The sequence below is a fragment of the Enterobacter sp. MGH120 genome (assembly GCF_001037725.1).
Classification (GTDB): domain Bacteria; phylum Pseudomonadota; class Gammaproteobacteria; order Enterobacterales; family Enterobacteriaceae; genus Enterobacter; species Enterobacter hormaechei_C.
Genome location: NZ_KQ089940.1, coordinates 3,685,147 through 3,915,832, shown reverse-complemented (window position 1 = coordinate 3,915,832; position 230,686 = coordinate 3,685,147). Strand labels below are relative to the sequence as shown.

The following is a 230,686-nucleotide window of genomic DNA, read 5'->3' as shown; positions in this document are numbered from 1 at the left end:
AGGATCCCGATTACGCCGTGAATGCTCATATAAACTCCGACTACCGCGATCAGTGCCGCTGAGATCCACGGCGCCTTGCGCGAAAAGGCGCTAAAGCCGGGCCAGCGCTTCGCCGCATGTTTCATGCTTAATGCGGCAATTGCGCCAGAGGCGACGAGAGTGAGCGCCAGCCCGATACTGAAACTGAACACCAGCGTGGCGCCGAGCGCGAAATGTTTCAGTTGCAGGCAGATCAGCAGCACCGTAATGGAGGCCGGACAGGGGATAAGCCCACCGGTCAGGCCGAATAGCGCGATTTGCCCGGTGGTGACCTCTTTACCGTTGAAGCGTCGGTTAATGTCCTGAGCGTGTGCGCGCTGGTGGGCATCCTGCCACTCCTCTTCAACCAGAGGAGACGTGTGGTCGTGATGATGCGCGTGGTCGTGATGATCATGATGGTGATGATGATCATCATGGTGGTGATGCGGCTGGCTCTCATGCCAGGTTCGCCACGCCATCCACAGGGCGATCAACACGATCAGAACCCCGGAAATCAACTGAAACCAGGGCTCAGATGTATCTGCGTCCCATCCCCGACCAAACCATAATCCTGCCATCGCAATGATCCAGACGACCGCCGTATGAGACAGCGTTGCGGACAACCCAAGCAACACTGCCTGTTTCAGCGTACCGCGGATCGCCACAATGAAAGCCGCCATCATTGTTTTTGAATGGCCTGGCTCAAGGCCATGGAGCGCGCCAAGCAGGATGGCGCTGGGGACAAACAGCCAGGCGTTACCCTGCTGTAGAAGAGAAAAAAAATCGTTCATTGAACATTCCGGGGTGGAAAACATGCCGAGAATACTACTCCCCCCCAGTAGTATAATACTACCCCCCAGTAGAAAAATACCCAGGGGGAGTAGAGCGTGATATGCTTTTTACGCCACCAAAGAGGAGCTAAGCGATGTCACACACGGTTCGTGATAAAAAGAAGTTATTGACCCGCCTGAAAAAAATTCAGGGGCAAAGCGCTGCGCTGGAAAAAATGCTTAACAGCGATCATGAATGCGCCGAGGTGTTACAGCAGCTGGCGGCGATCAGGGGTGCGGTAAACGGCATGATGATGCAAGTGATTGAGGGACATTTAACCGATCACGTGGTGAAAGAGCCAGAGGAAGCGCAGCGCGAGGCCGATCTCGGGGTCGTGATGCAGGTGATCAAATCGTACCTTAAGTAATGTGCTTCTCCAGATTGTGCCCGGCCCAGAGAATGAAATCCTCTTTAGGCAGCGCCTTGCTGAAATACCAGCCCTGGCCGTACTGCACGCCGTGGCGATGCAACCATTCGATCTGCCCTTCAGTTTCAATGCCTTCTGCGACCATCGCCAGTTTAAGCGATTTGGCCATTTCGATGATGTGGGGAGTCACGTTCTTGTACTCCAGCGCATCCACAAAGGATTTATCAATCTTCAGGGTATCGACATCCAGATCCTGCAAATAGCTCAGGCTGGAGTAACCCGTGCCAAAATCATCAATGTAGATAGCGTGTCCGGCGCGGCGAAACGCAGCGATGGCAGGCACGCTGACGGCGGGATCGGCAAAGCCGCGCTCGGTTAATTCAAGGGCGATCTGGCGCGGGTGGACGCCCCATTTGTTGAGCAACTGACTCAGCTGGCGAGGCAGCTCGGGGGACGTTAAATCCGATGGCGCAAGGTTGACAGAAATGTGCAGTTCCGGGTGATGATGCAGCCAGGCGCCTAAATCCTCAAACACCTTATTTACCACCAGCTGCGTCAGCGTTGAAATAAGCCCCGTCTGCTCAGCCAGCGGCACAAAGAGATTGGGCGACAGGTGACTGCCATCTGGCTGCGGCCAGCGCATCAGCGCTTCAGCACCCACCAGTTTTCCACTGCACAGCGCCACGATGGGCTGATAGTAAACCTCGATCTCCCGGTTGTTGATTGCGTCGATCAGGCGGTTACGCGGGGATAACAAACGGCGGAGGATGCGCAGGACAATAAGGGCAGCAGCCAGGCTTAGCAAGATGCCAGCCGGTAGCCAGATGATCAGCTGCTGGTGCCAGGATTCCGCCAGCGGTTTTAACGACGCCCACGCGATCACCGTAAACCCCAGTTCGGGTACAGGTTTCAACACGTACATCGAGCCGTTGTATTGTACGCGCGTAACGTCCTGCTGCTCCTTAACGACAGAAAGAATATACGGGTCGACAATATTGCTTCTGGCAAATATCCGATGGGTTTCACTGCCCACCAGGGCGGCATCCATCGAAATTTCACCAAACGGGACAACATCCACAAGCGAGGCAGGATCAACCATCACCAGATAATGTCCTTTCCCCAGAACGGCCATATAACGGTGAATGCCGAGGTCGTTTTGCGAGGTGAGCCACGCGCTATACCCGTCTGCGGTGATCCGCATCGGGGGCGGCAAGATCGCCGTATTACTGGATTGTTCCAGGGATGAGCAGAGCGGCTTCAGGTTATCGGTATACATCACTTCCTGAATATAGCGCCAGGAGAATGCAACCCGACGCATCTCGCGTAAATGCGGGGGAGTGCAGGGCGGGGCGCGGAATGTCTGTAGGTGCGTGAGCGCCTGTTTTGCCTGCGCAACGACTCTGTCGGTACGGATCAGAACGCGCGAGGCATAGCTGTCCAGAGCGTCCACAAATTTATCCTCTGCCTGACGATGCGCCAGCCAGATACTGAGGCACACAGGGACCAGCACAGAGAAGATCAGTATGCCTGTTACCAGGCTGACCAGATGTCGGGTTCGCATGCTGCTTTATCCTTTCCATATGCCCACCTTGGGCCTGGAGTTTGCGCGCCAGAAGAAAAAGTTTTTTATCGCTAAATGATATAGTTATAGCATGTGACAGTCTCAGGCAGGTATCTGAATCAACCTTTCAAAAACAGGCTGTGCGTCACAGGGGTTGTTTTTGCAGTAAAGCTCAGATAGTATTTTGTTATGTTATAACAATACATGAAGGCCAGAGATGAAACCGAATATCCATCCAACCTATCGCACCGTTGTGTTTCACGACACCACGGCGAATGAATACTTTAAAGTCGGCTCAACAATTAAGACAGACCGTGAAATTGAGCTGGAGGGGAAAACGTATCCCTACGTTACCCTTGATGTCTCCTCTAAATCACATCCGTTTTATACCGGGAAGCAGAAGACCTTCTCGACGGATGGCAGCGCGGCACGCTTCCGCAAGCGTTTTGGTGGCTTTCTTGATGCGAAGCGAGGCTAATCATGCAGGTGCTGAACTCATTACGCAGTGCAAAACAGCGTCACCCGGATTGCCAGATAGTCAAACGCAAGGGACGCTTATACGTGATCTGCAAATCCAACCCGCGCTTTAAGGCGGTGCAGGGACGTAAAAAAAGACGCTAAACGCGCGTCTCTCGCCAGCTTTCCAGGGAGCTTTTCTGTTTGCCATCGGCGGTAAAATTGTCGGTGGCAAGCCAGCTTTCAAACGCGCTCGCCAGCGCTGGCCACTCTTTGTCGAGAATTGAAAACCAGTCGGTGTCCCGGTTTCGGCCTTTAATGACCAGCGCCTGGCGAAAACGCCCTTCAAACTGAAAGCCCAGACGCAGAGCCGCTTTGCGGGAGGGTTCGTTCAGGCTGTTGCACTTCCATTCATAACGCCGGTAGCCCAGGGTATCGAACACGTACCGCATCAGCAGATACTGCGCTTCTGTCGACATGGGCGTGCGACTTAACAGTGACGAGAAGTGAACATGTCCCACTTCCACAACGCCGTTTTTAGGATCGATCCGCATCAGGGACAGCGTCCCGACAGGAGACTGGGTCTGGTTATCGATAACGGTAAAGTGGATGGGATCGGCTAATTCGCTCACGCTCGCCACCCATTTGGCAAACTCCTCTGCGGTGGTATCGGGTTCACGCAGCAGCCACGTCCAGCTTCGGGTATCTCCGGCCAGGGAATACGCAGAGAACAACGCCGGGGCATGCTCCACGCGCAGCGGCTCAAGCCGACAATAGCGACCCTGAAGTATCACCCGGGACGGGTGCGGGCGAGGCTGCCAGTCGATGAGGCTTTCGCCTACAGGTTGTCCAAACTCATTGAATGTATTCATCTTTATTCCCGTCACATTGAAAAGATCTCCAGATTAATGAATTGCTGGTTCCTTAAAAAGAACCACCAGGCTATGTTTTTCTGGTACCACGAGGAGGAAAGATGAATATACCGGGTGATGAGCTTTACACCTTGCTCCATGCTGCGCTGAAAAAACGTGGGGAAGAGACGCTCCAGCGTGCGCTCTATCTTGCTTTGCGGGAGGCCATACTGTGCGGAAGGCTTCGATCCGGCAGCCATTTGCCCGGCTCACGAACGCTGGCGCAGCAGATCTCTGTGTCCCGAAATACCGTCAACGCGGCGCTGGACCAGCTCACGCTCGAAGGTTATTTGCTGCGTAGCCGCCAGGGCACGCGGGTGGGGCAATTCGCTCCTCGGACGATTGCCCGGACATTACCGGACCCGGACGTCAGGCTGACAAAACGTGTCGCCCTGCTGCCCGCGCCTGTGCCGCGCGACACTCCGGTGATGGCGTTTACGCCGGGAACGCCTGCCATCAACTATTTCCCCTTGCCGCTGTGGCGGCGGTTGTACGATCGCGTCCTGCGCGAGAAGGGAAGCGCCCTGTTAGGGTATGGCGACCCGGCCGGCGAGCCGACGCTGCGGGCCGCCATTGCCCGCCATCTTGCGCTCTCCCGCGGCATTGACTGCGATGCCAGCCAGATAGTGATAACCGAAGGGGCGCTGGAGGGCGTCAATCTCTGCACGATGCTGTTAAGCGAGCCGGGGGATGTCGCCTGGGTGGAAAATCCCGGCTATAGCGGCGCCAAAAGCGCTTTTGTCAAAACCGGCCTGGCGATGACAGGCATACCGGTGGATGACGAGGGGATGTGCTGGGAAGGGCTGTCTGCGCCTTCACCCACGCTGATTTTTACCTCGCCATCGCATCAGTTCCCTTGCGGAAGCGTGCTCAGCGCGCGGCGGCGTCTGGCGCTGCTGGAACTGGCCCGGCAGCACAGCGCGTGGATCATTGAGGATGATTACGACAGCGAATTTCGTTATACCGGTGAGCCCGTCCCGGCGATGCTGGGAATGGTCAACAATGCTCCCGTTGTGTATCTGGGGACGTTCAGCAAAACGCTGTTTCCATCGCTCCGGATGGGGTTCATGGTGTTACCGCCAGCGCTGGCGAAGGCGGCGCGTCCGGCCATCGGCTCGCTGCTGCGCGGCGGGCATCGCGCTGAACAGCGCACCCTGGCGCTGTTTATTGAGGAAGGCCACTATGCACGACATCTTGCCGCCATGCGCCGCCTTTATCGTAAGCGTTACCGCCAGCTGCGGGAGGTGCTGAGCGCAGAGCTTCATACGCCGCACCGTGTTCTTGCCGGGGAAGGGGGAATGCATCTGACGCTGGCAATTGACGGTATCGACGACCAGCGGCTGGTAGAGCAGGCGAGAGCGTTTCAGCTGGCACCCGCTGCGCTGAGCGGGTATTACCTTGAGACGAAGCAGGGGCAAACCGGTCTGGTTTTAGGTTACGGTAATACCTCTGCTTCGCAGTTTGCGCCGGGTATCCGACGTCTTCAGGCGCTCATTACACAGCAGTGGGGCGGGAAAGGGTAAAGACATCATAAAAAGAGAGCTGGCCCTTAGTGATGACCATTTTCTGCAACTTCTCTTTTTGCCCGGCTTCGACGGCCGGCGAGTGCAGGATATTGTCGATCAGCTCCTTCGGCACGTAGCGCGTGTTGTACCACTCCCCGTTGTAGCACACGCGGAAATCGAGTACGTCGATATCTTCATACCGGTAACGCGGATTGACGTCGAAAAAGAAAAATGCGTTAAACACCACGAACAGCACAACCAGTAGCCAGACGGAATCGACCAGTGTTTCAGACTTCAGCATGACGATAAGCGTTGCCAGCCAGGCGGCGTACATGGCGACGAACAATCCGGGGTGTTTGCGAATAAAGCTGATGCTAAAGCGCGGGCGATTGTCGCGCTTTTCGCGGGTATTGAGATCGTCGATGGTGGCGGTAAGCAGGCGCTGTATCTCTGTCATTTTTTGCCTTTATGATTGTTAAAAATACAGGTGATCTGCCTATTTTATGAGAGGGGTTTATGCGATGAAAGTAACAGTTATGCCAGGAAAAAGCATAACAGTTACTCAGGATGCACTTAGATCATTTTAATGATTTTCGCCGGATTCCCGCCCACTACCGCATTGGCCGGCACGTCTTTGGTCACTACCGCGCCGGAAGCGATAACCGCATTATCGCCAATGGTGACGCCCGGGTTAATGACCGCACGTCCGCCGATCCAGACATTATCACCAATGGTGACCGGTTTACCGTACTCCAGCCCGCTGTTACGTTCGGTCGCATCCAGAGGATGCGTGGCCGTATAAATGTGCACTCCCGGCGCAAGCATACAGTTATCGCCAATGCGGACAGGGCAGACGTCCAGCATGACGCAATCGAAGTTAGCGTAAAAATTGTTGCCCAGATAGATGTTGTACCCGTAGTCGCAGCGGAAGCTTGGCTCTATATAGGCACCTTCGCTTTGACCCAGCAGGTCAGCTAATAAGGCGCGACGTTCGGCCTTCTCATCGGGTGCGGTATGGTTATAGCGGTGAACAAGATGACGCGCGCGTAAACGGTCAGCCCTCAGCGTGTCATCGCCAGGGCGGTAATATTCACCTGCAATCATCTTCTGTTTTTCTTCACTCATGGGAACCTCTCTGGAATCGTTTTACGCAGCGTAAAGAGGATTAACCAGAAAGGGAACGTTCCCTAAAAGTGGCTGTGACGGGAGTCACAACATTCTTGCGCATAAATACGTTTTATACGGGAACCTGGCGTTTGCATTTGAAGCGTAATTCGAAAGGTAAATTCAGCTTAACAACGGGCGTAATGCCTTTACAGTCTCTCTTCAACGATTAACGAACAAATTTCCACACCGAAGAGGGGATCTTGTCATACAGTTTATTCATGGTCAGCTCAGCAAGACGATGGTCGGCAGCTGAATAAAATACCGCCAGTTCATTATCAGACAGCTCGTATTTATTTTTCTCAATAACTCGTTCAAGGGTGTCAATTGACTGGCAGCGTCGCAGGCGCATCAAATAATCGACTTTTGTTAATGGTTTATCAGACATAAATTCACCTTAGTAATTGTAATAATTTTAACAGGAAAGACTAACCGGATTAGCTCTGCTGACATTAGTGAAGCAGCGAAATAGACGGTTTCCTGATTTACGCCATTTCTGCAAATCCTGTGCGTTAATGCCGTAGCTGCTGAACAACATAAAGGTGTCGTCCAGGTATTCATCAATTTGCTCTATCAACTTATTATCTTCATTGTACTTAATTTTATAATTAAGTGCGAAGGTGGCGATATGCTCGATCAGCTCGTTGAGCTGTAAATTGATAGCAGACGTTGGATCGTTCACCCAGCCATGGTTACTTTCTTCAAGATTGGCAAGGCAGTCATGGTACAAGGATTCGCAGAGAAATTTCAACTGCGCGATATCATGCCTTTTTGGCGAGTACTCGTCCATAGCGCATCCCCTTCTGAGTGATTTTTTACTCACCGAACATCATGTCGGGATGGATACAACTTGCTTAGCCACACGGGAGCTGTGTTCCTGATAACTCTAACTATAAGCCACTCTGATCAAGATTTCACCGCGCTATTACGAAAAATTACAATTAAATCGTTACTGTTCGAGCCTTTACGCAAATCTACCTTTTGCAGCGAACGCGTTAATCAATAAAAAAGACGATTTTTATCGGTTCCTTAGAATTCATTGAGTTAGCGCAAAGTTTCATGTGAAGTCCGAAACCAGATATCTTCAGATATTTTCCATTGCTTAGGAATAGTCCGAATAATTTACGTCACGAAATGATAATAAAAGAATGCTGAGTTCCTGGTGTAAGTTATCGGCCTATTATGATAGGCCTTATTAAAAAGGAGGAAAATAAATAGAAAGGCAATAGGTCTATTTTATGATTTTTTCTGAAAAAGAAAAAGGCCGCAAATGCGGCCTTTTTATCATGTGAAACCGGTATCAGTGATGTTCTACCGAATGATTGTGCTCAACGTCTTCATTCTTACGGCTGAAGCGGCGGCGAACCACCACGAAGAACACCGGTACGAAGAAGATCGCAAGAACGGTCGCGGTTACCATCCCACCCATTACGCCGGTACCTACTGCGTTCTGTGCGCCGGAGCCCGCGCCGGAGCTGATAACCAGCGGCATAACGCCGAGGATAAACGCCAGGGACGTCATCAGGATTGGACGCAAACGCATACGAACGGCTTCCAGCGTTGCTTCAATCAGGCCTTTTCCTTCTTTCTCCATCAGATCTTTGGCGAATTCGACGATTAGTATCGCGTTCTTCGCCGACAAGCCAATGGTTGTCAGCAGGCCCACCTGGAAGTAAACGTCGTTGGTCAGCCCACGGAACGTTGCGGCAAGCAGCGCACCGATAACCCCCAGCGGAACCACCAGCATAACGGAGAATGGAATCGACCAGCTCTCATACAATGCCGCCAGACACAGGAACACCACAATCAGTGAAATGGCGTACAGGGCAGGGGCCTGATTACCGGACAGACGTTCCTGATAGGACATACCGGTCCAGTCGTAGCCGACACCCGCAGGCAGTTTGCTGGCCAGTTCTTCCATCAGGTTCATGGCTTCACCGGTGCTTCGGCCCGGGGCTGCCTGACCGAGGATTTCCATCGATGGCAAGCCGTTATAACGCTCCAGACGCGGTGAACCGTATTCCCAGCGCGAGGTTGAGAAGGCGGAGAACGGCACCATCTGGCCATCGCTGCCGCGAACATACCAGTTGTTGATATCGTTCGGCAGCATACGGTATTGCGCTTCGGACATCACGTAGACTTTCTTCACGCGACCACGGTCGATGAAGTCGTTGACGTAGCTGCCACCCCAGGCTGCACCCAGCGTGGTATTAATGTCGCTGATGGAAACACCCAGCGCCTGCGCTTTTTCCTGGTCGATATCGATCTTGTACTGCGGCGTATCTTCCAGACCGTTAGGGCGAACGCCCACCAGCAGGTCAGGGTGTTTTGCCACCTCGCCAAACAGCTGGTTACGCGCCTGAGTCAGTTTTTCGTGGCCCAGACCGCCCTGGTCAATCAGCTGGAAGTCGAAGCCGGTCGCCGTACCCAGTTCAACAATCGCTGGCAGGTTAAAGGCGAAGACCATCGCATCTTTAATCTGTGAGAAGGTGCCCATCGCGCGGCCGGTAATGGCTTCTACCTTGTTCTCTGCGCCCGGACGTTCAGACCAGTCTTTTAGAGAAACGAAGGCGATACCGGTGTTCTGACCACGACCCGCGAAGCCAAAGCCGTTAACCGCAAACACGGATTCGACGTTGTCTTTCTCTTTGGTCAGGAAGTAGTCGGTCATCTCATCCAGCACCTTTTGCGTACGCTCTTGCGTCGCACCGGCCGGAAGCTGCGCCATACTCAGGAACACGCCCTGGTCTTCATCTGGCAGGAACGAGCTTGGCAGACGAACGAACAGGAAAGCCATCCCCACCACGATGATGATATAGAGCAGCAGGTAACGACCGGTGCTGCGCAGGATGTTACCCACGCTGTCGGTGTAGTGGTGCGTACTCTTATCAAACATGCGGTTGAACCAGCCGAAGAAGCCCTTATGCTCGCCGTGACCGCCTTTCTGAATCGGCTTCAGCATCGTCGCGCACAGGGCTGGCGTCAGGATCAGTGCAACCAGTACCGACAGCGCCATCGCCGAAACAATGGTGATGGAGAACTGACGGTAAATCGCACCGGTAGAGCCGCCAAAGAAGGCCATCGGGATAAATACCGCAGACAGTACCATCGCGATACCGACCAGCGCGCCCTGGATCTGGCCCATTGATTTACGGGTTGCTTCCTTCGGCGGCAGGCCTTCTTCCGCCATGACACGCTCGACGTTTTCGACCACCACGATGGCGTCATCCACCAGCAGGCCGATGGCGAGCACCATCCCGAACATCGTCAGGGTGTTTATCGAGTAGCCAAATATCGCCAGCACCGCGAAGGTCCCGAGCAGTACAACCGGCACGGCGATGGTTGGGATCAGCGTTGCGCGGAAGTTTTGCAGGAACAAGTACATCACCAGGAAGACGAGAATGATCGCCTCAACCAGGGTTTTCACCACTTCGTGAATCGAAATTTTAACGAATGGCGTGGTGTCATACGGATAAACGATTTTCAGACCTGACGGGAAGAACGGTTCCATCTTCTTCAGTTCTGCACGGATAGCCGTCGCGGTGTCCAGGGCGTTCGCGCCCGTCGCCAGTTTGATACCCAGACCGGAAGCCGGTTTACCGTTGAACTTCGCAATGATGTCGTAGTTCTCACCGCCCAGCTCAACCTTCGCCACGTCACGCAGGCGAACCTGCGAACCGTCCTGATTCACCTTCAGCAGAATTTTGCTGAACTCATCGGCGGAGGTCAGACGCGTTTGCGCGATGATCGACGCGTTAAGCTGCTGGCCTTTCACCGGCGGTGTACCACCCAACTGACCGGCGGCAACCTGGGCGTTCTGCGCTTTAATTGCGCTGATCACGTCAACCGGCGTCAGCTGGAAGTTGTTCAGTTTATTCGGATCCATCCAGATACGCATCGCGTACTGGGAACCGAACAGCTGAACGTCACCCACACCAGACGTACGGCTGATGGCGTCCTTCATGTTGGCGCCCACGTAGTCGGAAATATCCTCCTGCGTCATGGTGCCGTTGGTGTTGATCACGCCGACAACCATCAGGAAGCTACTGGACGATTTCTCGACGCTCACGCCCTGCTGTTGTACTTCCTGCGGCAGCAGAGGCATCGCCAGCTGCAATTTGTTCTGCACCTGAACCTGTGCAATGTCCGCATCCGTACCGGATTCAAAGGTAAGGGTGATCTGAACCGTACCGGTTGAGTCACTGTTTGAGGACATGTACATCAGGTTATCGATACCGTTCATGTTCTGTTCGATAACCTGCGTAACGGTATCCTGCACTGTTTTGGCATCAGCGCCCGGATAGGTTGCGGAGATCGTCACTGCCGGCGGCGCAATCGTTGGATATTGCGCGACAGGCAGCTTCAGGATCGCAAGTCCCCCGGCCAGCATGATGATTATGGCGATCACCCACGCAAATATGGGGCGATCGATAAAGAAATTAGGCATGTCTTAACGGCTCCTGTTTAAGTTAAGACTTGGTTTGTTCTGACTGGCCAGCGGCCGACGCTTGTTGTTTGTCGTCAGATTTCACTTCCTGAGCTTTGACCTGCGCACCAGGACGAACTTTTTGCAAACCAGTAATAATTACGCGATCGCCATCTTTCAGACCTTCCGTTACCAGCCACTTATCGCCAATCGCCTGCGTTGCAGTGATATTGCGTGTTTCGACTTTGTTATCGGCACCCACAACCAGTGCGCTCGCATCACCGCGTGGCGTACGGGTCACACCTTGCTGAGGAACCAGAATGGCGCTTGGGTTAGTCCCTTCCTCAAGACGGGCGCGTACGAACATACCGGGCAGCAGGGTTTTATCCGGATTGGGGAAAATGGCCCGGATGGTGATAGAGCCGGTGGTCTGATCGACGGTCACATCAGAAAATTCCAGTGTGCCAGTCTGTGAGAACTTGATACCGTCGTTGGTAACCAGTTCCACTTTGGCTTTACCGTTTTCCTGTTTCAGGGTGCCGTTAGCCAGCTCCTGTTTGAGACGCAGGAAATCATTGCTGGACTGGGTGACGTCAACGTAGATCGGGTCGAGCTGCTGCACGGTGGCCAGCGCGTTGGTTTGACCGTTCTGCACCAGCGCACCTTCGGTGACGGCTGATTTACCAATGCGACCGCTGATAGGGGAGGTCACTTTGGTGTAGGCCAGGTTAATACGCGCGGTTTCTACCGCCGCTTTCGCCGCCACAACGGCTGCGTTGGCTTGCTGTGCATCGGCCAGGGCAGAATCGTAATCCTGTTGGCTGATGTACTGCGTGCCGAGCAGTTTCTTGTAACGATTCAACGTCAGCTGCGAGATTTTGGCTGCCGCTTCGGCTTTGGCCAGATCGCCCTTAGCGCTCTCATAAGACGCCTGATAGGTTGCTGGATCAATCTGATACAGAGACTCGCCTGCCTTGACATCACCGCCTTCGGTGAAGTTACGTTTCAGGATGATACCGCTCACCTGCGGACGCACTTCCGCAATGCGGTAGGCGCTGGTGCGGCCCGGTAGTTCTGTTGTCATCTGGAGAGGTTCGGATTTGAGCGTCACGACGCCAACTTCTGGCACCTGCTGAGCTCCTTGTTGAGCCTGTTTGTCGTCACATCCTGTAAGCGCTAAGCTGCCTGAGAGCATCAGAACGACCGCCAGAGGCGTTAACCCTCTGTTTTTGTTCATATGTAAACCTCGAGTGTCCGATTTCAAATTGATCAAGGGTCCTGAGTCTAAAAACCCATTGCTGCGTTTATATTATCGTCATGCTATGGTACATACATTCATAAATGTATGTAAATCTGACTCCTGTAAATTCATCAACGTATGGCACGAAAAACCAAACAACAAGCGCTGGAAACCCGACAACACATTCTGGATGTGGCAATGCGTTTGTTCTCACAGCAGGGTGTTTCGGCAACCTCGCTGGCACAGATTGCTCAGGCCGCGGGCGTCACGCGGGGAGCGATTTACTGGCATTTCAAAGACAAGTCCGATCTGTTTGGTGAAATCTGGGAGCTTTCAGAGTCCAGCATTAGCGATCTTGAGAGTGAGTATCGGGCAAAATTCCCTCACGATCCACTCTCAGTGTTAAGAGAAATTCTAGTATATATCCTTGAAGCGACGGTTGTTGAAGAGCGTCGTCGTCTGATGATGGAAATCATCTTCCATAAATGTGAGTTCGTTGGTGAAATGGCGGTGGTTCAACAGGCGCAGCGCGACCTGTGTCTGGAAAGCTACGATCGCATCGAACAGGTCCTCACGGAGTGCATGCAGGCCAAAATGCTTCCTGCCACATTACTCACCCGCCGGGCGGCGATCCTGATGCGCAGCTATATTTCCGGCCTGATGGAAAACTGGCTTTTTGCTCCGGAGTCGTTCGATCTCAGATCAGAGGCGCGCAGCTACGTCGAAATTTTTCTTGAGATGTGCCAGCTCTGTCCGACCCTTCAAAGTAAACTTAGCCCGCGCTCTGCCTGATCGGGCATGGGAAAAATCGTAGACCCTTTCCGTCGTACTATTCTGCTTCAGCCGGGCGTGATATCCTTCATGCCCGACTATTTCCGGTCATTTCTCACATCACATTCACAACTATGCTGCACATCAATCGCTCGCAACATCCTGTTCTGGCCCTGTTTTTGATCCTGCTGTTTTACTTTGCAGCCGCGCCGCTTTCATGGGCCCGTGCAGACAACGGCAGTGACATTCCCACGCGTGCTGATGTTCAGTCGCAACTCGACACCCTGAATAAGCAAAAAGATCTCTCCGCCCAGGAAAAACTCGTTCAGCAGGATCTGACGGAAACCCTGGAAACGCTGGACAAGATCGATCGCATCAAAGCCGAAACGGCCCAGCTACGGCAGAAGGTCGCTCAGGCGCCGGAGAACATGCGTAAGGCAACGGAGGCGCTGAGTGCGCTCAGCGACGTCGATAACGACGATGAAACCCGAAAAACGCTTGCCACGCTGTCGTTGCGCCAGCTTGAGTCGCGCGTGGCGCAGCTGCTGGACGATCTGCAAACGGCGCAGTCCGATCTCTCAACCTACAACAGCCAGCTGGTTTCGCTGCAAACCCAGCCTGAGCGCGTGCAGAACGCCATGTACTCGGCGTCGCAACAGCTACAGCAGATACGTAACCGTCTGAATGGCATCACCGTGGGGGAAGGGGCGCTTCGTCCCACCCAGCAAACGCTGCTGAACATCCAGCAGACGCTGCTAAACGCGGAGATTGAACAGCAGCGTAAGAGCCTGGAAGGCAACACGGTGCTACAGGATGCGCTGCAAAAACAGCGTGACTACGTGACCGCGAATATCAACCGGCTTGAGCATCAGCTTCAGCTGTTGCAGGAAGCGGTGAACAGCAAGCGCCTGACGCTGACTGAAAAAACGGCGCAAGAAGCGGTTTCGCCAGACGAGACGGCCCGTATTCAGGCCAACCCGCTGGTGAAGCAGGAGCTGGAGATTAACCACCAACTGAGCGAGCGTCTGATTCAGGCGACTGAAAGCGGCAGCGCGCTGGTGCAGCAGAATATTAAGGTCAAAAACTGGCTGGATCGCGCTTTGCAGGCCGAGCGCAACGTCAAGGAGCAGATTGCCGTCCTGAAGGGCAGCCTGCTGCTGTCGCGCATTCTCTACCAGCAACAGCAGACGCTGCCGTCCGCCGACGAGCTGGAAGACATGACCAACCGCATTGCGGATTTGCGTCTTGAACAGTTTGACGTTAACCAGCAGCGCGATGCGCTATTCCAGAGCGATACCTTCGTTGCCAAAGTGGAAGAGGGCCATTCAGGTGAAGTGAACGCTGAAGTTCACGACGCGCTGTTGCAGGTGGTGGACATGCGCCGCGAATTGCTCGATCAGCTTAACAAGCAGCTGGGCAACCAGCTGATGATGGCGATTAACCTGCAAATCAACCAGCAGCAGCTGGTGAGCGTTTCTAAAAGCCTCCAGGAGATCCTGACCCAGCAGATTTTCTGGGTGAACAGCAATAAACCCATGGACTGGGACTGGTTTAAATCTTTCCCGGAAACGCTGAAATCCCAGATCAAAAGCATGAAAATTACCGTGAACTGGGAGAAAGCCTGGCCTGCGGTGATGATCGCCTTCCTGACGGGGCTGCCTTTGCTGCTCATCGCTGGCGTCATACGCTGGCGTTTGAAATGGCTGAAACAATACCAGGCGAAGCTGGCCTCTGAAGTGGGGCAACTGCGTAACGACAGCCAACTGCACACCCCGAAAGCGATCCTGATCGATCTGATCCGTGCTCTGCCGGTCTGCCTGTTGATACTCGCCGTGGGCCTGATCCTGCTGACCATGCAGCTGAATATCAGCGATCTGCTGTGGGCGTTCAGCAAGAAGCTGGCGCTGTTCTGGCTGGTGTTTGGTCTGTGCTGGAAAGTGCTGGAAAAAGATGGCGTCGCCGTCCGCCACTTCAACATGCCGGAAAAACTCACCAGCCACTGGCGTCGCCAGATTGTGCGCATCAGCCTCGCGCTGCTGCCGCTGCACTTCTGGTCAGTTGTGGCGGAGCTTTCCCCGCTGCACCTGATGGATGACGTGCTGGGGCAACTGGTGATTATGCTGAACCTGCTGCTGATTGCCGTTCTGATGTGGCCAATGTGCCGCGACAGCTGGCGGGATAAAGAGTCCCACAATCTTCGTCTGGCTACCGTAACGGTACTGGCGATCATTCCTCTGGCGCTGATGGTGCTGACGGCGACGGGTTACTTCTATACCACGCTGCGTCTGTCCGGCCGCTGGATCGAAACGGTTTATCTGGTGATTGTATGGAACCTGCTGTTCCAGACCGTGCTGCGTGGTTTGAGCGTGGCGGCGCGCCGCATTGCGTATCGTCGTGCTGTTGCCCGTCGGCAGCATCAGGTGAAAGAGGGGGCTGAAGGGGCAGAGCCGCAGGAAGAGCCGACCATTGCTCTGGAGCAGGTTAACCAGCAAACGATGCGTATTACCATGCTGGTGATGATCGCCCTGTTTGCGGTGATGTTCTGGGCCATCTGGTCTGATTTAATTACCGTCTTCGCCTACCTCGACAGTATCACGCTCTGGCAATACAACGGTACCGAAGCGGGCGCTGCGGTAATGAAAAGCGTCACCATGGGCAGCCTGCTCTTTGCGCTGGTGTCGTCAGTGGTTGCCTGGGCGTTGATCCGCAACCTGCCGGGTCTGCTGGAAGTGCTGGTGCTCTCAAGGCTGAACCTGCGTCAGGGGGCGTCGTACGCCATTACCACCATCCTGAACTACGTCATTATTATTGTCGGGGCGATGACGGTATTCGGCTCACTGGGCGTCTCGTGGGATAAACTCCAGTGGCTGGCGGCGGCGTTGTCGGTGGGTCTGGGCTTCGGCTTGCAGGAGATCTTCGGTAACTTTGTCTCTGGCCTGATTATCCTGTTCGAACGTCCGGTGCGTATCGGCGATACCGTCACCATCGGCACTTTCTCCGGGACCGTCAGCAAGATCCGCATTCGTGCGACCACCATTACCGACTTCGATCGTAAAGAGGTGATCATCCCGAACAAAGCGTTTGTGACCGAGCGTCTGATCAACTGGTCGCTCTCGGATACCACCACTCGCGTGGTGATCCGACTCGGGGTGGCCTATGGCTCGGATCTGGACAAGGTGAAAGAGGTACTGCTGAAGGCGGCAGCCGACCATCCAAAAGTGATGCACGATCCTGCGCCAGCGGTATTCTTCACCACCTTCGGGCCGAGCACTTTGGATCATGAGCTGCGCCTGTACGTACGCGAACTGCGCGATCGCAGCTACACCGTCGATGAGCTGAACCGCACCATTGACCGTCTGTGTCGTGAAAACGATATTAATATCGCCTTTAACCAGCTTGAGGTTCATCTGCGCAACGAGAAAGGCGATGAGCATACGGAAGTGAAGCGCGAGATTAAGGGGGACGACCCTACTCCCGCCTAATCTATTTCCCTCTCCCCTCTGGGGAGAGGGTAGGGTGAGGGGGAAGTTTCCCCTCAAAATCTCGTCGCACAATCTCCAGCGCTTTCAGCACCGTCTCCGCCGGGATCTCGTGATTCTCCAGCAGCATAATTAAATCGACGGCCAGCTTGACCTCGTCGGGGGCATTTTCCAGTGACATCAGTGGCTCCTGTTAACGGGTCAGGCGTTCAATGACGCGTTCAATCTCATCCAGCGCCTGACGGCAGCGGACGATGCGGCCTTCCAGCGCGCTGATTTCACGCATTAATAACTGCTGCTCTTCCAGCGTTTCGCTGGTGTTCAGGCGGGCTTCGCGCTCGCGCTTCATCTCAAACAGACGGCGCTCAAACTCCTGGTTCTCCAGCCGCTTGCGCTGCCATTTACCGAGCCCCGGCGAGGCGCTGTCCCACGCCCGTAACGGCCAGGCGGCGATTTCCCGGTGCAGGGCGGTGATCTGCTCGGTAAGATGCTCCGCAAGCCACGCGACCTGTTCCTGCTGTTCACTCTCAACCGCGTGACGAAGCTCGTCGAGGTTGGTCTGCGCTTCAGCAAGATAATCCTCAATGACGGTGCTGCGGGTGCGGAAGAGCTGTCGGTCAAAGCGCGGTTTCAGCGTGGCGTGGCCCATCAACGGCGTGGCCTGCGCCCGCAGCGCGATCAGCTGATTTTGCAGCCTCTCAAGAAGCAGTGCTGTTTTCAAGGCGCTCTCCAGTGGTAAAGTAGCCGTTCAGTTTGATAACGATTCGCATTATGCAGCGTACTATTTTAATCATCATTGGCTGGCTCGCGGTAGTGCTGGGCACGCTGGGTGTGGTTTTACCCTTGCTGCCGACCACCCCGTTTATCCTGTTGGCCGCCTGGTGCTTCGCCCGCTCGTCGCCGCGTTTTCACCACTGGCTTCTGTACCGCTCGTGGTTTGGCGGCTACCTGCGGCACTGGCAAAAACACCGGGCCATGCCGCCCGGGGCTAAGCCGCGCGCCATTGCCTTCATCCTGATCACCTTCGCCGTCTCGTTATGGCTGGTGAAAATGATGTGGGTGCGCATTCTGCTGCTGGCGATCCTGGTTTGCCTGCTGATCTTTATGTGGCGGATCCCCGTGGTTGATGAAAAGCAACAAAAGCACTGAAGCCTCATCATGGCGGTTGCAATTATGGCGCACAGCCAGTAAATTCGACCGTTTTCGAGCACAGGTGCGCCTGGTCAAAGGTTAAACAACTGTTACTTTGACCGACTCGTCGCGCGCCGTGAGTAACACTGTTTCATTTAGGCACAAACCGATGACCGCAACTGCACAGCAGCTTGAATATCTGAAAAATAGCATCAAAAGTATCCAGGACTATCCAAAACCTGGCATTCTTTTCCGCGATGTCACCAGCTTGCTGGAAGACCCGAAAGCGTACGCCCTCAGCATTGAACTGCTGGTTGAGCGTTATAAAAACGCCGGGATCACCAAAGTAGTAGGTACTGAAGCCCGTGGCTTCCTGTTTGGCGCACCGGTTGCGCTGGCGATGGGCGTGGGTTTTGTGCCGGTGCGTAAGCCGCGCAAACTGCCGCGTGAAACCATTGCTGAGAGCTATGAGCTGGAATACGGCACCGATCAGCTGGAAATTCACGTTGATGCCATCAAGCCAGGCGACAAAGTGCTGGTGGTGGACGATCTGCTGGCAACCGGCGGCACCATCGAAGCGACCGTGAAGCTGATCCGTCGTCTGGGCGGGGAAGTGACCGACGCGGCATTCATCATCAACCTGTTCGATCTCGGCGGCGAGCAGCGCCTGGAAAAACAGGGTATTACCAGCTACAGCCTGGTGCCATTCCCGGGACATTAATCCCGTATCTCACAACCTCGCTCAATGGGTGAGGTTGTGATAGCATTCCCCTCCATTAATTCACCTTCCAGCGTTGCAGAGCCTGCCCATGAGTTATCAGGTGTTAGCCCGTAAATGGCGACCACAAACCTTTGCTGACGTTGTCGGTCAGGAACATGTGCTGACGGCCCTGGCGAACGGCTTGTCGCTAGGTCGCATCCATCACGCCTATCTTTTTTCCGGCACCCGCGGCGTCGGTAAAACCTCTATTGCCCGTCTGCTGGCAAAAGGTCTGAACTGCGAAACCGGGATCACCGCCACCCCGTGCGGCGTGTGCGACAACTGTCGTGAGATCGAGCAGGGGCGTTTTGTCGATCTGATTGAGATCGACGCCGCCTCGCGCACCAAAGTGGAAGATACCCGCGATCTGCTCGACAACGTGCAGTACGCCCCGGCGCGCGGCCGCTTCAAGGTCTATCTGATCGATGAAGTGCACATGCTGTCGCGCCACAGCTTCAACGCCCTGCTGAAAACGCTGGAAGAGCCGCCTGCGCATGTCAAATTCCTGCTGGCGACCACCGATCCGCAAAAGCTGCCGGTCACGATCCTCTCGCGCTGCCTGCAATTCCATCTGAAGGCGCTCGACGTTGAGCAGATCCGCGCTCAGCTTGAGCATATCCTCGATGAAGAGAACATTGTCCACGAGCCGCGTGCGCTGCAACTGCTGGCCCGTGCCGCGGACGGCAGCCTGCGCGATTCGTTGAGCCTGACCGATCAGGCGATTGCCAGCGGTGACGGTAAACTCTCCACCGACGCGGTCAGTACCATGCTCGGCACGCTGGATGACGATCAGGCGCTGTCGCTTATTGAAGCGATGATTGCCGCCAACGGTGAGCGAGTGATGGCGCTCGTCAACGACGCCGCTGCCCGTGGCATTGAGTGGGAAGCGCTGCTTGTCGAGATGCTCAGCCTGCTGCACCGCGTGGCGATGCTGCAACTGTCTCCGTCGGCCATTGGCGCGGACATGGCGACCATTGAACAGCGGATGCGTGAACTTGCGCGCACCGTGCCGCCGGCTGACGTTCAGCTTTATTATCAGACGCTGCTGATTGGCCGCAAAGAGCTGCCTTTTGCACCGGATCGCCGGATGGGCGTTGAAATGACGCTGCTGCGCGCGCTGGCCTTCCATCCGCGCAAGCCATTGCCGGAGCCGGAAACGCCCCGGCAGTCCTTTGCGCCGGTAGCGCCGACCGCGGTAATGTCACCGCAGCAGGTGCCACCGCAACCGGCATCGCCGCCGCCGCAAAACGTGCCGCTGTCGGATGCCACCAGTTCGGTGCTTGCCGCACGAAGCCAGTTGCAACGTGCGCAGGGAGCAACCAAACCAAAAAAGAGTGAACCGGCAGCGCCTGCAAGAGCGCGGCCGGTGAACAACGCCGCGCTTGAACGACTGGCCTCGGTAACGGAGCGCGTGCAGTCGCGTCCGGCACCGTCCGCGCTCGAGCAAAAAGCCCCGGCGAAAGAAGAGGCATACCGCTGGAAGGCGACCACCGTTGTTGAAACGGTCAAGGAAGTGGTCGCCACGCCAAAAGCGTTGAAAAAGGCGCTGGAGCATGAAAAAACGCCGGAGCTGTCCGCGAAGCTCGCGGAAGAATCCATTGAGCGCGATGCCTGGGCCGCCGAGGTCAGCAAACTGCAACTGCCGAAGCTGGTGGAGCAGGTCGCGCTGAACGCCTGGAAAGAGCAGGACGGTAATCAGGTGCGTCTGCACCTGCGCCCTGGCCAGCGGCACCTCAACTCCCCTGGCGCGCAAAAGGCGCTGGCCGAGGCGCTTACCGCATTACAGGGTGTACCGGTTGAATTGACTATCATTGAAGATGATAATCCGGCGGTGAAAACGCCGCTCGAGTGGCGTCAGGCCATTTATGAAGAGAAGCTCGCGCAGGCGCGCGAGGCGATAATTGCGGATAACAACATCCAGACCCTGCGTCGGTTCTTCGACGCCGATCTGGATGAAGAGAGTATTCGCCCCATTTGATCGTGAGTCTGACTTACGGTTGTAATCCTTAACGTGAAAGAAGAGAGAAGCCTATGTTTGGTGGAAAAGGCGGTCTGGGTGGTCTGATGAAGCAGGCTCAGCAGATGCAGGAAAAAATGCAGAAGATGCAGGAAGAGATCGCTCAGCTGGAAGTCACGGGTGAATCCGGTGCCGGTCTGGTCAAGGTGACCATCAACGGTGCGCATAACTGCCGTCGCGTTGAAATCGACCCGAGCCTGCTCGAAGACGACAAAGAGATGCTGGAAGATCTGGTTGCAGCCGCGTTTAACGATGCCGCTCGCCGTATCGACGAAACCCAGAAAGAGAAAATGGCCTCTGTTTCCAGCGGTATGCAACTGCCGCCGGGCTTTAAGATGCCATTCTGATGCAAACCAGTCCGCTGCTCACGCAGTTAATGGAAGCACTGCGCTGCCTGCCGGGCGTTGGCCCGAAGTCGGCGCAGCGTATGGCGTTTACGTTATTGCAGCGAGACCGCAGCGGCGGGATGCGCCTGGCGCAGGCTCTGACCCGCGCCATGTCAGAAATTGGCCACTGTGCGGATTGCCGGACCTTTACCGAGCAGGACGTATGTAACATTTGCACGAACCCGCGTCGTCAGGAAAACGGTCAGATTTGCGTGGTGGAGAGTCCGGCGGACATCTACGCCATCGAACAAACCGGGCAGTTTTCCGGCCGCTATTTCGTGCTGATGGGGCATCTCTCCCCGCTGGATGGCATCGGCCCGGACGATATCGGTCTCGATCGCCTGGAGCAGCGCCTGGAGTCGGAAACCATCAAAGAGGTGATCCTCGCCACCAACCCGACGGTGGAAGGGGAGGCAACCGCCAACTACATCGCCGAACTGTGCGCGCAGTACGGCGTTGACGCCAGCCGCATCGCCCACGGCGTGCCGGTCGGCGGTGAGCTGGAGATGGTCGACGGCACCACGCTGTCACACTCGCTGGCCGGACGTCACAAGATTATTTTCTGACCAAACGGAGGCTGCGCGCGCGGCCTCCGCTTGAAAATTCCTCCCCTTATCCCCATCTCTCACTCAACGTTTTACAACCCCATTAAATGGCATTGTTGAGGTCGACTTAGATGAAAGGACAAGAAACCCGTGGTTTCCAGTCAGAAGTAAAACAGCTTCTGCACCTGATGATCCATTCCCTGTATTCCAACAAAGAAATCTTCCTGCGTGAGCTGATTTCCAACGCCTCGGATGCGGCGGACAAGCTACGCTTCCGCGCGCTGTCTAACCCGGAACTGTATGAAGGCGACGGCGAGCTGCGCGTGCGCGTCTCGTTTAATAAAGAGAACCGCACCCTGACCATCGCCGATAACGGCATCGGGATGAACCGCGACGAGGTGATTGACCACCTCGGAACCATCGCCAAATCCGGCACCAAAGCGTTCCTTGAGTCCATGGGCTCTGACCAGGCGAAAGACAGCCAGCTGATCGGTCAGTTCGGCGTAGGCTTCTACTCGGCGTTCATCGTGGCGGACAAAGTCACCGTGCGCACCCGCGCCGCGGGCGACAGCGCCGAGAACGGCGTGCTGTGGGAGTCTAAAGGTGAAGGCGAGTACACCGTTGATGACATCACCAAAGCGGATCGCGGCACCGAAATCACCCTGCACCTGCGTGAAGGCGAAGACGATTTCCTGAACGACTGGCGCGTACGCTCCATTATTAGCAAATATTCCGACCATATTGCGCTGCCGGTTGAGATTGAAAAACAGGAAGAGAAAGACGGCGAAACCGTGGTTTCCTGGGAAAAAATCAACAAGGCGCAGGCGCTGTGGACGCGTAATAAAGCTGAAATTAAAGACGACGAGTACAACGAGTTTTACAAGCACATCGCCCACGACTTCACCGATCCGCTGACCTGGAGCCACAACCGTGTGGAAGGGAAACAGGAGTACACCAGCCTGCTGTACATTCCGGCGCAGGCGCCGTGGGACATGTGGAACCGCGATCACAAGCACGGCCTGAAGCTGTACGTGCAGCGCGTCTTCATCATGGACGACGCCGAGCAGTTCATGCCGAACTACCTGCGCTTTGTGCGTGGCCTGATAGACTCCAACGATCTGCCGCTGAACGTCTCCCGTGAAATTCTTCAGGACAGCACCGTCACCCGTAACCTGCGCAACGCCCTGACCAAACGTGCGTTGCAGATGCTGGAAAAACTGGCGAAGGACGATGCGGAAAAATACCAGACCTTCTGGAAACAGTTTGGCCTGGTGCTGAAAGAAGGTCCGGCGGAAGATACTGGGAACGTGGAAGCTATCGCTAAACTGCTGCGCTTCGCCTCTACGCACAACGACTCCTCCGCCCAGACCGTGTCGCTGGAAGAGTACGTCTCCCGCATGAAAGAAGGGCAGGAGAAGATCTACTACATCACCGCCGACAGCTATGCGGCAGCGAAGAGCAGCCCGCATCTGGAACTGCTGCGTAAGAAAGGCATCGAAGTGCTGCTGCTGTCTGACCGCATCGACGAGTGGATGATGAACTACCTGACCGAGTTCGACGGTAAATCCTTCCAGTCCGTTGCCAAAGCCGACGAGTCTATCGATAAGCTGGCGGATGAAGTGGACGACAGCGCGAAAGAAGCCGAGAAGGCGCTGGAGCCGTTCGTTGAGCGCGTTAAAACGCTGCTGGGCGACCGCGTGAAAGAGGTGCGCTTCACGCACCGTCTGACCGATACGCCAGCCATTGTCACCACCGATGCGGACGAAATGAGCACCCAGATGGCGAAACTGTTCGCTGCGGCGGGCCAGGCCGTGCCGGATGTGAAATATATCTTTGAGCTTAATCCGGATCACCCGCTGGTGAAACGCGCGGCGGATACCCAGGACGACGCCCGCTTTGCGGAGTGGGTTGAACTGCTGCTGGATCAGTCCCTGCTGGCCGAGCGCGGTACGCTGGAAGATCCTAACCTGTTCATTAAACGTGTGAATGCGCTGCTGCTGGCGTAATCTTCCCTCACCCCGGCCCTCTCCCACAGGGAGAGGGTGAAAGAGTTCCCTCTCCCTGTGGGAGAGGGTTAGGGTGAGGGCACCAGACCGCCCGAAGCCAAATTATCTCCCCTCGTTAACCGTTTCAGCCTTCCCGCCTTCCTTGAGCCATACCCGTTCTGGTGGTATTGTTTAGCGCTTTTTGAAAAATTGAATCGACTTTTGAGGGGATTTTCGCAATGCGTATTATTCTGCTTGGCGCTCCGGGCGCGGGTAAAGGAACTCAGGCTCAGTTCATCATGGAGAAATACGGTATTCCGCAAATCTCCACCGGTGACATGCTGCGCGCCGCTGTTAAATCTGGCTCCGAGCTGGGTAAACAAGCGAAAGACATCATGGACGCAGGCAAACTGGTGACCGACGAACTGGTTATCGCGCTGGTTAAAGAGCGCATTGCTCAGGAAGACTGCCGTAACGGTTTCCTGCTGGACGGCTTCCCGCGCACCATTCCTCAGGCTGACGCCATGAAAGAAGCGGGCATCAACGTGGATTACGTGCTGGAGTTCGACGTACCAGACGAGCTGATCGTTGACCGTATCGTTGGCCGTCGCGTACACGCTGCTTCTGGCCGCGTTTACCACATCAAATTCAACCCACCTAAGGTTGAAGGCAAAGACGACGTGACCGGCGAAGAGCTGACCACCCGTAAAGACGATCAGGAAGAAACCGTGCGTAAACGCCTGGTGGAATATCATCAGATGACCGCACCGCTGATCGGCTACTACACCAAAGAAGCGCAGGCGGGTAACACCAAATACGCGAAAGTGGACGGCACCAAAGCCGTGGCTGACGTACGTGCAGAGCTGGAAAAAATCCTCGGCTAAGCGCACCTCTCTCACCCGGAGCCCCGGGTGAGAAAAATTCTCATCTTACCTATTACAGCAATGGGTTTCGTTTAAACGCATTTCCGCTACAATTGACAGCCTATCAAATGGTTAAGAGGCGTGAATGAGTCAGGCGAAAACCGGCATCCTGCTTGCCAATCTGGGCACCCCAGAAGCACCTACTCCAGCGGCGGTCAAACGCTACCTGCGACAATTTTTAAGCGACACGCGCGTCGTGGATACCCCAAGACTGCTGTGGTGGCCACTGCTGCGTGGCGTCATTCTGCCGATTCGTTCCCCGCGTGTGGCAAAGCTCTATCAGTCCGTGTGGATGGAAGAGGGCTCGCCGCTGATGGTGTACAGCCGTCGTCAGGAGAAGGCGCTGGCCGCCCGCCTGCCGGACATGCCCGTTGCGCTCGGCATGAGCTACGGTAAGCCGTCCCTGGAAAGCGCCGTCGACTCTCTGCTGGCGCAGGGCGTTGAACACATTGTGGTGCTGGCCCTTTATCCGCAGTATTCGTGCTCCACGGTAGCTGCCGTCTGGGACGAACTGGCGCGCATTCTGGCGACCCGCCGCCGTATACCGGGTATCACCTTTATCCGCGACTACGCCGATAACGAGCTGTACATTCAGGCGCTTGCCAGCAGCGCGCGCGCGTCGTTTGAAAAACACGGCGAGCCGGATCTGCTGCTGCTCTCCTATCACGGTATTCCGCAGCGTTTCGCGAACGAAGGGGATGATTACCCCCAGCGTTGCCGCGATACCACCCGCGAGCTGGTCTCCGCCCTCGGCCTGCCGCCTGAGAAGGTGATGATGACCTTCCAGTCGCGCTTCGGCCGTGAACCGTGGCTCACCCCGTATACTGATGAAACGCTTAAGATGCTGGGCGAGAAGGGCGTGAAGCACATTCAGGTGATGTCGCCGGGCTTCTCGGCGGACTGTCTGGAAACGCTGGAAGAGATTGCTGTCCAGAACAAAGAGTTCTTTATGGAGGCGGGCGGAACGAAATACGAATACATTCCTGCGCTTAACGACTCCCCTGAACACATCGACATGATGGTGTCACTGGTCACCACCCGCCGCTGATCGCGTTACGGGCCGGGTTTGTGCTACCATTCCCGGCCCGTATTCTTTGCACAGTTCAGACCATGAAATTTCCCGGTAAACGTAAGTCCAAACACTATTTCCCCGTCGATGCCCGCGATCCGCTGTTACAGCAAATTCAGCAGGAAAGCGAAACCAGCGCTGCCTGGGTGGTCGGTATCGATCAGACGCTGGTGGACATTGAAGCCAAAGTGGATGATGCGTTTGTCGCACGTTACGGTCTGAGCGCCGGGCACTCGCTGGTGATTGAGGATGACGTTGCTGAAGCGCTGTATCAGGAGCTGGTGCGCGAAAATCTTATCACCCACCAGTTTGCCGGCGGCACCATCGGCAACACCATGCACAACTACTCCGTACTGGCAGACGACCGCTCGGTGCTGCTTGGCGTGATGTGCAGCAATATCGAAATCGGTGGCTATGCCTACCGCTACCTGTGCAATACCTCCAGCCGCACCGATCTGAACTATTTGCAGGGCGTTGACGGGCCGATTGGCCGCTGCTTTACGCTGATAAGCGATTCCGGCGAGCGTACCTTTGCCATCAGCCCCGGCCATATGAACAAGCTGCGCGCTGAAAGTATCCCGGAAGAGGTGATCGCGGGCGCGTCTGCGCTGGTACTGACCTCCTATCTGGTGCGCTGCAAGCCGGGCGAACCAATGCCGGACGCAACCATGAAGGCAATTGAGTACGCGAAGAAATACAACGTGCCTGTGGTTCTGACGCTGGGCACCAAATTCGTCATTGCCGACAACCCGGAGTGGTGGCAGGCCTTCCTGAAAGAACACGTCTCGATTCTGGCGATGAATGAAGAAGAAGCCGAAGCGCTGACCGGCGAAAGCGATCCGCTGCTGGCGTCTGATAAGGCGCTGGACTGGGTAGATCTGGTGCTCTGCACCGCCGGGCCGGTCGGGCTGTATATGGCGGGCTTCACGGAAGAAGAGAGCAAGCGGAAAACCCAGCACCCGCTGCTGCCGGGCGCAATCGCCGAATTTAACCAGTACGAGTTCAGCCGCGCCATGCGTTATAAAGACTGCATCAACCCGCTGCGTATCTTCTCCCACATCGCACCGTATATGGGTGGCCCCGAGAAGATCATGAACACCAACGGCGCGGGCGACGGCGCGCTGGCCGCGCTGCTGCACGACATCACCGCCAACGCCTACCACAAAACCAATGTGCCGAATTCCAGCAAGCACACCTTCAACTGGCTGACCTACTCCTCGCTGGCGCAGGTGTGCAAGTACGCGAACCGCGTGAGTTATCAGGTGCTGAACCAGCATTCACCGCGCTTAACGCGGGGGCTGCCGGAACGGGAAGACAGCCTCGAAGAGGCGTATTGGGACAGGTAAAAGCAAAACGGCAACCTGTGGTTGCCGTTTTTAGTGTTTGTTCCCTCTCCCTGTGGGAGAGGGCCAGGGTGAGGGCATCAGGCCGCACAAAACTTAACCCGTCACCGCCTCTTCAACTGGCGGTTTTGTCAGCATTGTCAGCATTGTATTCGCAATCTCACGCTCACCCATCACCACCTGATTCGCGCCGCGCTCGGTGATGTACTCCACTTCGTCATCATAATGGGCGCGGGCAATGATTTCGATATGTGGGCATTTTTCACGGGCTGTGGCGACAATCTCGCCAGCCTCGTAACCGTTCGGGATAGTGAGCAGCAGCCAGCGAGCGCAGTCCAGATGCGCCAGATTCATAATCTCTTCGTTAGCCGCGTTGCCCAGCACCGCGCGGATGCCGCGCTCGCGAAGCTCGTCGACGCGAGTGCGGGAGGTTTCAATCACTACCAGGGGGATCCCCTGGGCCATCAGCTTCTCACCGAGCAGGCTGCCGACGCGGCCAAAACCGACCAGCAGCGCGTGGTTGCAGATATCTACGGGGATCTGTTTCTCCTCCTCAATCGCTTCTTCCAGGGTTTGCTCTTCGAGGGTTTCGGTCTTCTCGAGATATTTCTCCAGCAGGGCAAACAATACCGGGTTTAGCATGATGGAGAGGATCGCCCCCGCCAGCACCAGATTTTGCCCCGCCTGTGGCAGCAGGTTCAGGGCCATCCCCAGACCGGCAAGAATAAAGGCGAACTCGCCAATCTGCGCCAGGCTGGCGGCGATGGTCAGCGCCGTGCGCGGCGAATGGCCGAACATCCGTACCAGGAAGAAGGCGGCAACGGACTTACCAAAGATGATGATTGCCAGCGTACCCAGCACGGCCAGCGGCTGCTGAATGAGGATCAGCGGGTCGAACAGCATCCCGACGGAGACAAAGAACAGCACCGCGAATGCATCACGTAGCGGCAGGGTATCGTGCGCGGCACGGTGGCTCAGCTCGGACTCGTTCAGCACCATCCCGGCGAAGAACGCGCCCAGCGCAAAGGAGACGTCAAACAGCTCGACGGCGCCAAAGGCAATGCCCAGCGCCAGCGCAAGGACCGAAAGCGTGAACAGTTCACGCGAGCCCGTGGCGGCGCTGCGGGACATGATCCACGGCACCAGACGGCGGCCCACCAGCATCATGATGGCGATAAACGCCACGACTTTACCGATGGTAATGCTCATATCCAGCGCCAGCGAGGCGAAGCCGATATTCTCTTTTTCCATCATCCCGGCAACGGCAGGCAGCAGAACCAGCGTCAACACCATTACCAGATCTTCAACAATCAGCCAGCCTATCGCGATTTGTCCGCGCTGGCTGTCTATCAGCTGTCTCTCTTCAAGCGCGCGCAGCAGCACCACGGTACTGGCGGTTGAAAGACACAGCCCAAATACGATACCGGTCATGATTGACCAGCCCAGCACCGCCGAAAGCGCCATGCCCAGCAGCGTCGCCACCCCTATCTGGGCGATCGCTCCCGGTATGGCGATCGACTTTACCGCCATCAGATCCTTCAGGGAAAAATGCAGTCCGACGCCAAACATCAGCAGGATCACGCCCAATTCCGCCAGCTCAGGCGCCAGTTTGGTATCAGCGACAAAACCCGGCGTAAAGGGCCCTGCCAGCACGCCCGCCAGTAAATAGCCTACCAGGGGCGAAATACGCAATTTATTGGCAATCATGCCGAGAATAAAAGCGAGCACAAGTCCACCAACAATGGTGGTGATAAGCGGTGTGGCGTGGTGCATTCCGTCTCCTTTCGCGATGGGTGATCCATTTTTGGTGCAAATACCAAAAAGCCGATTAATAGTTTATGACAATTTTTACGCTTATGTTTATGAATAATTGTTGAAATCACAATAAAAAGGCAATAAGCATGAAAAAAGGCAGATTTTGATAAATTTGCTGAGGGGAGGGAGAGGAAAGCCTTATGGCATCAGGTTATCCGGCTGCCAAAGTTTAACTTTGGCAGCCGTGAAGTCACGCTTTATGACGATTGTCAGGCAGGAATATGGTCAACATCCCCAGAAGTGGCAGGAAAGCGCAGATTTTATAGACCAGGAAGATGCTGGTGTGGTCTGCAACCATCCCCAACACGGCTGCGCCAAGGCCGCCCATGCCAAAGGCAAAACCGAAAAAGAGGCCGGAAACCATACCGATACGTCCCGGCAGCAGCTCCTGCGCGTAGACCAGGATGGCTGAAAATGCCGATGCGAGAATAAAACCAATAATCACCGTCAATATTCCGGTCCATTCCAGCGTTGCGTACGGTAAAACAAGCGTAAACGGCGCGACGCCGAGGATAGAGCCCCAAATCACATATTTACGTCCAATTTTATCCCCTACAGGGCCGCCTATCACCGTGCCTGCCGCCACCGCAAACAGGAAGGCAAAGAGGTGGAACTGGGCGTTTTGTACTGATAATCCGAATTTTTGCATCAGATAGAAGGTGTAATAGCTGCTAATGCTCGCCATATAGAAATATTTCGAGAAAATCAGTACCAGCAGCACGCTGACGGCAAGGATCACCTTATTGCGCGGAAGGGGATTGGTTATCTTCGCGGCAGGTTTTCCCTTATTTACGCGATGCTGCGCGGCATACCAGCGGCTGATTTGCGCCAGGACGACAATCGCCAGCAGCGCGGCCAGCACAAACCACGCCACGTTGCCTTTGCCGTAAGGCGCGATAATTACCGCCGCCAGCAGAGGACCGAGGGAGCTACCAAAGTTACCCCCCACCTGGAACAGAGACTGCGCCAGCCCGTGACGTCCGCCGGAGGCCATACGTGCCACGCGGGACGATTCCGGATGGAACACCGATGAACCGGTTCCCACCAGCGCCGCGGCAACCAGTACCGCCTCAAAGCTGCCCGCCATGGCCAGCAGCACCAGCCCGCTCAGGGTGAAGCACATGCCAATGGGCAGCGACCATGGCATCGGGTATTTGTCCGTCCAGTAGCCCACCACCGGCTGTAGCAGCGAAGAGGCCAGCTGGAAGGTCAGGGTGATCATCCCGATCTGCACGAAGGTTAATGAGAACTCAGACTGCAACAGCGGGTAGATCGCCAGAATCAGCGACTGGATCATGTCGTTGAGCAGATGAGAGAGACTGATTGCGCCTAATACTTTAAAGGAAGTGCGCGATTTCGGCGGCGACGCCGGAGCGCCCTGGACGGGCTGGGTTGATTCACTGATTGCCATAAATACCACGTCGATTTGTTATTAGAGATGCAGGGAGTAATTATTATCCGACTAACATACCCGTCCGTGACATTTGAAGAAAGTCGCAATTCTGAAAACTTATTTGTCTATTCTTGTGAGTCACTGTAATTTTTGCGTTTGTCTATGGGTCAGGGAGAGAGAAGATGAAGTTAATGAAGCGTGGCGTCGCGCTGGCGCTCATCGCCGCATGGGGGCTGACAAGCCTGCCCGCGCAGGCGTATGAAAAAGATAAAACCTATAAAATTACCATTCTGCATACTAACGATCATCACGGCCATTTCTGGCGCAGCGAATACGGTGAATATGGCCTGGCGGCGCAAAAAACGCTGGTGGACGGCATTCGTAAAGAGGTCGCGGCCCAGGGCGGCAGCGTCCTGCTGCTATCGGGCGGGGATATTAATACCGGGGTGCCGGAATCTGATTTACAGGATGCCGAGCCTGATTTCCGCGGCATGAATTTAATTGGTTACGACGCGATGGCGGTCGGAAACCACGAGTTTGATAATCCGCTGAGCGTGTTGCGCCAGCAGGAGAAGTGGTCCAAATTCCCGTTCCTTTCCGCCAATATTTATCAGAAAAGCACCGGCGAGCGCCTGTTTAAACCGTGGGCGCTGTTTAAGCGTCAGGATCTGAAGATCGCGGTCATCGGCTTAACCACCGACGATACGGCCAAAATTGGTAATCCTGAATTTTTCACCGACATTGAATTCCGTAAACCGGCGGACGAAGCGAAGCTGGTGATCCAGGAGTTGCAGCAGAATGAAAAACCGGATGTGATTATCGCGACCACCCACATGGGGCATTACGATAACGGTCAGCACGGCTCTAACGCGCCGGGCGACGTGGAGATGGCGCGCAGCCTTCCTGCGGGCTCGCTGGCGATGATTGTGGGCGGTCACTCACAGGATCCGGTCTGCATGGCTTCTGAGAATAAAAAGCAGGCAGATTATGTGCCCGGCACGCCGTGCGCGCCTGATCGTCAGAACGGGATCTGGATTGTACAGGCCCACGAGTGGGGTAAATACGTTGGCCGCGCGGATTTCGAATTCCGTAACGGCGAAATGAAGCTGGTGCACTATCAGCTCATCCCGGTCAACCTGAAGAAGAAAGTGACCTACCCGGATGGCAAAAGCGAGCGGGTACTCTACACGCCAGAGATCGCTGAAAACCAGCAGATGCTCTCTTTGCTGACGCCGTTCCAGAGCAAAGGGAAAGCGCAGCTGGACGTGAAGATTGGCACGCTTAACGGACGACTGGAAGGGGACCGCAGCAAAGTCCGCTTTGTACAGACCAACATGGGGCGTCTGGTGCTGGCCGCGCAGATGGCGCGCACGAATGCTGATTTCGGCGTGATGAGCGGCGGCGGTATTCGTGATTCCATTGAAGGCGGAGACATCACCTATAAAGACGTGCTCAAAGTGCAGCCGTTTGGCAACGTGGTGGTCTATGCGGACATGAGCGGGAAGGAGGTGATTGACTACCTGACCGCCGTGGCGCAGATGAAGCCGGATTCCGGGGCGTATCCGCAGTTTGCTAACGTCAGCTTCGTCGCGAAGGACGGCAAGCTTAACGATCTCAAAATCAAAGGCGAACCGGTTGATCCGGCGAAAACCTACCGCCTGGCAACGTTAAGCTTTAACGCCACCGGCGGCGACGGCTATCCGCATATCGATAACAAACCGGGCTATGTAAATACCGGGTTTATTGATGCGGAAGTGTTGAAGCAGTTTATCCAGCAAAATTCACCGATTGACGTGAACATGTATGAGCCGAAAGGCGAGGTGAGCTGGCAGTAGTGCGTTTTTTTTTTGCCGGGTGGCGGCTTCGCCTTACCCGGCCTACATTCGAATCGTAGGCCCGGTAAGCGCAGCGCCACCGGGCAATTTTCTCAATCCCGGCGCGCAATATCCGCAAATTTCGCGTCCAGCATTTTCGCCAGATCGCCTGCGGCCAGTTCGATATCCAGCCCGCGTTTGCCGCCAGAAATATAGATCGTCTCAAATTCCTGCGAAGGCGCATCGATCAGCGTCGGCAGACGCTTTTTCTGGCCGAGCGGGCTGATCCCGCCGACCAGATAACCCGTTGTGCGTTGCGCAACCATCGGGTCTGCCATATCGACCTTTTTCGCTCCCAGCGCTTTGGCCACTTTCTTCAGATCAAGCTGTCCGGCGACGGGCGTCACTGCCACGGCGAGGTGCTTCATATCGCCGTTCACCGCGACCAGCAGCGTTTTGTAGACCTGGTCCGCGTTCAGCCCCAGCTTGCGCACCACTTCATCACCAAAGTTGGTTTCGTTCGGATCGTGATCGTAGGTGTGGATCCGGAAAGAAATTTTGTTTTTTTCGAGTAATTTAACGGCGGGAGTCATGGCTATCCTTCTTACGACAGACGATTCATACCAGCAGCATACGCCTGACGTTTGTCTAAAAAATAGCACCATCTTGCGCAATAGTATTGGCAGTGATGGTTACTTTGAGCGACAATCGGCGTAGCCGAAGGTCACTTCGGTATAATAAAAACGATGAAATTCCTCTTTGACGGGCCAATAGAGATATTGGCCATTTTTTTATTTCAGCAGCGACGGCAAATTCCCTTCTCCGTACAAATGCAACGCGCCAACCGCGACAACATAACGACCGGCAGGCAGGGCATATAGTGTCTCCCGCCACGCCTGGTTGCGCGCGTTCATCAGCACATCATACAACGATTCACTGAATGTCGACGGTAACGCCAGCTTACCGTCTGCGGGCGGCGCATCCAGCCACCAGCCAATCATCGTTTGCAGCAGACGCGCGTTGGTGTGCCAGTGGGTCAGGGTATCATCCAGCAGCATCAGGCCGTCATCGGGAAGCTGGCGAAGAAGCGCAATCTGGCTGTCCGTGCCTTCCAGTTCAATGACGGACAGGTTGCGCGCCCTTGCCGCATTCAGCAGTTGATAATCGATACCGTAATCGCCGCGCAGCCCCAGGCGCTGCGCCTGGGTGGCCTGTAACACCATGGCAATTTGCCACAGGGGCAGAGTGTCGAGCATTGAGAGCGAGACGCCGGTCTCATCCGCAAGACGGGTAAGCTCAGCCAGCTGCGTCCCGTTAAGACGTTCCGCCAGGGGGCGATCGCTTTCCAGCCCGGCAAACGGCGATTCATGGCCGGAGATGTCGGCTTCGACGATCAGCGCGTCGGCGCGCTTCAGCAGTTTAATCAGGCCGGAGGGCAGGGGGGACATGTCCTGCGTGCCCATATGAATGCTTCCCACCAGGTGCAGATGCTGCCCGCCCGGAAGCGAAATATCCATACCGGGCCAGGCATAACGGCGGGGAAAAAGGGCGCGAAACGATGTTTTTAGACGATTAAACAGACCCATACGCGCTCCATGATCGGAAAGGTTCATGCTAGCGCGTACGGGTACAAGGTTCAATCCTTCGGTTTAAACCGCAGCAGGCGGTTAGCGTTGCTCACCACGGTAATTGACGAGAGCGCCATCGCCGCACCCGCAACAACCGGGTTCAGCAGGGTGCCGGTCAGCGGCCACAAAATCCCGGCGGCAATCGGAATGCCGAGTGAGTTATAGACGAAGGCCCCCAGCAGGTTCTGCTTCATGTTGCGCAACGTGGCTTTCGAAATCGCCAGCGCATCCGCCACCCCCATCAGGCTGTGGCGCATCAGGGTGATCGCCGCGGTTTCAATGGCGACATCGCTCCCGCCGCCCATCGCAATGCCTACGTCAGCCTGCGCCAGCGCCGGGGCGTCGTTGATGCCGTCGCCCACCATCGCCACCTGGCGACCCTGACTTTGCAGGTTCTTGATGGCGTCCGCTTTGCCGTCCGGCAGCACGCCCGCGATCACCTCATCAATACCGGCTTCTTTCGCAATGGCGTTGGCGGTGGTCGGGTTGTCCCCGGTCAGCATCACCAGACGATAGCCCGCGCGGTGCAGGCGCTGTAAGGCATCTACGCTGTCCTGGCGTAACGGATCGCGCACGGCCAGCAGCGCCGCCACCTGACCATCCCTCGCCAGCAGAACCGGCGTCGCGCCCTGAGAGGCCTGCGCGTTTAGCTCTGCGTCCAGCGCGGACGTATCAACGCCGTGTTCAGTCAGCAGCGCCTGGTTGCCCAGCAGCAGCGTATGGCCTTCGGCTTCACCGCTGACCCCTAAACCGCGCAGGGTACGGAAGTTGCTGATCTGCGGTAGACGGGCATCACCGGCTTTCTCCAGGATGGCGCGCGCCAGCGGGTGACTGGAACCTTGTTCCAGCGCGGCGGCCAGGCGCAGGGCATCCGTCTCCGTACAGCCAACGGTACTGACGGCCACCACCTGCGGTTTGCCCTCGGTGAGCGTGCCGGTTTTATCAAAGACAAGGGTGTCCAGCGTGCTTGCCCGTTGCAGGGCGTCAGCATCACGGACCAGTACGCCAAATTCGGCGGCGCGTCCGACGCCAGAGATAATCGACATCGGCGTGGCCAGGCCAAGGGCACAAGGGCAGGCGATGATCAGCACCGTGGTGGCGATCACCAGGGTGTAGACAATCTGCGGCGCCGGGCCGAAGAAATACCAGATCGCCGCGCTCAGCAGGGCAATACCGACGACCACCGGCACAAAAATGGCGGAGATTTTATCGGCAAGCTGACCAATCTCCGGCTTACTGCTCTGCGCCTGGCGGACCATGCGAATGATGCGTGACAGCGTGGTATGGCTCCCGACCGCGCTGGCGCGGAACAGTACGCTGCCGTCCTGTACCACCGTACCCGCATGCACCGCATCGCCCTGAGATTTCTGCTGGGGTATCGGCTCGCCGGTCAGCATCGCTTCATCCAGCCAGGCATCGCCCTGGGTGATTTCACCGTCGACGGGCACGCGGTCGCCGGTGGTCAGGCGCAGCGTCATTCCCGGCTGTACCTCTGAGAGCGGAACGCTTTTTTCCCCGTCGTCCGTGACCACGCGGGCCGTCGGCGGGGTTAAATCGAGTAATCTTTCCAGCGCTTTCGACGAGCGCTGACGCGCGCGGGCTTCGAGCATATGGCCTAAGTTAATCAGACCGATAATCATCGCACTCGCTTCATAATAGAGATGGCGCGCCTCCATCGGGAACCACTGCGGCCAGACGTTCACGCTCATCGAATACAGCCACGCCGCGCCGGTACCGAGCGCGACCAGCGTGTCCATCGTCGCGGTGCGGTTTTTCAGGCTCTTCCAGGCGCTGGTATAGAAATGTCCGCCAGCAAACACCATCACCGCAAGGGTAATCAGACCAATCACCAGCCACAGGGTGCGGTTGTCAGCGGTGACCATCATGTTGTCACCCATCATGCCCCACACCATCACCGGAATACCGACCAGCAGGGCGACAATCGCCTGCCAGCGGAAACGCTTCATAGTGGCGACAGCCGTTTCCTGCTGGCGCTCGCGGCGCTCGGCATCATCTTCGATGGCCTCCGCCCCGTAGCCCGCTTTCTCCACGGCCTGCACTAACTCTGCGGCGGAGGCGCTGCCCATCACCAGCGCAGTACGCTCCGCCAGGTTTACCCGTGCCTGTGCGACGCCCGGTACCGCCTGTAAGGCGTTTTGTACCCGGGAGACGCAGCTGGCGCAGCTCATGCCGTTGATCAGCAGCTGTTGGCTGTCATCAATATCATCAGCTACCGGAAGCTCAGGAGTGGCCGCTGTCAGTGCTTCCGACGGGGATGATGACTCTGCCAGCGGTTTAGCCTTTGGGTGGCTTAACTCCGCCCCGTAACCGGCCTGTTTAATGGTATCAATCAGCGCGTCGGCGCTGGCGCTGCCGGTCACGGCGGCATGATCGATACTCACCTCAGCGCTTTCCACGTCAGGACGCTGCTCCAGGCTTTCTTTAACGCGTTTGACACAGTGGCCGCAGGAGAGGCCGTCCAGTGTCAGGTCAATAGTGTGAGACATAACAAAACTCCCGTATAATGTTCTGGTCAATTGTTGACCTTCACTCTGCTTTTCGCTAACTGTTATGAAGGTTAAACCTTCCATCAAGGGGAAGGTCAAGGGGGAAATGTGAATATCAGCGATGTTGCGAAAAAAACCGGCTTAACCAGCAAAGCGATTCGCTTTTATGAGGAAAAAGGGCTGGTGACGCCACCGTTGCGCAGTGAGAACGGCTACCGCAGCTATACGCAGCTGCATCTTGATGAACTGACGTTACTGCGCCAGGCAAGACAGGTAGGATTTAACCTTGAAGAGTGCGGCGAGCTGGTTAACCTGTTTAACGATCCGAAACGCCACAGTGCCGACGTGAAAAAACGTACGCTGGAAAAAGTGGCGGAGATCGAACGCCATATCATCGAATTACAGGCGATGCGTGAGCAACTGTTACAGCTGGCAGAATCCTGCCCGGGAGATGACAGCGCCGAGTGCCCGATTATCGACAATCTTTCCGGCTGCTGCCACCGTAAAACCCACGCCTAACAGGCTTTAACCCGCAGAGTAATGCCTTCCACCGCAATGACCTCAACCCGCGTGCCGGCGCTGAGGTCATCGTCGGCCACCACCGGCCACGAACTGTCCCCCACGCGCATATGACCGCGTCCGTTGATCAGCGCGTTATCAAGCGTAAAGCGTCTACCCACGATCTGCTGCCCACGCTGGTTGAGGTGCGCGTCGACCGGCTTCTGCGCCTTCACCCGTTTGTTCAGCCAGCGCCACCACAGCCAGGCGGCCAGCAGCGTCAGCACGGCAAACAGCGCGCCCTGCCACTCCCAGCCGACAGGCAGCAGCCAGACGACCAGCCCGGTAATCACCGCGGCAACCCCGCTCCACAGCAGATAACCGTTGCCGCCAAGCATCTCGGCGGCCAGCAGTAAGCCGCCAAGGCTTAGCCAGAACGCATGAGGATGTGCAACGATGAGCTCTATCATTTTTTACGCTCGTTTCCGCCGTCTTTGATCAACTCGGCAATTCCGGCGATAGATCCCATCAGACTGCTGGCATCCAGCGGCATCATTACCACCTTGCTGTTGTTCGCGGAGCCGATCTCCTTCAGCGCATCGGTATATTTTTGCGCGACGAAGTAGTTCACGGCCTGGATATCCCCGGCGGCAATCGCCTCGGAGACCATTTGCGTCGCGCGGGCTTCCGCTTCTGCCGAACGTTCACGCGCTTCCGCCTGGAGGAAGGCAGACTGACGGTCGCCCTCGGCTTTCAGGATCTGCGACTGTTTTTCCCCTTCCGCTTTCAGGATTTCAGCCTGACGCACCCCTTCGGCTTCAAGAATATAGGCACGCTTGGTACGCTCGGCCTTCATCTGCGCGTTCATGGAAGCAATCAGCTCTGCCGGTGGGCGCACGTCGCGGATCTCAATGCGTGTCACTTTGATCCCCCACGGATTGGTGGCTTCATCCACAATGTGCAGCAGGCGGGTATTAATGCTGTCGCGCTGGGAGAGCATTTCGTCCAGCTCCATTGAGCCAAGCACGGTACGGATGTTGGTCATGGTCAGGTTGACGATCGCCAGCTCCAGGTTGCTCACCTCATAGGCCGCTTTCGGCGCATCAATCACCTGAATAAAGCACACCGCATCGATGGTGACGTTGGCGTTATCCTTGGAGATGACTTCCTGGGAAGGGATATCCAGCACCTGCTCCATCATATTGATCTTACGCCCAATTCTGTCCATGAACGGGACGATCAGGCTTAAACCCGGCTGAAGAGTATTGGTGTAGCGACCGAAGCGTTCGACGGTCCACTGGTAACCCTGCGGGACAATTTTGACGCCTGCGCCCACGATAACCAGCGCAACGAATATAAGGACAGGAACAACGATGAGCATAAAAACCTCCTGTTTTGCATGCCGTAACGAGAAAAACTGCGTATTTGTTGAACGTAAGTATATCGGCTAACGAACAGGATTTCGCCCCTGTAAAGAGGTGGGAACCGGACTGGCAGAAATAAAACGCCCCGTTCGGGATGCGGGGCGCAAAGCGTTACTTTTCAGACCAGGTATAGCTGAAGTCAGTGATAAACCCATCCCCGGCGTCAGCGATAGCTTTTGATAAGCCCTGATAGTATTTTTCCAGGCCGATGGCCTCTATCTGCTGGATCTGCTCGCGAACGGGAGCGCAGAACAATACCGCATTGCCCGCCCCGACACGTTTGTTGTTCGGCGGCAGATCGCCGGTAATCGCCTTAAACCAGGTTCTGATCCCTTGCTTTAAGCTGTGCGGCGCTTTTGTAAGATCCTCCTGGCCGGTCAGCACCTGTAGGGTAGGGAATTCATTAGCATTGACGGCGGTTTTCATACGCGCAAAGAACGCGGTAAAAAGCTCAAAAGAGCCGAGATCCGTGACGCGAGGCTTGGTGGTTTTTCCGTTTTTATTGCCCATTTTTCCGGCAGGGGCTGTAGGCGCCGGAACCACATTGACCTTATGCAGATCCAGACCAAACAGCAGATTGCAGTGCGCCCGGCGCTCTTTAAGCGGATAGGACATCAACACGTCAATAAACGCCGTCGCCTTCACATCGGCCAGATCATGGTTAATCAGCCATTGCGAGCGGGCAAATTCCGCGGGGGAAACGAACCAGTCCGGCACCTCAGTAAAGCGTCTGGATTTACCCTTGCCGTCAAACTCGAGAAAGTAAGCCCCATCATCGAAAGCAAAATAGCAGTTTTTAAAGCTACCGATTGTGGTGTTAACGATGAGCGCCTTCTTAACAAAATCGACCACCTCTGCACCCATGACAAAACGCGTGAGTTCAGAAGAATTGATGACTTCCATTAATGTTTCCACATCAGGAACACCAGGCTTCAGGGAAGAGAACTCATAAAAGATATGTGTCATGTTGCTGACTTCCTGTAGTTATAGAGGTGACAATTAGCGAGCAAAAAGTTTAACACTTGCTATAGGTTAAGGCTATTCGCGCTGCGTAGCGGAAAGGATTATGCTAAAGGCTGTTCTTATTACAGCGGTTAATGGAATCGGAATGAATAATAAAAAAAATCTTCTGGATATCAGGGATGTTGGCTTTCGTGTGGGTGATAACACCATCCTTCAGCACGTTGATTTTTGTCTCTCTCCGGGCGAATTTAAACTGATAACTGGCCCCTCCGGCTGCGGCAAAAGCACCCTCCTGAAAATCGTGGCTTCGCTACTGAGCCCAACGGAGGGAACCATCCTGTTTGCAGGAAAAGATATCGCCACGCTTTCACCGGAAAGCTATCGCCAGCAGGTGTCATACTGCGTGCAAACGCCGTCCCTGTTTGGCGACACGGTGTACGACAATCTGGTTTTCCCCTGGCACATCCGCAACCAAACGCCTGATCCAAAAAAGTTTACCGACGATCTGACTCGGTTCGGGCTTTCGCCGGAGACGCTGACCAAATCGATCGCCGAACTGTCGGGAGGGGAAAAGCAGCGCGTCTCGCTGATCCGTAACCTGCAGTTCTTGCCGAAGGCGCTGTTGCTGGACGAAATCACCAGCGCGCTGGATGACGCTAACAAGCGCAACGTCAATGACATTATCCATCGCTACGCCCGGGAGCAGAATATTGCCGTGCTGTGGGTGACGCATGATTCAAATGAAATTACCCATGCGGATGATGTCATCACGCTCAGGCCGCAGGGCGGGAAAATGGAGGAGGCTCATCGTGGGTGAACATAACATAACCAACGAATCGCTGGCGCTGTCGATGGTCCTGGTGCTGGTGGCGATTGTGGTCAGCTACCGGGAAAAGCTGGGGCTGGAAAAAGATATTCTTTGGAGTATCGCCCGCGCGGTCATTCAGCTCATCATCGTCGGCTATGTGTTGAAATACATCTTCAACGTCAATCATGCCGTGCTGACCCTGTTGATGGTGCTGTTTATCTGCTTTAACGCGGCATGGAACGCGCAGAAACGCAGTAAATACATCGATAAAGCGTTCATTTCGTCGTTGATCGCCATCACTACCGGGACCGCGTTAACGCTGGCGGTACTGGTACTCTCCGGCTCGATAGAATTTACGCCGATGCAGGTGATCCCCATTTCCGGGATGATTGCGGGCAATGCGATGGTGGCGGTCGGGTTGTGCTACAACAATCTGGGGCAACGGTTCAGCAGTGAACAGCAGCAGCTTCAGGAGAAGCTAAGCCTGGGCGCGACGCCGAAGGTGGCCTCTGCGCGGTTGATCCGCGACAGCATTCGCTCTTCGCTGATCCCAACGGTGGATTCCGCCAAAACGGTGGGTCTGGTGAGCCTGCCGGGCATGATGTCGGGGCTGATTTTTGCCGGTATCGATCCGGTAAAAGCGATTAAGTACCAGATTATGGTGACGTTTATGCTGCTCTCTACGGCGAGCCTGTCCACCATCATTGCCTGCTACCTGACCTATCGGAAGTTTTACAACGCGCGCCACCAGCTGGTGGTGACGCAGTTGAAAAAGACGGGGTAATATCGGCTTTTGTAGGCCCGGTAAGCGTTAGCGCCACCGGGCATTTTTTTACTAGTAGAGCAACGCGTACAGCTGACGACGATATTTCGACGCCAGCGCGTCACCGGTACCCAGCGCGGCCAGGATCTCCTGGAACATCTTCCGCGCCTGTCCGTCTGCGGCGCCCAGGTCCTTCTGAAGATGGCTAAACAGCAGCTCCAGCGCCTCTTCGTTACGCCCCACCTGATGAAGCTGAAGCGCCAGCTGGCTTGCCAGCGCGGCATCCTGCGGGTTGTCCGCAACCTGCTGCTGAAGCTGCTGAATTTCAGGGGTATCGGCTGCCTGTTTCAGCAGGTCAATCTGCGCCACCAGACCCTGATAACGGGTATCCTGATCCTGCATCGGCACCGTTTTCAGCACGGCTTCCGCGTCTTCAGGGCGGTGCAGCGCAATCTGGGTCTCTGCCAGCAGCAGACCAATCTGGCTGTTCTGGTTCGACAGCTGCCACGCGTCTTTTAACAGCGGCAGCGCCTCGTCGTACTTGCCTTCCTGCATCAGCGCCATGGCTTCCTGCGCTTTCAGCTCTTCTTCGCGCGGCAGAACTTTATCCAGCAGGGCGCGGATCGCCTCTTCCGGCTGCGGCCCCTGGAAGCCATCCACCGGCTGACCGTTCTGGAACAGGTAGACGGTTGGGATCGCGCGCAGGCCAAACTGGGAAGCCACCATTGGTTCGGCGTCACAATCCAGCTTCGCCAGAATGAACTGACCGTTGTACTGCGCGGCAAGGCTTTCCAGGACCGGCGTCAGTTGCAGGCAGTGTTGGCTGCGTTCAGACCAGAAGTAGAACAGCACCGGTTTAGTCATTGACTGTTCGAGCGTCTGTTGCAGGTTAGCTTCAGTTATGTTGACGATATTCTGTACGGACATGCGGCATTCTCTTTTATCGGTTTACTCTTTACATGGGGGTAAGCGTCGTCGCTTCAACTCAACCCTGCAAAATTTTGTCCATCATCCGCCCCGGCAGCAGGCGTTTCAACCAGCCGACGGCATGGGTTACCAGCGTGACCGGATAGCGCATTTTAGGGGTATCGCTCTCAAACGCGTGGCGCACTTTGGCAACGACGGCTTCTGGCCCAAGCGTAAAACGCGCCGCGATGCCGGGGTTTTCGACCGGTTTGTCCGCCTGCGTCTGGTTAACGTTTTCCGTAAAGCGGGTGCGGATCGGGCCCGGTTCAATCAGGCTGACCTTAATACCGCTGTGGCGCAGCTCCATGCGCAACGCATCGGACCAGGCTTCAAGCGCATATTTGCTGGCGGCGTAAGCCCCGCGGCCCGGCGTGGAGATCAGGCCCATGACCGAGGAGGTCATCACGATGCGCCCTTCGCCGTGCGGCAGCATGGCGGGGAGAAGGCGCATGGTAAGCTGATGCGCCCCGAAAAAGTTTGCGGAGAACTGCTGCTCCAGCTGTTCCCGTGAGAGAGTCTGTAGCGGGCCGTACACGCCGTAGCCCGCATTGTTGAAGAGACCGTAAAGACGGTTGTTGGTCAGGGCGATAACCTCATCGGCGGCCTGCTCTACGCTCTCTGGCGAATCGAGATCCAGCAGAATGCCGGTAAATCCCAGCCCTCGCATGCGTTCGACATCCTCGGGTTTGCGGCAGGCTGCCAGTACCCAAAACCCCTGACGTTTCAGTTCAAGGGCGCTTTCAAGGCCAATTCCGCTGGAACATCCTGTTATTAAGACCGATTTTTGCATAACTTTACCTGTCAGGTTCTCAGCTGTTTGACGAGTCATGTTTTACTAAAGGAGCCAGCCGGGTTGCCATCCAGTCGGCAATGAACGGCTGGGCATCGCGATTGGGGTGAATGCCATCATCCTGCATCCACTGGGGTTTCAGATAGACCTCTTCCATGAAAAATGGCAGCAGCGGAATATCAAACTCTTTGGCAAGCTTAGGATAGATCGCGCTAAACGCCTCATTATACCGACGGCCGTAGTTGGCGGGCAGGCGAATTTGCATCAGCAGCGGCTGGGCATTGGCGGCCTTAATGGTCTGCAAAATGGTCCGCAGCGTTTGCTCCGTTTGCTGAGGCTGGAAGCCGCGCAAACCATCATTACCGCCTAGTTCAACCAGCACCCAACGCGGTTGATGCTGCTTAAGCAGGGCAGGCAGGCGCGATAAGCCTTGCTGCGACGTATCGCCGCTGATGCTGCCGTTCACGACAGACGCCCGGGACTGCCATTTATCATTGAGCAGGGCGGGCCAGGCCGCACTGGCGGCCATACGATAGCCCGCGCTCAGGCTGTCGCCCAGAATTAATAACGTGTCCGCAGCCGCCGCGCGGAAGGTCATCAGCATCAAAAACAGGAAGGGCAAATGCCAGCGGAAAACATTGTTGAAGTTCATCGTCTTAAGAAGTCCGTCGGTCAGGGAGAACACGAGCTTTCCATCCTCACCGGAGTTGAACTCGTTGTCAAACGTGCCGAAACCATCGCCCTGATTGGTGAATCCGGTTCCGGTAAGTCCACGCTGCTGGCCATTCTCGCTGGTCTGGACGATGGCAGCAGTGGGGAAGTGAACCTGGTCGGCCAGCCCCTCCACGCGCTTGATGAAGAAGCCCGCGCCGCGCTGCGTGCCCGGCATATCGGGTTTGTCTTTCAGTCATTCATGCTGATCCCGACGCTGAACGCGCTGGAAAACGTTGAGCTGCCCGGCCTGCTGCGTGGTGACAATACTCGTGAAAGCCGCGATCACGCGAAGGCGTTGCTGGAACAGCTGGGGCTAGGCAAACGACTCGACCATCTTCCGGCACAGCTTTCCGGCGGTGAGCAGCAGCGCGTGGCGCTGGCCCGGGCGTTTAACGGCCGCCCGGAAGTGCTGTTTGCCGATGAGCCAACGGGCAATCTCGACCGTAAAACCGGGGACAAAATTGCCGATCTGCTGTTTTCCCTCAACCGCGAGCACGGCACCACGCTGATTCTGGTTACCCACGATCCGCAGCTGGCCGCCCGCTGCGACCGCCGCCTGCGGCTGGTGAACGGTATTCTTCAGGAGGAAGCATGATTGCCCGCTGGTTCTGGCGCGAGTGGCGCTCGCCCTCGCTGCTGATTGTCTGGCTGGCGTTGAGCCTGGCGGTGGCCTGCGTGCTGGCGCTCGGCAGCGTCAGCGATCGTATGGAGAAAGGGCTTAGCCAGCAGAGTCGGGAATTTATGGCCGGGGACCGGGCTCTGCAAAGTTCTCGCCCCGTGCCGCCGGGCTGGATTGAGGAAGCGCGCAAAGAGGGGCTGAAGGTAGGGGAGCAGATCACCTTTCAGACCATGACCTTTGCGGGCGACACGCCGCAGCTTGCCAGCGTAAAAGCCGTGGATGACATCTACCCGATGTACGGTAACTTACAAACAAGCCCGCCGGGGCTAAAACCGACGGCCGGTACGGTCCTGCTGGCATCGCGACTGATGGCGCTTCTTAACCTGAAACCCGGCGACAGTATCGACGTCGGCGACGCGACACTCAAAATTGCCGGGGAAGTAGTGCAGGAGCCCGACTCCGGATTTAATCCGTTCCAGCTTGCGCCGCGCCTGCTGATGAACACCGCGGATGTGGCGAAAACCCACGCCGTCCAGCCGGGAAGCCGTGTCACCTGGCGGTATAAGTTTGGCGGGACGCCTGCGCAGCTGGAGGCGTACGAAAAATGGCTCCTGCCGCAGCTCAAGCCGGAACACCGCTGGTACGGGCTGGAACAGGATGACGGGGCGCTCGGCAAATCTCTTGAACGTTCTCAGCAGTTCCTGCTGCTGTCGGCGCTGTTAACCCTGCTGCTTGCCATTGCGGCGGTTGCCGTGGCGATGGGGCACTACTGCCGCAGCCGTTACGATCTGGTGGCGATCCTCAAAACCCTCGGCGCGGGCCGCACGCAGCTGCGCAAGCTGATTGTCGGCCAGTGGCTGATGGTGCTGGCGCTGTCGGCCCTGACCGGCGGGGCGATAGGACTGCTGTTTGAAAAGCTGCTGATGGTGCTGCTCAAACCGGTACTGCCCGCAGCATTACCGCCTGCCAGCCTCTGGCCGTGGCTGTGGGCCATCGGCGCGATGACGACGATCTCCCTGCTGGTGGGGTTACGCCCGTACCGGCTGCTGCTCGCCACCCAGCCGCTGCGCGTGCTGCGCCGCGATGTGGTGGCCAGCGTCTGGCCGCTGAAGTTCTACCTGCCGGTGATTATTGCGGTGGCGGTCGGGCTGTTGGCCTGGCTGATGGGCGGCAGCACGCTGCTGTGGGCGGTGCTGGCGGGCGCGGTGGTGCTGGCGCTGCTGTGCGGCGTAGTGGGCTGGATATTGCTTAATGTGCTGAGAAAGCTAACAGTTAAATCACTCCCCATACGGTTAGCAGTTAACCGCCTGCTGCACCAGCCGTGGTCTACCCTCAGCCAGCTCTCGGCATTTTCGCTGTCGTTTATGCTGCTGGCGCTTCTGCTGGTGCTGCGCGGGGATCTGCTGGATCGATGGCAGCAGCAGCTTCCGCCGGAAAGCCCGAACTATTTCCTGATCAACATTGCTCCCGAACAGGTGACGCCGCTGAAGGGTTTCCTGTCTGAGCATCACATTATTCCGGAATCGTTCTATCCGATCGTGCGCGCCCGCCTGACGCAGATCAACGGCCAGTCGACGGAGGGAAATAAGGATGAATCGCTCAACCGTGAACTCAACCTGACCTGGCAGGCGAAACGTCCGGATCATAACCCGATCGTTGCCGGCACCTGGCCGCCGAAAGCGGGGGAAGTGTCGATGGAGGAGGGGCTGGCGACACGCCTGAACGTGAAGCCCGGCGACAGCGTGACCTTCACCGGTGATACCCAGGATTTCACCGCCAAAGTTACCAGCCTGCGTAAAGTGGACTGGGAAAGCCTGCGACCAAACTTCTTCTTCATCTTCCCGCCGGGTGCGCTGGACGGACAGCCCCAGAGCTGGCTCACCAGCTTCCGCTGGGAAAACGGCAACGGCATGCTGACGCAGCTTAACCGGGAATTTCCGACGGTGAGCCTGCTGGATATCGGCGCGATCCTCAAACAGGTCGGGCAGGTGCTGGAGCAGGTGAGCCGCGCGCTGGAGGTGATGGTAGTGCTGGTGACCGTCTGCGGTGTGCTGTTGCTGCTGGCGCAGGTGCAGGTGGGCATGCGTCAGCGTCATCAGGAGCTGGTGGTCTACCGCACGCTGGGAGCCAGTAAACGGCTGCTGCGCGCCACGCTGTGGAGCGAATTTGCCCTGCTCGGTCTGGTGGCGGGCCTGGTGGCGGCCATCGGGGCGGAAACCGCGCTGGCGGTACTCCAGAGCAAAGTCTTCGACTTCCCGTGGGAGCCCGACTGGCGGCTGTGGCTCACGCTGCCCGTCTGCGGTGCCGTGCTGCTGTCCCTGTGCGGCGGCTGGCTCGGAACCCGGCTGTTGAAAGGTAAAGCGCTATTCCGCCAGTTTGTCAGCTAGTTTACTGACGTGATGATGACGCACCGGCATTTCTGCTGGTTCGTCATCGCTTAACGGCACAAATCGTTAATGCCCCTGCATTTAGTAGCACAAAACATTAAAAACCCGCCCACACAGCCCGAATTTTTCCGGTTAATATTCACCAGCTAAATATTTAGCAGCGTGTCTATCAAGGAAAAAGAATGACTATAAGAAAAACAGCGCTGGCGACAACGATCGGCGCAGCAGTGGCATTGGCTTCTTTCGCATCTCAGGCGGAAATCACCCTTCTGAAACAGGATCCGCAGGCGGGTAACCCGCTGAGCCGCCTGAACTTCACCGTTGGCGGCAGTATTCGTCCTCAGTTCCAGAATATGACCGGTGATGACGGCAAAAACAGCTACAAGCGCAACGGCTTTGACGGCGGCACCCGCTTCCGTTTCGCTGCGGATTACTACCTGTTCGATGACATCAGCTGGATCAGCTACTACGAGCTGGGTGTGAACATTCCGGCGCAGTTCAACTGGGATCATCACTATGCCGACGGCGCGCACGACACCTCTCGTCGTATGCTCTACACCGGTCTGAAGAGCGACACCTGGGGTACGCTGACCTTCGGCCAGCAGAACAGCGTGTACTATGACGTAGTGGGCGCAAAAACCGATATCTGGGACTACGACATGATTGGTCAGGCGCCAGGTAACGGGATCAACGGCGACTATGACGGCTCTTACCGTTCACGCCAGATGCTGAAGTACAAGAAAACCGTGGGCGATGCTGACATCTACGCCTCTTACCTGTTTGAAGACAGCGAATACCTGCCGGGCAACGGCCTGCGTTACAAACGTAAAGGCGGCGGTTCACTGGGTATCGATTATCACCTGACTACCGATCTGACCTGGGGCGCAGCGTGGAACTACACCCGCGCGGACATGCGTAACCCGGACAACGGCGACAGCAAATCCTACGACCAGAACATCCTTGGTACCGCCCTGAGCTGGACGCCGGATAACTGGACCTTCTCCGCAGGCGGCGGCTGGTATCAGAACTTCCTGACCACCAAAAAAGTGTCCGTTAACGACTACTTCGCCGGTGATGCATGGGGTATTGAATACTTTGCGGGTTACAAGTTCCCGGTTGGTCAGTATGCGGTGAAATCCATCCAGCCGTACTTCATGGGCGACCGTATTGAGTACGTGAATGGCCGTAACTACCAGCGCATCGACAACGGCGTGGGTATCAGCTTCCAGCTGGATTACGGTTTCCGCGTGGATTACGAACACGTGTTCACCTCCAGCACCGACAACCTGGGCGACATGAACCTGGTGCGTCTGCGTTACGACTTCTAAGTGGTTTGTTCCCCGGTGGCGCTGCGCTTACCGGGGCTACAAAAGCACGCGTAGGCCGGGTAAGGCGTAGCCGCCACCCGGCTTTTTTCAGCGATCGAGCCACTCAGCAATTTCTTCGTACGTCCCGCGATACACAATCTTCTCCGCCTTTTTCTCCAGCTGATAGCCGTACATCGGGTCGTAATAGTCCTTCAGCAGCGGCACAAGCCAGCTGAAGTGCGCGTCAGTGCTGCCAGTACGCTGTTGCTCGACAAGCGCGGCATCCAGCAGGGCGGTAAATTCCGCAAAGCGTTGCAGCCCCAGACGGCGACGAATGGCGTACAGGCCGTGATGCAGATATTCGCTGTACGCTTTCCAGCCCGCCTCTTCACCGCAGGCGGCAGAAAAGTCGGCCCACATGTGGACGAAATACTCTTCGCGCAGGCGCTCAAGACGGATCTCAAACGGATCCTCGACCACCACGACAGGCGCTTCAGCCATGCCGTCGCGCAGGCATTCCGGCAGGTGGTTAGAGCCAATCATCCGGCCCTCGTCTTCCAGCACCCAGCGCGCGGCGTCTTTTTTCAATAGCTCAACCGCAAGGTGATTCTCGAAGCTCGCCTGAGAAAGCTGCGGGGTGAGCGTGCGACCAAACGACGAGCCGCGATGGTGCGCCAGCCCTTCCAGATCGATGCCCTGCGCATGCTGCTTCACCAGCAGCGTTTTACCGTTACCGGTACAGCCGCCGATAAGCACCATCGGCTTTTGTGACTGCTCAATGGTCACCTGAATCGCCGTCTGACGCAGGGCCTTATAACCGCCGCGTATCAACGGATAGTCGACGCCCGTCTCTTTCAGCCAGGCCTGGGAGATGTGTGAGCGCTGGCCACCGCGCGCGCAGCAAAGGTAGCCCTCAGGATGGACCAGGCAGGCTTCCCGCCAGGCGTTGATGCGCGCCTCTCGCGTTTCGCCGTTGACCAGGCTATGGCCGAGCGCCAGCGCGGCGTCCGGACCCTGGCGTTTATAGCAGGTGCCGACGGCGGCACGCTCGTCGTCGTTCATTAAGGGCAGGTTGAGTGCGGCGGGCATCGCACCCTGGGCAAATTCGATCGGCGCGCGAACGTCGATTAAAGGGGTATCGGACGCGAGTATCGCGCGATAGTCCGTTCCATCGTTCATGGTGATTCCAGAAGAAAACTGAGCAGCAATGGGCGGGGATTGTACGCCGGGGAAGGGGAAGGTCAACTCCCCGGCGGGGGATACTTACTTCAGTTTTGACTGCGCCCAGACAATACCGCTCGCATATTCTGGCGGCAGCAGGGGAACAATCGCTTCCAGCGTGGCGCTCAGGCGGTCCGTGTCGGTATCGTTCAGGTTCAGGTGGCCGACCTTACGCCCCGGACGCACCTCTTTGTCGTACCAGTGCAGGTGCACCAGCGGTAGCTTCAGCCAGTTGTAGTTCAGATCGGTGCCGATCAGGTTGATCATCACCGACGGGCTGGTCACCACCGGCTGCGGCAGCGGCAGATCGGTGATGGCGCGCAGGTGCAGCTCGAACTGGCTGATGGAGGCGCCGTTTTGCGTCCAGTGGCCGCTGTTGTGCACGCGCGGCGCAAGTTCGTTGATCAGCAGACCCGACGGCGTGACGAAACACTCCATCGCCATCACGCCCACATAGCCCAGCTCATGCATGATGGCAGAGAGCATCTCTTCCGCCTGCGCCTGCTGGTCAGCATTGGCCTGCGGGAAGGCGACGCTGGTGCGCAGGATGCCGTCCTGATGCAGGTTATGCGTCAGCGGGTAAAAAACGGTGTGCCCGTCATGCCCGCGCGCGCCCACCAGCGACACTTCACCGCTAAAGTTTATGCCCTGCTCAACAATGCACTCGCCGTAGCAGTCGTCCGGCAGCTCGGCGGTGTCGTTCGCGCGCAGGCGCCACTGCCCGCGGCCGTCGTAGCCGCCGACGCGACGCTTCACAATCGCCAGGTCTCCCAGCATCGCAAACACGTCATCCCACTCGCGCTTATCGGAAAGCAGCAGCCACGGCGCGGTCGCGAGGCCGAGCTTGTCGAAAAGCTGTTTTTGCGTGAGACGGTCGGCAATGATCGGGAAGACGTCGCGGTTCACAAAGGCGTTATGGCGCGCCAGCTCGCGGGTCAGGGCGGTTTCCGGCCAGCGTTCAATTTCGGCGGTGATCACGCTCTGATGGAACGGCACGGCTTCCGGCTCGGCATCCAGCCCGACAGGCCAGACGGCAATACCCAGCGGCTCACCGGCCTGACGCAGCATCCGGCCAAGCTGACCATTACCAAGAACGCAAACCTGCTTCATGCTGCACCCCGCGGATCCGGGTTATCCAGCACCTCATCGGTCTGGGCTTTACGCCACTCCGCCAGACGCTGATGTAACTCTTTATCATGCGTCGCCAGGATCTGCGCGGCCAGCAGGGCGGCATTTGCCGCACCTGCTTTACCAATCGCCAGGGTACCGACAGGAATACCGCGCGGCATCTGGACGATAGAGTAAAGGCTATCCACCCCGCTTAACGCGGCGCTTTGCACGGGAACACCCAGTACCGGCACCAGCGTTTTGGCGGCAATCATGCCCGGCAGATGTGCTGCGCCGCCCGCACCGGCAATGATCACCTCGTAACCGTTCTCTTCGGCGCTTTCGGCGAAGCTGAACAGTTTATCCGGCGTACGGTGCGCGGAAACCACTTCGACGTGGTGCGGAACATTCAGGATTTCAAAGATTTCGGCGGCGAACTGCATGGTAGCCCAGTCGCTTTTGGACCCCATCACGATGGCGACACGCGCCGGATTATTGCGGGAAGACATGCGTCTTAAAACTCCTGTGGTGCGGAACACACTGCTTTCGAGGGCACAGAGAATAGCATGTAATACCGGCAAGGAAAACGGTTGCGTGGTCGGGAAATGAGCGAAAAGACGGGGAGGCGTTAAAACGGGAAGGCGATCAGTTCGACACCTTCCGGCGTAACTTTGACCATCGATCCTTCGCTGTGCCAGGCGCCTAAAACCACGCGATGGGCGGGCTCGCCGTTGGCGATAAGGGAATGCACATCGGGACGATGGGTATGGCCGTGGATCAGCCACTGAACGCGATGCTTCTCCATCACCTTCACCACCGCCTGCGGATTGACGTCCATGATGGTCATCGATTTGCTGCTGTTGGCGGCCTTGCTGCCCGCGCGCATTCTGGCGGCGATGCGGTTGCGGATAAACAGCGGCAGGGCGAGGAACACTTTCTGGATCCACGGGGTGTGAACTTTGGCGCGAAACGCCAGGTAGCCGGTATCGTCAGTGCAGAGCGTGTCGCCGTGCATGATCAGAATATTGCGGCCATAGAGGTTTAGCACCTGCTCTTCCGGCAGCAGCGTCATACCGCTCTCGCGGGCGTAGCGCTGGCCGATCAGGAAATCACGGTTGCCGTGAATGAAATAGCAGGGGACGCCGGAATCCACCAGCACTTTAATGGCCGCAGCTATCTCACGGTGCAGCGGGTTCGGATCGTCGTCGCCAATCCAGGCCTCAAACAGGTCGCCCAGAATGTACAGCGCGTCGGCGCTTTTCGCTTCACCGCGTAAAAAACGCAGAAAACCGGCGGTTATCGCCGGTTCTTCTGTTTGCAGATGCAGATCCGCAATAAAGAGTGTCGCCACGAATTACTCGCTGACGGTCACGCTTGTGATCACAACGTCTTCTTTAGGAACGTCCTGGTGCATACCGCTGCGGCCAGTAGAAACGGCTTTGATCTTGTCGACCACGTCCATCCCTTCAACCACTTCTGCGAATACGCAGTAGCCCCAGCCTTGCAGACTTTCGCCAGAGAAGTTCAGGAAGTCGTTGTCCGCTACGTTGATGAAGAACTGTGCGGTCGCAGAGTGTGGCGCCTGAGTACGGGCCATTGCCAGCGTACCACGGGTGTTTTTCAGGCCGTTGTTCGCTTCGTTTTTGATCGCTTCTTTCGTCTCTTTCTGGCGCATGCCAGGCTCGAAACCGCCGCCCTGGATCATAAAGCCGTTGATCACACGGTGGAAAATAGTGTTGTTGTAGAAACCTTCGCGGCAGTAGTCCAGGAAGTTTTTAACTGTTTCAGGCGCTTTGTCATCAAAGGTTTTGATTACGATATCGCCATGATTAGTGTGGAAAGTAACCATTTTTGCATCCTGTTCCGTTATTGTGGTGCGTCGACCCGTGCTCGGGTCACATATAGGGGCTTGTTATAGCATAACCACAGGACACGATCACCTTGCATTGTGTGCTGACCGTACTCCGAATTATGGGTATTATAAGGAACAAACAATCCACACACGTGTTTACATGGAATCTTCGATGTTAAAAATCTTTAATACAATGACGCGCCAAAAAGAGGAATTTAAACCTATCCATGCCGGGGAAGTCGGCATGTACGTGTGTGGTATTACGGTTTACGATCTCTGTCATATCGGCCATGGCCGTACCTTTGTCGCGTTCGACGTGGTGTCACGCTACCTGCGCTTCCTGGGCTACAACCTGAAGTACGTGCGCAACATCACCGACATCGACGACAAAATCATTAAACGTGCTAATGAAAATGGCGAAAGCTTTGTCGCGCTGGTGGATCGCATGATCGCCGAAATGCACAAGGATTTTGATGCCTTAAATATTCTGCGCCCGGACAGCGAGCCGCGTGCGACCCACCATATCCATGAAATCATTGATATCACCCAAAAGCTGATCGAGCGCGGTCACGCCTATGTGGCGGACAACGGCGACGTGATGTTCTCGGTGCCAACGGACCCAACCTACGGTGCGCTTTCCCGCCAGGATCTGGACCAGCTCCAGGCCGGCGCGCGCGTGGACGTGGTGGACGTGAAGCGTAATCCGATGGACTTCGTGCTGTGGAAGATGTCCAAAGCGGGCGAACCGAGCTGGCCATCCCCGTGGGGCGAAGGGCGTCCGGGCTGGCACATTGAATGTTCCGCGATGAACTGCAAGCAGCTGGGCAACCATTTTGACATCCATGGCGGCGGTTCGGATCTGATGTTCCCGCACCATGAAAACGAAATCGCGCAGTCCACCTGTGCACACGGCGGCGAGTACGTGAACTACTGGATGCACTCCGGGATGGTGATGGTTGACCGCGAGAAGATGTCGAAATCGCTGGGTAACTTCTTCACCGTGCGCGACGTGCTGAAGTATTACGACGCGGAAACCGTGCGCTACTTCCTGATGTCTGGCCACTATCGCAGCCAGCTGAACTACAGCGAAGAGAACCTGAAGCAGGCGCGCGCTGCGCTGGAGCGTCTGTATACCGCCTTGCGCGGCACCGATAAATCTGTTCCGGCCGCAGGCGGTGAGGCGTTCGAGGCCCGCTTCGTTGAGGTCATGAACGACGACTTCAACACCCCGGAAGCCTACTCCGTGCTGTTCGACATGGCGCGTGAGGTGAACCGCCTGAAGTCAGAAGATATGGCGGCGGCCAATGCGCTGGCGTCTCATCTGCGTAAGCTCTCTTCCGTGCTCGGCCTGCTGGAGCAGGAGCCGGACCTGTTCCTGCAAAGCGGCGCGCAGGCGGACGACGGTGAAGTGGCGGAAATTGAAGCACTGATCAAAGCACGTCTCGAAGCGCGTCAGGCGAAAGACTGGGCGGCGGCGGATGCGGCGCGTAACCGTCTGACCGAGATGGGCATTATTCTGGAAGACGGCCCGCAGGGAACCACCTGGCGTCGTAAGTAGGTCCGTAACGCCCGGTGGCGCTAACGCTTACCGGGCCTACAAAATCACGACCGTAGGCCGGGTAAGGCGTAGCCGCCACCCGGCTTTTCTTTTACCTCCGCCTCCACCACAGCAACCCCATCAGCACCATCCCCGGCAGCCACACCCACAGCAGTTCTGAAATGATTACCTGATGCCCGTACGGCGTGGTGTAGCGTGACAGCGCAAACGGCGCGACCTTGATCACCTGCCACGGCGCAAAGAAGCGTTCATCAGACCATGGCCACAGCCAGCCGACGCCTTTCCCGCCTGTCGTTATTGAATCCAGCAGGCTGTGCGACAGCAATGACACGGTTAAAAACAGCCAGCAGCGCGTCAGGCTGGCCCTGAACCAACGTCGGCCTGCCAGCACGCAGAGTATCGGCACCACCAGGGCAAACAGTAGCGAATGAGTGAAACCGCGGTGGCCGAAAATATTCCCGTAGGCGACACCGAATTTAAACGCCAGTACGTCGGCATCGGGCAGCATGGCGAGGACGATCCCGGCAAACAGCAGGCGGGGTGGGATGACTTTGGTTCCGAGCCCTAAGCCCAGACACAGAGGTACGGCAGCGTGGGTGATAATGGTAGGCATTGCATTTATCCATGGCAAATCATGGGAATATAGCAGCAGATCCGCCGCAGCAAACCTGTGCTAAATTCTGATTTTACGCCGATTCCCGCGCGATAAGCTGCCCGGAGAGGGTAATGCGCTGCGTTTGCAGATCCGGCTCTTTCAGCCTGCGGATCATCAGCCCTGCCGCCTGGCGGCCGGTCTCTTCGCTGGCAGACGAAACGTAAGTCAGTGACGGCGACGTGAGATTAACGTGGAGCATATCTTCAAAACCAATCAGCGCCACCTGCTGGGTTAAAAACACGTCTTTACCCACCGTGCGCCCCACCTGGTGAATACCTGAGATTGAACCGATCATCGCGTCCGGTGAATGGCAGAGCAGGGCGGTAATCGTGTTGTTCTTCTCCAGCAGCTGACGAGTCGCCATGGCCGCCGCCTGCGTGTCATCGGTGCAGGCGGGAGAATATTCCTCACGCCAGACCAGGCCGCTCTGCGTCATCGCGCTGCGAAAACCAAGCAGGCGCTGCTCGCGGATACGGCACCCGTCGCGCCCGCCAATGTAGGCGATGTTACGGTGCCCGCGCTCGATAAGATAACGCGCGGCCAGGTTCGCCGCCTGGCGATTATCGCGCATCACCAGGTTGCATTTCTCTTCCAGCAACGACTGCGAAACCGCCACAAGCGGCAGCGGGCAGTGACGAATGTGTTCCGGAAGAGAGGCGGCGCGGGTGTCCGACGCCAGGTAGATGACGCCCGCCACGCCCTGCTGCTTAAATGAGAGCAGGGTACGCTCAAGATGTTCGCCGTCGTTCAGCGGCTGACCGAGAAATACCATATAACCCTGTTTCTCCAGCTCCTGAACGATGCTCGCCATCACCTTGATGGAAAAGCTGTCGCTGAAGTCGCGCAGGATCAGGCCGATTAAGTTGGAGGTGTTGGCGCGAAGATTGGCAGCGGCGACGTTATGAACATAGCCCAGCGTTGTGATGGCGGCATTGACCTTCCCGATCGTCGCCTCTGAGATCTTCCCTTTCTGGCGCAGCACCAGCGAAACGGTAGAAACCGACACGCCCGCATGCTTTGCGACATCAATGATGCTGACTTTCTTCAAAACCGCTCCCTGAAATTTCCCGATTATCAGCCAGATAAGAGGCGTCCCCCAGCGTACAGGAGACGCCTCCTTCAGGCATCTTATTATTTGCCAATCATCGTGGACATGGTCTGGGCGATAAACTGTGCTCTGGCCCCGAAAATCACCTGTATTCCGTTATCGCCAACGAACACCACGCCGCGCGCGCCAAGCCCGTTCAGCCCGTCCCGGTCCACCGCTTCGCTCTTCGCCACTTCCAGACGCAGACGTGTGATGCAGGAGCCGACGGAATCAATGTTCTGCGCACCGCCCAGCAGGCCGATGATTTCGGTGGCAAGTTCGGAATCGGACTTGTCATTCGCGCTGGCGGTCACTTCGGTGCGGCCCGGCGTTTTCACGTCGAAGCGACGGATCACGAAGCGGAAGGTGAAGTAGTAGATCAATGCCATCGGAATGCCGATGATAATGGCGCTCAGGAAGTTGGTCTGATAGCCGTTAAACGACGGCAGGATCCCGAACGACAGGTAGTCGATAAAGCCCGCCGAGAACGACTTGGCGATGTGCGCATGCAGCAGGTACATGGTCATGTACGCCAGGCCCGCCATAATGGCGTTGAAGACGTAAAGGATCGGCGCCACGAAGATAAAGGTGAACTCTACCGGCTCAGTGATGCCCGTCAGGAAGCAGGTGAGGGCCGCAGAGAACAGAATACCGGCCGCGATTTTCTTATTCTTCGTGTGCGCTTCGTGGTACATCGCCAGACACGCCGCAGGCAGTGCGAACAGCATCAGCGGGAACTCGCCCTGCATGAATTTCCCGGCGTTCTGGTAGGTGTCGCTGCTGAAGGATTTCACTCCCTCTTCCAGCATCTTGAACCAGATGGTCTGGTCACCGTGGATCACCTGACCCGCCTGGGTAGTGTAATCCCCGAACGAATACCAGAAGGAGGGATACCAGATATGGTGCAGGCCGAGCGGGATCAACGCGCGCTCCACCAGCCCGAAGATAAAGGTCGAGGCCGCCTGGTTATCGCCGTTCACCACCACGGACAGGGCGTCGATCCCGGATTGAATATGCTGCCAGACGTACGGCAGCAGCAGGCCGAGCAGGAACGACAGAAACGCCGTCGCAATCGCCACAAAGCGCTTGCCGGAGAAGAAGCCGAGGAACTCCGGCAGCTGCATGGTGTGGAAGCGGTTGTAACACCAGGCCGCAAGAATACCGCAGATCAGGCCGCCAAAGACGCCCATCTGCAACGTCGGAATGCCAACGACCATGGCGTATTTGCCGCCCTGAGAGGCCATTTCCGGCGTGATGTTCAGCACGGTGCTGATGGTGATGTTGGTGACAAACACGGAGACCGCCGCAGAGAGTGCGGCAATGCCGGATTCCGAAGCCAGTCCGACGGCAGAGCCGATGGCGAACAGCATCGGCAGGTTATCAAAGATAACCCCGCCGGCGTTCATCATCAGCGGCAGATGGAACTTATCGCCGAAGGCCAGCAGCAGGCCCGCAGCGGGAAGCAGTGAAATTGGCAGCATTAAGGCGCGACCAATCATCGATAACTTAGACAGCGATTTAACAAACCCTGATATCAGGCTCATGCTGATTTCCCCCGAGTAGCGCTTTTTTCACGCTGTTATTGTAAGTAGAACGTTTTAGTAGAACGTTCTATTTATCGTGGGGAAAGTCTGAAAATCGCGCAACTTAATTTTCACATTTCGCCAGAGGGAATAGTGATTATTTGAAGTTGATCGATAATTAACCGTGATGGGTGTGAGGGGATTGTGAGAGAAATTGCCGGGTGGCGGCTTCGCCTTACCCGGCCTACAAACGGAGACAGTACGTAGGCCCGGTAAGCGCAGCGCCACCGGGCATCAGACAGCTCAGGCCGTCACGGTCACGCTCTGTCCTGCGAAGCTCACGGTCTGACCCGCGACAATTTTGCAGCGCTTGCGGGTTTCCACCGCGCCGTCTACTTTTACCTGCCCGTCGGCGATGACGATCTTCGCCTGCGCGCCGCTTTCGCTCCAGCCTTCCAGCTTCAGCAGATCGCACAGCTCAACGTGCGGGTGTTTACCTAAAGAAAAAGTTGCCATGATTACGCGTCCTCTACGTCGTGATACTCCTCGCACGCCTGCAAGGTATTCTGAATCAGTGTTGCTACCGTCATCGGGCCTACGCCGCCCGGGACCGGAGTAATATAGGATGCGCGCGCTGCGGCATCTTCATACACCACGTCGCCGACCACTTTGCCGTTTTCCAGACGGTTAATACCCACGTCCACGACGATTGCGCCCTCTTTGATCCATTCACCTGGAATAAAGCCCGGCTTGCCGACCGCAACGATCAGCAGATCGGCGTTTTCGACGTGGTGACGCAGGTTTTTGGTGAAGCGGTGGGTAACGGTGGTGGTACAGCCCGCCAGCAGCAGCTCCATGCTCATCGGACGGCCCACGATGTTGGAGGCGCCAATCACCACGGCGTTGAGGCCGTAGGTATCGATGTTATAACGCTCCAGCAGCGTCACGATGCCGCGCGGGGTACACGGACGCAGGCGCGGCGCGCGCTGGCACAGGCGGCCCACGTTATACGGATGGAAACCGTCAACGTCTTTGTCCGGCGCGATGCGCTCCAGCACCTTCACGTTGTCGATGCCCGCAGGCAGCGGCAGCTGAACCAGGATGCCGTCGATCTCTTTATCGGCATTCAGGGTGTCGATCAGTTCCAGCAGTTCCGCTTCGCTGGTGGTTTCCGGCAGATCGTAAGAGCGGGAGACGAACCCCACCTCTTCACACGCTTTGCGTTTGCTGCCGACATAAATTTGCGAAGCCGGGTTGCTGCCAACCAGCACAACGGCCAGCCCGGGGGCGCGAAATCCGGCGGCTTTACGCGCCTTCACTTTTTCCGCAACCTCAGAGCGCACCTGCTGCGCAATCGTTTTACCGTCAATAATCTTTGCTGCCATCAGAGAGAAGATTCCGTCTGTAACGTTAGAAAGGGGGGATTGCCTGTATTTTGTCAGAAGCGAGCGCCGCTGTCAGTCACCCTTTACGAGATTTCATCGATGGCCTGCAAAACCCCTTCTCAGGGCATGGTCAATTTCTTAGAGGCGATTAGGATGTGACCTGGCAAAATGGCAGCGTTTTGACATATTACGAAATAGATTCCTGAGCTACTTTGTCCTCTCCGAAATAAGCCTTCAATTTTTTAATTGAACGTATTTCTTATTCCCGAATATGCGCGGGAAGGGTTATTTACATTTTAAAGGAATAGACATGAAACTCAGCAACATTGCTTCTACTGTTATTGCAACTCTGGCCCTGGTCGCGGGTGCCGCTCACGCAGAAGATCCGGTAGCGCCTGTATCTGTAAACGGTGGTACGGTGCATTTTAAAGGTGAATTAGTGAATGCCGCGTGTTCAGTGAATACTGACTCTTCAGAGCAGACGGTTAATCTTGGCCAGTACCGTACCGCGAAATTCACTAAAGTAGGTGACACCACCTCCAATATTCCGTTCACCATCGAACTGAACGACTGCGATCCTGCGGTAGCGAAAACCGCTGCTGTCGCGTTTACCGGCCAGATCGACGCCACCGACAAAACGCTGCTGGCGGTAAGCTCCGGTAACAACGACAACTCCGCGAAGGGCGTAGGTATTGAGATCCTCGACAGCAAATCCTCCACGCTGACCCCGGACGGCGCCACCTTCTCTGCGGCGCAGAACCTGATTGAAGGGACTAACACCCTGAACTTCACCGCGCGCTATAAAGCCACGGCGGCGACCACCGAGCCAGGCCAGGCAAACGCGGACGCAACATTCGTAATGAAATACGAGTAATGCCTGAGTACAGGGATGTGGCTGGCCTCAGGGAAGAGGTCTTTTGATCGCCTATACCGGGAGCGAAGGATGACAAGGACTGGGATACTGCTGTGTGCCCTTGCGATTGCCTCAGCGGTAAACGCACATACCGTGGTCATAGACGGCGGCAAAGTACACCTCAGGGGAGAACTGGTTAACGGCGGCTGCGCCGTGGCCCCGGACAGCCAGAATATGCGCGTGGATATGGGGCAATACCGCACAAACGCCTTTTCCGGCGTCGGCAGCTTTTCCACGGTTAATGTGCCTTTCACCGTACGTCTGCTGGATTGCAGCGTGGACGTCTCCCGCACCGTGGGGATCCAGTTCCAGGGAGTGACACCGGCAGAAGACCCGCAGGTTTTCCTGGCGACATCGCGGCCGGGGGAAAATGCGGTCAGCAGTGGTGTCGGGCTGGCGCTGTTTGACGAACAGCAACGTCAGATCATCCCGAACGCGACGGCGGTGAGCTGGTTACCCATTGACACCCGCGAGCTGGTATTTCATTTCAGCGCCCGCTACCGGGCAATTTCCGAACACCTTGTACCAGGCACTATTCAGTCGAATGTCTGGTTTACGTTGATTTATCCCTGACGCCTGCGAACTAATTATTAAAGGTACGGTTGTGATGAACACCCTGATTAAACCTGGACTGTTTTTAGCTTTTATTTTGATGATGGTTTCTGCCAGCGCGAATGCGTCCGGCGGGATTGCGCTGGGCGCGACGCGCGTTATTTATCCGGCCGATGCCAAACAAACGTCGCTGGCGATCACCAACAGCAATAAACAAGAGCGCTATTTAATTAACGCGTGGATAGAAAATGCCAACGGGCAAAAGGAAAAAACCTTTGCCGTCACGCCGCCGCTGTTTGTCAGCGAGCCGGCCAGCGAAAACACCCTGCGCATTATCTACGCAGGCCCGGCGCTGCCTGCCGATCGCGAATCACTCTTTTACATGAACGTCAAAGCGATTCCCTCCGTCAGCAAAAAACATCAGGACGGCAACAACGTCCTGCAACTGGCTATTCTGTCACGTATCAAGCTGTTTGTTCGCCCGGCTAACCTGGCGATGCCGCCGGAAGAGGCGCTCTCACAGCTGCGCTTTGAGCGCGTCGGCAACCATCTTAAGGTGAGCAATGCCTCGCCGTATTACGTCACGCTGGTCAATCTGAAGCTCGGCGGTCAGACGCTGGATAACCTGATGGTTGCCCCTAAAAGCTCGGCACAGCAGGTGCTGCCTGCCGCTGCGAGCGGCACGCTCTCCTGGCAGAGTGTGAATGACTATGGCGCCATTACGCCGGCGCGTAGCGTCAGCCTGTGAGCAGAGACAGGGCGATGAACACTCAATGGCGTTACTGCCCGGTTGCGCTGGCACTGATGGCAACGCTCTGGCCACTCGCTGGCTGGGGCGAAAGCTACTTTAACCCGGCGTTTCTCTCCGATGACACGGCGAACGTGGCGGATTTGTCGCGTTTTGAAAAAGGCCACCAGCAGGCACCGGGCGTCTATCGCGTCGATATCTGGCGTAACGATGAGTTTATCGGCACGCAGGACGTGCGGTTTGAGCAAGCTGACAACACGCCGCCGGTCGCGGGCGGTTTGTCGCCGTGCATTACGCGCGCGATGCTCGATCGCTTTGGCGTCAATATCGCCGCCTTCCCGGAACTGAGCAACGTGCAGGGCGATACCTGCGTTCCGCTCACCACGGCTATTCCGGGCAGCGAAACGGCGTTCAACTTCGCCTCATTGCGCCTGAACGTCAGCCTGCCTCAGGTAGCGATGCAAAACAGCGCCCGCGGGTATATTCCGCCTGAACAGTGGGATGAAGGCATCCCCGCCGCGCTGCTGAACTACAGCTTTACCGGCAACCGGGGCAGCGACGACGACAGCTACTATCTGAACCTGCAAAGCGGGTTGAACTATGGCGCCTGGCGATTACGCAATAACGGCGCGTGGCGTTATACCGAAAGCAACGGCCAGCGGCACAGCAGCTGGCAAAATATTGGTACCTGGGCGCAGCGTACGATCATCCCGCTGAAAAGCGAGCTGGTGCTTGGCGACAGCAACACCGGTAACGATGTCTTCGACAGCGTTGGTTTTCGCGGTGGTCGCCTCTATTCGTCCGACAGTATGTACCCGGACAGCCTGCAAGGTTACGCGCCTACCGTGCGCGGAATCGCCCGCACCCCTGCCAAAGTGGTGATCCGCCAGAACGGATACGTGATTTACCAGAGCTATGTGCAGCCGGGGGCTTTTGCGATAACTGATCTTAACCCGACCTCCTCAAGCGGTGACCTGGAGGTGACGGTGGAAGAGAAGGACGGCAGCCAGCAGCGCTACACCGTCCCGTATTCCACCGTTCCGCTGCTCCAGCGTGAAGGACGCTGGAAATACGATCTGGTGGCAGGGGACTATCGCAGCGGCAACAGCGAGCAGGACACGCCGTTCTTTACTCAGGGTACGATGATTGCGGGTCTTGCCGACGGCTACACGCTGTACGGCGGAACGCAGCTGGCCTCGCGCTATACCGCCATCGCCATTGGCGCGGGTAAAAACCTCGGTGACTGGGGGGCGGTTTCACTTGATCTCACCCATGCCCGCAGCCAGCTTGCCGATGACAGCCGCCATGAAGGGCAGTCCCTGCGGTTCCTGTACGCAAAATCCCTTAACGGATTCGGCACCAACTTCCAGCTGCTGGGCTATCGCTACTCGACCAAAGGCTTCTACACCCTCGACGATGTGGCCTGGCGCACAATGGAAGGCTACCAGTATGGCGACGATCAGGACGATGACGGCGTGCCGGACGTGCAGAGCTATCACAACCTGACGCTGAATAAAAAAGGGCGTTTCCAGCTCAATATCTCCCAGTCTCTCGGCGATTACGGCTCGGTGTACGTGTCGGGCAGCCAGCAGAGTTACTGGGGCACCAGCGAATCCAACGTCTGGTATCAGCTTGGCTACGCGGGCGGGGTGAAAGGGGTCAGCTACGCCTTATCCTGGTCGTGGAACAAGGCCGTCGGCATTGACGGAACCGACCGGATCGCCTCGTTCAACGTCTCCGTCCCGTTCAGCCTGTTCACCCGTCACGGCTACCGTCGCGATAACGCGATCGACCGGGCCTATGCCACAGCCTCTGCCAGCCGTAACAGCGACGGTGATACCAGCTGGCAGACCGGGATCAGCGGAACGCTGCTCCAGGATCGTAACCTGAACTACAGCGTCACGCAGGGTCACACCAGCAATAACGGTGCCAGCGGCAGCGCCAGCGCTAACTGGCAGGCAACGTACGGCACGCTGGGCGTGGGCTACAACTACGCCCGGGATCAGCACGACCTCAACTGGCAGCTCTCCGGCGGCGTGGTAGGGCATTCAGACGGCATCACATTCAGTCAGCCGCTGGGCGATACCAACGTCTTGATCAAAGCGCCGGGCGCGTCAGGCGTGAGCGTCGAAAACCAGACCGGCGTCAAAACAGACTGGCGTGGCTATGCGGTGATGCCGTACGCCACGGTGTACCGTTACAACCGCGTGGCGCTCGACACCAACACTATGAGCAACAACACCGACATTGAAAATAACGTTTCCAGCGTCGTGCCGACGAACGGTGCGCTGGTGCGCGCCAGTTTTGACACCCGCATCGGCGTGCGTGCGCTGCTCACCGTGAAGCGTGATAACCAGCCTGTACCGTTTGGGGCGGTGGTGCGTGAGACGCAGAGCGGCGTAACCAGCATGGTGGGAGATGACGGTCAGATTTACCTGAGCGGGCTGCCGCTGAGCGGAGAACTGCTGATTCAGTGGGGAGACGGGAAACAGTCCCAGTGTCGTGCGCCCTACAGCCTGCCAGAACAAAGCCTGCAACAGGCGATCACACTTAAGGGGATCCGCTGTGAATAAAATCCATTATCTGGGGCTATCCCTGCTGGCGTTTTTTCCGCTATCTGAGGCCTTCGCCACGGTCTGCGTCAATGAAAATGGCGTGCCGACGGAGGTGTATTACGACCTGACGGATAAATTTAACAGCTCCAATAACCAGGTGGGGCAGATTGTCACGCTCAGCGAGAAGTCCCAGTGGGTGGGCGTCAACGCCGTCTGCCCTAAGGGAACGTCCGGGAACACCACCAAGCGCAGCTATGTTACCGATTTCCCTGTTACGGGCACCAGCGATGGCTACCAGTATCTGAAGCTAAACGACTATCTGGACGGGGCGATGAAAATCACCGACAGCTACGCTGGCACGTTTTATCCGCCCAAAAGCTACATTCAGATGGGGAGCCACCCGAATGTGTCTAAAAACAAACCGTTTGGCGTACAGGATTCCAGCCTCGTCTTCCGGCTTAAAGTGACCCGACGCTTTATCAATATGGTGGTGATCCCCCGGGCGACCATGTTCCGGGTTTACGTCACCACGACCTCCTCGGATCCGCTCACCACGCCGGTTTATACCATCAGCTACAGCGGGACTATTCAGGTGCCTCAGAGCTGTGAAATTAATGCCGGGAATGTGGTGGAGTTCGATTTCGGAGACATCGGCGCCTCCCTGTTCAGTAAAGCAGGCATCGGGAATAAGCCGGAGGGGATCTCAGCGCAAAGCAAAACCATCGGCATCAAATGCACCAACGTCGAGGCGAACGCCATGCTCACGATGCGTGTTGAAGCGGAGAAGGTTTCAGGCAGTACGCTGGTTTCCGATAACGCGGATGTGGGTTTTGTGATTGCCAACAGTAATGGCGTGCCGCTGACGCCCAACAACCTGACCAGCAAAATCCCGTTCCGTCTGGACGACAGCGCTCAGGCGCAGGTGGGGATCCGCGCGTGGCCCGTCAGCGTAACCGGTAAAAAACCTGCCGAGGGGCGTTTTACCTCTCGCGGCTATTTACGCGTCGACTACGACTAAGGAGCAGGTATGCGAAACGGAATGCGGTATTTAGCCGTCGCGCTCTTTGCGCTTTGCTCCCCTGCACACGCAGAGACGGCGCTTGGGGAAATTAACATTCAGCTCTACGGCAATATCGTGGATTTTACCTGCGTGGCGGAGGGGGACGACAGCAATAAAACCGTCACGCTCGGCACCTGGCCCACGAAACAGCTTCGCACAACGGGGAGCCGGACGCAGCCTGTACCGTTCACCCTGAAGCTGACCGGATGTCCGCCGGGGGCGGCTTCGGTCACATTTACGGGGAAGATGGACGGGCATGATAACAGCCTGCTGGCGCTGAATGATGCCAGCGCGGCCAGCAACGTGGCCGTAGAGATCCTCGACCGGGATAAAACGCGCCTCGCGTTGCAGCAGACCAGCCAGACGGTGGCGGTAGATGCGCAGGGAAATGCCGAACTGTCGTTTTATGCCAATTATATCGCCACGGCGGATAACCCGCAGCCGGGACGGGCTGACGCCGATGCAACTTTCATGATTAATTATAATTAATCGTATCCACTCTCCCTGTAACGGTTATATGTTGCAGGGAGAGGGTAGGATTATAGTAATTCGTGCGCCTTCGCGTAATCAATTAATTCAACGATACTTTGCACGCCCAGCTTGGAAAAGATATTAGACTTATGGGCGCTAATTGTTTTGTTGCTAAGTAATAATTGATCCGCAATCTCCTTATTAGATAATCCGTTCGCCAGATATCGCAGAACCGTCACTTCACGATTCGATAATGGCATATCCACGGCGGCGCCCGTCCGCGAGCCCAGATGGTTTATAAAACTCAATGTTTCTGAGGGGAAGAAGGAATAGCCCGTCAGGATCATTTCCACCGCGTTATAAATTTCCCCCAGATCTTTTCGCTTACTGACAAAACCATTTGCCCCGGCGCGGATGGCGCGTCCTGCGTAGAAGGCTTCAGATTTCGAAGAGAGGAAAAGAACCTTAATGTCTTTATTTAAGTTCCTGATTCTTTTCAGTAATACGAACCCATCCGTGCCCGTCATTTCAATATCGAGAATGACCAGGTCAATGGGGTGGTTGCGTATACAGTCAAGCACCTCGTGGCTGTCGCCTGACTTCAGTTTGACCTGGATGTTTTTATTTTTCTGTAGCAGGACTTCTATCGACATTCTGACGATAGGGTGTTCGTCCATAATGATAACGGATGCCGGTTTCATTTTTTATGCCTCAGATTGTTAAAAGCGTTATGCTGAGTTTTGTTAAAACTCTCGAAAAGCCGGAAGGATAATTGCGCAGATCCTTGTACGGTAAATGTCCCTGGGAAGAGCGAAAGCATCCTTGTTTACGTAGTGGTGATATCAATGCCTCAGCGCAGTTATCTCATAAGGCTGGTTATGGCAAAATGATTTTTCTTATTCGCGTGTCAAACACGTCTTATTATACCGTTTAAGTATTGTCCGAAAAGCCTGTAAATTAATATCCATATATTGCTGATTATTATGTTCTGGATCTGAATCACTAACTTTTTAAAATTAGCAAAAATGTCCTGATATTGCATTTACCACACACTTTCATCTTTATGTAATAACAAAAAATAAACGATTTTACTGTATGTTAAATGAATGTTAACAGCGAGCAGGCTGTGACAACCAGCATCCCGCCTGCCTGCCATCCCTGAAATCCGCCATTTCGTGCGTCATCTCTCCGTTTCAAACGCCTCATGGCAAATTGCCGTTCCCAACAACAGAACAGTACTATCTGCTGTTTTCTTCACCTCTCATCGCATTCTTTTACAGGTGAATCGCTTGTTTTTACACCATTATCACCCTGTTAACTGAAGCGCCAGAACCTTAACGCATGGATAAAATCACTCTCGTTGAGCGTACCGGCAGCATTTCGCATGGTTTAAGACCTGGAATTAGGAATAGTTATAAAATCGAAAGTTTTGTTAAAAAACACAAAAATTTAACATATATCCTAAGTAATTTCCTAAAGGTCTTTAGGAATTAAGAAGTTACTGAATACGTTAATACGTGAAATCTGAGAGGTTGTTGAGAAGATGTAGCAACTCATGACGATGATTCAGCCCAAGTTTCGCCAGGATGCAGCTGAGACGGTAAATAATGCGGCTGTAGGGGCGGTTCTGTAACTGCGCGATCTGCCGCAAGGAGCTCCCCTGCGACAGCGCCTGTAAGATCGGCCATTCATCCCGTGAAAACCACTCTTTGCGGTTGCCGACGGGGGCCGGTGCTTCCAGTAAGGTTTGTTGCATAGCCAGCGCCGTAAGCTGGCGTTCAAGCACATGAAAAGGGCCAGCCGCTTTACAAAACAGGCGAGCATCATAATCATCGGCGCGGACGAGCAGGTAGGGTGTCAGGTAGGGGGCGAACAGGCTGTGGCGGCGTAATCGGTCCAGCAGGTCGATGAGCGGCGAGGCGCGGCTCTCAATGTCTATTACCAGACGCGATGAAGGCCAGTGATTTAAATCACTGAGGGCGGCTTCCAGCGTGGAATAGTCGCAGCAATTGCTCAGGGGCGACTGCCCGCTCAGTAAACCGGAACGGAAAAAATTATCCTGTGTGACCAGAATGATAAAGGGAGCATCGGTTTTGCGGGTCTGGTTGATTGACTGGCTCAAATATTCGAGACGATCAAAAAATGGGAGAGCAAAAGGCGAGTGCGTAGAACCCAGTGAATCACTTCCTGTCCGACGACGCCGGTAACGGCGCACTGTCATTCGCATAGCTTCCCTCTTGGCGATGACCGTTCAGTCCTCCTGCCATCTCCAGGATGGCCAATAATATCCCTGACCGAAGCGCGCGCCAGCATGAAGCGCGCAAGTACGGTCCCGTTCTGTTTCAATGCCTTCAATAAGCACATTCGCAGCGATTTTTGAACAAAGGGTGACCAGCTGTGTCAGCGCCGGCGTTTCACGTAAACGCCAGAAAGCGATCTTATCGATTTTTATTCCGCTTAATGGCAGGCGGCAGGATAAAAATGCTTGTCCTGACGCTTCATCAATATCATCCAGCCAGATCCGGTGTCCTCGCGCGGTCAACTGCTGAAGCGCACAACTCACCCTCAGACGCGCCGGGTCTGAGAGTGTAAAGAACGAGGCAGGCTCCACGAGTTCAATGTTCAGCGGTGGGCTGTTAAGTTGCAGTAAACGCTGAAACATTTCCGGTATGGTCAGAACGGTTATCGGCAAATTTATGAAAAGGTTGTCACAGGGGCAGGGGTTTTTTAACGCGGCGATCTGTGCTTCCAGCAGCATAAGCGCCCGGGCGGCGGACCAGTCCTGGAAAAAGCTTTCGTTTTGCTGATGCGGCGACAGCACGCTGAGCACTTCGGCCCCCACCGTGCGCGAAGATGAGAGGGCGACAATGGGTTCAAGCTTAATGCCTGTAATATCGTGTGAGATGTGCTGCACGCACGAGGGAAAACCTGTCTGGTCTGGCGCTGTCACTCCGTCGTCCTGTTCACTTCCAGCCTCCAGGCGGCCGGGTTACCGCAGGACAGTGTGAAGGTGAAGTAAACAGGAAAACAGCAGGCGTTACTTAAAAGCGGCTAAGCCTTTTCGCAGCCCGTAAAAGAGGGATAAATGTTGAAAAAACAGCCGTATTTACAATCAGCTAGTCATTATCGCCAGAGAAGGCGGAAAAGGCATTGACTCACTACGCATTGACCGTATAATTCCAGGCGTTTCACCACCGCGAAGTACACTCTTCTCCGTGCGCCCTTAGCTCAGTTGGATAGAGCAACGGCCTTCTAAGCCGTAGGTCGTAGGTTCGAATCCTACAGGGCGTGCCATTTAAAAACAGGCGCTTACGCCAGTTTCAAGCCAGCCTGATTTTCTCCTTGTGTCGTATTTGTGTCATGGTTGCCAAAAATGGCATCAATTTTCCGTGCGTGTTCGCTTAAGTGGTTCGGCGCCAGGTGAGCGTATCGACGTACCATTTCGATGGACTCCCAGCCGCCCATTTCTTGCAGAACGGACAACGGCACGCCGGACTGAATTAACCAGCTCGCCCAGGTATGCCGGAGGTCGTGAAAACGGAAGTCCTCTATACCCGCTCTTTCAAGTCCAATGCGCCAGGCGACATTGTCATCCACTCGCATTTTTCGGACAGCCGGAGTGACGGTTTTATCCGGGCGCGTTGATGGCTTCGTGTGAACGAATACCCACCTGGAACTTTTCCCGATCTGATCCCTTAACACCCTGCATGCGGTATCATTCAGAGCAACGCCGATAGCCTTGCCCGCCTTCGCGTTCTCCGGATTTACCCATGCAACCTTTCTCTGCATATCGACCTGCTGCCACTCCAGATCAATAATGTTGGAGCGGCGCAGGCCGGTTGCCAGTGCAAATATCACCACCGGCTTTATCGACTCCGGCATGCAGGCAATTAACCTTTCTGCCTCGTCCCTGGTCAGCCATCGGATGCGTTTGCTGATCGGCTTTTTGGTTTTTATAACCGGGGCCGTTTTAATCCAGCCCCAGTCATTAGCCGCAGCCTTGAATAGAGATCGCATGAACGAAAGGTGCTGGCTCTTTGTGGCCTGGCTTACCGGTTTCTCAACATACGGAGGCGGTTCCTTCCCCCGGCGTATAGCCGCGTCCCTGCGCGACTCCCAGACCTGAATATGCTTACGGTTGACCATCTTCGAAACAGCCTCATGAACCTGATCAGCTGTGATGGTTGAAATATCCCGGCCGGAGAAATGCCGCAGGAAATATTCGATTTTGGTCTTATCGTCATCGAGTGACCGCTTATGCTCCTTCTCGCGGATCCACCTGATGCAACATTCCTCAAACGTCCTCGTCGGCAGCTCTCCAATTTTATCAACCCGCCACGCTTCTGCCTTCAGCTTGTCGTGCAACTCCTGCGCTTGTTTCTTGTCCCCCGTACCAAGAGATCGTCTAATTCTTTTCCCTGACGGCGTAACGAAATGACAGTGCCAGACGCCGCCTCTGAGGGTGATTGACATAAAATTTCTCCTTTATGTTCACCCGCGCTCGCAGGAACAGGATCGCGCGGGTCATGTAAATACGCAATACATGCAACGTCGGTCGTGCGGTATTTGTTACCGATCTTCTTACCGGCTAGTTGCCCGGAGTCGATAAGACGGTAGACAGTTCTCGGTGAGGTGATTAGTAGCTCGGCCGCCTGTCTGGCTGTCAGTGTTTTTGCCTCAACCATGCATTTCCTCCAGGCAAAAAAGAACCCGGCGCGGGGCCGGGCAAAAGGGATCACGAGGTGGTGCTTTCGCACCCAATAGCCAGCTCATAACTGGCTATCAGTTGCGTCAGTGGAAGCTAATGCAGCCATTGCTCGAGGCCATTTCCATAGCTGACTGCCAGTGCTTGTATTGCTCGAAGAAGCGGTCTCCGATCTCTTCCGCCTTGTCATGGAAGGTTTTAAAATCAGCCAGTAATTTCGTCGCAACAGCTGTGCCAATAAATCCTTCGCAGTCACTGAAGTTGATCAATTCATAGAATGGGCCGCTATCGGAGTTGAGCACACCACCAAAATGGTTAGCTTCTTTTCCATGTCCACCCTCATATTCGCCAACCGGATAACTCCGGTGACGCGTCACTGCTCAAGGTCGAAGAGATCCACAGCATCAACATCAGGACAAACGTCGTTCATCCTACCGACACGCTTGTGCGAGTAAAAGTCCGCGCGACAGAGAACGCTCTTGGCAGCCGCGAGCGCAAATATAACGCACTGGTGACGCGCCATACCATTACGTACGACCTGGACACGCAGACGGTGGATTACACCCTGAGGCCGTCGCGCTCGTTCGCTGATGCAGTGGCTCACACCTGGCTCATCATGGGTGAGCAGCCGGTAAGCAGCATTGACCTGTACGGGCTGTACTCGATCGCCGAAAGCCTGCCTGATGAGCGACTGGGCTACTTCGACTACACGTTTGACGACGAGAACGACTCACTCGGCGACCGCGTGCAGGCGATCTGCAATGCGGCGTCGGTGGTGGCGTACTGGGATGACGGCGTGCTGACGTTTACTCGAGACCAGAAGGTTGATTACCCGGCGGCCGTATTCAACCGGGCCAACATGAAGACGGACGAGTACAAAATGACGTACGAAGCTACTCTTCCAGGCGGTTATGACGGCGTGCAGGTGTCCTACGTTCACCCGACCACGAACAACAAGACGTACATCAACTACCGCGTGCTGAACGGCGCTATCGTTGAACAGGAAGCGGAGAACCCGAACAAGCTGGAGATCGTCGGCTTCCGTAATGAGTATCAGGCCCGGGAGCGAGCTCTGCGCGAAACCAAGCGCCTGATCTACTCGCGCGTGAAGATGAACGCCAAGGTGTTTGAGGACGGCATTATCCAGGTCGGTAGCGTCATTCAGATGCCCGACATCTACGACAGCAACCAGCAACAGGGTTACATCACCGGGCGCGCCGGTAATAACTTTGATACCAGCGAGCCGATCACGTTTACCGGTTCGATGTATGTGCTGGTTACCGACAGCCTGGGTAACCCGACTCTGCGCTATCCGGCCACCGCCCGCAGCGACACGAAGTACGGCTTCACCGCGGCAATACCCGACATTCAGCTCAATATATGGAACGGAGACACTGTGCAGCTCCCGTCGCGCTACCTCATTGCGACAGTGGAGGAACTGGACAGTCAACTATGGACGGTCAACAGCATCAAACCGAACACAGACAACACGGTATCTCTGACCGTCGCGGAGTACAGCGACGCCATCTACCAATAAGAACCGTCCCCGACCAACCAGACCCGGCCACCGCGCCGGGTTTTTTATGGAATCAATATGGCTACGCAACCTACCAATTTACCTGTTCCAAGCGAATCACCGCGCGATCTGAAGTTTAACGCCGGGAAAATTGATGAGTTCGTTACATCACCTGCTCATACATACACTGACAGGTTTGGTAATCAGCACCGGACAATTGCTGGCATCAATTACACAGCATCAACGGCTATTTCAAGCCTCGGGTATATCACTCTTGATAGCTTCGAAGATGGGAATAATCTTACGCTTCCTAATCAGGTGCTACGCTATGAGGCTACCGGCGAATATTATCGTTGGGATGGCGAGTTACCAAAGAGCGTAGCACCTGGCTCTACGCCGGAAACATCAGGAGGAATCGGACCTGGTGCATGGCTTAGCGTAGGCGATGCATCACTAAGAACTGATCTTGCCAGCGGTGAAAAGGCAAGTCTGGTCGGCTACGGCTCATCTACAGTAAAAGATGCTCTTGATTCGGTTGTAAATAAACGTGTCCTTTACTTCTCCCGATTCGGTACGCTGCAATCTTTGCAGTCTTACATCACATCTAATAACCTAAAAAACGTTGAAATTATTTTTGACCAGGTTGTGAACTTTGGCCCAGGTAGCGGTGGCTTAGGTACGATCGTAACCCTGAGCAATATGGACTGGCTTGAAATCCGCGGACTGGTTATCAGGGACACCCTGCTTTACTCCGGTGCATTTGACCTGACGCGCGTGTTCGACCTGACGAATATCACCAATCTGGTGTTTGAAGTGGATGCATCTTCCACCCTTGAGTATGTGGGTGATGATAAGCGCGGACTGACCCCACTGCGCCTGAATGGATGCGATAACTTCACATTTATTGGTAAGACATCTAAATGTTATGAAGGGTATGAGTGCGTTAATGTAAAAAACCTTTATGCTCGCAGTGTGAATAATGATACACGATATCCTCATATGTTGGGCACAGTTGGAACCGTAGATATACACACGGTCAATAATGGTTGTCGCCGTGACTTCTTTTTGACGAATAATTGCGGTGGCGGCGATATTACAGTTGATGCTGTGGACACCCAGCAGGGCACGCCGATCAAGATGTATTTCTATAATGGAAATATGGACAATCAGATATCTAATTTGGTTGTCAATTATAAATACAGAAGTACAGGGCGTTATGATTCAATCCTTCCAGCAAGAACACCCCCCATTTGGCTAGAGTGGGGATGGGATAGCACCACAACAGAGCCATTGATAAACGGGATAATGCGCAACATCGAGATTAATTATGATGTAGTTGGTGGGACTTGGGGGGCTGTAATTGGTACCAGAAAACTCATCGACGAAACTGTAGGTGATACAAATTCTCGTGGTTACGTATTCTCTAACATCACAGTAAAGGGGAGAATTGAACTTGGCGGTGGCGGAACTGGTAATAATGCAGTTTTCTTCAATTTTCGAGATGCTGACAACTGGAAGGCAGGAGATACTGTCAATGGGTTTGCATGCAAAGATCTGGTAGTAGTGAAACGCAATGGTGGTAACGTTGTCCTAAATGTCAGTCAGTTAATGTCTGCTGTTACAAACTACGGCGGTGTCACGTTCGATAATGTGTCTGCACCAGCAGGTGTTACTGATACAACCGATTACAGCAAAGTTAAATTTAGAGATTGCGTTTTTTCAGATTTCGCCAGCATGGGAGCAACTCCTGACGTCAGTAAAAGCGCCAGTGGTTCTTTTATGCTTATAAAAGCCGCAGAAGATTCAAGAAACTTTAAAATTGGCACAATTAGCACATACCGAAATGTCAGCCTCTGGACGATTGATATCGTGGCAAACTCACCATGGTCAGGCGTCACAAGCGCATGGCATGGAAGAATCCAAGGAACACTATCGGCAGGCAGCACTCCAGCAGCACTTACAATGGAGGGGGCCGTCCAAAGCACCTATACGAAAGGAACAGCAGCTACGCCGACTGTATCAGCCGATATTAATGGTAACGTGTTCCTTAACTTTGCAGGATGGGATTCACTCGAAGCTAATATAGCAGTTCGCGTTAGCATGCAGTACGATGAATTTAGTGGAGGTGTTAACAAATCGGTTAGAGGAATGCTAGGCAAACAAAATGGTGGATTTAGCCTAGCATTAAGTTAGAGATGAGTGCGCGAACCGGTAGCCCTTAGTTCGCGCACTTAACTTTATTGAAATCTAATATTGATATATTTGAGTCAGAATAAAGAGTAAAATCTTTATTCGCTAGAGCAACTCTCATGCTACATATGTTCTTTATAGCATTGACTCTTCTTTCACCCCTCAAGCCCCAAGCTCTTTCACCAATGGAGTCTGTCCTCTTAAACTGAGCCACACCCCATGTCCATGAATTTGACATATAGGTTGGGATTAAGTGTTTAATTATAGGGAATTTATCATCATAAATTTTGACTCTGGCTGGCCTTTTAACTTCACCGTTAATAACTAAATTTGATTCATCGGTGGAAGATATATAAGGACGGGCCATTGAAATAATTGAATCAATATATTCATTATTTGCCTTGGTGGCATTTGCATATGATACACAAAGAATCAGACCAGCAAACAAATATAACCATGATCCAACTGTTGTTAGCCAGTTATCTCCATTTACAGCTAACGCCAAGCAACAAAGGCATGTTAAAAATACAGGGGCTCCTATCATTATTCTAGGTGTCCACCATGTGCCACTTAAAAAAAGACCGGGTCCAATTGAAATTATCAGCGCTAAAGCCACCATTATGATAGGAAACGCCTTCATATGAAATTTACGTCCTGACCTGACAACGTAAATTAAAAATAATACGCATGGTAGCAATAGTAAAGTCAATGAAAATACAAGCTGATAGCTAGTGGCATCAGATAATAAATCAATGTATTTATAGATGTTATCTATTAGTTCTTCTTGTGAATTAATTATCCCACCCCTACCATTCATATCTAAGGAAAGAGCTTTCCATGTTATGGATGATAACAAGGTAGAAGTTAAAAAAGACAAACATGATGCTATACCAAGCAGCATACCATTTTTGAATGACTTCCTGAATTCATCCGCACAAAAAAAGCACGCTATCACTAGGTAGCATGTAGATGATGCTTGATAAGTTTGTAGTGACACGTAAACGCATATCACTGATGTCATTATAAATAATAAACTTTTATTATACCAAAGAAATGGTATGCATATAGCTACTATTGAAATTCCCATGCTCAAGGAATCAAATCTATAAGATAAATTCTCAAGCATGAAGGGAGAGAAAAGTATTAGCAATGAAATTGGAACTAAAGATCTTGTATTAATACCGAAGCTTTTAGCAATTGTAAACCCAGATAAAGCAATAAGAAGTGATGAAGCAAAATTGCCAATTGGGTATATATCCGTTACTGGATATCCCCCAGACAACAAAATCATCAACGCAGAGGTCAAAACTCTACCATCATGCATCCATGCAAGGCCTGTCAATGATCTTCCAATATCATCAATGTACAGACCGCCAGTTAAAACTATTGGCGTAACATACGCCAATGAAATAATGACTATTGCTTTAAGACTTTTATCACTTAAATAGGAATTCATTTGTTACCCTTAAGAATGTATCTAGGTCTGTTTTTGACCTCAACATATATTCTGCCAATGTACTCACCAAGCACACCGATCCCTATAAGCTGCACGCCGCCAAGGAACAAAATAGATACTAGCAAGGATGGATACCCACGAACTGGATTTCCAAATGCCAGCGTGTCAACAATCATCCACGCACCGTACAGGAATGAAAGCCCCGCAACAAACAACCCTATATAAGTCCACATACGGAGAGGGAATGTGGAAAAGCTTGTGATCCCTTCAAGGGCAAGGTTCCACAATTTCCATCCATTGAATTTTGTATTACCGGCAACGCGCTCAGCACGCGCGTATTCAACAACATCAGTGCGACCACCAACCCAGCTCAATATGCCTTTCATGAACAGATTGCGTTCTGGCATGAGCTTTATGTTTTCTACAACATCACGCGACATCAGGCGAAAATCACCCACGTTTTCTTCAATCTTTGGATTGCTGATTTTATTGTGGAGTTTATAGAACCACTCGGCAGATTTACGCTTTAATCTGCTGTCGGTAGAGCGATCAGAACGCTTTGCCAGAACCATTTCCGCACCGGCCTGCCACTTCTCAATCAGGTGTGGGATTACCTCTATAGGGTCCTGCAAATCTACGTCAATGGGGATGATTGCTTCACCGGTTGCGTGGTCAAGCCCGGCGAACAGCGCGGGCTCTTTACCGAAGTTTCTTGTGAATGACAGTGGAACAACCAGCGGATCGGCAACAGCAAGCGCTTTAATAATTGATTCTGTCGCGTCTTTACTGCCGTCATTGATGAAGACTATTTCGACTTCATGCTGCTTAAGACCTTCAAATTCACGAACGGTTTTATAAAAAATAGGTATCGCGTCTTCTTCGTTGAAGACGGGAACGACCAGAGAAATTTTCATTTCGCATCCCTAAAGACAATGAACTTTGAATAAATGAAACCGCACACCAGACTGATGGCGGAGAACACGACTAATGTGATGATAGGGGCCATACCGGACTTATCAGCGCACCACCCAACAGCAGCGCTAAGCGTTCCCATAAAGCCAACGTATAGCATGTAGCGCAGAGTGGTAGTCGAGGATTTAAACGTGAACCTGGCGTTTGCAAAGAAGCTGAATGACACCGCCACGACAAACCCGGCGAAGTTTCCAAGTGCCTGACCTGTATGGAATGCGTAAATGCAAACGGCGAACACCACCCAATGAATGAGCGTGTTGATAACACCTATTGATGTGTACTTGGCGAATAACTTTAACATTATAGAAATCAGTGAATTCGGAAAGGTCTGAAGTTTAGCATCACTGTCCAACTTGATCGACTCTCATATTTGACGATACTGTATATAAATACAGTTGTTTTTGGAGGTGGCCATGGAGGCAAAAGCTCAGCGATTCAGGCTTGAAAAATTATGTGGCGTTAACCGCTACTCCTGCCTGGTTGAAACGTCAGGCGGTTATGCGCTTTTTCAACCTGATCTTGTGCCATCCAACGGAACGCGCGTGCTGGTGCATGCGTTCGGCCAGCTACAGTTCGCGGTCGTTATGGGCGGTGCGCTCATCACAGAAGACGGTGAAAGCATAGAAGGCGATGGTTTAGATGAAGTTGAAGTCATGGGAGTGGTAACCTTCTTTATAAATGGCGCTGCGGCGTTCACAGACGACAATCCGGTGATGTGATGTTTGCCCTGGTCGATGTGAACTCATTTTATGCAAGTTGCGAGACGGTATTCAGACCAGACCTGCGTGGTCGGCCGGTGGTTGTTCTTTCGAATAATGACGGCTGCGTAATAGCACGTAGCGCAGAAGCAAAGGCTGCCGGGATAGCGATGGGTGAGCCGTTCTTCAAGCAGAAGGAATTATTCCGGCGCGCTGGTGTTGTTTGCTTCAGCAGCAACTACGAGCTCTATGCAGATATGTCCAGCCGGGTAATGACCACGCTGGAAGAAATGAGCCCGCGCGTGGAAATTTACAGCATAGACGAAGCCTTTTGCGACCTGACCGGCGTAAGAAACTGCCGTGACCTGACTGAGTTCGGGAAAGAGATCCGCGCGACTATTTTACAGCGGACGCATCTTACAGTCGGCGTCGGCATAGCGCAGACCAAGACGCTGGCTAAGCTGGCTAACCATGCTGCGAAAAAATGGCAGCGGCAGACGGGCGGGGTGGTCGATCTCTCAAACGTCGACCGGCAGCGAAGGTTACTGGCGCTTGTTCCTGTGGAGGATGTCTGGGGCGTTGGTCGGCGCATCAGCAAGAAGCTGAACGCTATGGGCATCAAAACCGCACTGGACCTTTCAGAGCAGAGTACGTGGATTATCCGTAAACACTTCAACGTTGTGCTGGAGCGAACTGTGCGGGAACTGCGTGGTGAGCCATGCCTGGATCTGGAAGAGTTCGCGCCGGTGAAGCAGGAAATCGTATGCAGCCGATCGTTTGGCGAACGCATTACTGACTATGAGCAAATGCGACAGGCGATTTGCAGCTATGCGGCCCGTGGAGCTGAAAAGCTACGTGGTGAGCATCAGTACTGCCGTTTTATCTCCGCTTTCGTCAAGACCTCTCCATTTGCCCTTAATGAGCCGTATTACGGAAACAGCGCATCGGTAAGGCTGCTCACGCCAACTCAGGACAGCAGAGACATCATCAACGCCGCGGTAAAGTGTCTGGACAAAATATGGAAGGACGGTCACCGGTACCAGAAAGCGGGTGTCATGCTGGGTGACTTCTTCAGCCAGGGCGTGGCCCAACTCAACCTGTTCGACGACAGCGCTCCGCGTGCCGGAAGTGAAAAGTTGATGGAAGTGCTGGATCACCTGAATGCAAAGGACGGAAAGGGCACGCTCTATTTTGCCGGGCAGGGTATACAGCAGCAGTGGCAGATGAAGCGTGAAATGCTGTCGCCTCGATACACTACGAGATTTTCAGATTTGCTTGTTGTCCGATAAAAGAGGTGCGCACCTGATAAATCTTACAATCGGATCGGTGGTGATTATGCAGATCAAGGCATTGGGCGTAAAGCGGCAAGTTGCGAAACTGGAAGGAGCTACGCAAAGTTGGTGGATCGGGAAATTACAAAGCGATGTCTGGTGGCATGGCTATGCATTCTCTGTGTCATAGATGTGTCATGCATGGATGTATCACAAGAAAACGAGAAAGCAGGTAACGACACGTAATGACACAAACGCGTTGCGAGCGCGGAAAAACTAATGATATTACAGTGCGTTAAATAGTACTCTACGTTCTTCTAAGCCGTAGGTCGTAGGTTCGAATCCTACAGGGCGTGCCATTAAATTTCACAGATTGCCGCCTGCGCGACGTCCTGCTGATTTTCTCCATGAAATACCCCTCGCGAAAGTAGCGTTAACGCACATTTTTCACAGCACAATTGACTGTTATAACAGTATTTTTCTTACCCTATGGCAATTTTGCTATTCCTCTACCATGCTCATATCACCTCACTCTTACTCGTGGGGCTTTTCGTAGTTGCTGATTAATCTCAAGGAAAAAGGTTATGAAAAAAACGACTGCTATTTTGATGGGCGCTGCATTTCTGTTTACCACCAATACCTTTGCGGCTGAACTGCTGACGAAAAACGAGTTTGAGAAAGTGGAATCACAGTATGAAAAAATCGGTACGGTTAGCACTTCCAATGAAGTCTCGGTAGACGACGCGAAAAAAGAGCTGATCGAGAAAGCCGATAAAGAAGGTGCTGATGTTCTGGTGCTGACTTCCGGCAACACCAACAACAAAATTCACGGTACCGCCGATATTTTCAAGAAAAAATAATGCCTTAGCAACCACCCCTGTTTCGGGGTGGTTGCGCGCCATACCTCCCGCCAGCCTTGTTTCTTGTCTCTTCTCGCTCAGAGATGTCCGTTGACACTTGATTACGCATTCATAATGCGTATAGTTCTCATTTGCATTTCTTTTAATAACTTTTAAGGCCCGACAACGGGTCATTTTTGCGCGCACGTTAAGAGCTCATTATGAACAACACCACAATGCACAAAACGCTGCTGGCGATTGCCATCGGCGCGGTTACACACTCCGCTTTTGCGGCGGATGAGAAAAAAGAGGACACCATCGTGGTCCAGTCCACGGCGGGGAGTGATTTCAAACCCGGTGGTGACCAGCTGCTTCCAGCCTTCCTCGACGGCCAGGTGGCGAACGGCGGGCGCATGGGTATGCTCGGTCAGCAGAACGCCATGGACGTGCCGTTCAACATCATCAGCTACACCTCGAAGCTGGTGGAAGATCAGCAGGCAAAAACCATTGCTGACGTGGTTGCCAACGACGCGGGCGTGCAATTTGTTCAGGGTTACGGCAACAGCGCGGAAACCTTCCGCATTCGCGGCCTGAAGTTTGACGGCGACGATATGACCTTTGGCGGATTGTCCGGGGTGCTGCCGCGTCAGGTGGTGGATGCCCAGATGGTCGACCGCATCGAGATCTTCAAAGGGGCCAACTCCCTGATGAACGGCGCCGCAAGCTCCGGCGTGGGCGGGATGATCAACCTTGAGCCAAAACACGCGGGCGACACCCCGCAGGCGAAAGTGGGCGTTGACTACACCTCGGATTCCCAGATTGGCACCACGCTGGATGCGGGTCGTCGCTTTGGCGATAACGACCAGTTTGGCGCGCGCGTGAACCTCGTGCATCGCGAAGGGGAAACCGGCGTGCCGAACGACCGCCGCCGCACCACGCTGCTCTCCACCGGCCTGGATTACAAAGGCGACCGCTTCCGCACCTCGCTGGACCTGGGCTACCAGAAAAAAACCTTCCACGGCAGCCCAACCAGCGTCAACATCTCGGCGGTGGACTTTGTGCCTGAACCGCCGAAGAACGATCGTAACTTCTCGCAGAAGTGGGCCTACAGCGATATCGAAAACGAGTTCGGGATGTGGCGCAGCGAGTATGACATCACCGATAGCTGGACGGCATATACCGGTCTCGGCGCGCAGCACGCGCACGAAGAAGGGATCTACAGCGCGCCGAAGCTCCTCGATAAGAGCGGTAATGCGACGGTCAGCCGCCTTGATACCAACCGCATCAGCGATTCCGTCAGCGGCATGGCGGGCATTCGCGGTAACTTTGACACCGGTTTTGTCTCGCACAAGGTCAACGTCGGGTATTCAGCGATGACCAAAAACGAAAAAATCGCGTGGAAAATGTCGGCGGCGGCAGATAACCCGACCACCAACATCTATCACAACACCGGCGTTGATATGCCGGACAGCACTAACTTCAACGGCTTAGGCGGGAAATACAGCGATCCGCTGACCAGCGGGCGCACCCGTACCCAGGGCTGGCTGCTGAGCGATACGCTGGGCGTACTGGACGACAAGCTGCTGTTCACCGCAGGCGCACGTCATCAGAAAGTTGTCATCCGCGGGTACAACAAAATCACCGGCGCGGAAAACGACGCGGACGGTTTCGACGGCAGCCGCTGGATGCCAACCTACGGCGTAGTCTATAAACCGTGGGAGGAAATTTCCCTCTACGCCAACCACACCGAGGCGTTACAGCCCGGTGAAACTGCGCCGAACACTGCTACTAACTACGGCCAGAGCACCGGTATCGTGCACTCTAAGCAGAACGAAGTGGGCGTAAAGGCGGACTTTGGCCGCGTGGGCGGCTCCCTGGCGCTGTTTGAGATCAAAATGCCGTCGGCGATCCTTGACGACAGCGGTCACTACGGCCTGGATGCAGAACAACGTAACCGCGGCGTGGAGCTGAACGTCTTCGGCGAGCCAATGCTTGGGATGCGTCTGAATGCCAGCGCCACCTGGTTGCAGGCCGAGCTGACCAAAACCAAAAACGGCGTCAATCAGGGCAACGATGCGATCGGTATTCCGAGCTTCTACGCCGTGCTGGGCGCAGAGTACGATATCAAGCCGATTGAAGGCCTGACGGCGACCGCGCGCGTTAACCACTCCGGCACGCAGTATGCCGATCTTGCGAACACCAAAAAGCTGGACAGCTACACCACGCTGGATCTGGGCATGCGCTATCGCTTCGCGGTGAACCACAATGAAAACCAGATGACCGTGCGGGCAGGCATCGACAACGTGACCAACGAGAACTACTGGTCAAGCGTGGACGATTCCGGTACTTACATCACTCAGGGCGAGCCGCGTACCTTTAAGGTCTCGGTTGGCTACGAGTTCTAAGCGTTCCACCTCGTTATCCGGGGCAGGGACGCCCCAATCCCTTCGTTGTCGTGTTATAAAATTGTAATAAAAGCTTCTTACACTGGTCGCCACATCCTTACCTCTTGGCCAATGACAGGAAGCCGCTATGGGCAGACCCCTCAAATCCGTATTTAAAAAAGAACATCGCGACGATATCAGTAACCGCAGCGCTAACCCGGTATTCTCCGAGGTTGCAGAGGTGTTCCTCTCCCGCCGCCGTTTTCTCCAGATGGGGGCCGTAGCGGGGGCCGCCGTATCATTCCCGTATCTGATCACACCCGAAAATGCCATTGCCGCGGTATCGAAGCCTTCCGCGCTGGCAAAAGCGGTTTCCCTGGGCTTTACCAGCATCGACGTCTCCACGGAAGACACGGTCAGGGTGCCAGAAGGCTATATTGCCCGCCCGTTCTATCGCTGGGGTGATCCGACGGGAATCAAAGACAACATGCCGGCATTTAAGCCGGACGCCAGCAATACCACAGACGAACAGGCTGTGCAGGCGGGTATGCACCACGATGGCATGGCGTGGTTTAGCCTGCCGCAGGGGGCGCAAAACCCGGAACATGGCCTGCTGGCGCTGAACCATGAATACATCGATAACGGGATGCTGTTTACCGACGGTACGGCGAACTGGAGCCTCGATAAAGCCCGCAAGGGGCAGAACGCGATGGGCGTGTCGGTGGTGGAAGTGAAAAAAACGGGCAGCGGCTGGGAGGTGGTGCGTCCGTCTTCCTTCGCCCGGCGTATTACCGTCAATACGCCGATGCAGCTTACCGGCCCGGCGCGGCATCAGGATTTAATGAAAACCGCCGCCGATCCGCAGGGGGAACGCGTTCTGGGCACCATGCAGAACTGCGCCAACGGCCACACGCCTTGGGGCACCTATCTCACCTGCGAGGAGAACTGGTCGGACATTTTTGTGAAAAAAGCCGATCTCAATCCGCTGGAAAAACGCTACGGCATCAGCGACAGCGATGAGTCCTACCGCTGGAACGAGGTGGATGAGCGGTTCAGCGTCGATAAAACCCCTAACGAACCCAACCGTTTCGGCTGGGTGGTGGAGATCGATCCCTACAACCCGACCTCCACCCCGCGCAAGCACACCGCGCTGGGCCGCTTCAAGCATGAGGGGGCCGCCGTCACGCTCGCCGCCGATAATCGCGTGGTGGTCTACATGGGCGACGACCAGAAGTTTGAGTACATCTATAAGTTTGTCTCCGACAAAAAATACGATCCCGCGAACCGGGAAGCCAATATGCAGCTGCTGACGTCCGGCACGCTGTACGTCGCCAGGTTCAACCAGGACGGAAGCGGCGACTGGCTGCCGCTGATCTTCGGGCAAAATGGCCTGGATAAAAGCAACGGGTTTGAAAGCCAGGGCGATCTGCTGATCAAAACCCGCCTGGCGGCCGACGCGGTGGGGGCAACGAAAATGGATCGTCCCGAGTGGATTGCCGTCGATCCGCACGCCAGCGGCAGCGTCTACTGTACGCTCACCAACAACAGCGATCGCGGTAAAGAGGGTAAGGCACCGGTCGATGCCGCTAACCCGCGCGCCAACAACGTGTTTGGTCACATCATGCACTGGCACGAAGAGGGTGCCGATCCTGCCGCCGCACGCTTTAAGTGGGGTATTCTGGTTATGGCCGGGCGTACCGACGGCGACGATCCGAAGGCCAAAGGCTCCATGCAGGGCGCGGCATTCGGCAGCCCGGATGGGTTGTCGTTCGATCACCGGGGCGTCCTGTGGATCCAGACCGACGTCTCCTCCAGCACCATCAATAAGAAAGCGTACGAGGGGATGGGCAATAACCAGATGGTCGCCACCATTCCGGGCACCAACGAGTATCGCCGTTTTCTGACCGGGCCGCGCGGATGTGAAATCACCGGCATTGCGTTTACGCCGGACAACCGCACGCTGTTTATCAACATTCAGCATCCGGGGGAGGGCGGGGATGATATTACCGACCCGGCCAATCCGCGCGCTGTTTCCAACTGGCCAGACGCCAGCCCGAACGGGCGTCCGCGATCGTCAACGGTGGTGATTACCAAAGCGGACGGCGGGATCATCGGGTCGTGACGTTTATCCGCCGGGCGCATGCGCTGGCCCGGCGTTAAGCTTGCTACCACCAGCATGAAGTGTTAAAACGTGCCCCTTCTAAAAAAGAGACAGGGGTAGGGCGTGAAAGACGCGTCATCCGCTTCAGGCCATGGTAGCGCTGAAGCTTCGTCGGATCAGAGTCCGACGCTGCAACGTGGTTTGCAAAATCGACATATTCAGTTAATTGCCCTTGGCGGCGCGATCGGTACCGGGCTGTTTCTCGGCATCGGCCCCGCCATTCAAATGGCTGGCCCGGCGGTTCTGCTGGGTTACGCTCTCGCCGGGATTATCGCCTTCCTGATCATGCGCCAGCTCGGCGAGATGGTCGTTGAAGAGCCGGTGTCCGGCTCCTTCGCACACTTTGCCTATAAATACTGGGGGCCGTTCGCAGGCTTCCTCTCCGGCTGGAACTACTGGGTGATGTTCGTGCTGGTGGGCATGGCAGAGCTGACCGCCGCCGGCATCTATATGCAGTACTGGCTCCCGGACGTGCCAACGTGGATTTGGGCCGCGGCCTTCTTCATCATCATTAACGCCGTTAACCTTGTGAACGTGCGCCTGTATGGCGAGACCGAGTTCTGGTTTGCGCTGATCAAGGTGCTGGCGATTATTGGCATGATCGGCTTTGGCCTGTGGCTGCTGTTCTCCGGTCACGGCGGCGAGCGTGCAAGCATCGACAACCTGTGGCAGCACGGCGGCTTTCTGGCGACCGGCTGGAAAGGGCTGATCCTGTCGCTGGCGGTCATTATGTTCTCCTTCGGCGGGCTGGAGCTGATTGGCATCACCGCGGCTGAAGCGCGCGATCCGCACAAAAGCATTCCGAAAGCGGTCAACCAGGTGGTGTACCGTATCCTGCTGTTCTATATCGGCTCGCTGGTGGTGCTGCTGGCGCTCTATCCGTGGGTAGAAGTGAAATCTGACAGTAGCCCGTTCGTGATGATCTTCCACGATTTGAACAGCAACGTGGTGGCTTCGGCGCTCAACTTCGTCATTCTCGTGGCGTCATTGTCGGTTTACAACAGCGGGGTTTACTCCAACAGCCGCATGCTGTTTGGCCTCTCCGTACAGGGCAACGCGCCGAAGTTCCTCACCCGCGTCAGCCGTCGCGGCGTGCCGATCAATTCGCTGTTCCTTTCTGGCGCTATCACCTCGCTGGTGGTGCTGATTAACTATCTGCTGCCGAAAGAGGCGTTTGGCCTGCTGATGGCGCTGGTTGTCGCCACGCTGCTGCTGAACTGGATCATGATCTGCCTGGCGCACCTTCGCTTCCGCGCGGCGATGCGCCGCAAGGGGCGCGAGACGCAGTTTAAAGCGCTGCTCTATCCGGCGGGGAACTACCTCTGTATCGCCTTCCTCGGGCTGATTCTGGTGCTGATGTGCACCATGGATGAGATGCGCCTGTCAGCGATGCTGCTGCCGGTGTGGGTGGTGTTCCTGTTTATCGCGTTTAAGCTTTCACGCAAAAAGTAGCGCGGTTTTCTCCCTCTCCCTGTGGGAGAGGGCCGGGGTGAGGGCACCAGACCGCACCAAACCAGACCGCACCCGCCTTCACGCCCGGTGGCGCTGCGCTTACCGGGCCTACATGTTCGGGGACGTTATTTAGTAGGCCGGGTAAGGCGCAGCCGTCACCCGGCACCTCCCCTTCACCGTTATCGTGACTCCCCTCCCAATTCTGTTTTGATCCAGAGGATCTTTATTTTGTAATCGATTACTTTTCATTTGAACGAATTTGTAATCGATTACTTTTTCCGGGTGAGGCTTATCATGGTGTCAACTGAGAGTAGTGAAAAGGCGATAACGCAACACCGGCTGCTGGTGCCGCGTCTGTCGCTGATGATGTTTCTGCAATTTTTTATCTGGGGTAGCTGGTCGGTCACGCTTGGCCTGGTGATGACTCAGCACAACATGTCTTTGCTGATTGGCGACGCGTTCTCTGCCGGACCCATCGCTTCCATTCTTTCGCCGTTCGTGCTCGGGATGCTGGTGGACCGCTTCTTTGCCTCGCAGAAGGTGATGGCGGTGATGCACCTCGCGGGCGCGGCGATCCTCTGGTTCGTGCCGGGGGCGCTGATTGCTGAGAACGGCGCGCTGCTGATTGGCCTGCTGTTTGGCTACACGCTCTGCTATATGCCGACGCTGGCGCTGACCAACAACATTGCGTTTCACAGTCTGGCGAACGTGGATAAAACCTTCCCGGTAGTGCGCGTGTTCGGCACCATCGGCTGGATCGCGGCGGGCATTTTCATCGGCGTCACCGGCGTGGCGTCCAGCGTCACCATCTTCCAGGTGGCGGCGATAAGCTCCGTGCTGCTGGCGCTCTACAGCCTGACGCTGCCGCACACGCCCGCGCCAGCGAAAGGCCTGCCGGTAAAGGTGCGGGATCTCTTCTGCGCGGACGCCTTCGCGCTGCTTAAAACCCGCCACTTCTTCGTCTTCTCCGTCTGCGCGATGCTGATCTCCGTCCCGCTCGGCACCTATTACGCCTACACCGCCTCGTATCTGGCGGATGCCGGCATTGCCGACGTCAGCACCGCCATGTCCTTCGGGCAGATGTCTGAGATCGTCTTCATGCTGGTTATTCCTCTGCTGTTCCGCCGCCTGGGCGTGAAATATATGCTGCTGATCGGCATGCTGGCGTGGTTTGTACGTTATGCCATGTTCGCGCTGGGCGTCAGCGAGGAGGGGCGCATTCTGCTGTATCTCGGCATTCTGCTCCACGGCGTCTGCTACGATTTCTTCTTTGTCGTCGGCTTTATCTACACCGACCGCGTGGCGGGCGAAAAGGTCAAAGGCCAGGCGCAGAGCATGATCGTGATGTTCACCTACGGTATCGGCATGCTGCTCGGCTCTCAGATTTCCGGCGCGCTCTATAACCGTCTGGTGGCAGGGCAGACCGTGCCGCAGGCGTGGGTCACATTCTGGTGGATCCCGGCGGTGGCTGCCGCGGCGATCGCGCTGATTTTCCTTCTCACGTTTAAGTATGACGATGACAAGGCGTAACGTTCAGGAGGTGGTATGAGGACAATGAAAGGACCGGGCATTTTTCTGTCGCAGTTTATTGGCGGGGAAGCGCCCTTCAACACGCTCGACGGGCTGGCAGGATGGGCGGCGGGGAAGGGTTACAAAGCGGTGCAGATCCCCTGCAACCATCCGCATATCTTTGATGTGGAGAAAGCCGCAGAGAGTCAGGCCTACTGCGATGAAATCGCGGGCAAGCTGGCCGCGCACGGGCTGGTCATCAGCGAGCTGTCGACCCATCTGGAAGGGCAGCTTGTGGCGGTAAACCCGGTTTACAGCGAGGCGTTTGACCACTTCGCCCCTGCTTCCGTGCGGGGTAACGAGGCGGCGCGTCAGGCGTGGGCGACGGAAAAGCTGAAGCAGGCGGCGGTCGCCTCGGCCCGATTAGGCCTGAAAGCACACGCCACCTTCTCCGGATCGCTGGCCTGGCCGTTTTTCTACCCGTGGCCGCCGCACAACGAGCAGCGTTTTCAGAATGCATTCGGGGAGCTGGCAGCCCGCTGGCGGCCGATTCTGGATACCTTCGACGAGCAGGGCGTGGATGTCTGCTTTGAGCTGCATCCGGGGGAAGATCTGCACGACGGCGTAACCTTCGAGCGTTTTCTGGCGCTGGTCGATAACCATCCGCGCTGTAATATTCTCTACGATCCAAGCCATATGCTGCTCCAGCAGATGGACTATCTGACCTTTATTGATATCTACCATGCGCGCATTAAAGCGTTCCACGTGAAGGACGCCGAGTTCCGCCCCAGCGGGCGCAGCGGCGTCTACGGCGGCTACCAGCCGTGGATCAACCGCGCCGGACGCTTCCGCTCGCCCGGCGACGGACAGATCGACTTTAAGGGCATTTTCAGCAAGCTGACCCAGTACGACTACGACGGCTGGGCGGTGCTGGAGTGGGAGTGCTGCCTGAAGGATGGCGATACCGGCGCGAGTGAGGGCAGTGAATTTATCCGCCGTCATATCATCCCGGTTTCCGGACGGGCGTTTGATGATTTCGCCGCAGGGGGCAGCCATGATTAACGTCGGGATTATCGGCAGCGGGTTTATTGGCCCGGCCCATATCGAGGCGCTCAGGCGTCTCGGGTTTGTGCAGGTGGTCGCGCTCTGTGACGGCTCGATCGTTAAGGCGCAGGAAAAATCGCGCCAGCTCAATGTGCCGCACGCCTGTGCCAGCGTGGAGGAACTGCTCGCGCTCCCTAATCTGCACGCGGTGCACAACTGCACGCCGAACCACCTGCACGCGGAGATTAACTGCCAGATCCTGCGCGCGGGCAAGCACGTGTTTTCCGAAAAGCCGCTGTGCATGACGCCGGACGAGGCGCGCGAGCTGGTGGCGCTGGCGGAGCAGGCAGGCGTGGTGCATGGCGTGAGTTTTGTCTATCGCCAGTTTGCGATGGTGCGCCAGGCGGCGAGCATGATGCGCGCGGGCACCCTCGGACGGCTGTTTGCTTCGCACGGCAGCTATTTACAGGACTGGATGCTGCTGGAAACCGACTACAACTGGCGGGTGGATGCCGCGCTCGGCGGCGCGTCACGGGCGGTGGCGGATATCGGCTCCCACTGGTGCGATACGGTACAGTATGTGACCGGCAGGCGCATTACCGAGGTGATGGCTGATTTATCCACCGTCTGGCCAACGCGCAAGGCCAGCGCGGGCGGTCATCAGACCTTCACCCATGACGAACAGGCGGAGTATGAAGACAAACCGGTCACCACCGAAGACTTTGGCTCGGTGCTGTTCCGCTTTGACGACGGCAGCAAGGGCAGCTTTAGCGTCTCGCAGGTGAGCGCGGGGCGAAAAAATCGCCTGACCTTTGAAATTAACGGTAGCGGGCAGTCGGTGGCGTGGGATCAGGAAATCCCGCAGCAGCTGTGGGTCGGCCATCGCGCCCGGGCAAACCAGATACTCAGCGACGATCCGGGCCTGATGAACCGTGACGTGGCCGACAGCGCCCACTTCCCCGGCGGGCACATTGAAGGCTGGCCGGATGCCTTTAAAAATATGATGGCGCAGTTTTACCGTGCCGTGCAGGCGGGCGCGATGCCGGATAATCCGCAGTTTGCCACCTTCCACGATGGCGCCTGTGTGATGTATATCATTGATGCAATTATGAAAAGTCATCAGCAGCAGCGCTGGGTGCGCGTGGAATACTGACGCATTGCCCGGTTCGCCGGGCAATCAATTTATGGTAGCCTGCACAAAACGCTAACCGCAGGATGTATCGTCGCTATGTCAATTCAGAAAATCGCTCAACTGGCCGGGGTATCCGTGGCAACGGTCTCCCGCGTACTGAATAACAGCGATACCGTGAAGGCGAAAAACCGCGAGCGCGTTTTGCAGGCGATCCAGGAGAGTAACTATCAGCCCAATCTGCTGGCGCGTCAGCTGCGCACTGCCCGCAGCTATATGATCCTGGTGATGGTCTCGAACATCGCCAACCCGTTCTGCGCCGAAGTGGTGAAGGGCATTGAAGCCGAGGCAGAAAAAAACGGCTATCGCATTCTGCTGTGCAACTCCGGCTCGGATATTGAGCGCTCCCGCTCGGGCTTAAGCCTGCTCTCCGGCAAAATCGTCGACGGCATTATCACCATGGATGCGTTCTCGAAACTGCCGGAGCTGGCCGCGCTGATTGGCAACGCGCCGTGGGTGCAGTGCGCTGAATACGCCGATGCGGGCGCGGTCTCCTGCGTGGGGATTAATGATGTTGATGCCTCCCAGCACGTTGTCAGCCAGCTTGCCGACGGGGGACGCAAACGCATTGCGCTCATCAACCACGACCTCAGCTACAAATATGCCCGTCTGCGCGAGCGCGGCTATAAGAGCGTCATACACCTGCGGGATCTGGACTATCAGGCGGTGGAGTACGCCAGTGAGCTCAGCTCCGGTGCGGGCATGGCGGCGATGCAAAACCTGTTAAAAGCAAACCCGCCGGATGCGGTGTTTGCCGTTTCCGATACGCTGGCGGCGGGGGCGCTGCGCGCCATTCAGCAGGCAGGGCTGCGGGTGCCAGAAGATATCGCGGTGGTCGGCTTTGACGGCACCGAGCTGGCGGAGATGATTTCACTCACCACTATTGAACAGCCGTCGCGGGATATCGGGCGCAAGGCGGTCAATCTGCTGTTAAATAAGATCGACAACCCGGATGCGCCCACGGAAAGGGTCATGATGGACTGGCGCTTTATTTCCCGCGCCAGCTCCTGATTATCTGGCGATGACGCCAGCCAGCGAGCGAATATCGTTTCCGGTTGGCGACTGGTGAATACGCAGGCCAAATTCATCTACCACCGCGAAAATATGATCGAAGATGTCGGCCTGAATATCTTCGTATTCCGCCCAGATCACCGTGTTGGTAAAGGCATATATTTCAATCGGCAGCCCGTTGGCATCCGGCGCGAGCTGGCGCACCATCAGCGTCATATCTTTGCGAATGCGCGGGTGGTTACGCAGATATTCATTCAGGTAGGCACGGAAGGTGCCGATATTGGTCATCTTGCGCAGGTTTAATACCGATTCCCCTTCGCCGTTCTGCTGATTCCACAGGTTAATTTCCTCATGACGCGCCGCCAGATACGGCTTCAGCAGTTTCGCCTGAATCAGTTTCTGCTGCTCCTGCTCGTCGAGGAAATGAATGCTGGTGGTATCGATATTCAGGCTACGCTTGATGCGGCGGCCACCGGAGGCGGACATGCCGCTCCAGTTGATGAACGCATCGGACACCAGCGCCCAGGTCGGGATGGTGGTGATGGTGTTATCGAAGTTGCGCACTTTAACGGTGGTCAGGCCGATGTCGGTCACCGTGCCGTTGGCGCCGTACTTCGGCATCTCCAGCCAGTCGCCGAGCTTGAGCATGTCGTTGGCGGAGAGCTGAATGCCCGCCACTAAGCCCAGTATCGGGTCTTTAAAGACCAGCATCAGAACGGCAGCCATCGCACCCAGGCCGCTTATCAGAATGGCGGGTGACTGACCGATCAGCAGGGAGATAATCAGTATCCCCACCAGAATGGCACTCACCAGCTTAACGCCCTGGAATATCCCCTTCAGCGGCAGCTGCGAGGCGGTTGCCATTTTCTGCGACAGATTGAAAATCACGTCCAGCAACGAGAAGAAGGAGAGCAGGGCATAAACCATCACCCACAATTTCGCGCAGGTGGTGAGTAATTCCGCCGCTTCGCTGCCTTTTTGCAGCCACAGAACCGCCTGAACGTTGACGATTATCCCCTGGAGGGTAAACGCCAGACGGTGAAATAATTTGTTCTGCGTAATGATCTGCAACCATAAATGACTGCTGGCCTGGGCGCGTTTCTCGAATGCGCGCAGCACCACTTTGTGCAGAATAAAATGAACGATAATGGCCGTAAGAAAAATAATACCAAAGATAATCACTAAAGAGGTGGTGTGATTAATTTCAATCCCTAACTCTTCAACCTGAGCAATTAATTCCTGCATAACGTCTCCTGTATTGATGCAGCCCCATAATGGCGGCTGCGGATCTATTATGCAAATTCAGGCAGTTTTATTTTGTCGCCGGACAGGCCTTGACGACCGGTAAACACAGACGATGACGCATACGCAGCGTGACCAGCGCCAGCACCACCATCATGGCCGTTTCCACCATCAGGAAGACGTTGACCGCCTGGGTATAATCTCCGTGATGATTTTGCAGCCCGTGCAGCAAAATCGCGCCGAAAATGGCCGGGCCAAGCCCCAGCGCAGCCTGTTGCAGCGTGCTTAAAATCGCGCTCGCGGCCCCCGCGTCGTCAGGCTGAATATCGCGCATCCCGATACGGTAGAAGCTGTTTACAATCAGCGCCTGCCCGTAACCCACCAGCCCGGTGGCCGGGGCCAGCGTCAGCGCGGTATTCTGCATTCCCCAGTGACGGAACGTGGCGATCAGCGCCACCAGGCCGACAAGCTGAATCGCAAGCCCGGTCAGCAGGATGGCGCTGGTGCTGTAGCGGGCAATCAGGCGTGGGGCGAACCAGGCAGAAATAAAATAGGTGACGCCAAGCGCGATAAAGCTGTTCCCGGACTGCCACGGCGCCATTCCCAGACCGCTTTGCATGGTCAGCGCCATGCAGAACATAAACCCGGACCAGACGCTGAAAAAGAGTATCCCAATCAGCACGCCAAAGCGGATGCTGCGCAGCTGTAACAGGCGCGGCGCGATGAGCGGATGGGCATTCTCACGCTCTTTTTTGCGCGCGTTCAGCACCATCAAACAGGCCAGCGGCACAATCGCCAGCAGTGCGGCCTTCAGCGGCCACGACCAGTGCCACTGCGGGCCGAGCGCCATCGGGAACAGCAGACAGCACAGTATTGCCGTCAGCAGGACAGTCCCGGTCCAGTCAATGCGCGACGGCGTGTCGCGGCGGGTTTCCGGAACGTAGCGACGGCTCAGCGCCAGCACCACCAGACAAATCGGCACGTTGATAAAGAAGGCGTTGCGCCAGCCCAGCCCGGCGATGTCCGCCGATACCAGCCAGCCGCCACCCATCTGGCCGACGATAAACGCAATTCCGCCGATACCCCCGAACAGGCTGATCGCTCTGGCGTGTGCCGTTCCTTTTAACGTCACATGCAACGTCGCGAGAATTTGCGGCATGATCAGCGCGGCGCCCGCGCCCTGAATAATGCGCGCGCCAAGTAACTGTTCGATATTGCCCGCCATGCCGCACAGCAGCGAGGCCAGGCCAAAACACGCCACGCCCCACATAAACAGGCGACGGCGGCCAAGGTTATCGCCCAGCTTGCTGCCGGGGGCCAGGCAGACGGCAAAGGCCACGCCGTAGAGGGCGACGATCAGCTCCAGTTCGGTGGCGGTGGCGTGTAACGAATGGGTGATGGAATCCAGCGCCACGTTGGTGATTGAGGTATCAATCAACGGCAGCATCTGGCCGGTTAACAGCAATATCAGGCCCGCACGACCCGGTGAAACAACTGACGTATTCATGGTGACTCCATTGCGTCAAACAGCGTAGAGTCGTAGCATCAACCATCTGATAAACGGGTACCAGTTCTTGCTTATACTGGTACTGGCACTACCATGCAGGAGATGTTATGGCGCTGATGTCTGAACCTGTCACCTCTCTCCAGGATGACACCCGCAAGCAGCTGGGCGCGTTTTTGCGTGCCCGGCGCGAAAGCCTCGATCCGCAGCGTCTCGGCTTACCGCGCAGCGGCCGCCGCCGCACGCCGGGCCTGCGCCGGGAGGAGGTGGCGATGCTCGCGGATGTCGGCGTGACCTGGTACACCTGGCTGGAGCAGGGCCGGGACGTCAATCCGTCCAGCGCGGTGATGGCCGCCATTGCAAAAGCGCTGCAATGCACCCCGACCGAAGCCCGACATCTTTTTGTGCTCGCCGGTTTGCCGCCGGGTGAAGCCCCGCAGGCGGTATGCTGCGAGGGGATCAGCGAAGGCACGCGTCGCCTGCTGGATACCCTGATGCCGAAACCTGCCAGTATTCAGAAACCGAATTTCGACATCGTGGCGTGGAACGACAGCTTTGGCCACCTGATGGGCGTCGATTTCAACGCCATCCCGCCGGAAGATCGCAACTGTATTTACCTGTTCCTCACCCATCCGGCGTGGCGCGCGCGGCTTGGCAAACGTGACGACGTGCTGCCGATTTTCGTCTCCTACTTCCGCGCGGCCATGGCTGAGCACCGTGGCGACCCGCTCTGGGAAGCGAAGCTGGCGCGTTTTTTTGCGGTGTCCGAAGAGTTCAAAACCCTGTGGCACCAGCGTAACGACGTGCGCGGCGTGGAGAACCAGCTCAAGCTGTTCACCCATCCCGAGCTGGGGGATTTTCATCTCCAGCAGATGTACTGGTACTCCGCCCCGCGAAACGGATCGCGGCTGCTGGTCTATTTACCCGTGGATGAGGCAGGGGAGAAGGCGATGGCGTGGCTGGCGGAGCAGGGGAAGTAAGTTTTTTGCGAGGGGCTTTCAGGGAATCAACGCGTGACTTAGCCTTTAATGCAAATTGCCTTATATGCTAATATCAGGGGGCCTTTTTCTGCCTTCAGGAGTACAGGCGAAGCTGACCGCCAGCTTGATAAATTTCTCGCTAACCCGACGGCGATGGGGATATTTATCAAGAAGACGCAAAAAACGCCCTCTGCTGAACTCCGTCTGGCACTGAAGCGACAACAGGAGATGTTGGATGAGCAAGAAGATTATTGACTGGGATGAACTCCGATCTGAGCTGTTAAGCGATTCAGAGGTACAGGCCTCTTTTGATGCTGAAGAACGAAAAGAGCGCTTGCGCGATATGTTGGCGCAATGGCGAAACCAGGCCGGTCTGACGCGCGCGCAGGTGGCGGAGCGAATGGGCGTCAGCGCACCCACCATATCAAGAATGGAAGCGAATATTACCCGGGCGAGCCTTGATACGTTAACGCGTTATGCACTGGTGTGTGGGGTTAAACACCCGCAGATTACGCTCTATTGAAAACAGGCACGCCGGTAACGGGCGCGCCTGTAGAAATTAGCATTCAGTCACAATCGTGCTCAGCGGCAGGCGAGATTTCGGCAGCGTGGCGTTGAAATCTTCCACGCTGTGATGCCCGACCGGGACCACCACCAGGCTGGTGAAGCCTTTCTCTTTCAGGCCAAACTCTTCGTCGAGGATCGCGGCGTCAAACCCTTCGATGGGTACCGCATCCAGGCCCATCGCGGCCACGCCCAGCAGGAAGTTGCCGACGTTCAGGTAAACCTGCTTCGCCATCCACTGGTCGTCATCTTTCAGATCCACGCGGTGCATGTCGGCAAAATAGCAGCGGCCTTTGTGGTTCGCGGCTTTTGCTTCTGGCGTGGCGAAACGGCCGTCAGCCTCTTCCTGATCGACAACGCGCTCAAGCCAGGCATCGTCCATCGCGGTTTTCGCGCAGAACACCACCACGTGAGAGGCATCCAGCATTTTGCGTTCGTTAAACACATAGGTGCCCGCCGCGGATTTTGCCACGCGCGCTTTACCCTCTTCAGTGCTGGCAACAATAAAGTGCCACGGCTGGGAGTTGGTGCTGGACGGGCTGTATTGCAGCAGCGTTTTGATTTTTTCCGCTTCTTCTGCGGTCAGTTTTTTGGCTGGGTCGAACGCCTTGGTAGAGTGGCGTTTCAGGGCGACAGAAATAATATCCATAACAACTCCTGGTGATGAAATTCGCCCGCGGGCGGGCGTGAAAGGAAAGCAGATTACCGCGCGAAGCGGGAAAAGATAAGTGCGATTCGAGCGCTTATTCTGTTCGTCTCAGACGAACAATCAGGCAGGCCGAATCCACTTCTGATCTTTTTTCGGCAGTTTATCAACGACCAGATTCCACGAATCCGTAATCAGGTCGGTGACCAGTTCAGGCGTGATGTCGTCCGTGCCATAAAGTGAGATCCAGTGTTTTTTATTCAGATGGTAACCGGGCTCCACGCCACGGTAGATCTGCTGATTGAGCAGCGATTTTTCCGGATCGGATTTCAGGCTGACGTGGGCCCGACCGTGTGCGGTCGCCATCAGCATAAAAATTTTCCCGCCCACCTTAAACACGTCATACTCCGGGCCAAACGGCCAGCAATGTTCGGTAAAAGGCCTCTCCAGCGCGACGCGTCTGGCATGTTCCTGCAAGGATTTACTGTCCATGGTTATCTTCCTCAGCAAGCCCGCGCCACATGGCTTCAAAGCCCAGCGCTTTGAAATCGACGGCACGGGACGGATCGCGCGCGGCAAACTCCATGGTGGTTTCAGCCAGCGATAAGAACATTGCATCACCGAAGGTCTTAAACTCGTCAGACATAAACACCGGGCGGATCGAACGACGACACAGTTCATGCAGTTCCGGGAACATGTCTTTCACCGCCTGCTCGGTTTCGGCGTTCAGCTTTTCACTGACGCCAATCTGGCGGATAGCCGCATGCGCCAGGGGGTTACGAATACCCCAGTCTACATAGCTGTTCCAGATATTGCGGGTATGCTCTTTTGGCTCGGTGATGGTGCGATCGAGATTCGCCAGCATGGTCTGGCAGAGATCCTGCTTCAGATGCAGGTAGAGTGCATTCAGCAGATCGTCTTTGGTAGCAAAGTAGCGAAACAGTGTCCCTTCAGCGACGCCCGCATTACGGGCAATTAACGCCGTTGAGGCGGCAATACCTGACTGCGCAAACGCAGCCGTTGCTGCTTCCAGTAAGGCCTGTTTTTTATCTTCACTCTTCGGACGTGCCACTAAATTTTTCCTCCCGTCAATTGTAAAAGCCCTGATTGAAACACGAGCCTTGATACGCTGCAACGCGGAATGTCAAAGATCGAAAACCTTCTTGACGGCGTAATCATCCTATCTATAATGAGTGCTTACTCACTCATAATCAAGTATCACCCGCGCAAACCATCGGATGGGGCGCGTAGGCGGGTCAGGAAATGAAAAAGCCTCTATTCATCTGCGTGGTGTTAGTCATGATTATTGCTTCAGCTGCCAGTTTACCGTTTGTACTGAATGCCGGATTTGGCCAGCCACCGCAGGGTGCGCAGCTCTCTGAAGTGGAAGCCTCTCCGCACTATCGCGACGGGCAATTCCATAACACGCTCCCTACGCCGGGCTTTACCGGGCAACAAAATATGCTGGTGGCGTGGTGGCAGTTCCTTACCCGTAAAACCGAAAATGCCCGTCCTGCGCAGCCGCTGCCGCTGGTGAAAACCGATCTGGCGAGCCTGTCGCCTGAACAGGACACGCTGGTGTGGCTCGGCCACTCCTCCTGGTATATGCAGCTGGCGGGGAAACGCATCCTGATCGATCCGGTTCTGAGTAGCTACGCTGCACCGTTCTCGTTCCTCAATAAAGCGTTTGCGGGGGAGTACCCGTGGCGTGCGGAGAGCATGCCGGAGATCGACCTGCTGATTATCTCCCACGATCACTATGACCATCTGGATTACGCCACCATCAAGGCGCTGCTGCCGAAGGTTAAGCGCGTGGTCACCCCGCTGGGCGTGGGGTCGCATCTGCGCTACTGGGGGATGAACCCGGAGATTATCGACGAGCGGGACTGGAACCAGTCGGTGCATATCAGCGATACGCTGACCGTACACGTTCTGCCGGCGCGCCATTTTTCCGGGCGCGGCATTAAGCGTAACCAGACCCTGTGGGGCAGCTTTATGTTTGTCGCCCCAGAGCGAAAGGTCTACTACAGCGGAGACTCCGGTTACGGCCCGCACTTCAAAGCGATTGGCGAGCAGTTTGGCGGAGTTGACTTAGCCATCATGGAAAACGGCCAGTACGACCAGGACTGGAAGTACATCCATATGCATCCGGCGGAAACGGCGCAGGCCTCGGCAGATCTCAATGCCAAAGCGGTCGTACCGGGACATAACGGGCGTTTTGTGCTGGCGAAACATACCTGGAACGATCCACTGATCCAGCTGGCGAAAGCCAGTAAGGATAAAAACTACCGGCTGCTGACGCCGGAGCTGGGCGAGCCCGTGCGGGTAAGTGATACCACGCAACAATTTCGCGAGTGGTGGGAATAATGTTTAAGCGAGAAGCAGAGGGGGAGAGCAGTATGACGATTTCCGCTCAGGTCATTGATACGATTGTCGAATGGATTGATGACAATCTACATCAGCCGTTACGCATCGAAGAGATTGCCCGCCATGCGGGTTACTCAAAATGGCATTTACAGCGGCTATTTATGCAGTACAAAGGCGAAAGTCTGGGGCGCTACATCCGCGAACGCAAGCTGCTGATGGCGGCGCGCGATCTGCGTGAGTCAGACGAGCGCGTGTACGACATCTGCCTGCGCTATGGGTTTGACTCGCAGCAGACGTTTACCCGCATCTTTACCCGCACCTTCAACCAGCCGCCGGGTGCGTACCGTAAAGAGAACCATAGCCAGACACATTAACATGTCGCGTGTAGGCCGGGTAAGGCGTAGCCGCCACCCGGCTTTTTTGTGGGCCCGGTGCCCTAAGTTGCCCGGTGGCGCTGCGCTTACCGGGCCTACAAATCACTTACCACCGATAATTCACCGTTGCCGTCACCGTCCGGCCAATCCCGTAGAAGCACGCCGTATCGCTTGCGCATGACGCCACATACTTCGTGTCTGCCACGTTATTGACGTTGAACTGCACGCTTGCCCCTTTCAGGCTGCGGTTCATCTCGCCCAGATCGTAGCGCAGCATCGCGTCATACAGATCCACCGATGGCACCTTGAAGGTGTTCTTCGCATCGCCGTAGCTGGTGCCGATGTAGCGCATCCCCACGCCAGCGGTCAGGCTCTTCAGCGCTCCGCCCGGAACGGTATAGCTGGCGAACGCCGATGCCATATGCGCTGGAATGCGCGCAGGCGTTTTGCCTTCAGTTCCCGCCACCGTGGTGCTTTCGGTTTTTGCATCGGTGTAAGTGTAGGAGCCAATCAGGTTGATGTTATCCATCAGCGTGGCGTGGATTTCCGCTTCAGCGCCTTTCGAACGCACCTTGCCCGCATTTTCGAACCAGCCTTCAGCGCTGTTATAGGTCGCTACGTTGTCCTGAGTCAAATCGTACAGCGCCAGGGTCATCAGCGTGGTGTCGACCGGCTGATATTTCAGGCCAATCTCGGTCTGCTCCCCGGTAGTGGGCCTGAATGGCGCGACGCCCGGCGCACGGTTGGTTTGCAGGTTCGGTTCAAACGAGGTGCTATAGCTGATGTACGGCGACAGGCCAGAATCAAACGCGTACAGCAGGCCAGTGCGCCAGGTAAATTTGTTGTCGTTCTGCTGGGTTAAGCTGTTGTCGGTGAAGTCGTTGGTACGCACTTCGCTCCAGTCGTAGCGCCCGGAAACCAGCCACTCCCAGTTGTTCCAGCTCATCTGATCCTGAAGATACAGGCCCATCTGGTCGAGATTTTGCTGCTCGTCGGACGCCGTTTTGAAGGTGCTTTCATCCACGTTCACGCCGTAAACCGGGTTTGTCCAGTCGAGGTCATACTGTGAGCCGCTCCCGCGCGCCAGCAGCTGTTTATCCTTACTGGTCTTGTAATCAAATCCGCCGAGCAGGGTGTGGCTGACGCTTCCGGTCTCCAGCAGATATTCCAGCTGGTTATCAAGGCCAAATTCGTTGGTCGTGCGCTCTTCATGCTGGGCGCGACGGGTCAACACCGTGCTGTTGGCCGCGCTGTTGGCGTAAACCAGATAACGATATTTCTGCTTGATGGTGGCGTAACGGGCGTTCTGGCGGAAGGTGAGGTTGTCGGCGAACTGGTGTTCCAGCTCGTAGCCAATCATCGTCTGCTCGCGCCAGGACTGATTGTAATTCGGATCGCTGACGTTAAAGTCGCGCGGGATGTATTTCCCGTCGACGCTTTTCACCGTGCCGTAGGCGGGCAGGAAATTGCGGTATCCGGCATCCGGATCTTTCTGGTAGCTGGTCAGCAGCGTAAAGCGGGTCTGATCGTTCGGGTACCAGGTGATCGCCGGGGCGATCGCCATCCGCGTCTCTTTATAATCGTCCACCTGATTATGCTGCGTACGGGCGATACCGTTCACGCGATACAGCACGCGGCCGTCGTCGCTCAGCCTGCCGCCGAAATCAAACGCACCTTCGGCGAGATCGTGATTGCCGGTGCGGAACTGCACGTTGTGAATGGCCTCCGCCGTCGGGCGCTTGCTGGTCATGCTGATTAATCCGCCCGGATTCACCTGTCCAAACAGCACCGACGCCGGGCCGCGCACCAGCTCCACGCGCTCAAGCAGCCACGGGTCAACTGTGCCCGTCTGTGAGGAAGCCGTTGCGCCAAAGCTTAAGCCGTCGAGGAATTTCGGCACGTAGCTAAAGCCGCGCACAAACACCTCGTCGTTACGGTTAGACGAGCCACGGTACTCGGTAAACACGCCCGCCGAGTAGCGCAGCGCCTGCGAAACGGAGGTGACGTCCTGCATGTTCATCTGATCGCGGGTGATCACCGATACCGACTGCGGCGTCTTCACGATCTCCGCGCTGGTCTTGGTGGCGGAGAGCGTTTTCGTCGCCACAATGCCTTTTACGGGCGCAGTGGGCTCTTCAATCACGCCCTGCGTCACTGTAATCGTTTCTTCTTTCGTTTCTGCCTGAGCCGCGACGCTGGTCGTCGCCAGACTCAGCAGCCAGAGCTGCATTATCTTATTATTTTTAAACATTTTTATTGAACGTCCTTGGTTGCTATCGCCATAAAAACACCGGTAAAACGCCGCTGATGATATTGCAAATTATTACCATTTGCATTAGCGTTGTTAACAAATTTCGTTGGGGAACAAGCGGTAATGAAGAGGGTATGGAGTGGGTTGCTGTTGGGGATCGGCGCGCTGCCCGCCGTGGCGGCAACGTGCGAGCAGTCGTCCCGGCAGGGCGATGTTCAGGGAAAGTTTGATGCCAGCGGCGAAGTCTGCTTCTCCCTGCCCGAGCTGGATGAAAATTACGTTTCCGCCACGCTGCATGGCGTGACGGATGCGCGCCTGCTGGATGGGCAAAACCGTCGCATCCGCACGCTGATCGAAAACGGTCCTGCGGACGGGGAACACACGCTGCTGTTTGCCCTGCCGGTGAAACAGAACACCTCGCTGGTGCTACACGGCGAAGCTGGCAAGCCGTGGCGTTTTCAGTGGCGGATGAAAGAGACCTCTCCGTTACCACGCGTGCAGATGCTGGCGCCAGAAAGCCCGACGCTGAAGGCGCTGGCAAACGTCATTTCTGCCGGTGGAAGTACCGAGGCGTTCTGGCAGGCGCAGCGTCGACAGGGAACGCCGATGGTGGAGCCGGTAGATGCGAGCCATAAGCGGGTGACCTTTCTGTGGCGCGGCGCGCGGGATAACGTCTTCATTCTCGGCTCTCCGGCGGGGGATCACGATCCGCTGTTCCGTCTGGGCAACAGCGACGTCTGGTTCCGCAGCTACGTGGTCCCCGCTGATACGGTGATGCAGTACAAGCTCGCCCCCGATGTGCCGATCGTTGAAGGCTCTGCCCGCGATCAACGCCGCGCCATCCTGGTAAGCGCGCAGGCCGATCCGCTTAACCCGAATAGCTTTGGGGAGCAGAAGACCGATCGCTGGAATCGCTATTCTCTGCTCGATCTCAGCCCGGCGCGCTACTGCTCCGTTCGGGCTACGGCACAGCCGCTGTTACACGGGACGTTGAGCCGCCAGAGGCTGAGCAGCAACATCCTCGGCAATGCCCGCGACGTGATGATCTACCAACCGCGCGGCGCACAGCCTGCACGCTGGACGCTCATCCTTTTCGACGGACAGGTTTATCAGGACGAATACCATTTTGCCAACGTGCTGGACGGTCTGATTGCCCGACATCACCTGCCTCCGATTAACGTGGTGTTTATCGACAGCCTCGATCACGCCCGTCGCGGCAACGAGCTGCCACCAAACCCGGATTTTGCTGACTTTATGGCGCACGAGCTGCTGCCGTGGCTGCGGGGGAAGGGCATCGGCAAGCAGCGGCAGAAAACCGTACTGGCAGGATCAAGCTACGGGGGAATTGCCTCTTCATGGGTGGCGCTGCGCTATCCGCGCCTGTTTGGCAACGTGCTGAGCCTTTCCGGTTCATACTGGTGGGCGCCAGAAGGTGACGCCCCCGGCTGGCTGACGCGTCAGTACCAACAGTCTCCACCGTATCCGGTGCGCTTCTGGTTACAGGCCGGGAAGTTTGAAACCGCGGGGCCGGGCGGCGGCATCTATCGCACCACGCAGGATTTTGAACAGGTGCTGAGGAAAAAAGGCTATCGCGTCAGCTTCCACCCCTCATCCAGCGGCCACGACTTCGCGGCCTGGTGTGAAGCGCTGATCCACGGGATGCGCGATCTCACTGGCTTACGACGCCAGTGAAAACCAGCGGCGCCAGATGAAACGCAGGATAAAGAATTCGATGGCGCCGAGCACCAAAAACCACAGACAGAACAGAATGGTGTACAGCTGATTCAGATCGACCATATGAAAGGTCTGAACCAGCTTCTGCGCCAGCACCAGACCCAGCGACGGCGCGGGTAACAGCAGGCAGGAGAGCAGGGCCATCAGCAAAATGCCCCCTGCGGTGAGCAGCGATTCTAACGGGTGTTTCATCGTAATGTTAATCGTCAGTTAAAAATGTCATTGTCCGGCATCCTGAAACGTAAAGCAATATCATCCCCGCTGGCAAAATTGGGTAAAAGGCCACCGTTATTCTGCGAATTAATAACAGAAAATAGATAATATTTTCGGGGCGATTAAATTAATATCGCGTTATGTAAATAAACGTCTTTCTCACGAAAATAATTTTACAAAGCTATAGGTGCTATATCCAATTAACGTCGCAATAACAATGGCTGCGACAATGTATAACGCCAGACGCCGTCCGCGATAAATACCAAACATGCTTCCTCCTCGTTTAGTGTTGGTTTAGAAATATTTTGTAAAAATCAACGCGTCGAAATAATTTTAATCAGTTTTGAATAACCGGGTAGTCAATATATTGCGGTAGATCAATTTAACCCGCAAGACTTAAAAATGAATTATTTAAAGCCAGAAAGGAATTCCGGCTTCCGTCCACCGGATATTGAAGGAAAAATACCATGACCAAAAAAAATTTCTCGCAGAATATGCCACCCGCAGGCGGGCAGGCGTACCAGCAGACCGTAGAGCAGGTGCTTGCTCAGGCGCAGAGCCAGGCTAATGGCCTGGACCGTGCCGAGGCGCAGGCGCGTTTACAGAAGCATGGCCCGAACGCGCTGCCGGAGAAAAAAGGCAAGCCGGGCTGGCTGCGTTTTCTCGCGCATTTTAACGATGTCCTGATTTACGTCCTGCTGGCAGCCGCCGTATTAACGGCAGTAATGGGACACTGGGTTGATACGCTGGTTATTCTGGGCGTGGCGGTAATCAATGCCTTAATTGGCCACATTCAGGAAAGTAACGCGGAAAAATCCCTGAAGAGTATTCGCAATATGCTCTCCAGCGAGGCGCGCGTTATTCGTAACGGCAACCATGAAACTATCCCGACGACGGAAATCGTCCCGGGCGATATTATTGTGTTGCGCGCAGGAGATCGTATACCGGCGGATATGCGCTTAATCGAAGCGCATAATTTACGCGTGGAAGAGGCAATTCTGACCGGTGAATCCACCGTGGTGGATAAACACACGAACCCGATGAACGGCGAATTACCGCTGGGCGACCGCACGAACCTGGTCTTTTCCGGTACGACGGTAAGCGCGGGCGGCGGCGTTGGCGTGGTCATTGCCACGGGCCAGGAGACCGAACTCGGCCACATCAACCAGATGATGGCGGGCATTGAAAAACACCGCACCCCGCTGCTGGTGCAGATGGACAAGCTGGGCAAAGCGATCTTCGCCATCATTCTGGCGATGATGGCCGCGCTGTTTGTCTTCAGCCTGGTGTTCCGCGAGATCCCGATGGGCGAGCTGCTGCTCTCCCTGATTAGCCTGGCGGTAGCCTCCGTACCGGAAGGTCTGCCAGCGATTATCTCCATTATCCTCTCCCTGGGTGTGCAGGCGATGGCGCGCAAGCGGGCGATTATCCGCAAGCTGCCGACGGTTGAAACCCTGGGCGCGATGACCGTGGTCTGCTCGGATAAAACCGGCACCCTGACCATGAACGAGATGACGGTGAAAGCCATCATCACCGCCGACACCTGCTATCGCGTGGACGGCAACAGCTACGAGCCGGTGGGCAACATCTACCTCGAAGGCAGCGACGAGCCGGTGCAGATCCAGCCGGGCACTGTGCTGGAGCAGTACCTGCGCACCATCGACCTGTGTAACGACAGCCAGCTGATTCAGGACGAGCGTGGCCTGTGGGGCATCACCGGCGGGCCAACCGAGGGCGCGCTGAAGGTGCTGGCGGCCAAGGCCCACCTCGAGCCGGTCGTGACCACGCTGGTTAATAAGATCCCGTTCGACTCTCAGTACAAGTACATGAGCACCCACTACCAGATTGGCAGTGAGGAGCAGATTTTGATTACCGGCGCGCCGGACGTGATTTTCGCCCTGTGTGAGCAGCAGCAGACCCGCAACGGTGCGCAAGCCTTTGACCGCGCGTACTGGGAAACGGAGATGGAGCGCTATGCGCGTCAGGGGCTGCGCATGGTCGCCGCGGCGTTCAAGCCAGCGAACGGCGAGCAGGCATTAACTCACGACGACCTGAGCCACGGTCTGATCTTCCTCGGCATTGCCGGGATGATGGATCCGCCGCGTCCGGAAGCGATTGAGGCGATTAACGCCTGCCAGCAGGCGGGGATCCGCGTGAAGATGATCACCGGGGATCACCCGCAGACGGCGATGAGCATCGGCCAGATGCTGGGGATCACCAACAGCGAGCAGGCGGTTACCGGCTACCAGCTGGAGAAGATGGACGACGCCGAGCTGGCGGAAGCGGCGGTGAAGTATGACATCTTCGCCCGTACCAGCCCGGAGCATAAGCTGCGCCTGGTGAAAGCGTTGCAGGACAAAGGCGAAATCGTCGGCATGACCGGTGACGGCGTGAACGATGCCCCGGCGCTGCGCCAGGCGGACGTGGGTATCGCGATGGGCATCAAAGGCACGGAAGTGACCAAAGAGGCGGCGGACATGGTCCTGACGGACGATAACTTCGCCACCATCGCCAGCGCGGTGAAAGAGGGACGTCGCGTTTACGACAACCTGAAGAAGACCATTCTGTTCATCATGCCGACCAACCTGGCGCAGGGGCTATTGATTGTGATTGCGCTGCTGGCGGGGAACATCATTCCGCTGACGCCAGTGCTGATCCTGTGGATGAACATGGCGACCTCCGCCACGCTCTCCTTCGGCCTGGCCTTCGAGGCCGCCGAGCGCAACATTATGCGCCGCCCGCCGCGTCAGACCGGGCAGCACGTGATGGACGCCTACGCCGTCTGGCGCGTGGCCTTCGTCGGCACCATGATTGCCATCGCCGCCTTTGCGCTGGAAGCCTGGCTGGCCCCGCGCGGCCACAGCGCGGAGTTCATCCGCACCGTGCTGTTGCAGATGCTGGTCTGCGCCCAGTGGGTATACATGATTAACTGCCGCAACACCGACGGGTTCTCCCTGAACCGCGGCCTGCTGGCGAACAAAGGGATCTGGCTGGTAACGGGCGTACTGTTCCTGCTCCAGGCGGCGATTATCTACCTGCCGTTTATGCAGATGCTGTTCGGCACCGAAGCGCTGCCGCTGCGCTACTGGTTCGTGACGCTGGCGGTGGCGGGCGTGATGTTCTTCGTCGTCGAAATCGAGAAGCGACTGACCCGCAGGTTCCGTAAGGCTGCATAACCTTTTGCCCTCACCCTAACCCTCTCCCACAGGGAGAGGGAACTCTGACCTCCCTCTCCCTGTGGGAGAGGGCCGGGGTGAGGGAAAACAACGCCGAGGTACTCCCATGAAATTCCCACTCCTGTTCGCGCTCCTCGCCTGCACCCTGCCACCCGCATTCGCCGCGGCCATTCCCGTGCGTGTCGCTACCGTGGAGCAGACCGCCCACGCCGCCGAGCGTCAGATCCCGGGTCGCATTGAAGCTATCCACACCGTTGAGCTGCGCGCCCGCACGGAAGGCGTCATCAACAGAATCCACTTCCGCGACGGGCAGTACGTGAAAAAAGGCGACGTGTTGTTCGAACTGGACGACGCCGAGCCGCGCGCCGCCCTGCGTCTGGCGCAGGCCGAAGTGAGAAGCGCCGAAGCCACGCTGCGTCAGGCGCAGCAGCAGCTGTCACGCTTCGAAAGCCTGGGCAGCAGCAACGCCATCAGCCGCCACGACGTGGACAACGCCCGCATGCAGCGCGACGTAGCGAGCGCCGCGCTGGAGCAGGCGAAAGCCCGGCTCGACACCCGCAGCGTCACCCTCAACTACACGCGTATTACCTCACCGATTGACGGGCGCGTGGGGCACAGCAACTTTCACGTCGGCAGCCTGGTAAATCCTGCCAGCGGTGTGCTGGTGGAGGTGGTGCAGCTCGATCCCATCCGCATTGCCTTTGCGCTGGAAGAGGGCACGTTTGCCACTAAAGCCGGACAGCATGCGGATATCAGCGCCATGAAGCAGGCCTGGCAGGCGCTGATTGACAGCAACGGCCAGCGCATCAGCGGGGAACTCACCTCCGTGGACAACCGCATCGACCCGCGCACCGCCAGCGTGATGCTGCGCGCCGAGTTCGCCAACCCGCGCCATCAGCTGCTGCCCGGCGGCAACGTGAACGTCTACCTGCGTCCGTCAAGTGAGCAACCAGTGCTGACTCTGCCCGCCGCTGCCGTACAGCAGAATGGCGACGGGTTCTTCGCATGGGTGGTTAACGCCGAGGATAAAGCCGAAATGCGTCCGCTGAAGGTCGCCGTACAGATCGGCCAGCAGTTCCAGATTGCCTCCGGCCTGAAGCCCGGTGAGCGAGCGATTACTGACGGTGCGCAGCGCGTGCAGCCAGGCGTTGCCGTCCAGATACTGAATTAAGGAGCCATCATGCTGACGTTTTTCATCAAACGCCCGCGCTTTGCGATGGTGATTGCGCTGGTCATCACCCTGCTGGGGGCCATCGCGCTGAGGATTATTCCGGTGGAGCAGTACCCGCAGATCACCCCGCCGGTCGTGAATGTGTCAGCGTCATGGCCGGGCGCCAGCTCGGCTGACGTGGCGGAGGCCATCGCCACGCCGCTGGAAACCCAGCTGAACGGGGTGGATCATATGCTCTATATGGAGTCCACCAGTTCGGACGAGGGTAGCTATAGCCTGAACATTACCTTTGCGGCAGGCACCGACCCGGATCTCGCCGCCATCGACGTGCAGAACCGCGTGGCGCAGGCCGTGGCGCAGCTGCCGACCGAGGCGCAGCAAAACGGCGTGCAGGTGCGCAAGCGCGCCACCAACCTGATGATGGGGGTAAGCCTTTACTCACCGAACAACACCCACACGCCGCTGTTCGTCAGCAACTACGCCAGCACCCAGGTGCGCGAGGCGCTGTCGCGTCTGCCGGGCGTCGGGCAGGTACAGATGTTTGGCGCACGGGACTACAGCATGCGCATCTGGCTGCGCCCGGACCGCATGAACGCCCTGAACGTGACCAGCGATGACGTGGCGCAGGCGCTGCGCGAGCAGAACGTGCAGGGGGCGGCAGGCCAGGTCGGCACGCCGCCGGTGTTTAACGGCCAGCAGCAGACCCTGACCATTAACGGGCTGGGGCGCTTAAATCAGGCCGACGACTTTGCCAACATCATTATCCGCGCCGGGGAGATGGGGCAGCTGGTGCGCCTGAAGGACGTCGCCACCATCGAGCTTGGCTCGCGCAGCTACAGCTCTGGCGCGCAGCTGAACGGGCACGACTCCGCCTACCTCGGCATCTACCCGACGCCGTCCGCTAACGCCCTGCGCGTGGCCGATGCGGTGCGCGCGGAGCTGGAACGGTTATCCACGCGCTTCCCGGACGATCTGGTCTATGAAGTCAAATTCGACACCACCTCGTTTGTGGCCGCCACCATCAAAGAGATTGGCGTCTCGCTGGCGCTGACGATGCTGGCGGTGGTGGTCGTGGTGTCCCTGTTCCTGCAAAGCTGGCGCGCGACGCTGATTGTTGCCCTTGCCATTCCGGTGTCGCTGGTGGGCACCTTCGCGGTGCTCTATACGCTCGGCTACTCCGCCAATACGCTGAGCCTGTTCGCTATCATTCTGGCGCTGACCATGGTGGTGGATGACGCCATCGTGGTGGTGGAGAGCGTCGAAACGCTGATGGCGGAAGGGCAGAGCCGTACGGCGGCGACCGCGCTGGCGCTGCGCCAGATCGCCGGGCCAGTGATTGCCACCACGCTGGTGCTGCTGGCGGTGTTTGTGCCGGTGGCGCTCCTGCCGGGGATTGTCGGCGAGCTGTACCGCCAGTTCGCGGTGACGCTCTCGACTGCCGTCACGCTCTCAAGCCTGGTGGCGTTGACTCTTACGCCCGCCCTGTGCGCGCTGTTGCTGCGCCCGCGACCGGAGAAACCTGCGGCACTCTATCGCGCCTTTAACCACGGGCTGGACGCCACGCGCGGTTTCTACACCCGCATCGTGAACGTTTTAAACCTGCGCCCGTGGCTGGCGCTGCTGGCCACCGCAGGCGCGGCGGCGGTGGTGGTATTCAGCTTTATGTCGATGCCAAAGGGCTTCCTGCCGCAGGAGGATCAGGGCTACTTCTTCGCCAGCGTCCAGCTGCCGGAGGCAGCCTCGCTGGAGCGCACCGAAGCGGTGATGACCACCGCGCGCGAGCTGATCGCTAACAACCCGGCGGTAGAAGACGTGATTCAGGTCTCCGGGTTTAACATCCTCAACGGCACCAGCGCATCGAACGGCGGGTTTATCTCCATCATGCTCAAAGACTGGAGCGAGCGTCCGCCGCTGGATGAGGTGATGGGCATCCTTCAGCGCCAGCTGCTGGCCCTGCCGGAAGCCACCATCATGACCTTTGCGCCGCCGACGCTGCCGGGGCTGGGCAACGCCTCCGGCTTCGACCTGCGCATTCAGGCGCAGGCGGGGCAAAGTCCGGCGGAGCTGGAGCGCGTGACGCGTGAGGTGCTGGCGAAAGCCAACCAGCACCCGCAGCTGAGCCGCGTGTTCACCACCTGGAGCAGCAACGTGCCGCAGATGACGCTCACCGTTGACCGCGAGCGCGCGGCCCGCCTCGACGTGCCGGTGTCACGCATCTTCAGCAGCCTGCAAACCGCCTTTGGCGGCACGCGCGCCGGGGATTTCAGCGTCAACAACCGCGTCTACCACGTAGTGATGCAGAACGAGATGCAGTGGCGCGAGCGCGCGGAGCAAATCAGCGAGCTGTTCGTGCGCAGCAACAGCGGCGAGCGGGTGCGTCTGAGCAACCTCATCACCATCACGCCGACCGTCGGCGCGCCATTTATACAGCAGTACAACCAGTTCCCGTCGGTATCGGTGAGCGGCTCGGCAGCGGAAGGGGTGAGCAGCAGCACCGCAATGGCGGCGATGGGCGAGATTCTGGCGGAAAACCTGCCAGCCGGGTACGACTACGCCTGGAGCGGCATGTCGTATCAGGAGCAGCAGACCGGCAATCAGGCGATATGGATCGTGCTGGCGGCGGTGGTGATGGCGTGGCTGTTCCTCGTCGCCCAGTACGAGAGCTGGACGCTGCCGGCGAGCGTGATGCTCTCGGTGCTGTTCGCCATCGGCGGGGCGCTGGTCTGGCTGTGGCTGGCGGGCTACGCCAACGACGTGTATGTGCAGATAGGTCTGGTGCTACTGATAGCCCTCGCCGCCAAGAACGCAATTCTTATCGTGGAGTTTGCCCGCGCCCGGCGCATGGATGGAATGGCGATTGTCGATGCCGCACGGGAGGGGGCATCGCGCCGCTTCCGCGCGGTAATGATGACCGCCGTGTCGTTCATTATCGGCGTCCTGCCGATGATGCTGGCGACCGGGGCGGGTGCCCAGAGCCGCCGCATCATCGGCACTACGGTGTTCAGCGGCATGCTGGTGGCGACCGTGGTGGGGATAGTGTTCATCCCGGCGCTGTTCGTGCTGTTCCAGCGCCTGCGCGAGTGGGGCCACGGCCTTACGGACTCGTCGCCCACAGCTCACAGTGCTTCTGCACCAGAGAAATCAGCGAGCCGCCATCGGCGATAAAGTCCCGCATGCGCTGCGCCTCGCTCTTGCCCTGCTTTAACAGCAGGGCAATCTCATTGATTGCGCTTGTCGCGCCGAGCTTCTCGGCCGACGGCGCAACCTGCTCGAGCAGCCAGGCGATATCTTCCGCCACGGTTTTGTGCTCGCCGGTATGTACGTCCGTCAGAATGCCTTCCAGCCCGTAGCGACAGGCCTGAAAACGGTTAAAGCGATAGAGCAGAAAATCCCGTTCCTGATGCTTATACGGCCGCGCGGTCAGCAGCCAGTGCGACGTCGCCTGAATAAGCCCGGCGATGTTAATGGCGTGGCTGAGCGTCAGCGGCGTATCCATCACCCGCACCTCGACGGTGCCGAAGTGCGGGCTGGGGCGGATGTCCCAGTGCAGATCCTTAATGCTGTCGATCATGCTGGTGGAGCTCAGGCGGCGGAACAGCCCCTCGAACTCCTGCCAGCTGTTGACCCACGGCATCTGACCGTTATCCGGGAAGCCCGAGAAGATGTTGAGACGCGATGAGGCGAACTTCGTGTCCGTGCCCTGCATATACGGTGATGCGGCGGCCAGGGCGATAAAGTGCGGCACAAAGCGCGACAGGCCGTGCAGCAGGTAAATGGCGTCGTCCCCGGTCCGACAGCCGACGTGTACGTGCTGGCCGAACACCGTCGCCTGCAAAATCAGATAGCCAAAGCGCTCCAGCGTGACGTTATAGCGCTCGTCGTCGCACACTTCCTGCCGCTGCCATTTCTGGAACGGATGCGTCCCACCGCCGCAGATCTGGATATGCTGATCTTCCGCCGCGCGCAGGATGCTCTGCTGCATCACTGAAAACTGCGCCGCTGCCTGGTCGATGGTCTGGCACACGCCGGTGGCGATTTCGAGCATGCTTTCGGTGATGTCGTGTTTGACTTCCCCCCCTTTGATGTCGTCTTTGACGGCGGCGATGAGGGCAGAGGAGTCCTGGCTCAGATCGTAACCCGGCGGGTTAACCACCTGGAGTTCGAGCTCAATGCCGAGGGTATAAGGTTCAGAGGATTTGAAGTCGGGTAAAGGCATGGCGCACTCCGTTGTCTGTTATGAGTTGAGTATAGACAACGACGGAGCTTGGATCTTATAGATGAGGTTGGTGGTTTTTTAATCACCAGTTTACTTTAAGGTTATTTGAATGAAGTTTGCATACCTGGACTTTAAATCGAAAATACGAAATTATTGATGTGCTTCATGGCATTTTATTTATTTTTTCTATATTAACATTGTTTTTATATCGAGAAAAATGTAAATGACAATTGTCACAGAAATCCCTCAGGCAGCCAATAGTGTCCCAGCTTCAGCTACTGCTGGTGTCCAAGCCCGTCGTATAGGACAAAAGCTCTTCGAACGATTTGAACCTCATCTTGATACTCGAGAATGTGCGCCGGGAAGTAGCCAATATGTAGAAAAAATGACTAGTCGAGCAATTGCGGCATTTGCAATACAGTGCTACGGAGCTACTGATGACGTCGAGGCTAGTCATGCAGTATGTGATAGTTCAAATGATGGTGGAATTGACGCAATATACGTTTCACATGTTGAAAAAAAACTTATTTGTGTTCAAGCTAAGTATAACCAAAGCGGAAATAACACTTGGTCATTAACTGATTTTTTAAGGTTTAAAGATGCCTGTTCATGCTTACAAAGAGAAGAGTATTACAGATTTGATGAGCGTCTTTCAGCTATTTCACAGGATATTTCAATAGCTCTGGATTCTATAGATTATAAATTTTATTTTGTTATGGCTCATACCGGCAAGACTGGAGCCGCAAACCAAATATTATCTGACATGCAATCTTGGCAGTCAGAATTGAATGATGATGCATGTGTTAATGTTAGTTCAATGCCTTCATCAGATTACCCTTTTCAGGTTCATCTTTTTTCTGCAGAAGATATTTCCAGCGCAATCCAAGGGCAGTCATTATCAGCAATTAATCTTGAAGATGTTGAGCTTATGGAGTATGGGAAAATAACAGAGCCACATAATGCATATTTTGGGGTGGTTACTGGCGAACAAATCTCTGAGTGGTGGTCTACACATGGAACACAACTCTTCTCGAAGAATATACGTAATATTCTTGGGCAAACAGATGTTAATGACTCGATAAAGAAAACTATATCAGACGAACCGAATAATTTTTGGTTTTATAATAACGGTATAACTGTATTAGTTCGTGAGGCTAGCCCACATCGAAGAAATACATCTGATAACGCACGAGGTCTTTTTACGTTTCACGATATAAGTATTATTAATGGTGCTCAAACAGTTAGCTCTATAGGTCTTATTTCCAAACAGCACGATTTATCAGAAGAGTATCTTAGAAGTATTAAGTTGCAAGCAAGATTTATCGTCACTGATGATAATGATTTAGTGAAAAATATCACTCGAGCAAATAATCATCAAAACCGTGTGTTAGGTAGGGATTTTGCTTCCCAAGAAAGTGAACAAGTTAGGCTTAATAAGGATTTAATTGTTGAAGGATACGTTTATCAGTTGTTGAGAACTAATGAAATACAAGTTAGTAGTGAGAAGGTTATAACGATTGATGAAGCGCTAAATGCTTTAGTTTGCGCAAATGGTACACCAAGTGCAGTTGTAACCTTGAAATCACAGCGTGGTAAATTCTTTGAAAACCTTGATGGTTCGTTATATCGCTCAACTTTTAATTCTTCTGTTTCTGGAGTGAAAGTAATAAATGTGGTTAATTTCAATAAAATGATCGAGCGAAAAGTTCATGAAAAGCTCGCCAGTATAAATAGACAAAGGGATAAAAAGCTCTATGGAATCCTAACTCATGGTAATAGATATTTGTCTGCTATGATGTTCAAATTAGATGATGCATGGAAGTCTAGAACTATTGCAATGTATGATGAAGATGAGATTGAACGGAAATTCAACGCTCTCACTAGTACTACGGAAATTTACCTCACGCAATTTCATGATGGCGCTTATCTGGCGAGGTTGTTTACAAATGTAGAAAAAACAACAGCAACGATGAGTTACATTCAAAATTATTTAGCTCAGTTAGAAAGCTAATTGGATCAAGAAATACTGGTTTTAGCGACCAGTATTTCTTGTCCCTAAACACTTGAAGGTAATTATGCTACTTCGTCTATATCTTATGTGGTAATAATTCTTCGCTTTCTTAAAGCTTTAAGTGTGTGACAAGGATGTGAAATCTTTTTTGAAAAATTCTAGCCTAAAAAATAAAAAGTTAAGATGGCTAACTACTTATTTCAGTGCGCCGTTATATAAGGCTCCTTCACAAACTCGGCGAGCAGCCAGACCATATCATGCAGCAGCCCGGTGAGTTCTTTCGCCACGCTCACAGGCAACGTCCCGCCCATTACCGCCAGCGTTAACGCCACAGCATAATCCACCTGCAACGCCGTATCCTGCCAGCAGTCCGGTACGCAGGAGGCGATCTTTTCCCCCGCAATTAGCTGTTCCACCAGATACGGCGGAAGTTCCGAGTCACAGCGCTCACGCATTCGTTTTAGCGCAGCCAGCAGTTGCTTACAGAGCGTGGCAAATGTCACCGCATCGTCCGTTTCCACCAGTACGCTCACGTACGCCGCACAGGTGCCAGCCAGTTCAAAGAGATCCGCAGAATCGGGAAGTTGAAGGTGAAGAAGGTGATGAACAGCGCTTTCTTCAGCGTGTACGTATGAAAATCCAGGGGTAGTCGCCATTTAGCATCCTCGTTGTCCAAAAAAAATGTCATGTCATGCTAACGGGTTCCTACGCCCGGTTACGGATGTGCCGCAACGCAGGCACTTTACGACCGCGGAGAAGGGATGAAAAGGGATGCCCCTGAATTACATAAGGTTGCTTAAAAGTTTGCGAGGCGGCTTCCAAAGGGCATTGCCGGGTGGCGGCTGCGCCTTACCCGGCCTACAAAACCGCCAACAAGCCAACCAACCCGCGACACGAACCGTAGGCCCGCGCAAGCGCAGCGCCGCCGGGCACAGCCACACCGTAGCTACCCCTCGCTCATCATCGCCAGAAACCGCTTCACCGTCCGCGAACGCTCAAAACGCCGCCAGCAGAGCGCGATATCGGTATAAAGCTCCGGTGAGCGCAGCGCATGGTAGGTGACATTCGGCGGAGAAATAGCGGCCATGGATTTCGGCACCAGCGCGAACCCGCCGCCGGCGGAGACCATGCTCAGGGAAGAGGAAAGTTGTGAAGATTGCAGCGTGTGTTGCATATCGATCCCGGCCCGCTCGCAGCTGCCGTAAACGCGGTCATACAGCCCCGGTGCTACCTCCTGGGGGAACAGCACCACCGGCGTATCCCGCAGCTCATCCAGCGCCAGATCGCCACATGCCGCCAGAGGATGATCGCGATGCAGCGCCACCACCATCGGCTCCCGATCGAGGATTTTTAATTCGAACACCTTACTGCTTTCGCACGGCAGGCGCACAAAGGCGATATCCAGCTCACCCTCCGCCAGCATCGTCGTCAGCGACGACATATTGGCTTCCACCTGGTGAACCTGCACAGCCATGTTCTGCACCTGAAACTGGCGAATCAGGGCGAAGATTTTGGGATGAAAAGCATCTGAACTGGTGATGCCAATCGACAGGCTGCCGTTCAGCCCGCGCGCGATGCCCCGGGCTTTCTCCAGCGCGGCGTCGCTCAGCGCCAGGATCTTACAGGCGTCCTCATAGAAGGCCTCTCCCGCTTCGGTCAGCTCCACGCCCCGTGTCAGGCGCCTGAACAGCGGCGTGCCCACTTCCTCTTCGAGCCGTTTGATCTGCTGACTCAGAGGAGGCTGTGAAATACCCAGCGCTTTGGCCGCCCTGGTGAAGTGTCGCTCGCGTGCTACCGCGACAAAATAGCGCAGATAACGAAGTTCCATATCAAAAACGTCTCAAACCAGCATGGATTCTATATTGGAACTCTCTGCTGAATCGGGTCAACATTTATTTAACCTTTATAAATAAAGTTGAAGAGGACGGGCATGATGATGCATTCATCTGCATGCGACTGTGAGGCGAGTTTATGCGAGACCCTGCGTGGGTTCTCGGCTCAGCATCCTGACAGCGTGATCTATCAGACATCGCTAATGAGCGCCCTGCTAAGCGGCGTCTACGAAGGGGAGACGACCATCGCCGACCTGCTGGCACACGGTGATTTTGGTCTCGGTACCTTTAACGAGCTGGACGGTGAAATGATTGCCTTCAGCAGCCAGGTGTACCAGCTGCGCGCCGACGGCAGCGCCCGCGCCGCGAAGCCGGAGCAAAAAACGCCGTTCGCGGTGATGACCTGGTTCCAGCCGCAGTACCGCAAAGCCTTCGACGGGCCGGTCAGCCGTCAGCAGATCCACGACGTGATCGACCAGCAAATCCCCTCCGATAACCTGTTCTGCGCGCTGCGCATCGACGGCAATTTCCGCCACGCGCACACCCGCACCGTACCGCGCCAGACGCCGCCGTACCGGGCGATGACCGACGTGCTGGATGACCAGCCGGTGTTCCGCTTTAACCAGCGCGAGGGCGTGCTGGTCGGGTTCCGCACCCCGCAGCATATGCAGGGCATTAACGTGGCGGGCTATCACGAACACTTTATCACCGACGACCGTCAGGGCGGGGGCCACCTGCTCGACTATCAGCTGGAGAACGGCGTGCTCACCTTCGGCGAAATCCACAAGCTGATGATTGACCTGCCCGCCGACAGCGCGTTTTTACAGGCCAACCTGCACCCCAGCAACCTTGATGCGGCTATCCGCGCCGTCGAAAACTAACAGGAGAACTACCGTGAACAGTGAGAAACAGTCACGTCAGTGGGCGCACGGCGCCGATATGGTTGTCGGCCAGCTGGAAGCGCAGGGTGTGAAGCAGGTGTTCGGCATACCGGGCGCAAAAATCGACAAGGTCTTTGACTCCCTGCTGGACTCCTCCATCGAGATTATCCCGGTGCGTCACGAGGCGAACGCGGCGTTTATGGCGGCAGCGGTAGGGCGGCTAACCGGTAAGGCCGGGGTCGCGCTGGTCACCTCCGGGCCGGGCTGCTCCAACCTGATCACCGGCATCGCCACCGCCAACAGCGAAGGTGACCCGGTGGTGGCGCTGGGCGGGGCGGTGAAGCGGGCAGATAAAGCGAAACTGGTGCACCAGAGCATGGATACCGTCGCCATGTTCAGCCCGGTCACCAAATACGCCGTCGAAGTTAATTCACCGGACGCGATTGCCGAGGTGGTGTCGAACGCGTTTCGCGCTGCCGAGCAGGGCAGGCCGGGCGGGGCGTTTGTCAGCCTGCCGCAGGATATTGTCGACCAGCCCACCACGGGGGCGATTTTACCCGCCAGCACCGCGGCGCTGATGGGCCCGGCGCCGGAGTCAGCCATCAACGACGTGGCGAAGCTTATCGCGAAGGCCAAAAACCCGGTCATCTTACTCGGCCTGATGGCCAGCCAGCCCGCCAACAGCGCCGCGCTGCATAAGCTGCTGGAGAGAAGCCGTATTCCGGTCACCAGCACCTATCAGGCCGCCGGGGCGGTGAATCAGGAACACTTCACCCGCTTCGCCGGACGCGTCGGCCTCTTTAACAACCAGGCGGGCGACCGGCTGCTGCATCTGGCGGACCTGATTATCTGCATCGGCTACAGCCCGGTGGAATACGAGCCGTCCATGTGGAACAGCGGCGACGCGACGCTGGTGCACATTGACGTGCTGCCCGCTTATGAGGAGCGCAAGTATGTTCCCGATCTGGAACTGGTCGGGGATATTGCCGCCACGCTGAATCTGCTTGCCAGTCGAATCGAGCACAAACTTGAACTCAGCCAGCGCGCCTCGGAAATTCTTGTCGATCGCCAGCATCAGCGGGACCTCCTCGACCGTCGCGGCGCATCGCTTAACCAGTTTGCCCTGCATCCGCTGCGCATCGTGCGCGCCATGCAGGACATTGTGAACAACGACGTGACGCTCACCGTCGACATGGGCAGCTTCCATATCTGGATCGCCCGCTACCTCTACAGCTTCCGGGCGCGTCAGGTGATGATCTCCAACGGTCAGCAGACCATGGGCGTGGCGCTGCCGTGGGCTATTGGCGCGTGGCTGGTCAACCCGGGGCGCAAGGTGGTCTCGGTCTCCGGGGACGGCGGCTTTTTGCAGTCGAGCATGGAGCTGGAAACCGCCGTACGCCTCAACGCCAATGTGCTGCACATCATCTGGGTGGATAACGCCTACAACATGGTGGCCATCCAGGAAGAGAAAAAATACCAGAGGCTTTCCGGCGTCGAGTTCGGCCCGGTCGATTTCAAAGCCTATGCCGACGCGTTCGGTGCGAAAGGCTTTGCCGTCGAGAGCGCCGATGCGCTCGAACCGACGCTGCGTGCGGCAATGGATGTCGATGGCCCGGCCGTGGTGGCCATTCCCGTCGACTACAGCGATAACCCGCTGCTGATGGGCCAGCTCCATCTCAGCCAGATTTTGTGAATCAATATAAGGACAGAGAAATGCAAAAAGTGGCTCTCGTAACCGGCTCCGGCCAGGGGATTGGCAAAGCGATCGCGCTTCGCCTGGTGAAGGACGGCTTTGCCGTTGCTATTGCGGATTACAACGAAGAGACGGCGAAAGCGGTCGCGGATGAGATCACCCGTAACGGCGGGAAGGCCGTCGCCGTGAAGGTGGACGTCTCTGACCGCGAGCAGGTGTTCGCGGCGGTGGAAAAAGCCCGCACCGCGCTGGGCGGTTTTAACGTCATCGTCAATAACGCCGGGGTGGCGCCGTCCACGCCCATCGAATCCATCACGCCGGAGATTGTCGACAAGGTTTACAACATCAACGTGAAAGGGGTGATCTGGGGCATTCAGGCCGCAATTGACGCGTTTCGTAAAGAGGGGCACGGCGGCAAGATCATCAACGCCTGCTCCCAGGCGGGCCACACCGGTAACCCGGAGCTGGCCGTCTACAGTTCCAGTAAATTCGCGGTGCGCGGCTTAACCCAGACCGCCGCGCGGGATCTCGCGCCGCTGGGGATCACCGTTAACGCCTACTGCCCGGGGATCGTCAAAACGCCGATGTGGGCGGAAATCGACCGTCAGGTCTCCGAGGCGGCGGGTAAACCGCTTGGCTACGGGACGGAAACCTTTGCCAAACGCATCACGCTTGGCCGTTTGTCCGAGCCGGAAGACGTGGCCGCCTGCGTCTCTTACCTCGCCGGGCCGGATTCCGACTACATGACCGGTCAGTCGCTGCTGATTGATGGTGGGATGGTGTTCAACTAAATACACAATACTAAAAAGCTCTGACATGAACTTTCCCCTGCTCCCGTGCAGGGGCTTTTTTTTGTCTCGTCAGCCATTGTGCATTACACTGCGCGCTGCAAAACTTTAGTCTTGAGATCTGACAGGCGGTAACAGCGATGAACGGTACAATCACAACGTGGTTTAAAGATAAAGGCTTTGGATTTATCAAAGATGAAAACGGCGACAACCGCTATTTTCATGTGATTAAGGTCGCCAACCCTGATCTGATTAAGAAAGATGCGGCGGTGACCTTCGAGCCAACCACCAACAGCAAAGGCCTTTCCGCGTATGCGGTGAAGGTGATCCCGGAGAGTAAGCATCTTTATATTGCGGGCGAGCGCGTGAAGCTCACCTCAATTAAATCCTTCGTGGTGTTCAGCGAGGAAGAGCCCGTTGAGACCAAAATCGACAAAGAGAATGCGGTGCTGTCGGTGGGGCTGCTGATGAACAGCATCAAACCCAAAACCGAGAAAAAGCCGGGCGAAATGCGCACGGTGAAGAAGCTGGCGATCACTACCTTCCAGAACACGACGCTGATCTTCACTGAAGATGAGATCGACATCGATGCCACGGTGAAGCTGCTGAAGTAACGTTTTGCCGGGTGGCGGCTACGCCTTACCCGGCCTACGAAATGCGTGCGGCACTCGCCGCCGCACGGTTTACCCCATCCTGTGCTCCCCCCGCAACATTGCTTCACGGTCAAATACCCGCTGGATCTTCCCGTGCGCCATAAATGCCGCCCGGTCGGACATATGCGCAATCACGTCCGCATCGTGGCTCACCAGCAGGTAGGTCATGCCGTGCTGCGCCTTCAGGCGGTTGAGCAGGTTCAGGATCTCCGCCTGTACCGACATATCCAGCGCCGAGGTCGGTTCATCCAGCAGCAGAAGCTGCGGGCGCAGCAGCAGCGCGCGGGCAATGGCCACGCGCTGACGCTGTCCGCCGGAAAGCTGATGCGGGTAACGCCTGCTGGCGTCGGCAGCCAGACCCACCTGTTGCAGCGCATCCGCCACCTTTTCGGCAACCTGGGGTTCGCCGTGGATGTTTAACGGCTCCGACAGGGTGCGGTCAATGGTGTGGTTCGGGTGCAAAGACGCCCACGGATCCTGGAACACCATCTGCACGTTACGGCGAAGCGCGCCTTCAAAACGTCGTCCTGGCCGTAAATTTTCCCCGAGGACGGAAATGTGGCCATGCCACTCGCGCAGCAGCCCCGCCAGCACGCGCAGAAGAGTCGATTTGCCGCAGCCGGATTCACCGATCAGGCTGAAGGTTTCGCCTTTTTCGATCGCAAAACTGGCGGCGGAAACCGCCGTTTTTTCACCAAAACTCACCCGGAGCTGGTTAACCTCAACGAGTGCCATTGTCGGCCTCCTTCCACGGTTGCGAACGGTCGAGCGTCGGCAGCATCTGGCCAAAGGTCCCGGCGTTCGGGCGGCAGGTCCAGAGCGTGCGCGTGTAGGGATGGGTTGCCTGCGGCAACTGGCTCGCCGCCATTTCATCAACTTTCTCACCCTGATACATCACCAGCACGCGGTCACAGTGTTCCGCGACGAGCGGCAAGTCGTGGCTGATTAGCAGCATCGCCATCTGCCGCGCCTCGCACTGCTGTACCAGCAGCTCCAGGATCTGGTTGCGCAGGCGTGCGTCCAGCGCGGAAGTCGGTTCGTCGGCGATCAGCACCTGTGGGTTGTTGACGAGCGCAATGGCGATCATCACGCGCTGGCCCATGCCGCCGGAGAGTTCGCCGGGATAGCGCTGGAGCACGTGCTCGTTCAGCCCCACGGCGCGGATGATATCGTGAATGCGCGCCAGGCGTTCGGCGCGGGGCAGGCGCTGATGGAGGGTCAGCGCTTCATCAAGCTGGGCGGCGACGGTTTTCACCGGGTTTAGCGCGTAGCGCGGGTCCTGTAGAACCATCGCAATGCCGTTGCCGCGCAGCGCCTGCCAGCGGCGGCTGTTCAGGGTCAGCAGGTCGTTGCCAAGCACGTTAAGCCGCTTAGCGCTCACGATGCCGGGCTTGCGCACCAGCCCCATCAGGGCGCGGGCAGACATGGACTTGCCGGAGCCGGATTCTCCCACCAGCGCCAGCCGCTCGTTGCCTAACGTAAAGCTCAGGTTGTTGACCACGCGCGCGGCGGGGTAGTCGATATTTAGCGCATCGACGATGACGCGGTGTTCAGTCATGCTGTGGCTCCAGTACGTCGCGCAGGCCATCGCCCAGCAGGTTAAAGGCCAGGCTGGCAAACAGAATCGCCCCGCCTGGAATGGCGGCAATCCACCACTGGTCAAAAATGACCTGCATGCCGTCGGCTATCATCGCGCCCCATTCCGCCATCGGTGGACGTGCGCCCAGGCCAAGGAAGCCCAGCCCGGCGGCGGCCAGAATGATCCCGGCCAGATCCAGCGCCAGCCGTACAATCGCGGAGGGCAGGCACAGGGGCAGAATATGGCCGACCAGCAGGCGCGGGCCGCGAATGCCCATCATCTCCGCGGCGGCCAGATAATCGCTGTGGCGCAGACGCTGGATTTCACTGCGCGCCTGGCGCGCATAGGCAGGCCAGGTCGTTAAGGCCAGCGCCAGCGCGCCGTTCACCAGACCGGGGCCGAGCATCGCGACAAACGCGAAGGCGAGGATCAGGCGCGGCATCGACATCACCACGTCGGTAAAGCGCATCAGGATGCGCTCCATCCAGCCGCCGTAGTAGCCTGACAAAATCCCCACCAGCAGACCGGCGGGGAGGGTAATAACGGTGACTAAGGCCACCAGCCCCAGTGCCGGACGGGTGCCGTAGATTAATCGGGAGAGCAGATCCCGCCCATAGCTGTCGGTACCCAGCCAGTGCTGCGCGTTGGGCGGTTGCAGACGCGCGGCGGCGTCCTGCCAGTTGGGGTCATGCGGCGCAAGCCACGGTGCTAACAGGGCAATAAGCACCAGCAGCGCGATGGCGATCAGCCCGCAAAACGCGGCAGGGGAGCGGCGCAGGCGGCGTAAGAAGAGATAAAACGGCATTAGCGCACCCTGGGATCGGTCGCCCGCACAAGCAGGTCGGTAAGGTTATTGATCAGAACAAAGCAGACGCCAATCAGCAGCGTGCCGCCCATCACGGCGGTGGTGTCACCGGCGAACAGGGCCGTGGTGAGGTAGCGCCCGATGCCCGGCCATGAGAAGACGGTTTCGGTTAATACCGCGCCCTCCAGCATGCTGGTGTAGGCCAGCGCAATCACCGTCAATAGGGTGCTGCGAATGTTCGGCAGCACGTGACGCAGCAGGATGGTCATCTCTCCGGCGCCCTTGGCGCGGGCGAGCAATATGTACTCTTTGTTCATCTCGCTCAGACAGGCGGAGCGCGTCAGGCGGGTGATACTTGCCAGCGAGTAGTAGGCCAGCAGCAGCACCGGCAGCACCAGGTGGCTGATGGCGTTGCGGAACGCCTCGCGGTCGCCGGAAAGCCAGGTATCAACCAGCGCAAATCCGGTTCGTGGCTCAACGGTGAATTGCCAGATGTCGTCCAGCCTGCCGGGGCCAGCGCTCCACTGTAGTTTCGCGTAGAACAGAGCCAGCATCAGCAGTCCGAGCCAGAATATCGGCACCGAATTGCCAAGCAGGGTGAGCGTTCTGATCGCTAAGTCCAGTGGCGAACCGACGTAGCGGGCGCACAGTACACCCGCAATCACGCCGAGTACCGTGCCGATAATTAGCGCCAGCGTTGCCAGTTCCAGCGTGGCGGGAAAGGCGTGCAGCAGGTCCTGCAATACCGGCTGACCGGTAGCGCTGGCGGTGCCTAAATCCCCGTGAGCGAGGTTTTGCAGGTAGTGCCAGAACTGTACGGGAAGAGGCCGATCCAGCCCAAGCTGGTGGCGAACCTGATCGTAAGTGGACTGGCTGGCGTGATCGCCGACGATCTGCAATACGCGATCGACCGGGGAAAAGGCAGAGAGCGCAAACGTGACCAGCAGTAGCCCGAACAGCGTGAGCAGGAGAGTCAGCAGACCCTGAAGCATGCGGGTGGAAAGATGTGGCATGGGAAATCTCTTTATGCCGGGTGGCGGCTTCGCCTTACCCGGCCTGCAAAAACCAGGAACGTAGGCCGGGTAAGCGCAGCGCCACCCGGCAACAAGGGCTACTTCGTAACGCGATCGTACCAGACCATATCCGCGTTCAGCCCCTGCTGATACCCCTTCACGTTATCGCGCACCACGATCTGGGTTTTGCCCTGGTCAACGAACACATACGGCGAGTTATGCTGTAACTGTTCCTGCATCTTCTTATACAGATCCAGACGTTTTGCCGGATCCGGCTCGGCAACCGCCGCCAGCGTAGCGTTGTTCAGCTCCGGAATTTTCCAGCCGTTAAGCCCGGCCACGGTGCTGGATTTCCCGTCATTCCATGCGAAGGCGCTGGCGTTGGAGTGCGCATCGAAGTAGTCCGGGATCCACAGACGTATGGCCGCCTGATGCTGTTTCGCACGCACGCGGGCGTACACCTGGCTACCCGCCGCGGGCAGCAGATCCACCTTCACGCCGCCCTGAGCGAAGCTCGCCTGCATGGATTGCGCGATGGTGATGAACGGCGGTTTATTCTCTACGTCCAGCGTGAAATGCGCGTCTTTGATGCCCGCCCTGGCGAGGATCGCTTTTGCTTTTGCCGGGTCAAACGTGAACGGATTGTCCTCCAGCGCGCCCGGCAGGCCGACCGGCAGGAAGCTCTGATGAACAAAATACTGGCCTTTCAGCAGGTCTTTGGTGATGCCTTCATAATCCACCAGCCAGCGCGAGGCTTCCCAGAACGCAGGATTATTCAGCAGCGGGTTAGCGCTGTTGCCGGTGTTAAACACCAGATAGTTTTGCTCGGCAGAAGGAATGCTCAGTACCTTCACGCCCGGCTTGTCGCTGAGGGCGCTTATCTGGTCTGCACCCAGATCGCGCGCCACGTCCGCATCACCCTGCTGGATCAGCAGGCGGCGGGAAGCGGGATCGGGGACGTTTTTAATGATGATGCTTTTAAGCTTCGGCGCGCCGCCGGGCGCGGATTCGTTGGCTTCCAGCACGATGGCCTGATGCGGCTGGTAAACGCGCATTTTGAACGCGCCGCTGCCCGCAGAGTGCATTTTTAACCACGCGTTGCCGAAGTCGTTATCCTTCACGTTCGCCGCAACCTGTTTTTCATCGACGATGGAGGCAATCGGCGTGGAGAGTATATTCAGCGCTACCGACGGGCTGACGTCCGCCGTCCAGCGAAGCGTGAGGGTATGGTCGTCCACTTTCTTCAGCTGGCTGGCGATGTTGCTGGCGTCCCAGCCCAGTACGTTGAGGATAAACGCCGGGGATTTGTTCAGCGTCACGGCGCGGGTATATGAGAAGATCACATCTTCCGGGCGCAGCGGGTTGCCGGAGGCAAATTTTGCATCGGGCTTAAGTTTGATGGTCAGGGTTTTTGCTGCCGCGTCCGCTTCCCAGCTTTCGGCCAGAACCGGGGTGATTTTCTCCGGGTTATCGCGGTCCGGCTGTACCAGACGCTGATACAAACTCGGTACGGTCTGGATGCTGGAAAGTTCGTTGGCTTCGGCCGGGTCAAGGCTCACGATATCATCCAGACCCTGGGCGACAACCAGCGTGTTGGGCGGGGTAGCGGCGTGAGCAGCGCTTGAGAGCGCAGCCAGCACCAGTAACGGCAGCAGTTTTTTATTCATAGCGATCCCTGAAGAAAATATATTGTGATTGTTTTATGCACCGTTACGGTAGGCTGGCTGAGGATTTCCTCAAAGTCGAAATTCTGCTTTGCTTATGCCCTCCGGGAATAACGCATTCGGTCTGGTTATGAGTCACCTCTCTTTTCGTTCGCTTTTTAACCTGCTATAACAAACTCCTTACCTTTCAGGGAGTCACCGCCGTGCCCGAAATCAATCAACATGGTCAAACCGTAAATGATATTGTCCCGGACTGGAAATGCGCCCGCGCGTTAACCCGTACCCTGCTCACCGGGCGGTATTGCCGCCTGGAGCCGCTGGATGCTGACCGCCATTCGGCTGATTTGTTTGAAGCCTATGCGCTGGGTGACGACAGCGACTGGACGTGGCTTGCCAGCACCCAGCCTGTGAGCGTTGAGGCCACTGCGCACTGGGTGCTGGGAAAGGTGCTGGATGACGACCTGGTGCCCTTTGCCGTTATCGATCTGCGCACCGAAAAGGCGGTAGGGCTGGTCAGCTATATGGCGATAGAACGCTTTCAGGGCTCGGTTGAGATCGGCCACGTCACCTGGTCGCGCAGAATGAAGGGCACCCGCGTGGGTACCGAAGCGGTGTGGCTGCTGCTGAAAAATGCCTTTGAGCATCAATATCGCCGGCTGGAGTGGAAGTGCGATTCGATGAACATCGCCTCACGCAACGCGGCGGAGCGGCTGGGGTTTGTCTGGGAAGGGCGCCTGCGCCAGAAGCTGGTGCGTAAAGGACGCAACCGCGACAGCGATATGCTTTCGATTATTGACGGCGAATGGCCGCAGCGCGATGCAGAGCTGCGCGCCTGGCTGGCGGTGGAGAATTTTGACGGGGAAGGACGGCAGGTTAAGCGGCTTGAAGCATTTCGGAAATAATTTCCCCTCACCCTAACCCTCTCCCTTTGGGAGAGGGCCGGGGTGAGGGGAGAAGTTCGCACTCAGCGGCGAACCGGCGCCCCATCCGCCACATAATACGCCGCCGTGCTCTTCGCCAGCGGCTCGCGCCCGCGAATGGCGTCGGCAATCTTTTCGCCAATCATGATGGTGGTGGCGTTCAGGTTGCCGGTGATAATCTGCGGCATAATCGACGCATCCACTACGCGTAACCCTTCCAGCCCGTGAACCCGGCCTTCGCCGTCAACCACCGCCATTTCGTCGTAGCCCATTTTGCAGGTGCCGCACGGGTGGAAGGCGGTTTCGGCGTGGTTGCGCACGAACTCGTCCAGCTGTTCGTCGGTCTGGCATTCGACGCCCGGGCTGATTTCACGACCGCGATACTTGTCCAGCGCAGGCTGGTGCATGATCTCGCGGGTGATGCGGATCGCGTCGCGGAACTCCTGCCAGTCCTGCTCGTGGGACATGTAGTTGAACAGGATCGCCGGATGCTGGTGCGGATCGCGCGACTTGATGCGCACGTGGCCGCGGCTCGGCGAGCGCATGGAGCCAACGTGGCACTGGAAGCCATGTTCTTTCACCGCGTTCGAGCCGTTGTAGTTAATCGCCACCGGCAGGAAGTGATACTGAATGTTCGGCCACTCGAACTCCTCGCGGCTGCGGATAAATCCGCCCGCTTCGAAGTGGTTGCTCGCGCCCACGCCTGTGCCGCCAAACAGCCACTCCGCGCCAATCTTCGGCTGGTTCCACCATTGCAGGGCAGGGTAGAGGGAGACCGGCTCCTTACATTCATACTGAAGGTACATCTCCAGGTGATCCTGCAAGTTTTCACCCACCCCGGGTAAATCATGCACCAGCGGGATATCAAACTGCTTCAGCAGTTCAGCGTTGCCCACGCCGGAGCGCTGGAGGATCTGCGGAGACGCGATGGCGCCCGCGCACAGCAGCACCTCTTTCTTCGCTGTCGCTTTTGACGGAATGGTGCTTTCGCCTTCCAGCCACTCGACGCCCACCGCGCGCTTGCCGTCAAAGATAATGTGATCGGTCATGGCGTGGGTACGGATGGTCAGATTCGGGCGCGGTTTGGCCTGGTCCAGATAGCCGCGCGCGGTGCTGGCGCGTCGGCCCTGCGGCGTGACCGTACGGTCCATCGGGCCAAAGCCTTCCTGCTGATAGCCGTTAAGGTCGTCGGTGCGCGGGTAGCCCGCCTGCACGCCCGCCTCTACCATCGCTTCAAACAGCGGGTTCACGCCCGGCTTAGAGGTGGTGACGCTCACCGGACCGTCGCCGCCGTGGTAGTCGTTCGGCCCCACGTCGCGGGTCTCTGCCTTGCGGTAATAGGGCAGGCAGTTGAGGTAGCTCCAGTGCTCCAGACCCGATTGTTTCGCCCAGTTGTCCAGATCCATCGCGTTACCGCGCACGTAGCACATGCCGTTGATCAGCGACGAGCCGCCCAGCCCTTTACCCCGTCCGCATTCCATGCGGCGATTGTTCATGAAAGGCTCAGGCTCGGTTTCATACGCCCAGTTGTAGCGCTTGCCCTGCAACGGGAAGGCCAGCGCGGCAGGCATCTGGGTGCGGAAGTCAAAGCGGTAGTCCGGCCCGCCCGCCTCAAGCAGCAGGACGGTGGTGTTCGGATCTTCAGTCAGTCGTGTTGCCAGTACGTTGCCGGCAGAGCCGGCCCCGATAATGATGTAGTCAAATTGCAAATAAACCTCCCGGTTAAAATATGGACTGGAATTTACCCATCTCAACCTGGATGGACTTCACCTGGGTGTAACTCTGAAGCGTCATGACGCCGTTCTCACGGCCAATGCCGGAGTGTTTGTAGCCACCGACCGGCATCTCTGCGGCGGATTCACCCCAGGTGTTGATCCAGCAGATGCCCGCTTCGAGCTGATGAATAGCGCCGTGGGCGCGGTTCAGATCGGCGGTGACGATGCCCGCCGCCAGACCGTAGTCGGTATCATTGGCGCGGCGAATGGCCTCTTCGTCAGTGTCATAGGTAAGAATGGACATCACCGGGCCGAAGATCTCTTCGCGCACGATGGTCATTTCGTCGGTGCAGTCGGTGAACACGGTCGGGGCCACCCACGCGCCGTTATCAAAGCCGTCACCCTTCAACACGTCGCCGCCGCACAGCACGCGCGCGCCTTCCTCTTTGCCTTTGGCGATGTAGCGCAGCACGCTGTCGCGGTGCGGGAAGCTGACCATCGGGCCAAAGTTGGTGTTTTCATCGAACAGGTCGCCCGCGCGGATGCGGCCCACGCGCTCAACGATTTTTTGCTCAAACGCGGCTTTGACCTTCGCGGGCACGAACACGCGGGTGCCGTTGGTGCACACCTGACCGGAGCTGAAGAAGTTCGCCATCATGGCGATATCTGCCGCGAGATCCAGATCCGCGTCGTCAAACACTATCAGCGGAGATTTACCGCCCAGCTCCATCGTCACCTCTTTCAGGGACGAGGCCGCCGAGTTCGCCATCACCTTTTTGCCGCTGGCCACGCCACCGGTGAAGGAGACTTTGGCGATGCCCGGATGTTCGGTCAGGAACTGGCCGGTCTCTGCGCCCACGCCCGGCAGGACGTTAAACACGCCGTCCGGCACGCCTGCTTCGGTGTAGATCTCCGCCAGTTTCAGGGCGGTAAGCGGAGTCACTTCGCTCGGCTTGAAGATCATCGCGTTGCCCGCCGCCAGCGCCGGGGCCGATTTCCACAGGGCGATCTGGATCGGGTAGTTCCACGCGCCGATGCCCGCCACCACGCCCAGCGGCTCGCGGCGGGTGTAGACGAACGAGGTGTCGCGCAGCGGGATCTGGCTGCCTTCCAGCGCCGGGATCAGCCCCGCGTAGTACTCCAGCACGTCCGCGCCGGTAACGATGTCGACGGTCGAGGTTTCGGAATACGCTTTACCGGTGTCGAGGGTTTCCAGCGTTGCCAGCTCGTCGTTGCGCTCGCGCAGGATATCGACGGCGCGGCGCAAAATGCGCGAGCGCTCCATGGCGGTCATCGCCGCCCATATTTTTTGCCCGCGTTTTGCGCTTTCCACGGCGCGGTCGACGTCTTCGCGCCCGGCCGCCTGCACGGTCGCCAGAACTTCACCGTTCGCCGGGTTGATGGTCTCGAAGGTACGACCGCTGGTGGCCGATGTATAACCACCATTGATATAAAGCTGCTGTTCTGCCATTCGGGACATAAATTCTCCTCGGTTAATCGGTCGGTAAATGCTGGCTGATAAAGTGGCTGGTAAGCGACTGGGCCAGGGTTTTATCCAGCGGTTTGCCGCTGAGCGCAGCGCGCAGCCATAGCCCGTCAATCAGTGCGGCAAGCCCGTAGCCCGCCTCTTCAGCCTGTTCACGCGGCAGCTCGCGGCGGAACTCGTACACCAGGTTTGAGAGCAATCGGCGGCTGCTGACCTGCTGCAAACGGTAGAGCATCGGCTGATGCATGCTGCTGGCCCAGAAGGCCAGCCAGGCCTTCATCGCCGCGCCGCTGATCTGGGTTTCATCAAAATTGCCGCCGACAATCGCCTGCAATCGCTGCTCTGCGCTGCCGTCCGGCAGGGCGCGTAAACGGCTTAATACCGCGTCGCGCAGCTGACCGGTGATGTCACGCATGGTCGCTTCCAGCAGACCGTTTTTATCTTTGAAATAGTGGCTGATGATCCCCGTGGACACGCCCGCCCGACGGGCGATTTGCGCGATGGTTGCGTCATGCATTCCCACTTCATTAATTGCTTCCAGCGTGGCATCGATTAGCTGCCTGCGCCGGATCGGCTGCATCCCCACTTTGGGCATTTTTGCCACTCCATTCATCAGCGTTGGTTAACTATTAAAGCGGTTTTTGATTGGACGTTCAATATAAAATGTGTCTTAATTGTTGCGGATTTGGATTTCAATAGTTACAAAAACAGTGGGGATACTGGATGACAGACCTTTCACAGGACAGAGAAAAAGACAAAATCAACCCGGTCGTTTTTTATACGTCCGCCGGGCTGATTTTGTTGTTTTCCCTGACGACCATTTTCTTTCGTGATTTTTCTGCCGAGTGGATTGGGCGCACCCTGAACTGGGTGTCGAAGACCTTCGGCTGGTACTATCTGCTGGCGGCGACGCTCTATATTGTCTTCGTGGTCTGCATTGCCTGCTCGCGCTTCGGTTCGGTGAAGCTCGGGCCTGAGCAGTCCAAGCCCGAATTCAGCCTGCTGAGCTGGGCCGCGATGCTGTTTGCCGCGGGCATCGGCATCGACCTGATGTTCTTCTCCGTGGCGGAACCGGTCACGCAGTATATGCAGCCGCCGGAAGGGGCAGGGCAGACGATGGAGGCCGCGCGCCAGGCGATGGTCTGGACGCTGTTCCACTACGGCCTGACGGGCTGGTCGATGTACGCCCTGATGGGCATGGCGCTCGGATACTTTAGCTATCGTTATAATTTGCCCCTTACCATCCGCTCCGCGCTGTACCCGATTTTCGGCAAAAAGATCAACGGCCCTATTGGGCACACGGTAGACATCGCGGCGGTGATCGGCACCATCTTTGGTATCGCGACAACGCTCGGAATTGGCGTAGTGCAGCTTAACTACGGGCTGAGCGTGCTGTTTGACATCCCGGATTCGATGGCGGCGAAGGCGGCGCTGATTGCGCTGTCGGTGATTATCGCCACCATCTCGGTGACCTCCGGCGTGGATAAAGGGATTCGCGTGCTCTCCGAGCTGAACGTCGCGCTGGCGCTGGGGCTGATCCTGTTCGTGCTGTTTATGGGCGACACCTCGTTCCTGCTCAATGCCTTAGTGCTCAACGTGGGTGATTACGTGAACCGCTTTATGGGCATGACGCTGAACAGCTTCGCCTTTGACCGTCCGACAGAGTGGATGAACAACTGGACGCTCTTCTTCTGGGCGTGGTGGGTGGCGTGGTCGCCGTTTGTCGGCCTGTTCCTGGCGCGTATTTCGCGTGGGCGCACCATCCGTCAGTTCGTGATGGGCACGCTGATCATCCCATTCACCTTTACCCTGCTGTGGCTGTCGATTTTCGGCAACAGCGCGCTGCACGAGATCATCCACGGCAATGCGACTTTTGCCCAGGAAGCGATGGCGCACCCGGAGCGCGGCTTCTACAGCCTGCTGGCGCAGTATCCGGCGTTTACCTTTAGCGCGTCCGTAGCGACCATTACCGGCCTGCTGTTCTACGTCACCTCGGCGGACTCCGGCGCGCTGGTGCTGGGGAACTTCACCTCGAAGCTCAAGGACATTAACAGCGACGCGCCGAACTGGCTGCGCATCTTCTGGTCCGTCGCCATCGGCCTGCTGACGCTCGGCATGCTGATGACCAACGGTATCTCGGCGTTGCAGAACACCACGGTGATCATGGGCCTGCCGTTCAGCTTCGTGATCTTCTTCGTGATGGCCGGGCTGTATAAATCGCTTAAGGTGGAAGACTACCGCCGCGTCAGCGCCAGCCGCGACACCGCCCCGCGTCCGCTGGGCGCGCAGGACAGGCTGAGCTGGAAAAAACGTCTCTCGCGCCTGATGAACTACCCCGGCACGCGCTACACCAAACAGATGATGGAGACGGTCTGCTTCCCGGCCATGGAAGAGGTGGCCCAGGAGCTGAAGCTGCGTGGCGCCTACGTGGAGCTGAAAAACCTGCCGCCGGAGGAGGGCGAAACCCTGGGGCACCTGGATCTGCTGGTGCACATGGGCGACGAGCAGAACTTTGTCTATCAGATCTGGCCGCAGCAGTATTCGGTGCCCGGGTTCACCTACCGGGCGCGCAGCGGGAAGTCGACCTACTACCGGCTGGAGACCTTCCTGCTGGAAGGCAGCCAGGGGAATGATTTGATGGATTACAGCAAGGAGCAGGTGATCACGGACATTCTGGACCAGTATGAACGGCACCTGAACTTTATCCATCTGCACAGGGAAGCGCCGGGGAATAGCGTGATGTTTCCGGATGTTTGAGGCTTGATCTGAAGAACCTACAAAGGCAGCGCCGCTGCCCTCATGCCGGGTGGCGGCGATGCCTTACCCGGCCTACAAAACCGGTTTATCGTAGGCCTGATAAGCGAAGCGCCATCAGGCGTTTAATGAGCATTGGATCTGAAGGGCAATATTTCCTTTCTTTATATTCACCATTTTATTTTTCTTTATTTACTCGAGCCGCCTCGCATTTCCCTAATATTCGACCCCTGTACATTTATCCATGGCAGTATAATAGCGGCAGTTAAGCCAGCACTGAGATCTTGAAAGAATAGGTAAAAAGGTAAGAAAAGGAATCGCGGTACAAAGGTGTGCGACCACCTTCATACCGCTAACCACAAACAACTAAAAGGGAGTTGATTATGGCTGCGAAGAATTCTATGCCAGAGCGGGCTATTGCCCAAACAGAAAATGCAGATCTAGAGATTCAGCAAGAAAATCGCGAGAAGCTACGCAAAAAACGCATCCGGGCGTTGCATGACGAGCCGGTTCACTCTGCGTATCTTCATGAAAGAGGAGAGGCGGATTACGCCTGTGTGGAACTTTATACTCGAATGGAGCGCAACTATCTGCCGTTAACCGGCGCGTGGTTAACCCGCGCAGGGTTTAAAGCAGGAATAGCCGTGAAGATCCGCGTGATGCCGGATTGTATTGTGATTACGCCGCAAAATTCCCGTGAGCTGTGGGGCTGTCTGGAAGGCGTCAGTGCAACGTATACCAACAAACTGAAGATGATGAAGTGGCTGGAGACGTTTCCGGGAGCGTTAATTGATACGGGGGATTTGCCCGTGAACGAAAGTGGAAAAGGGTAGCGCTTAAGATTAACCAGGCGATCCAGGGAATACCAGGATCGCCGTTTCTGAGCAGCAGCATACATTGATCTTTATGAGCCAGGTAAATTATGCGTTACTCTTCTCTTTCTGAGCGGGTTTCATCCATGCATCGCCATAAAGAATATTACCTTTCACATAATTCCACTGAATGCCCCGGAATCGAAGCCCAACAACTTCATGCATATTCGGGGCTGAGCTGCCCGGGTAATAAACATGCGTGAAATCCAGAGATGAGATCACCACGCTATCAAGCGTAATGGTGTAGATCTCTCTTTCTGCTCCCGCTTCAACAATTTCATAATATTTGATAATGGCTTTTTGCAGCCGTCTGCCCTCGCAGGCGGCAACGGCAAGATAAGGGCTCACTTTATCCAATTGCTTATGCACGGTAACCGGACTATGCTGCCGTGTTCCGGTCATATTTCCGGTATGACTGTCCACTGCCTGCTTAATGCCATAACTGCTGTTCATGATTTCAATAGCACCTTCCCGGCCTGGCATCATACAGTCGCCCTGAACCTGCATTCCGTTCTCATCGAAGAGAAATAAGTAAGCGGGTAATGACATTATAATTCTCCTAAGTTGATTTGTTTTCCGTTATTATCAACATCGAATTGGTGTACATATTTTTTATTGTTTAATCCGTAATGAATAACGTAAGTACGACCATTTTCCCATTTTATATTTAAACATGTATCCGGGTAGGAGATGTCTAAATTATTATATCCCGACCCTGTTACGATAGTGATTTTATGATCTTTACTTGAATAAATAGTGTAAAAGTTCAGGACGTCATTTTTATCTATGCTAAAACATAGGCGGTTACCATTAATAAATGTAAATCTATTTTTGGGGGCGCGATTACCTCCCGGGCATCCAGTGATTAAAATGCAGAGGATAAAGATGACAAATATGTTTTTCATCCTGGAAATCCCTTTAAGACATTTTTGTATTTTTGCAGAAGGAAATACAAGCTTTCCCTAAGTTTTAAGTCTCTGTATTGTAATAATTCTTCATTCCTCTCCAAACCAAAGTATTTCAATAACCAGTAATCGCTTACAATTGACGCTTGCTGCTCTAACCCATAATGCAATAAATCTACTTTATCTAAGCTATAAGTATAGTCAGCAATACCGGAAAATAATCCTCTTGTTCTGACAAACATCCCTTTTTGAGTTTGCCAGACATGCATCATCTCATGCATGAATCGATGTTTTTTAACAATGTCATCCTCTAGCGAAAAATCCGGCGAATACGTTTCCTCTCTGTACCACATCTCCCCGTTGGGACTCATCGCCACATCAACGGGTTGCAGATTAAAAGGAAGATAGCTTTCCCTGTGTACCCACACCAGATGATAACGGATGCTGTAACCGTAAAGCGTCTTCGCAAGGGCGATTTCACCAATTGTGAGCTGTCGGATCCCGCCCGGATTAATCGGGGTTCCCGAAGTGGGGTGAATTCTTTCATTAACCGGCATGTCAATTCCCTTTTGTTAATATGGGTATTGGCCGTAAATAATACTCCTGACCGTGAGAGAAAAAAGAAAGCACATTTCCTAAAAATTCCGCCTGACAGTCCAGGTTGACATAACTTTAATGATAATTATTTTCATTTAAACATAGCCTGTGCTATACCTTATAGCACAGGCTAATTTTGCTTTGAATTTAATCACCTCAGGAGACTTCTGCGATGCATCCACGGCAAGGATTGAAGCGTTTGTTGCTCGGCGCGCTGCTCATGACCGCGACTACTACCGGCGCGCTGGCGGTTGAAAAGTTCCAGGTCATCACCACTTTTACCGTTATCGCTGATATGGCGAAAAACGTGGCGGGGGATGCCGCTGAGGTCACCTCCATCACCAAACCGGGCGCGGAAATTCACGAATACCAGCCCACCCCGGGCGATATCAAACGCGCGCAGAAGGCACAGCTGATCCTGGCGAACGGCATGAATCTGGAGCTGTGGTTCCAGCGCTTTTATCAGCATCTGAACGGCGTGCCGGAGGTGATTGTCACCAAAGGCATCACCCCGATGGGCATCAGCGAAGGGCCCTATAACGGCAAGCCCAATCCGCACGCGTGGATGTCGCCGGACAACGCCCTGATTTATGTCGATAACATCCGCGACGCGTTGGTGAAGTACGATCCGGCCAACGCACAGACCTACCAGCGCAATGCGGAAGCCTACAAGCAGAAGATCACCGCCACTCTCGAACCGCTGCGCAAGCAGGTGGCGGAGATACCGGAAGACAAACGCTGGATGGTGACCAGCGAAGGGGCGTTCTCCTATCTGGCGCGGGATTTGGGCCTGAAGGAGCTTTACCTGTGGCCGATCAACGCCGATCAGCAGGGTACGCCCCAGCAGGTGCGCAAGGTTATCGATCTGGTGAAAAAACATCACATTCCGGCGGTGTTTAGCGAAAGCACGGTCTCGGATAAGCCCGCCCGTCAGGTGGCGCGTGAAACCGGCGCCCACTATGGCGGCGTGCTGTACGTCGACTCTCTGAGCGCGGAAAACGGCCCGGTGCCGACCTATATCGATCTGCTGAACGTCACCACCCGCACGCTGGTGCAGGGCATCCGCGACGGGATGAAGGAGTAACCATGCAGAAAGGGATTGTTGTAACCGACGTGACCGTGACCTACCGCAACGGCCACACGGCGCTGCGCGACGCGTCGTTCAGCGTGCCGGGCGGATCGATTGCCGCCCTGGTGGGGGTGAACGGTTCCGGCAAGTCCACGCTGTTTAAGGCGGTGATGGGGTTTGTGCGGGCGGCGAGCGGCACTATCTCCATTCTGGGGCTGCCGCCTCACCGGGCGCTGCGTCAGAACCTGGTCGCCTACGTGCCGCAGTCGGAAGAGGTCGACTGGTCGTTTCCGGTGCTCGTCGAGGACGTGGTGATGATGGGCCGCTACGGGCATATGGGGTTTCTGCGTCGTCCCAAAGAATGCGATAAGCAGATCGTCACCGACGCCCTGAAGCGTGTAGATATGCTCGAGCTGCGCCATCGGCAGATTGGCGAGCTGTCCGGCGGGCAGAAGAAGCGCGTGTTTCTGGCCCGTGCGATTGCCCAGCAGGGCGAGGTGATCCTGCTCGACGAGCCGTTTACCGGCGTGGACGTCAAAACCGAAGCCAGGATCATCAGCCTGCTGCGGGAGCTGCGCGACGAGGGTAAAACGATGCTGGTCTCGACCCATAACCTGGGCTCGGTCACGGAATTCTGCGATTACACGGTGATGGTCAAAGGCACCGTGCTGGCGAGCGGCCCGACGGAAACCACCTTTACCGCCGAGAATCTCGAGCGCGCCTTTAGCGGCGTGCTGCGCCACGTGGTGCTCAGCGGCTCGGAAGATCGCATTATTACCGACGACGAACGCCCCTTCGTCACGCACCGTCAGGAGGCCAAATGAACGTGCTTCTCGAACCCTTCGGCTACGAGTACATGCTCAACGCGATGTGGGTCTCGGCGATGGTGGGCGGGCTGTGCGCGTTTCTCTCCTGCTATCTGATGCTCAAAGGCTGGTCGCTGATCGGCGATGCGCTGTCGCACTCCATCGTGCCGGGCGTAGCGGGGGCCTACATGCTCGGGCTGCCGTTCTCGCTGGGGGCGTTTTTATCGGGCGGGCTGGCGGCGGGCAGCATGCTGTTTCTCAACCAGCGCAGCCGCCTGAAGGAGGACGCCATTATCGGGCTGATCTTCTCCTCGTTTTTCGGGCTGGGGCTGTTTATGGTCTCGCTCAACCCGACCTCGGTGAACATTCAGACCATCGTCCTCGGCAATATTCTGGCTATCGCCCCGGAAGATATCGTCCAGCTGGCGATTATCGGCGTGGTGTCGATAGTTATCCTGCTGTTCAAATGGAAAGATCTGATGGTGACCTTTTTTGATGAGAACCACGCCCGCGCCATCGGCCTGCGTCCTGAACGCCTGAAAATTCTCTTCTTCACGCTGCTGGCGGTCTCTACCGTGGCGGCGCTGCAAACCGTCGGCGCATTTCTGGTGATCTGTCTGGTGGTCACGCCCGGCGCGACCGCGTGGCTGCTGACCGACCGCTTCCCGCGCCTGCTGATGATTGCGGTCGCCATTGGCAGCATCACCAGCTTCCTCGGCGCGTGGGCCAGCTATTACCTGGACGGCGCCACCGGCGGCATTATCGTGGTCGCCCAGACGCTGCTGTTCCTGATGGCGTTCGTCTTTGCGCCGAAGCACGGACTGCTTGCCAGCCGCCGTCGGGCGCGGGAGGCACACCCATGTTGACGCTGCTTCTCGAACCCTTCCAGTTTGCGTTTATGAACAACGCGCTGCTGATTTCACTCCTGGTGGCCGTGCCCTGCGCGCTGCTGTCGGTTTTTCTGGTGCTGAAAGGCTGGGCGCTGATGGGCGACGCCATGAGCCACGCGGTGTTTCCCGGCGTCGTGCTGGCCTGGATGATGGGCCTGCCGCTGGCGCTGGGCGCGTTCGTGGCCGGTCTTTTCTGCGCGGTCGCCACCGGATATCTGAAGGATAACAGTCGCATCAAACAGGATACGGTCATGGGGATCGTCTTTTCCGGCATGTTCGGCGCCGGGCTGATCCTCTATATCGCCGTCAAACCTGAGGTGCATCTCGACCACATTCTGTTCGGCGATATGTTGGGTATTAACGGGATGGACATTCTGCAAAGCGGTCTCGTCGCGGGGCTGATTGCGCTGGTGATTGGCCTGAAGTGGCGCGATTTTCTGCTGTTCTGCTTTGACTATCAGCAGGCGCAGGCGAGTGGCCTGCGCACCCGCTGGCTGCACTACGGCTTACTGTGCATGGTTTCGCTGACCATCGTTGCGACGCTGAAAGCGGTGGGGATCATTCTGTCGATTTCCCTGCTGATTGCGCCCGGCGCCGTGGCGGTGTTGATTACCCGACGCTTTCACATGGCGCTGCTGGTGGCGGTCGCCGTTTCAGCGCTGGTGTCGGTAAGCGGCGTTTATGCCTCGTTTTATCTCGACAGCGCGCCTGCGCCGACCATTGTGGTCCTGTTCGCGATGGTGTTTATCGTGACGTTTGTGGTGACCAGCGTGAAGGCTCGTCGCCAGGAGCGTGTGACAGCAGGGTGATGACCTGTTCGCCGTGCTGCTGCCAGTGCAGGCGGAAGGCGGTGCCTTCTTCAAAGCCTGCCAGTTGACGGGTCAACGCCAGCGTGAGCGTCTTGTCGTCGAGCTTGGTAACGCGGGCGCAGTCAAAACCCATCCAGGCCTGTACCTGCGGAAAGAGGGCCTTAAACAGGCTCTCTTTGGCGCTGAAGACCAGCGTCAGGGCGAGGGCGAACGGGTATCCCAGGCGGGAAAGCACAGGTTCTTCCTGCGTATCAATAATGCCGTCTTTGATTTCCCTGGCTTCGTTTTCGAAGAGGATCGTTTCACAGTCGATGCCGATAAGCGCCGGGTATTGCGTGACGACGGCTATCGCCTGCGTGCCGCTGTGGGTGATGCTGCCGGAAATACCTTGCGGCCAGAGCGGTTCCCCGCTGGGGCCGATGGCGGGCATGGTGTGGTCAGGTAAGGCGTGCGCGGCGGCGATGCGGCCTGCCAGGTGCTCGGCCTTGCGTTTGCGTCCGGCGTCAGCGAGCTGGGCGTGGTGGGGGAGCCAGAGGAGATCGGCGTCGGTAAAGGTGGCGGGGTCGAAAGTGATGCGGTGGAGGGTGTGGCCGGCGAGAGAAAATGTGCTGTGGGTGGTGTGCATGGTTTTTCCCCTCACCCTGACCCTCTCCCCGGAGGGGAGAGGGAAGGATTGACTTCAGTGCCTTAAAAACGCGTATTCACGCTCATATACCAGGTACGGCCCGGTTCATTATACGTATACGCGCCCGCACCGTACATATACGCGCCGGTGGTGGTATTACCCGTGGTCTGGGCGTTACCCGCACGCCACTGGCGCTTGTCGAAGACGTTGTCCACGCCGCCGGTCAGGCTGACGTTTTTGGTCACGTCCCAGGTCGCGCTCAGGCCAACGATGCTGTACGGGCTGACTTCGTCTTTCTCAGACCCGGTCACCGGCAGACCTTTGTAGTTGTACTTCTTCGGCTGCTGCTTGCCATACCAGGTGAAGGTCGACTGCAATGAGACATCCTGACGTACCTGCCAGCTCAGGGTAGAGTTCAGCGTATACTCCGGGATGATCGACAGACGATCGCCGGTCTCCTTGTTCTTGCTTTGCAGCATGTAGGTGATGTTGTTGGTCCAGTTGATGGTGTCGCTGACCGGCACGTTCAGGGAGCCTTCCAGACCTTCTACTACCGCCTTCGGCACGTTTTCCCACTGGTAGATATCGGTGGTGACTTTGCCGGTGGACGTCTGGCCAATCGGCGCGTAGCCCGCTTCAATCTTGTTGCGGTAGTCGTTGCGGAACCAGGTCACACCCGCCAGCCAGCCATCGCGTTTCCACTCCAGACCAATCTCTTTGTTGATGCTGGTCTCCGCTTTCAGATCGTCGTTACCCATCATGTAGCAGCCCACGCCGTCGGAACTGGCGTAGCAGCCCTGGCCTTTACTGTACAGCAGGTAGTTCGGGTTGGTCTGATACAGGCTTGGCGCTTTATAGGCGCGCGCGATGCCCATCTTCAGGGTGAAGTCATCCCCCAGACCCTGCGACAGGTTCAGGGACGGGCTCCAGTTATTACCCACAATGGTGTGGTGGTCGAAGCGCAGGGCAGGGGTCAGCATGGTGCTGTCGGTCAGCTCCATGTTGTTTTCGGCAAACAGGGAGAAGATCTCCGCTGAAGTGTACGGGCTACGGTCTTCGCTCATGCCCGGAATGGTGCCGCCCTGCTGGGTTTGCGTGAAGGAGGTCGAGTCCTTCATGCGCTGCTGGTTCCACTCGGTGCCGAGCGTCAGGTTTTGATTCACAATGAAATCAATCGGCAGGTTGATTTCGCTGTGCAGCATCACGTCGGCCAGGTCGGTATCGGTGAATTTATTGCTGTTGAACAGGCCTTCCAGACCCCCCGCCAGGCCTTCGCCCAGACGTGAGTTGCGGGTGTGTTCGTACTGCGCCCAGTTGCTGGTGGTAATGCCGTTATCCCAGCCGCCGTTCCAGGTCACCGCGAAGTTCTGACGATAGATACGGTTAGTCTCTTTACCGTAGTTCTTCTTCACCAGCCCGCTTGAGCTGTTGTCGTTGTTGGTATTCTGGGTATCGCCCGCGTAAAGGTTGTTCTGGCGGCTGTATCCCGCCTCAAACTCCAGGGACTGCATAGGCGCAAAGTCCCAGCGCACCACGCCGTTGATGTCTTTATTCTCGACCCCTTCACGGCCTGCCGGCAGCGTGTCGGCATATGCGCCGGTACGGTCAGACTGATGGCCCTGGTTAATGTCCCAGGCGTCGGCCTGGGTTTTATCCAGGTTACCGTACATGCGGAAGCTGAAATCCCCGCCCAGCGGGCCGCTCAGGCTGAAGTTAGTGCGTTTGGTGGAACCTTCGTCTTTATGCTCTGGCGCATTCAGGTAGGTGTTCCAGGAGCCGTGCCACTGGTCGTCAAATTTTTTGGTGATGATGTTCACCACGCCGCCCGCCGCACCGTTACCGTAGCGGGCAGCAGCCGGGCCACGGATCACTTCGATGCGCTCGATCATCTCCGGCGGGACCCAGCCGGTATCGCCGCGGGTATCACGCTCGCCGCGCCAGCCCAGACGGATGGAGTTGCGGCTGGTGACCGGCTTGCCGTCGATCAGGATCAGGGTGTTTTCCGGGCCCATGCCGCGAATGTCAATCTGACGGTTGTTCCCGCGCTGGCCGCTGGTGGAGTTGCCGGTCAGGTTAACGCCCGGCATGGTGCGGATGATTTCCGCCACGTCGCGCGCGGGCGGGTTTTTGCGGATCTCGTCGGCGGTGATGGTCGACACGCCCGGCGCCTGCAAATTCTGCTCGGCGGCGGTGATCACCATGGTGTCTTCATGCTGCGCGGAGGCGGTGTTGTCGTCTGCCATGACGGGCAGCGCGACACCATAAATCCCTAAATTGACCAGCAAGGCCAGAGAGTGAATCTTCTTATTCATTGTACGTCCCGCTTTTATGGTTATTTAATGAGCGCGCTTCCCACAGCGCGGGCATTACGCTATTGCAAATGCAAATAGTTATCAATAATATTATCAATAAAATTTGCTCTGAAACAAAAAAGACTGTTAAACATGGGGTTATAAGGGTGACGGCGTTAACAACCGGAAGTAAAGCGTGGTGGCAGGCGAAAGACGGGCCGGAACGGGAACGTCATCAGGAAAACTATCGCGTGACATTCTGGTGGCGGGACCCGGCGGGAACGCAGAAAACGTCGACGGTTAAACGCGTCTGGCTCTACGTCACCGGTGTGACCGATCACCATCAAAATGCCCGTCCGCAGTCCCTTGAACGTATCCCGGATACCGACGTCTGGCAGTGGCAGGGCGAGTTCAGCCCCGAATGGCGCGGCAGCTACTGTTTTATCCCCTCCGACAATGAAAACGATTTTGCCAGCGCAGTGTTTGAAGGCGATCAGCCGGACCGCATGGCGCTGCGCGAAGGCTGGCGCAAACTGTTGCCGCACGCGGTGTCCGACCCGCTGAATGCCCAGAGCTGGCGCGGCGGGCGCGGGCACGCCGTCTCGGCGCTGGAGATGCCGGAGGCGCCCGTACAGCCCGGCTGGAACCATCCCGATACCCCTTACAAAAAGCCTGTCTGCATTGAGTGGCACAGCGCGCGTCTGAAGAACCGTCGCCGCGTGTGGATTTTTACCACCGGGGATGAAAGCCCCGAGCGCCCGCTGGCGGTGCTGCTCGACGGGCAGTTCTGGGCCGAAAGCATGCCCGTCTGGCCTGCGCTGGCGTCGCTCACCCTTGAAGGCAAACTGCCGCCTGCGGTCTATGTCTTAATCGACGTGATTGACACCGCACACCGCAGCCGCGAGCTGCCGTGTAACCCTGATTTCTGGCTGGCGGTGCAGGACGAACTTCTCCCGCAGGTGAAAAGCATGGCCCCGTTCAGCGACCGCGCCGACCATACCGTGGTGGCGGGCCAGAGCTTCGGCGGGCTCTCTTCCCTCTATGCGGGCCTCAACTGGCCGCAGCGTTTTGGCTGCATCCTCAGCCAGTCCGGATCCTACTGGTGGCCGCACCGCGGCGCGCAGCAGGACGGGCTGCTCATCGAACAACTCAAAGCGGGTGACAAAACCGCTCGCGGGCTGCGCATCGTCCTTGAGGCCGGGCGCAACGAGCCGCTTATTTTGCGCGCAAACCAGGCGATCCTCGCCGAACTACACACTCAGCAACCGGTTTTCTGGCGTCAGGTTGACGGCGGACACGATGCGCTTTGCTGGCGCGGTGGGCTGACGCAGGGGCTGATGACCCTCTGGCAGCCGCTTATTCAATAACGGAGTCTGTATGGAATTCAGCAATCCTTTCGATAATCCGCAGGGACAGTTCGCCATTTTGCAAAATGACCAGGGGCAGTACAGCCTGTGGCCGCAGCAGTGCGAGTTGCCCGCGGGCTGGCGCGTGGTCTGCGAACCGCAATCTCAGGAGGCGTGCCAGCAGTGGCTGGCGGAACAGTGGCAGACGCTTGAGCCGTCATGTTTTGCGAGGGAGCGCGCATGAACCGTCTCCCTCTTGTCGCCGCCCAGCCCGGGATCTGGATGGCAGAGCAGCTTTCCTCCCTGCCAAACGCCTGGAGCGTCGCGCACTACACCGAGCTGAAAGGCGCTATCGATGCGCCATTGCTGGCAAAAGCCATCGCTGAAGGCATGATGCAGGCCGACACCCTGCGGATGCGTTTTGCCGAAGATAACGGTGAGGTGTGGCAGTGGATCGATGAGGCCATGCTCCTGCCGGAGCCGTCCATCGTGCGCGTTGACTCCCACGACGCCGCCGTGGCGCTGATGGAGGCCGATCTCAACCAGAACCTGCGCGTCGACAGCGGTCAGCCGCTGGCGTTTCACCAGCTGATCCAGGTGGGAGAAAGCCACTGGTACTGGTATCAGCGGTATCATCATCTGGTGGTGGATGGCTTCAGTTTCCCGGCTATTACCCGTCAGATCACCGCCATTTACGCTGCGTGGCAGAAAGGTGAATCCACGCCGGCCTCGCCGTTCACCCCGTTCGCCGAGGTGGTGGAGGAGTATCAGCGCTATCGCGACAGCGAGGCGTATCAGCGCGACGGTGCTTTCTGGGCCGAACAACGCAAACAGCTTCCTTCTCCGGTCTCGCTCTCTTCCGCGCCGCTGCCGGGACGCGCCGCCACCACCGATATCCTGCGCCTGAAAATTGCGATGGACGGCCGTGCGTTCAGCCAGCTTGCACAGAAGGCAGGCCAGGCGCAGCGTACCGATCTGGCCCTTGCGCTGGTGGCGCTGTGGCTGGGCCGCCTGACCGGACGGCTGGACTACGCCGCCGGGTTTATCTTTATGCGCCGCATGGGCTCCGCCGCGCTGACCGCGACCGGACCGGTGCTCAACGTCCTGCCGCTGGCGGTGAATATTCGCCCGCAGGAGAGCCTGCCGGAACTGGCGCTGCGCCTGGCGAACCAGCTGAAAAAGATGCGCCGCCATCAGCGTTACGACGCCGAGCAGATCGTGCGCGACAGCGGACGTGCCGCAGGCGACGAAGCCCTTTTTGGTCCGGTGCTGAACGTCAAGGTGTTCGATTATCAGCTGAATATCGACGGCGTGGAGGCCATTACCCACACGCTGGCAACCGGCCCGGTGAACGATCTGGAGCTGGCGCTGTTCCCGGACGAGCAGGGCGGACTGAGCATTGAGATCCTCGCCAACGGGCAGCGTTACGACGAGGCGACGCTGAAGGGGCACGCGGCGCGCCTGAACGCAATGCTGACGCAGTTTGCCGCCAATCCGGACCTGCGCTGTGGCGACGTGGAAACCGTATCAGAGCAGGAATACGCCCGGCTGGCGCGCATCAACGATACCGGGCTGGCGCTGCCGTCCACCACGCTGGCGGATCTTGTGGCGGAGCAGGCGAGCAAAACGCCGGACGCCCCCGCGCTGGCGGATGCCCATACTGAACTGAACTACCGCCAGCTGCGCGAGCAGGTGGTCGCGCTGGCAAACCTGCTGCGCGCGCGCGGCGTGAAGCCGGGCGACAGCGTGGCGGTGGCGCTCCCGCGCTCGGTGTTCCTGACCCTGGCGCTGCACGGGATTGTTGAAGCAGGCGCCGCCTGGCTGCCGCTGGATACCGGTTACCCGGATGACCGTCTGCGGATGATGCTGGAGGACGCGAAGCCGTCGCTGCTCATTACCACCGACGAGCAGCTTCCGCGCTTTAACGATCTGCCGATCGCCACCTTTAGTTACAACACACTATTACCGGCCACCGATGCTGAACCTCTGCGCCTGGCGAAGCCGGAGCAGACCGCGTACATCATCTTTACCTCCGGTTCGACGGGGCGTCCAAAAGGGGTGATGGTCGGCCATACCGCCATCGTTAACCGCCTGAAGTGGATGCAGGATCATTATCCACTGGCGGCGCATGACGTGGTGGCGCAGAAAACGCCGTGCAGCTTTGACGTGTCGGTGTGGGAGTTCTGGTGGCCGTTTATCGCCGGGGCGAAGCTGGTGATGGCCGAGCCGGACGCGCACCGCGATCCGCTGGCGATGCAGGGCTTCTTCGCAGAATATGGCGTAACCACCACCCACTTCGTGCCGTCGATGCTGGCGGCGTTCGTCGCCTCTCTGACCCCGGAAAACGCTGTGTGCTGCAAAACCCTTAAGCAGGTGTTCTGTAGCGGCGAAGCGCTGCCGACTGCGCTGTGTCGCGAGTGGGAACAGCTCACCCATGCGCCGCTGCACAACCTCTATGGCCCGACCGAAGCGGCGGTGGATGTGAGCTGGTATCCGGCGTTTGGCCCCGAGCTGGCGGCGGTGGAAGGCAACAGCGTGCCGATCGGCTTCCCGGTGTGGAATACGGGGCTGCGCATTCTGGACGCGATGATGCGCCCGGTGCCGTTCGGCGTGGCGGGGGATCTCTATCTCACCGGCATCCAGCTGGCGCAGGGGTATCTGGGACGCCCCGACCTTACCGCCAGCCGCTTTATCGCCGATCCGTTTGCCCCCGGCGAGCGAATGTACCGCACCGGGGACGTTGCCCGCTGGCTGGACAACGGCGCGGTGGAATATCTGGGCCGCAGCGACGATCAGCTGAAAATCCGCGGCCAGCGCATCGAGCTGGGCGAAATCGACCGGGCGATGCTCGCGCTGCCGGATGTGGCCCAGGCGGTGGCGCACGCCTGCGTGTTCAACCAGGCGGCTGCCACGGGCGGCGATGCCCGCCAGCTGGTGGGATACGTTGTCTCTGAATCCGGCTTACTGCTGGATCGCGACGCGCTGCTTGCATCACTCAAAGCCCAGCTGCCACCGCATATGGTGCCGGTGGTGCTGCTGCAAATCAGCGCGCTGCCGTTAAGCGCCAACGGCAAACTGGATCGCAAGGCGCTGCCGCTGCCGGAGCTGACCAGCAAAACTTCCGGTCGCGCGCCCGAGACGCAAACCGAAGTCACCGTGGCGCAGGCGTTTTCTGCCCTGCTGGGCTGCGCGGTGAACGATATCGAGGCCGATTTCTTTGCCCTCGGCGGCCACTCGCTGCTGGCGATGCGCCTTGCGGCTCAGCTCAGCCGTGCGTTCAGCCGCAAGGTCACGCCGGGGCAGATTATGGTCGCCTCGACGGTGAGCAAGCTTAGCGCCCTGCTGGACTCGCAGATGAGCGACGAGCAGGCGCAGCGTCTGGGGTATGAAACCGTTCTCCCGCTGCGTGAAAGCAACGGCCCCACGCTGTTCTGCTTCCATCCGGCGTCCGGCTTTGCCTGGCAGTTTAGCGTCCTGGCGCGCTACCTCAGCCCGCGCTGGTCAATCGTCGGCATTCAGTCTCCCCGGCCTGAGGGGCCGATGCAGCAGTGTGCGGATCTCGATGCGGTGATCGAACATCATCTGAAGACGTTGCGTAAGCAACAGCCGCAGGGACCGTATTATCTGTTCGGCTATTCCCTCGGCGGCACGCTGGCGCAGGGCATTGCGGCGCGTCTGCGCGAGCAGGGTGAAGACGTAGCGTTCCTCGGCCTGCTGGATACCTGGCCACCGGAAACCCAGAACTGGGCGGAGAAAGAGGCCAACGGCCTCGATCCGGAGGTGCTGGCGGAAATTGAGCGCGAACGCCAGGCGTTTATTGCCGCCCAGCAGGGACAGGGCTCCAGCGAGTTGTTTAACGCCATTGAAGGCAACTATGCGGACGCGGTGCGGCTGCTCACCACGGCACATAGCGCGCGGTTTGACGGTAAAGCGACGCTGTTTGTCGCCGAGCGAACGCGAACCCTCGATCCGCAGGCCGCGTGGGCGCCGTGGGTGGGTGAGCTGGAGGTGTACAGCCAGGACTGCGCCCACGTGGATATCATTTCACCGCAGGCGTTTGAAAAGATTGGGCCGGTACTGAAGGAAATTTTGGGGTAACGTTTAAAGCCCCTCACCCTAACCCTCTCCCACGGGGAGAGGGGATGGTTTGCTCCCTCTCCCTGTGGGAGAGGGCCGGGGTGAGGGCATCAGACCGCACGCTTGCCCAACGGCACCACCAACGGCGTACCCGCCACCGGATCGTCAATAATCATGCAGCGCATGCCGTAGATCCGCGCGATCAGATCCGGCGTCACAATCTCCTTCGGCGCGCCCTGCGCCACAATCTCGCCGTCGCGCAGCGCAATCAAATGCGTAGCGTAGCGGCACGCCTGGTTTAAATCGTGCAGCACCGCTGCCAGGGTGTAGCCCTGCGTACGATTCAGTTCGCTCAGCAGCTCTAGCAGGTCAATCTGATGGCTGATATCCAGCCAGGTCGTCGGCTCGTCCAGCAGCATGATGGAGGTCTCCTGCGCCAGCACCATCGCGATCCACGCGCGCTGGCGCTGTCCGCCGGAGAGGGTATCGACGCTTTGCTGGGCAAGATCGGTGATGCCCGTCGCCTGCATCGCGCGCTTCACGGCCTCGTCGTCCTCCTTGCGCCAGCGGGTAAACAGCGGCTGGTGCGGATAGCGCCCGCGTGAGACCAGCTCCTGCACGGTAATATCCCCCGGCGTGGTGGCGTTTTGCGCCAGCAGCCCAATTCGGCGCGCCACCTCTTTGCTGGCGAAGCGCTGGATCTGCTCCCCGTCGAGGAACACGCTGCCCTCAACCGGCGACATCAGGCGGCTCAGCGTGCGCAGCAATGTCGATTTGCCGCAGCCGTTTGGCCCGATGATGGCGGTGAAGTGGCCGTCCGGAATGGCAACGGATAAGTCCCGGGCAATGATTTTTTTACCGTAGCCGAGGGTCAAGTTTTCGCCGCGCAAGCGGGGTGTTGAATCTGTCATTTCTTGCGTGACTCCTGAACGAGCAAGACGATGAGGTAAATCCCGCCGAGGCTGACGGTCACCACGCCCACCGGCAGTTGATAAGGCGTAAACAGCTGCTGAGCGCAGAGATCGGCGGCCAGCAGTAATACTGCGCCGCACAGCGCTGCCTGGGTTAATCCCCAGCGCGCGGTGCCGCTAAGTCGCCGCGCGATATGCGGCGCGACAAGGGCAATAAACGAGATCGGCCCGGCGATGGCGGTAGACGCTGCGGTCAGCAAGACCGCCACCAGCATCAGCATCAGGCGCGAGCGCTCTACGCTCACGCCCAGCGCGCAGGCGCTGTCGTCGCCCATCTCCAGCAGCCGCATGCGCCTGACCAGCAGCAACGCGCCAATAAACATCAGGATAATCAGCGGCGCGGCGGGCCAGGTTTTTCCCCACGTCAGACCGTTGAGGGAACCGGCGTACCACAGCCCGGCGGAGAGTGCGGTTTCCAGCGACGCCTGTAGCAGAAGCCAGGTGTTAAACGCCATCAGCATCGCGCGGATGCCGATCCCGATGATGATCAGGCGGAAGGTGTCGATGCCGTTGCGCCAGGCCAGGGCCCAGATCAGCAGGGAGGTGAGAATGCCGCCCGCCATCGCCGTAAAGGTAATGGCCATGAGATGCTGCCCGAACAGCACCATCGCCACCAGCACGCCGCTCCACGCGCCGGTATTCAGGCCCATCACGTCCGGGCTGCCGAGGGGGTTACGCATCAGCGACTGGAATATCGCGCCGCTGACGCCAAGCGCCGCGCCAACCAGGATCGCCATCGCCACGCGCGGCAGTCGCCATTCGGTGACCACCATGGTGATGTTACGCGGCGCGCTGCCGGTGAGAGCATGAAAGACCTGCGCGAAATCAAGCGTTACGGCACCGCTTTGCAGGCTCCAGACCGCCAGCAGCAGACTGGCGACGACCAGCAGGGCGACGCTGGTGAGTAATCGACGGGACGGGGCCATCATGCGCCACCCCCGCGTCTGCGTCGTACCAGGAAGATCAGCACCGGCGCGCCGATAAAGGCGCTGACCACCGAGACGCGCAATTCACCCGGCACCAGCAGGCGGCCCAGTACGTCGGCAAACAGCAGCAGGGCAGGGGTCGCCAGCAGCGTGACCGGCAGCGACCAGCGGTGATCCGCCCCCACCAGCCAGCGCGCCATGTGCGGCATCATCAGGCCGATAAAGGCAATCGGCCCGACGACGGCGGTCGCGCTGCCGCACAGCACGGTGATGACAAGCAGGCCCGTCAGCTGCGTGCGCGCCACGCGGTTGCCGAGGGCGGTCGCGGTGTCGCTGCCGAGGCTCAGGCTGTTGAGCGCCCGGCTTAAACACAGCGCCACGGCGGCAGAGATAAACACCGGGAATGCCACCACTTTCAGGGTATCAAGGGTACGGATATCCAGCGAACCGGCCTGCCAGAAGCGCAGCTGGTCATACACGTCCGGGTTGAGCAGGGCGATGCCGTTCGATAAGCCTTCCAGCACCGCCGCGAGCGCCACGCCCGCCAGTGTCAGACGTACCGGGCTGAGCTGTCCGCCGCCCTGGCTGCCGGTAAAGGCCACCACCAGCGAGGCGGCCAGCGCGCCGCAGAAGGCCATCACCAGCTGTTCAGACGGAGAGGTGAAACCAAACAGCGCCGCGCCGAGCACAATGGCGAAACTGGCACCAGAGTTCACGCCGAGAATGCCAGGGTCCGCCAGCGGGTTGCGGGTGAGGGTTTGCATCAGGGCACCGGCAAGCCCGAGTGCGCCACCGGCCAGCAGGCCGGCAAGGGTGCGGGGCAGGCGGGCGTCGAGCACGATAATGCAGTCGGCGCTCTGGCAGGTACCGGAGAGCGCATCGACAATAACGGACGCGGGCAGCGGCTTCGCGCCAACCAGCAAACTGAGTGCAATCGCAAGGATCAACAGCAGCAATAAAACGGGCACGGCTACGGCGCGCACCGCGGAAGAGGAAAACGACATAGCAACGTCCATGATGTGATAATGATAGTAATTATCGTTATCTATCTTATTTGGCTATGTTAGCATGTGCGCCCATGGAAATGGTAGACCGATACCTCAAGGCCTTGTCATGAATCAAAAATCCTGGCTGCTCAACCTCAGCCTGCTGAAAACGCACCCGGCGTTTCGAGCGGTTTTTATCGCCCGCTTTATCTCCATTTTATCCCTCGGCCTGCTCGGGGTCGCCGTGCCGGTACAGATCCAGACCATGACCCACTCCAGCTGGCTGGTGGGGTTATCCGTCACCTTAACCGGCGGGGCGATGTTTATCGGCCTGATGGTGGGCGGCGTGCTGGCGGACCGCTACGAGCGTAAAAAACTGATCCTGCTGGCGCGCGGCACCTGCGGGGTGGGCTTTGTCGGGCTGTGTCTGAACGCAATGCTGCCGGAGCCGTCGCTGATGGCGATTTATGCCCTGGGCCTGTGGGACGGCTTTTTTGCCTCGTTAGGCGTGACGGCGCTGCTGGCGGCCACGCCCGCGCTGGTCGGGCGCGAGAACCTGATGCAGGCGGGGGCGATCACCATGCTCACCGTGCGTCTGGGATCGGTGATTTCGCCGATGGTCGGCGGCCTGCTACTGGCGACCGGCAACGTGGCGTGGAACTACGGCCTTGCCGCGGCGGGAACCTTTATCACCACCCTGACGCTGCTGCGTCTGCCGCTCCTGCCACCGCCGCCGCAGCCGCGCGAGCATCCGCTGAAGTCCCTGATGGCCGCGATTCGTTTTCTGTTCAGCAACCCGCTGATTGGCGGCATTGCGCTGCTCGGCGGCCTGCTGACGATGGCGAGCGCCGTGCGCGTGCTGTACCCGGCGCTGGCGGGCGAGTGGCAGATGAGCGCCTCAGAGATTGGCGTGCTGTACGCCGCCATTCCGCTCGGCGCCGCGTGCGGGGCGCTGACCAGCGGAAACCTGGCGCAGAGCGCGAGACCGGGGTTAATCATGCTGGTGGCGACGCTGGCCTCGTTTATCGCGATTGGTTTCTTCAGCCTGATGCCGGTGTGGGCGCTGGGGGTGATGTGTCTGGTGATTTTTGGCTGGCTGAGCGCGGTCAGCTCTCTTTTACAGTACACCCTGATCCAGACCCAGACGCCGGAAGGGATGCTCGGGCGCATTAACGGCCTGTGGACGGCGCAGAACGTCACGGGCGATGCGATTGGCGCAGCGATCCTCGGCGGGCTGGGGGCGATAATGACCCCGGTGGCGTCGGCGAGCAGCAGCGGGTTTGTGTTAGCCGTGGTTGGCGTAATTTTATTGGCGGTTTTGGTGGAGTTGCGTCGGTTCAGGCAGAACCTGTAGGTCGGGTAAGGCGTAGCCGCCACCCGACAAAAAGCCCGGTGGCGCTGCGCTTACCGGGCCTACGGGAAACGTGCCTCTTATTTAAAAATTGAATTCAAACGCTGCAACACCAACATCGCGCTGTAATAATCCAGGCGGAACGTCTCCGTTCCCAGCGCCCAGACACGCTTGTTCTTGACCGACGGCAGATGCGCCAGCAGCGGATTGGCGTAAATCGCGTCCACGTCTTTCTGGTCGCCGGCAAACACGAACAGCCCTTCGCCGTTCAGCCCCGTCGCCAGGTTTTCCCCGCCCAGCTGAATAATGTCGTGACGCTTGCCCTGGCTTTTCGAGGTGTGCAATCCATCAGGTAACGCCGCCAGCGTGAAGCCCAGCTGGTGCAGCAGCTTGCCCTGAGCCGAGTCTGTCGTCCACAGGTTCGCCGTGTGCGCCGCGGCGGTGTAGACGATGGCGTTCACCGGCTGCGGCGGCAGCTTCATCTGCTGCTTCACCTGGGCGAGCTGTTTATCGAAGGCAGCGATGCGCTCTGCGGCCTGTTTTTCCTGCCCGGTGATCGTCCCCAACTGGGTCAGCAGTTCCTGCCAGCTTTTGTCGTCGTAGTTAATGATAAGCGTCGGGGCGATGGCGGAAAGCTGATCGTAGAGTGCCAGCGCGGAATCCCCGCCGGTGGCGCTGATCAAAATCAGGTCCGGCATCTGGGCCGCGACCGCTTCGGCGCTCGGCTCGCCGATGTACAGCCGGGCAACCTTACGCTGTTTCGCGATATCGCCCCACTGACGTAAAAAGCCCTGTGCATCCGCCACGCGGTTGTTTGGCGTGGTGGCTCCGCTGGCAATAACCGGGGCGTCAATGGCCAGCAGGGAGCCGGTTAGGGTCACGCTGGTGGAAACAATGCGCGTCGGTTTGCTCTCAAGCGTATGAACGCCGCGGCTGTCTGTAACCTGACGCGGCCAGTCGGCGGCCGTCGCTGAGGTTAGTCCTAAAACAAAAAGTCCTGTTAAAAGAAAGGCATTACGGCAAACGGCAGGGAGTTTCACAGAGCGGCATCCTGTTTTTGTTGAAGTTAATGCTTCTCATTTTCATGATTGCGGGGAAGGTATGCAAGCGTTAGTCGCACAAGTTGTTTGCTCTGCGGTTGACACCAGGGCGATGTGGGATTAGGTTAGCCGACGAAAATATAAATGATAATCATTATTACTGCTTTTATCATTTTAGGAGGATGATATGGATACGTCATTGGCTGAGGACCTTCAGCACACCGCGACCACGCTGCAATCAGACAGCTTTTTCTATATGTCGCCCTATCGCAGTTTTACCACGTCAGGCTGTTTTGCCCGTTTTTCTGAACCCGCCGTCGGCGGTGACGATCCGGCGGGCCCCTTTCAGCAGAAATTAGCTCAGGCTTTCCAGAATGCGAAAAACAGCGGCATTGCCCATCCGGTGATGGTAGGGGCGATCCCCTTCGATACCCGCAAACCGTCATCGCTGTTTATTCCGCAACGCTGGCAAACCTTCTCCCGCCCGGCGCGTCAGCAGTCCGCACGCTACGCCTCCGGCGCGCAGACGCTGAACGTGCAACAACGCACCGAGATCCCGCCGCAGCCGGTTTTCGAGGAGATGGTCGCTCGCGCCGCGTCGCTCACCGCCACGCCGCAGGTGAATAAGGTGGTGCTGTCGCGCCTGATTGATATCGCCACCGACAAACAGATTGATAGCAGCGCGCTGATGGAGCGTCTTATCGCCCAGAACCCGGCGAGCTTTAACTTCCACGTACCGCTGGAAGACGGCGGCGTGCTGCTGGGCGCCAGCCCGGAACTGCTGCTGCGTAAAGAGGGCGCGCACTTTAGCTCGCTGCCGCTGGCGGGCTCTGCGCGCCGTCAGCCGGACGATGTGCTGGATCGCGAAGCGGGCACTAAGCTGCTGGCCTCCGAAAAAGACCGTCACGAGCACGACCTGGTAACGCAGGCGATGAAAACCATTCTGGAACCGCGCAGCCATCATCTGACCATGCCGGCTTCCCCGCAGCTCATCACCACCCCGACGCTGTGGCATCTGGCGACGCCGGTAGAAGGTGACGCGCGTGAAAACGAGAACGCCCTGACGCTGGCCTGTCTGCTGCACCCGACGCCAGCGCTAAGCGGCTTCCCGCATCAGGCGGCAAAAGAGCTGATTGCCGAGCTGGAGCCGTTCGATCGTGAGCTGTTCGGCGGCATCGTCGGCTGGTGCGACAGCGAAGGTAACGGCGAGTGGGTGGTAACTATCCGCTGCGCGCGGCTGCATCAGAATACCGTTCGCCTGTTTGCCGGCGCGGGTATTGTGCCTGCTTCCTCCCCGGTGGGCGAGTGGCGCGAGACGGGCGTGAAGCTCTCCACCATGCTCAACGTGTTTGGTTTGCACTAAGGAATACTCATGACCATCCCTTTTACCCGCTGGCCTGAGGATTTTGCCCGCCGCTACCGTGAAAAAGGCTACTGGCAGGATCTGCCTCTGACCCACATCCTGACGGACCATGCGGACAACGATGCGGTCGCGATAATTGACGGCGATCGCCGCATCACCTACCGCGCGTTTAATCAGGCGGTGACGAATCTGGCGTCTGTCCTTCAGGCGCAGGGGCTGCATCGCGGCGAGACAGCGCTGGTGCAGCTCGGCAACGTGGCCGAGTTCTACATCACCTTCTTCGCGCTGCTGCAAATCGGCGTCGCACCGGTCAACGCGCTCTTTAGCCATCAGCGCAGCGAACTCAACGCCTACGCGGAGCAGATCAAACCCGCCGTGCTGATTGCCGATCGCGACCACACGCTGTTCGCGGGTGATGATTTTCTCAATACCTTTGTGGATGCGCATCGCTCGGTACGCGTTGTGCTGCTACGCGGCGATAAGGGCGAACACGCGCTGGAGGCGGCGATTGCACGCCCGGCGGACAATTTCATCCCGAACCCGACGCCCGCCGACGAAGTGGCGTTCTTCCAGCTCTCCGGCGGCAGCACCGGCACGCCGAAGCTGATCCCGCGTACGCACAACGACTACGACTACAGCATCCGTCGCAGCAACGAAATCTGCGGTATCACTGCGCACACCCGCTATCTGAACGCGCTTCCTGCGGCGCATAACTACGCCATGAGCTCGCCGGGATCGTTAGGCGTTTTCACGGCGGGCGGCTGCGTGGTGCTGGCTAACGATCCGAGCGCCACGCTCTGCTTCCCGCTGATTGAGCAGCATCAGATAAACGTCACCTCACTGGTGCCGCCCGCGGTCAGCCTGTGGTTGCAGGCGATTGCCGACGGCGCGGGGAACGCCCAGCTGAAATCCCTCGAACTGCTCCAGGTAGGCGGCGCACGTCTCTCCGCCACGCTTGCGGCACGTATTCCGGCGGAAATTGGCTGCCAGCTTCAGCAGGTGTTTGGCATGGCGGAAGGGCTGGTGAACTACACCGCCCTCGACGATGCGCCGGAGCGCATCATCAATACCCAGGGCCGCCCGATGTGCCCGGACGATGAAGTGTGGGTGGCGGACGAGGACGGCAACCCGCTGCCGCGCGGGGAAGTCGGGCGTCTGATGACGCGCGGCCCTTACACCTTCCGCGGCTATTTCAATAGCCCGGAACACAACGCCAGCGCCTTTGATGCCAACGGTTTCTACTGCTCGGGCGATCTGATCGCCATCGATGAGCAGGGTTACATCACCGTGCAGGGGCGCGAGAAAGATCAGATCAACCGCGGTGGCGAGAAGATCGCCGCCGAAGAGATCGAAAACCTGCTGCTGCGCCACGACGCGGTGATCCACGCCGCGCTGGTGAGCATGGAAGACAGCCTGCTGGGCGAAAAAAGCTGCGCGTACCTGGTGGTGAAACAGCCCCTGCGCGCGGTGGAGGTGCGCCGCTTCCTGCGCGAGCAGGGCGTCGCCGAATTTAAGCTGCCGGACCGCGTGGAGAGCGTGGATGCGCTTCCGCTCACGCCGGTCGGCAAAGTTGATAAGAAACAGTTGCGCCTGTGGCTTGCTGAACGCGCCCGGGGCTGAGGAACAGATAATGGCCATTCCAAAATTAACCGCATACGCGCTGCCAACCGCCGCCGAACTGCCGACCAGTAAAGTGAACTGGGCGTTTGAACCGGAGCGCGCCGCGCTGCTGATCCACGATATGCAGGAGTATTTCCTGAACTTCTGGGGCGAAAATAGCGACATGATGCAGCAGGTAGTGGCGAACATCGCTAAACTGCGCGCGTACTGCAAAGAGCACAATATTCCGGTGTACTACACCGCGCAGCCGAAAGATCAGAGCGATGAAGACCGCGCCCTGCTGAACGATATGTGGGGGCCGGGCCTGACTCGCTCGCCGGAGCAGCAGCGCATCGTCGCTGAGCTGACCCCGGACGAAGCGGACACCGTGCTGGTGAAGTGGCGCTACAGCGCGTTTCACCGCTCGCCGCTGGAGCAGATGCTTAAAGAGACCGGGCGCAACCAGCTTTTGATCACCGGCGTGTACGCCCACATCGGCTGCATGACCACCGCCACCGACGCCTTTATGCGCGACATCAAACCGTTCTTTATCGCCGACGCGCTGGCGGATTTCACCCGCGACGAGCACCTGATGTCGCTGAAATACGTGGCAGGACGTTCGGGCCGCGTGGTGATGACCGACGAACTGCTGCCGTCCGTTCCGACAACGAAAGCCGCGCTGCGTGAGCTGATCCTGCCGCTGCTGGACGAGTCCGACGAGCCGATGGATGACGAAAACCTGATCGACTACGGTCTGGATTCAGTGCGCATGATGGCGCTGGCCGCCCGCTGGCGCAAAGTGCACGGCGACATTGATTTCGTGATGCTGGCAAAAAATCCGACCCTCGATGCCTGGTGGGCGCTGCTCTCCCGCGAGGTGAAGTGATGGCTTTTGATTTCACCGGTAAAACGGTCTGGGTGACGGGCGCGGGTAAGGGCATTGGTTATGCGACCGCGCTGGCATTTGTGGAGGCCGGGGCGCAGGTGACCGGGTTCGATCTGGCTTTCCCTCACGGCGAATATCCGTTTGCCACCGAAACGCTGGACGTGGCGGATGCGGCGCAGGCGAGTGACGTCTGCGGGCGTTTGCTCAGCAGCCTTGAGCGGCTCGATGTGCTGGTTAACGCGGCGGGCATTCTGCGTATGGGCGCGACGGATCAGCTCTCGCAGGAGGACTGGCAGCAGACCTTTGCGGTCAACGTCGGCGGCGCGTTCAACCTGTTCCAGCAGACGATGGGCCAGTTCCGTCATCAGCAGGGGGGGGCGATTGTGACGGTGGCCTCTGACGCGGCGCACACGCCGCGCATCGGCATGAGCGCCTACGGCGCGTCGAAAGCGGCGCTGAAAAGCCTGGCGCTGACCGTCGGGCTGGAACTGGCGGGCAGCGGCGTACGCTGTAACCTGGTGTCGCCGGGTTCAACGGATACCGACATGCAGCGCACCCTGTGGACCAGCGATGATGCGGAACAGCGGCGCATTCGCGGCTTTGGCGAGCAGTTCAAGCTCGGCATTCCGCTCGGTAAAATTGCCCGTCCACAGGAGATTGCTGCGACCGTGCTGTTCCTGGCATCCGATGCCGCCAGCCATATCACCTTGCAGGATATCGTGGTGGACGGCGGCTCCACGCTGGGGGCGTAATGATCTGGAAACGTCATTTAACGCTCGAGGAGCTGAACGCCACCAGCCTGAATACGATGGTGGGGCACCTTGGCATCGTCTATACCCGCCTCGGGGACGATACGCTGGAAGCAGAGATGCCGGTGGATGCCCGCACCCACCAGCCGTTTGGCCTGCTGCATGGCGGCGCCTCGGCGGCGCTGGCGGAAACGCTGGGCTCAATGGCCGGTTTTCTGATGACCCGTGACGGGCAGAACGTGGTGGGCACGGAACTGAATGCCACGCACCACCGCGCGGTCTCTCACGGTAAGGTACGCGGCGTGTGTCAGCCGCTGCATCTGGGCCGTTCCAGCCAGAGCTGGGAGATCGTGGTGTTCGACGAGCAGGGGCGGCGGTGCTGTACCTGTCGGTTGAGTACGATGGTGTTGGGGTAAGTCATTCAGCTGAAAGTGATCGGCTTAACACTGTGGTGTAAATCTCTGGTTTGACCACGCATTATTGCGTTTCAAAGTTGTTAAATTTTATCCGTTGTTCTAGAAACAAAATGTAACATCTCACTGTTTCACAACAACGGACAACAACTATGAACAACTCAGGGAAATACCTTACGTGGGCGGTGCTCTCCGTGGTGGGAGCCTTTGCCCTGGGCTATATCGCCCTCAACCGGGGGGAGCAGATCAACGCGCTGTGGATCGTCGTCGCCTCCGTCTGCATTTATCTGATCGCATACCGTTTTTATGGCCGCTATATCGCTAAGACGGTACTGGGCGTAGACGGCACGCGCATGACGCCGGCCGTGCGTCATAACGACGGTCTGGACTACGTGCCGACCGATAAAAAAGTGCTGTTCGGTCACCATTTCGCGGCGATTGCCGGGGCAGGCCCGCTGGTGGGGCCGGTACTGGCCGCGCAGATGGGCTACCTGCCAGGGATGATCTGGATCCTCGCGGGGGTGGTGCTGGCGGGCGCGGTGCAGGACTTCATGGTGCTGTTCGTCTCCACCCGCCGCGACGGTCGTTCACTGGGTGAGCTGGTGAAAGAGGAGATGGGCGCAACCGCCGGGGTGATTGCGCTGGTGGCGACCTTTATGATCATGGTGATCATCCTCGCGGTGCTGGCGATGATCGTGGTGAAAGCCTTGACCCACAGCCCGTGGGGAACCTATACCGTCGCCTTCACCATTCCGCTGGCGCTGTTTATGGGGATCTATATCCGCTATCTGCGTCCGGGGCGCATTGGTGAAGTTTCAGTTATTGGCCTGGTGTTCCTGGTGTTTGCCATTATCTCCGGCGGCTGGGTAGCGGAAAGCCCGACCTGGGCGCCGTTCTTCGACTTCACCGGCGTGCAGCTGACCTGGATGCTGGTGGGCTATGGCTTTGTGGCGGCGGTGCTGCCGGTGTGGCTGCTGCTGGCCCCGCGTGACTACCTCTCTACCTTCCTGAAAATCGGCACCATCGTCGGGCTGGCGATCGGCATTCTGATTATGCGCCCGACCCTGACCATGCCTGCGCTGACCAAATTTATTGACGGCACCGGCCCGGTCTGGACCGGTAACCTGTTCCCGTTCCTATTTATCACCATCGCCTGCGGCGCGGTGTCGGGCTTCCACGCGCTGATCGCCTCCGGAACCACGCCGAAGATGCTGGCGAATGAAAATCAGGCCTGCCTGATTGGCTACGGCGGCATGCTGATGGAATCCTTCGTGGCGATTATGGCGCTGGTTTCGGCCTGTATTATTGACCCGGGCGTTTACTTTGCGATGAACAGCCCAATGGCGGTACTGGCCCCGGCCGGCACCGTTGACGTGGTTGCCTCTGCCGCGCAGGTGGTCAGCGGCTGGGGCTTTACGATTACCCCTGAAACGTTGACGCATATCGCTAATGAGGTCGGCGAGCAGTCAATTATCTCCCGCGCAGGCGGGGCGCCAACGCTGGCGGTGGGCATGGCCTACATTCTGCACGGCGCGCTGGGCGGGCTGATGGATGTCTCGTTCTGGTATCACTTCGCCATTCTGTTCGAGGCGCTGTTTATTCTGACGGCGGTGGATGCCGGTACGCGTGCGGCGCGCTTTATGTTGCAGGATCTGCTGGGGGTGATCTCCCCGAACCTGAAGCGTACCGATTCACTCCCGGCTAACCTGCTGGCGACGGCGCTGTGCGTGCTGGCGTGGGGCTACTTCCTGCATCAGGGCGTGGTCGATCCGCTCGGCGGGATTAACACCCTGTGGCCGCTGTTCGGTATCGCCAACCAGATGCTGGCGGGCATGGCCCTGATGCTCTGTGCCGTAGTCCTGTTCAAGATGAAGCGCCAGCGTTACGCATGGGTGGCGCTGGTGCCAACGGCGTGGCTGCTGATCTGTACCCTGACCGCGGGCTGGCAGAAAGCCTTCAGCCCGGACAACAAGGTGGGCTTCCTGGCGATCGCCAACAAGTTCCAGGCGATGATCGACAGCGGTAAGATCCCGGCGCAGTACACCGAGTCGCAGCTGTCGCAGCTGGTGTTTAACAACCGTCTGGACGCCGGGCTGACCATCTTCTTTATGGTGGTGGTTGTGGTGCTGGCGTTGTATTCTCTGAAAACCGCGCTGGCGGCGCTGAAACTCGACACACCGACGGCGAAAGAGACGCCGTATGAGCCAATGCCTGAGAACCTGGACGAGATTGTCACCCAGGCGAAAGGGGCGCATTAACCCGTGTGCCGGGTGGCGGCTTCGCCTTACCCGGCCTACATTTCCTGTGAGATCAGAACTATGTTCGACACCCTTTCCAAAGCAGGTAAATACCTGGGCCAGGCCGCTAAAATGATGATTGGCGTGCCGGATTACGACAACTACGTCGAGCATATGCGCGTCAACCACCCGGACCAGACGCCCATGACCTACGAAGAATTTTTCCGCGACCGTCAGGACGCCCGCTACGGCGGCAAGGGCGGGGCGAAGTGCTGTTAACCCTCTTTTGGTAAATAGAGGCTGATCTGCTCCTGTTTACAGCCGTAAATTGCCGCCAGCTTTTCGCGGGTGCGCTTTTGCGGTCGGGAGTCCAGCGCTTCCAGCTGTGACACGACGGACTGGCTGATGCCAAGCTTCTCCGCCACCTCCTGCTGGGACATGCCGCGTAAAATGCGCCAGGCGGCCTGTAGGCTGACGTTCTCGTTATGCATGACGTCGCACACTTCCCCCGGTAAACCTACGTTATCGTAGATATCTGATTCATAAGGGATGTCTTCCCAGTCGCTTTCATCCTCATCGTCATACTCAAGCGTGGCTAAACGCATGCGAAAATATTCACTATAAGGAATGACAACATACTGTTTTTTCCCTTCTTTATCCTTTATGAACTGAACAGTCATATTCCGTATGCTCCTCATGAAGGTAGGTGGTTGTTGTCCGGCGTTTAACCGCCACTACGTAGCAGATATCACCCGGCGGATCCCCGAAGGTGTAAATTACCCTGTAATCACCTAATCGCAGCCTGTAGTGGTTTTCGGGAGATGATAATTTCTTGATATCCGCGACAGGTGATGTTTTATCATCCATCTTCTCCAGCCTGAATTTAATGCGGTTCTGATATCGCGTATCGATTTTAGAAAATTGCTTCTCAGCGGTCTTTGACCAGACAATCTTCATCCGTACCTCCACTGTACGCCCACACAAAATATAAGGAAATAATAAGACTATTAGATAAATTCCGAATTTCTTATGGGTTACTGTAGAGCGGAGAAAAACCGCGAGAAAGCGGCAAACCGCGAATCGTCGAGGCGGCTCGAACAGGCCTCTGCCGGGCGACAGAGGCATACAGTAAATTTGCGATCAGGCGTTCAGACCGCCGTCGACATCCAGACCGGTGCCGGAAATTTGCCCCGCAGCCGGGCTGGCGAGGAAGGTGACCGCCGCTGCGATATCCTCCGGCTGGCCGTAATGGCCCAGGGCAATAAGCTGACGCTGAGAGTCAGCCTGCTCGCCGTCTTCCGGGTTCATATCGCTGTTGGTCGGGCCGGGGTGGACCAGGTTGACGGTAATGCCGCGCGGGCCTAAATCGCGGGCCAGACCTCGGGTGAGGGAGTTAAGGGCAGACTTGGTCATCGAGTAGACGGCGATCCCCGGCTGTGCCACGCGGTTCGCCAGACAGCTACCGATGTTGATGATGCGTCCGCCGTCAGACATATGCACCAGCGCTTCCTGAATGGCGATCACCACGCCGCGGATGTTGACGTTGATCAGAGCGTCGATGTCCGCCAGGGTCATGGACTCCAGCGGGCCGCCGCGCGCAATCCCGGCGTTATTGACCAGAATATCCAGCCCGCCGAGGGAGCGCGCCGCCTGCGTGACCGCATCCTGAATCGCCTGCGCGCTGGCGCTGTCGGCCTGAATCGCCTCGCCGTGTCGCCCCAGCGCGTTGATCTCATCGACAACCTGCTGGGCTTTATCGACGGATTTTTCGTAGGTGATAACCACATCGGCACCGGCGCGTGCCAGCGACAGCGCAATCGCCCGACCCAGCCCACGACTGGCGCCAGTAACCAGCGCCTTTTTACCTGTTAAATCGATCTGCATGATGACCTCGTTACGAGAGTGGAGAGAATCATCATTAGGTATAGCCCGTCGGCGCGATTAACGGCTGAAGGATTCCACCTTCGCAAACGCGGCGCGCAGCACCTCAGGCGTTAACGTCACCGGCAGATAGTGAATCGACTCCACCGGGCGCAGGGTGTGGGCAATGACCTTATCCAGCTCGTCGCGGTTGTGAATATCGACGTCCAGCTCGCGAAGCGTGGTCGGCAGATTGAAGCGCTGGTACGCCGCCACCAGCTGCGCCAGCACGTCGTCCTGACCGAGCAGGGCGCTCTGCACCAGAATGCCGTAGGCCACCTTGGTGCCGTGCAGGTATTTTTCCGTCTGCGGCAGCACGGTTAAGCCGTTGTGCACCGCGTGCGCCGCCGCCACGCGGGTATAGCGCTCACCCAGACCGCCGACCATTCCGCCTCCGGCAATAATCGCATCCACCACGTCCCGGAACGCCTGCGTCTGTTCGCCGCGCTGCTGATCCGCAAGCGCTTCTTCGCTGCGTGCCAGCAGCACGTCACGGATCGCCAGCGCACCGTTCAGGCCAAGACGCACGGTCAGCGGCAGACTCTCAGGTTGAGGGGCGAGCACCGCCGCTTCGTACCACTTCGCCAGCGTATCGCCGATGCCCGCCAGCAGATATTCCGCCGGGGCGTTAAGGATGATCTGCGGCTCCACCAGCACCAGAAAGTTGGCGTCGTCAAAAATCTCAAACTGTAGCGCCTGACCGGCATCGTTGTACCAGACGGAGAGCGGGGTCCACGCCGCGCAGGTGGCGGCGATAGTGGGAATGCCTACGAACGGCACGCCCAGACGACGCGCCACGGCCTTGACGGTATCCATTACCGCACCGCCGCCCACGCCAATCACCACGCTGGTTTCACTACCCGACTCGTTCACCAGATGGGTGACGTCACGCTCGCTGCAATGGCCCTTAAACAGCAGATGTTTTGCCCCCGTCGCGTTAAAACTCTGCGGCAGATAAGGGCGTGCGCCCTCGATTGCCCGCTCGCCGTAGATCCACACCGCGCGGGAAAGCTGTTCCGGAGTAAAGAAATCATCCAGGTGGGCAAGGCTTCCCGGATGAGAGAAGTAGTTCGCCGGGCCGGGCACGACGCGGATATCGGTGTTGCTCATGAAGTTGTCCTTTTTTAGCAAGCGCTAACCCGATGTTATGTCTGGACATCCGGATGGCTAATAATATTTTGCTTTAACTTATGCCTTTTACGTCGTTGTCAGTCAACAAGAGCTGTGAAAAATTCGCTAAATCAGAAGAGTAATGAAGGATTTACGCGGATGGTTTCCAGTCGCCTTGAGATGCGCGGTATCAGCCTGGCCTTTTCCGGCTTTCAGGCCCTGTCGCGCGTGGATTTCACCCTGAACGGCGGGTCGGTGCATGCGCTGACCGGCGCCAACGGCGCGGGGAAATCGACGCTGATGGCGGTGCTGTGCGGGACGCACGATCGTTATGAAGGCGAAATTTGCATTAACAACCAGCCGGTAAGTATCCGCGAGCCGCTGGACGCCAAACGGCTGGGTATCCACCTTGTGCAGCAGGAGGTGGATGTTGCGCTCATTCCCGGGTTAAGCATTGCCGAAAACATCATGCTCGACCAGCTGGCGCATCCGGGGCATCGCTACAGCTGGCGCGACATCCGCCAGCAGGCGCGGCAGGCGCTGGCGCAGCTGGATGTTTCGCTCGACGTACGCCGCTCCATCGACAGTTGCACGCTGGCTGAAAAACAGCAGATTTTGCTGGCGCGGGCGCTGTCGCACCACTGCCGTTTTCTCATCCTTGATGAGCCCACCGCGCCGCTGGACGCGCACGAGAGTGAGCGTCTGTTTGCGGTAGTAAGACGTCTGCAACAGCAGGGTATCGGCGTGGTGTTTATCTCTCACCGCATTCACGAGCTGAAGGCCATCTGCGACACCCTGACGGTGCTGCGCGACGGCAGGCTGATTGAGTCCGGCCCGATGGCGGATCTGAGCGGCGAAGCGATTGTTGAGAAGATGCTCGGCCACGAGCTGAGCGATATCTATCCGCCCCCGCGCCCGCCGCACGGTGAGGAGACGCTGCTGCGGGTGGAAGGGCTGCACGACGATGCGCTGCTGAAAGATATCTCCCTGCACCTGCGCAAAGGTGAAATCCTCGGCATTGCCGGGCTGGCGGGGGCGGGGAAAACGGAACTCTGCAAGGCGCTGTTTGGCGCCAGCAAAAGCCGCGTAGCGCGCGGCGAGCTGAACCATCAGGCCTGGAAACCGCGCGATCCGGCAGACTCGGTACTGCGCGGTCTGGCGCTGGTGCCGGAGGAGCGGCGCAAAGAGGGCATTTTTATCGACGAGCCGGTGAGCATGAACCTTGCCGTGTGCGCCGATAACAGCTTCTCGCGCTGGAGCCTGTTTGGTCATCGTCAGGCGTGGCGCTGGGCAGAAGAGGTGATTGCCCGCGTCGGCGTGCGCACGCGCGGGCCGGGGCAGGTGCTGCGACGCTTATCCGGCGGTAACCAGCAGAAGGTCGCCATCGGCAAATGGCTGCGCAATGACGCCAGCGTGCTGATATTCGACGAGCCGACCAAAGGCGTGGACGTGAAGGCCAAAACCGATCTGTTTCAGCTGATCGACGGCCTGGCGCGCGAGGGCAAAGGTGTCATTTACGCCTCGGGCGAGTTCGCCGAGCTGGTCGGGCTGTGCGACCGCATCTGCGTACTGTGGGACGGGCGCATCGTGGCGGAAATCGCCGGGGCCGAGGCCCGGGAAGAGACACTACTTTATTATTCAACCGGAGGAACGGCGTCGTGAGCAAGGCCCTTTCAGTGAATGCGGCGGCGTCTGGCCGTCAGCAGATTTTCGATTTTCTCTACAGGTGGGGCATGCTGTTGACCGTCGTCGCGCTGGTGGCGGTGTTTGGCCTGGCGTCGGACAGCTTCCTCGATCCGAACAACATCATCAACATTCTGCGCTCGATTGCCATCGTGACGGTGATTGCCATCGGCGTCTCGATTTCGCTGACCGTCGGCGGGTTCGATCTCTCGGTGGGGTCAACCGCGTCGCTGGCGAACGCGCTGGTGATTTCGCTTTTCGTCTGGCACGGCTTCGGCACCACCGAGTCGATTCTGCTGACCCTTGCGCTCTGCACGCTGGTCGGCCTGTTTAACGCCTTTCTGATCGTCATCCTGCGCATTCCGGACATGCTCGCGACCCTTGCCAGCCTGTTTGTCATCCAGGGCGTGGCGATGACCTACAGCTACGGCGGGTCGATTACCGAGAACATGGTGCTGCCGAGCGGCGACATGGCGGAAGGGACCATTCCGGCGGCGTTCAGCCTGCTGGGGCAGGTGCCGACCATTGTGATCGTCATGCTGGTGGTGACGATTCTGGCGCAGCTTGGCCTGTCGCTGACCACCCACGGACGCCGGATGTACGCCATTGGCGGCAACCCGGAAGCCGCGCGTCTCTCCGGTATTCGCACCACGCGCTACAAGGTGGCGGCCTACGTGATCGCCTCGCTGCTGGCGGGACTGGGTGGAATTTTGCTGGCTTCGCGTATCGGTTCATCGCAGGTGAATGCGGGGGGCGGCTACCTGATGGATGCGGTGGCGGCGGCGTGGATCGGGTTCTCGCTGGCCGGGTCCGGCAAGCCGAACGCGTTGGGCACGCTGGTGGGGGCGGTGATCCTCGGCGTGCTGTCGAACGGGCTGGTGATGCTCTCCGTGCCGTATTACGCCATGGACATTATAAAAGGGCTGGTGCTCGCGATGGCACTGGCGATTACTTACATACAAAAACGCTGACAACACAACGGGATAATAAATGAAAAAGATTGCGCTCTCTTTGGTAGCTCTTGGATTACTCACTTCTTTGCCGGGCCTGGCGGCTACCCCCGCGCCGGTTCCGGCCGCCATTGCCAGCCATGACGGCCCCATTCGCATTGCGGTGATCCGCAACCTGGGCTCGGACGACAACACCACGCAGTTTGTTGCCGGGGCGATTCAGGAAGGGAAAAAGCTCGGCTTTAAGGTCAGCACGTTTTTAAGTAACGGGGACGACGCCAGATTCCAGGATTTCGTGAACCAGGCCATCAGCCAGAAATACGACGGGATTATTCTCTCTCAGGGGCGCGATCCGTACTCCACCGCGCTGGTAAAGAAGGCGGTGGATGCCGGGATTAAAGTTTCGGTGTTTGATACCGCCGTGAACGGCGAGATCCCGGGCGTAACCGTTACCCAGCAGGACGATGCCTCCCTGACCAACCTCTCTTTTGGTCAACTGGCGAAAGATTTCAACGGCAAGGCCAATATCGTCAAGCTGTGGGTCGCGGGCTTCCCGCCGATGGAGCGCCGTCAGGCGGCGTATAAAGAACTGCAAAAGCAGTATCCGGAGATTAAAGAGCTGGAGTCCATCGGCGCGGTCTCCTCTGACGTGCAGGGCGACACCGCCAACAAGGTGGGGGCGATCCTCGCGAAATACCCGAAAGGTAAAATCGACGCCATCTGGGGGACCTGGGATGCCTTCAGCCAGGGCGCGTATAAGGCGCTGAAAGAGAACGGCCGCACCGAGATCAAGCTCTACAGCATCGACATCTCCAACCAGGATCTCCAGCTGATGCGCGAGCCGGGTAGCCCGTGGAAGGTGAGCGTGGCGGTAGATCCGAAGCTGATTGGCGCGACCAACGTACGCCTGATCGCCAATAAGATTGCCGGAGAAGCGACGCCTGCCACCTACGATTTCAAGGCGGCGGCTATTCCGCAGGCGCTGCTGACCGCCCAGCCGGGCGCGGTGAACGTGGCGTCGCTGGGGAAAATCATTCCAGGCTGGGGCCAGACGGAAGATTTTATCGCGCCGTGGTTTGCGACGCTTGCCGCTAAAAACAAGTAAACCAAGCCGGGTGGCGGCTGCGCCTTACCCGGCCTACATTTCGCACCCGTAGGCCCGGTAAGCGTAGCGCCACCGGGCGTAAGGAGCATAAGGTGTCTCAATTACCCCCTCCCGAATACAGCCGCAATATGCGGCTGATTGGCCATAGCGACCAGGGCGGTCGTCCGGACGGTGTACAGCTGATGGTGCACCGTGGTTTCGCCTATATCGGTCATATGGTGTCGCAGGGCTTTTCCATTGTTGACGTGCGCGATCCGAAAAAACCAAAAGCCGCAGGTTACGTGCCCGCGCCGCCGGGTACCTGGAACGTACACCTCCAGGCGCACGACGATTTGCTGCTGGTGATCAACGCCCGGGATCTGTTTGCCGATGCGCGTTTTGCCGATGAGAAGGTCTACTACACCCGCCAGGTGGGGGAGACCGTCAGCGACGTGCAGGATAAAGTCTGGAGCGCCGGGCTTCGCGTCTTTGATATCTCCACGCCGGACAGGCCACGCGAAATCGGCTTTCTGTCGCTGAGTGGCATCGGCATTCACCGCATCTGGTACGTCGGCGGCCGCTGGGCCTACGTTTCAGCGCTGATCGACGGCTTTACCGATTACATCTTTCTGATCATCGATCTTGCGGACCCGCGTAAGCCTGAAGTCGCGGGGCGCTGGTGGCTGCCCGGGATGAACCAGGCCGAAGGTGAGAAGCCGGGCTGGCCGGAAGGCAAACGCTACGCGCTGCACCATGCGATTATTGCCGGCGACACCGCGTATGGCAGCTGGCGTGACGGCGGCCTGACGCTGCTGGACGTGAAGGACCGCACCCGGCCTAAGCTCATTAGCCACCGTAACTGGAGCCCGCCGTTTGGCGGTGGGACGCACACCGCGCTGCCGCTGCCGGATCGCGACCTGCTGGTGGTACTGGACGAGGCGGTGCTGGATAACCAGCAGGACGGCGAAAAGCTGATCTGGCTGTTTGATATCCGCGAGCCGTCGAATCCGGTAAGTATTGCCACCTTCCCGCAGCCGGATGAAACTGACTACGTGGCGAAAGGGGCGCATTTCGGCCCGCACAACCTGCACGAGAACCGGCCGGGAAGCTTCGTCAGCTCAACGCTGATCTTCGCGACGTACCAGAACGCGGGCGTGCGGGCGTACGATATTTCGAACCCGTATCGACCGGTGGAAACGGGAGCGCTGGTGCCCGCCGCGCCGGAGAGGATGATGGATACGCGGCCCAACCGCCCGCAGGTGATCCAGTCGTGCGACGTGTTTGTGGATGCGCAGGGGATTATTTACAGCACGGACTATAACGGCGGGATGTCGGTGATTGAGTATCTGGGGTGAGTGCGGTTTGATGCCCTCACCCCGGCCCTCTCCCACAGGGAGAGGGAGAAAATCAGCTGTACTGCCGCACCCGTGCCACCAGCTCTTCCGCGCTGTCGATGCGGTCGGCAATGACAATCAGCGCTTTACCGAGGGATATTGCATGGCGGAGGCATTCGTGGCGCATGGCTTCATCCTGGATGGTATCGATATCCGCCACGTGTGAAAGCCCGACGCTGCGGCGAATCAACTCGGTGCCGCAAAACCCGATGGCGTCATGCCAGACCTTTTTCAGGAACGCGGAGGCATAGCCCGGCGCGCTGAGTGCGGCGTCGCGGGCTTTCTCGTTTACCAGCGCCTGGAAGTGCTCCGCGAAGGTGTTCCACAGTTCCTGAATATCGGTCAGGCGCTGCTCGCGCGCGGCGGCGGCATCGCGAATGCCGAGGTGCCCAGGCAGGCCGCAGAAGTTCAGCAGCAGGTTGCCGATGGCGGTGCCAACGTCAAAGCCAATCGGCCCAAAATAGCCGAACTCAGCGTCGATGGCCTTCAGGCTGCCGTCGGCCACAAAAATCGAACCGCTGTGAATGTCTCCGTGCAGCAGGGCTTCGGCGTGCGAGAAAAAGCGGTGCTTGAGGGAGGCCACGGCGATTTTAAGCTGGGCGTCGTCGCGCAGGGCGGCAACGTCGTTTTCCAGATCGGCCGGGTAGCTGTTGCGCGCGTGGATCTGGTACGGATCGTTAAAGAACAGATCTTCGGTGATCTCGCACATCTCCGGGTTGATGAATTTCGCTACCTGCGCTTTTTTATCGTGCGGATGCAGATAAAAATCGCTGGTGTGGAACAGGGTGTGAGCCAGATATTCCCCCAGCTGACGCGCCGCCTGGGGGTAGTAAATGTTGTTAATCAGCTCGCCGCGCCAGATGCGATGGCTGGAGAGATCTTCCATCACCATCACCGCCAGTTCCGGGTCAAAGTGGTGGATTTTCACCGTGTGCTGCGGGCTGTGCTGGTAATGCTCGACCAGGGTTTGCGCTTCAAGACGGGCACGATCCAGCGTCAGCGGCCAGGATTCGCCGACGCAGCGTACATAGGGCAGCGCCTGCTTAACGACGATGCGGCTCACGCCCGCGCGGTCGAAAATTTTAAAGACCAGGTTGAGGTTGCCGTCGCCGATTTCCTGCGCCTCTACCAGCGATGAAGGATCGTCAAGTCCGCCAAACTGCCTGGCATACTCCACGGCGTCCTGAGCGGTAAAGGTACGGTATTGCGACATGGACTGCTCCTCAGTTTTGCTAATTAAGACATGTAGACGTCTATACATCTGGATTTCATCCTGACACAATGTGCTACAACAACGCAACAGGGAATTAACGACATGCAGACATTACAGACGACCAGCCTGCGGGTGGCGGATAATCAGCTCTTTATTCTCGACCAGCAGGCGCTTCCACAGGAGAAACGCTGGCTGGATGCCTCGACGGTCGAGGCGCTGGTCGGGCACATCCACGCCCTGCGGGTGCGCGGCGCGCCGCTGATTGGACTCTCTGCAAGCCTGCTGCTGGCGCTGTTAGCGGAAAGCGGCAAAAGCCGCGACGAGCTGGCGGTGGCGCTGGAAACCCTGCGCGCCTCCCGCCCGACGGCGGTGAACCTGATGAATAACCTCGATCGCATGAAGATTGCGCTGTGGCAGGAAGATTATATTCCGGCGCTGGTGGCTGAAGCGCTGCGGCTGATTGACGAAGACAAACGGCTCTGTGACGCTATTGCCAGTGCGGGCAGCGCGCTGGTGAAGCCCGGCAGCCGTCTGCTGACCCACTGCAACACCGGCGGGCTGGCGACGGCGGGCGTCGGTACCGCGCTGGGGGTGATTGCTCGCGCGCATCAGGAAGGCAAGGTAAGCAACGTCTGGGTGGATGAAACCCGTCCGCTATTGCAGGGCGGCAGGCTGACCGCGTGGGAACTCGGCGAGCTGGGCGTACCGTATCAGCTGATTACCGACTCCATGGCCGCCAGCCTGATGGCAAAAGGGCAGGTGGACGCCGTGTGGGTGGGTGCAGACCGCATTGCCGCCAACGGCGACGTGGCGAACAAAATCGGCACCTATTCCCTGGCGGTGCTGGCGAAGTTTCACGGCATTCCGTTCTACGTCGCTGCCCCGCAAACGACCCTCGACCCGGACTGCCCGAACGGTGACGCAATCCCGATTGAGCAGCGCGCGGCCAGTGAAGTGACGGGCGTGGCGGGGAGCTTTGGCGCGGTGCAGTGGGCGCCGCAAGAGGCGCAGGTCTATAACCCGGCGTTTGACGTCACCCCCGCCTCGCTGATTAGCGGCTGGGTGCTGGATACAGGCGTGGTCACACCGGACGAGGTAGCGAAAGGGAAATTTGCCTGAGTCCGGCTATCCTTTAAGGGCGTTCCCTGAGAGGACAACATCGTGACGCTCGATCCTGACACAGACTTAAAACTGGAGCGCGTGGTGGATGCACCGCGCGACCTGCTGTGGCTCTGCTGGACCACGCCGGACCACATCAAAAACTTCTTCATCCCTGCACCGCATAAGGTGATCGACTGCGACCTCGATCTGCGCGTGGGTGGGCGGTTCAATACCATATTTGAGGTGGATGGGCAGCGGATGGATAACCGGGGCGTGTTTCTTGAAATCGACCCGGGGAACAAGCTGGTCTTTACCGACGGTTATACCGAGGGCTGGAAGCCTGCCGAAAAGCCGTTTATGACGGCGATCCTGCTGCTGGAGGACGTTGGGGAGGGCAAAACCCGCTACACGGCGATTGCGCGTCATCCGACGAAGGAAATCCGTGAGCAGCATGAGCAAATGGGCTTCCACGAGGGGTGGGGCGTGGTGCTGGATCAGCTGGTGGGGTATGTGAAGTCTCTTCAACCCCCTCTCCCTTGAGGGAGAGGGTTGGGGTGAGGGGGAGAAGGCGTTGATCATGTTGAAGACAGATTTCTCTTTTTTGTATTCCTCATCTGACGAAATACTGGCGCTCCCTTTTCATCAAAATATCTTTCCGGCCATATCACATCAGGCGGAATGTCTAGCGCCTGAGCGATAAGCAATTCACCTTTAGGCCATGGTCGGGTAAGCGCATTTGCCAGTGTGGATGATGAAAGCCCAGCCTTTCGAGACAAGGCTGCGAGGCTTGTTCCATGTTTCTTTAGTGCGGCGATAATATCGGCTGAGTGCCAGTTCTGCTGACGCATTTTGTCCTCCTTAGGTGTGTTTGTTACGCACTCAATTATCCTGTTTTGGGATAAAAACACAACGGGAGGATATTCGATTTCAGGATATTTGTATGGAATCGGAACAATGGCCTCAGTTTACTCGGATGAATACCAGCGTGTTATCAATGCGTTGAAGAAAGCTCGTAAAGAGAAGGGGATTACTCAGGCCCAGCTTGCGGAGGCTTTAGGGAAACCCCAATCGTTTATCGCTAAAGTGGAAAGTGGTGAACGCAGGTTAGACGTGGTGGAGTTTGTGCATCTGGCGAGATTACTTAGCTTAAGTAACGAAGAGGTCCTTACTATTTTACAATCTTTAATATGTTAAAATTATGGGCGCATTATATTTTTAGCGCCCTAACTCAAAAATTACTCAATCTATCTCGTCATCTCTATCATCTTTATTATAAATATCAGATATCGCAATTTTTATATCTAATGCTTTATGCAACAATTTATGTACTTTGATATGACTTGCCCTCTTTATTTCAGCTTTATTTACAGGACCACTATCTCTGAAAGACCATTTATATGGAGTTAAGGGGCTAACTTTGAATCCTATCGCACTAATATTGTATAAGCATAAAAATATCTCGTTAATGACATCAGATTCTCTTACTTCGCTATTGAGCATTTTAGAAGCGATGATTGCGCATGGGTCATTAGTATTTTGAATGGCGAGTTCCGATGCTACAGATTCTATGTTGTTTTTAGGAATAAGTGTTCGGGTGAATTTTTCTGGAACCTCTCTGAGGATTTCTATAGTTTCTTCGAAAGATGGATATATATCTCCCCATTCTTCTTTTAAAGAACGCAATCTTTTTTCTGAATAAACACTTTCAGCTTTATGAATGGAATCCCAGGAGATTCGTTCTCTGTTGAGTGCTATTTTAAAACATTCATTTACGAACTGTAAAACATCCCTTGGCCGATATAGTGTTCTCTCTATAATATACTCGATTGGCAACATTCCCTTACTCCCTCCTTTGGGGGATGGGAAAAGATCATTAATTTCGACGTTTTCTCTTGTATATTGTTTTTTGAAAACCTCTTGGATTCTCTTTGAAACTAACTCATTAAGTTGATTTGCGGTCCATTGAAGATCAAGAATATATGATTCGTACTTCTCCTCTTGAAATCCAGAGCCTCTTGTGATATTGAATACAGATTTAAGAAGGTCATGTCTTAAAGCAGCTATTATCTTGACGTTCTTGATACGTCTGAATACTTTTATCTCTTCAATTAATGCTCTTATGAATTTATATCGAGTGTTGTTTTCGGCCCAGTTTTCATCAAGCTGATCTATAACAATGTAATGTTTCTTTTGAAGATCTGAGAATGAATGTTCTGCAAGCATATCGAGAACTTCATTTAATTTTTGAATTTGCATTCCACTAACAACCTCAGAAGCTCTTTTCTTTATTTCATGCTTATCTTCCTCAGATATTCTCTTGGCTGCCTCAGCATTTAATTCAATGCCATGAAGTGCTGCTCCTATTTTGGCTTTAGTGTCATTCTCAAGTTTTTTTGTTATTTCTCTCAGGTGTGTGTCTGTGTCAATCCAAAATTTATCACCCCATTCTCTAAAATATTCTAATGCGCGTTTCCTGATTTCATCTTTTCTTAAAAAACTAGCTAAGCTGGTGAGGAAATTTCTTGTGTCACTCTCGCTGCTTATATCATGACGTATTTTTAAAAACTCCATTATAAGTATGTGTCGCCAGAGTATTTTATAGAATAAATCTAAATTTATGTCTAGCGCTTCAAAAAAAGAAATAATATCAGAGTGCTCAAGAAAACGGATTGATATATCGTTAGGATCAAGCTTCTTGTATCTATATGCTTTATTCATTACTTTGTGCAATAATGCGCTTTTCCCTGCTCCAGTTCTTCCTACAACAATAGACGATGTATCATTAGTATCTAGTAATTTTGATAGATATCCACTATCTACAAAGCATTCATCAAGTAATTGTGTATCGGATTCGGCATCGAGTTCGCCAATCCTCAAGTTTTGTCGTATTATTATTGGATTTTTTGCCATGTTAATCTCTTTGGGAATAAGTAATAATCATTAACGATAATTTATTTTTATAGAATATTAGTTGTGTTTTTTATTGAATGAAGTAAAGTATTTGTGATTTGCTTCGCAAATTTAAGAATAAGATATAATTTATAAAAGTTCCTTCATCTTGAAGGAACTGTACTTGTTTATTTGGATATTATTTTAGGCGTGGATACGCATCCGCAATCGCATCCCCGGTAAACTGCGCCACCCAACCCTCCGGGTTATCGAAAATACGAATCGCCGTAAAGTTCGGCTCTGAGCCCATATCAAACCAGTGCGGCGTGCCCGCGGGTACGGAAATCAGGTCGTTTTTCTCGCACAGCACCTGGTACACCTCATCGCCGATGTGCAGGCAGAATAATCCCGCTCCTTCCACGAAAAAGCGCACTTCGTCTTCGCCGTGGGTGTGTTCGTTCAGGAACTTCGCGCGCAGCGCCTCTTTCTGCGGATTGTCGGCGCGCAGGCTGATCACATCCCAGCTCTGGTAACCTTTCTCTGCCACCAGCTTGTCGATCGCATGCTGATACGCCGCGATCACGGCTTCAGGCGCGGGATCGTGCCCTAAATCGCGATCCGCAGCCCAGCGTTCAAACCGCACGCCTTTGGCGTTCAGCTGTTGGGCAATCTCGGCGGCGTCGGTGCTGTGCCACTGGTGCTGACTGGCGTCTTTATCGGAATAAATGGTCAATGCGCTCATGAAGGGATCTGCTCCGGATTAATCTCGTCAAACTGGTGGATCTGATGATGATGGCTTGCGCCGTCATCTTCACCGCGAATCAGTTGCAGGGTGCGAAAACCCGCCTGTTCAGCCGCGTCCAGCTCCTGATGAATATCCGACAGAAACAGGATCTGCGACGGGGCAATGCCCGTTTGCGCCGCAATATTTTGATAAGACTGCACCTCGCGCTTGGCGCCAATGTGGGTATCAAAATAGCCGCTGAACAGATGAGTAATATCACCTTCGTCGCTGTAGCCAAATAACAGTTTCTGCGCGGCGACAGAGCCAGAGGAATAAACATAGAGATCAATCCCTTGCGCCTTCCATTTTTCCAGCGCGGGCAGTACGTCAGGATAGAGGTGTCCGGTAAAGTCACCGTTGACGTAACCGTCCTGCCAGATGATGCCTTGCAGGGCTTTGAGCGCCGTCGATTTGCGGTCTTCATCCATAAAGGTAAACAGTACGTTGATGAGATCGCTGACGCTGGCATGCGGAGCGCTGATTTCATCGCGCAGGTTGTCCAGAATCGATTTGACCGGCTCGGCGTACTGCTGCGCGGTCACGAAGGCCGCCAGCCGCTCACGCGCGTAGGGGAACAAAACATCATGGACAAAACGGATATCGCTGGTGGTCCCTTCAATATCCGTCACAATCGCGCGAATCATACTCTCTCCCATTGTCGTAAACGCATTTCGCATTCAAATAAGAATTCTAACCCTTCCAGATGACGGCGGGCTTCGGCCACGTCGCGTCCCCAGCAGGTTAAGCCATGACCGCGCAGAAGAAAACCATAATTAAGCGGGCGTTCCTGCGCGTAATGGGCGATGCGCGAGGCGAGGGCGTCGATGTCCTGGTCGTTATCAAACACCGGGATGGCCACCGTATCCTGGTGCGTGGTCTGCCCGGTAAGGGATTTTTGCATCTCGAAACCGGTGATCTTCAGCTCGGCCTCGTTGACCAGACGCGACAGCACCGTGGCATTGACGGTGTGAACGTGCAGGACGGCGTTAGCCTCGGGAAACAGGCGATAGATGAGGGTATGCAGCCCGGTCTCTGCCGACGGTTTACGGCCAGACGGCGCACGGTTGGTGGCGATTTCAACCTGTAGAAAATCGGCGGTGGTCAGGCTGCCTTTATCTTTTCCGGATTCGCTCAGCCAGCACAGGTGTTCATCCTGACGCACGGACATATTGCCGCCGGTAGCGGGCGCCCAGCCTTTAGCGCCAATCCAGCGGCAGGCCTCGACCAGGTGTGTGAGTTGCAGGTTGTCTGTCATTTCCTTTTACCCTCTCGGTCAGGAATATTTATATCGTTTAGACGTCTAAGCGTCTTGATTGCCAAAGACTAACATCGTGTTATAGTGTCAGCAACATAAGTATTACAGGCAGGCACACTACAATGAGCAATAACCCGTTGATCCCGCAGAGTAAACTTCCAAATCTCGGCACGACGATTTTTACCCAGATGAGCGCTCTGGCGCAGCAGCATAACGCCATTAACCTCTCGCAGGGGTTCCCGGATTTTGACGGCCCGCGCTATTTGCAGGAGCGTCTGGCGTACCACGTGGCGCAGGGGGCAAACCAGTACGCGCCGATGACCGGCGTGCAGGCGTTGCGTGAAGCCATTGCGGATAAAACGGCTGAGCTGTATGGCTATAAACCTGATGCGAACAGCGATGTCACGGTAACCGCAGGGGCGACCGAAGCGCTGTATGCGGCGATAACCGCCCTGGTGCGTACGGGCGATGAGGTGATTTGTTTTGACCCGAGCTACGATAGCTACGCCCCGGCGATTGAACTGGCCGGCGGCGTAGTGAAACGCGTGGCGCTCCAGCCGCCGCATTTTCGTCCGGACTGGCAGGCGTTTGCCGCGCTGCTGAGCGATAAAACCCGGCTGGTGATCCTGAATACGCCGCACAACCCATCGGCGACGGTGTGGCAGAAGAGCGATTTTGCCGCCCTGTGGCAGGCCATCGCCGAACGTGAAATCTATGTTCTGAGCGACGAGGTGTATGAGCATATCTGCTTCGCCGAAGAGGGGCATGCCAGCGTGCTGGCGCATCCGCAGCTTCGTGAGCGTGCAATCGCGGTATCGTCATTTGGCAAAACCTACCATATGACCGGCTGGAAGGTCGGGTACTGTGTGGCGCCCGCCGCCATCAGCGCTGAGCTGCGTAAAGTGCATCAGTATCTGACGTTTGCGGTGAACACACCCGCTCAGCTGGCGCTGGCGGATATGCTGCGCAGCGAACCCGGACACTACCGTGAGCTACCGGATTTCTATCGTGCGCGTCGGGATCGGTTTGTGGCTGCGTTGAGCAAAAGCCGTCTGGAGATTTTACCCTGTGAAGGGACCTATTTCCTGCTGGCCGACTACAGCGCGATTTCCGATCTGGACGACGTGAGTTTCTGCCAGTGGCTGACGAAAGAGGTGGGCGTGGCGGCCATTCCGCTGTCGGTGTTCTGCGCCGATCCCTTCCCGCATAAGCTGATCCGACTTTGCTTTGCGAAGCAGGAATCGACGCTGCTGGCAGCGGCAGCGCGGTTAAACGCGCTCTGACTATTTCACCGTCCAGGCTTCAGAAAAACGACGGTCTGCGAAGAGTTCGAGCAGACCGTTGATTTGTTTGAGGCGCAGCACTTCGTCGCTATCCATACCCAACTCCTGGCCAATTTTCTGCTCACTCCAGCCCATAAGCACCAGCTCGCGCACGATTTCTGACATGGCGTTGATCTGGTGGCGTCCGCGCGCGCGGTTGTGGCGAATGGTCGCAGCCATGCGGTCGAACTTTTCCTGCCGCGCTTTACGCAGGCAGGTGACAGGAAGGTAACCCTTAAGCTGGCGCTTCAGGGTCGCCCGGTTACTGCCGATATCATGGCGGTGAAAACCATCGACAATTTCGTAGTGCTGTGGCGCATTTTCCGTCACCACGATAGGCTGTGTGAATCCATCCAGCTCCAGTGACTTGCTGAGCAGCCGCTTTTCCGGTGGCGCGACGTTATTTGGGTTGTAATCGTTAGCGCTGATGTTTGTCTTTTTTATCCACAATACGCAATCGACGGGCTGATCGCGAAAAGGGCTGATTTCATGTAATGCCTGACGAAACGCATTAATAGCGGTTATTCGCTCTTCCTCAGAAAGTGCCTGAAGGTACGTTTCCATTTCGGTGATTATTCGTTGTTGCATAAAATCCCCCATTCCTTGCGTTTTGCTTTCACTCTGTCGCTGTAGCGCTGATAGTGTTTGGGCTTATTTGGGCTAAACGAAAGTGCCCGGCACCAATAGTCATTGTTGAGTAAAACCTTACAAATGCGTCGCCAGGAGGGGATATCTTTTGCACCAATGTCACCCTCCTGCGTATCGGGAATATCGTTCATGCCTCGCTTTTGATACCAGTGGAGATAAACCGCGATTTTATTGCGGTAATGTTCCGCCGTATTTTGCGGCATGCTGTCGAGTAGCAGCATGGCGTATTCGCGCCAGCCAAGATGGTCTGGTTTCAGGATCTTCCGGTGGCCATAAAAATGGTTATCGTGCCCGGCATAAATACCGCCGCTGCGCACCCCGCAGGCACGCTCACACATCGCCGCCCAGCGTTCGGGTTCAATGACATGATAGAGCCACAAGCCCTGACGCTGTTCCGGGCCAAACGGTTCGCAGATGCGCATATAACGCGGCGGCACCCCCGCCTTGTACATCAGGTCGTATAACGGGTTATAGCAACATTTCGATTTCGCGAACCACGTCCAGATGTCGGCGGTTTTCCAGTCGTACAAAGGGTAGATATACCAGGTGTGCCCGCCCGGTGCGACGGTCGTCCAGGGTTTATCGTCAGAAAAGCGCTGCTTACGTGCCGACGCGATAGCCAGAAAGCGGTTGTAGGATTCATCGGCGCGGATCCCCACCATGACGGCGGCAGGACGTTTTTGCGCATACCATTCGGCAAACTCTCGCACGAAGACTTCAAACGTCATTCCCTGCTGATAAAAATCGAAATAGTGATAATCGGTAATGGCATCTTCCGGTGGCTGGCGAACCCAGTTTGTCCCGGGTTCCCAGCACTGCCATTCAGGTTGAAACTGTGACAGGGCGTTCTGGGTCGTGAGCGGAAGCGCTACCCACCAGAACTGATGGATAACATCCCGATACTGCGTTCTCATCGTGTCAACATGCTGAATGGTTGAGGAGAATTGCGCTTCCCAGTCCAGAAAGATGACATCTATTTTTCGCTTTAATTGCCGTGCTTGCTGGGCAACGAGATGCAGCATCACGGTAGAATCTTTTCCACCGGAAAAGGAAACGCATACCCTGGAGAAATTGTTTAGCGTCCAGTCTATGCGTTCCGCTGAAGCGTCTAAAACATTTTCCTGTAAAGGGATTTTATAGATCGACATGGTTAATCGCATCCTGCGTGCTAAATGTCTGGAAAAAATTAAGACGATATTATGAAATCTTTTTTCATTATTTTCACGGGATCATTTTTTCAGTTTGCGATTTTTATATTCATCATATAAATGATTTTACGCAGATGGAGCGGAAAGACAGAGTTTATGCATTTTCTCAATGAACGTTGAAAAAACGCTGCTGTTCAGCGATGAACGGCTGTAAAGCATATAGACATGTATTTCGGGCAATTCAAATGGGTCGGCGATCCGTTTTATTTTTAACGTCTCTTTATAGGCTTCATAGATTGATACGGGTATAAAGCCTAACAGATCAGATGAACTGACCATGGAGATTAGCGAAATGATGGAGTCCGTGCGAAAAGCAATATCTCTTTCCGGGAAAAGGTCATTGGCACGATTCTGGAACTCTTTAACGCCCGGGTGCGCACTCTGGTAAAAGGTGAATTTTTCCCGGTATAACGCTTCAAGACTGACCGTATCGGCGAGTCTTGGATGGTTTTCTCGGCAGATTAACGCTATTGGCACCGTGGCAAAGTGAGAACACACCACAGAGCGATTCTTAATTGGGGCAATAGTAAAGATCAGGTCGGCTTTACGGTAGGCGAGCAGGTCCTCTGCGGATTCCGGAGATATAAGCATATCTCGTTGTTCTATCTCGTAATTTTCCTCTGACATTAGCAGCTTCATTGGTTCGAGCATATAGCCGGGCGACATCATTTGAGAGCAATAGATAACGAACTTTTTCTTGATGTCCGAGTGATGCATCATGTTGATCGTCTGCTCAATTTGGTTGAGATTCTGTTCAAGATGATGATGCAGGTTGGTGCCCACCGTGGTCGGCGTAATTCCCTTACCTGAGCGGATGAACAGGGGGTCATTGAGCTGGCCACGCAGACGTTGCAGCGACTGGCTCACGGCGGATGGCGTGATATAAAGTGTCTCGGCAGCCTTACTGATACTGAGATGTTGGTAAATGCATTCGAAGATGACTAACAGATTGAGATCGAATTTTTTTAGGTCGTAGAGGTTGGCCATGTTTCGTCCTGAGTGTGCTGTGTTTGCTGTCGTTATCACATCATGGAGTACGACAGAGGGAAGTTACCTTTAACAATCCGTGGGGGTAACTCGCTTAATTTAAAAATTAAGTGATCTTAATATATCACGGCTTTGGATTATTGAAACACAACTTCAAGATTTATTAAGATAATTTTATCTTTAAAGTGTGATTGAATTATTTGAATGACAACTGGCATTTATATATAGCGCGAAATTTATAATGAAATTAAATTTATAACGTTTCTGAGACCTGTTCGATTCTGCCTATCACAACCATAGGCAGGACTATCCCTCTTATGCATTGCTCAATGCGCGCACGGATGCTGTAATCAAACCGCTGTTACGGCCTTGATACAAGGTATGTAGAGCGCAACGCAACGCCAGCTTCGGCTGGCACTGAATGTACCTGCGGGGAATTCAGGTATCAGGGCCGCCCGTTGAGGCGGCCTTTTTACTTTCAGGCTTTCCTGTAAAAGGTTCACCTTGCTGTCTTGTTGCTGTTGTAAGGTTTGGCTGATTGATTTGATAAAGCATACGCATTAGCCCCGATGAACAAAGTTGGTTACCTTACATCTCAACGAAAACACGGAGGAAGTACAGATGTCCTTGATTAACACCAAAATTAAACCTTTCAAAAACCAGGCGTTCAAAAACGGTGAGTTCATCGAAGTAACTGAGAAAGATACCGAAGGCCGCTGGAGCGTGTTCTTCTTCTATCCGGCTGACTTCACCTTCGTTTGCCCGACCGAACTGGGCGACGTGGCAGACCACTACGAAGAACTGCAAAAGCTGGGCGTAGACGTTTACTCTGTTTCTACCGATACCCACTTCACCCACAAAGCGTGGCACAGCAGCTCTGAAACTATCGCGAAAATCAAATACGCGATGATCGGCGACCCGACTGGCGCCCTGACCCGTAACTTCGACAACATGCGTGAAGATGAAGGCCTGGCAGACCGCGCGACCTTCGTTGTTGACCCGCAGGGCATTATCCAGGCTATCGAAGTTACCGCTGAAGGTATCGGCCGTGATGCATCTGACCTGCTGCGCAAAGTGAAAGCGGCTCAGTACGTTGCTTCTCACCCAGGCGAAGTGTGCCCGGCGAAATGGAAAGAAGGCGAAGCGACGCTGGCTCCATCTCTGGACCTGGTCGGCAAGATCTAAGTCTGTAAAGCCTGGCGGCGCTACGCTTGCACAGGCCTACAGTATCGTAGGCCGGGTAAACGAAGTGCCACCCGGCAATCAATGGGCGCTCCCCTCGCCCATTTCATTCCAGCACCATGATGCAAGTTGCATTCAGGCAGCCCGTATAAGGCGGCTTGCATGATGACGTTTTAAGAGAGGGAAGAATAATGCTCGACGCTAACATGAAAACCCAGCTCAAGGCCTACCTTGAGAAACTGACCAAACCTGTTGAGCTGATTGCCACGCTGGACGACAGCGCGAAATCGGCAGAAATCAAAGCGCTGCTGACAGAGATTGCTGAGCTGTCGCCGAAGGTGACCTTCAAAGAAGACAACACGCTGGCAGTCCGTAAGCCTTCTTTCCTGATCGCCAACCCAGGGTCTGACCAGGGGCCGCGTTTCGCGGGCTCTCCGCTGGGGCACGAATTTACGTCCCTGGTGCTGGCGCTGCTGTGGACCGGTGGTCATCCGTCAAAAGAAGCGCAGGCGCTGCTGGAGCAGATCCGCGATATCGACGGTGATTTTGAGTTTGAAACCTATTACTCACTCTCCTGCCATAACTGTCCGGACGTGGTGCAGGCGCTGAACCTGATGTCAGTCCTCAACCCACGCATTAAGCACACGGCGATTGACGGCGGTACGTTCCAGAACGAAATCACCGAGCGCAACGTGATGGGCGTTCCGGCGGTTTACCTGAATGGTCAGGAGTTCGGCCAGGGGCGTATGACCTTGACCGAAATCGTCGCCAAAGTGGATACCGGCGCAGAAAAACGTGCGGCGGAAGAGTTGAACCAACGCGATGCGTACGACGTACTGATTGTTGGCTCCGGCCCGGCGGGCGCGGCGGCAGCGGTTTACTCCGCACGTAAAGGGATCCGTACCGGTCTGATGGGCGAGCGTTTCGGTGGTCAGGTTCTGGATACCGTTGACATTGAAAACTACATTTCCGTGCCGAAAACCGAAGGCCAGAAGCTGGCTGGGGCGTTGAAAGCGCACGTCAGCGACTACGACGTGGATGTCATTGATAGCCAGAGCGCCAGCAAACTGGTTCCGGCCGCGGTCGAGGGTGGTTTGCACCAGATAGAAACGGCGTCCGGCGCGGTGCTGAAGGCGCGCAGCGTGATCATTGCCACCGGCGCGAAATGGCGCAACATGAACGTCCCGGGCGAAGATCAGTATCGCACCAAAGGCGTGACCTATTGCCCGCACTGTGACGGCCCGCTGTTCAAAGGTAAACGCGTCGCGGTGATCGGCGGCGGTAACTCCGGCGTGGAAGCGGCTATCGATCTGGCGGGAATTGTTGAACACGTTACCCTGCTGGAATTCGCCCCGGAGATGAAAGCGGACCAGGTGTTGCAGGATAAGGTGCGTAGCCTGAATAACGTCGATATTGTGCTCAATGCCCAGACGACAGAAGTGAAAGGCGACGGCAGCAAAGTGACCGGTCTGGAATACCGTGACCGCGTGAGTGGCGATATCCACAGCGTGGCGCTGGCAGGGATCTTTGTTCAGATTGGCCTGCTGCCAAACACCACCTGGCTGGAAGGCGCGATTGAGCGCAACCGCATGGGCGAGATCATCATTGATGCGAAATGCGAAACCAGCGTGAAGGGCGTGTTTGCGGCGGGCGACTGCACCACCGTGCCGTACAAACAGATCATCATCGCCACCGGTGAAGGTGCGAAAGCGTCGCTGAGCTCGTTTGATTATCTGATCCGCACCAAAACCGCATAATAAAAGAAAGCAAGACGACACCTGCAATGCCAGAGGCCACCAAAAGGTGGCCTCTTTTTTTATCTCACGACCATCACCGGAATGTGGGTGTGGCGGATCACGCTGGAGGCGTTCGACCCCAGCAGGTGAGTGGTGATGGAAGGGTTACGTGAACCAATCACTACCACGTCGGCATTTAATTCCCCCGCCAGCTCATTAACGGCGTCGCGCACGCTACCGAACCGGACGTGGGTTTTGATGCGGGAAGGATCGATGCTGAAGTGCCCGACCATGGTTTGCAGGCGTGTCTCGGCTTCATGCTGTAAATGCTCTTCAAAACGACGCACATCAGCAGCGAAACGATGCAGGCTCAGGCTGGCAGAGCCCGGTAAAACATGCAGAAGATGAATAACTCCGTCCTGCTGCGCGAGAAATTCCGCGTGACGTACAGCCTTATCACTCAGTTCCATTTCGAAAACATCAACCGGCATAATGATTGTTTGATACATAACCGTTTCTCCTTGTTTATAAACGCTGAAATCATTCAACCACAAAATATAAAAGGTTTCTGTAATCCCGACAGCACTTTTTTATCTCGCCAGGATAAATCTCAAAACAGCCGGATTCCGGGGCAGATCCCGAGAGGTAGCTACCCTTTTATAAGCTTACCCACACCCTTTTGGAGGTTGCATGAAAGCTCTCACCTATCACGGTCCACATCATGTTCGGGTCGATAATGTCCCCGATCCGGGCATCGAACAGCCTGACGATATCATCCTGCGCGTAACGGCCACGGCGATCTGTGGTTCTGATTTGCATCTTTATCGCGGAAAAATTCCCAAGGTCCAGCACGGCGATATCTTTGGTCATGAATTTATGGGCGAGGTGGTGGAGTGCGGGAGCGAAGTGAAAAACGTGCAGAAAGGTGACCGGGTGGTGATCCCGTTTGTGATTGCCTGCGGTGACTGCTTCTTTTGCCAGATGCAACAGTACGCGGCCTGCGAAAACACGAACCGCGGGCAGGGCGCGGCGCTGAACAAAAAGCAAATTCCCGCCCCTGCCGCGCTGTTTGGCTACAGCCATCTTTACGGCGGCGTGCCGGGCGGACAGGCGGAGTATGTGCGCGTCCCGAAAGGCAACGTGGGGCCGTTTAAAGTGCCCCAGCTGCTGTCTGACGACAAAGCGCTTTTCCTGTCAGATATTCTGCCTACCGCCTGGCAGGCGGCAAAAAATGCGCAGATCCAGAAAGGCTCCAGCGTCGCCGTATTCGGGGCCGGGCCGGTGGGGTTACTGACCATTGCCTGCGCGCGGCTTCTCGGCGCAGAGCAGATTTTCGTGGTTGACCATCATCCCTATCGACTGCGGTTTGCCCAGGAGCGCTACGGCGCGATCCCGATTAACTTTGATGACGATAACGACGCGGCGGAGAAAATCATTGAGCAAACGGCCGGACAGCGCGGAGTGGATGCGGTGATTGATGCCGTCGGGTTTGAGGCCAAAGGCAGCACCACGGAAACGATCCTCAGTAACCTGAAAATTGAAGGCAGCAGCGGCAAAGCCCTGCGCCAGTGCATTGCTGCGGTGCGACGCGGCGGCGTGGTCAGCGTGCCGGGCGTGTACGCCGGTTTTATTCACGGCTTCCTGTTTGGCGATGCCTTCGATAAAGGGCTGAGCTTTAAGATGGGGCAGACCCACGTCCATGCCTGGCTGGGAGAGCTGCTGCCGCTCATCGAAAAGGGGCTGCTTACCCCAGAAGATATTGTGACCCACTATCTTCCGCTGGCTGATGCGGAACGCGCCTATAAGATCTTCGAAAAACGGGAGGAGGAGTGCCGCAAGGTGATCCTGGTGCCTGGCGCAGACACCCCGGAGGCAGCGCAGCAGAAAGTGAAGGGACTGGTGAATGCCTTCCCCGGCGGCGTTGTGTGAGGCTCCTCACTCACCAGTGGCGCTCAAGATACAGCACCGCCACGACGAGGATCGCCAGGATGATGAGAAAAACCAGTGTGATAACAAGTATCTCACCCATGACCGTCCCCACGGCACTACAACAGACTAAGCGTGGATTAAGCGGTTTTTGTCCGGTATAGCACAATAGGGTGAATTTGCGGAAAGAGGATGCGGGTGCATCCTCTGTGCAAAGCGGGGTCGCTTGTTCAGAAGGGATTAACGCAGGTAATCGCCAGCGGCTTCGGGCTGGTAGAGCAGCTCAAGCACTTCCAGGTGAGCTGAGGCACCGCCCGGGAGTTCCCAGTGGATGGTATCGCCCGTGCGCAGTCCAAGCAGCGCCGCGCCCACGGGTGCCAGCACCGACAGTTGCGTGCTGCTGTCGGTCATCTGCGCCGGATAGACCAGCGTACGAGTGAGCTCCTCTCCGGTGGTCAGGTTGCGGAACTTCACCTGGCTGTTCATGGTGACCACATCATGCGGCATGATCTCAGGCGTACACATCTGCGCCCGGTCGAGCTCTTCGTTCAGCGCATCGGCTACCGGCAGCGAGGCGAATTCTGGTTTCTCCAACAGTCGGTCAATACGTTCTGCGTCGAGTTCATTGATGATAATCGTAGGTCTGGACATTTTTACTCCATGTCGTTAATGCTGCGTGTAACGCAGAAACCAATCCAAAAGAAAACCCTCGCCGTCTGGCAGCGAGGGTTTAACTTATCTGATGATACTGTCTGAAACCGTAAGTTTGAAGTGATGAAGGTCACAATCATGCGCCATATGAATTTTTGGCAATAAACCCGGCGTCCCGATTCACGCTGAACGGAAATTTCGTTACGCTGGAAAGACTGAACCCGGGCAATGCGCGTTGCAGCCCCAGCGTAGAGAGAGCGATATGTACTTTTACCAACCGTCTCAGGGGCACGGCCTGCCGCACGACCCGCTGAACGCCATTATCGGTCCACGTCCGATTGGCTGGATCTCATCCTGTGATAAGGCCGGTCAACTGAACCTTGCCCCGTACAGCTTCTTTAACTGCTTTAACTATCGCCCACCGATCATTGGTTTTTCCAGCAACGGCTGGAAGGATAGCGTGCGGAATATTACCGAAACGGGGGAGTTTGTCTGGAACCTCGCAACGCGCGATCTGGCCGAGGCGATGAATGAAACCTCCGCCACGCTCCCTCATGGCGAGGATGAATTTACCTTTGCCGGCCTGACGCCCGTAGCCAGCCAGCTTGTGAGCTCGCCGCGCGTGGCGGAAAGCCCGGTGAATTTCGAGTGTCGATTGTCACAGTGCATTCAGCTTACCGGCGCGGATGGGACACCGATTGATACCTGGTTGGTGCTCGGCGAAGTCGTGGGCGTCCATATCGCCGAGAGTTTGCTGGAAGAGGGGATTTACCAGACCGCGAAAGCGCAGCCCATTCTGCGTGCGGGTGGACCTACAGCCTACTACGCCATCAGTGACAGCCATCGCTTCGATCTGGTACGCCCGGATGCGCGCAGGGGGTGATATGCGCGCAACCCTGTTGCCCGCCGATCAGCAGTTTTTTGCCGATCTGTTGAGCGGCCTGGTGCTCAACCCACAGCAGCTGGGGCGAGTCTGGTTTGCTCAACGTGGCGCGTCTGACGCTGTCGGAAGCGTGAGCCGCGACTGGCCACGGCTTGATGTCGTTCTTCGCGGGGAATATGGCAACAGACTGGTTACCGGGCAGCAGACCCTCTGCCAGGGGGAAATGCTGTTTCTTCCCGCCCAGGCCGCCAGCGTCCCGGTGTTTGAACGACCGGTCATGCTGCTGAGCATTCTTTTTGCGCCGTCGTGGCTGGGGCTGGTGTTTCATGATACCCGTCACGGGCGCTCCGTGCCTGCGCAGCGACACGTTGAGCTTCCTCACCCTGAACGAGGCGAATGTGCTGCGATGCTGATGGCCCTGACGCACCTGAGCGCTTCCCCGCAGGATCAGGCCGTTATTCAACCGCTGGTGCTGAGCCTGCTGCACTGGTGCCGGAAAGTGGTGTCGTCGCTGCCTGAACCGGGACTGTCGCGCGGGGATTTCCTCTATCAGAGCATTTGTAACTGGGTGCAGGAAAACTATGCTGAATCCCTGTCGCGGGACAGCGTCGCCGCGCTGTTTAATATTTCGGCTAACCATCTGTCACGCCTGTTCTCCCAACAGGGGACGATGAGTTTTGTGGATTACGTTCGTTGGGTGCGTATGGCGAAGGCGAGAACCATCCTGCAAAAATACCACCTGCCGGTGGGGGAAGTGGCGAAGCGCTGCGGCTATGCCGATAGCGACTATTTTAGCCGTCTGTTCCGGCGCCAGTTTGGCCTGACGCCGGGGGAGTATCGCGCACGCTTTCAGTGACAGTCAGAACGTGATTTCAGCGTTCAACAGATCCAGGATACTTTGCGGCGTCGTTGCTGCAAACAGCGACTCGCGAAACGTTTTATTGACCAGCTTCCGCGCCAGCTGGGAAAAGACCTTCACGTGATTAATCCCTTCCTGAGCGCCGAGCGTTAGCATGATCACCAGCTCGACGTCGCCCAAATCCGACTCCCAGTCAATCGCCTTGTCCAGGCGTGCAATGCTGATGCTGGAGTGGCGTATCCATTGCGATTTGGTGTGAGGGATCGCCACGCCAAACCCGACGGCGGTGGTGACAATCTCTTCGCGCTGCCAGAGATCTTCTTCAAGTTCGAGCGGGTTTTCGGTCCTGCCATGAATCGCAAGATTTCCGCATAAGAACTGAAGCACCTGCTCTTTTGAGGTCAGCGGCTCATTGACCACGATAGTCTCCAGGGCCAGCAAGGGACGCGGCGGCGCTTCCGGTGTGAAATCCGCCAGCAGGGCTTCAATCTCCTCTGCGCTGCGGCTGTCGCAGGCCTTTTCCGCCAGCGCCCGGCAGGTTGCCATGTCCAGCTGACGCAGCTGGGTTTTTACCGCAGGGATGCGCGGCCCGCTCATGCTGAACTCATCTAAGCCCAGACCAAGCAGAAGAGGGAGGTAGCGCTGCTCTCCGCCAAGTTCCCCGCAAATGCCGACCCATTTCCCGTGACGATGCGCTGCGGTGACGATCTGGCGAACCATGCGTAAAAAAGACGGTGTGATGGGGTTATACAGCCCCGAAACGCGCGGGTTGTTGCGATCGACAGCGTAGAGATACTGAGTCATATCGTTCGAGCCGATACTGAAGAAATCCACCTCTTCGCAGAAGTGATCGATGATAAAGCAGACTGAAGGCACTTCAACCATGATCCCCAGCGGCAGGTGTGCGGTGTGACGTAACCCCTGTGAGGCCAGGGCGTCACGAACGTTTTGCAGCTCCTGTTTGATCCATAAAATCTGATCGAGACTGTGCACCATCGGGATCATCAACAGCGCATTGCCGCTCGCGCCTGCGCGTAAGATCGCGCGCAGTTGGGTGCGGAAGAGATCGGCAAATTCGGGATAAATACGAACGGCACGATAGCCGAGGAACGGGTTTTCTTCCTGGGGAATGTTCAGGTAAGAGAGCTGCTTATCGCCGCCGATGTCCATTGTGCGAAAGATGACCGGCTTGCCCTGCGCGGAGAGCAGCACCTGCTGATAGGCTTCGAATTGCTCCTGCTCGTCCGGCGCGGTGTCTCTGTCCATATACAGCATTTCAGTGCGAAACAGCCCGATACCCTGCGCGCCGCAGGTAAACGCCCCGGGCGCTTCCAGCGCGCTGCCGATGTTGGCGGCAATCTCTACCGGTACGTTGTCGCGGGTGAGCGCTGGAAGACCCGCATCTTTGATCTGCTGCTGGTGGCGTCGGTCGGCAAGGCGCTGCGCCACGCTATAGTAATCATTCACCGCGTCGTTGGGTTCAACGACCAGCACGCTACAGATGCCGTCCAGAATGACCTCTTTTCCCATCAACGGCGCCAGCGAGGCGACCGTTAAACCACTCAGCACAGGCACGGAGGCCGCGCGTGCCAGGATCAGCGTATGCGACGTCCGGCCTGTTTTTTCAAGCACCATGCCTTTCAGATACTGCGTGTCGAGGCTGAGAAACTGGCTGGGCGTCAGATCTTCCGCCACCAGAATAGTGGGAGCGCTGAGGGTGAATGCGGAGGTTTGCTGCAACTCCGGCCAGGTAATGTTAAGAAGCTGCTCGCTGATGTCGCGAATATCGCTGACGCGTTCACGCAGGTAGTCGCTGGCGGAGAGCGACAGCTTGTCGCAGATCAGCTCCATATTACGAATGATCGCCTCCGCAAGGCTTAGCCGTTCCTCGGCGATCAGTCGGCGTATGGTGCCGCCAAACTCCTCATCCTGGATCAGCGAAAGATGCGCGCTGAGAATGGTTTTACTCTCGCCGTCCAGCCCGCGCAGACGGTGGTTGAGCTGTTCAGCCAGCGTCGCCAGGCTGTGTTCCAGGCGGGTAATATCTTCCGGCGAGGCGGGGATCTGACAATAACGTTTGAGGTTATCGCTCTGCCAGCCTCGCAGAGTGCCAGCCCCGATGCCACTGGCGAGCGTAATGCCGTGCTGAAGGTGGGGAGCAAGCCTTACAAGCGAACGGGGCAGGGGATGCGCAACGTGCGGCGCGTCGCCGGAGGGAATACTGTCGCTGTCGATAAACGCGCCGGTGAGATACGCCTCCAGCACGCGTCGGGCCTGCTCCTCGTCGCTGCCGTTAATTTCCAGCACGCAGCTGTCATTAAACAGCGTACCGGTACTGATCAGCGCCAGCGAGCTTTTGGCATCCGCGTGAGTGTTAAGCCGTCTGTTGATAAAACGGATGTCGCTGCGCCATGCGCTGCACTGCTCTTTTAACGCCCAGGCCGGACGCGCATGCAGGCCGTTGGGCAGTGGGCAGAAAAATTCAATTGAAAGCATACTTCCTCCTGGCCGCGTGAGATCAGCATCTGAAGTCCGTCAGATGATCCACGGTCTCACGGTTCATGCATGCCACAAGCGCGACAAGCAGTTGTTGGGTGTGATGAATGTCTTTTTCGTCGGCAATGGATGCCGCGCAGTGCCCGTGTCGGGTCGGGGGACCAAGCACAAGAGTCGGCACGCCAGTGCCGGAGAGATGGATCGCCCCGCCGTCCGTTCCGCCGTTGCTGAACATGTCTTTTTGCAGCGGGATCCCTTGCGAGCGCGCGATCGTCTCCGCCAGCGCGATCAGTTTGGCTGGGGCGATGAGCGTTTTGTCGTACAGCACCAGCATCGGGCCCGCACCGATCTGGCGATGGTTGGCGCTGCCATAATCGAAATTTTTTGACCAGCAGGCGGTATCCAGCACCAGCGCGATATCAGGATGAATGGCGCGCGTGGCGGTCTGGCCGCCGCGCAGGCCGACCTCTTCACTTGAGCTGGCCACCAGCCAAAGCTCGCAGTCGAGCGGCGTCTGGTGCAGCTCACGCAGCAGCGCGATCAGCAGGTAACAGCCGAGACGATCGTCGAAGGCTTTACCCATCACCCGATTATGGGGAAGGGTCTGAAAGGGCGTATCGAACGTCACGCGGTCGCCTGAGTCGATACCGGCGGCGAACACCTCCTTCGCCGACGTCGCGCCAATGTCGACACGCAAATTGTCAACGTTTTCTCCTTTCAGATCTCCATCCAGCAGGCCCGGTATTTTTTCCCCGTTACGCGTGGTGATGCGCACCGGCTGAAGGGTACGGGCCATCATGCGCACGTTGCCGATGGGCAGGACATCAATGGCCCCTTCGCGCGAGACGCTACGCACCATAAAACCGACTTCATCCATATGGGCGCAGACCATCACCTTCGGGCCCTGGCTCTGGTTGACGCGGATAAGCACGGAACCCAGCCCATCAAACTGAACCTCTTTATGGTATTTTTGCGCCTCACTGAGCAGGATGTCGCGCACCTCTTGCTCTGAGGCCGCAATGGCGTCTGCTTCGCTCAGGGCGCGCAGTAAATCTCTGTCCACTCTTGTTCTCCCGTCAGCAATAGCCGTTTGTCGAGGGTATAAAGCACCTCGGCGCCCGTTTCCGTCACCAGCACCACATCTTCAATTCGTACCCCGCCCTGGTGTTCAAGGTAGATCCCCGGTTCAACGGTCAGCACCATGCCGGGCTGCAACGGGGTGCGGTCGGTAGGGGAAAAACGTGGATTTTCATGGACATCAATACCAATGGCATGGCCGGTGTTATGCCCGAACTGCGGGCCGTAACCTGCACGTTCAATCATGGAACGTGCGGCGCTATCGATCTGATGACAGGAAACGCCGGGGCGGATGGCATCAATGGCCGCCTGTTGTGCCGCCAGAACGATCTGGTACACCGCATAGAGAGGGTGCTCCTCCGGCGGCGTGTTTTGCCCGGCGACAAGAAAGGTCCTTGTCATATCCGAGCAATACCCCTGGTGTCGGGCGCCGAAATCAAGGGTGATCATCTCGCCAGGCATAATCACTTTGTCAGAGGCTTTGCCGTGGGGCAGCGCACCGCGCGGCCCGCTGGCGACAATGGTGTCGAAAGAGGGCTTGTCCGCACCCTCCTGCTTCATAAACCACTCCAGCTCGGCAGCGACTTCACGCTCGCGCATACCGGGCTGAATGAAACGCCGGATGTGTCGTGCGGCGCGGTCGGCAATGCCGCATGCTGCACGGATACGGTCGATTTCGTCAGCGGTTTTTATCTGCCGCAGCGCGTCGAGCGAGGTGCTGCAAAGGGTGGTATTCAGCGTATCGCGCCACAGCACGCCTGTTTGCCAGCTCACGTATTCACCCTCAAAGCCAAGACGGGCGAGATTATCCTTCGCAATAATCTGGTTCACCGCCTGCGCAAACGGGTTCTCCGTGTTAAGCAGATGCATCTCATAGCCCGCCGCTCGTGAAGCGATATCGCTGTAGTAACGGAAATCTACCAGGATATGTGCCGCGGTTTGTGTCACCAGCACATATCCCGAACCGGTTGAAATGCCCAGGTGCGGCTGTTTATTCTGGCGCGAAGAGATGAGCACGCCGTCCAGTTTTTCCGCAGCCAGCCAGGCACGAAGCTTTCTCAGTAATTCCATGTTTCACCCCGTTACAGCGTGTCGATAGCGAGTTTTCCGCGCTTGTGCAGACTGTTACGAATAATCACTACCAACAGCGCGGTGATCGCCGCCCCGACCACAATACTGAGCATGTACGCCCCCAGATTGGTGACCAGCGGCCACGCCCAGATCGCCGATTCAGGGAACCACTGCACGGCACCGAGCGCGGTGGCGGTCATTGCACCCGCAATCGCGCCCGCCATATACGCCGGCAGCGTCGCAAGCGGATTTTCCAGCAGGAACGGGATGGCCCCTTCACTGATGCCCATAAAGGCGAGGAACATGGCCGTTTTGCCTTGCGGATAAAGCTGCGGACTAAACAGGCGTTTGCCGGTCAGACGATGGTCAATCAGCGTGGCCAGCCCAAGACCAATGGGCGGAATAACAATCGCCACGGCGCGGGAGGTGATGGGCAGGACATGATCGGTTGTCAGCCCCAGGCCAACAAATCCCGCCGCTTTGTTAATGGGGCCGCCGAGATCAATCGCCGTGGCCGCCGCCATCCCGATGGCGTACATCATGGAGCCCGCCTGACCCGCCGCCAGCAGTACGGTCCGCATACCTGCATTCAGCCAGCCGCCAATCGGCGTGATGATGTAATACATCGCCAGCATCACAAACAGCGCCGAGAGGATTGGGATCAGAAAGGTGCTTTTAAAGGCCAGCAGGTACTGCGGTACGTTAATACGGCTATTCAGCCATTTGACCAGATAGCCTGCGGCTATGGCGATAATCAGCGCGCCAATAAACGTGGAGGGCACGGGTTTGGTGGCAAGCCAGGTCAGTTTTTCCGCATCAAAGTTCAGCACCAGCGTCGGCTGCGTGGCGACAAGGCCACCGATAAACCCGGCCGGGAAGGCCAGCTTTCCGCCGATAGAGTTGGCGACAAAGGCGGCAAACATCGGGATGGCGAAGCTGAACAGCAGCCCGCCGAACGATTCGGTCAGATAGCCAAATTTCAATACCGAGAGATTGAAACCGGTGAATTTGCCAGAGTTAAGCGCGTCGAGAATACCGGTGTCAGGCGGGATCTCCAGCCAGACGTAGGCGATGAGCTGTGAAATGGCGAGGATAACCCCGCCCATGATAAGCGTTGGCACCATGCGGGATATCCCCGACATAATGTGCTGTGGAAGCTCTTTCCAGAAAGACGCACCGGCGGCAACCGGTGCGGATTTGATGGCAAGTGTGTCACCCTCGTGACTGTCCGGGCGAACCGCGCTGCGTTTTTTAATAGCCATGACGAAAACCCCTGGGTGTGAGGATTATTATTGTTCTGCTGCAATCATCTCTTCGATCTCTTTCAGGGTGCCTGCCGCGTTTTTAATGGCGTCCTGAAGCGTAATCTCATACACGTCGCGCGTTTCGAAGCGCTCATTGTCTTCCGGGGTGATCGCGATGGCGTGGATAATAATGTCAGCGTCGGCAATATCCTGTGGGGTCAGGCGATTCTGGATCCCGTCCGCGCCCTGGGTTTCAATTTTTACCTCATAACCGGCTTCCGTCGCCGCGTCTTCCAGCGCCTGGGCTGCCATGAAGGTATGTGCCAGGCCCATCGGGCAGGCGCACAGTGCAATCAGTTTTTTAGCCATGTGAAATTCCTCCTGTAGATAACGCCATGATTATGGCGGGGAGGTTTCAGTGATGTTTACCGGATTAATAATGCTTTAGCTGGAAAAATGATGCGTGTGAGCGGAAGTGTGAGGTTAATCGTCATATCACGGAAATCAATGAAAAACCGGGCAAAAAGGTGCCCGGCGCAGCATCAGTAACCGGCTTTATCAATGACAAACTGTTTGCCGCAGTTGCCCGGATGCGGCTGTGGCGCAAAGGAGCCGGCAGAGAGCGGGTTGTTGATGGTGCTGGCGTTCAGCGAGATCTGCATCTCGGTCAGATAAGCCGGATTGCCGTGGCAGGTAAGCTTGAACGCTTTTACGCTCTGTTTCCCCCAGCTTTTGGCCACGGCTGCATCGAAGTCGCTGCGGCGGACGGTTTTGCCATAATTTTCCGCCAGAAATTTTCCTGCCGCGCTGTGCTTCACTTCCTGGTTCATGCGCACCATGGTGCCGAAGTAAGCGTCGGGATCAAAACCAAAGCAGACGCCGTGTTTCGCGTATTCATAACGTTCAAGGCAGGAGTTGCCGCCCGCGCCGGGCATCACGCTGTTCAGCTTCGCCGCGCCGGTTAGCGATAGTCCGGTCTCTGCGGCGTCACATTTGCGGCTGGCTTTTGCTTCCGGCATATTCGGAACCGGACGAGTGGCACAGCCGAAGCGCATCCAGCGGCGTTCATCCACTCCGCGAGCGGCAATAGATTTCGGCAGCGCGGGCCATAAGCCGTGGACGGTCAGAAAATCGGTTTTGTTGCTGCTCTCTTTTTGCAGGCGACACTCTTCCGGTTCGTCACGGTTACGTTCGACCATGCTCTGGCAAAATCCGGTTTGCCAGGAAAGGGCCAGAACGTAGCGATCGAAATCGCCGTACTGGGTTGGCTTAAGCGGATCTGCCTGAATTGAGAAGACACAGAGTGCAAGCGCTACTGCGCCAGACGGGATAACGATATCCTTCCTGAACATTTGCTTTCCTGATTGGTTGGGCGCGATTAATTTCTGGGGGTTATTAAAGCACAAAAAGCGCCCGCAGGCGCTTTTTGGAAATCAGGAATTTCGCTTAGGCAGCGCCGGGAAGCAGCACTTCGGTGGCGATAATAACGATAATCAGGCCAACCAGCACCGGCACTGACGTGCGTTTTACCACTTCAAACGGAGAGATTTTCGCCATCCCCGCAACCGCAACCACCACGCCCGATACCGGAGAAATGGTACGACCCAGGTTGGAAGCCTGAAGCATTGGAATGGACAGGTAAGCCGGGTTGATGCCGGAGGAGTGCGCCAGCTTAGGGATCATCTCAACAAAGGCGTAGAACGGCGCGTTACCGGAGCCGGTGGTCATCGCCGCCAGCATGGTCAGCACCACCAGCACCAGCATCAGGATAATGCTGGCCGAGCCGAACGAGGTGGCGATAGAGATCAGGCTCTGAATAAAGCCGATGGTGCTCAGCCCCTGGGCAAACACCCCCGCGGCAACCAGCAGCATCACCACGCCCGCGAAGGCATCCGCCATACCGCGGAAGGCAACTTCCAGACCCGTGAACACTTTCTGGGTATTAAAACCACGAACGAATTCCAGGATGGCCGCCAGCAGCATACAGATCACCAGGATAGTGATGATGTGCAGCTGCGGGCCCCATTTGCCGTCGAAAATAAGCACGCCAATAATCGGCGTGAAGGGCAGGATGGAATAAAACGCCGGGGCGGTAGTGGTGATTTCGCTGACGTCCATCATTTCGTGGCTGACGTTCTCTTTCTTATCGAGATAGCGCTGCCAGAAGAAATGCGCCACGCCCATGCCGAGAATAGCGGTGATGGAGATCGGCAGTGTGGTTTTGAAGGCGAAGTCAATCAACGACATTTCCGCGGCTTTTGCGGCCAGCACTACGTCACCGGAAGTAGGGGAGAGAATAATCGCCGCCGGAGAGGCGCAAATAGCCGCCGCTGCGCCACGGCTGATCCCGACGTTAACCATTACCGGGAATAACGTTGCCATTAACAGCACACCAAGACCCGTTGCTGAGGAAACGGCTAATGACATCAGACAGGCCAGGAAATAGGCCGCGACCATCAGCAGATAGGGGGAATTAATATATTGCAGCGGCTTAGAAGCCAGCTTTACCACCATATCATTCGCGCCGATATGGGTCATATAGGCAGCAAATCCGCAGAGCATCATGATCATCATGCCCAGATCGCCGCCGCGGCTCATCAGCAGAATTTTTATATATTCCACAATATCGGTAGCGGTATATCCGGTGCTGGCTTCGCTGGCGGGTAAAACCTGATGACCCATTAGCGCGCTAATGATCAGCAGCGTCAGGCCGCCGACAAATAGCACGCCGGTGGCTGAGTAACCTTTAATGATGTAGCGTGCTACACCAACAATGACCACGACTCCAATGAGGAGTTCGAGAAAAGTAAGCATGATTTCCCCTGTATCCTTGCTGCCCGAGAGACAAATAATCAATAAAAAAGAAGCTGAAATGTGCCGAATAAATGTCCAGTCCTTGCTGATTAAAATCAAGAAAGAGACTACTAAAGGCACTGATGACGATATTTTTGCTAACCCTGCGTCATTTATATTAAGACGTTATTGACCTGATGAATAGATATTATATGTCATTAAAATGATGGTGAAGTGTTAAGGTTTTGAGTATTACTTGCCGACAATCGATTTAAAACGTAAATCTCTTTAAAACCACTTCTCTTTCATTCTTTTGCCTGCTTATACTCGGTTCACTTTTACCCTATCCGACGATCTGAATATGCACGCCAGCTGGACATATCGCCTGCGCTTTATCAAAAAACATCTGCTGATGTTTTTGCTGGCGTTTGGCTGGCTGTTGATCCAGAGTCAGGTGGCCGTCGCCTCCCATCAATGTTCAATGGATTTGCGCGGCGAGGTGGCCACCATCCAGCATATGGAGATGATGGCGCAACCGGGGCCGCATTATGCTGCCGGTGCTTCACCGCTGTGTGAAAAACATTGTGTGCCGGATCAGGTACAAAAAGATCCTGCCCAGCCGCATCTGGTGGCGCTGCCTGCCGCCATGACCCTGACCTTAACGACCCCAGAGTGCTCGTCTGCAAGCCATTCTGCGTGGTCCGTTACCCCTCCTGCTGTGGGGCCGCCGGCAACGATCCGCTACTGCCGGTTTCGGGAGTAAAAACCTGTTAATTCGTTTATTTTCATTTACTTAACGTTTAACAGGAGTTTTTTCATGCGTACTATATTCCTTTCCGCGCTGGTTGGCGCGTCCGTCTCTTTCGCTTCTTATACCGTTCAGGCAAACCAGACCTGGCAGGGCCACGGCGTGGTTCAGTCGATCTCTGACAGCGCCGTCATGCTCCGGCACGAGGCCATACCGGAACTAAAATGGCCAGCAATGACCATGCCGTTTACTTTATCTGCCGGCGCCACGCTGAATGACGCCAAACCAGGGGATGAAGTGACCTTCACGCTTGAGCGTGCGGGTGACGGTTTCCAGATTATCTCGCTGACGCCAGCACGCTAAGCGAGGTCACCATGAAACAACACACACTGAGCCTGTGGCTCGGTGGGGTGTTGTTCGGCCTGTTAACCTCCGCCGCGCAGGCGGAGCCGTGGACGCTCGAACACACCCTGACCGAAGCCCAGCGCTACTCGGCAGAACTCTCTGCCAGCCGTAATGAAGCGCAGGCGCTGGATGCGATGGCGGATTCCGCCACGCAATTACCTGACCCAAAACTGAAATTCGGTATCGAAAACGTGCCGGTACAGGGCAGCAACGATCGGCGGCTGACGCGCGAAGGGATGACCATGCAGAAGGTTGGCATCATGCAAAGCTACGTCAGCTCAGAGAAGCGGGAACGTAAAGCGCAGACCTTTCAGGCGCAGGCGCGAAGCGTGCTGGCAAAATCCGAGGCCGTCCGCGCCGCGCTTCAGCGTGATACCGCCCAGGCCTGGCTGGATCTGGCGCTGGCCCAGCAGGCGCTGAACACGGCCAGAACGCTGGTCCGCGAAACGGAACGCCAGCGGGGCGTGCAGAAGGCGAGCGTCGGGGCGGGAAGCGCCACGCCGGACAGCGTACTGGCCCTGCAAATGATCCTCAGCGCCATGCGCGACAAAGAGACGCTGGCGCAGCGGGATGTGCAGCTGGCGCAAAGCCGTCTGCTGGAGCTTACGGGGCACGCGATTACGGCGGTTCGCGGTCCGCTGCCGCGCTATCAGCGTCTTCCTGCCGATGAAAAAACGTTGCAGGAGGGGATCGTCAGGCACCCGGAAGTGGAGGCCGCACGACGTGAAGCCGAGACCGCGAAAGCGCGTTCAGCGCAATCTGCCGTGGCGGCGATACCCGATGTGGATGTGGAGGTCTATTACGCCCACCGCGCCGAAGGCTATGACGATATGGCTGGCGTGATGTTCAGCGTGGATCTGCCTTTGTTCCAGTCAAAACGTCAGGACAAGGATTACGCCGCCGATGTTTCCCGCTCAATGCAGGCGGTGGATCAACTGACGCTGCTCAAACGTGAACACATTGCCCAGGTGCAAACGCTGGTGGCGCAGTATCAGGCTGCGCAAACGGTGTGGCAGCGACAGCGGGACGAGGTACTACCGTTGCAGCGTCAACGGCTGGCGGTACTGACGGCGCAATATCGCTCTGGACAGTCGGCGCTTCCGGCCCTGCTGGAGGCGCGTCGTGGCGTACTGGATACGGAACTGGCGGTGAACCAGGCGGAGCGCGAAATGGCGCGAACCTGGGCTGCCGTGAACTGGCTGATCCCGCAGGAGCTGGCGCAATGAAAAAAACAACGTTAATGGCGATTGCCATCGCGATAGCTGCCGCTGGCGGCTATTTTGTCGGAAAGAAGCAGACGCATCAGCCGGCTGCGGCTGCACAACCCTCTGAACGTAAGGTGCTTTACTGGTACGACCCTATGGTGCCCGGTCAGCGCTTCGATAAGCCGGGTAAATCCCCCTTTATGGATATGGATCTGGTCCCGCGCTACGCCGATGAAGCACAGGCGGCGTCGGGCGTGGCCATCAGCACTCAACAGCAGCAAAACCTGGGGATGAAAACCGCCAACGTTGAGATGCGCCAGCTGGTTTCGCCGTTCTCGGCCTTTGCCACGGTTGCAACGGATGAACGTAACGTCTCGGTGGTGTCAGCCCCGGCCAATGGCGTGGTGTCAAAATTGTTTGTTAATGCGCCACAGCAGCAGGTGAAAGCCGGAGAGGCGCTGGCGCAACTGTGGATCCCGCAATGGACCACCGCCCAGCAGGAGTATCTCGCGGTTCGTCAGCTTGGCGATGCCGCATTGACCCGCGCCGCACGCGAGCGGCTGGCGTTGCAGTTTATGCCGGAAGAGGTCATTCGTTTGCTGGAGCGTAGCGGTAAGCCGCAGACCACGCTCACCCTGCGCGCTGACCGGGCGGGCTATGTGGTGAAGCTGGACGTGCGGGAAGGGGCGCAAATCACCGCAACGGCGCCGCTGTTTGAGATCGCCAGCCTCGATCCGGTCTGGCTGGTGGTCGATTACCCGCAAACCCAGGCGCAGTCTCTGGCAGTGGGCAGCAACGTGGTAGCAACGTCAGAAAGCTGGCCGGGGGAGCAATTCCACGGCACGGTCAGCGAATTGCTGCCGCAGATGGAGGCGACCACGCGAACCCTGAAAGCCCGTATCGTGCTGGAAAATACCGCACATAAGCTGAAGCCAGGCATGTACCTCTCCGTCAGGCGTGCGGAAGAGATGAAAGGCCCGCCGGTGCTGGCGGTGCCGGAAGAGGCGGTGATTAACAGCGGAGAGTCTGCGCGTCTGCTGCTGGCCACCGGGGACGGTTATTTCCAGCCTGTGACGGTGACAACCGGCCTGACGGCGCAGGGCTGGACAGCGATCCTGTCCGGGGTCAAAGAGGGCGATAAGGTGGTGACGTCCGGGCAATTCCTCATTGATTCCGAAGCCAGCCTGCGTAGCGTGATGCCGGAGGTGACGCCATGATTGCCGCTGTGATTCGCGCCTCGTTGCGTAACCGCCTGCTGGTGATCCTGGCTGCGCTGATGATGGCCGGCTGGGGCTGGTGGGCGGTGCAGCGCGCGCCGCTGGACGCGTTGCCCGATCTGTCTGATGTGCAGGTCATTATCAAAGCGAGTTACCCCGGAAAAGCGCCGCAGGTGATTGAGGATCAGGTGACCTGGCCGCTGACAACCTCCATGTTGTCTGTGCCGGGCGCCAAAACCGTGCGTGGTTTTTCAATGTTTGGTGACGCTTATGTGTATGTGCTGTTTGAGGATGGCACCGATCTCTACTGGGCGAGATCCCGTGTACTGGAATATTTAAGCCAGGTACAGGCGCAGTTTCCGCCGGGCGTGAAGGTGTCGCTGGGGCCGGATGCGACGGGCGTGGGCTGGATCTACGAATATGCGCTGATCGACCGTAGTGGAAAACACAGCCTGGCAGATCTGCGGGCCCTTCAGGACTGGACGCTTAAGTTCGAGCTTAAGACGGTACCGAATGTATCTGAAGTGGCAAGCATTGGCGGAATGGTGCGTCAGTATCAGATCGTGGCGGACCCGGCGAAGATGCGCGCGCTGAATATTACCCACAGCCAGCTATCCGGCGCGGTGCAGGCCGCCAATAAAGAGAGCGGCGGCGCCCTGCTGGAGATGGGCGAAGCGGAGTATATGGTGCGGACAACGGGCTATTTGCGCTCGCTGGAGGATTTTCGCAATGTGGTGATCGCCACCCGCGATGGCGTACCTGTCCTGCTGAAAGATGTCGCCACCATTGGCATTGGCCCGGAGATCCGCCGGGGCGTGGCGGAGCTTAACGGTGAAGGGGAGGTCGCTGGCGGCGTGATCGTGATGCGCTACGGGCAGAACGCGCTGGAAACGCTTCGTGCGGTAAAAGCGAAACTGAGCGAGCTGCAAAAAACGCTGCCGCAGGGCGTCGAGATTGTTCCGGTCTACGATCGTTCCACGCTGATTGAGGAATCGGTCAAAACGCTGACGCACAAGCTGCTCGAAGAGTTTGCCGTGGTGGTACTGGTGTGCGCGCTGTTCCTGTTCCACCTGCGCTCCGCGCTGGTGGCGATGGTCTCTCTGCCGCTGGGGATCCTCGGTGCTTTTGTGGTGATGCACTATCAGGGCATTAACGCGAATATGATGTCGCTCGGCGGGATCGCCATTGCCATCGGGGCGATGGTGGATGCGGCAATTGTGATGATTGAAAACATGCACAAGGTGCTGGAGCAGTGGCGGCATGATAATCCGGGCAAGGAGCCTGCGCCGGGGGAATACTGGCGTCTGGCGGAAAAGGCGGCGGTCGAAGTGGGACCGGCGCTGTTTTGCAGCCTGTTAATCATCACGCTGTCATTTATACCGGTTTTTTCGCTGGAAGCGCAGGAGGGGCGAATGTTCTCGCCGCTGGCGTTCACCAAAACCTGGTCGATGGCCGTGGCCGCCGGGCTTGGGATCACCCTGGTGCCGGTGCTAATGGGCTTTTTCATTCGCGGGAAAATCTCGGATGAGAAGGCAAACCCGATCAACCGCCTCCTGATCCGCCTGTATGAGCCGCTGCTGGACAAGGTACTGACCTTCCCGAAAATGACGCTGGCACTGGCATGTCTGCTGCTGATCGCCACGCTCTGGCCGCTGAGCCGCCTGGGAGGCGAATTTATGCCGCCGCTGGATGAAGGGGATTTACTCTATATGCCCTCCACGCTGCCGGGGATCTCTGCTCGCGAGGCATCGCGGCTGCTTCAGCAGACGGACCGCTTGATCAAAAGCGTCCCGGAGGTGGCGAGCGTGTTTGGCAAAGCCGGTCGTGCGGAGTCGGCAACCGATCCCGCGCCATTAACCATGCTGGAAACAACCATCCACTTTAAGCCCCGCGAGCAGTGGCGGCCAGGAATGACGCCGCAAAAGCTGGTGGAGGAGCTTGATAAAACCGTGTCGCTGCCGGGTATTGCCAATGTGTGGGTGCCGCCTGTCCGTAACCGCCTGGACATGCTGGCAACCGGGATCAAAAGCCCTGTCGGCATTAAGGTGAACGGCAATAATATTGCCGACATTGAGCGCGTGGCCCGGCAGATTGAGCAGGTGGTGAAGGACGTTCCTGGCGTCTCCTCTGCGCTGGCGGAGCGTCTGGAAGGCGGGCGCTATGTGGATATACGTATCGACCGGCAAAAAGCCGCGCGCTACGGCGTTTCCGTCGATGAACTGCAAAGCCTGGTCTCCACGCTGGTCGGGGGGGATAACATTGGCGAGGTGATCCAGGGACGCGAGCGGTATCCCATCAACCTGCGTTATCCCCGCGATTTGCGTGATAACGTCGGCACGTTGCGGGTGTTGCCGGTAGTGACCGCCAGCGGTAACCAGGTGGCGCTGGGGGAATTGGCCGATATCGTCGTGACGGAAGGCCCACCGATGCTAAAAAGTGAAAACGCGCGCCTTTCCAGCTGGATCTACGTGGACTTGCGCGGGCGCGATCTGAAGTCTGCCGTGGATGAAATGCAAAAACGGGTGGAGGAGAAGGTGGTATTGCCGCAGGGCGTGTCTCTCTCCTGGTCCGGGCAGTTTGAATATCTGGAACGGGCGACCGCGACGCTCAAAATAGTTTTACCTGTCACGCTGATGATTATATTCGTCCTTTTATGGTTAACCTTCAGGCGGATATCAAATGTCCTGATAATAATGGGGACATTGCCTTTCGCGCTTATTGGGGGCGTGTGGTTATTGTGGCTGCTTGAATATAATTTGTCAGTGGCGGGGGCCGTTGGCTTTATCGCCCTTTCCGGGGTGGCGGCAGAATTCGGCGTAATTATGGTTCTTTATTTGAATCATGCGCTCGATAAATATCACAGGCTGGAGCCAGAAGGGGGAAATACGGTGCTGATGCGGGCGATCCACGAAGGTGCCGTGCTGCGCGTGCGTCCGAAGGTGATGACGGTCGCCACTATTATGGCGGGACTGCTGCCCATCATGTGGGGCAGTGGGAGTGGCTCGGAGGTGATGCAACGTATTGCCGCGCCGATGATTGGTGGCATGGTAACGGCACCGTTATTATCGATGTTAGTTATTCCCGCACTCTACAAATTGTTACATCAACGTTAAATATGTCAACTGCATGTGCTTATTCAGGCATGCAGTTTATGTATCCTCAGATTATTTCCAGGAACGGGATGGTAATTAGGAATAACACCCATGCTGTTAAGCGTTCATTCAAGTATTCTGTGTTAAGGTCTGCACCGAATACTAAATATGGTAATGGCATTGTGATTGTACGAATTAAATTCCCCCTGATTTTGTTGTTTATTATTGGGCAGTTATCGTTTGCGTCTGCGGTTAATGCAGACAGCAATACAGCGGATAAAGGCTGGTTCACCACCTTCACGGATAACGTTGCGCAAACATGGAATGAACCTGAGCATTACGATCTCTATATTCCGGCCATTACGTGGCATGCACGTTTTGCCTACGATAAAGAAAAAACTGACCGTTATAACGAGCGTCCGTGGGGGGCCGGCTTCGGTCAGTCTCGCTGGGATGAAAAAGGTAACTGGCATGGCCTGTACCTGATGGCGTTTAAGGACTCCTACAATAAATGGGAGCCTATTGGTGGCTACGGCTGGGAAAAAACCTGGCGTCCGTTATCAGACGACAACTTCCGTCTGGGGCTGGGCTATACGGCAGGGTTCACGGCGCGTGATAACTGGAAATACATTCCTGTTCCGGTACTGCTGCCGCTTGCCTCCATCGGCTATGGTCCGGCAACGTTTCAGATGACCTACATACCGGGTACCTATAACAACGGTAACGTTTACTTTGCCTGGATGCGGTTTCAGTTTTAACTGAATTTTTCTGCTAAATCGGCCAAAAAACGCACAGATATTGAAATGTAAAGGATAAAAATCGAACAGCGAAAATTAACGCGACTTTTGTCACTTTTTATCAAAGATCCGCTGGACAAAACGCCTCACAATTGTTGTACTGATACCCGACACAGCATTTGTGTCGTTTTTTAATGTAAAGGTAATTTTGATGTCTAAGATTAAAGGTAACGTTAAGTGGTTTAATGAGTCCAAAGGATTCGGTTTCATTACTCCTGAAGATGGCAGCAAAGACGTGTTCGTACACTTCTCTGCAATCCAGTCTAATGGTTTCAAAACTCTGGCTGAAGGTCAGCGCGTAGAGTTCGAAATCACTAACGGTGCCAAAGGCCCTTCTGCTGCTAACGTAATCGCTCTGTAATTCAGACGCGTCAGCAAGAATTTCAAAACCCGCTCAATGAGCGGGTTTTTTTCGTTCTGAATCAACCAATAAGATAGATCTTCAGGAAGCTGGCGACAATCGCGACGCTTAGCAATACCATACCCACGCCTGACAGAGTTTCTTTCATGCTATCACCCTCGTTCAATATTGAGCCAAGAGTGACAGAGAAAAATTAAGCCAACATTAAGGTTGCCGCGCTTAATGTCCGCTGGCGGAGGAAAATAACCAGAATGCGATCGCAGTCATCGCAAACGAGCCAAGCATGTTAACGGCAATGTTGGTCAGCGCCCAGCCCATCCGGCCTTCCTGAAACAGAAAGACCACCTCCGCAGAGAAGGTAGAAAACGTTGTTAAGCCGCCGCAGAAACCAGTTGTAATCAGAACCTTCCACATAGGGTCGATGTTGGTCATGCGATTAAACCAGGCCAGCCCCATCCCAATAATAAACGCCCCGATCAGATTTGCCGCCAGTGTCCCCATCGGAATGGCCTGATGCAGGGGGTTAAACCGCATGCTTAAGAGCCACCGCGCAACGCTACCCGTGCCTCCACCAATAAAAACGGCTATAAGTAGTTGTAACACTGTCAATACCTGCTATTTGCTGTGTAAGTGCGTCGAGTGTAACGCTGTTTTTAACCGGGAGACAATTATGTATGTTGCAGTAGGGCAGTTCGCGGTGACGCCGGACTGGAATGAAAACGCGGAAAAATGCGTCTCCCTGATGCATCAGGCGAAGCAAAAGGGGGCGTCGTTGCTGGTACTTCCCGAGGCGTTACTGGCCCGTGATGATGGCGATCCAGACCTGTCGGTAAAGTCTGCGCAAACGCTGGAAGGGGCGTTTCTGAAACGACTGCTGGCCGAAAGCGTTGGCAACACGCTCACCACCATCTTGACGGTCCATATTCCGTCCTCGCCGGGGCGCGCGGTAAACACGCTGGTGGCGATACGTGAGGGTGCCATCGTCGCGAGCTACGCCAAACTTCATCTGTATGATGCGTTCAGCGTTCAGGAGTCGCGCCTGGTCGATCCGGGGAGTGTAATTCCGCCGCTGATTGAGGTCGAGGGTTTTAAGATTGGCCTGATGACCTGCTACGATATCCGTTTTCCCGAGCTGGCGCTGAACCTGGCATTGCAGGGGGCCGAGGTGCTGGTTCTGCCCGCCGCGTGGGTCAAAGGAACGCTTAAGGAGCATCACTGGGCGACGCTGCTGGCAGCACGTGCGCTGGATACCACCTGTTACGTGGTAGCCGCGGGTGAATGTGGTAACAAAAATATCGGGCAGAGCAGGGTTGTCGATCCGCTGGGGGTGACGGTTGCGGCAGCAGCGGAGACGCCTGCGTTATTGCTGACGGAGATAATTTCCGCCCGAATAGCGCTTGCGCGTCAGCAATTACCTGTTCTGCGCAACCGCAGGTTTGCGCCACCGCAATTAATGTGATGTTTTTTTCAACAATGCTTGATTCACCTTGTTACAGATTGCTATTGTGTGCACGCGCCAAATGACCGTTAATACGTTCAGGTTTTTTGGCGGAATGCAGCCTGTTTCATGTAAAGAAGGTATTTATGGGTGAGATTAGTATTACCAAACTGCTGGTGGTTGCCGCACTGGTCGTCCTGCTGTTCGGTACCAAGAAGTTACGCACGCTGGGTGGAGACCTGGGTGCTGCCATTAAGGGCTTTAAGAAAGCAATGAACGATGACGACGCGGCAGCAAAGAAAAGCGCCGAAGATGACATCACTGCACAGAAGCTTTCACACAAAGAGTAATGGCAATGCTGCAAGGCTTGCATAAAAAAACCGGCTCACGAGGCCGGTTTTTTGTTTTACTGTAAATAAATTTTACAGCTTTATTTCACTTCTTCGCCCTTCGCCTGCATATCGGCGTGATAAGAGGAGCGAACAAACGGACCGCACGCGGCATGGGTAAAGCCCATCGCCATCGCTTCGGCTTTCATTTCATCGAACTCATCCGGGCTCACGTAACGCTGTACAGGCAGGTGGTGACGGCTTGGCTGGAGGTACTGGCCCAGCGTCAGCATGGTGACGCCGTGGCGGCGCAGATCGCGCATCACTTCAATGATCTCAGCGTTGGTTTCACCCAGGCCGACCATCAGGCCGGACTTGGTTGGAATATGCGGATGGGCTTCTTTAAAGCGCTCCAGCAGCTTCAGCGACCAGTTGTAGTCTGCACCGGGACGTACCTGACGGTAGATACGCGGTACGTTCTCCAGGTTGTGGTTGAATACGTCTGGTGGCGTCGCGGTCAGGATATCGAGCGCGCGATCCATACGGCCACGGAAGTCCGGCACCAGCGTCTCAATCTTAATGTTCGGGCTTTTTTCGCGGATGGCGGTAATACAGTCAGCAAAATGCTGAGCACCGCCATCGCGCAGATCGTCACGGTCAACGGAGGTGATAACAACATAACGCAGCGCCATATCGGCAATCGTCTGCGCCAGTTTTTGCGGTTCGTTTGCGTCAGGCGCAACAGGACGGCCATGGGCAACGTCACAGAACGGACAGCGCCGGGTGCAGATGGCACCCAGAATCATAAATGTTGCGGTACCGTGATTGAAACATTCAGCAAGGTTAGGGCAGGAGGCCTCTTCACAGACAGAGTGAAGGCCATTTTTGCGCATCGCCGCTTTGATCCCCTGGATACGCGAAGAGTCGGCCGGAAGTTTGATTTTCATCCATTCCGGTTTTCTTAACAGCGCCTCGCGCTCTGTAGCCACGTTTTTAACCGGGATAAGGGCCATTTTATCGGCATCGCGGTATTTAACACCGCGTTCCATCACAATGGGTTTACTCATAGCGTGCGTGTTCCAGTTGCGAATATCGAAGGAAAGCGTTTCAATTCAAGGGAATGTTGTAATTATCAACTATTTTTGAACGAACGACAGGCAGTATATCATTTAAAGGGGCGATAAAGCAGCCTGCCAGGTCGCCAATTTGTAAAATAGTTGTTGTTTTGTGCCTTTTGCCCCGCTTGCGGCAGGGGCTTGTGCTGAAAGGCGGGATCAGAACGCCTGGCGGATCACGTTAATGACGTTTTCCAGCACCGGATCGCGCAGGCTTAGCTTGTTGTAATGCAGTGAGATTTCAACAGATTCCGTCGTAAGTTGACTCAATGGAATGCTCTCCAGCGGCCAGCACTTTTGAAGCAGAGTGAAGAGACGCACAGGCATAATACAGAGCAAATCGCTGCTGCCAATCAGGGCCGCGAGGGTAAACATATTGTAACTGCTGAAGCTGATCAGACGGTCCGGGAACAGTTCGTCAATACGCTGGCGCAGCGGATCCGGACCCTGTCCCTCGGACATAAAGGTTGCATGTTCGTAATGACGCAAATTTTCAGGCGTCAAAGCTGCGCCCAATGCAGGATGATTCTGACGACACACGAGCGCCAGAGAGTCGGTATAGAGAACGTTATGTCCTAATGCCCTGGCCGCGAAGCTGTTGCTGTCGATGATCAAGTCCGTCTGGAATTGTGCCAGCTGAGTTTCCGGATCGTTAACGGGCACGTTGCGGATCAGCAGCTGTGGCGCATGCTGTTTAACAGCCTGGTAAATAGCGGGCATGACCAGAACGCCCACAGAGGGAGAGGTGCCTATGGTGATGGTTCGTTGCTTATCGTAACTGCCGGTGAGATCCAGCGCGCCCAGAATCGATTCAAGACCCTGGCTGATGTACTCATGCAGATGGGTGGCGTACGCGGTGGGGGTTACGCCCTGGCCTTTACGAATAAATAAGGGATCGGGAAATATCGCGCGCAATTTTTGAATTGACTGGCTAATAGCAGAGGGCGTGAGATTAAGAATTTTCGCAGCATTAACGATACCTTTGTGGACATATACCGCCTCAAAAATAGTCAATAAATTGAGATCAATATTACGTAAAGTCCGGAAAATTTGCGGCTTATCTTCGCCGCTGGTTTCATTCAGGCGTTTGGCTGGTAAATTAGTAGGCTCCACGCTCTTACTCCGTATCCATTCACAATATGAATGATAGTTGAATTTATTTATTATGCTTGCAGAGATTCGTAAAGTGTTTCGTAAGTTTCCCTTGTTTATCGAAAACAAGCAGTTGGGTGATTATCACGCACGTTACACGATACCCGGTGATGGTACTATTAAGGTTCTAATTAATATGGGACGCTAATATATGGGCGACTCGAAAATATAGAATATGCGGTTTATTGTAAAGCGTAAATGCGGCAATTAAGCAGTGGCTGGTCAAATAACCGAACCACTGCCGGAAGTGTGTTAAGCAGCAATATATTCGTAGTCAGGATTGTTAAGCAGCGCTAAAAACTTCTTCAGAAGCACGGGGCGGATATTCTCAGGGGTGGCGGTATCGACCCACTGGCGCATTTGCGTCATTTCCATACCGGCATACCCGCATGGGTTGATGCGCTGGAAAGGAGTCAGATCCATATTGATATTCAGCGCCAGCCCGTGGAACGAGCAGCCTTTACGGATGCGCAGCCCCAGCGAACAGATCTTCATCTCTCCCACGTAGACGCCCGGGGCATCGGCGCGAGGGTGAGCATCGATACCGTACTCAGCGAGCGTGTTCACCACGGTTTGTTCCAGTAAGGTCACGAGCTCACGCACGCCCAGCTTTCTGCGTTTCAGGTTAAGCAGGACATACATGACCTGCTGGCCCGGGCCGTGGTAGGTTACCTGTCCACCGCGATCGCTCTGGATCACCGGGATATCACCCGTCATCAATAAATGTTCGGCTTTTCCTGCCTGGCCTTGAGTAAACACCGGCAAGTGTTCAACCAGCCAGATTTCATCAGGGGTGGTGTCATCGCGCATATCGGTAAAGTCATGCATAGCCTGAGAGACTGGCTCGTAAGGCTGTAGCCCAAGATGGCGGACAAGAATTTTATCCTGGTACAAAAGGACGTCTCCGAAGACAAGGGAGAATAGGTAACGGGGAGTATATCACAGCGGGGAAGTGGGTTACCCGGCAAACCGGGTAACCGCTGAGGGACTACAGCACCATACGAACAATTTCGATATTGCCGAGCTCTTCGTACAGCGTCTCAACCTGCTCAATGTGTGTCGCAGTGATGGTGATTGAGACCGAGTGGTAGTTACCTTTGCTGCTCGGTTTGACTGATGGAGAGTAGTCGCCCGGCGCATGGCGCTGTACCACTTCAACCACCTGATCAACCAGCTCAGGTTTCGCCAGACCCATTACTTTGTAAGTAAAAGGGGTAGGGAATTCAAGCAGTTCGTTAAGTTTGGTTTTCATGTCAGCTCCGGCGTGTGTGTAAAAAATAATAACTCCCGCCACGGGGCGGGAGTTTTACTGATACGTAGTATATGGGGATCAAAATCACACTTTCAAGTGTTCAATTTTTAACCAAACCAGTGATGGAACATCAGCTTAATGTAATCAATGATTTTGCCGAAGAAATTGCCTTCAGGAATTTCCTCCAGCACCACCAGCGGGCGCTGATCGATGGTTTTGCCATCCAGCTGGAAGTTGATAGTACCCACGACCTGATTCTTTTGCAGCGGGGCGTGCAGCTCGGTGGTATTCAGCACGTAGCTGGCTTTCAGATCTTTCATACGACCGCGTGGGATCGTCAGATAGAGATCTTTGTCCACGCCCAGGGAAGCGCGGTCGTTATCGCCAAACCAGACAGGTTCAGAGGCAAATTCTTTACCGGCTTTCAGCGGGTTCACGGTTTCGAAGAAGCGGAAGCCCCAGGTCAGCAGTTTTTTGCTTTCCGTTTCGCGACCTTTAAACGTACGTCCCCCCATCACGGCAGAGATCAGACGCATCTGGCCTTCAGTGGCGGAGGCCACCAGGTTATAGCCGGCTTTATCGGTGTGGCCAGTTTTGATGCCGTCGACGTTCAGGCTGTTGTCCCACAGCAGGCCGTTACGGTTGGTCTGACGAATGCCGTTGAAGGTGAACTCTTTCTCTTTGTAGATAGAGTACTCGTTTGGCACATCGCGGATCAGCGCCTGACCGATCAGCGCCATGTCACGCGCGGAGCTGTACTGACCCTCGGCGTCCAGGCCGTGAACGGTCTGGAAGTGGCTGTTTTTCAGGCCCAGGGCGGAGACGTAGCTGTTCATCAGGCCCACAAACGCGTCCTGGCTGCCCGCTGCAAAATCGGCCATGGCCACGCAGGCGTCGTTACCGGACTGCAAGTTGATGCCACGGATAAGCTGAGAGACCGGAACCTGCATGCCTGGCTTCAGGAACATCAGCGATGAACCTTTGAACACCGGGTTGCCGGTTGCCCACGCATCATTACCGATGGTCACCAGGTCGGTTTCTTTGAATTTGCCTGCTTTCATGGCCTGGCCGATAACATAGCTGGTCATCATTTTGGTCAGGCTGGCCGGATCGCGGCGGGCATCGGCGTTCTGTTCTGCCAGAACTTTGCCGGAGTTGTAATCAATCAGGATGTAGGATTCCGCGTCGATCTGCGGAACGCCAGGGATCATGGTCTTGATGTTCAGGTCGTCCGCGTGAGCTGCGGAGAACGCAGCAGCGCAAAGGGCCGTGGTCAGCGCCATGCGCTGCACAAAACGAGCAGAAAAAGTGGTCTTCATGGTCAGAACTACGACATCCGTGATGGAATTAAAAAAAGTGCCTTACTATAGCAAATGCTATACGGGCAGGCATCCGACTTTCATCATGAGAGTGTTAACGTGCTTTACACAAACTGACATTTCGGATACCACCGAATAATTATTTTGCAACAGCGATAAACGACTGGAGCTGCGCCTCGCTCTGCAAACGCTGTTGCAGGGACGCTGCCTGCGATTTGCTGGCAAACGGACCCATCTGGATACGCCATACCGCACCGTTTTGCTCAACGCGGCCTGGCACGCCAAACTGCTTGCTTAAACGCTGCTGATATTGCTCTGCACGGGTCCGATCGCTGACGGCGCCAACCTGAACCACGTAGCTGCCGCTCGCCGTCGCAGGCGCCGCAGTCTGCGTAGCAGCAGGCGCGGTCACCGGGGCGGGTTGTGTAGCGGGTGCAGCAGCGACGGGCGCAGGCGCTGGGGCAGGTTCATTTGATTCAATCACGCCCGGCGCTAACGTGGTGGGTGCGCCAAGGAAACCACTGCTTTTCACCGGGGCGCCTGTCGCGTCTTCACTTTGCAGCGTATCGTTGCTGATAGCGCGCACTTCACCCTGCGGCTGTGCGGGCTCTGCCGGCGTTGAAGCGCCCCCCATACCACCGCTCAGATCCGGGCGAGCGGGCAGGGCATAGGTCTGTTTCGCGACCGTGGTACAGGCCGTGCCCGGGCCAGACAGTGAACCATCCTGCGCCACGATAATCGGGTCGATACGCACTTTAGTATTGTTTGAGGTGTTCAGACGGTCGGCAGCCGCGCGGGACAGGGAGATCACGCGATCGGTGCCGTAAGGACCGCGATCGTTGATACGCACCACGATCATTCGGCCATTCGCCAGGTTAGTGATGCGTGCATAGCTCGGGACAGGCAACGTCGGGTGTGCCGCCGTGATCTGCATCGGATCGAAGGTTTCACCCGACGCGGTCAGATTGCTGCCGGGCTCAGCATCATAGATGGCAGCAAAGCCAGCCTGGCTGAAACGGGAAGGATCCTGAACGATTTTATAGCTTTTACCGTCGCGCTGATAATCCTGATTCACGCTGGCGTTCAGCGGTTCATAAACGGGATCGGCACCGCTAATCTCAACAATCGGGCCATTACAGACCGCAGGCTGCGGCGGCGCGACGGTTGCCTGTTGCTGACCATCATCACTTGTACAGGCGGCAAGTAAACTTGCTGCGATGCAGATCCCCAGCCACTGCTTACGCATTGCGATCCCCTTATTTTTATACGCTTTTGGACAACATTTTCCTGTGGGTATGGATCGACATGACGATACCAAACCCGGCCATCAACACGATCAGTGCCGAGCCCCCATAACTCACCAGCGGCAGCGGTACGCCAACAACCGGCAGAATACCACTCACCATACCAATATTTACGAAGACATAAACGAACAAAATCAACATTAATCCGCCTGCCATCACGCGACCAAAGGTGGTTTGCGCGCGCGCGGCGATCCACAAACCTCGCATGATCAGCAGCACGTAGAGTGCAAGCAGCACCAGGATGCCAACCAGCCCTAACTCCTCAGCCAGAACGGCAAAGATAAAGTCGGTGTGGCGTTCCGGTAAAAATTCGAGCTGCGACTGCGTACCGTGCAGCCAGCCTTTACCACGCAGGCCTCCGGAGCCAATCGCAATCTTCGACTGAATAATATGATAGCCTGCGCCCAGCGGATCGGTCTCGGGATCGAGCAGCATCATAACGCGCTGACGCTGGTAATCATGCATCAGGAAGAACCAGAGGATGGGGATAAACGCGGCAACCAGCACCACGGCGATACCAATCAGACGCCAGCTCAGGCCGGACAGGAACAGGACGAACAGGCCGGAGAGGGCGATAAGAATTGAAGTACCGAGGTCCGGCTGTGCGGCCACGAGCAGCGTCGGCAGGAAAATCAGCACCAGCGCAATGGCGGTATTTTTCAACGACGGCGGGCAGACGTCGCGGTTAATAAAGCGCGCCACCATCAGCGGGACGGCGATTTTGGCGATTTCCGACGGCTGGAAGCGGACAATCCCCAGATCCAGCCAGCGTTGCGCCCCCTTCGAGATGGCACCGAAAGCATCTACTGCCACCAACAAAATAATACAGAAAATATAGAGATAGGGCGCCCAGCCCTCGTACACGCGCGGCGGTATTTGCGCCATCACCACCATAATGACCAGACCCATGGCGATCTGGCCGATTTTACGCTCCATCATGCCGATATCCTGGCCGCTGGCGCTCCAGATAACGAGGGCGCTATAGACCAGCAGAGCCAGCAGGATCAGCAGCATGGCAGGGTCGATGTGGATCTTGTCCCACAGCGATTTTTTATTCGGATTATCCGTCATGATTATTGGTCCTCCGCCGCAGCGGCTGCCGGGTTTTCAGCTGGCAGTTCGGTGTTGTTGTCACCCAGCATGATGTGGTCGAGGATTTGACGCATGATGGTACCCACCGCCGGGCCTGCGCCGCCGTTCTCAAGAATCATCGCCACCGCAACCTGCGGGTTATCATAAGGGGCAAACGCCGTCATGAGCTTGTGGTCACGCAGACGTTCGGCAATTTTATGTGCGTTATAAGTTTCATTCGCTTTCAGACCGAAGACCTGAGCCGTACCTGATTTCGCGGCAACCTTATACGGTGCGCCGGCGAAATATTTGTGCGCCGTCCCGTTAGGACGGTTGGCTACACCGTACATGCCGTCTTTCGCGATTTCCCAGTAGCCGGAATGAATGTCACCCACCGGCGGCTCGTGCGGCTGTATCCACGGCACTTTTTTGCCGTCTTGAACGGTGCTTTGCAGCAGGTGCGGCACTTTCACAACGCCATCGTTAATGAGGATCATCATCGCCTTGTTCATTTGCAGCGGCGTTGCCGTCCAGTAGCCCTGGCCGATCCCTACCGGAATGGTGTCACCCTGATACCAGGGTTTTTTAAAGCGCTTCAGCTTCCATTCGCGGGTTGGCATGTTGCCGGAACGCTCTTCAGCCAAATCTATACCGGTGTAATGCCCGTAGCCGAATTTGCTCATCCATTCAGACAGACGGTCAATACCCATGTCGTAGGCGACCTGATAGAAGAAGGTATCCGCCGACTCCTCCAGTGATTTGGTCACGTTCAGATGGCCGTGGCCCCATTTTTTCCAGTCGCGGTAGCGTTTCTCAGAGCCAGGCAACTGCCACCAGCCGGGGTCAAACAGACTGGTATTGCGGGTGATGACGCCCGCGCTTAGCGCAGACACGGCGACATACGGTTTAACCGTTGAAGCTGGAGGATAAACCCCCTGCGTCGCGCGATTCACCAGCGGCGTGTTTGGATCGTTGAGCAGGCCGGAGTAATCCTTGCTGGAGATGCCATCCACGAACAGGTTCGGATCGTAGCTTGGCATCGAAACCATCGCCAGAATGCCGCCGGTACGCGGGTCGGTCACAATAACCGCAGCACGGCTACCCGCCAGCAGCGTCTCGATATACTGCTGTAGCTTCAGGTCGAGCGTCAGATAGACGTCATGCCCCGCCTGCGGGGGAACCTCTTTCAGCTGACGGATCACGCGGCCACGGTTGTTAACTTCAACCTCTTCATACCCGGTCTGACCGTGCAGCACGTCTTCGTAATAACGTTCGATCCCCAGCTTGCCAATATCATGGGTTGCGGCGTAGTTAGCCAGCTTGCCGTCTTTATCAAGGCGTTCGACGTCTTTATCGTTGATTTTGGAGACGTAACCAATGACGTGCGTCAGCGCGGAGCCGTAAGGATAGTAGCGGCGTTTATAGCCTTTGACTTCCACACCGGGGAAACGGTACTGGTTAACGGCAAAACGGGCGACCTGCACTTCCGTCAGGTTGGTTTTTACCGGAATGGAGGTGAAGCGGTGAGAACGTGCGCGCTCTTTTTTGAACGCAGCGATATCGTCATCAGTCAGGTCGACAACGCTTCTCAGCGCGTTCAGCGTATCCTGCACGTTATCCACTTTCTCGGGCATCATCTCTATCTGGTAGATGGTGCGATTAAGCGCCAGCGGCGTGCCGTTACGATCGTAGATAATGCCGCGGCTGGGCGCGATGGGCACCAGCTTGATACGGTTTTCGTTTGAGCGGGTCTGGTAATCGGTATAGCGGACAATTTGCAGATTATAGAGGTTGGCGATCAGCACGCCGGTAAGCAGCAAAATCCCCGTAAAGGCGACCAGCGCCCGGCGCACAAACAGCGCGGACTCAGCCGTATAGTCGCGAAAAGAATTCTGTAGTTTCATCCGCTGCTTAAATTACCCTGGTCAGTCATTACTCGCGGTGATAAGGGTGGTTGGTAGTGATGCTCCATGCGCGATACAAACTTTCTGCCACGAGAACCCGTACAAGCGGGTGGGGCAGCGTCAGCGCCGAGAGTGACCAACTTTGTTCTGCTGCCGCTTTGCAGGCGGGAGATAACCCCTCTGGTCCGCCAATCAACAGACTGACGTCCCGACCATCCTGCTTCCAGCGCTCCAGTTCGTGCGCCAGCTGCGGCGTATCCCAGGGTTTGCCCGGAATATCGAGGGTCACGATGCGGTTTTTGCCTGCGGCAGCCAGCATCAGTTCTCCCTCTTTATCGAGAATACGTTTGATATCTGCGTTCTTGCCGCGCTTTCCTGCTGGGATCTCCACCAGTTCGAACGGCATATCTTTTGGAAAACGACGCAGATACTCAGTAAAACCGGTTTGTACCCAGTCCGGCATTTTGGTGCCGACGGCGACCAGTTGCAACTTCACGCATTAACCCCAGAGTTTTTCCAGCTCATACAGGCGACGGCTCTCTTCCTGCATGACGTGGACAATCACATCGCCGAGATCGACAACCACCCAGTCAGCGGTCGCTTCACCTTCAACGCCCAGCGGAAGCAGCCCTGCCGCGCGCGATTCCTGAACAACATGGTCAGCAATCGAAACAACGTGACGAGTTGAGGTCCCGGTGCAGATGATCATGCAGTCGGTGATGCTGGATTTACCCTTAACGTCGATAGCGATGATGTCCTGACCTTTCAGGTCATCAATTTTGTCGATAACAAAATCCTGGAGTGCTTTACCCTGCAAGTTTTCCCCCTGGGTGAATGAGATTGTACAACTATGAATTCGTGGTCAGTCAGTATACCTGAACTGACGCCAGTCGCGGGACAAATGTCACCGCCCGGCTTTTGAAGGCGGGTATCATCCCACCCTCCGCCTGATATTGCATCGCCATTTTTGTAAAACAATTTCTGTAAAGCAGCGATCGGCGGGAAAGTCTGGCAGCGGAGGATATCAGTATGGCTTAGCCTGTCAAGGCAGGATAATCATTAACGGACAATTTCGCCGGCGATGCTCAGACATCTGTACTTTTCTGATACAGACCGTGTGCGTGGATATAGGCCAGCACGGGCGAGGGGAGGAGATCGTCACAGTCTAAACCCTGCTGGAGACGCTCGCGGATGAGGGTTGCGGAAATATCAAACCACGGCGTTTCAGCGAGATAAATTTTCCCGGCGGGGAGACTGTGCAGGTCTTCTATATTGTCCGTCAGATGCGCGTCAAGCCACTGCTGATGCTGTGCGTCGCGCATGGTCAGCGGGTAGCCCGGACGGCGGCAGACCAGCAGATGACTGTTTTCCAGAATGGTTTCGTACTGGTACCAGCTGGGAAAGTTGAGCAAGGAATCCTGGCCGATAATAAACGCCAGCGGTTTCATGGGCCCTTGCTCAGCGCGCCACTCCCGCAGCGTTTGCGATGTCCAGGAAGGGGTATCCCTGCGCAGTTCACGCTCATCCAGCGTGAAGAGAGGCTTATCGGCGATAGCCAGCGCGAGCATCGCTTTACGCTGCTCGCTGGTTGCTTCTGGCTGAGGACGGTGCGGCGGAACATTGTTGGGCATGATGATTACCCGCTGCAACCCAATCAAATTCGCGAGGATTTCTACCGGCTTAAGATGCCCATAGTGTACCGGGTCGAAGGTCCCGCCATACATTGCCTGTAAAGAATGCATATCACCCATCGATAAATACGTCTGCCAGCGCCTTATGGCAGAGCAGCAAAGAGAGGCTCTCCAGCTCCGCCCAGACAGACTGGCCGTAATCCTGTTTTAACGTCAGTTCGGCGCGCATCAGAAGTTGTACTGCCTGACGCAACTGCTCCTGGCTCAGGCGGTTTATCGCCTCCGTGGTCATCGCCCGACGGTTTTGCCAGACGCGATGTTTGTCGAATAAGGCGCGCAGGGGCGTGTGTGCTGACTGGCGTTTAAGGTTGTTCAGCAGCAGTAATTCGCGCTGGAGCGTACGGAGCAGGATGACCGGCTCACTCCCTTCCAGGCGCAGCTGTTGCAGGATGTGCAGGGCACGCTTACTTTTCGCCGACAGCAGCGCATCAACCCAGTGGAAGGGGGTAAAGTGCGCGGCATCATTCACCGCCTGTTCCACGCGCGGCAGCGTCAGCTTACCATCGGGCCACAGCAGGGCGAGCCTGTCCAGCGCCTGCGCCAGTGCCAGAAGGTTGCCTTCGTAGCAGTAGCACAGGAGCTGACTGGCGGCCTCATCCAGCTGCAAATTGTGCTGCTTTGCTCGCGCGGCAACCCATTTTGGCAGATGCGCCTGCTCTGGCGTCTGGCAGGTGACCAGCACCGCACTGGGGGCTAGCCGGGTAAACCAGGCCGCGTTTTCCTGCGCTTTTGTGAGTTTGTTGCCGCGTACGATAAGCAGCAGATCGCCGTGTAACAAACTCACCAGCATAGCCAGCTGTTCATTGATGGCAGCGTTAGGACCATTCTCCGGCAGCAGGATCTGGATTGTCTGACGAGAGGCAAACAGGCTCATGGCCTGACAAAGCGAGAAGATAGCGTTCCAGTCGGTACTGTTATCGATCTGGAACGTATGATGTTCATCGAAACCCTGCGCGGCTGCCGCATGGCGAACCGCATCAAGGCTTTCCTGAAGTAACAGGGGGTCATTGCCGAGTAGCAGATAGGCCGCGCGCAGCCCTTCGTTGAGCTGCGCGCGGAGTTGTTCAGGATACAACCTGATCATCAGTTACCCAGAGACGTTGGCATATCCGGCGTGCGGGCATCCGGTGTTTCGATGACGTCAGCGCCTTTTTTCGTCGACGCGGCAATGGCAGGCAGTCTGCGGATCAGCTGTTCCGCGGCCTTATCGTACATCTCCTTGATGATAATCTGCTGTTCGGCGTCTTTTGCCAGCGCCGTCTGCGGGTTATCGAAGAACGAGCGGTAGACTTTGGTATTGATAGGGTAAATATCTTTACCTGGCATCAAGACGGCCGCATCAACGGTAAGCACCATCTGATATTCCGCCGTCCGCCCATCCTGGAAGATCGAGGCCGTATCTTGTGACAGCGTTGATTTCAGGACGCGAAGCGAAGGAACATCCTGACGCAGGGTTCCCTTCTCGATCAGCTCAACATCGTTCAAACGCAGCTGGTTACGAATGGCCCGGCTCAGCGGTCCGTTCGGATCGGATGAGTCGAAGATCATTGTTTTCATCTGAGCAGGCACTGCCGTGGTGTTGCGCAGGTGCCAGCCACAGCCAGCGGTGACCAGCACCGCCAGAGATAAGAGTATTGTTGCCAGTTGTCGCACGTTTCCTCCCGCGCTTAGCCAACGACCAGATTCAGCAGTTTACCAGGTACGTAGATCACTTTACGTACGGTAACGCCCTCAAGGTATTTCGCGACCAGATGCTCCTGGCCTGCGCGCTCGCGAACCTGTTCTTCGGTTGCGTCGACCGCGACGGTAATTTTACCGCGCACTTTACCGTTAACCTGCACCACCACCAGCGTGGTGTTTTCCACCATAGCGGATTCATCCGCCACTGGCCACGGCGCGTTGTCGATATCGCCTTCGCCTTTCAGCTCCTGCCACAGGGTGAAGCTAACGTGCGGCGTGAACGGGTTCAGCATGCGAACGACCGCCAGCAGCGCTTCACGCATTAAGGCGCGATCCTGCTCGCCGTCCTGCGGGGCTTTCGCCAGCTTGTTCATCAGTTCCATAATAGCCGCAATTGCGGTATTGAAGGTCTGACGACGACCAATATCATCGGTGACTTTCGCAATGGTTTTATGAACATCACGACGCAGCGCCTGCTGATCTTCGCTCAGTGCAGCCACGTTCAGCGCAGGCGCATCACCCTGAGAGGTGTGCTCGTACACCAGTTTCCAGACGCGTTTCAGGAAGCGGTTTGCCCCTTCAACGCCGGATTCCTGCCATTCCAGCGTCATATCTGCCGGGGAGGCGAACATCATGAACAGACGCACGGTGTCAGCGCCGTAACGCTCAACCATTACCTGCGGGTCGATACCGTTATTTTTCGACTTGGACATCTTGCTCATGCCGGTATACACCAGTTCATGACCTTCGGCGTCTTTCGCCTTCACGATACGGCCTTTCTCGTCGCGCTCCACAATCGCATCAACCGGAGAAACCCAGTTACGCTCGCCGTTCGCGCCAACGTAGTAGAACGCATCTGCCAGCACCATACCCTGACACAGCAGCTGTTTTGCCGGCTCGTCGGAGTTGACGAGGCCTGCGTCACGCATCAGTTTGTGGAAGAAGCGGAAGTAGAGCAGGTGCATGATGGCGTGTTCAATGCCACCGATGTAGATGTCTACCGGCAGCCAGTAGTTTGCTGCATCGGAATCCAGCATGCCTTCTTTGTACTGCGGGCAGGTGTAGCGCGCATAGTACCAGGAGGATTCCATAAAGGTGTCGAAGGTGTCGGTTTCACGCAGCGCTGGCTGACCGTTGACGGTGGTTTTCGCCCACTCAGGATCGGCTTTGATCGGGCTGGTGATGCCGTCCATGACCACGTCTTCCGGCAGGATCACCGGCAGCTGATCTTCCGGCGTTGGCATCACGGTGCCATCTTCCAGAGTCACCATTGGGATTGGCGCACCCCAGTAACGCTGACGGGAAACGCCCCAGTCGCGCAGACGGTAGTTCACTTTACGCTCGCCCACGCCCAGGGAGGCCAGCTTGTCGGCGATGGCGTTGAAGCCTTCTTCGAAGCTCAGGCCGCTGAACTCACCGGAGTTAAACAGGGTGCCTTTTTCAGTCAGCGCTTGCTCAGAGAGATCGGGCTCAGAGCCGTCAGCGGCAAGAATAACAGGCTTGATGGTCAGGCCGTATTTGGTGGCAAATTCGTAGTCGCGCTGGTCGTGACCCGGCACGGCCATCACTGCGCCTGTGCCGTATTCCATCAGTACGAAGTTGGCTGCCCAGACAGGGATCGCTTCGCCCGTCAGCGGGTGAATGGCTTTAAAGCCGGTATCAACGCCTTTTTTCTCCATCGTCGCCATGTCGGCTTCGGCCACTTTAGTATTGCGGCATTCGTCGATGAAGGTCGCCAGTTCCGGATTGTTTTCTGCCGCTTTCTGCGCCAGCGGGTGACCTGCGGCCACGGCCAGGTAGGTCGCGCCCATGAAGGTGTCCGGACGGGTGGTATAGACGGTCAGGGTCTGGTCGTAGTTCTCAACGTTGAAGGTAATTTCCACACCTTCGGAACGGCCGATCCAGTTGCGCTGCATGGTCTTAACGGTATCTGGCCAGTGGTCCAGATTATCCAGATCGTTCAGCAGTTCGTCAGCGTAGGCGGTGATTTTGATAAACCACTGTGGGATCTCTTTACGCTCTACTTTGGTGTCGCAGCGCCAGCAGCAGCCGTCGATAACCTGCTCGTTCGCGAGAACGGTCTGGTCATTCGGACACCAGTTAACGGCAGAGGTCTTCTTGTACACCAGGCCTTTTTTATACAGCTCGGTGAAGAATTTCTGCTCCCAGCGGTAGTATTCCGGGGTACAGGTTGCCAGCTCGCGGCTCCAGTCATAGCCAAAGCCCAGCATTTTCAGCTGGTTTTTCATGTACGCAATGTTGTCGTACGTCCACGGAGCCGGTGCCGTGTTGTTTTTCACCGCCGCGCCTTCAGCAGGCAGGCCGAACGCATCCCAGCCGATAGGCTGAAGAACGTTTTTGCCCAGCATACGCTGGTAGCGCGCAATCACGTCACCGATGGTGTAGTTACGCACGTGGCCCATGTGTAGTCGACCAGAAGGATAGGGAAGCATCGACAGGCAGTAATACTTCTCTTTGCTCTCGTCTTCGGTTACTTCAAAGGTGCGCTTCTCGTCCCAGTGTTGCTGGACTTTTGATTCTATCTCTTCCGGGCGGTATTGCTCTTGCATGGCAGCCAGTGGTCCTGTGTTCAATACAGCTACAAATGTAGCCAATGGATGTGGTAATTCAGATCCGCATAGCATAGCCCAAACGCCCGCGTCAAAACAGCCTTTCACGCAAATGCACTTTGCAGGAATTTACCGGGTCTGTGCTTCACCTGACAAAGCGGCGGCGAAATAAGGTCTATTATTAGAGACAGTTACTTACCCGGGAGGCAAAATGATGAACAAGGTTGCTCAATTTTACCGTGAACTGGTAGCGACTCTGACGGAACGGCTGCGTAACGGCGAGCGTGATATCGACGCGCTGGTCGAACAGGCACGCGCACGCGTGACGCAAACGGGTGAGTTAACGCGAACCGAAGTGGAAGAGGTGACGCGCGCCGTGCGCCGTGACCTGGAGGAGTTCGCGCGAAGCTATGAAGAGAGCCAGGACGAGATCGCCGACAGCGTTTTCATGCGGGTCATCAAAGAGAGCCTGTGGCAGGAGCTGGCGGATATTACCGATAAAACTCAGCTGGAATGGCGTGAGGTGTTTCAGGATTTAAACCACCACGGTGTCTATCACAGCGGCGAAGTAGTGGGGTTGGGGAACCTGGTGTGTGAGAAGTGCCACCATCATATCGCCGTTTATACGCCGGAGGTGTTGTCGCTGTGTCCGAAGTGCGGGCACGACCAGTTCCAGCGTCGGCCATTTGAGCCGTAGGTAAAAGCAAAACTGTTTGCACCCTCTCCCTGTGGGAGAGGGGCGGGGTGAGGGCATCAGGCCGCAGAATAATAAGCCAGCCGCTCCGCCAGCAAATCCACAAACGCTTCCCGATCGATATCCACCATTACCGTGGTATTCGGCTTGTTTCCCGTCAGCGAGTAATAGTCCACCACCGTCATTCCCTGGGTATATTTCCCCTGTGTTTCCACACCAGCCCAACGCTCGACCGTGGTAAACATTTCCGGCTTCAGCAGCCAGGCGATGGTGCATGGGTCATGCAGCGGGGCGCCGTGGAAGCCCCACTTCTCGGCTTTGTGATACTCCATAAAGAAGTCGAGCAGCTCGGCCACGGTCGTTGCAACCGGGTTGCCCACGGCGCGGAAGCGTTCAATATCGTCTGTCATAATCTGTGCCCGATGCGTCACGTCCAGCCCCGCCATCACAATCGGCAGGCCCGACTGGAAGACGATTTCCGCGGCTTCCGGGTCAACGAAGATGTTGAACTCTGCTGCTGGCGTCCAGTTCCCCAGCCCCATTGCCCCGCCCATGATGACGATACGGGCGATGTTGCTGTGCAGTTCAGGATGGCTGTTCAGCAGCAGCGCTACGTTGGTCTGCGGGCCGGTCGCCACCAACGTCACGGGCTCTGCGCTCTCACGCAGCACCTTCGCCATGAGCTCGACGGCAGTGCAGTTTTGCGGTGTGAAATTCGGCTCCGGTAGCGCCGGGCCATCCAGCCCACTTTCACCGTGAACATTATCCGCAATGATCAGCTCGCGCATCAGTGGCTTAACGGCGCCACCTGCGACCGGAATATCGGTGCGTTTCAGCAGCGTCAACATGCGCAACACGTTTCGCAAGGTTTTATCCGGCGTCTGGTTCCCGGCGGAGGAGGTGACAGCTTTTACGTCCAGTTCAGGGGAAGCAAGAGCAAGGACGAGTGCGATCGCGTCATCATGACCCGGATCGCAGTCGAGAATAATTGGCTGTGCCATAGCGTTCTCCATTCTCAGCATTATTTGTGACAAGGTTAACGCTGCGATGTGACGCCGAATAGAAAAAGAGATCTAAAGCGTGAAGCAGTGCGCAATCCGCAGATTGCGCACTAAAAAGATTAATGCAGGATTTTGGCGAGGAAGTCTTTTGCACGTTCAGATTTAGGATTTGCGAAGAACTCTTCTTTTGGTGAGTCTTCAACAATTTTCCCTTCATCCATGAAGATCACGCGGTTGGCCACTTTACGGGCGAAGCCCATTTCGTGCGTTACCACCATCATGGTCATCCCTTCGTGCGCCAGCTCCACCATGACGTCCAGCACTTCGTTGATCATCTCAGGGTCGAGCGCGGACGTCGGCTCATCAAACAGCATTGCCACCGGATCCATGCACAGCGCACGCGCGATTGCCACACGCTGCTGTTGGCCGCCCGAAAGCTGGGCCGGGAACTTATTCGCATGCGCAGACAGCCCGACGCGTTCCAGCAGCTTCAGCCCCTTTTCGCGCGCCGCTTTTTTGTCGCGCTTCAGCACTTTGACCTGCGCCAGCGTCAGGTTCTCAATGATGGACAGGTGAGGGAACAGCTCAAAATGCTGGAACACCATCCCTACGTGGGAGCGAAGCTGGGCAAGGTTGGTTTTGCGGTCATTTACTTTGGTGCCGTTAACGACAATCTCGCCCTGCTGGACAGGTTCCAGCCCATTAACGGTTTTGATAAGCGTGGACTTACCGGAACCGGACGGGCCGCATACCACTACCACATCGCCTTTTTTTACTTCTGTTGAGCAGTCGGTCAGCACCTGAAAGTGCCCATACCATTTAGAAACATTTTTCAGGGAAATCATTATACCGTCCTTTTCTTCAGCCAGCTGACCAACAGCGATGCGCTTAAACTAATCACAAAATAGACCCCGCCCGCGAAGAGGATCATCTCAACCTGCGTTCCGTCACGTTCGCCAATGGTGGAGGCGGTACGGAAGAAGTCTGCCAGACTCAGCACGTAGACCAGGGAGGTATCCTGGAACAGGACGATGCCCTGCGTCAGCAGCAGCGGAACCATGGCGCGAAACGCCTGCGGCAAAATAATGAGCTTCATGGACTGCCAGTGCGTCATACCGAGCGCCAGCGCAGCGCTGGACTGCCCGCGAGAGATACTCTGAATACCTGCGCGGATGATCTCTGAGTAGTAGGCGGCTTCAAACATGGAAAACGCCACCATGGCAGAGATCAGGCGGATATCGGTCTTTGGCGACAGTCCCAGTACGTTCTGTAAAAAGCCGGGAACAATCAGATAAAACCACAGCAGCACCATGACCAGTGGAATGGAGCGGAATACGTTAACGTAAGCCGTGGCAAACCAGGCGAGCGGCTTAAAGCTCGACAGGCGCATCACTGCCAGCAGGGTGCCCCAGACGATACCGACGATAATGGCGATAACGGTGATCTTTAAGGTGATTGCCAGTCCATCCAGCAGATAGGGCATGGAGGGAACAATGGAACTCCAGTCAAAATCGTACATTTATTTGCCCCCCAGATTGCCCGGCAGGCGTACTTTGCGTTCAACCAGGTTCATCACCAGCATGATGAAAGCGTTAATCAGAACATAGGCGAGCGTGATCGCCGTGAAGGATTCCCAGGCGTGAGCGGAGTAATCCAGCAGTTTGCCCGCCTGTGCCGCCATATCCACCAGACCGATGGTTGAGGCGATAGCCGAGTTTTTTACCAGGTTCATCATCTCGGACGTCATCGGCGGAACGATGACGCGGTAAGCGTTAGGCAGCAGTACGTAACGGTAGGCCTGGGGCAGAGTCAGGCCCATTGCCAGTGCCGCATTCTTTTGCCCGCGCGGCAGTGACTGTATGGCGGCACGTACCTGCTCGCAGACGCGCGCAGCGGTGAACAGCCCCAGACACAGCATAGAGGAGACAAAAAATTGTACGTTAGGATCCAGCTCGGCCTTAAACCACATGCCGAGATCTTCCGGCAGCAGTTCCGGGATCACCAGATACCAGGTAAAGAACTGCACGATCAGCGGAACGTTACGGAACAGTTCCACATAGAGCGTGCCAATCGAAGAGAGAAAACGGTTAGGGACGGTACGCAGAATACCGAACAGCGAACCGACAAGAAACGCGATAATCCACGCCGTTATCGATAACGCAACGGTAACCTGAAAGCCGCTCCACAGCCAGCCGAGATAGGTGGTGTTGCCGAACGGGGCTTGTTGCAGAAAGATGCCCCAGTTCCAGTCAATTGACATAGTAAACTCCAGAAAAAAAAGGGTAGCAGCGCTACCCTCGAAGATTGGTGAGAAGCTCAATTTTTGCGCTGAGTGGGGAACGACCACTCAACGTATAGTCTGTCCATGCTTCCCGACAATCGAGAGGGCAGGAGATCCCGCCCCTGTCGTTCTAATTAGTTAAGAGCTTTGTCGTTTGGTGATTTGAACAGCGCTTTCATGTCGTCAGACAGTTCAAAGTTCATGTTCAGGTTTTTTGGTGGAATTGGGTTCTTGAACCATTTGTCGAACCATTTTGCCGCTTCGCCGGAGGTTTGCGCCTGAGCGATGGTGTCATCGATCAGTTTCTTGAAGTCCTCGTCACCTTTACGCAGCATACAGCCGTAGGCTTCTTTCGACTGGGCGGTACCGACGATTTCCCAGTTGTCTGGTTTCTTCGCTTTCGCGCGCTCGCCTGCCAGAAGGGCGTCATCCATCATAAACGCGACAGCACGGCCGCTTTCCAGGGTACGGAAGGAGTCGCCATGGTCTTTCGCGCTGATGATGCGCATGTCCATTTTCTTCTCGTCGTTCAGCTTGTGCAGCAGCACTTCGGACGTGGTACCGGAGGTCACAACAACCGCTTTGCCTTTCAGGTCAGCAAAATCTTTGATGTCGCCGCCTTTCTTCGTCAGCAGGCGGGTGCCCACAACGAAGATGGTGTCCGAGAAAGCGGCCTGTTTCTGACGCTCAAGGTTGTTGGTGGTTGAGCCACATTCAAAATCAAATGTGCCGTTTTGCAGCAGAGGAATACGGTTTTGTGAAGTGATGGGAATCAGCTTCACTTGCAGGTCAGGTTTGTTCAGCTTTTTCTTCACGGCTTCAACGATGGCGTTGGAGTAATCCTGTGAATAGCCCACGACTTTTTGCGTGTTGTCGTAGTAAGAGAACGGGACAGAAGATTCACGGTGGCCGACCACGATCACGCCGTTTTTGGCAATCTTGTCGAGAGTGCTTCCTGCTGCCGGAGCGTCTTCAGCGTGGACAACCCCCGCAGACATTCCCATAACCAGCATTGCTGTGGCCAGTTTACGTAATTGCATACCCAACTCCTTTCTTATCAGCGCCAGTGACGCATAGATACCCATTGTGATGTTGTTATATCTCGCGCAATGCGAGTGCAGTGTTATGCAAGCTTGTTAACATTTAGTCTGGCTTAATGTAAAGATTTTGCTGCGTTATTGTTTATTTTTGCGAAGCGCGCCGCACCATTCAGAGGCAATAATCCCTCGTTGCACCGTTTCGGTGCTACCGATGATCTACGCTGGTGCGACAAAGTTGCACGTTAAGCCAGACAGCGTTGATGTGAATAAACAAAGCAACAGGCGTGCCAGAATTGAAGTTTGGGAGGAAATTGTCGGGTGGCGGCGCTGGAGAGTAGGCCGGGTAAGGCGTAGCCGCCACCCGGCAACAGAAGGTAAGGTTATTTACGACGCTGACGCAGGCTCATCAGTACTGCGCCAAAGCCGAACAGCAAGGTCAAAATCCACAGCGGCCAGTTCCCGGTGCGCGCGTAAGGCGTAAGCCCGGTAGTTGGCGTGACGTTAGTAGTCAGCACCTCACGGGTAAATTGCGGGATCATGGCCTGGATTTCACCCTGCGGACCAATCACGGCGGTAATGCCGTTATTGGTGCTGCGCAGCAACGGACGTGCCAGCTCCAGAGAGCGCATTCGCGCCATCTGGAAGTGCTGCCACGGGCCAATCGATTTACCGAACCACGCATCGTTTGAGATGGTCAGCAGATAGTCGGTGTCCGGGCGGAAATTATCGCGCACCTGCTCGCCGAGGATAATCTCGTAGCAAATGGCGGCCGTCAGGGCAAAACCGTGCGCATGCAGCTGCGGCTGAACGTAAGGGCCCCGGCTGAATGAGGACATCGGCAAATCAAAGAACGGTGCCAGTGGGCGCAGAATAGACTCCAGCGGAACAAATTCGCCAAACGGTACAAGGTGGTTTTTGTTGTAGCGATTGGTGGAGGTATAGCTGTATTCGCTGTCCTTACCGAGCGTAATGATCGTGTTGTACGTGTCATAGCGGTTCTGCTGATTGAGGCGCGCATCCACAATTCCGGTGATCAGCGTACTGCCGCGCGCACGCAGCAGATCGTCCATCATCTTCAGGAAGGGCTGCTGATTGATCTCCAGGTCCGGGATCGCAGACTCAGGCCAGATGATGAGCTGCGATTTGCCCATCACCTTTTCAGTGGCGTTGGCGTAGATTTTCAGCGTGTTCAGTAGCTGATTCTCATCCCATTTCAGGGACTGCGGGATATCGCCCTGGACCAGAGAAACCTGCGTGGCGCGCGCGGGCTCCAGCGTAAACCACTGGATATAACGCAGCGGGAAGGGCAGGGCAAACAGGATCAACGCGGCAACCAGCGGCTTCCAGTTACGTGTCACCAGAGCCAGCACCAGAAGGCCGCTGACCGCCATGAGCAGGAAGTTGATCGCCTCCACGCCCATGACCGGGGCCAGGCCTTTCAGCGGGCCGTCTACCTGGCTATAGCCGAACTGCAACCACGGGAAGCCGGTCAGTACCCAGCCGCGCAGAAATTCGGTGATTTGCCAGACAACGGGTGCCGCTATCGCCACGCGCAGCCAGGTCGTTTTTGGCCACAGGCGAGACAGGATGCCCGCGAACAGGCCGGTGTAGAGCGAGAGATAGGCGGCGAGCAGCACAACCAGGAAGACGTTAACCGGCCCCGGCATTCCGCCAAATTGCGCGATACTGACGTAGACCCAGTTGATACCAGAGCCGAACAGCCCCAGCCCCCAGAAGTAGCCAATGGCCGCGGCCTGTACCGGACGGTGGTTCAGGGTAAGACCCTGTAGCCCCATCAGGGAGAGAATAGCGGCTGGCCAGATATCGTAAGGAGAAAAAGCCAGCGTACCGCTGGCTCCGAGTAACAACGCCAGCAGCAAACGGACGCGCTGGCGTTCAAAGAGTGGGGCAAATGCCATTTACATTAATCTTCCAGTTTTGGCACCGGTGAGTCGTCCGGCATTCTGACGTGAACCTGAATAATACGTCGGCTGTCAGCCATTGCGACCTTGAACTGGTAACCATCGATGTCAACGGTTTCACCGCGGGCCGGAAGATGGCCGAAGGCCTGCATCACCAGGCCACCAATGGTGTCCACTTCTTCATCGCTGAAGCTGGTGCCAAAGGTATCGTTGAAGTCTTCAATGGAGGCCAGCGCGCGCACGGTCCAGGTGTGGCGGCTCAGCTGACGGAAGTCGATATCCTCTTCTTCGTCATACTCATCTTCGATTTCGCCCACGATCAGCTCAAGGATGTCTTCGATTGTGACCAGACCGGAAACGCCACCAAATTCATCAATAACAATCGCCATGTGATAGCGCTGGGAGCGAAACTCCTTCAGCATCCGATCCACACGTTTACTTTCCGGCACAACCACGGCCGGGCGTAACACCTTTTCCATACTGAAGGCTTCGGCATCGCTGCGCATAAACGGCAGCAGATCTTTCGCCATCAAAATCCCTTCAATGTGATCTTTGTCTTCGCTGATGACCGGGAAACGTGAGTGAGCCGATTCGATAATCACATCGAGGCACTCGTCCAGCGTCTGGTTGCGTTTCAGGGTAATCATCTGCGAGCGGGGGATCATGATGTCGCGGACGCGCTGGTCGGCGATGTCCATCACCCCTTCGAGCATTTCGCGCGTATCTTCGTCGATAAGGTCGTTCTGCCCGGAATCACGAATCAGCTCCAGCAGTTCATCACGGTTTTTCGGTTCGCCGTGGAAAAGCTGGTTCAGAATGAGGGAGAAAAATCCCTTTTTAGTGGTTGTCGTGTCGCTACTGTGTGAATTGTCGTCGCTCATGGCGTTTGTTAAGGGTTCTCTTGTTAGTTCAATGTTAACCGCCGCGCTATGTCCCTGCGCGGCGGCATGGTAGTCAGTGACTGACTATTCTTTCTCGGCAATGTACGGATCCTCATAGCCCAGAGCAAGCATTATCTCTGTCTCGAGGGATTCCATCTCTTCCGCTTCGTCATCTTCAATATGGTCGTAACCCAGAAGATGCAGGCTACCGTGCACCACCATGTGTGCCCAGTGCGCTTCCAGCGGCTTTTGCTGCTCTTTGGCTTCCTGCTCAACCACCTGACGGCAGATGATCAGATCGCCCAGCAGCGGCATCTCAATGCCCGGAGGGGCTTCGAACGGGAAAGAGAGCACGTTGGTCGGCTTATCTTTCCCGCGGTAGGTCAGGTTGAGCTCATGGCTTTCTGCTTCATCCACCAGGCGAATCGTGACCTCTGATTCTTCCTGAAACTGGGGGATAACGGCATCCAGCCATTTCTGAAACTGTGCCTCTTCTGGCATGCCGGAATTATCATCACAGGCCAGCTGTAAATCGAGGATCACCTGACTCATTTCTGTTCATGCTCCTGCGCTTCGCGCTTACGTTCTGCGGCCAGTTCGGCCCTGCGCTTCTGATCTGCCTCTTCCCAGGCCTCATAAGCGTTAACGATACGCGCGACCACCGGATGGCGTACCACGTCTTCACTGTGGAAGAAGTTAAAGCTGATTTCCTCTACCTCGGCCAGGACTTCGATGGCGTGACGCAGACCCGATTTGGTGTTACGCGGCAGGTCAATCTGGGTGACGTCACCGGTGATAACCGCTTTCGAGTTAAAGCCAATACGCGTCAGGAACATCTTCATCTGTTCGATGGTGGTGTTCTGGCTCTCATCCAGAATGATGAACGCGTCGTTAAGCGTACGGCCACGCATGTAGGCCAGCGGAGCAACTTCAATCACGTTACGCTCGATGAGCTTTTCAACTTTCTCGAAGCCGAGCATTTCGAACAGCGCGTCATACAGCGGGCGCAGGTAGGGATCTACTTTCTGACTCAAATCGCCCGGCAGGAAGCCCAGTTTTTCACCGGCTTCAACAGCAGGGCGGGTCAGCAGGATACGGCGGATCTCCTGACGCTCGAGCGCATCAACCGCAGCGGCAACCGCCAGATAGGTTTTACCCGTACCCGCCGGGCCTACACCGAAGGTGATGTCGTGGTCGAGAATGTTGGCGATGTACTGCGCCTGGTTCGGGGTACGAGGCTTAATCACGCCGCGTTTAGTTTTGATGTTGATGGCTTTGCCATAGTCCGGCACGCTCTCCGCGCTCTGCTCAAGCACGCGCGCCTCTTTAATGGCCAGGTGGATCTGTTCAGGTTCAATATCCTGGATCTCACCGCGCATCGGGGCGGTATCAACATACAGGCTGCGGAGAATATCCGCCGCGGCGTTGACGCAGATTGGGCGTCCGGTGAGTTTGAAATGGTTATCGCGACGATTGATTTCGATACCCAGACGTCGCTCAAGTTGTTTGATGTTGTCATCAAACGGCCCGCACAGGCTCAGCAGGCGAGCGTTGTCTGCTGGCTCAAGGCTAATTTCACGCGTATCTATGTTCAAACTGTTCCTCTTTGAGTAGTTAACTGACTCGCCGCCACACGGCGTAATAAAACGGTCATTACCGAAATTATTCACGCCACACAATAAAGGCGCAAGCGTTGCGGTAGATATTGGGGGTGATGAGAGGAAATACAAGGCCTGCCGGACAGGCAGGCCAGAAGGATCAAGGCTGGTAAATACCTACGCCAGAGTCGTTGACTTTGCGGGTGCGAGAGATAATGGATTCCGGCGTCTCGGCAATACGCAGACCCATTTCGTCCTCAGTGCGTACCACCTTCCCGCGCAGCGAGTTCGTGAGTACTTCGACAATCTCGACGTCCACAAACTTACCGATCATGTCCGGGGTGCCTTCAAAATTCACCACGCGGTTATTTTCGGTTCGACCAGACAGTTCCATGACGCTCTTACGGGAGGTGCCTTCCACCAGAATACGCTGGACAGTGCCGAGCATACGACGACTCCAGGCGTTGGCCTGCTGGTTGATACGCTCCTGTAGAATATACAGACGCTGCTTTTTCTCTTCTTCCGGCACATCGTCAACCATATCGGCCGCAGGGGTGCCCGGGCGCGCAGAGAAGATAAAGCTGTAGCTGACGTCGAAATTCACCTCGCCGATGAGCTTCATGGTGCGCTCAAAGTCATCAGCGGTTTCGCCAGGGAAGCCGACGATAAAGTCGGAGCTAATCTGGATACCCGGGCGCGCTTCACGCAGCTTGCGGATGGTGGACTTATACTCGAGCACCGTATGTGGACGACCCATCAGGTTCAGCACGCGGTCAGAGCCGCACTGGATCGGCAGGTGCAGGAAGCTCACCAGCTCTGGCGTATCGCGATAGACGTCAATAATGTCGTCGGTAAATTCCATCGGATGGCTGGTGGTAAAGCGAATGCGGTCGATGCCGTCAATCGCCGCCACCAGACGTAGCAGTTCAGCAAAGCTGCCGGTGGTACCGTCGTAGTTTTCCCCGCGCCAGGCGTTCACGTTCTGACCCAGCAGGTTCACTTCACGAACGCCCTGCGCGGCAAGCTGCGCGATTTCAAACAGGATATCGTCTGCCGGGCGGCTCACTTCTTCACCGCGGGTGTAAGGCACCACGCAGTAAGTACAGTATTTGTTGCAGCCTTCCATGATGGAGACGAAGGCGGTCGGGCCATCAGCGCGCGGCTCTGGCAGACGGTCAAATTTCTCGATCTCCGGGAAGCTCACGTCAACCACCGGGCTACGGCTGCCGCGAACCTGATTAATCATCTCTGGCAGGCGGTGCAGGGTCTGAGGGCCAAAAACGATATCCACATAGGGGGCTCTCTGGCGGATCAGCTTACCTTCCTGCGATGCGACGCAGCCACCCACGCCAATAATCAGGTCCGGATTTTTCCGTTTGAGAAGCTTCCAGCGGCCTAACACATGAAAAACTTTTTCCTGTGCTTTTTCACGAATTGAACAGGTGTTCAGCAGCAGCACATCGGCTTCTTTCGCATTTTCAGTCAGCTGGTATCCGTGGGTGGTATCCAGCAGATCGGCCATCTTCGATGAATCGTATTCGTTCATCTGACAGCCCCAGGTTTTTATATGGAGTTTTTTAGTCATCGACTTGCTCAGCTCAGGATTGCAAGCCGCGTATTGTAATGCTTTGGTGCGGTTGTGACCAGTATGAAGGTTGTCAACCTCAGGGCCGCAAAAATCCGGTAAACTTAAGGTATTCTCCAATAAGGAATAGTGACCATGACACTCCTGAACACCGAAGTTGCCGTTGTTGGCGGCGGTATGGTCGGCGGCGCACTGGCGCTGGGGCTGGCGCAGCAGGGATTTGACGTAACCGTTATTGAACAGGCGGCTCCGCCGGCATTCGATCCTGCCAGCCAACCGGACGTGCGTATTTCCGCCATCAGCGCGGCCTCTGTTGATCTGCTTCGCGGGCTGGGCGTCTGGGAGGCGGTGCTGGCGATGCGCGCGCACCCATACAGCCGTCTTGAAACCTGGGAGTGGGAAAATGCTCACGTGTCGTTTGATGCCGCCGAGCTGAAACTGCCGCGCCTGGGCTATATGGTGGAAAACAACGTGCTCCAGCAGGCACTCTGGCAGGCGCTAGAGGCGCACCCGAAGGTGACGCTGCGCGTTCCGGACTCGCTGAAAGGCCTGCATCGTCATGAGGGCGGGTATCTCCTGACGCTGGACAACGACGATGAGCTGGCCGTGAAGCTGGTGGTGGGGGCGGATGGCGCGAACTCGCAGGTCAGGCAGATGGCAGGCATTGGGATCCATGCCTGGCAGTACCAGCAGTCCTGCATGCTGATCACCGTTCAGTCAGAAAACGCGCCGGGCGAAAGCACCTGGCAGCATTTTACGCCGAACGGCCCGCATGCATTCTTACCGCTGTTTGATAACTGGGCCTCGCTGGTGTGGTACGACAAACCGGCGCGCATTCGACAGTTGCAGGGGCTGTCCATGGATCAGTTGCAGCGCGAAATTCGCCAGCACTTCCCGAGTCGTCTGGGTAACGTGACCCCGGTTGCCGCCGGCGCATTCCCGCTGATGCGACGCCATGCGTTACAGTATGCCCGTGAAGGACTGGTGCTGGTGGGAGATGCGGCGCACACCATTCATCCGCTGGCGGGGCAGGGGGTGAATCTGGGATACCGTGACGTCGATGCGTTACTGGATGTGCTGGGTAACGCTCGCGCCCACGCGGAAGCCTGGGCCAGCCATCAGGTACTGAAGCGCTACCAGACGCGCCGTATGGCGGATAACTTCATTATGCAGTCGGGGATGGATCTGTTCTATGCCGGGTTCAGCAATGATGTTGGTCCGGTGCGTATAGTGCGCAATATTGGATTGATGGCGGCGGAGCGTGCCGGTGGGCTGAAGCGTCAGGCCCTGAAATACGCCCTCGGACTCTGATCTTTATTCCCTCTCCCCGTGGGAGAGGGTTAGGGTGAGGGCATCAGGCCGCACTATTCTGAACAACAAAAACAAAAAAGCCCGCAGAGCGGGCTTGTTTGTTTTAAGTGGCTGGGGTGCAGGGATTCGAACCCCGGAATGCTGGTATCAGAAACCAGAGCCTTACCGCTTGGCGACACCCCAATTGCGTTAAACAAACTGCTTAACGACTTTAAAGTGGCTGGGGTACGAGGATTCGAACCTCGGAATGCCGGAATCAGAATCCGGTGCCTTACCGCTTGGCGATACCCCAACAATGTTAAGTTTACCGAATCGTATTCGATAACATAAATATGGTGGCTACGACGGGATTCGAACCTGTGACCCCATCATTATGAGTGATGTGCTCTAACCAACTGAGCTACGTAGCCAGTACTGCAATCTTCGATGGCTGGGGTACCTGGATTCGAACCAGGGAATGCCGGTATCAAAAACCGGTGCCTTACCGCTTGGCGATACCCCAATACCGCGGAGAACCGCATAATCGAAGAAATATGGCTGGGGTACCTGGATTCGAACCAGGGAATGCCGGTATCAAAAACCGGTGCCTTACCGCTTGGCGATACCCCATCCGTGCAACGCTTACCTGGGAATGGTGCGGGAGGCGAGACTTGAACTCGCACACCTTGCGGCGCCAGAACCTAAATCTGGTGCGTCTACCAATTTCGCCACTCCCGCAAAAAAGATGGTGGCTACGACGGGATTCGAACCTGTGACCCCATCATTATGAGTGATGTGCTCTAACCAACTGAGCTACGTAGCCATCTTTTTTTCGCGTTACCTTATCGGCGTTGCGGGGCGCATTATGCGTATAGACCCTTGCAGCGTCAACACCTTTTTCAATGAAAATAGCCGGAATGTGACTGTTTGGTTAGGTTGCGAACAGCGAGGCCGAATATTCGACAATTATTGGTTATTAATCGATTTTATGCGGAGAAAAGAGAGGCAAAAAAATCAGGCCCCGGAGGGCCTGATGATACTCTGAACATTATTTATAGGCAGACTGGTGAACGCCCACCGCGCGTCCTGACGGATCGTTCATCGCTTTGAATGATTCATCCCATTCAATGGCTTTAGCAGAAGAGCAGGCGACCGATGGGCCACCCGGTACGCACTCTGCTGCGCTTGGAACCGGGAACAGCTCCTCAAAGATCTCACGGTACAAATACGCTTCTTTCGAGGCTGGCGTGTTGTACGGGAAACGGAAGCTCGCAGTTTCCAGTTGTTGATCAGAAACCTGTTTCGCCGCCACCTCTTTCAGGGTGTCGATCCAGCTGTAACCCACGCCATCCGAGAACTGCTCTTTCTGACGCCACGCCACGCTCGCCGGCAGGTAGGATTCAAAACATTCACGCAGGATATGTTTCTCCATTTTGCCGTTGCCGCACATTTTGTCCTGCGGGTTGATGCGCATCGCCACATCAAGGAATTTCTTATCGAGGAACGGCACGCGGGCTTCCACACCCCAGGCGGACATCGCTTTGTTGGCGCGCGCGCAGTCAAACATGTGCAGCGCCTGTAGCTTACGCACCGTTTCTTCATGCAGCTCTTTGGCGTTTGGCGCTTTGTGGAAATAGAGGTAACCGCCAAACACTTCGTCAGAACCCTCGCCGGAGAGCACCATCTTGATGCCCATCGCTTTGATCTTCCGCGACATCAAATACATCGGTGTGGAGGCGCGAATGGTGGTCACATCATAGGTTTCAATGTGATAGATCACATCGCGGATCGCATCCAGACCTTCCTGTACGGTGAAGTGAATTTCATGGTGCACCGTGCCGAGATGATTTGCCACTTCCTGGGCGGCTTTCAGGTCAGGTGCCCCTTCCAGACCCACGGCAAAGGAGTGCAGCTGCGGCCACCAGGCTTCAGAGCGCTCCTGATCTTCCACGCGACGTGCGGCGAATTTCTTGGTGATCGCGGAGATCACGGAGGAGTCCAGACCGCCGGAGAGCAGTACGCCGTAAGGTACGTCTGACATCAGGTGGCTTTTCACTGACTCTTCCAAGGCCTGACGCAGTTCGGCTTTGTCCGTCACGTTGTCTTTCACCGCCTCATAATCAAACCAGTCGCGCTGGTAGTACGGGCGGATCTCGCCGTCTTTACTCCACAGGTAGCTACCTGCCGGGAACTCTTTGATGGTGCGGCACACCGGTACCAGGGCTTTCATCTCTGAGGCAACGTAGAAGTTGCCGTGCTCATCGTGTCCCATGTACAGCGGGATAATACCGATATGGTCGCGGCCAATCAGGTAAGCGTCTTTTTCGCTGTCGTACAGCGCGAAGGCGAACATACCTTGCAGATCGTCGAGGAACTCCGGGCCTTTCTCCTGATACAGCGCCAGGATCACTTCGCAGTCTGAGCCGGTCTGAAACGCGTAGCGATCGCCGTACTCGGCGCGCAGCGCCTGATGGTTGTAAATTTCACCGTTAACAGCCAGCGCGTGCGTTTTTTTCTCATTATACAGCGGCTGTGCGCCAGCGTTGACATCAACAATGGAGAGACGTTCGTGAGCCAGAATCGCTTTATCGCTGGCGTATACGCCTGACCAGTCCGGACCGCGATGGCGCATCAGGCGGGACAATTCGAGTGCTTTTTTACGCAGTTCGCCCGCGTCAGTTTTAATATCCAGTACGCCAAAAATAGAACACATAACCTTCTCCGTTAACCCTGTTGCGTTGTGATGTTGCTTGCTTATGAAAATGCCGCAAAAGGGGGAGGGGGCGCAAGCGTTTTACCGATGAAAACGTAAAAAGTGCAATGGCGATTGCCGAATCTTAAAAAAAGAGTATGTCTTAAGCAATTCTATT

213 protein-coding genes, 8 tRNA genes, 1 pseudogene and 1 other annotated feature (1 of these 223 cut by a window edge) are annotated in these 230,686 nt (G+C 56.4%); of the genes and pseudogenes, 98 read left to right on the top strand and 124 right to left on the bottom strand.

Annotated features, from left to right (window positions below; genetic code table 11):
• Positions 1-809: the 5' portion of a nickel/cobalt efflux protein RcnA gene (locus SK54_RS18305; protein WP_048247746.1), read on the bottom strand. It extends 7 nt beyond the left edge of the window; 809 of the gene's 816 nt are visible here — the first part of the coding sequence; the start codon lies at positions 807-809; its stop codon lies off the left edge, out of view.
• Positions 810-943: 134 nt separating this feature from the next.
• On the opposite strand from SK54_RS18305, the gene SK54_RS18300 reads away from it, so the two are divergent.
• The gene (locus SK54_RS18300) at positions 944-1,216 is read left to right on the top strand and encodes a metal-sensing transcriptional repressor (protein ID WP_015571258.1); all 273 of its coding nucleotides are present in this window, start codon (positions 944-946) and stop codon (positions 1,214-1,216) included.
• Here the strand turns inward: SK54_RS18300 and SK54_RS18295 are convergent.
• Positions 1,209-2,777, bottom strand: a complete 1,569-nt coding sequence (locus tag SK54_RS18295) for an EAL domain-containing protein (protein ID WP_048247744.1) — start codon at positions 2,775-2,777, stop codon at positions 1,209-1,211. The two genes, SK54_RS18300 and SK54_RS18295, sit on opposite strands and share 8 nt — an antisense overlap.
• A 217-nt stretch (positions 2,778-2,994) precedes the next feature.
• On the opposite strand from SK54_RS18295, the gene SK54_RS18290 reads away from it, so the two are divergent.
• Positions 2,995-3,255 (top strand): type B 50S ribosomal protein L31, encoded by a 261-nt coding sequence (locus tag SK54_RS18290; protein WP_015571255.1) that lies wholly within the window; start codon positions 2,995-2,997, stop codon positions 3,253-3,255.
• 2 nt (positions 3,256-3,257) lie between these two features.
• The gene (gene ykgO / locus SK54_RS18285; RefSeq protein ID WP_003859006.1) at positions 3,258-3,398 is read left to right on the top strand and encodes a type B 50S ribosomal protein L36; all 141 of its coding nucleotides are present in this window, start codon (positions 3,258-3,260) and stop codon (positions 3,396-3,398) included.
• Here ykgO and SK54_RS18280 read toward each other — a convergent pair.
• Positions 3,395-4,105, bottom strand: coding sequence for a GNAT family N-acetyltransferase (locus tag SK54_RS18280; RefSeq protein ID WP_048247742.1), 711 nt, complete (start codon positions 4,103-4,105; stop codon positions 3,395-3,397). The two genes, ykgO and SK54_RS18280, sit on opposite strands and share 4 nt — an antisense overlap.
• A gap of 101 nt (positions 4,106-4,206) precedes the next feature.
• Between SK54_RS18280 and SK54_RS18275 the strand changes: the two genes are divergently transcribed.
• Entirely contained in the window at positions 4,207-5,667 is a 1,461-nt protein-coding gene (locus SK54_RS18275; RefSeq protein WP_048247740.1) for a MocR-like pyridoxine biosynthesis transcription factor PdxR, read from the top strand.
• On the opposite strand, the gene SK54_RS18270 is transcribed toward SK54_RS18275, so the two are convergent.
• The 6 genes from SK54_RS18270 to acrA all read right to left on the bottom strand — a co-directional run bounded on the left by SK54_RS18270 (position 5,639) and on the right by acrA (position 12,476).
• Complete coding sequence (locus tag SK54_RS18270; RefSeq protein ID WP_048247738.1) at positions 5,639-6,106, bottom strand: YlaC family protein; 468 nt, start codon at positions 6,104-6,106, stop codon at positions 5,639-5,641. The genes SK54_RS18275 and SK54_RS18270 overlap by 29 nt on opposite strands.
• A 116-nt stretch (positions 6,107-6,222) precedes the next feature.
• A complete protein-coding gene (gene maa, locus SK54_RS18265; protein ID WP_015571251.1) occupies positions 6,223-6,774 on the bottom strand; it encodes a maltose O-acetyltransferase in 552 nt (183 codons plus the stop codon).
• 208 nt (positions 6,775-6,982) lie between these two features.
• A complete protein-coding gene (locus SK54_RS18260; protein ID WP_015571250.1) occupies positions 6,983-7,201 on the bottom strand; it encodes an HHA domain-containing protein in 219 nt (72 codons plus the stop codon).
• Between the two features lie 27 nt (positions 7,202-7,228).
• Positions 7,229-7,603: an Hha toxicity modulator TomB gene (gene tomB, locus SK54_RS18255; RefSeq protein ID WP_006809850.1), complete on the bottom strand. Its 375-nt coding sequence runs from the start codon at positions 7,601-7,603 to the stop codon at positions 7,229-7,231.
• Positions 7,604-8,113: 510 nt separating this feature from the next.
• Positions 8,114-11,260, bottom strand: a complete 3,147-nt coding sequence (gene acrB, locus SK54_RS18250; protein ID WP_015571248.1) for a multidrug efflux RND transporter permease subunit AcrB — start codon at positions 11,258-11,260, stop codon at positions 8,114-8,116.
• A 22-nt stretch (positions 11,261-11,282) separates the two neighbouring features.
• Entirely contained in the window at positions 11,283-12,476 is a 1,194-nt protein-coding gene (acrA, locus tag SK54_RS18245) for a multidrug efflux RND transporter periplasmic adaptor subunit AcrA (RefSeq protein WP_017694395.1), read from the bottom strand.
• A 141-nt stretch (positions 12,477-12,617) separates the two neighbouring features.
• Here acrA and acrR point away from each other — a divergent pair, with 141 nt between their 5' ends.
• Both acrR and mscK read left to right on the top strand, forming a co-directional pair.
• Positions 12,618-13,271, top strand: a complete 654-nt coding sequence (acrR, locus tag SK54_RS18240; RefSeq protein WP_015571247.1) for a multidrug efflux transporter transcriptional repressor AcrR — start codon at positions 12,618-12,620, stop codon at positions 13,269-13,271.
• A 113-nt stretch (positions 13,272-13,384) separates the two neighbouring features.
• Positions 13,385-16,732, top strand: a complete 3,348-nt coding sequence (mscK, locus tag SK54_RS18235; protein ID WP_023296044.1) for a mechanosensitive channel MscK — start codon at positions 13,385-13,387, stop codon at positions 16,730-16,732.
• Position 16,733: 1 nt separating this feature from the next.
• Here the strand turns inward: mscK and rsmS are convergent, their stop codons facing one another.
• Entirely contained in the window at positions 16,734-16,910 is a 177-nt protein-coding gene (gene rsmS, locus SK54_RS18230) for a pleiotropic regulatory protein RsmS (RefSeq protein ID WP_017694394.1), read from the bottom strand.
• A 12-nt stretch (positions 16,911-16,922) separates the two neighbouring features.
• On the bottom strand, positions 16,923-17,450 hold the full coding sequence (priC, locus tag SK54_RS18225) for a primosomal replication protein N'' (RefSeq protein ID WP_017383213.1): 528 nt from the start codon (positions 17,448-17,450) through the stop codon (positions 16,923-16,925).
• Positions 17,451-17,500: 50 nt separating this feature from the next.
• Between priC and SK54_RS18220 the strand changes: the two genes are divergently transcribed.
• The 9 genes from SK54_RS18220 to SK54_RS18180 all read left to right on the top strand — a co-directional run bounded on the left by SK54_RS18220 (position 17,501) and on the right by SK54_RS18180 (position 26,891).
• The gene (locus SK54_RS18220) at positions 17,501-17,878 is read left to right on the top strand and encodes a DUF454 family protein (protein WP_015571246.1); all 378 of its coding nucleotides are present in this window, start codon (positions 17,501-17,503) and stop codon (positions 17,876-17,878) included.
• Between the two features lie 151 nt (positions 17,879-18,029).
• Positions 18,030-18,581 (top strand): adenine phosphoribosyltransferase, encoded by a 552-nt coding sequence (gene apt / locus SK54_RS18215; protein WP_000127359.1) that lies wholly within the window; start codon positions 18,030-18,032, stop codon positions 18,579-18,581.
• Between the two features lie 88 nt (positions 18,582-18,669).
• Positions 18,670-20,598, top strand: coding sequence for a DNA polymerase III subunit gamma/tau (gene dnaX / locus SK54_RS18210; RefSeq protein WP_048247736.1), 1,929 nt, complete (start codon positions 18,670-18,672; stop codon positions 20,596-20,598).
• Positions 19,928-19,992, top strand: a sequence feature (DnaX frameshifting element). It overlaps the preceding gene by 65 nt.
• Positions 20,599-20,651: 53 nt before the next feature.
• Positions 20,652-20,984 (top strand): YbaB/EbfC family nucleoid-associated protein, encoded by a 333-nt coding sequence (locus SK54_RS18205; protein WP_003858972.1) that lies wholly within the window; start codon positions 20,652-20,654, stop codon positions 20,982-20,984.
• Positions 20,984-21,589: a recombination mediator RecR gene (gene recR / locus SK54_RS18200; protein ID WP_006809843.1), complete on the top strand. Its 606-nt coding sequence runs from the start codon at positions 20,984-20,986 to the stop codon at positions 21,587-21,589. Before SK54_RS18205 ends, recR begins: the two co-directional genes overlap by 1 nt.
• 110 nt (positions 21,590-21,699) lie before the next feature.
• Positions 21,700-23,574, top strand: coding sequence for a molecular chaperone HtpG (gene htpG, locus SK54_RS18195; protein ID WP_048247733.1), 1,875 nt, complete (start codon positions 21,700-21,702; stop codon positions 23,572-23,574).
• Between the two features lie 218 nt (positions 23,575-23,792).
• Positions 23,793-24,437 carry an adenylate kinase gene (adk, locus tag SK54_RS18190; RefSeq protein WP_006809841.1) on the top strand — a complete coding sequence of 215 codons (645 nt, stop codon included), beginning with the start codon at positions 23,793-23,795 and terminating at the stop codon, positions 24,435-24,437.
• 124 nt (positions 24,438-24,561) lie between these two features.
• Positions 24,562-25,524 carry a ferrochelatase gene (gene hemH, locus SK54_RS18185; protein WP_017383216.1) on the top strand — a complete coding sequence of 321 codons (963 nt, stop codon included), beginning with the start codon at positions 24,562-24,564 and terminating at the stop codon, positions 25,522-25,524.
• A gap of 62 nt (positions 25,525-25,586) precedes the next feature.
• Positions 25,587-26,891 carry an inosine/guanosine kinase gene (locus SK54_RS18180; protein WP_032647466.1) on the top strand — a complete coding sequence of 435 codons (1,305 nt, stop codon included), beginning with the start codon at positions 25,587-25,589 and terminating at the stop codon, positions 26,889-26,891.
• A gap of 93 nt (positions 26,892-26,984) precedes the next feature.
• Here SK54_RS18180 and ybaL read toward each other — a convergent pair whose 3' ends face one another.
• Positions 26,985-28,661, bottom strand: a complete 1,677-nt coding sequence (ybaL, locus tag SK54_RS18175; protein WP_017383218.1) for a YbaL family putative K(+) efflux transporter — start codon at positions 28,659-28,661, stop codon at positions 26,985-26,987.
• A gap of 232 nt (positions 28,662-28,893) precedes the next feature.
• Positions 28,894-30,114, bottom strand: coding sequence for an MFS transporter (locus SK54_RS18170; protein WP_015571242.1), 1,221 nt, complete (start codon positions 30,112-30,114; stop codon positions 28,894-28,896).
• A 164-nt stretch (positions 30,115-30,278) separates the two neighbouring features.
• Here SK54_RS18170 and ushA point away from each other — a divergent pair, with 164 nt between their 5' ends.
• Positions 30,279-31,931 carry a bifunctional UDP-sugar hydrolase/5'-nucleotidase UshA gene (gene ushA / locus SK54_RS18165; RefSeq protein ID WP_017383219.1) on the top strand — a complete coding sequence of 551 codons (1,653 nt, stop codon included), beginning with the start codon at positions 30,279-30,281 and terminating at the stop codon, positions 31,929-31,931.
• A 92-nt stretch (positions 31,932-32,023) separates the two neighbouring features.
• Here ushA and ybaK read toward each other — a convergent pair whose 3' ends face one another.
• The 3 genes from ybaK to copA all read right to left on the bottom strand — a co-directional run bounded on the left by ybaK (position 32,024) and on the right by copA (position 36,045).
• Positions 32,024-32,503: a Cys-tRNA(Pro)/Cys-tRNA(Cys) deacylase YbaK gene (ybaK, locus tag SK54_RS18160; protein WP_010428207.1), complete on the bottom strand. Its 480-nt coding sequence runs from the start codon at positions 32,501-32,503 to the stop codon at positions 32,024-32,026.
• A gap of 198 nt (positions 32,504-32,701) precedes the next feature.
• Complete coding sequence (locus SK54_RS18155; RefSeq protein ID WP_017383220.1) at positions 32,702-33,496, bottom strand: TraB/GumN family protein; 795 nt, start codon at positions 33,494-33,496, stop codon at positions 32,702-32,704.
• Positions 33,497-33,546: 50 nt separating this feature from the next.
• The gene (copA, locus tag SK54_RS18150; protein WP_048247731.1) at positions 33,547-36,045 is read right to left on the bottom strand and encodes a copper-exporting P-type ATPase CopA; all 2,499 of its coding nucleotides are present in this window, start codon (positions 36,043-36,045) and stop codon (positions 33,547-33,549) included.
• A 108-nt stretch (positions 36,046-36,153) separates the two neighbouring features.
• Between copA and cueR the strand changes: the two genes are divergently transcribed.
• A complete protein-coding gene (gene cueR, locus SK54_RS18145; RefSeq protein ID WP_017383222.1) occupies positions 36,154-36,564 on the top strand; it encodes a Cu(I)-responsive transcriptional regulator in 411 nt (136 codons plus the stop codon).
• Here cueR and SK54_RS18140 read toward each other — a convergent pair.
• From SK54_RS18140 to SK54_RS18130, 3 genes are all read right to left on the bottom strand, one after another.
• On the bottom strand, positions 36,561-37,013 hold the full coding sequence (locus tag SK54_RS18140; RefSeq protein ID WP_015571238.1) for an NfeD family protein: 453 nt from the start codon (positions 37,011-37,013) through the stop codon (positions 36,561-36,563). The two genes, cueR and SK54_RS18140, sit on opposite strands and share 4 nt — an antisense overlap.
• Positions 37,010-37,924, bottom strand: coding sequence for an SPFH domain-containing protein (locus SK54_RS18135; protein WP_003858941.1), 915 nt, complete (start codon positions 37,922-37,924; stop codon positions 37,010-37,012). The genes SK54_RS18140 and SK54_RS18135 overlap by 4 nt, the downstream gene beginning before the upstream one ends.
• Positions 37,925-38,078: 154 nt before the next feature.
• Positions 38,079-38,933, bottom strand: coding sequence for a hypothetical protein (locus SK54_RS18130; protein WP_015571236.1), 855 nt, complete (start codon positions 38,931-38,933; stop codon positions 38,079-38,081).
• Between the two features lie 142 nt (positions 38,934-39,075).
• On the opposite strand from SK54_RS18130, the gene fetA reads away from it, so the two are divergent.
• A complete protein-coding gene (gene fetA, locus SK54_RS18125) occupies positions 39,076-39,747 on the top strand; it encodes an iron efflux ABC transporter ATP-binding subunit FetA (RefSeq protein ID WP_015571235.1) in 672 nt (223 codons plus the stop codon).
• Positions 39,740-40,522, top strand: a complete 783-nt coding sequence (gene fetB / locus SK54_RS18120; protein WP_017383223.1) for an iron efflux ABC transporter permease subunit FetB — start codon at positions 39,740-39,742, stop codon at positions 40,520-40,522. The genes fetA and fetB overlap by 8 nt, the downstream gene beginning before the upstream one ends.
• Positions 40,523-40,573: 51 nt before the next feature.
• On the opposite strand, the gene SK54_RS18115 is transcribed toward fetB, so the two are convergent.
• From SK54_RS18115 to tesA, 3 genes are read right to left on the bottom strand one after another with little or no spacing between them, the layout of a single operon-like run.
• A complete protein-coding gene (locus SK54_RS18115) occupies positions 40,574-41,428 on the bottom strand; it encodes a co-chaperone YbbN (protein WP_003858935.1) in 855 nt (284 codons plus the stop codon).
• 58 nt (positions 41,429-41,486) lie between these two features.
• Positions 41,487-42,296 carry an SDR family oxidoreductase gene (locus tag SK54_RS18110; RefSeq protein WP_006809829.1) on the bottom strand — a complete coding sequence of 270 codons (810 nt, stop codon included), beginning with the start codon at positions 42,294-42,296 and terminating at the stop codon, positions 41,487-41,489.
• Entirely contained in the window at positions 42,277-42,909 is a 633-nt protein-coding gene (gene tesA / locus SK54_RS18105; protein WP_003858933.1) for a multifunctional acyl-CoA thioesterase I/protease I/lysophospholipase L1, read from the bottom strand. The genes SK54_RS18110 and tesA overlap by 20 nt, the downstream gene beginning before the upstream one ends.
• On the opposite strand from tesA, the gene ybbA reads away from it, so the two are divergent.
• The 3 genes from ybbA to SK54_RS18090 all read left to right on the top strand — a co-directional run bounded on the left by ybbA (position 42,880) and on the right by SK54_RS18090 (position 47,305).
• A complete protein-coding gene (gene ybbA, locus SK54_RS18100; RefSeq protein WP_017383226.1) occupies positions 42,880-43,566 on the top strand; it encodes a putative ABC transporter ATP-binding protein YbbA in 687 nt (228 codons plus the stop codon). The genes tesA and ybbA overlap by 30 nt on opposite strands.
• Complete coding sequence (gene ybbP, locus SK54_RS18095; RefSeq protein ID WP_048247729.1) at positions 43,563-45,977, top strand: putative ABC transporter permease subunit YbbP; 2,415 nt, start codon at positions 43,563-43,565, stop codon at positions 45,975-45,977. The genes ybbA and ybbP overlap by 4 nt, the downstream gene beginning before the upstream one ends.
• A gap of 182 nt (positions 45,978-46,159) precedes the next feature.
• Entirely contained in the window at positions 46,160-47,305 is a 1,146-nt protein-coding gene (locus SK54_RS18090; protein ID WP_017383228.1) for a porin, read from the top strand.
• Positions 47,306-47,392: 87 nt separating this feature from the next.
• Here SK54_RS18090 and mnmH read toward each other — a convergent pair whose 3' ends face one another.
• The 5 genes from mnmH to ppiB form a co-directional block, all read right to left on the bottom strand.
• Positions 47,393-48,463, bottom strand: coding sequence for a tRNA 2-selenouridine(34) synthase MnmH (mnmH, locus tag SK54_RS18085; protein ID WP_048247727.1), 1,071 nt, complete (start codon positions 48,461-48,463; stop codon positions 47,393-47,395).
• An 84-nt stretch (positions 48,464-48,547) separates the two neighbouring features.
• The gene (gene purK, locus SK54_RS18080; RefSeq protein WP_048247725.1) at positions 48,548-49,615 is read right to left on the bottom strand and encodes a 5-(carboxyamino)imidazole ribonucleotide synthase; all 1,068 of its coding nucleotides are present in this window, start codon (positions 49,613-49,615) and stop codon (positions 48,548-48,550) included.
• A complete protein-coding gene (purE, locus tag SK54_RS18075; protein ID WP_003858921.1) occupies positions 49,612-50,121 on the bottom strand; it encodes a 5-(carboxyamino)imidazole ribonucleotide mutase in 510 nt (169 codons plus the stop codon). Before purE ends, purK begins: the two co-directional genes overlap by 4 nt.
• A 119-nt stretch (positions 50,122-50,240) precedes the next feature.
• Positions 50,241-50,963: a UDP-2,3-diacylglucosamine diphosphatase gene (gene lpxH, locus SK54_RS18070; RefSeq protein ID WP_017694382.1), complete on the bottom strand. Its 723-nt coding sequence runs from the start codon at positions 50,961-50,963 to the stop codon at positions 50,241-50,243.
• 3 nt (positions 50,964-50,966) lie between these two features.
• Positions 50,967-51,461 (bottom strand): peptidylprolyl isomerase B, encoded by a 495-nt coding sequence (gene ppiB / locus SK54_RS18065; RefSeq protein WP_000256009.1) that lies wholly within the window; start codon positions 51,459-51,461, stop codon positions 50,967-50,969.
• Between the two features lie 175 nt (positions 51,462-51,636).
• On the opposite strand from ppiB, the gene cysS reads away from it, so the two are divergent.
• The gene (gene cysS, locus SK54_RS18060; RefSeq protein WP_017383232.1) at positions 51,637-53,022 is read left to right on the top strand and encodes a cysteine--tRNA ligase; all 1,386 of its coding nucleotides are present in this window, start codon (positions 51,637-51,639) and stop codon (positions 53,020-53,022) included.
• A 91-nt stretch (positions 53,023-53,113) separates the two neighbouring features.
• Here cysS and SK54_RS18055 read toward each other — a convergent pair whose 3' ends face one another.
• The 5 genes from SK54_RS18055 to folD form a co-directional block, all read right to left on the bottom strand.
• Positions 53,114-53,635, bottom strand: a complete 522-nt coding sequence (locus SK54_RS18055) for a metal-dependent hydrolase (RefSeq protein ID WP_032647481.1) — start codon at positions 53,633-53,635, stop codon at positions 53,114-53,116.
• A 73-nt stretch (positions 53,636-53,708) separates the two neighbouring features.
• Positions 53,709-54,725: a Mal regulon transcriptional regulator MalI gene (malI, locus tag SK54_RS18050; RefSeq protein WP_023303216.1), complete on the bottom strand. Its 1,017-nt coding sequence runs from the start codon at positions 54,723-54,725 to the stop codon at positions 53,709-53,711.
• Between the two features lie 83 nt (positions 54,726-54,808).
• Positions 54,809-56,308 (bottom strand): PTS transporter subunit EIIC, encoded by a 1,500-nt coding sequence (locus SK54_RS18045; protein WP_023303217.1) that lies wholly within the window; start codon positions 56,306-56,308, stop codon positions 54,809-54,811.
• A gap of 282 nt (positions 56,309-56,590) precedes the next feature.
• Positions 56,591-56,803, bottom strand: a complete 213-nt coding sequence (gene ybcJ, locus SK54_RS18040; RefSeq protein WP_017694378.1) for a ribosome-associated protein YbcJ — start codon at positions 56,801-56,803, stop codon at positions 56,591-56,593.
• 2 nt (positions 56,804-56,805) lie between these two features.
• The gene (folD, locus tag SK54_RS18035) at positions 56,806-57,672 is read right to left on the bottom strand and encodes a bifunctional methylenetetrahydrofolate dehydrogenase/methenyltetrahydrofolate cyclohydrolase FolD (RefSeq protein ID WP_006809817.1); all 867 of its coding nucleotides are present in this window, start codon (positions 57,670-57,672) and stop codon (positions 56,806-56,808) included.
• A gap of 310 nt (positions 57,673-57,982) precedes the next feature.
• Here folD and fimA point away from each other — a divergent pair, with 310 nt between their 5' ends.
• The 6 genes from fimA to sfmF all read left to right on the top strand — a co-directional run bounded on the left by fimA (position 57,983) and on the right by sfmF (position 63,989).
• Complete coding sequence (gene fimA, locus SK54_RS18030) at positions 57,983-58,546, top strand: type 1 fimbrial major subunit FimA (RefSeq protein WP_003858911.1); 564 nt, start codon at positions 57,983-57,985, stop codon at positions 58,544-58,546.
• A 69-nt stretch (positions 58,547-58,615) separates the two neighbouring features.
• Positions 58,616-59,158 (top strand): type 1 fimbrial protein subunit FimI, encoded by a 543-nt coding sequence (gene fimI, locus SK54_RS18025; protein ID WP_017383235.1) that lies wholly within the window; start codon positions 58,616-58,618, stop codon positions 59,156-59,158.
• A 34-nt stretch (positions 59,159-59,192) separates the two neighbouring features.
• On the top strand, positions 59,193-59,885 hold the full coding sequence (fimC, locus tag SK54_RS18020) for a type 1 fimbria chaperone FimC (protein ID WP_015571222.1): 693 nt from the start codon (positions 59,193-59,195) through the stop codon (positions 59,883-59,885).
• 14 nt (positions 59,886-59,899) lie between these two features.
• Positions 59,900-62,458 carry a fimbrial biogenesis usher protein gene (locus SK54_RS18015; RefSeq protein ID WP_015571221.1) on the top strand — a complete coding sequence of 853 codons (2,559 nt, stop codon included), beginning with the start codon at positions 59,900-59,902 and terminating at the stop codon, positions 62,456-62,458.
• The gene (gene fimH, locus SK54_RS18010) at positions 62,451-63,458 is read left to right on the top strand and encodes a type 1 fimbria D-mannose specific adhesin FimH (protein WP_023296054.1); all 1,008 of its coding nucleotides are present in this window, start codon (positions 62,451-62,453) and stop codon (positions 63,456-63,458) included. Before SK54_RS18015 ends, fimH begins: the two co-directional genes overlap by 8 nt.
• A 9-nt stretch (positions 63,459-63,467) precedes the next feature.
• A complete protein-coding gene (sfmF, locus tag SK54_RS18005) occupies positions 63,468-63,989 on the top strand; it encodes a fimbria assembly protein (protein ID WP_017383239.1) in 522 nt (173 codons plus the stop codon).
• A gap of 50 nt (positions 63,990-64,039) precedes the next feature.
• On the opposite strand, the gene fimZ is transcribed toward sfmF, so the two are convergent.
• The 3 genes from fimZ to SK54_RS17990 form a co-directional block, all read right to left on the bottom strand.
• Entirely contained in the window at positions 64,040-64,672 is a 633-nt protein-coding gene (gene fimZ / locus SK54_RS18000) for a fimbria biosynthesis transcriptional regulator FimZ (protein WP_003858901.1), read from the bottom strand.
• 809 nt (positions 64,673-65,481) lie between these two features.
• Positions 65,482-66,198 (bottom strand): helix-turn-helix transcriptional regulator, encoded by a 717-nt coding sequence (locus SK54_RS17995; RefSeq protein ID WP_048247722.1) that lies wholly within the window; start codon positions 66,196-66,198, stop codon positions 65,482-65,484.
• Positions 66,199-66,222: 24 nt separating this feature from the next.
• Positions 66,223-66,885, bottom strand: coding sequence for an EAL domain-containing protein (locus SK54_RS17990; protein WP_032682233.1), 663 nt, complete (start codon positions 66,883-66,885; stop codon positions 66,223-66,225).
• Positions 66,886-67,188: 303 nt separating this feature from the next.
• Between SK54_RS17990 and SK54_RS17985 the strand changes: the two genes are divergently transcribed.
• Positions 67,189-67,265 (top strand) — tRNA-Arg (locus tag SK54_RS17985).
• A 15-nt stretch (positions 67,266-67,280) separates the two neighbouring features.
• On the opposite strand, the gene SK54_RS17980 is transcribed toward SK54_RS17985, so the two are convergent.
• The 3 genes from SK54_RS17980 to SK54_RS17975 all read right to left on the bottom strand — a co-directional run bounded on the left by SK54_RS17980 (position 67,281) and on the right by SK54_RS17975 (position 69,053).
• Positions 67,281-68,438, bottom strand: a complete 1,158-nt coding sequence (locus SK54_RS17980) for a tyrosine-type recombinase/integrase (protein WP_223831790.1) — start codon at positions 68,436-68,438, stop codon at positions 67,281-67,283.
• Entirely contained in the window at positions 68,321-68,656 is a 336-nt protein-coding gene (locus SK54_RS22190) for a helix-turn-helix domain-containing protein (RefSeq protein WP_071886183.1), read from the bottom strand. The genes SK54_RS17980 and SK54_RS22190 overlap by 118 nt, the downstream gene beginning before the upstream one ends.
• Before the next feature lie 106 nt (positions 68,657-68,762).
• Positions 68,763-69,053 carry a hypothetical protein gene (locus tag SK54_RS17975; protein WP_156172759.1) on the bottom strand — a complete coding sequence of 97 codons (291 nt, stop codon included), beginning with the start codon at positions 69,051-69,053 and terminating at the stop codon, positions 68,763-68,765.
• On the opposite strand from SK54_RS17975, the pseudogene SK54_RS17970 reads away from it, so the two are divergent.
• Both SK54_RS17970 and SK54_RS17965 read left to right on the top strand, forming a co-directional pair.
• Positions 69,029-70,213: pseudogene (locus tag SK54_RS17970) on the top strand (host specificity factor TipJ family phage tail protein); the annotation flags it as partial. The gene SK54_RS17975 and the pseudogene SK54_RS17970 overlap by 25 nt on opposite strands.
• Positions 70,214-70,270: 57 nt before the next feature.
• A complete protein-coding gene (locus tag SK54_RS17965) occupies positions 70,271-72,385 on the top strand; it encodes a tail fiber/spike domain-containing protein (RefSeq protein ID WP_074165995.1) in 2,115 nt (704 codons plus the stop codon).
• A gap of 25 nt (positions 72,386-72,410) precedes the next feature.
• Here the strand turns inward: SK54_RS17965 and SK54_RS22185 are convergent, their stop codons facing one another.
• Genes SK54_RS22185 through SK54_RS17955 form a run of 3 tightly spaced genes read right to left on the bottom strand, consistent with a single transcriptional unit; the run spans position 72,411 to position 75,111 of the window.
• Positions 72,411-73,838, bottom strand: a complete 1,428-nt coding sequence (locus tag SK54_RS22185; RefSeq protein ID WP_071882721.1) for a glucosyltransferase domain-containing protein — start codon at positions 73,836-73,838, stop codon at positions 72,411-72,413.
• The gene (locus SK54_RS17960) at positions 73,835-74,752 is read right to left on the bottom strand and encodes a glycosyltransferase family 2 protein (RefSeq protein ID WP_006809736.1); all 918 of its coding nucleotides are present in this window, start codon (positions 74,750-74,752) and stop codon (positions 73,835-73,837) included. Before SK54_RS17960 ends, SK54_RS22185 begins: the two co-directional genes overlap by 4 nt.
• Complete coding sequence (locus SK54_RS17955; protein WP_048247720.1) at positions 74,749-75,111, bottom strand: GtrA family protein; 363 nt, start codon at positions 75,109-75,111, stop codon at positions 74,749-74,751. The genes SK54_RS17960 and SK54_RS17955 overlap by 4 nt, the downstream gene beginning before the upstream one ends.
• Before the next feature lie 112 nt (positions 75,112-75,223).
• On the opposite strand from SK54_RS17955, the gene SK54_RS17950 reads away from it, so the two are divergent.
• From SK54_RS17950 to SK54_RS17905, 10 genes are all read left to right on the top strand, one after another.
• Positions 75,224-75,529, top strand: coding sequence for a hypothetical protein (locus SK54_RS17950; protein ID WP_048247718.1), 306 nt, complete (start codon positions 75,224-75,226; stop codon positions 75,527-75,529).
• Positions 75,529-76,797, top strand: a complete 1,269-nt coding sequence (locus SK54_RS17945; RefSeq protein ID WP_044704326.1) for a Y-family DNA polymerase — start codon at positions 75,529-75,531, stop codon at positions 76,795-76,797. The genes SK54_RS17950 and SK54_RS17945 overlap by 1 nt, the downstream gene beginning before the upstream one ends.
• 566 nt (positions 76,798-77,363) lie before the next feature.
• Complete coding sequence (gene yahO, locus SK54_RS17940) at positions 77,364-77,639, top strand: DUF1471 family periplasmic protein YahO (protein WP_015571217.1); 276 nt, start codon at positions 77,364-77,366, stop codon at positions 77,637-77,639.
• 200 nt (positions 77,640-77,839) lie between these two features.
• Complete coding sequence (locus tag SK54_RS17935) at positions 77,840-80,023, top strand: TonB-dependent receptor (RefSeq protein ID WP_017382561.1); 2,184 nt, start codon at positions 77,840-77,842, stop codon at positions 80,021-80,023.
• Positions 80,024-80,150: 127 nt separating this feature from the next.
• Positions 80,151-82,124 carry a PhoX family protein gene (locus SK54_RS17930; RefSeq protein WP_048247715.1) on the top strand — a complete coding sequence of 658 codons (1,974 nt, stop codon included), beginning with the start codon at positions 80,151-80,153 and terminating at the stop codon, positions 82,122-82,124.
• A 102-nt stretch (positions 82,125-82,226) separates the two neighbouring features.
• Positions 82,227-83,615, top strand: coding sequence for a phenylalanine transporter (gene pheP, locus SK54_RS17925; protein ID WP_032103895.1), 1,389 nt, complete (start codon positions 82,227-82,229; stop codon positions 83,613-83,615).
• Between the two features lie 294 nt (positions 83,616-83,909).
• Positions 83,910-85,145, top strand: coding sequence for an MFS transporter (locus tag SK54_RS17920; RefSeq protein WP_048247714.1), 1,236 nt, complete (start codon positions 83,910-83,912; stop codon positions 85,143-85,145).
• Between the two features lie 15 nt (positions 85,146-85,160).
• Complete coding sequence (locus tag SK54_RS17915; RefSeq protein ID WP_017694374.1) at positions 85,161-86,186, top strand: sugar phosphate isomerase/epimerase family protein; 1,026 nt, start codon at positions 85,161-85,163, stop codon at positions 86,184-86,186.
• A complete protein-coding gene (locus SK54_RS17910) occupies positions 86,179-87,321 on the top strand; it encodes a Gfo/Idh/MocA family protein (RefSeq protein ID WP_017694373.1) in 1,143 nt (380 codons plus the stop codon). The genes SK54_RS17915 and SK54_RS17910 overlap by 8 nt, the downstream gene beginning before the upstream one ends.
• Before the next feature lie 75 nt (positions 87,322-87,396).
• A complete protein-coding gene (locus SK54_RS17905; protein WP_015571213.1) occupies positions 87,397-88,368 on the top strand; it encodes a LacI family DNA-binding transcriptional regulator in 972 nt (323 codons plus the stop codon).
• On the opposite strand, the gene SK54_RS17900 is transcribed toward SK54_RS17905, so the two are convergent.
• Together SK54_RS17900 and SK54_RS17895 are read right to left on the bottom strand one after the other, a co-directional pair.
• Entirely contained in the window at positions 88,369-89,613 is a 1,245-nt protein-coding gene (locus SK54_RS17900; RefSeq protein WP_015571212.1) for a mechanosensitive ion channel family protein, read from the bottom strand. It lies immediately after the preceding gene.
• A 67-nt stretch (positions 89,614-89,680) separates the two neighbouring features.
• Positions 89,681-91,117 (bottom strand): MFS transporter, encoded by a 1,437-nt coding sequence (locus SK54_RS17895; RefSeq protein ID WP_039271415.1) that lies wholly within the window; start codon positions 91,115-91,117, stop codon positions 89,681-89,683.
• Positions 91,118-91,224: 107 nt separating this feature from the next.
• Here SK54_RS17895 and SK54_RS17890 point away from each other — a divergent pair, with 107 nt between their 5' ends.
• From SK54_RS17890 to SK54_RS17880, 3 genes are read left to right on the top strand one after another with little or no spacing between them, the layout of a single operon-like run.
• A complete protein-coding gene (locus tag SK54_RS17890; protein ID WP_045334174.1) occupies positions 91,225-92,094 on the top strand; it encodes a helix-turn-helix transcriptional regulator in 870 nt (289 codons plus the stop codon).
• A 48-nt stretch (positions 92,095-92,142) separates the two neighbouring features.
• A complete protein-coding gene (locus SK54_RS17885; RefSeq protein ID WP_048247711.1) occupies positions 92,143-92,349 on the top strand; it encodes a type II toxin-antitoxin system RelE/ParE family toxin in 207 nt (68 codons plus the stop codon).
• Positions 92,330-92,617: a helix-turn-helix domain-containing protein gene (locus SK54_RS17880; protein WP_048247709.1), complete on the top strand. Its 288-nt coding sequence runs from the start codon at positions 92,330-92,332 to the stop codon at positions 92,615-92,617. Before SK54_RS17885 ends, SK54_RS17880 begins: the two co-directional genes overlap by 20 nt.
• Before the next feature lie 36 nt (positions 92,618-92,653).
• On the opposite strand, the gene nfsB is transcribed toward SK54_RS17880, so the two are convergent.
• The 3 genes from nfsB to SK54_RS17865 form a co-directional block, all read right to left on the bottom strand.
• The gene (nfsB, locus tag SK54_RS17875; RefSeq protein ID WP_003858884.1) at positions 92,654-93,307 is read right to left on the bottom strand and encodes an oxygen-insensitive NAD(P)H nitroreductase; all 654 of its coding nucleotides are present in this window, start codon (positions 93,305-93,307) and stop codon (positions 92,654-92,656) included.
• Positions 93,308-93,427: 120 nt separating this feature from the next.
• A complete protein-coding gene (locus tag SK54_RS17870) occupies positions 93,428-93,796 on the bottom strand; it encodes an MmcQ/YjbR family DNA-binding protein (protein ID WP_017382552.1) in 369 nt (122 codons plus the stop codon).
• Complete coding sequence (locus SK54_RS17865) at positions 93,786-94,376, bottom strand: TetR/AcrR family transcriptional regulator (RefSeq protein WP_003858882.1); 591 nt, start codon at positions 94,374-94,376, stop codon at positions 93,786-93,788. Before SK54_RS17865 ends, SK54_RS17870 begins: the two co-directional genes overlap by 11 nt.
• A 191-nt stretch (positions 94,377-94,567) precedes the next feature.
• On the opposite strand from SK54_RS17865, the gene SK54_RS17860 reads away from it, so the two are divergent.
• A complete protein-coding gene (locus SK54_RS17860) occupies positions 94,568-95,671 on the top strand; it encodes a RomA family MBL fold metallo-hydrolase (RefSeq protein ID WP_048247707.1) in 1,104 nt (367 codons plus the stop codon).
• 32 nt (positions 95,672-95,703) lie between these two features.
• Positions 95,704-96,045, top strand: coding sequence for a RamA family antibiotic efflux transcriptional regulator (locus SK54_RS17855; protein WP_017694370.1), 342 nt, complete (start codon positions 95,704-95,706; stop codon positions 96,043-96,045).
• 106 nt (positions 96,046-96,151) lie between these two features.
• Here SK54_RS17855 and SK54_RS17850 read toward each other — a convergent pair whose 3' ends face one another.
• Positions 96,152-98,296 (bottom strand): TonB-dependent siderophore receptor, encoded by a 2,145-nt coding sequence (locus SK54_RS17850; RefSeq protein WP_048247705.1) that lies wholly within the window; start codon positions 98,294-98,296, stop codon positions 96,152-96,154.
• Positions 98,297-98,419: 123 nt separating this feature from the next.
• Here SK54_RS17850 and SK54_RS17845 point away from each other — a divergent pair, with 123 nt between their 5' ends.
• Positions 98,420-99,988 carry an alpha/beta hydrolase-fold protein gene (locus SK54_RS17845; protein ID WP_048247703.1) on the top strand — a complete coding sequence of 523 codons (1,569 nt, stop codon included), beginning with the start codon at positions 98,420-98,422 and terminating at the stop codon, positions 99,986-99,988.
• On the opposite strand, the gene SK54_RS17840 is transcribed toward SK54_RS17845, so the two are convergent.
• A complete protein-coding gene (locus tag SK54_RS17840; protein ID WP_003858875.1) occupies positions 99,974-100,222 on the bottom strand; it encodes a DUF1158 domain-containing protein in 249 nt (82 codons plus the stop codon). The genes SK54_RS17845 and SK54_RS17840 overlap by 15 nt on opposite strands.
• A 488-nt stretch (positions 100,223-100,710) precedes the next feature.
• Here SK54_RS17840 and SK54_RS17835 point away from each other — a divergent pair, with 488 nt between their 5' ends.
• The 3 genes from SK54_RS17835 to SK54_RS17825 all read left to right on the top strand — a co-directional run bounded on the left by SK54_RS17835 (position 100,711) and on the right by SK54_RS17825 (position 107,755).
• A complete protein-coding gene (locus SK54_RS17835; RefSeq protein ID WP_048220290.1) occupies positions 100,711-103,419 on the top strand; it encodes a cation-transporting P-type ATPase in 2,709 nt (902 codons plus the stop codon).
• A gap of 106 nt (positions 103,420-103,525) precedes the next feature.
• A complete protein-coding gene (locus SK54_RS17830; protein WP_048247701.1) occupies positions 103,526-104,590 on the top strand; it encodes an efflux RND transporter periplasmic adaptor subunit in 1,065 nt (354 codons plus the stop codon).
• 9 nt (positions 104,591-104,599) lie between these two features.
• On the top strand, positions 104,600-107,755 hold the full coding sequence (locus SK54_RS17825) for an efflux RND transporter permease subunit (protein WP_032634062.1): 3,156 nt from the start codon (positions 104,600-104,602) through the stop codon (positions 107,753-107,755).
• Here the strand turns inward: SK54_RS17825 and SK54_RS17820 are convergent.
• The gene (locus SK54_RS17820) at positions 107,685-108,806 is read right to left on the bottom strand and encodes a YbdK family carboxylate-amine ligase (RefSeq protein WP_015571201.1); all 1,122 of its coding nucleotides are present in this window, start codon (positions 108,804-108,806) and stop codon (positions 107,685-107,687) included. The genes SK54_RS17825 and SK54_RS17820 overlap by 71 nt on opposite strands.
• Positions 108,807-109,029: 223 nt before the next feature.
• Between SK54_RS17820 and SK54_RS17815 the strand changes: the two genes are divergently transcribed.
• A complete protein-coding gene (locus SK54_RS17815) occupies positions 109,030-110,817 on the top strand; it encodes an AIPR family protein (protein ID WP_048247698.1) in 1,788 nt (595 codons plus the stop codon).
• 200 nt (positions 110,818-111,017) lie between these two features.
• Here the strand turns inward: SK54_RS17815 and SK54_RS17810 are convergent, their stop codons facing one another.
• Both SK54_RS17810 and SK54_RS17805 read right to left on the bottom strand, forming a co-directional pair.
• Entirely contained in the window at positions 111,018-111,473 is a 456-nt protein-coding gene (locus SK54_RS17810; protein ID WP_048247696.1) for a hypothetical protein, read from the bottom strand.
• A gap of 290 nt (positions 111,474-111,763) precedes the next feature.
• A complete protein-coding gene (locus SK54_RS17805) occupies positions 111,764-112,645 on the bottom strand; it encodes a LysR family transcriptional regulator (protein ID WP_003858850.1) in 882 nt (293 codons plus the stop codon).
• A gap of 105 nt (positions 112,646-112,750) precedes the next feature.
• On the opposite strand from SK54_RS17805, the gene budA reads away from it, so the two are divergent.
• The 4 genes from budA (at position 112,751) to SK54_RS17785 (ending at position 116,625) form a co-directional block, all read left to right on the top strand.
• Positions 112,751-113,530: an acetolactate decarboxylase gene (budA, locus tag SK54_RS17800; protein WP_026080550.1), complete on the top strand. Its 780-nt coding sequence runs from the start codon at positions 112,751-112,753 to the stop codon at positions 113,528-113,530.
• A 13-nt stretch (positions 113,531-113,543) separates the two neighbouring features.
• The gene (gene alsS, locus SK54_RS17795) at positions 113,544-115,223 is read left to right on the top strand and encodes an acetolactate synthase AlsS (protein WP_017694359.1); all 1,680 of its coding nucleotides are present in this window, start codon (positions 113,544-113,546) and stop codon (positions 115,221-115,223) included.
• A gap of 20 nt (positions 115,224-115,243) precedes the next feature.
• Positions 115,244-116,014, top strand: coding sequence for a (S)-acetoin forming diacetyl reductase (locus tag SK54_RS17790; RefSeq protein ID WP_003858846.1), 771 nt, complete (start codon positions 115,244-115,246; stop codon positions 116,012-116,014).
• 137 nt (positions 116,015-116,151) lie between these two features.
• Positions 116,152-116,625 carry a cold-shock protein gene (locus tag SK54_RS17785; RefSeq protein WP_015571193.1) on the top strand — a complete coding sequence of 158 codons (474 nt, stop codon included), beginning with the start codon at positions 116,152-116,154 and terminating at the stop codon, positions 116,623-116,625.
• Positions 116,626-116,694: 69 nt separating this feature from the next.
• Here SK54_RS17785 and SK54_RS17780 read toward each other — a convergent pair whose 3' ends face one another.
• From SK54_RS17780 to SK54_RS17760, 5 genes are all read right to left on the bottom strand, one after another.
• Positions 116,695-117,399, bottom strand: a complete 705-nt coding sequence (locus tag SK54_RS17780) for an ABC transporter ATP-binding protein (protein WP_048247694.1) — start codon at positions 117,397-117,399, stop codon at positions 116,695-116,697.
• Positions 117,386-118,222: an ABC transporter ATP-binding protein gene (locus SK54_RS17775; RefSeq protein ID WP_023296076.1), complete on the bottom strand. Its 837-nt coding sequence runs from the start codon at positions 118,220-118,222 to the stop codon at positions 117,386-117,388. The genes SK54_RS17780 and SK54_RS17775 overlap by 14 nt, the downstream gene beginning before the upstream one ends.
• The gene (locus SK54_RS17770; protein ID WP_023296077.1) at positions 118,215-119,048 is read right to left on the bottom strand and encodes an ABC transporter permease; all 834 of its coding nucleotides are present in this window, start codon (positions 119,046-119,048) and stop codon (positions 118,215-118,217) included. Before SK54_RS17770 ends, SK54_RS17775 begins: the two co-directional genes overlap by 8 nt.
• Entirely contained in the window at positions 119,048-120,061 is a 1,014-nt protein-coding gene (locus tag SK54_RS17765) for an ABC transporter permease (RefSeq protein ID WP_017382536.1), read from the bottom strand. Before SK54_RS17765 ends, SK54_RS17770 begins: the two co-directional genes overlap by 1 nt.
• 98 nt (positions 120,062-120,159) lie before the next feature.
• Complete coding sequence (locus tag SK54_RS17760; RefSeq protein WP_048247692.1) at positions 120,160-121,728, bottom strand: ABC transporter substrate-binding protein; 1,569 nt, start codon at positions 121,726-121,728, stop codon at positions 120,160-120,162.
• 200 nt (positions 121,729-121,928) lie between these two features.
• On the opposite strand from SK54_RS17760, the gene SK54_RS17755 reads away from it, so the two are divergent.
• Positions 121,929-122,627 (top strand): GNAT family N-acetyltransferase, encoded by a 699-nt coding sequence (locus SK54_RS17755; RefSeq protein ID WP_048247690.1) that lies wholly within the window; start codon positions 121,929-121,931, stop codon positions 122,625-122,627.
• A gap of 62 nt (positions 122,628-122,689) precedes the next feature.
• Here the strand turns inward: SK54_RS17755 and betA are convergent, their stop codons facing one another.
• From betA to betI, 3 genes are read right to left on the bottom strand one after another with little or no spacing between them, the layout of a single operon-like run.
• A complete protein-coding gene (gene betA / locus SK54_RS17750; RefSeq protein WP_023296081.1) occupies positions 122,690-124,354 on the bottom strand; it encodes a choline dehydrogenase in 1,665 nt (554 codons plus the stop codon).
• 13 nt (positions 124,355-124,367) lie between these two features.
• The gene (gene betB / locus SK54_RS17745) at positions 124,368-125,840 is read right to left on the bottom strand and encodes a betaine-aldehyde dehydrogenase (RefSeq protein WP_047728240.1); all 1,473 of its coding nucleotides are present in this window, start codon (positions 125,838-125,840) and stop codon (positions 124,368-124,370) included.
• A 13-nt stretch (positions 125,841-125,853) separates the two neighbouring features.
• Positions 125,854-126,441 (bottom strand): transcriptional regulator BetI, encoded by a 588-nt coding sequence (betI, locus tag SK54_RS17740; protein WP_017382531.1) that lies wholly within the window; start codon positions 126,439-126,441, stop codon positions 125,854-125,856.
• Positions 126,442-126,569: 128 nt separating this feature from the next.
• On the opposite strand from betI, the gene betT reads away from it, so the two are divergent.
• On the top strand, positions 126,570-128,603 hold the full coding sequence (gene betT / locus SK54_RS17735) for a choline BCCT transporter BetT (RefSeq protein ID WP_045344553.1): 2,034 nt from the start codon (positions 126,570-126,572) through the stop codon (positions 128,601-128,603).
• Between the two features lie 380 nt (positions 128,604-128,983).
• Positions 128,984-129,433 carry a SymE family type I addiction module toxin gene (locus SK54_RS22180; protein ID WP_023303254.1) on the top strand — a complete coding sequence of 150 codons (450 nt, stop codon included), beginning with the start codon at positions 128,984-128,986 and terminating at the stop codon, positions 129,431-129,433.
• Positions 129,434-129,520: 87 nt separating this feature from the next.
• Here SK54_RS22180 and SK54_RS17725 read toward each other — a convergent pair whose 3' ends face one another.
• From SK54_RS17725 to SK54_RS17715, 3 genes are read right to left on the bottom strand one after another with little or no spacing between them, the layout of a single operon-like run.
• Positions 129,521-130,021 (bottom strand): Hcp family type VI secretion system effector, encoded by a 501-nt coding sequence (locus tag SK54_RS17725; protein ID WP_032620116.1) that lies wholly within the window; start codon positions 130,019-130,021, stop codon positions 129,521-129,523.
• Positions 130,021-130,377 (bottom strand): putative T6SS immunity periplasmic lipoprotein, encoded by a 357-nt coding sequence (locus SK54_RS17720; protein WP_017382527.1) that lies wholly within the window; start codon positions 130,375-130,377, stop codon positions 130,021-130,023. The genes SK54_RS17725 and SK54_RS17720 overlap by 1 nt, the downstream gene beginning before the upstream one ends.
• Complete coding sequence (locus SK54_RS17715) at positions 130,374-130,934, bottom strand: hypothetical protein (protein WP_017382526.1); 561 nt, start codon at positions 130,932-130,934, stop codon at positions 130,374-130,376. Before SK54_RS17715 ends, SK54_RS17720 begins: the two co-directional genes overlap by 4 nt.
• Positions 130,935-131,146: 212 nt before the next feature.
• On the opposite strand from SK54_RS17715, the gene sitA reads away from it, so the two are divergent.
• The 4 genes from sitA to SK54_RS17695 are packed head-to-tail and all read left to right on the top strand — an operon-like array spanning position 131,147 to position 134,548.
• On the top strand, positions 131,147-132,058 hold the full coding sequence (gene sitA, locus SK54_RS17710; protein WP_048247688.1) for an iron/manganese ABC transporter substrate-binding protein SitA: 912 nt from the start codon (positions 131,147-131,149) through the stop codon (positions 132,056-132,058).
• Between the two features lie 2 nt (positions 132,059-132,060).
• Positions 132,061-132,867: an iron/manganese ABC transporter ATP-binding protein SitB gene (sitB, locus tag SK54_RS17705; protein WP_032647626.1), complete on the top strand. Its 807-nt coding sequence runs from the start codon at positions 132,061-132,063 to the stop codon at positions 132,865-132,867.
• Positions 132,864-133,715 carry an iron/manganese ABC transporter permease subunit SitC gene (sitC, locus tag SK54_RS17700; protein ID WP_023296090.1) on the top strand — a complete coding sequence of 284 codons (852 nt, stop codon included), beginning with the start codon at positions 132,864-132,866 and terminating at the stop codon, positions 133,713-133,715. The genes sitB and sitC overlap by 4 nt, the downstream gene beginning before the upstream one ends.
• Positions 133,709-134,548: a metal ABC transporter permease gene (locus SK54_RS17695; protein ID WP_017382522.1), complete on the top strand. Its 840-nt coding sequence runs from the start codon at positions 133,709-133,711 to the stop codon at positions 134,546-134,548. The genes sitC and SK54_RS17695 overlap by 7 nt, the downstream gene beginning before the upstream one ends.
• On the opposite strand, the gene entD is transcribed toward SK54_RS17695, so the two are convergent.
• The gene (gene entD, locus SK54_RS17690) at positions 134,484-135,173 is read right to left on the bottom strand and encodes an enterobactin synthase subunit EntD (protein ID WP_048247686.1); all 690 of its coding nucleotides are present in this window, start codon (positions 135,171-135,173) and stop codon (positions 134,484-134,486) included. The genes SK54_RS17695 and entD overlap by 65 nt on opposite strands.
• A 62-nt stretch (positions 135,174-135,235) precedes the next feature.
• Positions 135,236-137,485, bottom strand: coding sequence for a TonB-dependent siderophore receptor (locus tag SK54_RS17685; RefSeq protein WP_048247684.1), 2,250 nt, complete (start codon positions 137,483-137,485; stop codon positions 135,236-135,238).
• A gap of 146 nt (positions 137,486-137,631) precedes the next feature.
• On the opposite strand from SK54_RS17685, the gene fes reads away from it, so the two are divergent.
• From fes to entF, 3 genes are read left to right on the top strand one after another with little or no spacing between them, the layout of a single operon-like run.
• Entirely contained in the window at positions 137,632-138,831 is a 1,200-nt protein-coding gene (gene fes / locus SK54_RS17680; protein ID WP_047063316.1) for an enterochelin esterase, read from the top strand.
• A 10-nt stretch (positions 138,832-138,841) separates the two neighbouring features.
• Positions 138,842-139,054, top strand: a complete 213-nt coding sequence (locus SK54_RS17675; RefSeq protein ID WP_048247683.1) for an MbtH family protein — start codon at positions 138,842-138,844, stop codon at positions 139,052-139,054.
• Entirely contained in the window at positions 139,051-142,908 is a 3,858-nt protein-coding gene (gene entF, locus SK54_RS17670) for an enterobactin non-ribosomal peptide synthetase EntF (protein WP_048247681.1), read from the top strand. The genes SK54_RS17675 and entF overlap by 4 nt, the downstream gene beginning before the upstream one ends.
• An 89-nt stretch (positions 142,909-142,997) precedes the next feature.
• Here entF and fepC read toward each other — a convergent pair whose 3' ends face one another.
• Genes fepC through fepD form a run of 3 tightly spaced genes read right to left on the bottom strand, consistent with a single transcriptional unit; the run spans position 142,998 to position 145,788 of the window.
• Entirely contained in the window at positions 142,998-143,798 is an 801-nt protein-coding gene (fepC, locus tag SK54_RS17665; RefSeq protein WP_032647637.1) for an iron-enterobactin ABC transporter ATP-binding protein, read from the bottom strand.
• Positions 143,795-144,784, bottom strand: a complete 990-nt coding sequence (fepG, locus tag SK54_RS17660) for an iron-enterobactin ABC transporter permease (RefSeq protein ID WP_072203935.1) — start codon at positions 144,782-144,784, stop codon at positions 143,795-143,797. The genes fepC and fepG overlap by 4 nt, the downstream gene beginning before the upstream one ends.
• Positions 144,784-145,788, bottom strand: a complete 1,005-nt coding sequence (gene fepD, locus SK54_RS17655; RefSeq protein WP_017382515.1) for a Fe(3+)-siderophore ABC transporter permease — start codon at positions 145,786-145,788, stop codon at positions 144,784-144,786. Before fepD ends, fepG begins: the two co-directional genes overlap by 1 nt.
• A 109-nt stretch (positions 145,789-145,897) precedes the next feature.
• On the opposite strand from fepD, the gene entS reads away from it, so the two are divergent.
• Positions 145,898-147,124, top strand: a complete 1,227-nt coding sequence (gene entS, locus SK54_RS17650) for an enterobactin transporter EntS (protein ID WP_017382514.1) — start codon at positions 145,898-145,900, stop codon at positions 147,122-147,124.
• A 77-nt stretch (positions 147,125-147,201) separates the two neighbouring features.
• On the opposite strand, the gene fepB is transcribed toward entS, so the two are convergent.
• The gene (fepB, locus tag SK54_RS17645) at positions 147,202-148,161 is read right to left on the bottom strand and encodes a Fe2+-enterobactin ABC transporter substrate-binding protein (RefSeq protein WP_039271374.1); all 960 of its coding nucleotides are present in this window, start codon (positions 148,159-148,161) and stop codon (positions 147,202-147,204) included.
• Positions 148,162-148,348: 187 nt separating this feature from the next.
• Here fepB and entC point away from each other — a divergent pair, with 187 nt between their 5' ends.
• The 7 genes from entC (at position 148,349) to SK54_RS17610 (ending at position 155,687) form a co-directional block, all read left to right on the top strand.
• Positions 148,349-149,524 carry an isochorismate synthase EntC gene (gene entC, locus SK54_RS17640; RefSeq protein ID WP_039271372.1) on the top strand — a complete coding sequence of 392 codons (1,176 nt, stop codon included), beginning with the start codon at positions 148,349-148,351 and terminating at the stop codon, positions 149,522-149,524.
• A 9-nt stretch (positions 149,525-149,533) separates the two neighbouring features.
• The gene (entE, locus tag SK54_RS17635) at positions 149,534-151,144 is read left to right on the top strand and encodes a (2,3-dihydroxybenzoyl)adenylate synthase EntE (protein ID WP_017382511.1); all 1,611 of its coding nucleotides are present in this window, start codon (positions 149,534-149,536) and stop codon (positions 151,142-151,144) included.
• 10 nt (positions 151,145-151,154) lie between these two features.
• A complete protein-coding gene (locus tag SK54_RS17630; protein ID WP_015571175.1) occupies positions 151,155-152,009 on the top strand; it encodes an isochorismatase in 855 nt (284 codons plus the stop codon).
• A complete protein-coding gene (entA, locus tag SK54_RS17625) occupies positions 152,009-152,761 on the top strand; it encodes a 2,3-dihydro-2,3-dihydroxybenzoate dehydrogenase EntA (RefSeq protein WP_015571174.1) in 753 nt (250 codons plus the stop codon). Before SK54_RS17630 ends, entA begins: the two co-directional genes overlap by 1 nt.
• Positions 152,761-153,174, top strand: coding sequence for a proofreading thioesterase EntH (entH, locus tag SK54_RS17620; protein WP_015571173.1), 414 nt, complete (start codon positions 152,761-152,763; stop codon positions 153,172-153,174). The genes entA and entH overlap by 1 nt, the downstream gene beginning before the upstream one ends.
• A 149-nt stretch (positions 153,175-153,323) precedes the next feature.
• Positions 153,324-155,429, top strand: coding sequence for a pyruvate/proton symporter CstA (gene cstA, locus SK54_RS17615; RefSeq protein WP_048247679.1), 2,106 nt, complete (start codon positions 153,324-153,326; stop codon positions 155,427-155,429).
• Positions 155,430-155,489: 60 nt separating this feature from the next.
• Positions 155,490-155,687: a YbdD/YjiX family protein gene (locus SK54_RS17610; protein ID WP_006809671.1), complete on the top strand. Its 198-nt coding sequence runs from the start codon at positions 155,490-155,492 to the stop codon at positions 155,685-155,687.
• Here the strand turns inward: SK54_RS17610 and SK54_RS17605 are convergent.
• From SK54_RS17605 to SK54_RS17590, 4 genes are all read right to left on the bottom strand, one after another.
• A complete protein-coding gene (locus SK54_RS17605; RefSeq protein ID WP_048247677.1) occupies positions 155,684-156,088 on the bottom strand; it encodes a helix-turn-helix domain-containing protein in 405 nt (134 codons plus the stop codon). The genes SK54_RS17610 and SK54_RS17605 overlap by 4 nt on opposite strands.
• The gene (locus SK54_RS17600; RefSeq protein WP_015571170.1) at positions 156,063-156,365 is read right to left on the bottom strand and encodes a type II toxin-antitoxin system RelE family toxin; all 303 of its coding nucleotides are present in this window, start codon (positions 156,363-156,365) and stop codon (positions 156,063-156,065) included. Before SK54_RS17600 ends, SK54_RS17605 begins: the two co-directional genes overlap by 26 nt.
• A 183-nt stretch (positions 156,366-156,548) precedes the next feature.
• Positions 156,549-157,292, bottom strand: coding sequence for an SDR family NAD(P)-dependent oxidoreductase (locus SK54_RS17595; protein WP_017382507.1), 744 nt, complete (start codon positions 157,290-157,292; stop codon positions 156,549-156,551).
• A 57-nt stretch (positions 157,293-157,349) separates the two neighbouring features.
• Positions 157,350-158,438, bottom strand: coding sequence for an oxidoreductase (locus SK54_RS17590; protein WP_045334387.1), 1,089 nt, complete (start codon positions 158,436-158,438; stop codon positions 157,350-157,352).
• A 159-nt stretch (positions 158,439-158,597) separates the two neighbouring features.
• Here SK54_RS17590 and SK54_RS17585 point away from each other — a divergent pair, with 159 nt between their 5' ends.
• From SK54_RS17585 to SK54_RS17570, 4 genes are all read left to right on the top strand, one after another.
• Entirely contained in the window at positions 158,598-160,100 is a 1,503-nt protein-coding gene (locus SK54_RS17585; protein ID WP_015571168.1) for a sugar ABC transporter ATP-binding protein, read from the top strand.
• Positions 160,097-161,092: an ABC transporter permease gene (locus tag SK54_RS17580; RefSeq protein ID WP_032103096.1), complete on the top strand. Its 996-nt coding sequence runs from the start codon at positions 160,097-160,099 to the stop codon at positions 161,090-161,092. Before SK54_RS17585 ends, SK54_RS17580 begins: the two co-directional genes overlap by 4 nt.
• Positions 161,093-161,111: 19 nt before the next feature.
• Complete coding sequence (locus SK54_RS17575; RefSeq protein WP_015571167.1) at positions 161,112-162,176, top strand: sugar ABC transporter substrate-binding protein; 1,065 nt, start codon at positions 161,112-161,114, stop codon at positions 162,174-162,176.
• Between the two features lie 92 nt (positions 162,177-162,268).
• Positions 162,269-163,510: an LVIVD repeat-containing protein gene (locus tag SK54_RS17570; protein WP_072202462.1), complete on the top strand. Its 1,242-nt coding sequence runs from the start codon at positions 162,269-162,271 to the stop codon at positions 163,508-163,510.
• A 52-nt stretch (positions 163,511-163,562) separates the two neighbouring features.
• Here the strand turns inward: SK54_RS17570 and mtnK are convergent, their stop codons facing one another.
• Positions 163,563-164,762, bottom strand: a complete 1,200-nt coding sequence (gene mtnK / locus SK54_RS17565) for an S-methyl-5-thioribose kinase (RefSeq protein WP_039271365.1) — start codon at positions 164,760-164,762, stop codon at positions 163,563-163,565.
• A 102-nt stretch (positions 164,763-164,864) separates the two neighbouring features.
• On the opposite strand from mtnK, the gene mtnA reads away from it, so the two are divergent.
• Together mtnA and SK54_RS17555 are read left to right on the top strand one after the other, a co-directional pair.
• Positions 164,865-165,881 carry an S-methyl-5-thioribose-1-phosphate isomerase gene (gene mtnA / locus SK54_RS17560; protein ID WP_017382501.1) on the top strand — a complete coding sequence of 339 codons (1,017 nt, stop codon included), beginning with the start codon at positions 164,865-164,867 and terminating at the stop codon, positions 165,879-165,881.
• A 42-nt stretch (positions 165,882-165,923) separates the two neighbouring features.
• Positions 165,924-166,403 (top strand): SRPBCC family protein, encoded by a 480-nt coding sequence (locus tag SK54_RS17555; protein WP_017382500.1) that lies wholly within the window; start codon positions 165,924-165,926, stop codon positions 166,401-166,403.
• Positions 166,404-166,438: 35 nt separating this feature from the next.
• Here SK54_RS17555 and SK54_RS22175 read toward each other — a convergent pair whose 3' ends face one another.
• The gene (locus SK54_RS22175) at positions 166,439-166,711 is read right to left on the bottom strand and encodes a helix-turn-helix domain-containing protein (protein WP_017382499.1); all 273 of its coding nucleotides are present in this window, start codon (positions 166,709-166,711) and stop codon (positions 166,439-166,441) included.
• A 106-nt stretch (positions 166,712-166,817) separates the two neighbouring features.
• Between SK54_RS22175 and SK54_RS17550 the strand changes: the two genes are divergently transcribed.
• Positions 166,818-167,057, top strand: a complete 240-nt coding sequence (locus SK54_RS17550; RefSeq protein ID WP_017382498.1) for a helix-turn-helix domain-containing protein — start codon at positions 166,818-166,820, stop codon at positions 167,055-167,057.
• A gap of 45 nt (positions 167,058-167,102) precedes the next feature.
• Here SK54_RS17550 and SK54_RS17545 read toward each other — a convergent pair whose 3' ends face one another.
• The 4 genes from SK54_RS17545 to SK54_RS17530 form a co-directional block, all read right to left on the bottom strand.
• Positions 167,103-168,773 (bottom strand): P-loop ATPase, Sll1717 family, encoded by a 1,671-nt coding sequence (locus tag SK54_RS17545; protein WP_048247674.1) that lies wholly within the window; start codon positions 168,771-168,773, stop codon positions 167,103-167,105.
• A 178-nt stretch (positions 168,774-168,951) separates the two neighbouring features.
• Positions 168,952-169,494 carry a 1,2-dihydroxy-3-keto-5-methylthiopentene dioxygenase gene (locus tag SK54_RS17540; protein WP_047734263.1) on the bottom strand — a complete coding sequence of 181 codons (543 nt, stop codon included), beginning with the start codon at positions 169,492-169,494 and terminating at the stop codon, positions 168,952-168,954.
• The gene (gene mtnC, locus SK54_RS17535) at positions 169,491-170,180 is read right to left on the bottom strand and encodes an acireductone synthase (RefSeq protein WP_006809660.1); all 690 of its coding nucleotides are present in this window, start codon (positions 170,178-170,180) and stop codon (positions 169,491-169,493) included. Before mtnC ends, SK54_RS17540 begins: the two co-directional genes overlap by 4 nt.
• Complete coding sequence (locus SK54_RS17530; protein ID WP_017382494.1) at positions 170,177-170,791, bottom strand: methylthioribulose 1-phosphate dehydratase; 615 nt, start codon at positions 170,789-170,791, stop codon at positions 170,177-170,179. The genes mtnC and SK54_RS17530 overlap by 4 nt, the downstream gene beginning before the upstream one ends.
• Before the next feature lie 122 nt (positions 170,792-170,913).
• Between SK54_RS17530 and SK54_RS17525 the strand changes: the two genes are divergently transcribed.
• Complete coding sequence (locus SK54_RS17525; RefSeq protein WP_047728256.1) at positions 170,914-172,074, top strand: pyridoxal phosphate-dependent aminotransferase; 1,161 nt, start codon at positions 170,914-170,916, stop codon at positions 172,072-172,074.
• Here the strand turns inward: SK54_RS17525 and SK54_RS17520 are convergent, their stop codons facing one another.
• The 3 genes from SK54_RS17520 to SK54_RS17510 form a co-directional block, all read right to left on the bottom strand.
• Complete coding sequence (locus tag SK54_RS17520) at positions 172,075-172,701, bottom strand: IbrB-like domain-containing protein (RefSeq protein ID WP_047717946.1); 627 nt, start codon at positions 172,699-172,701, stop codon at positions 172,075-172,077.
• On the bottom strand, positions 172,686-173,909 hold the full coding sequence (locus tag SK54_RS17515) for a phosphoadenosine phosphosulfate reductase (RefSeq protein WP_032103104.1): 1,224 nt from the start codon (positions 173,907-173,909) through the stop codon (positions 172,686-172,688). Before SK54_RS17515 ends, SK54_RS17520 begins: the two co-directional genes overlap by 16 nt.
• A 126-nt stretch (positions 173,910-174,035) precedes the next feature.
• On the bottom strand, positions 174,036-174,956 hold the full coding sequence (locus SK54_RS17510) for a DNA-binding transcriptional repressor CitR (RefSeq protein WP_032620085.1): 921 nt from the start codon (positions 174,954-174,956) through the stop codon (positions 174,036-174,038).
• 621 nt (positions 174,957-175,577) lie between these two features.
• Between SK54_RS17510 and ahpC the strand changes: the two genes are divergently transcribed.
• Both ahpC and ahpF read left to right on the top strand, forming a co-directional pair.
• Positions 175,578-176,141, top strand: coding sequence for an alkyl hydroperoxide reductase subunit C (gene ahpC / locus SK54_RS17505; RefSeq protein WP_014882974.1), 564 nt, complete (start codon positions 175,578-175,580; stop codon positions 176,139-176,141).
• 188 nt (positions 176,142-176,329) lie between these two features.
• Complete coding sequence (gene ahpF, locus SK54_RS17500) at positions 176,330-177,895, top strand: alkyl hydroperoxide reductase subunit F (protein ID WP_017382489.1); 1,566 nt, start codon at positions 176,330-176,332, stop codon at positions 177,893-177,895.
• Between the two features lie 59 nt (positions 177,896-177,954).
• On the opposite strand, the gene uspG is transcribed toward ahpF, so the two are convergent.
• Positions 177,955-178,383: a universal stress protein UspG gene (uspG, locus tag SK54_RS17495; RefSeq protein ID WP_006809652.1), complete on the bottom strand. Its 429-nt coding sequence runs from the start codon at positions 178,381-178,383 to the stop codon at positions 177,955-177,957.
• A 181-nt stretch (positions 178,384-178,564) separates the two neighbouring features.
• On the opposite strand from uspG, the gene SK54_RS17490 reads away from it, so the two are divergent.
• On the top strand, positions 178,565-179,803 hold the full coding sequence (locus SK54_RS17490) for a zinc-dependent alcohol dehydrogenase (protein ID WP_015571156.1): 1,239 nt from the start codon (positions 178,565-178,567) through the stop codon (positions 179,801-179,803).
• Between the two features lie 10 nt (positions 179,804-179,813).
• Here SK54_RS17490 and yldA read toward each other — a convergent pair whose 3' ends face one another.
• Both yldA and rnk read right to left on the bottom strand, forming a co-directional pair.
• Positions 179,814-179,903 carry a small membrane protein YldA gene (gene yldA / locus SK54_RS22790; RefSeq protein ID WP_015571155.1) on the bottom strand — a complete coding sequence of 30 codons (90 nt, stop codon included), beginning with the start codon at positions 179,901-179,903 and terminating at the stop codon, positions 179,814-179,816.
• A gap of 137 nt (positions 179,904-180,040) precedes the next feature.
• Positions 180,041-180,451 carry a nucleoside diphosphate kinase regulator gene (rnk, locus tag SK54_RS17485; RefSeq protein ID WP_048247672.1) on the bottom strand — a complete coding sequence of 137 codons (411 nt, stop codon included), beginning with the start codon at positions 180,449-180,451 and terminating at the stop codon, positions 180,041-180,043.
• Positions 180,452-180,713: 262 nt separating this feature from the next.
• Between rnk and SK54_RS17480 the strand changes: the two genes are divergently transcribed.
• Both SK54_RS17480 and SK54_RS17475 read left to right on the top strand, forming a co-directional pair.
• The gene (locus tag SK54_RS17480) at positions 180,714-181,334 is read left to right on the top strand and encodes a flavin reductase family protein (RefSeq protein ID WP_003858756.1); all 621 of its coding nucleotides are present in this window, start codon (positions 180,714-180,716) and stop codon (positions 181,332-181,334) included.
• Between the two features lies 1 nt (position 181,335).
• The gene (locus tag SK54_RS17475; RefSeq protein WP_048247669.1) at positions 181,336-182,190 is read left to right on the top strand and encodes a helix-turn-helix domain-containing protein; all 855 of its coding nucleotides are present in this window, start codon (positions 181,336-181,338) and stop codon (positions 182,188-182,190) included.
• A 3-nt stretch (positions 182,191-182,193) separates the two neighbouring features.
• On the opposite strand, the gene ptsP is transcribed toward SK54_RS17475, so the two are convergent.
• The 7 genes from ptsP to dcuC form a co-directional block, all read right to left on the bottom strand.
• A complete protein-coding gene (ptsP, locus tag SK54_RS17470) occupies positions 182,194-184,689 on the bottom strand; it encodes a phosphoenolpyruvate--protein phosphotransferase (protein WP_048247667.1) in 2,496 nt (831 codons plus the stop codon).
• A gap of 22 nt (positions 184,690-184,711) precedes the next feature.
• On the bottom strand, positions 184,712-185,752 hold the full coding sequence (ypdE, locus tag SK54_RS17465; protein WP_047727980.1) for an aminopeptidase: 1,041 nt from the start codon (positions 185,750-185,752) through the stop codon (positions 184,712-184,714).
• A complete protein-coding gene (gene ypdF / locus SK54_RS17460) occupies positions 185,725-186,837 on the bottom strand; it encodes an aminopeptidase (RefSeq protein ID WP_047727981.1) in 1,113 nt (370 codons plus the stop codon). The genes ypdE and ypdF overlap by 28 nt, the downstream gene beginning before the upstream one ends.
• An 11-nt stretch (positions 186,838-186,848) precedes the next feature.
• Positions 186,849-188,099: a PTS fructose transporter subunit IIC gene (locus tag SK54_RS17455; RefSeq protein ID WP_017382484.1), complete on the bottom strand. Its 1,251-nt coding sequence runs from the start codon at positions 188,097-188,099 to the stop codon at positions 186,849-186,851.
• 27 nt (positions 188,100-188,126) lie between these two features.
• Complete coding sequence (locus SK54_RS17450; RefSeq protein WP_017382483.1) at positions 188,127-188,450, bottom strand: PTS fructose transporter subunit IIB; 324 nt, start codon at positions 188,448-188,450, stop codon at positions 188,127-188,129.
• Between the two features lie 173 nt (positions 188,451-188,623).
• On the bottom strand, positions 188,624-189,433 hold the full coding sequence (rna, locus tag SK54_RS17445; protein WP_003858741.1) for a ribonuclease I: 810 nt from the start codon (positions 189,431-189,433) through the stop codon (positions 188,624-188,626).
• Between the two features lie 94 nt (positions 189,434-189,527).
• The gene (gene dcuC, locus SK54_RS17440; RefSeq protein WP_045328961.1) at positions 189,528-190,895 is read right to left on the bottom strand and encodes an anaerobic C4-dicarboxylate transporter DcuC; all 1,368 of its coding nucleotides are present in this window, start codon (positions 190,893-190,895) and stop codon (positions 189,528-189,530) included.
• Positions 190,896-191,235: 340 nt separating this feature from the next.
• Between dcuC and SK54_RS17435 the strand changes: the two genes are divergently transcribed.
• The 7 genes from SK54_RS17435 to cspE all read left to right on the top strand — a co-directional run bounded on the left by SK54_RS17435 (position 191,236) and on the right by cspE (position 198,699).
• Positions 191,236-191,637, top strand: a complete 402-nt coding sequence (locus SK54_RS17435) for a hypothetical protein (RefSeq protein ID WP_032620077.1) — start codon at positions 191,236-191,238, stop codon at positions 191,635-191,637.
• A gap of 54 nt (positions 191,638-191,691) precedes the next feature.
• Complete coding sequence (locus tag SK54_RS17430) at positions 191,692-191,985, top strand: copper-binding protein (protein ID WP_017694319.1); 294 nt, start codon at positions 191,692-191,694, stop codon at positions 191,983-191,985.
• Between the two features lie 11 nt (positions 191,986-191,996).
• Positions 191,997-193,253 (top strand): TolC family protein, encoded by a 1,257-nt coding sequence (locus tag SK54_RS17425; RefSeq protein WP_023303289.1) that lies wholly within the window; start codon positions 191,997-191,999, stop codon positions 193,251-193,253.
• Positions 193,250-194,449: an efflux RND transporter periplasmic adaptor subunit gene (locus SK54_RS17420; protein WP_023303290.1), complete on the top strand. Its 1,200-nt coding sequence runs from the start codon at positions 193,250-193,252 to the stop codon at positions 194,447-194,449. The genes SK54_RS17425 and SK54_RS17420 overlap by 4 nt, the downstream gene beginning before the upstream one ends.
• Entirely contained in the window at positions 194,446-197,562 is a 3,117-nt protein-coding gene (locus SK54_RS17415; RefSeq protein ID WP_048247664.1) for an efflux RND transporter permease subunit, read from the top strand. The genes SK54_RS17420 and SK54_RS17415 overlap by 4 nt, the downstream gene beginning before the upstream one ends.
• Before the next feature lie 161 nt (positions 197,563-197,723).
• Positions 197,724-198,299 carry a lipid IV(A) palmitoyltransferase PagP gene (gene pagP / locus SK54_RS17410; protein ID WP_017382475.1) on the top strand — a complete coding sequence of 192 codons (576 nt, stop codon included), beginning with the start codon at positions 197,724-197,726 and terminating at the stop codon, positions 198,297-198,299.
• A gap of 190 nt (positions 198,300-198,489) precedes the next feature.
• On the top strand, positions 198,490-198,699 hold the full coding sequence (cspE, locus tag SK54_RS17405) for a transcription antiterminator/RNA stability regulator CspE (RefSeq protein ID WP_002439184.1): 210 nt from the start codon (positions 198,490-198,492) through the stop codon (positions 198,697-198,699).
• Positions 198,700-198,918: 219 nt separating this feature from the next.
• Here cspE and crcB read toward each other — a convergent pair whose 3' ends face one another.
• Positions 198,919-199,302, bottom strand: a complete 384-nt coding sequence (gene crcB, locus SK54_RS17400; RefSeq protein WP_017382474.1) for a fluoride efflux transporter CrcB — start codon at positions 199,300-199,302, stop codon at positions 198,919-198,921.
• A 67-nt stretch (positions 199,303-199,369) separates the two neighbouring features.
• On the opposite strand from crcB, the gene SK54_RS17395 reads away from it, so the two are divergent.
• Together SK54_RS17395 and tatE are read left to right on the top strand one after the other, a co-directional pair.
• The gene (locus SK54_RS17395; protein ID WP_048247662.1) at positions 199,370-200,158 is read left to right on the top strand and encodes a deaminated glutathione amidase; all 789 of its coding nucleotides are present in this window, start codon (positions 199,370-199,372) and stop codon (positions 200,156-200,158) included.
• A 125-nt stretch (positions 200,159-200,283) separates the two neighbouring features.
• Positions 200,284-200,487, top strand: coding sequence for a twin-arginine translocase subunit TatE (tatE, locus tag SK54_RS17390; protein ID WP_003858723.1), 204 nt, complete (start codon positions 200,284-200,286; stop codon positions 200,485-200,487).
• Positions 200,488-200,567: 80 nt separating this feature from the next.
• On the opposite strand, the gene lipA is transcribed toward tatE, so the two are convergent.
• The 14 genes from lipA to leuS form a co-directional block, all read right to left on the bottom strand.
• Positions 200,568-201,533 (bottom strand): lipoyl synthase, encoded by a 966-nt coding sequence (gene lipA, locus SK54_RS17385; RefSeq protein WP_006809637.1) that lies wholly within the window; start codon positions 201,531-201,533, stop codon positions 200,568-200,570.
• A gap of 207 nt (positions 201,534-201,740) precedes the next feature.
• Positions 201,741-202,694: a YbeF family transcriptional regulator gene (locus SK54_RS17380; protein ID WP_017694314.1), complete on the bottom strand. Its 954-nt coding sequence runs from the start codon at positions 202,692-202,694 to the stop codon at positions 201,741-201,743.
• Positions 202,695-202,985: 291 nt separating this feature from the next.
• Positions 202,986-203,627 carry a lipoyl(octanoyl) transferase LipB gene (gene lipB, locus SK54_RS17375; protein ID WP_017382471.1) on the bottom strand — a complete coding sequence of 214 codons (642 nt, stop codon included), beginning with the start codon at positions 203,625-203,627 and terminating at the stop codon, positions 202,986-202,988.
• A 94-nt stretch (positions 203,628-203,721) separates the two neighbouring features.
• Complete coding sequence (ybeD, locus tag SK54_RS17370; RefSeq protein ID WP_003858718.1) at positions 203,722-203,985, bottom strand: DUF493 family protein YbeD; 264 nt, start codon at positions 203,983-203,985, stop codon at positions 203,722-203,724.
• A gap of 107 nt (positions 203,986-204,092) precedes the next feature.
• Positions 204,093-205,304, bottom strand: a complete 1,212-nt coding sequence (gene dacA, locus SK54_RS17365; RefSeq protein ID WP_003858714.1) for a D-alanyl-D-alanine carboxypeptidase DacA — start codon at positions 205,302-205,304, stop codon at positions 204,093-204,095.
• Positions 205,305-205,443: 139 nt separating this feature from the next.
• Positions 205,444-206,550, bottom strand: coding sequence for an endolytic peptidoglycan transglycosylase RlpA (gene rlpA, locus SK54_RS17360; RefSeq protein ID WP_023303295.1), 1,107 nt, complete (start codon positions 206,548-206,550; stop codon positions 205,444-205,446).
• 16 nt (positions 206,551-206,566) lie between these two features.
• Entirely contained in the window at positions 206,567-207,679 is a 1,113-nt protein-coding gene (gene mrdB, locus SK54_RS17355; protein ID WP_015571139.1) for a peptidoglycan glycosyltransferase MrdB, read from the bottom strand.
• A 2-nt stretch (positions 207,680-207,681) separates the two neighbouring features.
• Positions 207,682-209,583 (bottom strand): peptidoglycan DD-transpeptidase MrdA, encoded by a 1,902-nt coding sequence (mrdA, locus tag SK54_RS17350; RefSeq protein WP_048247660.1) that lies wholly within the window; start codon positions 209,581-209,583, stop codon positions 207,682-207,684.
• Between the two features lie 28 nt (positions 209,584-209,611).
• Positions 209,612-210,079: a 23S rRNA (pseudouridine(1915)-N(3))-methyltransferase RlmH gene (rlmH, locus tag SK54_RS17345; protein ID WP_003858701.1), complete on the bottom strand. Its 468-nt coding sequence runs from the start codon at positions 210,077-210,079 to the stop codon at positions 209,612-209,614.
• Positions 210,080-210,082: 3 nt separating this feature from the next.
• The gene (gene rsfS, locus SK54_RS17340) at positions 210,083-210,400 is read right to left on the bottom strand and encodes a ribosome silencing factor (protein WP_003858696.1); all 318 of its coding nucleotides are present in this window, start codon (positions 210,398-210,400) and stop codon (positions 210,083-210,085) included.
• A 268-nt stretch (positions 210,401-210,668) separates the two neighbouring features.
• A complete protein-coding gene (gene nadD / locus SK54_RS17335) occupies positions 210,669-211,334 on the bottom strand; it encodes a nicotinate-nucleotide adenylyltransferase (protein WP_003858694.1) in 666 nt (221 codons plus the stop codon).
• Complete coding sequence (gene holA / locus SK54_RS17330) at positions 211,327-212,358, bottom strand: DNA polymerase III subunit delta (protein WP_032671314.1); 1,032 nt, start codon at positions 212,356-212,358, stop codon at positions 211,327-211,329. Before holA ends, nadD begins: the two co-directional genes overlap by 8 nt.
• Positions 212,358-212,927, bottom strand: a complete 570-nt coding sequence (gene lptE, locus SK54_RS17325) for an LPS assembly lipoprotein LptE (RefSeq protein WP_047727376.1) — start codon at positions 212,925-212,927, stop codon at positions 212,358-212,360. The genes holA and lptE overlap by 1 nt, the downstream gene beginning before the upstream one ends.
• A gap of 14 nt (positions 212,928-212,941) precedes the next feature.
• The gene (gene leuS, locus SK54_RS17320) at positions 212,942-215,524 is read right to left on the bottom strand and encodes a leucine--tRNA ligase (protein WP_015571136.1); all 2,583 of its coding nucleotides are present in this window, start codon (positions 215,522-215,524) and stop codon (positions 212,942-212,944) included.
• A gap of 214 nt (positions 215,525-215,738) precedes the next feature.
• Between leuS and SK54_RS17315 the strand changes: the two genes are divergently transcribed.
• On the top strand, positions 215,739-216,221 hold the full coding sequence (locus tag SK54_RS17315) for a zinc ribbon-containing protein (protein WP_003858689.1): 483 nt from the start codon (positions 215,739-215,741) through the stop codon (positions 216,219-216,221).
• A 56-nt stretch (positions 216,222-216,277) separates the two neighbouring features.
• On the opposite strand, the gene rihA is transcribed toward SK54_RS17315, so the two are convergent.
• The 10 genes from rihA to miaB form a co-directional block, all read right to left on the bottom strand.
• Positions 216,278-217,219 carry a pyrimidine-specific ribonucleoside hydrolase RihA gene (rihA, locus tag SK54_RS17310; RefSeq protein WP_047732912.1) on the bottom strand — a complete coding sequence of 314 codons (942 nt, stop codon included), beginning with the start codon at positions 217,217-217,219 and terminating at the stop codon, positions 216,278-216,280.
• A gap of 119 nt (positions 217,220-217,338) precedes the next feature.
• The gene (locus SK54_RS17305; protein ID WP_017382465.1) at positions 217,339-218,064 is read right to left on the bottom strand and encodes an amino acid ABC transporter ATP-binding protein; all 726 of its coding nucleotides are present in this window, start codon (positions 218,062-218,064) and stop codon (positions 217,339-217,341) included.
• Positions 218,064-218,738, bottom strand: a complete 675-nt coding sequence (gene gltK / locus SK54_RS17300) for a glutamate/aspartate ABC transporter permease GltK (RefSeq protein WP_003858686.1) — start codon at positions 218,736-218,738, stop codon at positions 218,064-218,066. The genes SK54_RS17305 and gltK overlap by 1 nt, the downstream gene beginning before the upstream one ends.
• Positions 218,739-219,479 carry a glutamate/aspartate ABC transporter permease GltJ gene (gltJ, locus tag SK54_RS17295; protein WP_015571133.1) on the bottom strand — a complete coding sequence of 247 codons (741 nt, stop codon included), beginning with the start codon at positions 219,477-219,479 and terminating at the stop codon, positions 218,739-218,741.
• 155 nt (positions 219,480-219,634) lie between these two features.
• Positions 219,635-220,540, bottom strand: coding sequence for an amino acid ABC transporter substrate-binding protein (locus tag SK54_RS17290; protein ID WP_003858681.1), 906 nt, complete (start codon positions 220,538-220,540; stop codon positions 219,635-219,637).
• A 380-nt stretch (positions 220,541-220,920) separates the two neighbouring features.
• Positions 220,921-222,459 carry an apolipoprotein N-acyltransferase gene (gene lnt, locus SK54_RS17285; RefSeq protein WP_048247657.1) on the bottom strand — a complete coding sequence of 513 codons (1,539 nt, stop codon included), beginning with the start codon at positions 222,457-222,459 and terminating at the stop codon, positions 220,921-220,923.
• A gap of 5 nt (positions 222,460-222,464) precedes the next feature.
• Positions 222,465-223,343 (bottom strand): CNNM family magnesium/cobalt transport protein CorC, encoded by an 879-nt coding sequence (corC, locus tag SK54_RS17280; protein ID WP_003858679.1) that lies wholly within the window; start codon positions 223,341-223,343, stop codon positions 222,465-222,467.
• Between the two features lie 84 nt (positions 223,344-223,427).
• Complete coding sequence (gene ybeY, locus SK54_RS17275; RefSeq protein WP_017694310.1) at positions 223,428-223,895, bottom strand: rRNA maturation RNase YbeY; 468 nt, start codon at positions 223,893-223,895, stop codon at positions 223,428-223,430.
• A complete protein-coding gene (locus tag SK54_RS17270; protein WP_003858674.1) occupies positions 223,892-224,938 on the bottom strand; it encodes a PhoH family protein in 1,047 nt (348 codons plus the stop codon). The genes ybeY and SK54_RS17270 overlap by 4 nt, the downstream gene beginning before the upstream one ends.
• Positions 224,939-225,101: 163 nt before the next feature.
• Entirely contained in the window at positions 225,102-226,526 is a 1,425-nt protein-coding gene (gene miaB / locus SK54_RS17265) for a tRNA (N6-isopentenyl adenosine(37)-C2)-methylthiotransferase MiaB (protein WP_048247655.1), read from the bottom strand.
• Between the two features lie 135 nt (positions 226,527-226,661).
• Here miaB and ubiF point away from each other — a divergent pair, with 135 nt between their 5' ends.
• Positions 226,662-227,837, top strand: a complete 1,176-nt coding sequence (gene ubiF, locus SK54_RS17260; RefSeq protein WP_003858670.1) for a 3-demethoxyubiquinol 3-hydroxylase — start codon at positions 226,662-226,664, stop codon at positions 227,835-227,837.
• Positions 227,838-227,945: 108 nt separating this feature from the next.
• Here the strand turns inward: ubiF and SK54_RS17255 are convergent.
• From SK54_RS17255 to asnB, 8 genes are all read right to left on the bottom strand, one after another.
• Positions 227,946-228,020, bottom strand: a tRNA-Gln gene (locus SK54_RS17255).
• 34 nt (positions 228,021-228,054) lie between these two features.
• Positions 228,055-228,129, bottom strand: a tRNA-Gln gene (locus tag SK54_RS17250).
• Positions 228,130-228,170: 41 nt separating this feature from the next.
• Positions 228,171-228,247, bottom strand: a tRNA-Met gene (locus SK54_RS17245).
• 17 nt (positions 228,248-228,264) lie between these two features.
• Positions 228,265-228,339 (bottom strand) — tRNA-Gln (locus SK54_RS17240).
• A 32-nt stretch (positions 228,340-228,371) separates the two neighbouring features.
• Positions 228,372-228,446: transfer RNA gene (locus tag SK54_RS17235), tRNA-Gln, on the bottom strand.
• Between the two features lie 23 nt (positions 228,447-228,469).
• Positions 228,470-228,554, bottom strand: a tRNA-Leu gene (locus tag SK54_RS17230).
• Positions 228,555-228,562: 8 nt separating this feature from the next.
• Positions 228,563-228,639, bottom strand: a tRNA-Met gene (locus SK54_RS17225).
• Between the two features lie 225 nt (positions 228,640-228,864).
• A complete protein-coding gene (gene asnB / locus SK54_RS17215) occupies positions 228,865-230,529 on the bottom strand; it encodes an asparagine synthase B (protein ID WP_015571128.1) in 1,665 nt (554 codons plus the stop codon).
• Positions 230,530-230,686: the final 157 nt, after the last annotated feature.

Coding starts and splice junctions, on each gene's coding strand:
- SK54_RS18135 (WP_003858941.1), bottom strand. CDS start 37,924: ATGCTCATCGTTGTTCCTGTCCTTATATTCGTTGCGCTGGTTATCGTG.
- SK54_RS17475 (WP_048247669.1), top strand. CDS start 181,336: ATGCGCGCAACCCTGTTGCCCGCCGATCAGCAGTTTTTTGCCGATCTG.
- SK54_RS18110 (WP_006809829.1), bottom strand. CDS start 42,296: ATGACTCGTCAAACAGCTGAGAACCTGACAGGTAAAGTTATGCAAAAA.
- SK54_RS17520 (WP_047717946.1), bottom strand. CDS start 172,701: ATGCAACAACGAATAATCACCGAAATGGAAACGTACCTTCAGGCACTT.
- SK54_RS17850 (WP_048247705.1), bottom strand. CDS start 98,296: ATGTTTAAAAATAATAAGATAATGCAGCTCTGGCTGCTGAGTCTGGCG.
- ybbP (WP_048247729.1), top strand. CDS start 43,563: ATGATTGCCCGCTGGTTCTGGCGCGAGTGGCGCTCGCCCTCGCTGCTG.
- entS (WP_017382514.1), top strand. CDS start 145,898: ATGAATCAAAAATCCTGGCTGCTCAACCTCAGCCTGCTGAAAACGCAC.
- SK54_RS17480 (WP_003858756.1), top strand. CDS start 180,714: ATGTACTTTTACCAACCGTCTCAGGGGCACGGCCTGCCGCACGACCCG.
- SK54_RS17770 (WP_023296077.1), bottom strand. CDS start 119,048: ATGCCGTTTTATCTCTTCTTACGCCGCCTGCGCCGCTCCCCTGCCGCG.
- lnt (WP_048247657.1), bottom strand. CDS start 222,459: ATGGCATTTGCCCCACTCTTTGAACGCCAGCGCGTCCGTTTGCTGCTG.
- entD (WP_048247686.1), bottom strand. CDS start 135,173: ATGCACACCACCCACAGCACATTTTCTCTCGCCGGCCACACCCTCCAC.
- SK54_RS17305 (WP_017382465.1), bottom strand. CDS start 218,064: ATGATTTCCCTGAAAAATGTTTCTAAATGGTATGGGCACTTTCAGGTG.
- folD (WP_006809817.1), bottom strand. CDS start 57,672: ATGGCAGCAAAGATTATTGACGGTAAAACGATTGCGCAGCAGGTGCGC.
- SK54_RS17780 (WP_048247694.1), bottom strand. CDS start 117,399: ATGGCACTCGTTGAGGTTAACCAGCTCCGGGTGAGTTTTGGTGAAAAA.
- SK54_RS17785 (WP_015571193.1), top strand. CDS start 116,152: ATGAACGGTACAATCACAACGTGGTTTAAAGATAAAGGCTTTGGATTT.
- gltJ (WP_015571133.1), bottom strand. CDS start 219,479: ATGTCAATTGACTGGAACTGGGGCATCTTTCTGCAACAAGCCCCGTTC.
- SK54_RS17760 (WP_048247692.1), bottom strand. CDS start 121,728: ATGAATAAAAAACTGCTGCCGTTACTGGTGCTGGCTGCGCTCTCAAGC.
- entH (WP_015571173.1), top strand. CDS start 152,761: ATGATCTGGAAACGTCATTTAACGCTCGAGGAGCTGAACGCCACCAGC.
- SK54_RS18260 (WP_015571250.1), bottom strand. CDS start 7,201: ATGTCTGATAAACCATTAACAAAAGTCGATTATTTGATGCGCCTGCGA.
- SK54_RS22175 (WP_017382499.1), bottom strand. CDS start 166,711: ATGCGTCAGCAGAACTGGCACTCAGCCGATATTATCGCCGCACTAAAG.
- SK54_RS17610 (WP_006809671.1), top strand. CDS start 155,490: ATGTTCGACACCCTTTCCAAAGCAGGTAAATACCTGGGCCAGGCCGCT.
- SK54_RS18045 (WP_023303217.1), bottom strand. CDS start 56,308: ATGAGCCTGATATCAGGGTTTGTTAAATCGCTGTCTAAGTTATCGATG.
- SK54_RS17900 (WP_015571212.1), bottom strand. CDS start 89,613: ATGCAGGAATTAATTGCTCAGGTTGAAGAGTTAGGGATTGAAATTAAT.
- SK54_RS17915 (WP_017694374.1), top strand. CDS start 85,161: ATGAGGACAATGAAAGGACCGGGCATTTTTCTGTCGCAGTTTATTGGC.
- miaB (WP_048247655.1), bottom strand. CDS start 226,526: ATGACTAAAAAACTCCATATAAAAACCTGGGGCTGTCAGATGAACGAA.
- SK54_RS18295 (WP_048247744.1), bottom strand. CDS start 2,777: ATGCGAACCCGACATCTGGTCAGCCTGGTAACAGGCATACTGATCTTC.
- SK54_RS17895 (WP_039271415.1), bottom strand. CDS start 91,117: ATGAATACGTCAGTTGTTTCACCGGGTCGTGCGGGCCTGATATTGCTG.
- SK54_RS17545 (WP_048247674.1), bottom strand. CDS start 168,773: ATGGCAAAAAATCCAATAATAATACGACAAAACTTGAGGATTGGCGAA.
- ppiB (WP_000256009.1), bottom strand. CDS start 51,461: ATGGTTACTTTCCACACTAATCATGGCGATATCGTAATCAAAACCTTT.
- SK54_RS17600 (WP_015571170.1), bottom strand. CDS start 156,365: ATGAAGATTGTCTGGTCAAAGACCGCTGAGAAGCAATTTTCTAAAATC.
- hemH (WP_017383216.1), top strand. CDS start 24,562: ATGAGTCAGGCGAAAACCGGCATCCTGCTTGCCAATCTGGGCACCCCA.
- fetA (WP_015571235.1), top strand. CDS start 39,076: ATGAATAATAAAAAAAATCTTCTGGATATCAGGGATGTTGGCTTTCGT.
- rnk (WP_048247672.1), bottom strand. CDS start 180,451: ATGTCCAGACCTACGATTATCATCAATGAACTCGACGCAGAACGTATT.
- ypdF (WP_047727981.1), bottom strand. CDS start 186,837: ATGGAATTACTGAGAAAGCTTCGTGCCTGGCTGGCTGCGGAAAAACTG.
- nadD (WP_003858694.1), bottom strand. CDS start 211,334: ATGGGTGATATGCATTCTTTACAGGCAATGTATGGCGGGACCTTCGAC.
- asnB (WP_015571128.1), bottom strand. CDS start 230,529: ATGTGTTCTATTTTTGGCGTACTGGATATTAAAACTGACGCGGGCGAA.
- budA (WP_026080550.1), top strand. CDS start 112,751: ATGATGCATTCATCTGCATGCGACTGTGAGGCGAGTTTATGCGAGACC.
- ptsP (WP_048247667.1), bottom strand. CDS start 184,689: ATGCTTTCAATTGAATTTTTCTGCCCACTGCCCAACGGCCTGCATGCG.
- SK54_RS17695 (WP_017382522.1), top strand. CDS start 133,709: ATGTTGACGCTGCTTCTCGAACCCTTCCAGTTTGCGTTTATGAACAAC.
- SK54_RS17775 (WP_023296076.1), bottom strand. CDS start 118,222: ATGACTGAACACCGCGTCATCGTCGATGCGCTAAATATCGACTACCCC.
- SK54_RS17720 (WP_017382527.1), bottom strand. CDS start 130,377: ATGAAAAACATATTTGTCATCTTTATCCTCTGCATTTTAATCACTGGA.
- SK54_RS18300 (WP_015571258.1), top strand. CDS start 944: ATGTCACACACGGTTCGTGATAAAAAGAAGTTATTGACCCGCCTGAAA.
- SK54_RS17805 (WP_003858850.1), bottom strand. CDS start 112,645: ATGGAACTTCGTTATCTGCGCTATTTTGTCGCGGTAGCACGCGAGCGA.
- mtnA (WP_017382501.1), top strand. CDS start 164,865: ATGCAGACATTACAGACGACCAGCCTGCGGGTGGCGGATAATCAGCTC.
- recR (WP_006809843.1), top strand. CDS start 20,984: ATGCAAACCAGTCCGCTGCTCACGCAGTTAATGGAAGCACTGCGCTGC.
- SK54_RS17430 (WP_017694319.1), top strand. CDS start 191,692: ATGCGTACTATATTCCTTTCCGCGCTGGTTGGCGCGTCCGTCTCTTTC.
- rlpA (WP_023303295.1), bottom strand. CDS start 206,550: ATGCGTAAGCAGTGGCTGGGGATCTGCATCGCAGCAAGTTTACTTGCC.
- SK54_RS17540 (WP_047734263.1), bottom strand. CDS start 169,494: ATGAGCGCATTGACCATTTATTCCGATAAAGACGCCAGTCAGCACCAG.
- ykgO (WP_003859006.1), top strand. CDS start 3,258: ATGCAGGTGCTGAACTCATTACGCAGTGCAAAACAGCGTCACCCGGAT.
- entA (WP_015571174.1), top strand. CDS start 152,009: ATGGCTTTTGATTTCACCGGTAAAACGGTCTGGGTGACGGGCGCGGGT.
- SK54_RS17765 (WP_017382536.1), bottom strand. CDS start 120,061: ATGCCACATCTTTCCACCCGCATGCTTCAGGGTCTGCTGACTCTCCTG.
- SK54_RS17870 (WP_017382552.1), bottom strand. CDS start 93,796: ATGGACAGTAAATCCTTGCAGGAACATGCCAGACGCGTCGCGCTGGAG.
- htpG (WP_048247733.1), top strand. CDS start 21,700: ATGAAAGGACAAGAAACCCGTGGTTTCCAGTCAGAAGTAAAACAGCTT.
- SK54_RS17685 (WP_048247684.1), bottom strand. CDS start 137,485: ATGAATAAGAAGATTCACTCTCTGGCCTTGCTGGTCAATTTAGGGATT.
- SK54_RS18015 (WP_015571221.1), top strand. CDS start 59,900: ATGAACACTCAATGGCGTTACTGCCCGGTTGCGCTGGCACTGATGGCA.
- tomB (WP_006809850.1), bottom strand. CDS start 7,603: ATGGACGAGTACTCGCCAAAAAGGCATGATATCGCGCAGTTGAAATTT.
- SK54_RS17825 (WP_032634062.1), top strand. CDS start 104,600: ATGCTGACGTTTTTCATCAAACGCCCGCGCTTTGCGATGGTGATTGCG.
- SK54_RS17845 (WP_048247703.1), top strand. CDS start 98,420: ATGAAGAGGGTATGGAGTGGGTTGCTGTTGGGGATCGGCGCGCTGCCC.
- SK54_RS17910 (WP_017694373.1), top strand. CDS start 86,179: ATGATTAACGTCGGGATTATCGGCAGCGGGTTTATTGGCCCGGCCCAT.
- fimZ (WP_003858901.1), bottom strand. CDS start 64,672: ATGAAACCGGCATCCGTTATCATTATGGACGAACACCCTATCGTCAGA.
- betB (WP_047728240.1), bottom strand. CDS start 125,840: ATGTCCCGAATGGCAGAACAGCAGCTTTATATCAATGGTGGTTATACA.
- sitC (WP_023296090.1), top strand. CDS start 132,864: ATGAACGTGCTTCTCGAACCCTTCGGCTACGAGTACATGCTCAACGCG.
- adk (WP_006809841.1), top strand. CDS start 23,793: ATGCGTATTATTCTGCTTGGCGCTCCGGGCGCGGGTAAAGGAACTCAG.
- entC (WP_039271372.1), top strand. CDS start 148,349: ATGGATACGTCATTGGCTGAGGACCTTCAGCACACCGCGACCACGCTG.
- SK54_RS17885 (WP_048247711.1), top strand. CDS start 92,143: ATGCAAATTGCCTTATATGCTAATATCAGGGGGCCTTTTTCTGCCTTC.
- yldA (WP_015571155.1), bottom strand. CDS start 179,903: ATGGGTGAGATACTTGTTATCACACTGGTTTTTCTCATCATCCTGGCG.
- SK54_RS17590 (WP_045334387.1), bottom strand. CDS start 158,438: ATGAGCAACACCGATATCCGCGTCGTGCCCGGCCCGGCGAACTACTTC.
- SK54_RS17315 (WP_003858689.1), top strand. CDS start 215,739: ATGAACAAGGTTGCTCAATTTTACCGTGAACTGGTAGCGACTCTGACG.
- mrdB (WP_015571139.1), bottom strand. CDS start 207,679: ATGACGGATAATCCGAATAAAAAATCGCTGTGGGACAAGATCCACATC.
- cysS (WP_017383232.1), top strand. CDS start 51,637: ATGTTAAAAATCTTTAATACAATGACGCGCCAAAAAGAGGAATTTAAA.
- tatE (WP_003858723.1), top strand. CDS start 200,284: ATGGGTGAGATTAGTATTACCAAACTGCTGGTGGTTGCCGCACTGGTC.
- mtnK (WP_039271365.1), bottom strand. CDS start 164,762: ATGTCGCAATACCGTACCTTTACCGCTCAGGACGCCGTGGAGTATGCC.
- ushA (WP_017383219.1), top strand. CDS start 30,279: ATGAAGTTAATGAAGCGTGGCGTCGCGCTGGCGCTCATCGCCGCATGG.
- SK54_RS17945 (WP_044704326.1), top strand. CDS start 75,529: ATGTTTGCCCTGGTCGATGTGAACTCATTTTATGCAAGTTGCGAGACG.
- sitA (WP_048247688.1), top strand. CDS start 131,147: ATGCATCCACGGCAAGGATTGAAGCGTTTGTTGCTCGGCGCGCTGCTC.
- SK54_RS22190 (WP_071886183.1), bottom strand. CDS start 68,656: ATGGTTGAGGCAAAAACACTGACAGCCAGACAGGCGGCCGAGCTACTA.
- SK54_RS18170 (WP_015571242.1), bottom strand. CDS start 30,114: ATGGCAATCAGTGAATCAACCCAGCCCGTCCAGGGCGCTCCGGCGTCG.
- fepD (WP_017382515.1), bottom strand. CDS start 145,788: ATGTCGTTTTCCTCTTCCGCGGTGCGCGCCGTAGCCGTGCCCGTTTTA.
- SK54_RS17725 (WP_032620116.1), bottom strand. CDS start 130,021: ATGTCATTACCCGCTTACTTATTTCTCTTCGATGAGAACGGAATGCAG.
- ybcJ (WP_017694378.1), bottom strand. CDS start 56,803: ATGGCAACTTTTTCTTTAGGTAAACACCCGCACGTTGAGCTGTGCGAT.
- SK54_RS17890 (WP_045334174.1), top strand. CDS start 91,225: ATGGCGCTGATGTCTGAACCTGTCACCTCTCTCCAGGATGACACCCGC.
- rsmS (WP_017694394.1), bottom strand. CDS start 16,910: ATGTCACTGGAAAATGCCCCCGACGAGGTCAAGCTGGCCGTCGATTTA.
- acrB (WP_015571248.1), bottom strand. CDS start 11,260: ATGCCTAATTTCTTTATCGATCGCCCCATATTTGCGTGGGTGATCGCC.
- SK54_RS17395 (WP_048247662.1), top strand. CDS start 199,370: ATGTATGTTGCAGTAGGGCAGTTCGCGGTGACGCCGGACTGGAATGAA.
- SK54_RS17855 (WP_017694370.1), top strand. CDS start 95,704: ATGACGATTTCCGCTCAGGTCATTGATACGATTGTCGAATGGATTGAT.
- SK54_RS17420 (WP_023303290.1), top strand. CDS start 193,250: ATGAAAAAAACAACGTTAATGGCGATTGCCATCGCGATAGCTGCCGCT.
- sitB (WP_032647626.1), top strand. CDS start 132,061: ATGCAGAAAGGGATTGTTGTAACCGACGTGACCGTGACCTACCGCAAC.
- ybaL (WP_017383218.1), bottom strand. CDS start 28,661: ATGCACCACGCCACACCGCTTATCACCACCATTGTTGGTGGACTTGTG.
- SK54_RS17595 (WP_017382507.1), bottom strand. CDS start 157,292: ATGCAGATCGATTTAACAGGTAAAAAGGCGCTGGTTACTGGCGCCAGT.
- SK54_RS18290 (WP_015571255.1), top strand. CDS start 2,995: ATGAAACCGAATATCCATCCAACCTATCGCACCGTTGTGTTTCACGAC.
- SK54_RS18090 (WP_017383228.1), top strand. CDS start 46,160: ATGACTATAAGAAAAACAGCGCTGGCGACAACGATCGGCGCAGCAGTG.
- maa (WP_015571251.1), bottom strand. CDS start 6,774: ATGAGTGAAGAAAAACAGAAGATGATTGCAGGTGAATATTACCGCCCT.
- betI (WP_017382531.1), bottom strand. CDS start 126,441: ATGCCCAAAGTGGGGATGCAGCCGATCCGGCGCAGGCAGCTAATCGAT.
- SK54_RS17490 (WP_015571156.1), top strand. CDS start 178,565: ATGAAAGCTCTCACCTATCACGGTCCACATCATGTTCGGGTCGATAAT.
- lipA (WP_006809637.1), bottom strand. CDS start 201,533: ATGAGTAAACCCATTGTGATGGAACGCGGTGTTAAATACCGCGATGCC.
- uspG (WP_006809652.1), bottom strand. CDS start 178,383: ATGTATCAAACAATCATTATGCCGGTTGATGTTTTCGAAATGGAACTG.
- acrA (WP_017694395.1), bottom strand. CDS start 12,476: ATGAACAAAAACAGAGGGTTAACGCCTCTGGCGGTCGTTCTGATGCTC.
- SK54_RS17820 (WP_015571201.1), bottom strand. CDS start 108,806: ATGCCTTTACCCGACTTCAAATCCTCTGAACCTTATACCCTCGGCATT.
- SK54_RS17425 (WP_023303289.1), top strand. CDS start 191,997: ATGAAACAACACACACTGAGCCTGTGGCTCGGTGGGGTGTTGTTCGGC.
- ubiF (WP_003858670.1), top strand. CDS start 226,662: ATGACACTCCTGAACACCGAAGTTGCCGTTGTTGGCGGCGGTATGGTC.
- SK54_RS17815 (WP_048247698.1), top strand. CDS start 109,030: ATGACAATTGTCACAGAAATCCCTCAGGCAGCCAATAGTGTCCCAGCT.
- SK54_RS22180 (WP_023303254.1), top strand. CDS start 128,984: ATGGCTGCGAAGAATTCTATGCCAGAGCGGGCTATTGCCCAAACAGAA.
- tesA (WP_003858933.1), bottom strand. CDS start 42,909: ATGAACTTCAACAATGTTTTCCGCTGGCATTTGCCCTTCCTGTTTTTG.
- SK54_RS17930 (WP_048247715.1), top strand. CDS start 80,151: ATGGGCAGACCCCTCAAATCCGTATTTAAAAAAGAACATCGCGACGAT.
- ybbA (WP_017383226.1), top strand. CDS start 42,880: ATGCCAGCGGAAAACATTGTTGAAGTTCATCGTCTTAAGAAGTCCGTC.
- SK54_RS17530 (WP_017382494.1), bottom strand. CDS start 170,791: ATGACAGACAACCTGCAACTCACACACCTGGTCGAGGCCTGCCGCTGG.
- copA (WP_048247731.1), bottom strand. CDS start 36,045: ATGTCTCACACTATTGACCTGACACTGGACGGCCTCTCCTGCGGCCAC.
- SK54_RS18130 (WP_015571236.1), bottom strand. CDS start 38,933: ATGACACATATCTTTTATGAGTTCTCTTCCCTGAAGCCTGGTGTTCCT.
- sfmF (WP_017383239.1), top strand. CDS start 63,468: ATGCGAAACGGAATGCGGTATTTAGCCGTCGCGCTCTTTGCGCTTTGC.
- cspE (WP_002439184.1), top strand. CDS start 198,490: ATGTCTAAGATTAAAGGTAACGTTAAGTGGTTTAATGAGTCCAAAGGA.
- SK54_RS18280 (WP_048247742.1), bottom strand. CDS start 4,105: ATGAATACATTCAATGAGTTTGGACAACCTGTAGGCGAAAGCCTCATC.
- SK54_RS17605 (WP_048247677.1), bottom strand. CDS start 156,088: ATGACTGTTCAGTTCATAAAGGATAAAGAAGGGAAAAAACAGTATGTT.
- SK54_RS17810 (WP_048247696.1), bottom strand. CDS start 111,473: ATGGCGACTACCCCTGGATTTTCATACGTACACGCTGAAGAAAGCGCT.
- SK54_RS17415 (WP_048247664.1), top strand. CDS start 194,446: ATGATTGCCGCTGTGATTCGCGCCTCGTTGCGTAACCGCCTGCTGGTG.
- dnaX (WP_048247736.1), top strand. CDS start 18,670: ATGAGTTATCAGGTGTTAGCCCGTAAATGGCGACCACAAACCTTTGCT.
- cstA (WP_048247679.1), top strand. CDS start 153,324: ATGAACAACTCAGGGAAATACCTTACGTGGGCGGTGCTCTCCGTGGTG.
- fimC (WP_015571222.1), top strand. CDS start 59,193: ATGAACACCCTGATTAAACCTGGACTGTTTTTAGCTTTTATTTTGATG.
- SK54_RS17675 (WP_048247683.1), top strand. CDS start 138,842: ATGGAATTCAGCAATCCTTTCGATAATCCGCAGGGACAGTTCGCCATT.
- entE (WP_017382511.1), top strand. CDS start 149,534: ATGACCATCCCTTTTACCCGCTGGCCTGAGGATTTTGCCCGCCGCTAC.
- SK54_RS17830 (WP_048247701.1), top strand. CDS start 103,526: ATGAAATTCCCACTCCTGTTCGCGCTCCTCGCCTGCACCCTGCCACCC.
- apt (WP_000127359.1), top strand. CDS start 18,030: ATGACCGCAACTGCACAGCAGCTTGAATATCTGAAAAATAGCATCAAA.
- ybeD (WP_003858718.1), bottom strand. CDS start 203,985: ATGAAAACCAAACTTAACGAACTGCTTGAATTCCCTACCCCTTTTACT.
- gltK (WP_003858686.1), bottom strand. CDS start 218,738: ATGTACGATTTTGACTGGAGTTCCATTGTTCCCTCCATGCCCTATCTG.
- SK54_RS18180 (WP_032647466.1), top strand. CDS start 25,587: ATGAAATTTCCCGGTAAACGTAAGTCCAAACACTATTTCCCCGTCGAT.
- SK54_RS17790 (WP_003858846.1), top strand. CDS start 115,244: ATGCAAAAAGTGGCTCTCGTAACCGGCTCCGGCCAGGGGATTGGCAAA.
- SK54_RS17455 (WP_017382484.1), bottom strand. CDS start 188,099: ATGGCTATTAAAAAACGCAGCGCGGTTCGCCCGGACAGTCACGAGGGT.
- leuS (WP_015571136.1), bottom strand. CDS start 215,524: ATGCAAGAGCAATACCGCCCGGAAGAGATAGAATCAAAAGTCCAGCAA.
- SK54_RS17450 (WP_017382483.1), bottom strand. CDS start 188,450: ATGGCTAAAAAACTGATTGCACTGTGCGCCTGCCCGATGGGCCTGGCA.
- yahO (WP_015571217.1), top strand. CDS start 77,364: ATGAAAAAAACGACTGCTATTTTGATGGGCGCTGCATTTCTGTTTACC.
- SK54_RS17935 (WP_017382561.1), top strand. CDS start 77,840: ATGAACAACACCACAATGCACAAAACGCTGCTGGCGATTGCCATCGGC.
- fepG (WP_072203935.1), bottom strand. CDS start 144,784: ATGGCCCCGTCCCGTCGATTACTCACCAGCGTCGCCCTGCTGGTCGTC.
- SK54_RS17960 (WP_006809736.1), bottom strand. CDS start 74,752: ATGAAAATTTCTCTGGTCGTTCCCGTCTTCAACGAAGAAGACGCGATA.
- mtnC (WP_006809660.1), bottom strand. CDS start 170,180: ATGATTCGCGCGATTGTGACGGATATTGAAGGGACCACCAGCGATATC.
- SK54_RS18275 (WP_048247740.1), top strand. CDS start 4,207: ATGAATATACCGGGTGATGAGCTTTACACCTTGCTCCATGCTGCGCTG.
- SK54_RS17950 (WP_048247718.1), top strand. CDS start 75,224: ATGGAGGCAAAAGCTCAGCGATTCAGGCTTGAAAAATTATGTGGCGTT.
- rna (WP_003858741.1), bottom strand. CDS start 189,433: ATGTTCAGGAAGGATATCGTTATCCCGTCTGGCGCAGTAGCGCTTGCA.
- SK54_RS17585 (WP_015571168.1), top strand. CDS start 158,598: ATGGTTTCCAGTCGCCTTGAGATGCGCGGTATCAGCCTGGCCTTTTCC.
- corC (WP_003858679.1), bottom strand. CDS start 223,343: ATGAGCGACGACAATTCACACAGTAGCGACACGACAACCACTAAAAAG.
- fimI (WP_017383235.1), top strand. CDS start 58,616: ATGACAAGGACTGGGATACTGCTGTGTGCCCTTGCGATTGCCTCAGCG.
- SK54_RS18270 (WP_048247738.1), bottom strand. CDS start 6,106: ATGACAGAGATACAGCGCCTGCTTACCGCCACCATCGACGATCTCAAT.
- mrdA (WP_048247660.1), bottom strand. CDS start 209,583: ATGAAACTACAGAATTCTTTTCGCGACTATACGGCTGAGTCCGCGCTG.
- purK (WP_048247725.1), bottom strand. CDS start 49,615: ATGAAGCAGGTTTGCGTTCTTGGTAATGGTCAGCTTGGCCGGATGCTG.
- ybeY (WP_017694310.1), bottom strand. CDS start 223,895: ATGAGTCAGGTGATCCTCGATTTACAGCTGGCCTGTGATGATAATTCC.
- fimA (WP_003858911.1), top strand. CDS start 57,983: ATGAAACTCAGCAACATTGCTTCTACTGTTATTGCAACTCTGGCCCTG.
- SK54_RS17920 (WP_048247714.1), top strand. CDS start 83,910: ATGGTGTCAACTGAGAGTAGTGAAAAGGCGATAACGCAACACCGGCTG.
- SK54_RS17835 (WP_048220290.1), top strand. CDS start 100,711: ATGACCAAAAAAAATTTCTCGCAGAATATGCCACCCGCAGGCGGGCAG.
- SK54_RS17435 (WP_032620077.1), top strand. CDS start 191,236: ATGCACGCCAGCTGGACATATCGCCTGCGCTTTATCAAAAAACATCTG.
- ahpC (WP_014882974.1), top strand. CDS start 175,578: ATGTCCTTGATTAACACCAAAATTAAACCTTTCAAAAACCAGGCGTTC.
- acrR (WP_015571247.1), top strand. CDS start 12,618: ATGGCACGAAAAACCAAACAACAAGCGCTGGAAACCCGACAACACATT.
- SK54_RS22185 (WP_071882721.1), bottom strand. CDS start 73,838: ATGAATTCCTATTTAAGTGATAAAAGTCTTAAAGCAATAGTCATTATT.
- SK54_RS18205 (WP_003858972.1), top strand. CDS start 20,652: ATGTTTGGTGGAAAAGGCGGTCTGGGTGGTCTGATGAAGCAGGCTCAG.
- SK54_RS17290 (WP_003858681.1), bottom strand. CDS start 220,540: ATGCAATTACGTAAACTGGCCACAGCAATGCTGGTTATGGGAATGTCT.
- betT (WP_045344553.1), top strand. CDS start 126,570: ATGACAGACCTTTCACAGGACAGAGAAAAAGACAAAATCAACCCGGTC.
- fepC (WP_032647637.1), bottom strand. CDS start 143,798: ATGACAGATTCAACACCCCGCTTGCGCGGCGAAAACTTGACCCTCGGC.
- SK54_RS17525 (WP_047728256.1), top strand. CDS start 170,914: ATGAGCAATAACCCGTTGATCCCGCAGAGTAAACTTCCAAATCTCGGC.
- SK54_RS17575 (WP_015571167.1), top strand. CDS start 161,112: ATGAAAAAGATTGCGCTCTCTTTGGTAGCTCTTGGATTACTCACTTCT.
- purE (WP_003858921.1), bottom strand. CDS start 50,121: ATGTCTTCCCGCAATAATCCGGCGCGTGTCGCCATCGTGATGGGGTCC.
- dacA (WP_003858714.1), bottom strand. CDS start 205,304: ATGAAGACCACTTTTTCTGCTCGTTTTGTGCAGCGCATGGCGCTGACC.
- SK54_RS17880 (WP_048247709.1), top strand. CDS start 92,330: ATGAGCAAGAAGATTATTGACTGGGATGAACTCCGATCTGAGCTGTTA.
- SK54_RS17840 (WP_003858875.1), bottom strand. CDS start 100,222: ATGAAACACCCGTTAGAATCGCTGCTCACCGCAGGGGGCATTTTGCTG.
- SK54_RS17510 (WP_032620085.1), bottom strand. CDS start 174,956: ATGGCCAACCTCTACGACCTAAAAAAATTCGATCTCAATCTGTTAGTC.
- nfsB (WP_003858884.1), bottom strand. CDS start 93,307: ATGGATATTATTTCTGTCGCCCTGAAACGCCACTCTACCAAGGCGTTC.
- ybaK (WP_010428207.1), bottom strand. CDS start 32,503: ATGACTCCCGCCGTTAAATTACTCGAAAAAAACAAAATTTCTTTCCGG.
- SK54_RS17995 (WP_048247722.1), bottom strand. CDS start 66,198: ATGCGAATGACAGTGCGCCGTTACCGGCGTCGTCGGACAGGAAGTGAT.
- SK54_RS17515 (WP_032103104.1), bottom strand. CDS start 173,909: ATGTCGATCTATAAAATCCCTTTACAGGAAAATGTTTTAGACGCTTCA.
- SK54_RS17550 (WP_017382498.1), top strand. CDS start 166,818: ATGGCCTCAGTTTACTCGGATGAATACCAGCGTGTTATCAATGCGTTG.
- SK54_RS18140 (WP_015571238.1), bottom strand. CDS start 37,013: ATGATAGAGCTCATCGTTGCACATCCTCATGCGTTCTGGCTAAGCCTT.
- mnmH (WP_048247727.1), bottom strand. CDS start 48,463: ATGAACGATGGAACGGACTATCGCGCGATACTCGCGTCCGATACCCCT.
- SK54_RS17715 (WP_017382526.1), bottom strand. CDS start 130,934: ATGCCGGTTAATGAAAGAATTCACCCCACTTCGGGAACCCCGATTAAT.
- SK54_RS17630 (WP_015571175.1), top strand. CDS start 151,155: ATGGCCATTCCAAAATTAACCGCATACGCGCTGCCAACCGCCGCCGAA.
- holA (WP_032671314.1), bottom strand. CDS start 212,358: ATGATCAGGTTGTATCCTGAACAACTCCGCGCGCAGCTCAACGAAGGG.
- SK54_RS17905 (WP_015571213.1), top strand. CDS start 87,397: ATGTCAATTCAGAAAATCGCTCAACTGGCCGGGGTATCCGTGGCAACG.
- dcuC (WP_045328961.1), bottom strand. CDS start 190,895: ATGCTTACTTTTCTCGAACTCCTCATTGGAGTCGTGGTCATTGTTGGT.
- rihA (WP_047732912.1), bottom strand. CDS start 217,219: ATGGCACAGCCAATTATTCTCGACTGCGATCCGGGTCATGATGACGCG.
- mscK (WP_023296044.1), top strand. CDS start 13,385: ATGCTGCACATCAATCGCTCGCAACATCCTGTTCTGGCCCTGTTTTTG.
- SK54_RS18155 (WP_017383220.1), bottom strand. CDS start 33,496: ATGGGTCTGTTTAATCGTCTAAAAACATCGTTTCGCGCCCTTTTTCCC.
- SK54_RS17860 (WP_048247707.1), top strand. CDS start 94,568: ATGAAAAAGCCTCTATTCATCTGCGTGGTGTTAGTCATGATTATTGCT.
- SK54_RS17965 (WP_074165995.1), top strand. CDS start 70,271: ATGGCTACGCAACCTACCAATTTACCTGTTCCAAGCGAATCACCGCGC.
- ahpF (WP_017382489.1), top strand. CDS start 176,330: ATGCTCGACGCTAACATGAAAACCCAGCTCAAGGCCTACCTTGAGAAA.
- SK54_RS18115 (WP_003858935.1), bottom strand. CDS start 41,428: ATGTCCGTACAGAATATCGTCAACATAACTGAAGCTAACCTGCAACAG.
- entF (WP_048247681.1), top strand. CDS start 139,051: ATGAACCGTCTCCCTCTTGTCGCCGCCCAGCCCGGGATCTGGATGGCA.
- SK54_RS17955 (WP_048247720.1), bottom strand. CDS start 75,111: ATGTTAAAGTTATTCGCCAAGTACACATCAATAGGTGTTATCAACACG.
- SK54_RS18220 (WP_015571246.1), top strand. CDS start 17,501: ATGCAGCGTACTATTTTAATCATCATTGGCTGGCTCGCGGTAGTGCTG.
- SK54_RS18055 (WP_032647481.1), bottom strand. CDS start 53,635: ATGCCTACCATTATCACCCACGCTGCCGTACCTCTGTGTCTGGGCTTA.